210 protein-coding genes, 6 tRNA genes, 5 pseudogenes and 1 riboswitch (2 of these 222 running past the window's edge) are annotated in these 227069 nt (G+C 67.7%); of the genes and pseudogenes, 109 read left to right on the forward strand and 112 right to left on the reverse strand.

The annotated features are described in order from the left end of the window. The 7 genes from CGZ91_RS06400 to CGZ91_RS06430 form a co-directional block, all read right to left on the reverse strand. Positions 1-207, reverse strand: the 5' end (the start) of a protein-coding gene (locus tag CGZ91_RS06400; RefSeq protein WP_094451046.1) for a ferritin. Its footprint begins 294 nt before the window's first position; 207 of the gene's 501 nt are visible here — the first part of the coding sequence; it begins with the start codon at positions 205-207; its stop codon lies beyond the left edge, outside the window. Positions 208-289: 82 nt separating this feature from the next. Continuing rightward, positions 290-1378, reverse strand: a complete 1089-nt coding sequence (locus tag CGZ91_RS06405) for a Gfo/Idh/MocA family protein (protein WP_094451045.1) — start codon at positions 1376-1378, stop codon at positions 290-292. Positions 1379-1730: 352 nt separating this feature from the next. Then, entirely contained in the window at positions 1731-2345 is a 615-nt protein-coding gene (locus CGZ91_RS06410; protein ID WP_094453519.1) for a hypothetical protein, read from the reverse strand. A gap of 7 nt (positions 2346-2352) precedes the next feature. Next, the gene (locus tag CGZ91_RS06415; RefSeq protein ID WP_094453521.1) at positions 2353-4617 is read right to left on the reverse strand and encodes a heavy metal translocating P-type ATPase; all 2265 of its coding nucleotides are present in this window, start codon (positions 4615-4617) and stop codon (positions 2353-2355) included. Beyond that, positions 4614-6524, reverse strand: a complete 1911-nt coding sequence (locus tag CGZ91_RS06420) for a cytochrome c oxidase assembly protein (RefSeq protein WP_179229247.1) — start codon at positions 6522-6524, stop codon at positions 4614-4616. Before CGZ91_RS06420 ends, CGZ91_RS06415 begins: the two co-directional genes overlap by 4 nt. A gap of 46 nt (positions 6525-6570) precedes the next feature. Further along, a complete protein-coding gene (locus CGZ91_RS06425; protein ID WP_229116468.1) occupies positions 6571-7032 on the reverse strand; it encodes a GatB/YqeY domain-containing protein in 462 nt (153 codons plus the stop codon). Positions 7033-7162: 130 nt separating this feature from the next. After that, positions 7163-8191 (reverse strand): LacI family DNA-binding transcriptional regulator, encoded by a 1029-nt coding sequence (locus CGZ91_RS06430; RefSeq protein WP_179229248.1) that lies wholly within the window; start codon positions 8189-8191, stop codon positions 7163-7165. A 168-nt stretch (positions 8192-8359) separates the two neighbouring features. Here CGZ91_RS06430 and CGZ91_RS06435 point away from each other — a divergent pair, with 168 nt between their 5' ends. From CGZ91_RS06435 to thpR, 6 genes and pseudogenes are all read left to right on the forward strand, one after another. After that, the gene (locus CGZ91_RS06435) at positions 8360-9985 is read left to right on the forward strand and encodes an extracellular solute-binding protein (RefSeq protein WP_094453529.1); all 1626 of its coding nucleotides are present in this window, start codon (positions 8360-8362) and stop codon (positions 9983-9985) included. A gap of 89 nt (positions 9986-10074) precedes the next feature. Next, on the forward strand, positions 10075-11703 hold the full coding sequence (locus tag CGZ91_RS06440) for an FAD-dependent oxidoreductase (protein ID WP_094453531.1): 1629 nt from the start codon (positions 10075-10077) through the stop codon (positions 11701-11703). Positions 11704-11748: 45 nt separating this feature from the next. Next, positions 11749-12267, forward strand: a complete 519-nt coding sequence (locus CGZ91_RS14565; RefSeq protein WP_229116469.1) for a hypothetical protein — start codon at positions 11749-11751, stop codon at positions 12265-12267. Then, a pseudogene (locus CGZ91_RS14960) lies at positions 12158-12460 on the forward strand (hypothetical protein); the annotation flags it as partial. The gene CGZ91_RS14565 and the pseudogene CGZ91_RS14960, both read left to right, overlap by 110 nt. 32 nt (positions 12461-12492) lie before the next feature. Next, positions 12493-13365, forward strand: a complete 873-nt coding sequence (locus CGZ91_RS14570) for a type 2 periplasmic-binding domain-containing protein (protein WP_229116470.1) — start codon at positions 12493-12495, stop codon at positions 13363-13365. A 21-nt stretch (positions 13366-13386) separates the two neighbouring features. Continuing rightward, entirely contained in the window at positions 13387-13953 is a 567-nt protein-coding gene (gene thpR / locus CGZ91_RS06455; protein WP_094453537.1) for an RNA 2',3'-cyclic phosphodiesterase, read from the forward strand. Between the two features lie 4 nt (positions 13954-13957). Here thpR and CGZ91_RS06460 read toward each other — a convergent pair whose 3' ends face one another. Beyond that, a complete protein-coding gene (locus CGZ91_RS06460; RefSeq protein ID WP_094453539.1) occupies positions 13958-14563 on the reverse strand; it encodes a DJ-1/PfpI family protein in 606 nt (201 codons plus the stop codon). Between the two features lie 520 nt (positions 14564-15083). After that, positions 15084-17438 carry an ATP-binding cassette domain-containing protein gene (locus CGZ91_RS06465; RefSeq protein WP_094453541.1) on the reverse strand — a complete coding sequence of 785 codons (2355 nt, stop codon included), beginning with the start codon at positions 17436-17438 and terminating at the stop codon, positions 15084-15086. 114 nt (positions 17439-17552) lie between these two features. On the opposite strand from CGZ91_RS06465, the gene CGZ91_RS06470 reads away from it, so the two are divergent. The 11 genes from CGZ91_RS06470 to CGZ91_RS06520 all read left to right on the forward strand — a co-directional run bounded on the left by CGZ91_RS06470 (position 17553) and on the right by CGZ91_RS06520 (position 27854). Further along, positions 17553-18842 carry an O-acetylhomoserine aminocarboxypropyltransferase/cysteine synthase family protein gene (locus tag CGZ91_RS06470; protein ID WP_094453543.1) on the forward strand — a complete coding sequence of 430 codons (1290 nt, stop codon included), beginning with the start codon at positions 17553-17555 and terminating at the stop codon, positions 18840-18842. 2 nt (positions 18843-18844) lie between these two features. After that, a complete protein-coding gene (gene metX, locus CGZ91_RS06475; RefSeq protein ID WP_229116471.1) occupies positions 18845-20041 on the forward strand; it encodes a homoserine O-acetyltransferase MetX in 1197 nt (398 codons plus the stop codon). Further along, a complete protein-coding gene (metW, locus tag CGZ91_RS06480; RefSeq protein WP_094451031.1) occupies positions 20038-20637 on the forward strand; it encodes a methionine biosynthesis protein MetW in 600 nt (199 codons plus the stop codon). The genes metX and metW overlap by 4 nt, the downstream gene beginning before the upstream one ends. Before the next feature lie 63 nt (positions 20638-20700). Beyond that, on the forward strand, positions 20701-21345 hold the full coding sequence (locus CGZ91_RS06485; RefSeq protein ID WP_179229057.1) for a VOC family protein: 645 nt from the start codon (positions 20701-20703) through the stop codon (positions 21343-21345). A gap of 114 nt (positions 21346-21459) precedes the next feature. Then, complete coding sequence (locus CGZ91_RS06490; protein WP_094453547.1) at positions 21460-22542, forward strand: zinc-binding dehydrogenase; 1083 nt, start codon at positions 21460-21462, stop codon at positions 22540-22542. Next, positions 22539-22967 carry a PaaI family thioesterase gene (locus tag CGZ91_RS06495; RefSeq protein WP_094453549.1) on the forward strand — a complete coding sequence of 143 codons (429 nt, stop codon included), beginning with the start codon at positions 22539-22541 and terminating at the stop codon, positions 22965-22967. The genes CGZ91_RS06490 and CGZ91_RS06495 overlap by 4 nt, the downstream gene beginning before the upstream one ends. Continuing rightward, a complete protein-coding gene (locus CGZ91_RS06500) occupies positions 22964-24448 on the forward strand; it encodes a class I adenylate-forming enzyme family protein (protein ID WP_094453551.1) in 1485 nt (494 codons plus the stop codon). The genes CGZ91_RS06495 and CGZ91_RS06500 overlap by 4 nt, the downstream gene beginning before the upstream one ends. Next, positions 24445-25218: an ABC transporter permease gene (locus tag CGZ91_RS06505; RefSeq protein ID WP_094453553.1), complete on the forward strand. Its 774-nt coding sequence runs from the start codon at positions 24445-24447 to the stop codon at positions 25216-25218. Before CGZ91_RS06500 ends, CGZ91_RS06505 begins: the two co-directional genes overlap by 4 nt. Next, the gene (locus tag CGZ91_RS06510) at positions 25215-25991 is read left to right on the forward strand and encodes an ABC transporter permease (RefSeq protein ID WP_094453555.1); all 777 of its coding nucleotides are present in this window, start codon (positions 25215-25217) and stop codon (positions 25989-25991) included. Before CGZ91_RS06505 ends, CGZ91_RS06510 begins: the two co-directional genes overlap by 4 nt. Beyond that, entirely contained in the window at positions 25988-26839 is an 852-nt protein-coding gene (locus CGZ91_RS06515; protein WP_094453557.1) for an ABC transporter ATP-binding protein, read from the forward strand. The genes CGZ91_RS06510 and CGZ91_RS06515 overlap by 4 nt, the downstream gene beginning before the upstream one ends. Positions 26840-26864: 25 nt before the next feature. After that, positions 26865-27854 carry an ABC transporter substrate-binding protein gene (locus CGZ91_RS06520; protein ID WP_094453559.1) on the forward strand — a complete coding sequence of 330 codons (990 nt, stop codon included), beginning with the start codon at positions 26865-26867 and terminating at the stop codon, positions 27852-27854. 64 nt (positions 27855-27918) lie between these two features. Here the strand turns inward: CGZ91_RS06520 and CGZ91_RS06525 are convergent, their stop codons facing one another. The 4 genes from CGZ91_RS06525 to ilvD all read right to left on the reverse strand — a co-directional run bounded on the left by CGZ91_RS06525 (position 27919) and on the right by ilvD (position 31789). Beyond that, positions 27919-28362 carry an HNH endonuclease gene (locus CGZ91_RS06525; RefSeq protein WP_094451022.1) on the reverse strand — a complete coding sequence of 148 codons (444 nt, stop codon included), beginning with the start codon at positions 28360-28362 and terminating at the stop codon, positions 27919-27921. 330 nt (positions 28363-28692) lie between these two features. Beyond that, positions 28693-29370, reverse strand: a complete 678-nt coding sequence (locus tag CGZ91_RS06530; protein WP_094453561.1) for an SDR family oxidoreductase — start codon at positions 29368-29370, stop codon at positions 28693-28695. A gap of 9 nt (positions 29371-29379) precedes the next feature. Beyond that, positions 29380-30105: a pyroglutamyl-peptidase I gene (locus tag CGZ91_RS06535; RefSeq protein ID WP_094453563.1), complete on the reverse strand. Its 726-nt coding sequence runs from the start codon at positions 30103-30105 to the stop codon at positions 29380-29382. Then, complete coding sequence (ilvD, locus tag CGZ91_RS06540) at positions 30098-31789, reverse strand: dihydroxy-acid dehydratase (protein WP_094453565.1); 1692 nt, start codon at positions 31787-31789, stop codon at positions 30098-30100. Before ilvD ends, CGZ91_RS06535 begins: the two co-directional genes overlap by 8 nt. A 336-nt stretch (positions 31790-32125) precedes the next feature. Here ilvD and CGZ91_RS06545 point away from each other — a divergent pair, with 336 nt between their 5' ends. Further along, positions 32126-32788 (forward strand): hypothetical protein, encoded by a 663-nt coding sequence (locus tag CGZ91_RS06545; protein ID WP_094453567.1) that lies wholly within the window; start codon positions 32126-32128, stop codon positions 32786-32788. A gap of 22 nt (positions 32789-32810) precedes the next feature. Here the strand turns inward: CGZ91_RS06545 and CGZ91_RS06550 are convergent, their stop codons facing one another. Both CGZ91_RS06550 and CGZ91_RS06555 read right to left on the reverse strand, forming a co-directional pair. After that, positions 32811-33269: an NUDIX domain-containing protein gene (locus CGZ91_RS06550; protein ID WP_094453569.1), complete on the reverse strand. Its 459-nt coding sequence runs from the start codon at positions 33267-33269 to the stop codon at positions 32811-32813. Positions 33270-33274: 5 nt separating this feature from the next. Then, on the reverse strand, positions 33275-34192 hold the full coding sequence (locus tag CGZ91_RS06555; protein WP_094453571.1) for a 5'-3' exonuclease: 918 nt from the start codon (positions 34190-34192) through the stop codon (positions 33275-33277). Positions 34193-34217: 25 nt separating this feature from the next. Here CGZ91_RS06555 and CGZ91_RS06560 point away from each other — a divergent pair, with 25 nt between their 5' ends. The 3 genes from CGZ91_RS06560 (at position 34218) to CGZ91_RS06570 (ending at position 37371) form a co-directional block, all read left to right on the forward strand. After that, positions 34218-35867, forward strand: coding sequence for an amidohydrolase (locus tag CGZ91_RS06560; protein WP_179229250.1), 1650 nt, complete (start codon positions 34218-34220; stop codon positions 35865-35867). Positions 35868-35945: 78 nt separating this feature from the next. After that, positions 35946-36758 carry a polyprenol monophosphomannose synthase gene (locus tag CGZ91_RS06565; RefSeq protein WP_094451016.1) on the forward strand — a complete coding sequence of 271 codons (813 nt, stop codon included), beginning with the start codon at positions 35946-35948 and terminating at the stop codon, positions 36756-36758. A gap of 7 nt (positions 36759-36765) precedes the next feature. Continuing rightward, positions 36766-37371 carry an FxsA family protein gene (locus CGZ91_RS06570; protein ID WP_094453575.1) on the forward strand — a complete coding sequence of 202 codons (606 nt, stop codon included), beginning with the start codon at positions 36766-36768 and terminating at the stop codon, positions 37369-37371. Positions 37372-37455: 84 nt separating this feature from the next. Here the strand turns inward: CGZ91_RS06570 and CGZ91_RS06575 are convergent, their stop codons facing one another. After that, complete coding sequence (locus tag CGZ91_RS06575) at positions 37456-37650, reverse strand: DUF7455 domain-containing protein (RefSeq protein ID WP_094451014.1); 195 nt, start codon at positions 37648-37650, stop codon at positions 37456-37458. Between the two features lie 312 nt (positions 37651-37962). Between CGZ91_RS06575 and CGZ91_RS06580 the strand changes: the two genes are divergently transcribed. The 3 genes from CGZ91_RS06580 to CGZ91_RS06590 all read left to right on the forward strand — a co-directional run bounded on the left by CGZ91_RS06580 (position 37963) and on the right by CGZ91_RS06590 (position 43760). Then, on the forward strand, positions 37963-40035 hold the full coding sequence (locus tag CGZ91_RS06580; protein ID WP_094453577.1) for a DNA gyrase/topoisomerase IV subunit B: 2073 nt from the start codon (positions 37963-37965) through the stop codon (positions 40033-40035). A 198-nt stretch (positions 40036-40233) separates the two neighbouring features. Continuing rightward, positions 40234-42552, forward strand: coding sequence for a ligand-binding sensor domain-containing protein (locus tag CGZ91_RS06585; protein WP_144276818.1), 2319 nt, complete (start codon positions 40234-40236; stop codon positions 42550-42552). Between the two features lie 128 nt (positions 42553-42680). After that, positions 42681-43760: an NAD(P)-dependent alcohol dehydrogenase gene (locus CGZ91_RS06590; protein ID WP_094453581.1), complete on the forward strand. Its 1080-nt coding sequence runs from the start codon at positions 42681-42683 to the stop codon at positions 43758-43760. Positions 43761-43880: 120 nt separating this feature from the next. On the opposite strand, the gene CGZ91_RS06595 is transcribed toward CGZ91_RS06590, so the two are convergent. From CGZ91_RS06595 to CGZ91_RS06615, 5 genes are all read right to left on the reverse strand, one after another. Then, the gene (locus CGZ91_RS06595; protein WP_094453583.1) at positions 43881-46142 is read right to left on the reverse strand and encodes an NHL repeat-containing protein; all 2262 of its coding nucleotides are present in this window, start codon (positions 46140-46142) and stop codon (positions 43881-43883) included. 81 nt (positions 46143-46223) lie between these two features. After that, positions 46224-46994: an alpha/beta hydrolase gene (locus CGZ91_RS06600; protein ID WP_094453585.1), complete on the reverse strand. Its 771-nt coding sequence runs from the start codon at positions 46992-46994 to the stop codon at positions 46224-46226. A 29-nt stretch (positions 46995-47023) separates the two neighbouring features. After that, entirely contained in the window at positions 47024-47521 is a 498-nt protein-coding gene (locus CGZ91_RS06605) for a beta-class carbonic anhydrase (RefSeq protein WP_094451007.1), read from the reverse strand. Then, the gene (locus CGZ91_RS06610) at positions 47521-49983 is read right to left on the reverse strand and encodes a DNA gyrase/topoisomerase IV subunit A (protein WP_229116472.1); all 2463 of its coding nucleotides are present in this window, start codon (positions 49981-49983) and stop codon (positions 47521-47523) included. The genes CGZ91_RS06605 and CGZ91_RS06610 overlap by 1 nt, the downstream gene beginning before the upstream one ends. A 145-nt stretch (positions 49984-50128) precedes the next feature. Beyond that, entirely contained in the window at positions 50129-51169 is a 1041-nt protein-coding gene (locus CGZ91_RS06615; RefSeq protein WP_229116473.1) for an App1 family protein, read from the reverse strand. 51 nt (positions 51170-51220) lie between these two features. Between CGZ91_RS06615 and CGZ91_RS06620 the strand changes: the two genes are divergently transcribed. From CGZ91_RS06620 to CGZ91_RS06630, 3 genes are read left to right on the forward strand one after another with little or no spacing between them, the layout of a single operon-like run. Further along, positions 51221-53788: a GNAT family N-acetyltransferase gene (locus CGZ91_RS06620; RefSeq protein WP_094453589.1), complete on the forward strand. Its 2568-nt coding sequence runs from the start codon at positions 51221-51223 to the stop codon at positions 53786-53788. A gap of 14 nt (positions 53789-53802) precedes the next feature. After that, positions 53803-54411 carry a DUF5998 family protein gene (locus CGZ91_RS06625; RefSeq protein WP_229116474.1) on the forward strand — a complete coding sequence of 203 codons (609 nt, stop codon included), beginning with the start codon at positions 53803-53805 and terminating at the stop codon, positions 54409-54411. A 14-nt stretch (positions 54412-54425) separates the two neighbouring features. Further along, positions 54426-55532, forward strand: coding sequence for an alkaline phosphatase family protein (locus CGZ91_RS06630; RefSeq protein WP_179229251.1), 1107 nt, complete (start codon positions 54426-54428; stop codon positions 55530-55532). Between the two features lie 17 nt (positions 55533-55549). On the opposite strand, the gene sepH is transcribed toward CGZ91_RS06630, so the two are convergent. Then, entirely contained in the window at positions 55550-56542 is a 993-nt protein-coding gene (gene sepH, locus CGZ91_RS06635) for a septation protein SepH (RefSeq protein WP_094453595.1), read from the reverse strand. Positions 56543-56878: 336 nt separating this feature from the next. Here sepH and CGZ91_RS06640 point away from each other — a divergent pair, with 336 nt between their 5' ends. Next, on the forward strand, positions 56879-57178 hold the full coding sequence (locus tag CGZ91_RS06640) for a DUF4193 domain-containing protein (protein ID WP_094451002.1): 300 nt from the start codon (positions 56879-56881) through the stop codon (positions 57176-57178). A gap of 125 nt (positions 57179-57303) precedes the next feature. Here CGZ91_RS06640 and CGZ91_RS06645 read toward each other — a convergent pair whose 3' ends face one another. Further along, entirely contained in the window at positions 57304-57597 is a 294-nt protein-coding gene (locus tag CGZ91_RS06645; protein ID WP_094453597.1) for a DUF4235 domain-containing protein, read from the reverse strand. A gap of 133 nt (positions 57598-57730) precedes the next feature. On the opposite strand from CGZ91_RS06645, the gene CGZ91_RS06650 reads away from it, so the two are divergent. The 3 genes from CGZ91_RS06650 (at position 57731) to CGZ91_RS14005 (ending at position 59494) form a co-directional block, all read left to right on the forward strand. Next, on the forward strand, positions 57731-58255 hold the full coding sequence (locus tag CGZ91_RS06650; RefSeq protein WP_144276820.1) for a DUF3093 domain-containing protein: 525 nt from the start codon (positions 57731-57733) through the stop codon (positions 58253-58255). Between the two features lie 93 nt (positions 58256-58348). Beyond that, positions 58349-59131 (forward strand): DUF3710 domain-containing protein, encoded by a 783-nt coding sequence (locus CGZ91_RS06655; protein ID WP_094453601.1) that lies wholly within the window; start codon positions 58349-58351, stop codon positions 59129-59131. 9 nt (positions 59132-59140) lie between these two features. Further along, positions 59141-59494, forward strand: a complete 354-nt coding sequence (locus CGZ91_RS14005; RefSeq protein ID WP_144276821.1) for a single stranded DNA-binding domain-containing protein — start codon at positions 59141-59143, stop codon at positions 59492-59494. 13 nt (positions 59495-59507) lie between these two features. On the opposite strand, the gene CGZ91_RS06665 is transcribed toward CGZ91_RS14005, so the two are convergent. Both CGZ91_RS06665 and CGZ91_RS06670 read right to left on the reverse strand, forming a co-directional pair. Continuing rightward, positions 59508-60176: a potassium channel family protein gene (locus tag CGZ91_RS06665; protein ID WP_094453605.1), complete on the reverse strand. Its 669-nt coding sequence runs from the start codon at positions 60174-60176 to the stop codon at positions 59508-59510. Then, entirely contained in the window at positions 60173-60892 is a 720-nt protein-coding gene (locus CGZ91_RS06670) for a potassium channel family protein (protein WP_094453607.1), read from the reverse strand. Before CGZ91_RS06670 ends, CGZ91_RS06665 begins: the two co-directional genes overlap by 4 nt. 94 nt (positions 60893-60986) lie before the next feature. Between CGZ91_RS06670 and CGZ91_RS06675 the strand changes: the two genes are divergently transcribed. From CGZ91_RS06675 to CGZ91_RS06695, 5 genes are all read left to right on the forward strand, one after another. After that, on the forward strand, positions 60987-62216 hold the full coding sequence (locus CGZ91_RS06675) for a class I SAM-dependent RNA methyltransferase (RefSeq protein WP_094453609.1): 1230 nt from the start codon (positions 60987-60989) through the stop codon (positions 62214-62216). 210 nt (positions 62217-62426) lie between these two features. After that, the gene (locus CGZ91_RS06680) at positions 62427-65402 is read left to right on the forward strand and encodes an aconitate hydratase (protein ID WP_094453611.1); all 2976 of its coding nucleotides are present in this window, start codon (positions 62427-62429) and stop codon (positions 65400-65402) included. 347 nt (positions 65403-65749) lie between these two features. Then, positions 65750-66076 carry a hypothetical protein gene (locus tag CGZ91_RS06685; RefSeq protein ID WP_094453613.1) on the forward strand — a complete coding sequence of 109 codons (327 nt, stop codon included), beginning with the start codon at positions 65750-65752 and terminating at the stop codon, positions 66074-66076. A 138-nt stretch (positions 66077-66214) separates the two neighbouring features. Continuing rightward, entirely contained in the window at positions 66215-66904 is a 690-nt protein-coding gene (locus CGZ91_RS06690; RefSeq protein ID WP_094453615.1) for an HAD family hydrolase, read from the forward strand. Between the two features lie 48 nt (positions 66905-66952). Then, entirely contained in the window at positions 66953-67546 is a 594-nt protein-coding gene (locus tag CGZ91_RS06695; protein WP_094453617.1) for a histidine phosphatase family protein, read from the forward strand. A gap of 349 nt (positions 67547-67895) precedes the next feature. On the opposite strand, the gene CGZ91_RS06700 is transcribed toward CGZ91_RS06695, so the two are convergent. Together CGZ91_RS06700 and CGZ91_RS06705 are read right to left on the reverse strand one after the other, a co-directional pair. Further along, a complete protein-coding gene (locus CGZ91_RS06700; protein ID WP_229116476.1) occupies positions 67896-69329 on the reverse strand; it encodes an MFS transporter in 1434 nt (477 codons plus the stop codon). 10 nt (positions 69330-69339) lie between these two features. Then, positions 69340-74871, reverse strand: a complete 5532-nt coding sequence (locus CGZ91_RS06705) for an ATP-binding protein (protein WP_094453619.1) — start codon at positions 74869-74871, stop codon at positions 69340-69342. A gap of 117 nt (positions 74872-74988) precedes the next feature. Here CGZ91_RS06705 and CGZ91_RS06710 point away from each other — a divergent pair, with 117 nt between their 5' ends. The 4 genes from CGZ91_RS06710 to CGZ91_RS06725 all read left to right on the forward strand — a co-directional run bounded on the left by CGZ91_RS06710 (position 74989) and on the right by CGZ91_RS06725 (position 80200). Further along, positions 74989-76281, forward strand: a complete 1293-nt coding sequence (locus CGZ91_RS06710; RefSeq protein ID WP_144276822.1) for a glycosyltransferase family 87 protein — start codon at positions 74989-74991, stop codon at positions 76279-76281. 57 nt (positions 76282-76338) lie between these two features. Further along, complete coding sequence (dxs, locus tag CGZ91_RS06715; protein WP_094453623.1) at positions 76339-78258, forward strand: 1-deoxy-D-xylulose-5-phosphate synthase; 1920 nt, start codon at positions 76339-76341, stop codon at positions 78256-78258. 62 nt (positions 78259-78320) lie between these two features. Continuing rightward, positions 78321-79079, forward strand: a complete 759-nt coding sequence (locus CGZ91_RS06720) for a 6-phosphogluconolactonase (protein WP_094453625.1) — start codon at positions 78321-78323, stop codon at positions 79077-79079. Beyond that, the gene (locus tag CGZ91_RS06725) at positions 79076-80200 is read left to right on the forward strand and encodes an N-acetylglucosamine-6-phosphate deacetylase (RefSeq protein WP_094453627.1); all 1125 of its coding nucleotides are present in this window, start codon (positions 79076-79078) and stop codon (positions 80198-80200) included. The genes CGZ91_RS06720 and CGZ91_RS06725 overlap by 4 nt, the downstream gene beginning before the upstream one ends. 134 nt (positions 80201-80334) lie before the next feature. On the opposite strand, the gene CGZ91_RS06730 is transcribed toward CGZ91_RS06725, so the two are convergent. Then, a complete protein-coding gene (locus tag CGZ91_RS06730; protein ID WP_179229252.1) occupies positions 80335-81180 on the reverse strand; it encodes an endonuclease domain-containing protein in 846 nt (281 codons plus the stop codon). Positions 81181-81606: 426 nt separating this feature from the next. Beyond that, positions 81607-82449 carry a Gfo/Idh/MocA family oxidoreductase gene (locus CGZ91_RS06735; RefSeq protein ID WP_179229253.1) on the reverse strand — a complete coding sequence of 281 codons (843 nt, stop codon included), beginning with the start codon at positions 82447-82449 and terminating at the stop codon, positions 81607-81609. Positions 82450-82623: 174 nt separating this feature from the next. Here CGZ91_RS06735 and CGZ91_RS06740 point away from each other — a divergent pair, with 174 nt between their 5' ends. The 4 genes from CGZ91_RS06740 to CGZ91_RS06755 are packed head-to-tail and all read left to right on the forward strand — an operon-like array spanning position 82624 to position 86568. Then, positions 82624-83682: a Gfo/Idh/MocA family protein gene (locus tag CGZ91_RS06740; RefSeq protein WP_179229254.1), complete on the forward strand. Its 1059-nt coding sequence runs from the start codon at positions 82624-82626 to the stop codon at positions 83680-83682. Continuing rightward, entirely contained in the window at positions 83679-84683 is a 1005-nt protein-coding gene (locus CGZ91_RS06745; RefSeq protein ID WP_094453635.1) for a Gfo/Idh/MocA family protein, read from the forward strand. Before CGZ91_RS06740 ends, CGZ91_RS06745 begins: the two co-directional genes overlap by 4 nt. A 2-nt stretch (positions 84684-84685) precedes the next feature. Beyond that, the gene (locus tag CGZ91_RS06750; RefSeq protein WP_094453637.1) at positions 84686-85579 is read left to right on the forward strand and encodes an alpha/beta hydrolase; all 894 of its coding nucleotides are present in this window, start codon (positions 84686-84688) and stop codon (positions 85577-85579) included. Continuing rightward, entirely contained in the window at positions 85576-86568 is a 993-nt protein-coding gene (locus CGZ91_RS06755; RefSeq protein WP_094453639.1) for a hydroxyacid dehydrogenase, read from the forward strand. The genes CGZ91_RS06750 and CGZ91_RS06755 overlap by 4 nt, the downstream gene beginning before the upstream one ends. 20 nt (positions 86569-86588) lie before the next feature. Here CGZ91_RS06755 and CGZ91_RS06760 read toward each other — a convergent pair whose 3' ends face one another. From CGZ91_RS06760 to msrB, 4 genes are all read right to left on the reverse strand, one after another. After that, entirely contained in the window at positions 86589-87863 is a 1275-nt protein-coding gene (locus CGZ91_RS06760; RefSeq protein ID WP_094453641.1) for an AGE family epimerase/isomerase, read from the reverse strand. A 26-nt stretch (positions 87864-87889) separates the two neighbouring features. Beyond that, positions 87890-89134, reverse strand: a complete 1245-nt coding sequence (locus CGZ91_RS06765) for an HRDC domain-containing protein (RefSeq protein WP_094453643.1) — start codon at positions 89132-89134, stop codon at positions 87890-87892. Beyond that, positions 89131-89718 (reverse strand): DUF3000 domain-containing protein, encoded by a 588-nt coding sequence (locus tag CGZ91_RS06770; RefSeq protein ID WP_094450978.1) that lies wholly within the window; start codon positions 89716-89718, stop codon positions 89131-89133. Before CGZ91_RS06770 ends, CGZ91_RS06765 begins: the two co-directional genes overlap by 4 nt. A gap of 63 nt (positions 89719-89781) precedes the next feature. Continuing rightward, positions 89782-90222: a peptide-methionine (R)-S-oxide reductase MsrB gene (gene msrB / locus CGZ91_RS06775; protein ID WP_229116477.1), complete on the reverse strand. Its 441-nt coding sequence runs from the start codon at positions 90220-90222 to the stop codon at positions 89782-89784. A gap of 47 nt (positions 90223-90269) precedes the next feature. Here msrB and CGZ91_RS06780 point away from each other — a divergent pair, with 47 nt between their 5' ends. Beyond that, a complete protein-coding gene (locus tag CGZ91_RS06780; protein ID WP_094453647.1) occupies positions 90270-91358 on the forward strand; it encodes a DNA polymerase domain-containing protein in 1089 nt (362 codons plus the stop codon). 12 nt (positions 91359-91370) lie between these two features. Here CGZ91_RS06780 and CGZ91_RS06785 read toward each other — a convergent pair whose 3' ends face one another. The 3 genes from CGZ91_RS06785 to CGZ91_RS06795 all read right to left on the reverse strand — a co-directional run bounded on the left by CGZ91_RS06785 (position 91371) and on the right by CGZ91_RS06795 (position 93243). Continuing rightward, a complete protein-coding gene (locus tag CGZ91_RS06785) occupies positions 91371-91730 on the reverse strand; it encodes a DMT family transporter (protein ID WP_094453649.1) in 360 nt (119 codons plus the stop codon). A 1-nt stretch (position 91731) separates the two neighbouring features. Next, positions 91732-92046, reverse strand: coding sequence for a DMT family transporter (locus CGZ91_RS06790; RefSeq protein ID WP_094453651.1), 315 nt, complete (start codon positions 92044-92046; stop codon positions 91732-91734). Between the two features lie 14 nt (positions 92047-92060). Next, a riboswitch (guanidine-III (ykkC-III) riboswitch) is annotated at positions 92061-92123 on the reverse strand. A 46-nt stretch (positions 92124-92169) separates the two neighbouring features. Further along, positions 92170-93243 carry an ATP-dependent DNA ligase gene (locus CGZ91_RS06795; RefSeq protein WP_094453653.1) on the reverse strand — a complete coding sequence of 358 codons (1074 nt, stop codon included), beginning with the start codon at positions 93241-93243 and terminating at the stop codon, positions 92170-92172. A gap of 318 nt (positions 93244-93561) precedes the next feature. On the opposite strand from CGZ91_RS06795, the gene CGZ91_RS06800 reads away from it, so the two are divergent. After that, on the forward strand, positions 93562-94437 hold the full coding sequence (locus CGZ91_RS06800) for a PPK2 family polyphosphate kinase (protein ID WP_094453655.1): 876 nt from the start codon (positions 93562-93564) through the stop codon (positions 94435-94437). Positions 94438-94521: 84 nt separating this feature from the next. Here CGZ91_RS06800 and CGZ91_RS06805 read toward each other — a convergent pair whose 3' ends face one another. Next, complete coding sequence (locus CGZ91_RS06805; protein WP_094450971.1) at positions 94522-95301, reverse strand: sirohydrochlorin chelatase; 780 nt, start codon at positions 95299-95301, stop codon at positions 94522-94524. 417 nt (positions 95302-95718) lie between these two features. Here CGZ91_RS06805 and CGZ91_RS06810 point away from each other — a divergent pair. From CGZ91_RS06810 to CGZ91_RS06825, 4 genes are all read left to right on the forward strand, one after another. Then, positions 95719-95791, forward strand: a tRNA-Gly gene (locus CGZ91_RS06810). Between the two features lie 46 nt (positions 95792-95837). Beyond that, positions 95838-95908, forward strand: a tRNA-Cys gene (locus tag CGZ91_RS06815). Between the two features lies 1 nt (position 95909). Next, a tRNA-Val gene (locus tag CGZ91_RS06820) sits at positions 95910-95981 on the forward strand. A gap of 139 nt (positions 95982-96120) precedes the next feature. Next, complete coding sequence (locus tag CGZ91_RS06825; protein ID WP_094453657.1) at positions 96121-96675, forward strand: pyridoxine/pyridoxamine 5'-phosphate oxidase; 555 nt, start codon at positions 96121-96123, stop codon at positions 96673-96675. Between the two features lie 88 nt (positions 96676-96763). On the opposite strand, the gene CGZ91_RS06830 is transcribed toward CGZ91_RS06825, so the two are convergent. Beyond that, positions 96764-97027 carry a thioredoxin domain-containing protein gene (locus CGZ91_RS06830; protein ID WP_094453658.1) on the reverse strand — a complete coding sequence of 88 codons (264 nt, stop codon included), beginning with the start codon at positions 97025-97027 and terminating at the stop codon, positions 96764-96766. Positions 97028-97103: 76 nt separating this feature from the next. On the opposite strand from CGZ91_RS06830, the gene CGZ91_RS06835 reads away from it, so the two are divergent. Next, a tRNA-Val gene (locus CGZ91_RS06835) sits at positions 97104-97175 on the forward strand. A gap of 51 nt (positions 97176-97226) precedes the next feature. Here the strand turns inward: CGZ91_RS06835 and CGZ91_RS06840 are convergent. The 6 genes from CGZ91_RS06840 to CGZ91_RS06865 form a co-directional block, all read right to left on the reverse strand. Next, on the reverse strand, positions 97227-98117 hold the full coding sequence (locus tag CGZ91_RS06840; RefSeq protein ID WP_094453660.1) for a DNA-3-methyladenine glycosylase family protein: 891 nt from the start codon (positions 98115-98117) through the stop codon (positions 97227-97229). Between the two features lie 103 nt (positions 98118-98220). Beyond that, complete coding sequence (locus CGZ91_RS06845) at positions 98221-99069, reverse strand: hypothetical protein (protein ID WP_144276823.1); 849 nt, start codon at positions 99067-99069, stop codon at positions 98221-98223. Then, positions 99066-99836: an amidohydrolase family protein gene (locus CGZ91_RS06850; protein ID WP_179229255.1), complete on the reverse strand. Its 771-nt coding sequence runs from the start codon at positions 99834-99836 to the stop codon at positions 99066-99068. Before CGZ91_RS06850 ends, CGZ91_RS06845 begins: the two co-directional genes overlap by 4 nt. Beyond that, entirely contained in the window at positions 99833-101065 is a 1233-nt protein-coding gene (locus CGZ91_RS06855) for an aminotransferase class III-fold pyridoxal phosphate-dependent enzyme (protein ID WP_094453666.1), read from the reverse strand. The genes CGZ91_RS06850 and CGZ91_RS06855 overlap by 4 nt, the downstream gene beginning before the upstream one ends. A gap of 29 nt (positions 101066-101094) precedes the next feature. Continuing rightward, positions 101095-101346, reverse strand: a complete 252-nt coding sequence (locus CGZ91_RS06860) for a hypothetical protein (RefSeq protein WP_094450965.1) — start codon at positions 101344-101346, stop codon at positions 101095-101097. A 130-nt stretch (positions 101347-101476) separates the two neighbouring features. Beyond that, a complete protein-coding gene (locus tag CGZ91_RS06865) occupies positions 101477-101932 on the reverse strand; it encodes an ArsR/SmtB family transcription factor (RefSeq protein WP_094453668.1) in 456 nt (151 codons plus the stop codon). A gap of 134 nt (positions 101933-102066) precedes the next feature. Here CGZ91_RS06865 and thrS point away from each other — a divergent pair, with 134 nt between their 5' ends. The 14 genes from thrS (at position 102067) to CGZ91_RS06935 (ending at position 116475) form a co-directional block, all read left to right on the forward strand. Next, positions 102067-104064, forward strand: a complete 1998-nt coding sequence (thrS, locus tag CGZ91_RS06870) for a threonine--tRNA ligase (RefSeq protein ID WP_267490235.1) — start codon at positions 102067-102069, stop codon at positions 104062-104064. Positions 104065-104066: 2 nt separating this feature from the next. Next, the gene (locus CGZ91_RS06875) at positions 104067-104663 is read left to right on the forward strand and encodes an HIT family protein (protein WP_094453672.1); all 597 of its coding nucleotides are present in this window, start codon (positions 104067-104069) and stop codon (positions 104661-104663) included. Further along, entirely contained in the window at positions 104660-106294 is a 1635-nt protein-coding gene (gene lnt, locus CGZ91_RS06880) for an apolipoprotein N-acyltransferase (protein WP_094453674.1), read from the forward strand. Before CGZ91_RS06875 ends, lnt begins: the two co-directional genes overlap by 4 nt. A 10-nt stretch (positions 106295-106304) precedes the next feature. Continuing rightward, positions 106305-106916: a CDP-alcohol phosphatidyltransferase family protein gene (locus tag CGZ91_RS06885; protein WP_094450960.1), complete on the forward strand. Its 612-nt coding sequence runs from the start codon at positions 106305-106307 to the stop codon at positions 106914-106916. Further along, positions 106913-107749, forward strand: coding sequence for a DUF881 domain-containing protein (locus CGZ91_RS06890; RefSeq protein ID WP_094453676.1), 837 nt, complete (start codon positions 106913-106915; stop codon positions 107747-107749). The genes CGZ91_RS06885 and CGZ91_RS06890 overlap by 4 nt, the downstream gene beginning before the upstream one ends. Further along, positions 107746-108078, forward strand: coding sequence for a small basic family protein (locus tag CGZ91_RS06895; protein WP_094450958.1), 333 nt, complete (start codon positions 107746-107748; stop codon positions 108076-108078). Before CGZ91_RS06890 ends, CGZ91_RS06895 begins: the two co-directional genes overlap by 4 nt. Continuing rightward, on the forward strand, positions 108078-108932 hold the full coding sequence (locus CGZ91_RS06900) for a DUF881 domain-containing protein (protein WP_094453678.1): 855 nt from the start codon (positions 108078-108080) through the stop codon (positions 108930-108932). Before CGZ91_RS06895 ends, CGZ91_RS06900 begins: the two co-directional genes overlap by 1 nt. Before the next feature lie 169 nt (positions 108933-109101). Continuing rightward, positions 109102-109479 (forward strand): glycine cleavage system protein GcvH, encoded by a 378-nt coding sequence (gene gcvH / locus CGZ91_RS06905; RefSeq protein ID WP_094453680.1) that lies wholly within the window; start codon positions 109102-109104, stop codon positions 109477-109479. Between the two features lie 66 nt (positions 109480-109545). After that, positions 109546-110076 carry an FHA domain-containing protein gene (locus CGZ91_RS06910; RefSeq protein ID WP_094453682.1) on the forward strand — a complete coding sequence of 177 codons (531 nt, stop codon included), beginning with the start codon at positions 109546-109548 and terminating at the stop codon, positions 110074-110076. Then, positions 110076-110765, forward strand: coding sequence for a transcriptional regulator FtsR (ftsR, locus tag CGZ91_RS06915; protein ID WP_094453684.1), 690 nt, complete (start codon positions 110076-110078; stop codon positions 110763-110765). Before CGZ91_RS06910 ends, ftsR begins: the two co-directional genes overlap by 1 nt. A gap of 68 nt (positions 110766-110833) precedes the next feature. Continuing rightward, on the forward strand, positions 110834-111343 hold the full coding sequence (locus tag CGZ91_RS06920) for a bifunctional nuclease family protein (RefSeq protein ID WP_094453686.1): 510 nt from the start codon (positions 110834-110836) through the stop codon (positions 111341-111343). Positions 111344-111502: 159 nt separating this feature from the next. Beyond that, positions 111503-112051, forward strand: a complete 549-nt coding sequence (locus CGZ91_RS06925; protein WP_094451235.1) for a MerR family transcriptional regulator — start codon at positions 111503-111505, stop codon at positions 112049-112051. Between the two features lie 131 nt (positions 112052-112182). Further along, positions 112183-115077 carry an aminomethyl-transferring glycine dehydrogenase gene (gcvP, locus tag CGZ91_RS06930; RefSeq protein ID WP_094454138.1) on the forward strand — a complete coding sequence of 965 codons (2895 nt, stop codon included), beginning with the start codon at positions 112183-112185 and terminating at the stop codon, positions 115075-115077. Between the two features lie 120 nt (positions 115078-115197). After that, positions 115198-116475 (forward strand): YihY/virulence factor BrkB family protein, encoded by a 1278-nt coding sequence (locus CGZ91_RS06935; protein WP_094453688.1) that lies wholly within the window; start codon positions 115198-115200, stop codon positions 116473-116475. 96 nt (positions 116476-116571) lie between these two features. Here the strand turns inward: CGZ91_RS06935 and CGZ91_RS06940 are convergent, their stop codons facing one another. After that, positions 116572-117771, reverse strand: coding sequence for a pyrophosphate--fructose-6-phosphate 1-phosphotransferase (locus tag CGZ91_RS06940; protein WP_094453690.1), 1200 nt, complete (start codon positions 117769-117771; stop codon positions 116572-116574). Positions 117772-117867: 96 nt separating this feature from the next. Between CGZ91_RS06940 and CGZ91_RS06945 the strand changes: the two genes are divergently transcribed. Genes CGZ91_RS06945 through CGZ91_RS06955 form a run of 3 tightly spaced genes read left to right on the forward strand, consistent with a single transcriptional unit; the run spans position 117868 to position 119556 of the window. Then, positions 117868-118344, forward strand: coding sequence for a pilus assembly protein TadG-related protein (locus CGZ91_RS06945; protein WP_094453692.1), 477 nt, complete (start codon positions 117868-117870; stop codon positions 118342-118344). A 23-nt stretch (positions 118345-118367) separates the two neighbouring features. Then, on the forward strand, positions 118368-118937 hold the full coding sequence (locus tag CGZ91_RS06950) for a hypothetical protein (protein WP_094453694.1): 570 nt from the start codon (positions 118368-118370) through the stop codon (positions 118935-118937). Between the two features lies 1 nt (position 118938). Continuing rightward, positions 118939-119556 carry an L-threonylcarbamoyladenylate synthase gene (locus CGZ91_RS06955; RefSeq protein WP_094453696.1) on the forward strand — a complete coding sequence of 206 codons (618 nt, stop codon included), beginning with the start codon at positions 118939-118941 and terminating at the stop codon, positions 119554-119556. Between the two features lie 37 nt (positions 119557-119593). Here CGZ91_RS06955 and CGZ91_RS06960 read toward each other — a convergent pair whose 3' ends face one another. Both CGZ91_RS06960 and CGZ91_RS06965 read right to left on the reverse strand, forming a co-directional pair. Then, positions 119594-121273, reverse strand: a complete 1680-nt coding sequence (locus tag CGZ91_RS06960) for a hypothetical protein (protein WP_144276824.1) — start codon at positions 121271-121273, stop codon at positions 119594-119596. 197 nt (positions 121274-121470) lie between these two features. Further along, positions 121471-122514 (reverse strand): zinc-binding dehydrogenase, encoded by a 1044-nt coding sequence (locus CGZ91_RS06965; protein ID WP_094453700.1) that lies wholly within the window; start codon positions 122512-122514, stop codon positions 121471-121473. 105 nt (positions 122515-122619) lie between these two features. On the opposite strand from CGZ91_RS06965, the gene CGZ91_RS06970 reads away from it, so the two are divergent. Both CGZ91_RS06970 and CGZ91_RS06975 read left to right on the forward strand, forming a co-directional pair. Continuing rightward, positions 122620-124308 (forward strand): dihydroxyacetone kinase family protein, encoded by a 1689-nt coding sequence (locus CGZ91_RS06970; RefSeq protein WP_094453702.1) that lies wholly within the window; start codon positions 122620-122622, stop codon positions 124306-124308. A 28-nt stretch (positions 124309-124336) separates the two neighbouring features. Continuing rightward, positions 124337-125776 (forward strand): NAD-dependent succinate-semialdehyde dehydrogenase, encoded by a 1440-nt coding sequence (locus CGZ91_RS06975; RefSeq protein WP_094453704.1) that lies wholly within the window; start codon positions 124337-124339, stop codon positions 125774-125776. Between the two features lie 4 nt (positions 125777-125780). Here CGZ91_RS06975 and CGZ91_RS06980 read toward each other — a convergent pair whose 3' ends face one another. After that, positions 125781-126650 carry a hypothetical protein gene (locus tag CGZ91_RS06980; RefSeq protein WP_094453706.1) on the reverse strand — a complete coding sequence of 290 codons (870 nt, stop codon included), beginning with the start codon at positions 126648-126650 and terminating at the stop codon, positions 125781-125783. 198 nt (positions 126651-126848) lie between these two features. Between CGZ91_RS06980 and CGZ91_RS06985 the strand changes: the two genes are divergently transcribed. Next, positions 126849-127898, forward strand: a complete 1050-nt coding sequence (locus CGZ91_RS06985; protein ID WP_094453708.1) for a lipoyl protein ligase domain-containing protein — start codon at positions 126849-126851, stop codon at positions 127896-127898. An 18-nt stretch (positions 127899-127916) separates the two neighbouring features. Here the strand turns inward: CGZ91_RS06985 and CGZ91_RS06990 are convergent. The 6 genes and pseudogenes from CGZ91_RS06990 to CGZ91_RS07010 all read right to left on the reverse strand — a co-directional run. Further along, positions 127917-128426, reverse strand: a pseudogene (locus CGZ91_RS06990) (DUF4299 family protein); the annotation flags it as partial. A 174-nt stretch (positions 128427-128600) separates the two neighbouring features. Then, the gene (locus CGZ91_RS06995; protein ID WP_229116068.1) at positions 128601-129164 is read right to left on the reverse strand and encodes a GNAT family N-acetyltransferase; all 564 of its coding nucleotides are present in this window, start codon (positions 129162-129164) and stop codon (positions 128601-128603) included. Between the two features lie 8 nt (positions 129165-129172). Then, complete coding sequence (locus tag CGZ91_RS07000) at positions 129173-129790, reverse strand: DsbA family protein (protein ID WP_094453712.1); 618 nt, start codon at positions 129788-129790, stop codon at positions 129173-129175. Positions 129791-129835: 45 nt separating this feature from the next. Beyond that, positions 129836-130255 (reverse strand): CehA/McbA family metallohydrolase domain-containing protein, encoded by a 420-nt coding sequence (locus CGZ91_RS14575; protein ID WP_094453714.1) that lies wholly within the window; start codon positions 130253-130255, stop codon positions 129836-129838. Between the two features lie 31 nt (positions 130256-130286). Then, positions 130287-130937, reverse strand: a pseudogene (locus tag CGZ91_RS14965) (CehA/McbA family metallohydrolase); the annotation flags it as partial. Positions 130938-130975: 38 nt separating this feature from the next. Further along, a complete protein-coding gene (locus tag CGZ91_RS07010; RefSeq protein ID WP_179229258.1) occupies positions 130976-131221 on the reverse strand; it encodes an MFS transporter in 246 nt (81 codons plus the stop codon). A 69-nt stretch (positions 131222-131290) separates the two neighbouring features. Here CGZ91_RS07010 and CGZ91_RS07015 point away from each other — a divergent pair, with 69 nt between their 5' ends. Together CGZ91_RS07015 and argG are read left to right on the forward strand one after the other, a co-directional pair. After that, on the forward strand, positions 131291-131920 hold the full coding sequence (locus CGZ91_RS07015) for a DNA-3-methyladenine glycosylase (RefSeq protein ID WP_094453716.1): 630 nt from the start codon (positions 131291-131293) through the stop codon (positions 131918-131920). Positions 131921-132092: 172 nt separating this feature from the next. Further along, entirely contained in the window at positions 132093-133508 is a 1416-nt protein-coding gene (gene argG / locus CGZ91_RS07020; protein WP_094450937.1) for an argininosuccinate synthase, read from the forward strand. Positions 133509-133766: 258 nt separating this feature from the next. On the opposite strand, the gene CGZ91_RS07025 is transcribed toward argG, so the two are convergent. From CGZ91_RS07025 to CGZ91_RS07040, 4 genes are all read right to left on the reverse strand, one after another. Next, on the reverse strand, positions 133767-134648 hold the full coding sequence (locus tag CGZ91_RS07025) for a helix-turn-helix transcriptional regulator (protein ID WP_094453718.1): 882 nt from the start codon (positions 134646-134648) through the stop codon (positions 133767-133769). Between the two features lie 231 nt (positions 134649-134879). Further along, on the reverse strand, positions 134880-135683 hold the full coding sequence (locus CGZ91_RS07030; protein WP_094453720.1) for a phage tail tip lysozyme: 804 nt from the start codon (positions 135681-135683) through the stop codon (positions 134880-134882). Positions 135684-135724: 41 nt separating this feature from the next. Continuing rightward, positions 135725-136552 (reverse strand): SH3 domain-containing protein, encoded by an 828-nt coding sequence (locus CGZ91_RS07035; protein ID WP_094453722.1) that lies wholly within the window; start codon positions 136550-136552, stop codon positions 135725-135727. A 150-nt stretch (positions 136553-136702) separates the two neighbouring features. Beyond that, positions 136703-137371 (reverse strand): HAD family hydrolase, encoded by a 669-nt coding sequence (locus CGZ91_RS07040; RefSeq protein WP_094453724.1) that lies wholly within the window; start codon positions 137369-137371, stop codon positions 136703-136705. Positions 137372-137656: 285 nt separating this feature from the next. On the opposite strand from CGZ91_RS07040, the gene CGZ91_RS07045 reads away from it, so the two are divergent. The 3 genes from CGZ91_RS07045 (at position 137657) to CGZ91_RS07055 (ending at position 140179) form a co-directional block, all read left to right on the forward strand. After that, positions 137657-138802 (forward strand): trans-sulfuration enzyme family protein, encoded by a 1146-nt coding sequence (locus tag CGZ91_RS07045; protein WP_094453726.1) that lies wholly within the window; start codon positions 137657-137659, stop codon positions 138800-138802. 10 nt (positions 138803-138812) lie between these two features. Beyond that, positions 138813-139145 carry a putative quinol monooxygenase gene (locus tag CGZ91_RS07050; RefSeq protein ID WP_094450929.1) on the forward strand — a complete coding sequence of 111 codons (333 nt, stop codon included), beginning with the start codon at positions 138813-138815 and terminating at the stop codon, positions 139143-139145. A gap of 86 nt (positions 139146-139231) precedes the next feature. Then, positions 139232-140179, forward strand: a complete 948-nt coding sequence (locus CGZ91_RS07055) for a nitrilase-related carbon-nitrogen hydrolase (RefSeq protein WP_094453728.1) — start codon at positions 139232-139234, stop codon at positions 140177-140179. Between the two features lie 130 nt (positions 140180-140309). Here CGZ91_RS07055 and CGZ91_RS07060 read toward each other — a convergent pair whose 3' ends face one another. Then, positions 140310-140666: an endonuclease/exonuclease/phosphatase family protein gene (locus CGZ91_RS07060; RefSeq protein ID WP_094453730.1), complete on the reverse strand. Its 357-nt coding sequence runs from the start codon at positions 140664-140666 to the stop codon at positions 140310-140312. Positions 140667-140802: 136 nt separating this feature from the next. On the opposite strand from CGZ91_RS07060, the gene CGZ91_RS07065 reads away from it, so the two are divergent. Continuing rightward, positions 140803-141693: a hypothetical protein gene (locus tag CGZ91_RS07065; RefSeq protein WP_094453732.1), complete on the forward strand. Its 891-nt coding sequence runs from the start codon at positions 140803-140805 to the stop codon at positions 141691-141693. Here CGZ91_RS07065 and CGZ91_RS07070 read toward each other — a convergent pair. Then, positions 141682-142566, reverse strand: coding sequence for a hypothetical protein (locus CGZ91_RS07070; protein ID WP_094453734.1), 885 nt, complete (start codon positions 142564-142566; stop codon positions 141682-141684). The genes CGZ91_RS07065 and CGZ91_RS07070 overlap by 12 nt on opposite strands. A gap of 39 nt (positions 142567-142605) precedes the next feature. After that, on the reverse strand, positions 142606-144261 hold the full coding sequence (locus CGZ91_RS07075; protein WP_179229259.1) for an extracellular solute-binding protein: 1656 nt from the start codon (positions 144259-144261) through the stop codon (positions 142606-142608). 197 nt (positions 144262-144458) lie between these two features. Between CGZ91_RS07075 and CGZ91_RS07080 the strand changes: the two genes are divergently transcribed. Then, positions 144459-144938, forward strand: coding sequence for a hypothetical protein (locus CGZ91_RS07080; protein WP_144276826.1), 480 nt, complete (start codon positions 144459-144461; stop codon positions 144936-144938). Between the two features lie 46 nt (positions 144939-144984). Here CGZ91_RS07080 and CGZ91_RS07085 read toward each other — a convergent pair whose 3' ends face one another. From CGZ91_RS07085 to CGZ91_RS07100, 4 genes are all read right to left on the reverse strand, one after another. Then, on the reverse strand, positions 144985-145224 hold the full coding sequence (locus CGZ91_RS07085; RefSeq protein WP_229116478.1) for a hypothetical protein: 240 nt from the start codon (positions 145222-145224) through the stop codon (positions 144985-144987). Between the two features lie 112 nt (positions 145225-145336). Continuing rightward, entirely contained in the window at positions 145337-145945 is a 609-nt protein-coding gene (locus CGZ91_RS07090) for a CueP family metal-binding protein (protein WP_094453742.1), read from the reverse strand. Between the two features lie 342 nt (positions 145946-146287). Next, positions 146288-146668 (reverse strand): type II toxin-antitoxin system VapC family toxin, encoded by a 381-nt coding sequence (locus tag CGZ91_RS07095; RefSeq protein ID WP_229116479.1) that lies wholly within the window; start codon positions 146666-146668, stop codon positions 146288-146290. 41 nt (positions 146669-146709) lie between these two features. Then, entirely contained in the window at positions 146710-146949 is a 240-nt protein-coding gene (locus tag CGZ91_RS07100; RefSeq protein ID WP_179229260.1) for a type II toxin-antitoxin system Phd/YefM family antitoxin, read from the reverse strand. Between the two features lie 235 nt (positions 146950-147184). Between CGZ91_RS07100 and CGZ91_RS07105 the strand changes: the two genes are divergently transcribed. The 3 genes from CGZ91_RS07105 to CGZ91_RS07115 all read left to right on the forward strand — a co-directional run bounded on the left by CGZ91_RS07105 (position 147185) and on the right by CGZ91_RS07115 (position 148732). Then, entirely contained in the window at positions 147185-148012 is an 828-nt protein-coding gene (locus CGZ91_RS07105) for an SDR family oxidoreductase (protein WP_094453746.1), read from the forward strand. Positions 148013-148154: 142 nt separating this feature from the next. Next, the gene (locus tag CGZ91_RS07110; RefSeq protein WP_094453748.1) at positions 148155-148358 is read left to right on the forward strand and encodes a CopG family transcriptional regulator; all 204 of its coding nucleotides are present in this window, start codon (positions 148155-148157) and stop codon (positions 148356-148358) included. Further along, complete coding sequence (locus CGZ91_RS07115; protein ID WP_094453750.1) at positions 148355-148732, forward strand: type II toxin-antitoxin system death-on-curing family toxin; 378 nt, start codon at positions 148355-148357, stop codon at positions 148730-148732. Before CGZ91_RS07110 ends, CGZ91_RS07115 begins: the two co-directional genes overlap by 4 nt. Positions 148733-148846: 114 nt before the next feature. On the opposite strand, the gene CGZ91_RS07120 is transcribed toward CGZ91_RS07115, so the two are convergent. The 3 genes and pseudogenes from CGZ91_RS07120 to CGZ91_RS07130 form a co-directional block, all read right to left on the reverse strand. Continuing rightward, positions 148847-149422, reverse strand: coding sequence for an ankyrin repeat domain-containing protein (locus CGZ91_RS07120; protein WP_094453752.1), 576 nt, complete (start codon positions 149420-149422; stop codon positions 148847-148849). A gap of 73 nt (positions 149423-149495) precedes the next feature. Then, a pseudogene (locus CGZ91_RS07125) lies at positions 149496-150208 on the reverse strand (helix-turn-helix domain-containing protein); the annotation flags it as partial. Positions 150209-150276: 68 nt separating this feature from the next. Continuing rightward, the gene (locus CGZ91_RS07130) at positions 150277-150642 is read right to left on the reverse strand and encodes a VOC family protein (protein WP_094453754.1); all 366 of its coding nucleotides are present in this window, start codon (positions 150640-150642) and stop codon (positions 150277-150279) included. Between the two features lie 95 nt (positions 150643-150737). Between CGZ91_RS07130 and CGZ91_RS15055 the strand changes: the two are divergent. Further along, positions 150738-151325 (forward strand): annotated as a pseudogene (locus CGZ91_RS15055) (helix-turn-helix transcriptional regulator); the annotation flags it as partial. 114 nt (positions 151326-151439) lie between these two features. Beyond that, positions 151440-151718 (forward strand): WCX domain-containing protein, encoded by a 279-nt coding sequence (locus CGZ91_RS15060; RefSeq protein ID WP_456095295.1) that lies wholly within the window; start codon positions 151440-151442, stop codon positions 151716-151718. A gap of 4 nt (positions 151719-151722) precedes the next feature. Here CGZ91_RS15060 and CGZ91_RS07140 read toward each other — a convergent pair whose 3' ends face one another. The 3 genes from CGZ91_RS07140 to CGZ91_RS07150 all read right to left on the reverse strand — a co-directional run bounded on the left by CGZ91_RS07140 (position 151723) and on the right by CGZ91_RS07150 (position 152785). Further along, positions 151723-152109, reverse strand: a complete 387-nt coding sequence (locus tag CGZ91_RS07140; RefSeq protein WP_229116480.1) for a type II toxin-antitoxin system VapC family toxin — start codon at positions 152107-152109, stop codon at positions 151723-151725. A gap of 2 nt (positions 152110-152111) precedes the next feature. Then, positions 152112-152345 (reverse strand): type II toxin-antitoxin system Phd/YefM family antitoxin, encoded by a 234-nt coding sequence (locus CGZ91_RS07145; RefSeq protein WP_094453760.1) that lies wholly within the window; start codon positions 152343-152345, stop codon positions 152112-152114. A 65-nt stretch (positions 152346-152410) separates the two neighbouring features. After that, positions 152411-152785 carry a hypothetical protein gene (locus tag CGZ91_RS07150; RefSeq protein WP_144276827.1) on the reverse strand — a complete coding sequence of 125 codons (375 nt, stop codon included), beginning with the start codon at positions 152783-152785 and terminating at the stop codon, positions 152411-152413. Between the two features lie 73 nt (positions 152786-152858). Between CGZ91_RS07150 and CGZ91_RS07155 the strand changes: the two genes are divergently transcribed. From CGZ91_RS07155 to CGZ91_RS07165, 3 genes are all read left to right on the forward strand, one after another. Next, on the forward strand, positions 152859-153125 hold the full coding sequence (locus tag CGZ91_RS07155) for a hypothetical protein (RefSeq protein WP_094453764.1): 267 nt from the start codon (positions 152859-152861) through the stop codon (positions 153123-153125). Between the two features lie 29 nt (positions 153126-153154). Then, complete coding sequence (locus CGZ91_RS07160) at positions 153155-153754, forward strand: hypothetical protein (protein WP_144276828.1); 600 nt, start codon at positions 153155-153157, stop codon at positions 153752-153754. Positions 153755-153868: 114 nt separating this feature from the next. After that, positions 153869-155734, forward strand: coding sequence for an NHL repeat-containing protein (locus CGZ91_RS07165; protein WP_094453768.1), 1866 nt, complete (start codon positions 153869-153871; stop codon positions 155732-155734). A gap of 90 nt (positions 155735-155824) precedes the next feature. Here CGZ91_RS07165 and CGZ91_RS07170 read toward each other — a convergent pair whose 3' ends face one another. From CGZ91_RS07170 to lpdA, 7 genes are all read right to left on the reverse strand, one after another. Then, positions 155825-156595 (reverse strand): PIG-L family deacetylase, encoded by a 771-nt coding sequence (locus CGZ91_RS07170; protein ID WP_094453770.1) that lies wholly within the window; start codon positions 156593-156595, stop codon positions 155825-155827. A 54-nt stretch (positions 156596-156649) separates the two neighbouring features. Beyond that, positions 156650-157357, reverse strand: coding sequence for a lysoplasmalogenase (locus CGZ91_RS07175; RefSeq protein ID WP_094453772.1), 708 nt, complete (start codon positions 157355-157357; stop codon positions 156650-156652). Continuing rightward, entirely contained in the window at positions 157357-158127 is a 771-nt protein-coding gene (locus tag CGZ91_RS07180) for a GNAT family N-acetyltransferase (protein WP_094453774.1), read from the reverse strand. Before CGZ91_RS07180 ends, CGZ91_RS07175 begins: the two co-directional genes overlap by 1 nt. A gap of 74 nt (positions 158128-158201) precedes the next feature. Further along, positions 158202-158984: an amino acid ABC transporter ATP-binding protein gene (locus CGZ91_RS07185; RefSeq protein ID WP_324252653.1), complete on the reverse strand. Its 783-nt coding sequence runs from the start codon at positions 158982-158984 to the stop codon at positions 158202-158204. Then, on the reverse strand, positions 158981-160492 hold the full coding sequence (locus CGZ91_RS07190) for an ABC transporter substrate-binding protein/permease (protein ID WP_094453776.1): 1512 nt from the start codon (positions 160490-160492) through the stop codon (positions 158981-158983). Before CGZ91_RS07190 ends, CGZ91_RS07185 begins: the two co-directional genes overlap by 4 nt. Positions 160493-160703: 211 nt before the next feature. Further along, complete coding sequence (locus CGZ91_RS07195; protein WP_094449889.1) at positions 160704-161114, reverse strand: (deoxy)nucleoside triphosphate pyrophosphohydrolase; 411 nt, start codon at positions 161112-161114, stop codon at positions 160704-160706. 49 nt (positions 161115-161163) lie between these two features. Further along, positions 161164-162561, reverse strand: a complete 1398-nt coding sequence (gene lpdA / locus CGZ91_RS07200) for a dihydrolipoyl dehydrogenase (RefSeq protein WP_094453778.1) — start codon at positions 162559-162561, stop codon at positions 161164-161166. A gap of 107 nt (positions 162562-162668) precedes the next feature. Here lpdA and CGZ91_RS07205 point away from each other — a divergent pair, with 107 nt between their 5' ends. The 3 genes from CGZ91_RS07205 to CGZ91_RS07215 all read left to right on the forward strand — a co-directional run bounded on the left by CGZ91_RS07205 (position 162669) and on the right by CGZ91_RS07215 (position 165461). After that, positions 162669-164198 carry a helix-turn-helix domain-containing protein gene (locus tag CGZ91_RS07205; RefSeq protein WP_094453780.1) on the forward strand — a complete coding sequence of 510 codons (1530 nt, stop codon included), beginning with the start codon at positions 162669-162671 and terminating at the stop codon, positions 164196-164198. Positions 164199-164242: 44 nt separating this feature from the next. Further along, positions 164243-164995, forward strand: coding sequence for a glycerophosphodiester phosphodiesterase family protein (locus tag CGZ91_RS07210; protein WP_094453782.1), 753 nt, complete (start codon positions 164243-164245; stop codon positions 164993-164995). Between the two features lie 130 nt (positions 164996-165125). Further along, positions 165126-165461, forward strand: a complete 336-nt coding sequence (locus CGZ91_RS07215; RefSeq protein ID WP_094449893.1) for an RNA polymerase-binding protein RbpA — start codon at positions 165126-165128, stop codon at positions 165459-165461. A 90-nt stretch (positions 165462-165551) separates the two neighbouring features. On the opposite strand, the gene CGZ91_RS07220 is transcribed toward CGZ91_RS07215, so the two are convergent. Together CGZ91_RS07220 and CGZ91_RS07225 are read right to left on the reverse strand one after the other, a co-directional pair. Continuing rightward, positions 165552-166586 (reverse strand): acetylxylan esterase, encoded by a 1035-nt coding sequence (locus tag CGZ91_RS07220; RefSeq protein WP_094453784.1) that lies wholly within the window; start codon positions 166584-166586, stop codon positions 165552-165554. 61 nt (positions 166587-166647) lie between these two features. Then, positions 166648-168324: an RNA polymerase sigma factor gene (locus CGZ91_RS07225; protein ID WP_094453786.1), complete on the reverse strand. Its 1677-nt coding sequence runs from the start codon at positions 168322-168324 to the stop codon at positions 166648-166650. Between the two features lie 262 nt (positions 168325-168586). Between CGZ91_RS07225 and CGZ91_RS07230 the strand changes: the two genes are divergently transcribed. Both CGZ91_RS07230 and CGZ91_RS07235 read left to right on the forward strand, forming a co-directional pair. After that, positions 168587-169549 carry a sigma-70 family RNA polymerase sigma factor gene (locus CGZ91_RS07230; protein WP_094449906.1) on the forward strand — a complete coding sequence of 321 codons (963 nt, stop codon included), beginning with the start codon at positions 168587-168589 and terminating at the stop codon, positions 169547-169549. A gap of 133 nt (positions 169550-169682) precedes the next feature. Continuing rightward, entirely contained in the window at positions 169683-170582 is a 900-nt protein-coding gene (locus CGZ91_RS07235) for a PAC2 family protein (protein WP_094453788.1), read from the forward strand. Between the two features lie 24 nt (positions 170583-170606). Here CGZ91_RS07235 and hrpA read toward each other — a convergent pair whose 3' ends face one another. From hrpA to CGZ91_RS07255, 4 genes are all read right to left on the reverse strand, one after another. Further along, positions 170607-174509, reverse strand: a complete 3903-nt coding sequence (hrpA, locus tag CGZ91_RS07240) for an ATP-dependent RNA helicase HrpA (RefSeq protein WP_229116481.1) — start codon at positions 174507-174509, stop codon at positions 170607-170609. Positions 174510-174589: 80 nt separating this feature from the next. After that, the gene (locus CGZ91_RS07245; protein ID WP_179229261.1) at positions 174590-175459 is read right to left on the reverse strand and encodes a universal stress protein; all 870 of its coding nucleotides are present in this window, start codon (positions 175457-175459) and stop codon (positions 174590-174592) included. Positions 175460-175474: 15 nt separating this feature from the next. Further along, entirely contained in the window at positions 175475-175903 is a 429-nt protein-coding gene (locus CGZ91_RS07250; protein WP_094453794.1) for a pyridoxamine 5'-phosphate oxidase family protein, read from the reverse strand. After that, entirely contained in the window at positions 175900-176841 is a 942-nt protein-coding gene (locus CGZ91_RS07255; protein ID WP_094453796.1) for a T3SS (YopN, CesT) and YbjN peptide-binding chaperone 1, read from the reverse strand. The genes CGZ91_RS07250 and CGZ91_RS07255 overlap by 4 nt, the downstream gene beginning before the upstream one ends. A 229-nt stretch (positions 176842-177070) precedes the next feature. On the opposite strand from CGZ91_RS07255, the gene CGZ91_RS07260 reads away from it, so the two are divergent. Further along, positions 177071-177682 carry a hypothetical protein gene (locus CGZ91_RS07260; RefSeq protein ID WP_094453798.1) on the forward strand — a complete coding sequence of 204 codons (612 nt, stop codon included), beginning with the start codon at positions 177071-177073 and terminating at the stop codon, positions 177680-177682. A gap of 213 nt (positions 177683-177895) precedes the next feature. Continuing rightward, a complete protein-coding gene (locus CGZ91_RS14255; RefSeq protein WP_179229262.1) occupies positions 177896-179107 on the forward strand; it encodes a hypothetical protein in 1212 nt (403 codons plus the stop codon). A 163-nt stretch (positions 179108-179270) separates the two neighbouring features. On the opposite strand, the gene CGZ91_RS07270 is transcribed toward CGZ91_RS14255, so the two are convergent. Continuing rightward, entirely contained in the window at positions 179271-180200 is a 930-nt protein-coding gene (locus tag CGZ91_RS07270) for an AEC family transporter (protein WP_094453800.1), read from the reverse strand. 134 nt (positions 180201-180334) lie between these two features. Between CGZ91_RS07270 and CGZ91_RS07275 the strand changes: the two genes are divergently transcribed. Beyond that, positions 180335-181645, forward strand: a complete 1311-nt coding sequence (locus CGZ91_RS07275; RefSeq protein ID WP_094453802.1) for a YfgM family protein — start codon at positions 180335-180337, stop codon at positions 181643-181645. Between the two features lie 185 nt (positions 181646-181830). Here the strand turns inward: CGZ91_RS07275 and CGZ91_RS07280 are convergent, their stop codons facing one another. Continuing rightward, complete coding sequence (locus CGZ91_RS07280) at positions 181831-184683, reverse strand: vitamin B12-dependent ribonucleotide reductase (RefSeq protein ID WP_094453804.1); 2853 nt, start codon at positions 184681-184683, stop codon at positions 181831-181833. Between the two features lie 118 nt (positions 184684-184801). Further along, complete coding sequence (gene nrdR, locus CGZ91_RS07285; RefSeq protein ID WP_094449749.1) at positions 184802-185260, reverse strand: transcriptional regulator NrdR; 459 nt, start codon at positions 185258-185260, stop codon at positions 184802-184804. Between the two features lie 301 nt (positions 185261-185561). On the opposite strand from nrdR, the gene CGZ91_RS07290 reads away from it, so the two are divergent. Continuing rightward, positions 185562-186233 carry an RDD family protein gene (locus CGZ91_RS07290; protein WP_094453806.1) on the forward strand — a complete coding sequence of 224 codons (672 nt, stop codon included), beginning with the start codon at positions 185562-185564 and terminating at the stop codon, positions 186231-186233. 106 nt (positions 186234-186339) lie between these two features. Here the strand turns inward: CGZ91_RS07290 and CGZ91_RS07295 are convergent, their stop codons facing one another. After that, positions 186340-186657, reverse strand: a complete 318-nt coding sequence (locus CGZ91_RS07295; RefSeq protein ID WP_144276829.1) for a hypothetical protein — start codon at positions 186655-186657, stop codon at positions 186340-186342. Positions 186658-187032: 375 nt separating this feature from the next. Between CGZ91_RS07295 and lexA the strand changes: the two genes are divergently transcribed. Beyond that, entirely contained in the window at positions 187033-187887 is an 855-nt protein-coding gene (lexA, locus tag CGZ91_RS07300) for a transcriptional repressor LexA (RefSeq protein ID WP_094453810.1), read from the forward strand. Between the two features lie 26 nt (positions 187888-187913). On the opposite strand, the gene CGZ91_RS07305 is transcribed toward lexA, so the two are convergent. The 4 genes from CGZ91_RS07305 to miaA all read right to left on the reverse strand — a co-directional run bounded on the left by CGZ91_RS07305 (position 187914) and on the right by miaA (position 193546). After that, positions 187914-189998 carry an ATP-dependent DNA helicase gene (locus tag CGZ91_RS07305; protein ID WP_094449745.1) on the reverse strand — a complete coding sequence of 695 codons (2085 nt, stop codon included), beginning with the start codon at positions 189996-189998 and terminating at the stop codon, positions 187914-187916. 42 nt (positions 189999-190040) lie between these two features. Then, complete coding sequence (gene hflX / locus CGZ91_RS07310) at positions 190041-191549, reverse strand: GTPase HflX (protein WP_094454146.1); 1509 nt, start codon at positions 191547-191549, stop codon at positions 190041-190043. Positions 191550-191642: 93 nt separating this feature from the next. Next, positions 191643-192476: a diaminopimelate epimerase gene (dapF, locus tag CGZ91_RS07315; RefSeq protein ID WP_094453812.1), complete on the reverse strand. Its 834-nt coding sequence runs from the start codon at positions 192474-192476 to the stop codon at positions 191643-191645. 50 nt (positions 192477-192526) lie between these two features. Next, positions 192527-193546 carry a tRNA (adenosine(37)-N6)-dimethylallyltransferase MiaA gene (miaA, locus tag CGZ91_RS07320; protein WP_229116482.1) on the reverse strand — a complete coding sequence of 340 codons (1020 nt, stop codon included), beginning with the start codon at positions 193544-193546 and terminating at the stop codon, positions 192527-192529. Between the two features lie 131 nt (positions 193547-193677). Between miaA and CGZ91_RS07325 the strand changes: the two genes are divergently transcribed. Then, the gene (locus CGZ91_RS07325) at positions 193678-194256 is read left to right on the forward strand and encodes an antitoxin (protein WP_094453814.1); all 579 of its coding nucleotides are present in this window, start codon (positions 193678-193680) and stop codon (positions 194254-194256) included. 82 nt (positions 194257-194338) lie between these two features. On the opposite strand, the gene miaB is transcribed toward CGZ91_RS07325, so the two are convergent. After that, positions 194339-195874 (reverse strand): tRNA (N6-isopentenyl adenosine(37)-C2)-methylthiotransferase MiaB, encoded by a 1536-nt coding sequence (gene miaB / locus CGZ91_RS07330; RefSeq protein WP_094449742.1) that lies wholly within the window; start codon positions 195872-195874, stop codon positions 194339-194341. A gap of 88 nt (positions 195875-195962) precedes the next feature. Here miaB and CGZ91_RS07335 point away from each other — a divergent pair, with 88 nt between their 5' ends. The 5 genes from CGZ91_RS07335 (at position 195963) to CGZ91_RS07355 (ending at position 200219) form a co-directional block, all read left to right on the forward strand. Next, a complete protein-coding gene (locus tag CGZ91_RS07335; protein ID WP_179229263.1) occupies positions 195963-196898 on the forward strand; it encodes an aldose 1-epimerase family protein in 936 nt (311 codons plus the stop codon). 159 nt (positions 196899-197057) lie between these two features. Further along, on the forward strand, positions 197058-197777 hold the full coding sequence (locus CGZ91_RS07340; protein WP_229116518.1) for an amino acid ABC transporter ATP-binding protein: 720 nt from the start codon (positions 197058-197060) through the stop codon (positions 197775-197777). 30 nt (positions 197778-197807) lie between these two features. Then, positions 197808-198620, forward strand: a complete 813-nt coding sequence (locus CGZ91_RS07345; protein WP_094453820.1) for a glutamate ABC transporter substrate-binding protein — start codon at positions 197808-197810, stop codon at positions 198618-198620. A gap of 82 nt (positions 198621-198702) precedes the next feature. Beyond that, on the forward strand, positions 198703-199383 hold the full coding sequence (locus tag CGZ91_RS07350; RefSeq protein ID WP_094449738.1) for an amino acid ABC transporter permease: 681 nt from the start codon (positions 198703-198705) through the stop codon (positions 199381-199383). Beyond that, complete coding sequence (locus CGZ91_RS07355; protein WP_094453822.1) at positions 199380-200219, forward strand: amino acid ABC transporter permease; 840 nt, start codon at positions 199380-199382, stop codon at positions 200217-200219. Before CGZ91_RS07350 ends, CGZ91_RS07355 begins: the two co-directional genes overlap by 4 nt. A 194-nt stretch (positions 200220-200413) precedes the next feature. Here CGZ91_RS07355 and rny read toward each other — a convergent pair whose 3' ends face one another. From rny to CGZ91_RS07375, 4 genes are all read right to left on the reverse strand, one after another. Continuing rightward, positions 200414-202333, reverse strand: coding sequence for a ribonuclease Y (gene rny, locus CGZ91_RS07360; RefSeq protein WP_229116483.1), 1920 nt, complete (start codon positions 202331-202333; stop codon positions 200414-200416). Between the two features lie 190 nt (positions 202334-202523). Next, positions 202524-203078 (reverse strand): regulatory protein RecX, encoded by a 555-nt coding sequence (locus CGZ91_RS07365; protein WP_179229264.1) that lies wholly within the window; start codon positions 203076-203078, stop codon positions 202524-202526. 17 nt (positions 203079-203095) lie between these two features. Further along, positions 203096-204175: a recombinase RecA gene (gene recA / locus CGZ91_RS07370; RefSeq protein ID WP_094454152.1), complete on the reverse strand. Its 1080-nt coding sequence runs from the start codon at positions 204173-204175 to the stop codon at positions 203096-203098. A gap of 217 nt (positions 204176-204392) precedes the next feature. Further along, the gene (locus CGZ91_RS07375) at positions 204393-204587 is read right to left on the reverse strand and encodes a DUF3046 domain-containing protein (protein WP_094453826.1); all 195 of its coding nucleotides are present in this window, start codon (positions 204585-204587) and stop codon (positions 204393-204395) included. A gap of 96 nt (positions 204588-204683) precedes the next feature. Here CGZ91_RS07375 and CGZ91_RS07380 point away from each other — a divergent pair, with 96 nt between their 5' ends. After that, positions 204684-209183 carry a DEAD/DEAH box helicase gene (locus CGZ91_RS07380; RefSeq protein WP_094453828.1) on the forward strand — a complete coding sequence of 1500 codons (4500 nt, stop codon included), beginning with the start codon at positions 204684-204686 and terminating at the stop codon, positions 209181-209183. Between the two features lie 124 nt (positions 209184-209307). On the opposite strand, the gene CGZ91_RS07385 is transcribed toward CGZ91_RS07380, so the two are convergent. The 5 genes from CGZ91_RS07385 to rimO all read right to left on the reverse strand — a co-directional run bounded on the left by CGZ91_RS07385 (position 209308) and on the right by rimO (position 213667). Next, positions 209308-210606 (reverse strand): D-tagatose-bisphosphate aldolase, class II, non-catalytic subunit, encoded by a 1299-nt coding sequence (locus tag CGZ91_RS07385; protein WP_094453830.1) that lies wholly within the window; start codon positions 210604-210606, stop codon positions 209308-209310. 36 nt (positions 210607-210642) lie between these two features. Continuing rightward, positions 210643-210927: a helix-turn-helix domain-containing protein gene (locus CGZ91_RS07390; protein WP_094449731.1), complete on the reverse strand. Its 285-nt coding sequence runs from the start codon at positions 210925-210927 to the stop codon at positions 210643-210645. 12 nt (positions 210928-210939) lie between these two features. Further along, on the reverse strand, positions 210940-211482 hold the full coding sequence (locus tag CGZ91_RS07395; protein WP_094453832.1) for a CinA family protein: 543 nt from the start codon (positions 211480-211482) through the stop codon (positions 210940-210942). Further along, entirely contained in the window at positions 211479-212081 is a 603-nt protein-coding gene (gene pgsA, locus CGZ91_RS07400; RefSeq protein WP_267490236.1) for a CDP-diacylglycerol--glycerol-3-phosphate 3-phosphatidyltransferase, read from the reverse strand. The genes CGZ91_RS07395 and pgsA overlap by 4 nt, the downstream gene beginning before the upstream one ends. A gap of 113 nt (positions 212082-212194) precedes the next feature. Then, entirely contained in the window at positions 212195-213667 is a 1473-nt protein-coding gene (gene rimO, locus CGZ91_RS07405; protein WP_094453834.1) for a 30S ribosomal protein S12 methylthiotransferase RimO, read from the reverse strand. A 68-nt stretch (positions 213668-213735) separates the two neighbouring features. Between rimO and CGZ91_RS07410 the strand changes: the two genes are divergently transcribed. Beyond that, positions 213736-214584, forward strand: a complete 849-nt coding sequence (locus CGZ91_RS07410) for a PaaX family transcriptional regulator C-terminal domain-containing protein (protein ID WP_094453836.1) — start codon at positions 213736-213738, stop codon at positions 214582-214584. Between the two features lie 10 nt (positions 214585-214594). On the opposite strand, the gene CGZ91_RS07415 is transcribed toward CGZ91_RS07410, so the two are convergent. After that, positions 214595-217249, reverse strand: a complete 2655-nt coding sequence (locus CGZ91_RS07415; RefSeq protein WP_094454156.1) for an FtsK/SpoIIIE family DNA translocase — start codon at positions 217247-217249, stop codon at positions 214595-214597. 78 nt (positions 217250-217327) lie between these two features. Beyond that, complete coding sequence (locus CGZ91_RS07420) at positions 217328-218281, reverse strand: thiamine-phosphate kinase (RefSeq protein WP_094453838.1); 954 nt, start codon at positions 218279-218281, stop codon at positions 217328-217330. 117 nt (positions 218282-218398) lie between these two features. Between CGZ91_RS07420 and CGZ91_RS07425 the strand changes: the two genes are divergently transcribed. Both CGZ91_RS07425 and CGZ91_RS07430 read left to right on the forward strand, forming a co-directional pair. Continuing rightward, positions 218399-218635, forward strand: coding sequence for an Lrp/AsnC family transcriptional regulator (locus CGZ91_RS07425; protein WP_094449728.1), 237 nt, complete (start codon positions 218399-218401; stop codon positions 218633-218635). 38 nt (positions 218636-218673) lie between these two features. After that, entirely contained in the window at positions 218674-219078 is a 405-nt protein-coding gene (locus CGZ91_RS07430) for a DUF3515 domain-containing protein (protein WP_144276830.1), read from the forward strand. Between the two features lie 38 nt (positions 219079-219116). On the opposite strand, the gene CGZ91_RS07435 is transcribed toward CGZ91_RS07430, so the two are convergent. Further along, positions 219117-220253 carry a D-alanine--D-alanine ligase family protein gene (locus CGZ91_RS07435; protein WP_094453842.1) on the reverse strand — a complete coding sequence of 379 codons (1137 nt, stop codon included), beginning with the start codon at positions 220251-220253 and terminating at the stop codon, positions 219117-219119. A gap of 210 nt (positions 220254-220463) precedes the next feature. On the opposite strand from CGZ91_RS07435, the gene CGZ91_RS07440 reads away from it, so the two are divergent. Next, complete coding sequence (locus CGZ91_RS07440; RefSeq protein WP_094449725.1) at positions 220464-220760, forward strand: HU family DNA-binding protein; 297 nt, start codon at positions 220464-220466, stop codon at positions 220758-220760. A gap of 113 nt (positions 220761-220873) precedes the next feature. On the opposite strand, the gene leuD is transcribed toward CGZ91_RS07440, so the two are convergent. Together leuD and leuC are read right to left on the reverse strand one after the other, a co-directional pair. After that, the gene (gene leuD, locus CGZ91_RS07445) at positions 220874-221467 is read right to left on the reverse strand and encodes a 3-isopropylmalate dehydratase small subunit (protein WP_094453844.1); all 594 of its coding nucleotides are present in this window, start codon (positions 221465-221467) and stop codon (positions 220874-220876) included. After that, complete coding sequence (gene leuC / locus CGZ91_RS07450) at positions 221467-222978, reverse strand: 3-isopropylmalate dehydratase large subunit (RefSeq protein WP_229116484.1); 1512 nt, start codon at positions 222976-222978, stop codon at positions 221467-221469. Before leuC ends, leuD begins: the two co-directional genes overlap by 1 nt. A 74-nt stretch (positions 222979-223052) precedes the next feature. Between leuC and CGZ91_RS07455 the strand changes: the two genes are divergently transcribed. Continuing rightward, the gene (locus tag CGZ91_RS07455; RefSeq protein WP_094449722.1) at positions 223053-223781 is read left to right on the forward strand and encodes an IclR family transcriptional regulator; all 729 of its coding nucleotides are present in this window, start codon (positions 223053-223055) and stop codon (positions 223779-223781) included. Positions 223782-224012: 231 nt separating this feature from the next. Here CGZ91_RS07455 and CGZ91_RS07460 read toward each other — a convergent pair. The 4 genes from CGZ91_RS07460 to CGZ91_RS07475 form a co-directional block, all read right to left on the reverse strand. Next, positions 224013-224085: transfer RNA gene (locus CGZ91_RS07460), tRNA-Glu, on the reverse strand. Between the two features lie 75 nt (positions 224086-224160). Beyond that, positions 224161-224232: transfer RNA gene (locus tag CGZ91_RS07465), tRNA-Gln, on the reverse strand. Positions 224233-224315: 83 nt separating this feature from the next. Next, the gene (locus CGZ91_RS07470; protein ID WP_094453848.1) at positions 224316-225287 is read right to left on the reverse strand and encodes a CPBP family intramembrane glutamic endopeptidase; all 972 of its coding nucleotides are present in this window, start codon (positions 225285-225287) and stop codon (positions 224316-224318) included. Then, positions 225280-226092, reverse strand: a complete 813-nt coding sequence (locus CGZ91_RS07475) for a fumarylacetoacetate hydrolase family protein (protein WP_094453850.1) — start codon at positions 226090-226092, stop codon at positions 225280-225282. The genes CGZ91_RS07470 and CGZ91_RS07475 overlap by 8 nt, the downstream gene beginning before the upstream one ends. A gap of 91 nt (positions 226093-226183) precedes the next feature. On the opposite strand from CGZ91_RS07475, the gene CGZ91_RS07480 reads away from it, so the two are divergent. Next, the gene (locus tag CGZ91_RS07480) at positions 226184-226837 is read left to right on the forward strand and encodes an IMPACT family protein (protein ID WP_094453852.1); all 654 of its coding nucleotides are present in this window, start codon (positions 226184-226186) and stop codon (positions 226835-226837) included. A 13-nt stretch (positions 226838-226850) separates the two neighbouring features. Here the strand turns inward: CGZ91_RS07480 and CGZ91_RS07485 are convergent, their stop codons facing one another. Then, positions 226851-227069, reverse strand: partial view of a DUF1707 SHOCT-like domain-containing protein gene (locus CGZ91_RS07485; RefSeq protein WP_094453854.1) — the 3' portion only. It continues 450 nt past the right edge of the window; 219 of the gene's 669 nt are visible here — the last part of the coding sequence; the start codon falls outside the window, past its right edge — the gene reads right to left on this strand; it ends in the stop codon at positions 226851-226853.

Genomic DNA, 227069 nt, shown 5'->3' on the forward strand with positions numbered 1-227069 from the left:
CGGAGCATCACCACGGTCCACGACGTGGTCGATGAACTTGTGGGCGTGGATGAGTTCCTCGTCGGCTTGCAGACGCAGCCACGACGCCAAACCTGGCAGGTCCTGCGAATCAGCCGCAATCGACAGCTGGCGGTAGACGATCGATGCCTCGAATTCGAGGGTGATCTGGGTGTTGAAGGCTGCGACAAGGTCAGATGAGAGCTTCATGGAGTCGAATCTAGACCCCTCGGAAACAGCGCCGCCCGGGGGTCGGTCACCCCCGGGCGTACGCGCGCAGTTCCGTTGTCGGTCAGCCGAGCGGCGGTGCGTCCTCGAAGGTCACCGGCAGCGGGTTCTGGCGGTGGCATTCCTCGATGACGGCGACCTGCTGGGCCACCTGCTCCGGCGGGACGGTCAGCGCAACACCATTGCGGACCGCCTCGAAGAGGTTGGTGTAGAACCGGGTGGCCATCGAGCGGAACAGGTCCTTGTCCTCGTCGGCGACGTCCCAGGACTCCTCGATGAAGTTCAGGTCCTCCTTGCAGTAGGAGGGGCCGGGCAGCGGCTCGGGGGCGAGCTTCTGCTCAGGTGCCTCGGCCGGATCGTAGTACTTCCAGTCGAGGTGAGTCATCGAGCCGGCGAGCGAACCGTAGGTGCCGTAGACCTGATAGGTGTACGGGTTGAAGTGGTTGTTCGAGCAGACCTCGAGGTCCACCACCGGGCGGCCCGGAGCGGTCAGCAGGATCTTGACGAAGTCCTCGGCGTCACCGGCGGCGTTGACGTTGGCCATCTTGGCCCACACCTGCGGCTGCACGTCGCGGCCGATGAAGCCGAGTGCCTGGTCCAGCGGGTGGGGACCGGTGTTGAGGAGGTTGCCGGCGTTGAAACCCTGGATGACCTGCCAGTCGTAGCGGCGGGCGAAGCCGTTGAAGAAGATCTTGACCATCTGGATCTCGCCCAACTTGCCCGACCGCAGCACGTCCATCACGGCCCGGTAGTAGGGGGCGTGACGGGACTGCTGGAAGACCGCAAAGAGCTTGCCGGTGCGGGTGGAGGTGGCGATGTTCTCGTGCACATCAGCGGCGCGACGGGCGGCCGGCTTCTCGCTGAGGACGTGATAACCGGCCTCCATCACCTCGTTGTTGATCTGCGGGTGGTGGTGGCTGAAGGAAGCGTTGATGACCAGTTCGATGTTGGTCGACTTGTCGGCCAACATGTCGCGGTAATCAGCGTACGTCTTCACACCGGGGTAGTCGCCCTCGGCGCGGGTGCGGCGATCCTCGATCAGATCGGAGATCGCGACGATCTCGTACTTCTCCGGGAGGGTCTTGAGAAACTCGGTGTGGATGTTCCGGCCGCTGCGGCCCTGACCGATGACCCCTAGACGGATGGGTTCCATGCTCTTCAACACTCCTGCGTGATGTGTACTTCAACGGAAGCAATGCTTTGTTGGACACTCTCTCACACGCCGCCGACGCTCGCGACCCGGCGCCCGGGTGCCGATCCAGAAAATCCCTTGAGGCCATCGCCGGAGCGGCCTAGTCTGTGGGCACACGGAAAGGAGGTGATCCGAGAAATGAACTCTTCTTGGACCTGTGAGGTGGTCGGCCGCTGAGGCCGGATCCCCAACGGACCGGTGAGGCAATACCAGCCGAACCACCCGAAACCGCGGGCGCTGCCCTGGTCCTGCAGCACGTCGGAACCCCGACCGCCCGCGGTTTCGCCACACCCCCAGCTGTCCGTGCCCGCCTTCAGGACATGAAGTGGCGGTGGTACCCCGCAACGAACTGATCGAGGAAGATCGCGTTCGGCGTCCACATCGACATCGCTCCGGCATGACGTTCCTTGCCGACCGGGTCGCGATAACGGAGTTGGATCATGCCCTGATTCATCGCTGAGCCGGCCAGCTGCCCCCACGGCACGGTGACGGTCTGGAATGCCTCCTTGGCGACGATGCCCTCCGGCCAGAACCTCCAGGGCCCGAAGGCCGCGTCGGGCTGCGGGTTGGCCGCAATGAATCGCTGCACGATCTGCGGGCCCGCTTCGCGCTGCAGCTGGTCGTAGAGGCGGTTGAAGACGTCGGTGACGTACGCCTTGACATCCTTCTTCTGCATCGAGGTGAAGCCAAAGCTCCAAGTCGTGCGCTGTCGGTTCTCGTCCGTGATCTGGAGCCGATAGTTGGTCGACGTGGGGATGCCTTGGACATAGTTCTTCGTCACTCGGAGGCGGACCTCGGCGATCGTGTGGGTCGCCACCACGTGCTTGCCGAAGACGATCTGGCCGGGGGAGAGCACCACCTCCCGCTTGCCCATCACTCCCAGGGAGACGGTTGCCGAGAAGGTCGGCGCCTGTGGCGTCTGGTTCATCGCACCATCATGCCGTCGCAGACTCGAAGTTGCGCAGTCTCAGGCTGTTGGTGACCACCAACACCGATGACAGCGACATCGCCAAGCCGGCGATCAGCGGGTTCAACAGACCGGCCGCCGCCAACGGGATCGCGGCGACGTTGTAGCCAAATGCCCACAGCAGGTTGCCACGGATCACGCGCAAGGTCTTGCGCGACAGCCGCAACGCATCCACCACCACCCACAGATTGCGGCGCACCAGCACCACGTCGGCCGAACGCAGGGCGATGTCAGTTCCGCTCACCACCGCCATGCCGAGCTCGGCGGCCGCCAGCGCCGCGGCGTCGTTGATACCGTCACCGACCATGGCGACCTGGTGACCGTCCGCCTGTAGTCCTTCGATCACTGTCGCCTTGTCGGTCGGCAGCACCTCGGCGATGACCTGGTCAACACCCAGCTGCGCACCGACCGCCTCCGCCGTCACCTGGCCGTCACCGGTGAGCAGGATGGTGCGCAGCCCGCGGCGACGCAGTTCGCTGACCACCGCGACGGCCTCGTCGCGCAGCCGGTCTGCGATGGCGTACGCCGCTGCCACCTGACCCTCGACGACCGCGACCGCAACGGTGTGGCCCTGGCTGGCGAACCGGTCGATGATCTCGCCGGCAGCACCGAGCTCGAACTGTTCGGACACCAGGGTGGGGCTGCAGACCACCACGGCCAGGCTGCGCTCAGCGGTGGTGACCCGACCGCGTACGCCCAGCCCCGGCAAGGCCTCGACCTCACCGGTGGGATCGGGCCGGTCGACGGCCAGAGCACGGGCGATGGGGTGTTCGCTGCCCTCCTCCACCGAGCCGACCAGTTGGTCGATGGTCTCGGCGCGGTCCGGATCGGCATGCCAAGCGTCGACGACACTCAACGAGCCGTGGGTCAGAGTGCCGGTCTTGTCCAGCACCACGGTGTCGACCCGACCGGAGGCCTCCAGCGCATCCGGTCCCTTGATCAGGATGCCGAGCTGGGAACCACGGCCCACGCCGACCATCAACGCCGTCGGGGTCGCGAGGCCCAGCGCGCACGGACAGGCGATGATCAACACCGACATGGCGGCACTGGCGGCATGTCGCACACCGGCATCGGCCAGCAGCCAGCCGACCAGCGTGCCGAGGGCGATGACCAGCACCACCGGGACGAAGACCGACACCACCTTGTCCACCAGCAACTGGACCCGGGCCTTGCGTGCCTGGGCCTGTTCGGCCATCGCGGCCATCTGGGCGAGCTGGGTGTGGGCGCCGACCCGGTCGGTCCGCACCTCCAACAACGCAGTCAGGTTCACCGTGCCGCCGATCACCGCATCACCGGGGGAGACCTCACGAGGCAACGGTTCACCCGACATCATCGAGGTGTCGATCGGCCCGGACCCGGCGACCACGGTGCCGTCGACCGGGACTCGTTCTCCCGCGCGGACCACGGCGACGTCGCCGATCCGCACTTCGGCCAGCGGCACTGTCACGACGGTCTCGTCGCGGCGGATCCGGACCCGGTCCACTCCCAACAGATTCAGGGCGTTGAGCACGTCCTGGGCACTACGGCGGGATCGCGCCTCGAAATAGCGACCGGCCAGCAAGAAGGTGGTGACGGCGGCCGCGACCTCCAGATAGATCGCATCCGCTCCCGCCGGGGTGATGCCGTAGCCGAGCCAATACCCCTCGGTGTCGTCACCGCCCCACAGCAGGGAGATCAACGACCAGGAGAAGGCAGCCAACACGCCGAGGGACACCAACGTGTCCATGCTGAAGCTGCGTTGCTGCAGGTTGCGGAAGGTGGCCTTGTGGAAGGGCCACGCGCACCAGAACACCACCGGCACTGCCAGCAACAGACACAGCAGCTGCCAGCCGGTGAACCGCAGCTCCGGTACCAGCGCCAGCACGATCGCCAGGTTGCCCAGTGGCACAGAGAGCACCGCGGCCACGATCAGGCGCAGCTTGAGGCTGCGCACCCGGCGCTCGCTGAACTCCTCCTGGTCATCCGAGCCGACCGGCGCTGCGTGATAGCCCGCCTTGCTGACCACCGCCTCGGCTTCGGCGATCCGGTCGGCCGGCAGCCCGCGTACGATCGCACGCTCGGTGGCGTAGTTGACCGTCGCGCGGACCCCGGGCATCTTGTTGAGCTTCTTCTCGACCCGGTTGGCGCAGGCCGCGCAGGTCATCCCGCCGATCGCGAGCTGAAGCGGTTCGTCGAACGCCTCGGGCGCCTCGTCGGTGACCTCGGTGCTGGCATCCGTACGCTGGCTGGTCATCGGCCCTCCCGCTGCCGATTGGCCTCGTCACGCTTGGCCAACTCGGCCAGCATCTCGTTGTAGGCGTCGGCAGAATTGTCCAGCCCGGCGTCCGCGGCGCGATCCTTGCGACGGGCCTCGCGGGTGTCATCGGTGAACCACTGCGCCAGCAATGCGATCACCACGATCAGCATCGGCACCTCGCCGGTCGCCCAGGTGATCTGGCCGCCCAGGTCCTGGTCGATTTGCAGCGCATCGGGGGCAGCCATCCACGGCACGGCGATCGACTGATAGAACTCCAGTCCGATCGGCGGGGAGGACAGCAGCGCCACCGCAAAGAACGCGTGGAAGGGCATCGCGGCCATCATCAGACCGAGTTTGGCCAAGTGCGGCAGCGGCTTGGCCGGCTTGTCGACGCCGATCACCTGGCCGTAGAACAGCGATCCGACGATCAGGAAGTGCAGCGTCATGAACTGGTGACCCCAGTGATAACGCATCAGCTCGCCGAACAGATCAGTCAGATAGAGGCCGTAGAAGGAGCCGACGAATATCACCCAGATGAGCAGCGGATGCATCAGCCTGGCCAGCACCGGGTGCTGCATCAGTTCGGTCACCAGATCCCGCAGCGATGGCAGCGCGCCCGGTCGGGAGGCCTTGCTGGCCCGCAGGATCAACGTGATCGGGCCGGCCAGCACCAAGAAGATCGGCGCGATCATGTTGATCGTCATGTGCACGATCATGTGATAGCTGAACATCACTGAGCTGTACGCCCACAGCCCGGTGCCGGTCATCCCGAGCACCAGCAGCCAGCCCACCGCCCAGCACAGGGTCCGGTGCCACGGCCACGCGATCCCGGCGCGGCGCAGCCGCAGCAGACCCCAGCCGTACGCCGCCAGCGCCGCCACTGCGATCAGTACGAACAGCACATTGGGGCGGCCCGGCAACAGCAGGGTGGCGAGGTCGGGGGCCTGGTCCAGGTGAAACCCGAGGTAGTTCACCTGGGCGCTCTGCGGCACCGCATAGCGCGGCGGGACGATGGTCTCCGCGGCCGCAGCTGTCCCGGTCACCAGGACACCGATGGCCGCGGCGGGCCAGGCGGACCGCAGTCGCGCCGACACCAGGGCCGCAGCCAACAGCACGCAGGCGGTCAGGACGACCCACCCGTACGGATCCTGCCAGGGCAGGAATCCCGCCAGCTCGAAGATCCCCACCACCGGGCGCAACACCAGTGCCACCGCGGCGGCCACGGTGAGCCAGCTGCGAGCGCGGCGCTGGACACCGGGCAGCAGGTCGTCAGCTCCGATCAGCACCGCGACGGCGATCGCGCCGAACGCCACTGCGGCGACGCTGCCCAGCATCGCCAGGTCGGTACCCCAGTCATGTCCGGCGCCGACCGAGACGTGGCCGGTGACGATCGGGGGCACCACCGCGAAGCCGGCCAGGTACAACGCGATCAGGCCGGTGCCCATCCGGCGGCCGACCGCCATCGCCACTGATGCCACCGCCACCAGGACCGCCGCGAGCAGCCAGGATCCGGACACCTGGGTGCCGGCCAGGTAGTCCTGCATCCGAGGCAGCACGAAGCTCACGTCGATCGCGAGCGCGTCCGCTGCGCTCAGCGGCACCATCACCAGCGCCACGACGATCCAGATCCGGGCGGCGAACTGGGCCATCCGCACGCCGGGACGTAGCCGTAGCGGGGTGGCGTCGCCCTTGGGGGTGAGCAGGGTCGCGCGTACCAGGCCGCCCAGCGTCACCAACGAGGCCAGCCCGCCCAGTACCCGGCCGGCTGCAGCCAACGTCGCGGTCGGCAGTGACCAGCCGCCACGGCCCGGCAGCGGCGGCATCCCTGCCTGCACGAGCACCGCCACCAGGGCGATGGCGACCGCCACGCCGGCAGCGATCCACACCGTGAGCGGACCGCTCAAACCGCGGCTGGGGGAGTGGTCGGGGAGATCAGGGGAGGCAGCCACGTCAGGCCAGCGCGGACTTCACGGCAGCGGCCACCCGGGCGCCCTCGGCCCGCCCGGCGACCTGGGCGTTGGCGGCCTTCATGACCTGACCCATCTGGCGCATGCCCGGCTTCTCGCCGGTCTGATCCGCGACCCCAGCGACGGCGAGGGCCACGATCTGCTCGATCTCGTCGTCGGACAGCTGAGCAGGCAGGTAGGCCGAGAGCACCTTGGCCTCGGTCAGCTCCGCAGCAGCACTCTGGTCCCGACCGCCGGAGGCGAAAGCCTCGGCGGCCTCCCTGCGCTTCTTCACCTCGCGGCTGACCAGTTCCAGCACCTCGTCGTCGGACAGTTCATGGGCGCTGCCCTCGGTCTCGGCGGTGCCGATCGCGGCCATCAGCATCCGCACTGCGGCGAGCTTCTCCTTGTCCCGCTCCTTCATCGCCTTGGTCATGTCGGTGCGGATCTGGTCCTTGAGTGCCACGGCTTGTCCCTTCGTCTGCCCGGCTCGAATGCTCGACGCCCTCCGCCGCGGACCGGTGGCCGCGGGGCGCGTCACGTCCCCATTATGGCCCCTGTCACGCATCGGGCGTCGCCATCGCAAACCGATCGCGTCAGCGGGTGGGTTCAACCAGCGTCTCGCCGTCGGCGATCTCGCAGGACAGCCGCGCCCGCCGCGGTGCGCGGGCGGGATTGTCGGTCAGCTCCATCAGCAGTCGTACGCCCTCGCGCCCCATCTCGAGACGGGGGATGGACAGGTGGGTGACCATCCGATCGGCCAGCCGATCGGGGTAACCGCCCAGGCTCACGACCGACAGATCCGCGGGCACCCTGATGCCCGCCTCCGCCAGCACCGGTTCCACCAGCCCCAGCGAGGTGCGGCCCTGCATGAAGATGCAGGTGAGATCGTGTTGCCGCACCCAGGCCGGGACCTGCTCGATTCGTTCGCTGCGCAGTTCGAAGACGTGGAGCGGCAGGTCTCGCTCCTGGACTCCGGCCACGAAGCCGGCGTACCGGCCCGTCACCACGTCCTCGCCCTGACGGACGAATCCGATCCGCTCGTGCCCCAGATCCGCGGAGCGCCGGACCAGTGCCGAGGTCGCGCCCACGTAGTCGGCGGCGACGAAGGACAATTCCACATCGGGCAGTCGGCGTTCGCCGATGAACACGAACGGATACCCCTCCGAGGCCAGTCGTCGGACGTCGGCCTCGACGATGGAGCTACCGAAGAGCAGACCGCCATCGGCCAGCCGCAGCCCGTTCACCCCGGTGGCGTACAACGAGCGTTGACTGGCCGCCCGGCGCGAGCTGGTCACCAGCAGCAGATCCTGGTCGGCCTCCTCGGCCGCCTGCTCGATGCCGATCAGGAAGTCGTGGTAGAAGGACCGCGCCGCCAGCGGGAACACTGCTTCATAGGTGAAGACGCCGATCACCTGGCTGCGGGCGCCGACCAGGCGGCGCGCGGCCGGGTCGGGCACGTACCCCAGTTCCTCGACCGCAGCGAGCACCCGTTCCCGGGTGGCCTCGCTCACCCGGATCGGTCCGTCGGTGCGGCCGTTGACGACGGTCGAGACCACTGCGGTCGAGACCCCGGCAGCGCGCGCCACATCGACTTGGGAGATACGTCGTCCGACTCTGATCATGCGCAGACCCTCCGTCGTGCAGCAGCCCCGGGGAAGCGACCACTGTTCGTCACCCAACATTCACCTGCGACCCTTGACCGGCCGACGGACCTCATCGTAGCGTCTTGGTTAAGCGCTTAATCTTCGCGAGTTCCATCCGCGTCCGTCTTCGTATCATGAGGTTCTGCCATGTCTTTCACGCTCAACCGCCGCTCACTCCTCGCTGCCGGCCTCTCGGCCGGTGCGCTGTTGGCAGCGGGCTGCTCCACCAACTCCGGTCCCGGCGGCGAGTCCGACGGCTCAGCCCCGGACCAGTCCAAGGCGCCGACCTACCGGCCGGTGACGCTCGCCGAGCCAGATCTGCCCGGTTCGGACCTGGTCAACCCTGGCTACTTCACCTACCCAAGTGATCCGACCCCGGCGTACGACAGCCCTCCGGCGGCCGACCTGGACAGCGTCTCGATCCTGTACAACACCTTCGTACCGGTGCCCAACGGTCCTGATGGGAGCTCGTTCTGGCGGCTGGCCCAGGACGGTCTGGGCACCGAGCTGAAGCTGCAGCCGACCCCGAACTCGGAGTACGGCAAGGTCTTCCCGGTCATCGTCGCCAGCGGCGACATGCCCGACGTGATGATGTTCAAGCCAAACCAGGCCCGCGCGACCGAGATGATCGACTCGCTGTTCGCCGACCTCGGCCCCTACCTCACCGGCGACGCCGCCCTGGACTATCCGCACTTGGCCAACATCCCCACCCCGTCGTGGCGTGCGGCGATCAGCGGACAGAAGCTGTTTGCCGTCCCCCAGCCCCGTGACGTCGCCGGCGGCATGACCTACATCCGGGAGGACCTCTTCGAGAAGGCCGGCCTCAACCCCGAGCCTGCCAACGGCGAGGAGCTGATCCAGCTGCTGCGCGACATCAAGGCGACGGGCAACGACGCCTGGGGCTGGAGCAATGTCCCGCTGCTTCACACCGTCCTGCTGGGCATGATGGGCGCCCCCAACGTATGGCGCGCCGAGGAAGACGGCTCGTTCACCAGTCATTATCCCAGCGCCGAATACCGCGAGGCGCTGCTGATCATCCGCGACGCCTTCAAGGCCGGGCTCTTCCACCCGAACGCTGCCAGCGCCACGTACTCGCAGTTCCGCGACCACTTCTTCGCCGGTCAGACCTGGATGCACAATGACGGTCCGGCCGGATGGGACCTGTTCGTCCGTTCGGTGGGTGACCGAGGGACCGTGGGCACCATGATTCCGCCCGCGTGGGAAGGTGGCGGTCAGACACCGCAGTGGGCCGGCAAGGGTTACCTGAACCTGACGGTGATCAGCAACCAGGTGCCGGAGGAGAAGCTTCCGCAGATCCTCAAGGTGCTGGACTACTTCGCCGCGCCGATCGGGTCGATGGAGCACCTGCAGCGCAAGTTCGGCGAGGAGGGCACCGACCACACCTGGGAGGCCGGGGGACCCGAACTGACCGAAGAGGGCCAGCGCAACTTGATGGACTTCCAGTACATCGTCGACTCGCCGCTGATCCTCGGCCCCGGCGATGAGGAGTCGGTGCGGATGCGCCACCAGTGGTACACCGACATCACCAAAAATCTCATCTACGACGATTCGATCGGCCTGGTCTCCGAGACCGCCAACAACGACGGTGGTCCGCTCACCACGGCCATCAGCGATGCCGCCAAGGCGGTCATGTTCGACCGCGGACCGGTCGAGGACTACGACAAGGCCATCGACGACTGGAACAACCGCGGCGGCGCCCAGATCGCCGAGGAGTACGCCGAGGCGTACGCCGCCCGCCAGGCCGGCAACTGACCAGACCGCAAGACAGACTGACCAACGGGGGTTACCCGGGCGCCCGCGTCCGAGTAACCTTCGATTACACGCATAATCAGGAGGCACAGGTGCCGGAACTTCAGACAGACGTACTCATCGTCGGAGGCGGCGTGGGGGGTGTTGCAGGAGCGCTCGGCGCGCTCTCGCAGGGCGTCCGCGTCATCCTCACCGAGGAGTCGCCGTGGCTGGGTGGGCAGCTGACCAACCAGGCGGTGCCACCGGACGAGCATCCCTGGATCGAGACCCAGACGCCGACGCGCAGCTATGGCTGGTTCCGGACCCTGGTCCGGCAGCGCTACCAGCGCCGGCCCGGGATCACGGATGCGGCCCGCCAGAATCCGGTGCTCAATCCGGGCAGCGGTGGCGTGTCGAAGTTGTGTGCCGAGCCACGGGAGTACCTGGCGGCATTGGAGGAGATGTTGGCGCCCTACCAAGCCGGCGGCCAGTTGGTGGTGCTGACTGAGGTCGATCCGACCTCAGCGGAGACCGAGGGGGATCGCATCACCTCGGTCACCTTCACCGATCGCAGCGGCGGGGACCGGACCACCATCACGGCACCGTACGTGTTGGACGCGACCGAAGAGGGTCAGCTTCTCGAGCTGGCCGGGGTCGAACATGTGATGGGCGCTGAGAGCCGCGAGGACACCGGCGAGCTCCACGCGATCGATGGTCCGGCCCAGCCGCTCAACCAGCAGTCATTCACCTGGTGCTTCGCGGTGGACTACTTCCCCGAGGAGGACCACACGATCGAGCGTCCCGCCGACTATGACCGTTGGCGCGACTATGTGCCGGGGGACTTCTGGCCGGGCAAGCTGCTGGCCTTCCGCGATGTCCATCCGATCAGCCGCGAGGCCCGGGACCGGGCCATCTTCCACCACGACGACTCCTGGCTCGGCGGGGGAGGCGGAGACTTCTGGCACTACCGCCGCATCATGACCGTCAAGCACTACCAGCCCGGCACGTACGCCAGCGACGTCACCTTGGTGAACTGGCCCCAGATCGACTACATGGCCGGTCCGCTGCAGGGAGTCTCCGATGCCGAGCGTCAAGCCAACCTCGACGCCTCGCGCCAGCTCAGCCTGAGCTTCCTGTACTGGATGCAGACCGAGGCACCCCGCCGCGACGGCGGCACCGGCTATGCCGGGCTGCGCCCGCGCGGTGACCTGCTCGGCAGCACCGATGATCTGGCCCTGCGCCCCTACATCCGCGAATCGCGCCGCATCAAGGCCGAGTTCACGGTGCTCGAGCAGCATGTCGGCGTCGAGGCGCGGAAGGCCGCAGGCCTGGATGAGGGCTCGGCGCTCTTCGACGACACCGTCGGTGTCGGCAGTTACCGGATCGATCTGCATCCGCGCACCGGCGGCGGCGACGGGCCCGAGAACTACATCGACATCGCCAACTATCCCTTCCAGCTCCCACTGGGAAGCCTGATCCCCGAGCGGGTCGAGAACCTGCTGCCGGCCGGCAAGAACATCGGCAGCACCCACATCACCAACGGCTGCTACCGGCTTCATCCGGTGGAGTGGGTCATTGGCGAGGTGGCAGGCGCACTGGCCGGCCGGTCCGTGAAGACGGGCACCACACCGCGCGCCGTCCGCAACACACCGGGACTGCTGGAGGATTTCCAGCAGCTCCTCACCACCCAGCTCGGGTTCCAGCTGGCCTGGCCCGAGGCAACACGGAGGACACCCCGCTGAGACCATGACCCCGGCCGGGTGTCGCCACGAAGAAGTGGAGACCCTATGTCCCTGTCCCTCAACCGACGCACGCTGCTGGCAGGCGGACTCGCCAGCGGTGCGCTGTTGGCCGCCGGCTGCAGCAGCAGCGGCCCTGACCTGAGCGGCGCCCAAGCTGTCGATGAGTCGAAGTTTCCGACCTACCGTCAGGTGACCCTGGCCGAACCGGACCTGCCGGGTTCGGACTTGGTGATGCCGGCGTACTTCACCTATCCGACGGATCCGGCGCCTGCCTATGACAGCCCGCCGGCGGCCGAGTTCGATCACGTGTCGATCCTGTACAACACGTTCGTCCCGGTGCCACTGGGGCCCGACCGCAATTCGTTCTGGCAACTGGCTCAGGAAGGCACCGGCACGGAGTTTGCGGCTGCAGGCCACCCCGAACGGCGAGTACGAGGACAAGTTCGCGGTGATCATGGCCAGCGGGGACATTCCCGATGTCATGTCGTTCAATCCGGCCCAGGCGCGCAGCTCCGACATGATCGAGTCGTTGTTCGCCGACCTCGGCCCGCACCTGTCCGGTGACGCGGCACTGGATTATCCGCACCTGGCCAACATCCCGACGCCGTCGTGGCGGGCGGGTGTCCGCGGCGAGAAGGTGTTCGGGATCCCACAGCCCCGCGCGCTGACCGGCGAGATGACCTACATCCGCGAGGATCTGTTCGAGGCGGCAGGGCTCAACCCGGAGCCGACCAACGGGGAGGAGTTCCTGCAGCTCCTTCGCGACATCAAGGCGGCCGGCAACAACCAGTGGGGCTGGAGCAACGTCGGGCGCTTCAACACCACGCTCCTGCAGATGATGAACTGCCCCAGAGCTGGGGCGTCAACGACGACGGCACCTTCACCAGTGTCTACACGCTGCCGGAGTATCGGGAGGCACTGGCGATCACGCGACAGGCATTTGTCGACGGCCTCTTCCATCCGAACGCGGCCAGTGCGACGTACTCGCAGTTCCGCGATCACTTCTATGCGGGCCAGACCTGGATGCTCAGCGACGGCTCGGCGGGCTGGGATCTCTTCGAACGCACCATCGGTGACCGCGGCACGCTCGGGGCTATCGCCCTACCGGCGTGGGATGGCGACGGCGACGCGGGTCAGTATGCCGGCAAGGGCTACCAACTCGTCACGACCATTTCCAACAGGGCTTCTGAGGATCGGTTGCCGCTGATCCTCAAGGTGTTGGATTACTTCGCCGCGCCCATTGGCTCGCTCGAACACCTGCAGCGCAAGTTCGGGCAGGAGGGCACCGACTTCACGTGGGAGGCGAACGGGCCCCGGCTCACCGAGGTGGGACAGGGGAACTTCATGGATTTCCAATACTTCATCGACTCGCCAACGATTCTGGGTCCGGGCGACGAGGAAGCCGTACGCCGGCAGCATGAGTGGCACAGCCGCGTCTCCGAGAATCTGGTCCATGACCCATCGATCGGCCTGGTCTCCGAGACCCAGATCAACAAGGGCGGGCCGTTGGCCACGATGATCACCGACGCCGTGAACGCCGTCGTGTACGACCGCGGCCCGATCGAGGATTTCGACTCGGCGCTCACCAAGTGGCGCAACGACGGCGGCGACCAGATCGCCGAGGAGTTCGCCACCGCGTACGCCGAACGGGACGACGCCTGAGGGCTGCGTACGCTGGCCCCCATGACGAGGCGAATGTTTGTGGCGGCGGTGCCGTCGGTGGAGTGGCAGGAGGAGTGGGAAGAGTTCTGGTCGGTGCGCCGGGAGACGGCCGTGGCCCAGGGGCTGCGGCCGGTCCCCGACGGCAGCTGGCACATCACCTTGGCGTTCATGGAGCAGGTGGCTGACCCGGAGCTCATCGAGCTGACCGAACGGTTGACCGAGGCCGCCGCCACCAGCGGTCCGGCCACCATCCGGGTCGCCGGTGGGGGAGCGTTCCCCAATCCGGCCGAGGGCAAACTGCTGCATCTGCGCATCGCCCACGGTGAAGAGGCGCTGCAGCAGTGGTCGCGGCGCTGCCGCAACGCTGCCAACAACGCCGGCATCGTGGTGGAGGGCTCCCGCTTCGTGCCGCACGTGTCGGTGGCCCGCAGCAACCGCCGCGTCGAGATGACCCGTTGGGTGCAGCTGTTGGACGCCCCACTCCTGCCCAGCTTCGAGGTGGATCGCTGGGATTTGATCGAGTCCGACCTGAAGGCGCCGCGGGGTCAGGCGTACAGCGTTGTGGAGACCTTCCCACTGGGCGCCTGATCCCTCACGCGTCCAGGAGTTCCGCGTAGCCGGCCGGATCGGCGCGGTGGAAGACCGCCTCGTACGCCGCCAACTTCGGCTCGGGCATCAGTCCGAGCATTCCGAGCGTGGCGCGGGCGAACTGCACCGGTGACTGCGGCCCGGCCGTCACCAGCCCGTCGGCTGCGACGGCTCGTTCGTCCACGTAATGCTCACCGCCGGCGTACCCCGTCGCCTCGAGCGCCTCCCGGGCAGCTGAGGTGTGCGGACGAGCGTCCAACAACCCGGCCCGGGCGAGTGCCTCCGTGGCACCACAGATCGCAGCCACGGGCACGCCAGCCGCCAGGAAGTCCGCCGCCACGCGCATCACGGCCCCTTCCCGGTCGGGCTGCCAGCCCTCGCCGCCCGGCAGGATCAGCAGGTCGCTGTCGGCTGGCCGCAGCGTGTCCAGCGTCGCGGCCGGCAGCCAGTGCATCCCGCCGATGGTGGGGACCGGGGCGAGCGACTCGGCCACCGGCACCACCGTGATGGGTTGGCCGGTGAAACGACCGGTCGCGAGTTCGGCCAACAGGTGGCCGACCTCCCAGTCAGCGAGTTGATCGATGAGGAAGACGTGCGCTGTCAGGTCCATGGCCCCAGCTTCTCACCCGCGTCCCGGAGACGTTCACGCTGGGGCGAAGATGAAGTTGGCGGTGTCCACCACCGGCCGGTAGCCGATGGCGGCGTAGATGGAGTTCGAGACCGTGGTGTCCTCGGTGATCGCCACAGCGCGCCGTTGACGCCGCCGGGACGCAGGACGAGTTGCTCACGAACGGCGGTCGCCAGGGCCAGAGCGACGTCGGCCGCCATCGGCAACACGTAGGGCGGATGGGGCCAATGCGGCGCGGCCCCCAGGTCGCGCAGTTCCCATTGCTCGCCGTCCCCCTCGACGTCCTCGAGGGTGATGGCGTCAGGATTCACGTTGAGATTCCAGGCGTCGGAGTCGGTCATGAACACGTCGCGCCAGTCCTGGTCGGCGCCCACCTCGGCGACTGGTCGTCAAGCTCCAGAAACCCCTCCGGACTGGGCTCGGCGTCGACTTCATGTCCGTACCGGTCGAACATCTCCACGGTCCGCGTCATGGTCCCTACTCCTGTCTCGAATGTCTGGTGTCAGCCGAGGTAGTCACGCAGGTGCTGACCGGTCAGGGTCGAGGCGTCGGCCACCAGGTCGGCCGGTGTGCCCTCGAAAACCACCGTGCCACCGTCGTGGCCGGCGCCCGGCCCCATGTCGATGATCCAGTCGGCGTGCGCCATGACGGCCTGGTGGTGCTCGATGACGATCACCGAGATGCCCTGGTCGACCAGCCGGTCCAGCAGCGCCAGCAGATTCTCCACATCGGCCAGGTGCAATCCGGTGGTGGGCTCGTCGAGGATGTAGGTGGTCGCCTTCTCGCCCATCTGGACGGCGAGCTTGAGTCGCTGTCGTTCGCCGCCGGACAGGGTGGTCAGCGGCTGGCCCAGCGTGAGGTAGCCCAGTCCGACGTCGTCCAGCCGGGTCAGCAGCTTGTGGGCCGCGGGCGTACGCGCCTCGCCGTCCCCGAAGAAGGCGGCGGCCTCGGCCACCGGCATGGCCAGCACCTCGGCAATGTTCTTGCCGGCCAGGGTGTACTCGAGCACCGAGGCCTGGAATCGCTTGCCGCCGCACTCCTCGCACGGGGTTTCGACGGTCGCCATGACGCCCAGCTCGGTGTAGATCACGCCGGCGCCCTTGCAGGCGGGGCAGGCGCCCTCGGAGTTGGAGCTGAACAGGGCCGGCTTCACGCCATTGGCCTTCGCGAAAGCCTTGCGGATCGGCTCCAGCACACCCGAATAGGTCGCCGGATTGCTGCGGCGAGAGCCCTTGATGGCACCCTGGTCGACCACCGCGATGCCGTCGCGACCCGCCAACGACCCGTGGATCAGCGAGCTCTTGCCCGACCCGGCCACGCCGGTCACCACGCACAGCACGCCGGTGGGAACGTCGACATCAACCTCGCGCAGGTTGTGGTCGCTGGCGCCGCGGATCTCCAGCTGTCCGGTCGGCTGGCGCAGCTGCTGCTTCAGCTCAACCTTGTCGTCCAGGTGTCGGCCGGTGATGGTGTCGCTGCGGCGCAGGCCCGCGACGTCGCCCTCGTAACAGATCTCACCGCCGTGGGAGCCGGCACCGGGGCCGAGGTCGACGACGTGGTCGGCGATGGCAATCATCTCCGGCTTGTGTTCGACCACCAGCACTGTGTTGCCTTTGTCGCGCAGTTGCTGCAGCAGTTCATTCATTCGGTGGATGTCGTGGGGGTGCAGCCCGATCGAGGGCTCGTCGAAGACATAGGTGACGTCGGTCAGCGAGGAGCCGAGATGCCGGATCATCTTGGTGCGCTGTGCCTCACCGCCGGACAGGGTGCCGCTGGGTCGATCCAGGGACAGATAGCCCAACCCGATGTGGACGAAGGAGTCCAGCAGGTGCTGCAGCCCGCCCAGCAGGGGAGCGACGCTCGGTTCGTCCAGGTCCTTGAGCCAGGCGGCCAGATCGGTGATCTGCCACTGCGACACCTCGGCGATGGAGCGCCCGTTGACTTTGACCGAGCGAGCCTCGGGCCCCAGCCGGGAGCCCTCGCAGTCGGGGCAGGTCTGGAACGTCACCGCACGCTGCACGAAGGCCCGGATGTGCGGCTGCAAGGCCTCGATGTCCTTGGACAGCATGGACTTGTTGATCTTGACCAGGACGCCCTCGTAGGTGACGTTGATGCCCTCGGCCTTGACCTTGGTCGGTTCCTTCCACAGCAGGTCGTGGAGTTCGCGCTTGTTGTACTTCTTGATGGGCTTGTCGAAGTCGAAGAAGCCGCTGTCGCGGTAGATCCGCCCGTACCAGCCCTCCATCGAGTAGCCCGGCACCAGCAGTGCCCCCTGCGCCAACGACTTGTCCTCGTCGTAGATGGCGGTCATGTCGAAGTCGTTGACCTTGCCCATGCCCTCGCACCGGGGGCACATGCCGCCGAGCCGCTCATAGGAAGCCTTCTCGGCGATCTGGCTGGCGCCCTTCTGGACTGTGATGGCGCCCTGACCCGACACCGTCGGGACGTTGAAGGAGAAGGCCCCGGGTCCGCCGATGTAGGGCTCGCCGACGCGGCTGTAGAGGATCCGGAGCATGGCGTACGCGTCGGTGACCGTGCCGACCGTGGAGCGCGGGTTGGAGCCGATGCCCTCCTGGTCAACAATGATCGCGGTGGTCAGGCCCTCGAGCCGGTCCACATCGGGACGAGGCACATTGGGCATGAAGCCCTGCAGGAAACTGGAGTAGGTCTCGTCGATGAGTCGGCGTGACTCGGCCGCGATGGTGGCAAACACCAACGAGCTCTTGCCCGATCCGGAGACGCCGGTGAAGACCGTCAGTCGCCGCTTGGGCAACTCGACGCTGACGTCACGCAGGTTGTTCTCGCGTGCGCCCTGGACGCGAATTACGTCATGGCCATCGGCAATGTGCGGTGACATCGGCTCCCCTTGGGTCGTTCGCGCATGTACCTTGCACGCGCGCGAGCCATCCAACCACGGTCCATGCCAGGCACGCCTCTGGTGTGGGGCCTTGCAGGCCGATAGCGTGTCGTTATGACTTTTCAGCCTGAAACCCTTGCCGTCCACGCCGGACAGGAAGAGCCAGACCCCACCACGCACGCCCGGGCCGTCCCGATCTATCAGACCAGCTCGTATGTCTTCGAGGACACCCAGGACGCCGCCGACCTGTTTGCGCTGGCCAAGCCCGGCAACATCTACAGCCGGATCATGAACCCCACCCAGGACGTCTTCGAGCAGCGCATCACGGCCCTCGAGGGCGGGGCGGGCTCGCTGGCCACCTCCTCGGGCTCGGCAGCCACCACGTACGCGATCCTGAACCTCACCTATGCCGGCGACAACATCGTCGCCGTCTCCACCCTCTACGGGGGCACCTACGCACTCTTCGCCCACACCCTGCCCCAGTACGGCATCGAGGTCCGCTTCGTCGACCCGAGCAAGCCCGAGGAGGTGGCCCAGCACATCGACGACAAGACCAAGGCGGTCTTCGCCGAGACGGTCGGCAACCCGAACCTCAATGTGGTGGACCTGGCGGCCTGGGCCGAGGTCGCCCACGCCAACGGCCTGCCACTGATCGTCGACAACACCGCCCCGACGCCCTACCTCTGCCGCCCCTTCGACAGCGGCGCCGACATCGTTGTGCACTCGGCCACCAAGTACATCGGGGGCCACGGCACCTCGATCGGCGGTGTTCTGGTCGACTCCGGCCGCTTCGACTGGTCTGCCCACGCCGACCGCTTCCCGGGCCTCACCAAGCCGGACCCCGCCTACCACGGCGTGGTCTGGACCGAGGCTGCCGCGGAGGCCGCCTTCATCATCCGCGCCCGCACCGTGCTGATGCGCAACACCGGCGCCACCGCGGCGCCGTTCAACAACTGGCTCTTCCTGCAGGGCCTCGAATCACTGCACGTACGCATGGATCGCCACTGCGAGAATGCCCTCAAGGTGGCCGAGTTCCTCCAGGGGCAGGACCAGGTCGCCTGGGTCAACTACCCGGGTCTGCCCGACAGTCCACACAAGGCCACCGCGGACCGCATCTTCACCGGCCGCGGCTATGGTGGTCTCGTGTCGTTCGGATTGAAGGCGGGCCGTGAAGCGGGCCGTACGTTCGTGGAGTCGGTGAACCTGTTCTCCCACCTCGCCAACATCGGCGACACCAAGTCCCTGGTCATCCACAACGCCAGCACGACTCACTCCCAGCTGAACGAGGAGGAGCTCGCTGCTGCTGGCGTCCCGGCCGAGATGGTGCGCCTCTCGGTGGGCATCGAGCACGTCGACGACATCGTGGCTGACATCGAGCAGGCGCTGACAAAGGTCAACGGCTGACGGTGCCCCCCAACCCTGCGGCGAAGCGTCCCGACCCCTCGGTCGGGACGCTTCGTTCACCCACCCGGACGGTCCGGCTCTTCACGCCGGACCGTCCTTTCGTCCCCGACATCGGCGCGGAACTGCCCGAGGTCGACGTCGCCTACGAGACCTACGGCGAGCTCAGCGAGGACCGCGACAATGCGATTTTCATCTGCCACGCGCTGACCGGTGACGCCCATGCAGCCGGCTGGCACGAGGGGGACCGGCGGCCGGGCTGGTGGGACACCATGATCGGGCCGGGCAAGCCGGTCGACACCGACCGTTTCTTCGTCATCAGCGCCAATCTGCTCGGCGGTTGCAGCGGCACCACCGGCCCCGCCTCGATCAACCCGGCCACCGGTCAGGCCTGGGGGCTGGACTTCCCGCTGGTGCAGATGAAGGACCTGGTCACGGTCCACCGCGCCCTGATGCATCACTTGGGCATCGAGCGGCTGCGTGCCGTGGTCGGCGGTTCGCTGGGCGGCATGCAGGCGCTGGAGTGGTCCCTGAGCCACCCCGAGGAGATCGCCAACGCGATCGTCATCGCCTCCTCCTCGCGCCTGACCGCGCAGAACATCGCCTTCTCCGCCGTCGCCCGGTCGGCGATCATGCGCGACAGCCACTTCCACGACGGTCAGTACGCCGCTGCGGGCACAGCGCCCCGGCTGGGCCTGTCGATCGCACGGATGATGGCCCACATCACCTACCTGTCGGTGCAGGCGATGGATGAGAAATTCGGCCGCCGCTGGCAGTCGCAGCCGACCTACGGCTTCGGTGCCGACTTCCAGGTGGAGAGCTACCTCAACCACCAGGGCAGTGTCTTCCTGGACCGCTTCGATGCGCTGTCCTACCTCTACCTCACCCGCTCGATGGACTACTTCGATCCGTTTGCCGAGCCCGAATGGCAGCAGCGAGTGGATCGGATCACCCGCTTCCTGGTGCTCAGCTTCGATTCCGACTGGCGCTTCGACACGACCCATTCCGAGCGGATCGTGCGCAAGCTCGAACACGCCCAGGCCCCGGTGACATTCCGGGAGATCTCCTCCCCGGCCGGGCACGACGCCTTCCTGCTGGAGGTGCCGGAGTATCACCGCACCGTACGCGCCTTCCTGGGCCGGGCGATGGAGCTGGACCTGCACACCGGACAAACCAGCGGCAAGACCGGGAGCGCCCGATGATCTCGCTGCGACCCGACCAGCAGGCGATCGTGGACCTGGTGCCGCCCGGATCCCGGGTGCTGGACCTGGGCTGTGGTGCCGGTGAGATGTTGGCCTGGCTCGCCGAGGAACGTGACTGCCGCGGCACCGGCGTCGAGATCGACCCCGATGCTGTCCTGCAGGCGATCACGCGCGGCGTCGCCGTGATTGAACTCGACATGGACGAGCAGTTGGTCGAGTTCGCCGACCGCTCCTACGACGTGGTCGTGATGTCGCGGACGCTTCAGGCCGTTCGGCGCCCCGACCTGGTGTTGGAGCAGATCCACCGGATCGGCCGCAGCGCCGTGGTGTCGATGCCCAACTTCGGCTACTGGCCCCACCGGGTACGCCTGCTGCGCGGCCGGATGCCGATCTCCAAGGACCTGCCGCACGCTTGGCACAACACCCCCAACCTGCACCACTCGACCCTCGTGGAGTTGGAAGACCTCTTCCAGGAGAAGGGGTTTTCGGTACGCCAGCAGATCCCGCTGACCTCGACCGGGGCCCCCTCACGGATACCGTCACGGCTGTCGAACGTGCTGGCCGGTGCCGCGATCTACGCGCTCGACGCCGTCTGAGGACGGATCCGCCGCAGGCCGGAATGTCTTTGTGTTATTGATCCATCACGGTATCTTTCCAGCGTGTCCTCTGTCGTTCAGCTTCCCCCGCACCTCGACCACATCATCGTTGCCGCTCCGGACCTCGACGCCGCGGTGGCCGCGTTGGCGAAGGCCACCGGCGTGACCGCACGTCCGGGTGGAGTCCATCCGACCTTCGGCACCCGCAACGCGCTGGTCGGCCTGGGAGAGGGCCACTATCTGGAGCTGATCGGGCCCGAGCCGAGCATCGAGGTCGAGCGCATGCCGTTCGACCTCAACCGCACCCGGACCATTCGAGTGGCGACCTGGGCGGTGCGGCCGGATGACGCCGACGCGGCCGTGGTCGCTGCGACCCAGGCGGGGCTCGCGGTGGGGGAGTTGGCGCCGGGCAGCCGGCGCACGGCTGAGGGTGACCTGCTGACCTGGCGGCTCACCGAACCTCTGGCGGCCGATGTCAGCGGGATCGTGCCCTTCGTCATCGACTGGGGCACCACCACCCCGCCCGGCTTCAGCCTGCCGGCCGAGCTCACCGTGACGGGCTTCGGGGCCACCGGTCCGGCTCCGGTCCCTCTCGACCCGCTCGACACCACCATTGCCGTGGACCAGAGCGAAGCGGCCGGGCTCTGGCTCGACCTGACCGGCCCCCAGGGCACCTGGCAACTGCCGGTCACCCCGATCCGCGACTGACCACCCCCCACCTCTCGGCACCGACGCCGGGCCCGATCGCTCCTTCGGGAATGCGACGGGCCCGCATCGTGTTGCCCCCGTAGCGACCCAGCACCGTCCCCATTCAGGAGAAGCATGTCCCAGGTTTCCGACCTTCCCACCACCCAGCGGGCCATTGTCCTCACCGAACACGGCGAGATCGACGGCCTGTCCGTCGTCTCGGATCATCCGGTCGCCGAGCTCGGACCGACCGAGGTGTTGCTGCGGGTGCGGGCCAGCAGCCTGAACTATCACGACATCTTCACCGTTCGCGGCATGCCGGGCATCACAATCCCGATGCCGGTGGTGCCCGGCCTCGACGTGGCCGGCGAGATCGCCGCCGTCGGCGCCGAGGTGGCCGACTGGCAGGTCGGTCAGGTCGTGGTGATCAACCCGCTGCGCGAAGATTTCAGCCTCATCGGCGAGGTCGTCGATGGCGGCCTGGCCGAGTACTGCCTCGTCGACGCCAACCAGCTCATCGCGATCCCGGCCGGTGTCAGCCCGGCCCAGGCCGCGGCGCTCCCGGTGGCGTACGGCACCGCCCACCGGATGGTCATCACCCAGGACGCCATCCATGCCGGCGACACGGTGCTGGTCCTGGGCGCCTCCGGCGGCGTCGGCACCGCCGGTGTCCAGCTCGCCAAGCACCTTGGCGCCCGTGTGGTGGCCGCGGTCGGCAGCGACGAGAAGGCTCAGCGAATGCTTGAGCTCGGCGCCGACGAGGTGATCAACTACCGCGAGCAGGACTTCTACCAGTGGACCAAGGAGCACCTCGGCAAGCCGTCGCGGTCCGGCTACGAGGGCGGCTTCGACGTCATCATCAACAACACCGGTGGCGACACCTGGCACCCGACTCTGCGCAGCACCAAGCGCGGCGGCCGGATCCTGGTGTGCGGCGCCACCGCGGGCTTCGATCCGACCGAGGATCTGCGTTACATCTGGAGCTTCGAGCTGCGCGTGATCGGCTCCAACGGCTTCACCACCGAGGACATCTCGGCGCTGCTGCAGCTGGTCGCCGACGGCAAGATCGACCCCGTGCTGGACTCGGTGGTGCCGCTCGAGGAGGGCATCACCTCGCTGCAGCGGCTCGCCGACCGTGACGTCATCGGCAAGGCCGTCATCGCGCCGGCCGGCGTCGAGGCCGCGAACGCCGCCGTCACCGAGGCGGCTGCCCGATGAGCGAACTGCCCTCCCTAACCACCGTCCAGGATCACCTGGACGCGGCCCCCTTCATGAAGCAGCTGGCCATGCAGGTGACCGACCTGACTCAGACCACCATCACCTGCACCATCGCCGTCGACGAGACACATCTGGGCGGCGCGAACGGCGCCGTGCACGGCGGCATCATCACGGCCTGGCTCGACACGGCCGCCGACTTCGCGCTGATCGGCACCATCGGCCAGCCGGTGCCGACGATCGACTTCACGGTCAACTTCCTCCGCCCGGCCGTGCTCGGCGATGAGCTGACCCTGATCGGCAAGGTCGTACGCCCGGGGCGCACCGCCAGCATCGCCGAGGCCGAGCTGATGGGCAGCAACGGCAAGCTGCTGGCGCTCGGCCGGGGCAGCTACGCCTCCTCGGTCGCAGCCGGGGCTGGGTCATGACCAAGCTGCCGTCCAATCAGGGCGACGCCATCGACCGCAGTCACCCGGACCGGGTGGCCGTGGTGGAGTCGCGCGGCGACGGCAGCCGGACCGAGGTCAGCTTCGCCGAGTTGGACGCCCGGGCCGACGCCATGGCCGACCGGCTGCTGCGAGCCGGCCATCCGCGCGGCGCCACCGTGGTGCTGTTGGGGGAGAACTCGGCGGACTGGTTGGCGAGTTTCCTCGGCATCCAGCGGGCCGGGCTGGTGCCGGCCCCGATCAGCTACAAGTTCCCGCCCGAGACCCGCGCTGCGGTGCTGGACAACGCCGACCCGGTCTTGGTGCTGGTCGACACCGCTGAACGCGCCGCCGGGATCGCCGCCCCGGTGCTGAGCTTCAGCGAGGCCGTGGCGCCGGTGACCGGAGACCAGCTGCCGCACCCCGAAACCACCGGCTCCGATCCGGCGATGATTCTCTACACCTCCGGTTCCACCGGCGTACCCAAGGGCGTCGTCCTGAGCCAGGCCAGCCACCTGTGGGTGCTCGGGGTCGGCTTCGATCCCTCGCCCACACCCCAGATCACTCTGGTGGCAGCACCGCTGTATCACATGAACGCGCTGGCGAACTGCCAGGCGTCCCTGCTGCGTGGCGACACGGTGGTGCTGATGGATCGCTTCGATGCAGGTCGGTTCGCCGACCTGATCGCTTCGGAACAGGTCACCAATGTCACCGGCGTACCGCCGATGCTCGCGCTGGTGCTGCAGGAGCAGCAGCGGCGAACGCCCGACCAGCGCGCCGACTTCAGCAGCGTGACCGCGACCTACATCGGGTCGGCGCCGGCGTCGGACGATCTGCTGGACCAGATCGAGGCGGCCTTTCCCCGCAGCCGGATGAAGCTGTCCTACGGCACCACCGAGTCGGGCCCGGTGGCCTTCAGCCATGATCCCCAACGTCGGTCCCCACGCGGCTCGGTCGGGCTGGCGCATCCCGCCGTCGACATCCGACTGGTCGGACCCGATGGTGAGCCGGCCAACCCGGGCGTGATGGAGATCCGCACCGGCGCACTGTTGACGGGGTACCACCGCCGCGACGACGTGCCGATGCCGCTGACCGGTGATGGTTTCTACCACACCAAGGACGTGTTCCGGCGCGACGAGGATGGCTACTACTTCTTCGAAGGTCGGGTCGACGACATGTTCACCAGCGGCGGCGAGAACGTCTATCCCCGACTGGTCGAGCAGGTCATCGAGGACCATCCCGATGTCAACGAGGCGGCCGTGGTGCCGGTCGAGGATCCGGTCAAGGGCAATCGTCCGGTGGCCTTCGTGGTGCCCGCTCCCGGCCGGAGGGTGGACGAGGCCGCAGTCAAGGCGTACACCTTGGAGCACCTGGAGCCCTACGCACACCCCCGTCGGATCTTCGTGGTCGAGTCGCTGCCACTGTCCAGTTCCAACAAGGTGGATCGACATGCGCTGACGGCGCGCGCGAAGGGACTCCTGTGAACCGTCGGCTGTTGCGGGTGCTGTTGCCGACCGCCACCATCCTCCTCGTCGTAGCCGGGGTGGAGGTGGCCACGCGCCTCGGCGCCATCAACGCCCGGCACGCCCCGCCCCCGAGTGAGGTCCTCGCCACACTGGTCTCCGAACTCGGCAGTGGCGACATCTGGGCGGCGACCGGCAACACCCTGATCGGGTGGGCGATGGCGCTGCTCGTCGCCGTGCTGCTGGGCACCGTGGTCGGCGTGATCCTGGGCAGCTCGGTGCGGATCTCGGCCTTCTTCCGGCCGGCCGTGGAGTTTCTCCGACCGATCCCGTCGATCGCGATGATTCCACTGGCAGTGGCCCTGATCGGCACCCAGCGGCCCACCGAGTTGTTCCTTGCCGGCTACGCCGCTTTCTGGCAGATGCTGATTGCGACCTTGGCCGCCGTCGGCAGCCTCGACCCGGTGGGTCGGCAGACGGCTGTGGCCTACAACATGCCTCGGTTGGCGCAACTGCGCCATGTGGTGCTGCCCTCCCTGTTGCCAGGGCTGGCGACCGGGGTGCGGATCAGTTCGGCGACTGCGCTCATCATCGTCATCACCACCGAGATCCTCATCGGTACGCCCGGGCTCGGCGCTGACCTGAGTGCTGCCCGAGCCGTCGGCAACCTGCACCTGATGTACGCCCACGTCTTGGTGATCGGCCTGCTGGGGCTGGCGCTGACCAGCGGTATTTCCGCGGTCGAGGACCGGCTGCTCTTCTGGCACGAGTCGCGGAGGGGGAAGCGATGAACACACTGTTCAAGCGTCCGGTCGTGTGGTCGATCATCGGCACCGCCGTGCTCGTTGCGGTCTGGGCCATCAGCTCGGTCGCCGCCGACGACATCTACTACCCGCCGCTGCCCGAGGTGATCGCCGGTGTCGTGGAGTTCTGGTTCACCGGGCCCGGCGCCGAGGACCTCGCCTCGAGCATGCGCAACGTCGGCCTCGGCTTCATCATCGGCGCCGCGGCCGCGGTGCTGCTCGGCCTGGTGATCGGACAGCTGTGGTGGGTGCGTACGGCGCTCACCCCGGGCCTGGAGTTCATCCGGGCCATCCCCGCCACCGCGCTGATCCCCTTCGCCATGGTCATCTTCGGACTCGGCGACACCATGAAGGTCATCATCATCGCCCTGGGCGCCTTCTTCCCGATCCTGCTGACCGTCATCGACGGAGCTCGATCGGTCTCCCAGGAGGCCATTGACACCGCCAAGGCGTACCAGATCAACGGCCTCAGCCGGCAGCTGCGGGTCATCATCCCCTCGGTGTTGCCCCGGGCCGTGGCCGGCATCCGGATCGCGATCCCGCTGGCGCTCATCGTCATGGTCACCAGCGAGATGACTGGCTCCAGCGTCGGCATCGGCACGGTCCTGATCGAGGCCCAGGACTCCTTCAACCAGGTGTCCGTCTGGGCGGTCATCGTTCTGCTCGGCCTGCTCGGCATGGTCCTCAACGGACTGTTCTGGCTGGTGGAGCGCCGCATTCTTGGCTGGCACCGCCGGCTCCATCATCAGGAGGGTTCATGACCTCGTCAGACACGTCCGAAGCGACCGCCGGCCAGACCCCTCGACTGATCGTCTCCGAGATCAGCAAAACCTTCGGGGCCGGGGATAAGGCCACCCATGTGCTGGACCGCATGAGCTTTTCGGTCAACGATAGTGAGTTCTTCAGCATTGTCGGACCGTCTGGCGCAGGCAAGACCACCCTGCTGCGATGCCTGTCGGGTCTGATGCAGCCAGATTCCGGTGAGGTGTACTTCGACGGCCGGTTGGTGACCGCGCCGCCGCGGGAGTTCGCCCTGGTCTTCCAGGACTACTCGCGCTCCCTGTACCCCTGGCTGACCGTCGCCAAGAACGTCGAGTTGCCACTCAAGGCCCACGGCATCGACAAGGCCGAACGAGCGCAGCGCGTCGCCAAGGCGCTGGCCTCGGTCGGGTTGGACCACGCCGCGCAGCGGTTTCCCTGGCAGGTGTCGGGTGGCATGCAGCAGCGCGCCGCGATTGCCCGGGCGCTGGCGTACAACGCGCAGGTGCTGGTGCTCGACGAGCCTTTCGCCTCGGTGGATGCGCAGACCCGCAGCGACCTGGAGGACCTGCTGCTGAAGCTGCGCACCGAGACGGGCGCGACGTTCGTCTTCGTCACCCACGACATCGATGAGGCGGTCTATCTCTCCGACCGGGTCACCGTCGTGTCGGCGTCGCCCAGCCGCGTGGACCGCATCATCGACATCGACCTGCCCGTCGACCGCGACCAACTCACCACCAAGGCGTTGCCCCGGTTTGCCGAACTCCGCGGTGAGGTCTTCACGACCGTACGCCACATGGTCCGGCCCACCGCCACCACCGAAGAAGTCGACTCCGACTTCCAGATCTGACCTGCTCAACCCGAGGAGAATCCACATGTCCCTGTCCCTGTCCCGCCTGTCCAAGGCGGCGCTGGCTTCACTGGCCACGCTGGTGATCCTGGTGGTGTCCGCCTGCAGCGGCGGCTCCTCCGTGGACCGCACCGATGACGGCCTGGCCAAGCTGACCGTCTTTCAGATCACCACCGTCGACTCGACCCCGCTCTATCTCGGTATCGAGCAGGGCTTCTTCGAAGAGGAGGGCCTGGACGTCGAGGTACGAATCGCCGAGGCCGGGTCCGCCATCATCCCGTCGGTGATGAATGGTGAGAGCCAGATCGGCTATGCCAATGCCGTCTCGGACCTGTCTGCCATCGACCAGGGTCTGGACCTGCGCTTCGTGTCGAACTGCTGTGGCATCGGCAACGATCCGGCACTGGATGCGTCGGACATCTTCGTCCTTCCCGATTCGCCCATCCAGGATCTGACCGGCCTGAGCAACGCGAAGATCGCGGTGAACTCCACCAAGAACCTGGGCGACCTGACCATCAACCAGGCCGTCACGAACGCTGGTGGCGACCCCTCCACCATCGAGTACGTCCCGATGAACTACTCCGACATGGCCGGCGCCCTGGAGCGCGGCGACGTCGATGCCATCTGGTCAGTCGAGCCCTTCCGGACCGCCAGCGCCAATGCCGGCTTCCGCCAGATCAGTTCGAACTTCGTGGAGTCCTTCCCCGACACCGTGATCGGCTACTACGTCACCAGCGCCGACTTCGCCGAGGCCAACCCGGAGGTCGTGGCACAGTTCCAGCGCGCCATGGACAAGACCAACCAGTACGCCTCCGAGCACCCCGAGGACCTGCGTCGGCTGGCCGTGGAGAAGGTCGGCCTGAGCCCGGAGGTCGCCGAAGAGTTGAACTTCAACACCTTCACCCCGGGCCTCGATGTCGAGTCGTTGCGTCGGGTCGGTGCCGCGAGCCTGGAGCAGGGCCTCATCTCCGAGGAACCCAACTACGAGGAACTGGTGATCCAGCCGCAGGGCTGAGTCCCTCAGTTTCGCTGACAGGGTGCGCTGAACTGCCCCGGACCCGGCCGGGTCCGGGGCAGTGTCAGGTCCGGGCCAGTTCAGCCCGGGTCGGCGTACGCGGCTTGCGCCGCAGCGGCATGTTGGCCTCGGTGGGAGTCCGATCGGCCTTGCGGGCATTGCAGGGTCCACAGGCAGCCACGGTGTTCTGCCAGCTGTTGCGGCCGCCACGCGACGCCGGCATCACGTGGTCGACGGTGGTCGCGTGACCATCGCAGTAAGCACACCGGTGGCGGTCGCGGCGCAGGACACCGCGCTTGGTCCAGCCCGGCGTACGCCCGTAGAGGAAGGTCGTCTTGACGTAGCGGACCAACCGCAGCACCAGCGGCCACGGGTAGTCCCCGAAGGCCCGGTCCTCCAGCTGTTCCTCGACCACCGCGACCTGCCGCACCAGCATCCCGATGGCGTGTTGCAGGGACACTGTGTGCAGGGCGGTGTTGTCGGTGTTGAGCACCAGGACGCCGCTCATGCCAGGCTCCGATCCGAGCTCGGAGCACAAAAAAGGCCGCCCCGAAGGACGACCGCGACAGCGTGAGAGGACAGCAGGCGGCTGTCCGGCATCCGAGGGGCTATCCGATCATCGGCGGGGAAGGCATGGCGCTCAGGGGCAATGACGCGGCAGGTGGCAGCGGTACGGCCGTTCGACATGTCTCCTCCTTTCTCTCCCATGGCCGCATCGGCTGACGCGGCTGAGCCGAGACCAAGGATACGACGTGACCCGCACGTTTGTCGGGGAGATTTTCGTCCCGGTCGACGAATGTTCACCCAGACGTCGCCCAGCAGACCCCGTGAGCGGAAGTCAGCGGCGTACGGGCTCGATCCGCAGTTCGCTGACCAAGCCGGTCGGCGGCAGCTCGAAGGCAAACCGGATGGCACTGGCGACCGACTCGGCCGGCAGGATCAGGTCGGGGCGATAGTCACGGCCCTCGGCGGCGGCGATGCCCTCCTGCATGTCTGAGGCGGTGCGACCGGGCAGGACCGTGGACACGCGTACGCCGCGTGGGCCCTCCTCCTCGCGCAGCACGTCGGCGAACGACCTCAGGGCCGCCTTGCTGGAGGCGTACGCCGACCAGCCCTCCCGGGAGCGGATCGCGGCGGTGGAGTTGACGAAGATCACGATGCCGCGGGTCTCGCGCAGCCCCGGCAGCAGCGCCTGGGTCAGCAGCACGGGGGAGTGGAGGTTGACGTCGAACATCTTCTGCTGGACCTCGGCCGTCAGGGCGGAGACCTCGGCCAGTCCGCCCAGCCCGGCGACGTGCACGGCCGCGTCCATCGGCGGCAGCTCCGCCACGGCAGCGGCCGCGGCCTCCGGGTCGGCGAGGTCGCCGATCACGGCGTGGGCGCGGGGGAGCGAATCGGCGAGCACCGTCATGGCGGCCTCATCGCGCCCCAGCAGCCACAGCTCGTGTTCGGCGGCCAGTTGATCGACGAGGGCCCGGCCGATCCCACGGCTGCCTCCGGTCAAGAAGATGCGCATGGCAGGAGCCTAGTCGGCGGCCTCCTGTGGACCGCCTCGGTCGCGTCGGTCGGCAATCGCCACGGCAGCGGCGGCGAGGGCGCGGGCCAGGTCGTCAAGGGTGAGCTCGACCGCCTCGGCTTCCGCATCAGGGTCGGCGACCCGGCGTGCTGGATCATCGGTCTCGGCGCCGACGCCCGCGCGGCCTTGGCTTCGGAGCGCCGGTACGTGGATGAAGACGCCCGGCACGGCCAAGGCATTCACGGCGTACGCCACCTCGTTGCACACGAATCTGCCGGCGTCGTCGCTGACCCGGGCCGGGACGCCGACGCCGACGATCGCCTCGAGGACAGCGCCCAGATCCACGCCCGCCCACCGGGTCTCCGGGCCGCCGGGCAGGATCGGTTCGCCACCCGGCTGGTGCCCGGCATTGTCCGCGATCCGCCCTCGGCGCTCGTTGCGCGCGCATCGCTCGGGCGTGACCACCGACCGGCCGCCCGCCTCACCAACCGCCACCACCGCATCGGGTGAGTGGCGTTCGATGAGCCCGTGCAACACCTCGACGGCCCGGCCGAACTCGACGGGCAACTCTGCAACCACGACCTCGACTGTCTCGGGAAGGAGATCAGCCGACTGGGCGAGCCGGCGTACCGCGGCGGCGCTGGCGTTCTCGGAATCGTCGCCGAACGGTTCAAACCCGGTGACAAGGACCCGTACGCCGGTGGCGGAGTCGGGTGCCGTGGCCGCCTCAGTCACCGAGGATCGCACCGCGTGAAGCGGACTTGACGAGCTTGACGTACTTGCCGAGCACACCCTTGGTGAACTTCGGCGGCAGTGGTTCCCAACCCTCGGCGCGGGCGGCCAACTCAGCCTCGTCGACCAGCAGGTCCAAGGTGCCGGCAGCGACATCCAGGCGGATCCTGTCGCCGTCACGGACGAAGGCGATCGGGCCACGATCCACGGCTTCGGGGGCAATGTGGCCCACGCACAGGCCAGTGGTGCCGCCGGAGAATCGACCGTCGGTCATCAGCAACACGTCCTTGCCGAGCCCGGCTCCCTTGATGGCGCCGGTGATCGCCAACATCTCGCGCATCCCGGGGCCACCCTTGGGGCCTTCGTAGCGGATCACGACGACATCGCCGTGGTCGATCGTGCCGTCGTTGAGGGCGTCCAGGGCGTGCTGCTCCCGCTCGAACACGCGTGCGGTGCCTTCGAAGACATCGGCCTCGAAACCGGCCGACTTCACCACCGCACCCTCGGGCGCCAGCGACCCCTGCAGGATGGTGATGCCGCCGGTCGGGGCGATCGGGGCGGAGGCCGGCCGCAGCACGGTGCCGTCGGCCGGGCGAGGCGCCAACACCTCGAGGTTCTCGGCGATGGTCTTGCCGGTGACCGTCAGGCAGTCGCCGTCGATGAGTCCCTCGTCCAGCAGCGTCTTCATGACGACCTGGATGCCCCCGACGTGGTCGACATCGGTCATCACATAGCGGCCGTAGGGCTTGAGGTCGGCCAGGTGGGGCACCTTGGCGCCGATCCGGCGGAAATCATCCATCGTCAGGTCGACCTCGGCCTCATGCGCGATCGCCAACAGGTGCAGGACGGCATTGGTCGAACCGCCGAAGGCCTGAACCACCGCAATGGCGTTCTCGAAGGCCGCCTTGGTCATGATCTGTCGGGCGGTGATGCCCTGCCGCAGCATCTCCACGACGGCCTCACCCGCCCGGCGGGCGTCCGCATCGCGGCGTCGGTCGGCCGACGGCGGCGTCGCGGAGCCGGGAATCGACATGCCGATCGCTTCCGCGACCGTCGACATGGTGTTGGCGGTGTAGTAGCCGCCGCAAGCGCCCTCGCCGGGGCAGATCGCCCGCTCGATCCGGCCGACATCCTCTTGGCTCATCAGGCCGCGGGCGCAGGCGCCGATCGCCTCGAAGCCATCAATGATGGTGACATCGCGTTCTTCACCGTCGGACAGCGAGACCCGCCCGGGCATGATGGTGCCGGCGTACACGAACACACTGGCCAGATCGAGCCGGGCTGCTGCCATCAGCATGCCGGGCAGCGACTTGTCACAGCCGGCCAGCAGCACCGAGCCGTCGAGTCGCTCGGCGGACATCACCGTCTCGACCGAGTCCGCGATGATGTCGCGCGACACCAGCGAGTAGTGCATGCCGTCGTGGCCCATGGAGATGCCGTCGGAGACGGAAATGGTCCCGAACTGCAGCGGATAGCCGCCGCCGGCGTGGACGCCTTCCTTGGCGGCCTGTGCCAGCCGGTCCAGCGACAGGTTGCACGGCGTGATCTCGTTCCACGAGCTTGCGATGCCGATCTGGGGCTTGTCCCAGTCCTCGTCGCCCATGCCGACCGCGCGCAACATGCCGCGCGACACGGTGGCTCCCAGTCCGTCGGTGACCTGTCGGCTACGGGGCTTGATGTCAGTCATGCAGGCGAGCTTAGGTGCTCGGCGCTGGTGTCCGCGCGTGAGGGTCGGCTCGGTTCTGTGACGGTCAGATTTGTTCCATCTCGAAGAAGAGCGCCGAACCATGACACAGTCCAAGCCGGCCACGAAACGCCGATGACCTTTGGCGGTGCTGGCCGTTACCGGCGTCGTGCTGGTCGCCGGCGCGCTGGTCTGGTGGTTTCTGGGCAGGTTGCCGGACCCTGAGGTCCGCACGCCGACTGCCAGCAACCCAGCCGTCTGCGACCAGCTTGGGACGACGCCCGAGACGCTGTCCCAGGGGGCGCCTGGATCTGCATCCCTGACGGCCCGGAGCAATCGATGCTGCCATCCAGCCATCCACTGGAGGCCGAGATTGACGCCGCCGTCACGGCGTACGGCGCACTCCCCACGGAGAACCGCTACGGCTGCCTCGCCATGGCGGGGCCGAGCTACGTTATCCTCCACGAGTACGCCGACGGAGCCCTGGTGCCGGTGACGGTGGATTTGGGCGGCTGCCCGACCGCGCAGCTCGGCACCGACCCGGATCGGGCGCCCCGCTATGAGGTCACACCGTGGATGGCGACGCTCACCGAGCTGTGGCAGTCGGGCCAGCATGCCCCGGACGATCCCGCCACGGTTGCCCCGTGCGGGGAGACTTGGGCCACCCTCATCGCCCCGCGACCGGCTGATCTCCGCGTCGCCAGCATCTGCTTGGCGCCTGGTGCTCCCGAGAGTCTCGAGCTCCGTGCCAGCGAGGTCGCAGCGGTCGCGGACGTGCTTGGCGGCGAGCCGCTCGAGTCGTCGCAAGAGGCTGATCGACCGCACCTGGAGGAGTTCCGGCCGGTCCGCATCACCCTGGCGGATCCGTGGGGAAACACGATGACCGTGCGCTTCCTGGGGGATGTGCTCTACATCGACGGTGCGTTCGGCCCGCAGGTCTACTACGCAGTCCCGGCAGAGCTCGCCCAACGGCTCCAGCCGAAGATCGATCGGCTGCCCTGACGCGGCCCTGGACGGTTGACCCTCACGTCAACGAGGCCGCCTGCTCCGCCAGATAAGGGCCATAGCCCGTCAGCACGGTGACAAGCTCGCTCGGACGCAGGGTGGCGAGAGCTTCTGCGTCGTCGCTGTCCACGCGCACTGTTTCATAGCTGCCGCGCCAGGGCTCGCTGAACTCGTGGCCCGTCCGGGTGGTCGGATCGATGCTGTCGAGCCGAGCGAGGTAGAAGCGCTGCACGCTGGGGTGGTCGCCAGCTGTGTAGGACACGTACACCACCTCGCCAACAGTGATCGACGCGCCGAGCTCCTCGGCACACTCACGCGCAACCGCCTGTTGCGGTGTCTCGCCAGCCTCCTGGCCGCCGCCCGGTGTGGTGAGGTAGCTCGGCGATCCCGGGCGCCGCCGCCTGATCAACACGAGCCGACCGTCGGCATCAAACAGCAGTGCCCTGCTGGACAGGCGCGGGCCAATCGCGGGTGGCATCGCTCTCAGCCCTGCGCCGCCAGCGCGGCGGCCAATCGCTGCGCCGATCCACCCAGACCGAGGCGTTCCACCAGCGCGTCCCACTCGGCACCCTCGGGTGCGGCCGGCAGGGCCAGCTCGTCCCAGTCCGGGTCGACGGGCAGGTCCCGGCGTACGCGCACCACCTCGGGCGCGACGTCCAGATAGGACTGGGCGGCCGCCAGATGCGCGGCCTTGGCGCCACGGATCCGGCCGTCGGCGGCCGCGGCGATGATCTCGTCGAGGGTGCCGTACTGCGCCAGCAGCCCGGCCGCACCCTTCTCGCCGATGCCACTGACACCCGGGATGCCGTCACTGGGATCGCCACGCATCACGGCCAGGTCGACATACTGGGCGCCGATGACGCCGTACTTGGCGGCCAGCCACTCGTCGTCGACCCGTTCGTGCTTGGCGACGCCACGAGCCACGTAGAGGACCCGGATCTGGTCGGCGACGAGCTGGAAGAGGTCGCGGTCACCTGTCACCACGTCGACGCTGCCGCCGGCAGCAGCCCCACGGGTGGCCAGCGTGCCGATGACGTCATCGGCCTCGTGGTCGGGGGTGCCCAGCACCGGAATGCCGACCGCCGCCAACACCTCACGGATCCACGGCACCTGGTGCTCGAGACCGTTCGGGGTCGCCTCGGCGACGATCTCGCCGGGCACCTCGGTCACCTCGGCGACTCGGTGGGTCTTGTACGAGGGCAGCAGCGCCACCCGCCAGCTCGGGCGCCAGTTGTCGTCCCAGCAGCAGACCAGGTGGGTCGGGGCGTACTCGTCGACAAACCGGGCAATGAAGTCCAGCAGCCCGCGTACCGCGTTGACCTGCTGCCCGTCCGGGGTCCGCAACGAATCCGGCAGGCCGTAGAAGGCGCGGAAGTACAGTGACGCGGTGTCGAGCAGCATGAGACGCACGGCAGGAGCGTACGACATGGCTCCGGTCCCGGACCGGACGCGGGTGGCTGCCTCGGTCGGGCAGGATTGCCGGATGCACACCGATCCGACACCCCAGATCCTCCACGGCGGCCAGGTCAGGTCCCAGCAGTATTCGGGCGCCACCGCGGTGGCGGTGCAGCACGGTCGGATCGTTGCCATCGGCACCGACGACGACGCCGCCAGCTGGTCCGGGAAGCGGATTGACCTCCGCGGCGCCTGGCTGACGCCGGCCTTCGTTGACGCCCACGTGCATGCCTGCACCGCCGGTGAGGCGATGACCAGTCTCGACCTGGCTGCGATGCCGTCGGCCGCGGTGCTGTTGGACATCATCGCGCGTACCGCTCAGCGTCACCCGGGTGTGCTGCTGACCGGGCAGGGGTGGGACGACAGCGCCTGGCCCGACGGTCGTCCCACCCGGGCTGCATTGGACCGGGCCGCGCCCGCAACAATGGTCCTGCTGGAACGCACCGACTGCCATTCGGCCGTGGTCTCGACCGCGCTGGCCAAGCGGGTGCCGGGCCTGCGCGAGCTGGACGGCTGGCACGAGGACGGTTTCGTGTTGCGCGACGCCCACGATGCCTGCCGGCAGGTGCTGTCCTCGCTGTATTCGGCCTCTGAACGGTTGGGGCACGCGCGGACCGCACTGCGCACCGCACTGCAGTACGGCATCGGCACCGTGCACGAGTGCGGCACCCCACAGCTGGGACCGCTGGGAGACCTGGCGCTGGTCGGTCAGGCCGGCGAGGAGCTCGGTGTGGACGTCATCCGCTACTGGGGCGCCGACGCTGATGCCGACAGCTTGTCCCTGGTGCATCAGCTGGGCCTGGCCGGACTCGCCGGTGACCTCGACATCGACGGCACCATGGGTTCGCGGACCGCATGGTTGCGGGAGCCGTACGCCGATGCCTCCCACCGTGGAACCCGCTACCGTGACCTGCCCGAGGCCGCCGCACACGTCATCGCCTGCACCCGGGCCGGCGTCCAGGCCGGCTTCCACTGCATCGGTGATGCCGGCATCGACATCGCGGTCGGTGCGATTCGAGCCGCCGTCGAAGCGTGCGGGATCGCGGCAGTGCGTGCCTGCCGGCACCGGTTGGAACATGTCGAGATGATCGACCTCGAGCTGGCCGCCGAACTTGCCGACTGGGGTGTGTATGCGGTGGTGCAGCCGCTGTTCGACCACGCCTGGGGGGCACCGGGACGACTGTACGAACAGCGACTGGGGGAGCGCTACACCCAGATGAATCCATTCAGCGGGCTGGCCGATGCCGGGGTACGTTTGGCGCTCAGCTCCGATGCGCCGGTGACTCCGTTCTCGTCCTGGTCGATGGTGGCTGCCGCCGTCCACACTGCTGTGCCGGGACACGGGTTGAGTGTCGCGACGGCAGTCGATGCTGCGACCCGGCAGGGGTATCGTGCCGGCGGCGACGACGCCTCCGGTGTGATCGAGGTCGGTGCCCCGGCGACCCTGGCGGCCTGGGACCTGCCGGTACCAACCCCGTTGGACGCCGAGGGGTTGCCCCGGCTCGATCCGGATGATCCGCTGCCTGCCTGTGTCGCGACGATGGTCCGGGGGCGGCTGGCGTACACCCTTGATCCGTGGCTGGCAGGCGATGTCGGGCCGGGTGAGTTCGCCGCGCCGTGACGACCTTCTGGTGTCGTCGGCTAGCCTTGTCCAGACCCCCGCCGTACTGTCGGCGACCATCGATCAGGAGGCCCCTCCATGGCAGACCCCACGGGTACTGCGGACACCGAGAAAGTCTTGGTGATCATCCCCACGTACAACGAGTTGGAGAACATCGAGCCGATTGTCTCCCGCGTCCGCGCCGCAGTGCCCCAAGCCCATGTCCTCGTGGCCGATGACAACTCTCCCGACGGCACCGGTGAGCTGGCCGACAAGATGGCAGCCGAGGACGACCACGTCCACGTCAAGCACCGGCCCGGCAAGCAGGGCCTCGGCGCTGCTTATGTTGACGGATTCCACTGGGGTCTGGACAACGGCTTCACCGTGTTGGTCGAGTGCGACGCCGACGGTTCGCACCAGCCCGAGCAGCTCCCGTTGCTGCTCGCCGCGCTGCGTCGGGCCGACATGGTCAAGGGTTCCCGCTGGGTCAAGGGCGGTTCGGTGGTCAACTGGCCCAAGTATCGCGAGTTCATCTCCCGCGGCGGCAGCCTGTGGACCCGGGTCTGGCTCGGCATCGACATCAAGGACCCAACCGGCGGCTACAACGCATTCAAGGCCGGCACCCTCGAAGCCATCGACATCGACGCGATCGCGTCGGCCGGTTACTGCTTCCAGGTCGACCTGACCTGGCGCACCATCCAGGCCGGCCTCAAGGTCGTGGAGGTGCCGATCGAGTTCATCGAGCGTGAGCGCGGCAACTCCAAGATGTCGAACAAGATCGTCGTGGAGGCCGCCTTCCGGGTGGCCGGCTGGGGCGCCAAGCACCGCTTCAACCAGGGCAAGGAGTTGGCCGGCAAGGCCGTCTCCGCGATCGCCAACCGCCTCGGCGGGGGCCAGACCGCCCACGCCTGAGTCGCTCATGAGTTCATCGCTGCCCGGTCCCGAGGCTGCTCCGTCCGGGGCAGCCTCGGGTCGTCCGCGGACGGCAAGCTCGCGCCCCTCCGGTTTTGGCCTGGTGCCGATCCTGGTGTTCTTCCTGCCGGTGATCGAGCTGATCCTGCTGGTCTGGGGGACGGTCGAATTCGGCCTCTGGGTCGGGTTGTACGTGCTGGTTGCGGTCGTGCTCGGCATCACGATCGCGCGACTGGCCGGACATGGCGCCTTCGAGGAACTACGGACCGCGATGGCCGAACGCCGCGAACCCCAGGGCGCCACGCTGTCGCGCAAGTCCTTGGCGGTGGTGGCCGGCATCCTGATCGCGATCCCGGGACCGGTCACCGACGTGGCTGGACTGGTGATGCTGCTGCCCGGCGTACGCCCGTGGATCGGCCGGCAGTTCAGCCGATGGGCGCAGAAGAAGGCCGACGCCTCCGGCATGACGGGCGTGCGGATGCGTACGACTCAACGTCACACGGTAGTCGAGGGCAGCGTCGAGCCCGATGCCGAGACCGACCAGGGCACGCAGGAGGACCGGGGCAGCGAAGACGGCGACCCGACGATCATCCGCGGCGAGGTCGAGGACTGAGTCGCAGGCGGACACGCAACTGGCCGGGCCCCGTGGGGGACCCGGCCAGTTGCCATGTCGAGCGAGATCAGTTGCTCGCGTGAATCAGTTGCTGAGTCGCGCGGTCTCGTCGTGAACGTCGATGGCGACCTGCTTGAGCTTGTCGCTGTGGGCGCGGGCGTGGTGGGCACAGAACATGAGTTCGCCGCCGGATTCGAGGCGTACGCGCATGTAGGCCTGTGCACCACAGCGATCGCAGCGGTCTGCGGCAGTGAGTTCTTCGACAACCTGAGTGGTCACGAGGCCTTCCCTTCTTTAGAGGCCCTGACGGGCCGCCCTTCCTTGATGGCCCATGGCGGGCTGACTTCCTTCATGCCCTGAGGTGGGCCGCCTGGTGCGGACCGGGAGGTCACACCGGGCTTCTGTCTGGTCAACGAACCCCCACCGGAGTTTGTTCCCGCGGCCTGAGCTCCCTGACCTGGTCCCCACCGTACTAGGGGAGTGGGGAAGTTCGGACTGATTTCACGGTGTGCCTCATTCCAATTCGATCACTGCCCTCGGGGCGGCATCGTCTTCCCGGAATCTGTCGGTGGGGTGGGCTAATCTCGCCGGGTGGCCAGCAAACAGAACCCTGAGGGACGTGACTACGAGGCTCGGCACCTGCTCGTGCTCGAGGGCCTGGAGGCGGTGCGGAAGCGACCCGCGATGTACATCGGGTCCACCGACACCAAGGGGCTGATGCACTGCCTGTGGGAGATCATCGACAACTCTGTCGACGAGGCGCTCGCCGGCAGCGGCGACCAGATCTCGGTGACGCTGGGATCGGACGGCTCGATTGCGGTGGCCGACCATGGCGCTGGCATCCCGGTCGACACCGAACCGCGGACCGGTCTGACCGGTGTCGAGGTGGTCTTCACCAAGCTTCACGCCGGCGGCAAGTTCGGGGCCGGCTCCTACAACGCCACTGGCGGACTGCACGGCGTCGGAGCATCGGTGGTCAACGCGCTGGCCTCCCGGCTCGATGTCGAGGTGGACCGCGGCGGCAAGACCTGGGCGATGTCGTTCCGACGCGGCGTGCCGGGCACCTTTGACGGTGACGGACCAGATGCGGAGTTCACTCCCGGCAGCGGCCTGCGGACCGTCGGCAAGGTCAAACGGGGTGTCACCGGCACCCGAGTCTGCTACTGGCCTGACCGCTCGATCTTCCTCAAGGACGCCGAGTTGGCGATCGAACCGCTGCTGGGCCGGCTGCGGCAGACCTCGTTCCTGGTGCCCGGGCTGACGCTGCGCATCGAGGACAACCGCACCGAGGAACGACTGGTCGAGGACTTCCGCCATGACGGGGGCATCTCGGAGTTCTGCGAGTTTCTCTCCGCCGGTGAACCGATCTGTGATGTCGTACGCCTGCAGGGCAGCGAGACCTTCACCGAGACGGTGCCGATGCTGGACGAGGCCGGGGCGATGACCCCGACCGACGTCGAACGGACTCTGGAGGTCGACATCGCGGTGCGGTGGAACAACTCCTACGACACCGTCGAGCGGTCCTTCGTCAACATCATCGCCACTCCCAAGGGCGGCACCCACCTGCAGGGCTTCCAGCGGGGTCTCACCCGGGCGTTGACGAAGTCGATGGAAGGCACCCGGCTGATGAAGTCCGGTGAGGAGATCCTCAAGGAGGATGCCCTGGAAGGCATCGCCGCGGTGGTGACCGTACGCCTGCCCGAACCGCAGTTCGAGGGTCAGACCAAGGAGGTGCTCGGCACGCCACCGGCCACCCGGATCGTGGCCCGGATTGTCGAGCGGGAGCTGGGGGAGTTCCTGACCTCCACCAAGCCCGCGGTCCGCAGCCAGGCCCGGCTGGTGATGGAGAAGGTCATCGGCGCTTCCCGTGCCCGCGTCCATGCTCGGGCCCAGCGCGATGCGCAGCGCCGCAAGAATGCCCTGGAATCCTCCTCGTTGCCGCCGAAGCTGGCGGACTGTCGGGCCGCGGACGCGGAGCGTACCGAACTGTTCATCGTGGAGGGCGATTCGGCTCTCGGCACCGCCAAGCTGGCCCGGAGCTCGGAGTTTCAGGCCCTCTTCCCGATCCGGGGCAAGATCCTCAACGTGCAGAAGGCTTCCGCGGGCGACATGCTCAAGAACGTCGAGTGCGCCGCCATCATCCAGGTGGTCGGTGCGGGCGTGGGGAAGTCCTTCGACCTGGATGCGGCCCGTTACGGCCGGGTCATCTTCATGGCCGACGCCGACTCCGACGGTGCCCACATCCGCTGCCTGTTGGCGACGCTGTTCTTCCGATACATGCGGCCGATGGTGGAAGCCGGCCGGGTGTTCACCGCGGTGCCGCCACTGCACCGCTTCGAACTGACCAACCCCCGCAAGGGCCAGGACAAATACCTCTACACCTACTCGGAGTCCGAATATCAGCGCACGCTGGCACAGCTGACCAAGCGCGGCCAGAAGTTCAAGGAGCCGCAGCGCTACAAGGGTCTGGGCGAGATGGATGCGGACCAGCTGAAGGAGACCACGATGGATCCGCGGCACCGCCAGCTGCGGCGGATCACCGTGGACGACGCGGCCGCGGCGGAACAGACCTTCGAGATGCTGATGGGCAACGAGGTCGGCGCCCGCAAGGACTTCATCGTCGCCGGCGCGTACGCACTGGACAGCGAGCGCATCGACGCCTGAGAGCGTAAGGGGCTACGGTTTCGGGCCGTGGAAGAGGCTGGCAACACGTCCCGGATTCGGGTGCTACTGGTGAGGTGATCCTGGTTGTGGCAGACTCCCGGTCAGGACCGCAATCGTTTTCTGCGCCATTGATGGCGTGATGATCGTGGTCCTGGCCCGACTGCGCTGTCGGGTGCACCCCACCCCGAAGGAACACCCATGCGATGGAGAACACCCCTGGCGGCGGCTGCGGCCGCAGCTTTGGTGCTGACCGGAGTGTCGGCGGCGCCGGCACCTGCTCAGCAGACCGAACCGACAGTGGAGATCACCGATCTTGGTACCGCTGCGCTCGGCGCCAACGTCCGCAGCGCCAATGCCGCAGTGCTGCCTGACGGCACACCCATCATGTATCTGCTCAACAATGCCGAGCCCGCGGTCTTGTTCGTGCTCAATGCCGACACCGGTGAGTTGCTCGACTCGGTTGTCGACGAGGAAGAGCGCTTCCTCGCCGCCAGCACGACGGTGGCCTCGGACGGTTCGCTGTGGTGGGTCACCCGCGACGGCAAGGGATCGACGATCCACCATTACGACCCCGCCACCAGCACCGATCGGATCGTGGCCACCAGCCCGGCGGGCGAGTCAGTGATCCGGCGGGTGAAGCTGAGCGACGACGAGTCGGTCCTCTACGGCAGCACCTACCCGAACGCCAAAATGTGGGCGATCGACACCGAGACCGGCGAGCTGCTCGAGGACTACGGCACCGTCGTTCCCGACGGCTCCAACGACTCCTACATCTGGGGCTTCGAGCGGATCGATGACACCCTCTACGGCGGCTCCGCCCTGGGCGAGGGCCACCTGATGCAGGTCGACGCCAACTCCGGGGAGGTCACCCCGATCGAGATCCCGGAGAAGTACGAGTCATTGCAGTACTTCTACGACTTCCGCAAGCTCACCGACGACCTGATCGCCATGTCCTTCTCCAAGGCGAATTCCTCGGTCACCACCAACACCTTGCTGTGGCAGCACTCCACCCAGTCGTTCATCTGTGAGGACGCGCTGCCGATCACGGCAGGCAACTACCCCTTCACCGACCCCGACGAGAACGGGGTGGCGTACTTCCGGACCAGCGAGGGGATCTTCAGCTTCGACCCGTCGGATTGTTCGATCGAGCCGACCGACTTCGGCTCGACCGACCTGGCCGATCTGCCCAACCCGAGCCGGATCCGGCAGTTGCAGGTCCCCAACGACGACGGAGTTGAGGAATCGGTGCTGCTGGGCGCACTCAACGACGGCACGTTCTGGACCTACAACCTCGACACCGGCGCCACCGCGCATCACACCACTGAGCACGAGGGGCTGGTGCTGACCGCTCACTCGCTGCATGAGGGCCCGGACAACCAGCTCTACATCGGCACCTACCTCGGCCCGGGCGCCATCGGGACCTACGATCCGGCCAGCGGCGAGAAGGGACTGCTGGAGGGCCCCAAGCAGGCCGATGACTTCGTCAACATCGGCGACAACCAGATGCTCATCACCAGCTATCCCGGCGGCGTCATCGACAAGGTCGACGTGAGCCAGGAGTGGTCCTACGGAGACAATCCGAGTCAGTACGCCCGCCTGCGTGACACCACCAACCAGACCGATCGGCTGTTGACGATTGATGCCCAGGACGGTCTGGTTGCCATCGGCGCGGTCGCCGACTACGGCTACAAGGGCGGTTCGCTGGTCATCACCGATGCAGCAGGCGACGACCGGTTCTACGACAACATCCTGGGTGAGCAGTCGATCACCTCAGTGAAGTTCGGCTCGGACGGGCTGCTCTACATCGGCTCGAATGTCCGCGGCGGCCTCAGCAGTCCGACCGATCCCGGCCCCGTCAGCGTGGCTGTCGTGGATCCGGCCGACGGCTCGGTGCTGCACCAGCACGAGATCGACACCGCGCTGATCGGAACGATGGCCGAGGTGGACAAGAAGATGTACTTCACCGACGCCAAGGGGACCGTGATGGTGATGGACATGGAGTCCCGTGAGGTCAGCACCGTGGTCGAGCAGGACCTCGGCGCAATCTCACCTTGGGGCAAGGTCTCCGCGTTGGAGTACAACCCCGCCGACGGGCTGCTCTATGGCACCCACGGGTCCAAGCTCTACGTCCTGGATCCGGCCACCGGTGAGATCGTGACCACCGACGACAGCATCGAGTACAAGCGACTCGAGGTCACCGAGGCGGGCGAGGTTTTCGTGATCTCCTCCACCCACCTCTACCAGATTGCACTGGCGGGGGAAGAGACGCCGGCTCCGACCACAGCGGCCCCATCGAGCCCTGACCCGACCAGCCCTGACCCGACCAGCCCTGACCCGACCAGTCCTGATCCGACTGGGGGGCCGAGCACTGGGGCATCCTCGGTTTCCCCGAGCACGCCGGCACCGTCTGGCCCGACCCGTCCGGGGCTGCCGGACACCGGTTCCTGGGTGGGCATCCCTGTGTTCGGCATGGCGCTGGCCGCTGGAATCACGGCAGCCTGGTTGGGCCGCCGCTGAGGCTCCGACTGCAGTTGACGCTCGAGCCGCGGCCGATCTGGCCGCGGCTCGAGCCGCCTCTGAGAGATCAGCCGGCGGACTGGGTCGACCGGTGTAGCGTCATGGACGACCAAGCTCGAGGAGTTGCCATGCCCATCACCGTGAAGGCCCTGCAGAAGACCGGCCCGGACGCGCCGTTCCGCGTCGTCGAGATCGAGCGACGCGATCCGCGTCCCGACGATGTCGTGATCGACATCCACGCCGCCGGCATCTGCCACAGCGACATCCACACCATCCGCAACGAGTGGGGCGAGGCTCATTTCCCGCTCACCGTCGGCCACGAGATCGCCGGTGTGGTCTCGGCGGTTGGCTCCGCGGTGACCCAATGGAAGGTCGGCGATCGGGTTGGCGTCGGCTGCATGGTCAACTCCTGTGGTGAGTGCGAGCAATGCCTGGCGGGGGAGGAACAGTCCTGCCTGCAGGGCAATGTCGGCACCTACAACTCCACCGACGTCGATGGCAGCATCACCCAGGGTGGGTACGCCGAAAAGGTGACGATCAACGAACGCTTCGTCTGCCGGATCCCCGATGCCCTGTCCTTCGCGGAGGCCGCGCCGCTGCTGTGTGCCGGGATCACGACCTACTCACCGTTGGCCCGGTGGGGCGCCGGCGAGCAGGTCAACGGCCGCCCCAAGAAGGTCGCCGTTCTGGGCATGGGCGGACTGGGCCACATGGGCGTGCGCATCGCCGCCGCGATGGGAGCCGAGGTCACCGTCCTCAGCCGGACCCTGAAGAAGGAACAACAAGCCATCGACCTCGGCGCCACCCGGACCCTGGCGACCACCGAAGAAGGGTTCTTCCACCACCATCGCGGAGAGTTCGACCTGATCCTCAACACCGTCAGCGCCGACATCGACCTACGCCGCTTCCTGCGGCTGTTGGCGCCGCGCGGCGTGATGGCGGTCGTGGGGCTGCCGCCCGCGCCGCAGTCGCTGCCGTTCGGTTCGATCATCGGCGGCGGCAAGGTGATCGCCGGCTCCAACATCGGCGGTATCGCCGAGACCCAGGAGATGCTCGACTTCTGCGCCGAGCACGGGTTCGGCGCCAAGGTCGAGACCATCGGCGTCGCCGAGGTCGAAGCGGCCTACGACCGGGTCGTCAACGGTGAGGTCTTCTTCCGGGCCGTCATCGACACCTCGACCTTCACGGAAGCGGCAGTCGAGCGCTGATCACCGGATTCGCGCGCAACACGTGCAGTCGATTCGCTAAGACCCCGGATTTCGAGGCCTGCTGGCAATCGACTGCACGCAGTGCGCGCACCGGATGTCCGAATCGAGGACCAGCGTGGTTCAGGCCCGAAACTCGCCCACCGGCGAGGAGTTCCAGGCCGCATCGATCGCGCGGTAGCGGACCGTGGCACCCGGCTCGACCAGCAGCGGCCGGGTGCTGCGCTGTTCGGTCCACGCGCCGCCCGCCACGCTGGCATCGATCCGGCCTGTGTCGGCGCTGAAGTGGAGCCTGACACGGCGACCGGCCGGCTCGGTGCGGACGGCGGGCACCGCCACGTCCGCCGCCGGCGGCAGGGCGTAGCGGACCAACCGGGTGCTGGACCCGATCACGTACAGGTCGCCGTGACCGTCCTGAGTCAGCTCGCTGACCGTGTCGACACCGTCACCGCGACCGCTGTCCAACCCGTACAGACTGGTCACGGCCCCGGTCACCCGGTCGATGATGACCAGCCGGTTGGCCAGAGATCCGAAGAGCCGCCCGTGGTCGAACAGCAGTCGGTTGTCGTCACCGTAGCGGGGCACGACCGCCGCCTCGTCGACCACGACGGTTCGCAGGATCATGCGCCCGGTCAGATCAAACTCGATCACGCGGCGCCCATCGACGACTGCCCACAGCCGCTGGTCGTCCAGGGCCACGGCCAGACCGGAGATTGCCCGGGCGCCCTCGATGGTCTCGGACCAGGCCAGCGCCTCCGCGACCGGATCCCAGGCAAAGATCGTCGCTGCCTCGGTGACCGGGTCAATCCCGTAGCCGCCTTCGATCGAGGTACTGCCGATCAGCAGACCGTCGTGCTCCACCAGGCCGACCGGGGTCTGCTGGTCGATGATGTTGCGGTGCACCGTGTGGGTGTTCGCGTCGGGCTGCCACAGCGAGACCGCGCCACCGTGCGCGCCGGGCACCGGCACTGACGCGACCGCCACGGTGCCGGGCAGACTGGCCAGCTCCACGAAGGTCTGTGGCCGGCTCTGGCCATCGCCGAGCTCCCGCGGTGCCGGGTTGGTGCCGTACTGCCATGGTTCACTGACGTCGTAGTGGTGCAGCGACCCCTGCGGGTAGCGGCCGAAGACCAGGTCATCACCGAACCGGCCGAAGCCCTCGACCTGGCTGGTGCCGGTCAGCAGCTCGATGGTGCCGTCACCATCCGGGTCGAAGCGACCCATCCCGGGCGGACTGAGGAAGGCGCCGGCGTACACCCGTCCGGCCACGTCGGAGCCCAGCGCGGTCAGTGGCGCTCCGGAACCGTCCAGATCAGGAACCAGATAGAAGGAATCGTCGCCGTCGTGGATCTTCAGGCCATACGTACGCCCGCCGTTCCAGTAGGTCATCGCCAACACCGGGTGCTCACCGGTCCCGTCCCGGTCGGCCCAACCCCAGGCCTCGGGGGCCGCATTGGGACGGTTGCCGGTGCCGGTGACCTCACCGGTCGACAACGAGTACCGCTTGATCTCGCCGTCGAGGCGCAGATAGACCGCGTCCGGGTCGCGCGGGTCGATGGGGGAGACGTTCGGTGCACCGCCCTCGACCACCCCGTCCCAGGTCCCGCTGGCCAGGTCGCGGACCCACAGGTGGGTGGAGCCGACGAAGAGTTTGCCGCCGCGGACCGCCAGCGAACTGATCGCAGTGCTGGAATGCTCGGCCGGCATCTCGACCTCGGTGAAGACGCCGGTGGTGCGGTCAAAGGTGATCAGTCGAGCCGTCGACTGGGTGCCGATCCAGATGGTGTCGCCATCGGCGGCGAGACCGTCGATGTACTGCTCACCGGCCATCGCCTGGCCATGGTCGGTCACCTCGAGGCTGACCGGGTCGAGCGAATAGAGCTTGCCGCTGGGGTACGCCCCGATCCAGACGGTGCCGTCTTCACCCACCGTCAGTCCCCACGCCCGGTCTGCTCCGGGCAGCACACCCAGGTGCTCAACCGTGGCGCTACCGGGCTGGTGCCGATAGAGGTGGCCCTCCTCGGACGTGGCGAAGTAGACGGCATGGTCGTGCGGAGACACGTCCATCGCCCGCTGGCTGCTGGGATCGGCGGTGATCCGCACGTTGAGGACGGTTTCGCCGGTGCGCAGGTTGAGCGCGGCAAACTCGCCGGGCAGGTTCGGGTTGCCGGAGGCGAGGAAGTACGCCATCGGCACGCCCTCCGGGGTGGGGGCGATCGCGCTGGCGAGGGTCTGACGCTTGGTGACCGGCTCGCCGAGATCAGTGACCGGGGCAACGTAGGCGCCATCGCCGGTCTGCGCGACGGCTGATCGGAGGCCGGCACCGCCGACCGAGGGGGCCACGACGGTGGCACCGAGACTGAACAGGAAGGGGCGTCGACGCATGATGGGGGCTCCTTGGGTGTGCGTTCAGCCTTTGAACGTTGGCCTCACCCTAGCGTCACGACCTGGCGGCCGATCGGCGACTCATGCCTCGGTCGCCTCGGTGTCAGTTGACCTCGCGAAGTCGACCACAGCCGCCAGGCACTCGCTCGGCGGCTCCCACAGATTGTCGTGTTTGCGGTCCGGCACGACGATCCGGGTCGCCCGCGGCAGTTCGGCGGCCAGCCGTCGGCTCATCGCGGGCGGCACCAGGGTGTCCTTGGCGCCGTGGATCACCAGGGTCGGTTCGGTGATGGAGCGGACCGTCACATCGGTGGCCCACGGTTCCGACACCAGCCCACGCGGATCCAGCCGGGTGTAGCGGCGCACCATCGCAGCCATGTTGGTGAAAGGCGAGATCAGGACCAAGCGGCCGGTCTCGTCCTCGGAGCGCAACTGGCCTTCGGCGGCGAGATGCGCGGCCACCGAGGAGCCGAGCGATTCCCCGACCAAGACGGTACGCCGCAAACTCACGCCAGCGCCGCGCAGGTGCGCCAACCCGTCCCGGGCCGCCGCCAGGATGGCTGCCTGGCGCGGCTCGCCGGCATGGGGGCCATAGCCCGGGTACTCGAACGCCGCGAAGCCGAGTCCGCTGTCGCGCAGCAACTGGGCGATGGTCCCGATGGTGCTGAGGTCAGAGCCGTTGCCGTGCAGGTAGGTCACTGTCGCGGCACCCTCCGGAGCCCGGTGGTGCAACACCACGGTGCCGTTGTCGGTGGTGGTGCTGGCTGCCAGCGCCGCGATCGATTCCTCACGACGGGGCAACCAGACCGGCACCGGATAGATCAACCTGCGGACCAGGTCCGACGGCCTCACGCCCGCCCGGCGCAGTCGCGGACGGGGGCTCACTCGATCGGGTTGAGCTTGCCGGAGTCGACGTCATACATGAAGCCACCCACGACGGCACGCTTGCCGATCAGCGGGTGGGAGCGCAGCAGTTCGACGTCGTAGTGGAGGGCGTCGCGCTGCCGGGTGCTGGCGCCGAGCAGGGCGCCATGGATGTTGACGCCGGTCTCGGCCTCGACCTTGCTGGCGATCGCCTCGTCGTCACCGCTGGCCATGGCGCAGCGGGTGTGCGGCACCACCAGGATCCGGTCCACGCCGAGCACATGGGTGCCCAAAATGCAGCCGGTCAGGGCATCCGGGGTGATCCGGCCGCCGGGCGTACGCAGGATCTTTGCGTCGCCCAGGTTGAGTCCCAGCATTCGCAGCGGCTCGATCCGCGAGTCCATGCAGGTGATCACGGCGACGCCGGCGCGCGCGATGCCGTCGAACCCACCTTCCTCGAAGGTGGCGGCGTACTTCTCGTTCGCCTCGAGCAGGTCTGCGAATGCATTGTCCATCAGGACTCCTTCGGAAGGGGAGAAAGCAGGTCGGGGGTGCCCGACCCGAGACCGGTCACCGGCTGGGGCAGCGGCGTACCGGATCCGTCGCGGCGGCCGAACTCCTCGGGCAGCGCCACCGGGGCGCCGCTGGTGGCCGCTGCCAACGCCGGGCCGGGTCCGGCCCAGGCGCGCTGCAGTTCGTCCTCACCGCGCAGGAAACGATGACAGCGTACGCCTCCAGTGGCACGTCCCTTGGCGGGGAAGTCAGCGAAGTCGCTCACCTTGACGCTGCCGGACTCGGTGCCGGGCAGCGCATCACCGCTGCCGGCGATCGTCACCACGAGGTTGTCGCCCGGCGGCACTGCACCGAACCACACCACCCGGTCACCGGCGCCCAACTTGATCCCGGCAACGCCGCCGGCGGCGCGGCCCTGCGGGCGTACGCTCGCGGCTGCGAAATGCAGCAGGTTGCCACCGGCGGTCACGAAGCACAGCTCGGCGGAGTCGTCGACCAGTTCGCAGCCGCCGACCACCCGGTCCCCGTCGGCGAGTCGAATCACATCCCATTCGTTGTTGCCCAGCATCTCGGGATTGACCCGCTTGACCACGCCCTGCGCGGTGCCCACCGCCAGCCCGGCGGAATCCTCGTCGAGCCGGCACAGGAAGAGCACCTGCTCGTCTGGGTCGAGGGTGACCAGGTCCGAGATCCGGACGCCACCGGACAGGTGCGGCGCCTGCGCGGTCGCGGGCACGGTGGGCAGGTCGATCGCCTGGCAACGGATCAGTCGACCGGCGCTGGTGACCGCGGCGTACTCCCCGCGTGCGGTGGTCCGCACCGCCGAGACCAACACGTCATGGTCACTGCGGCTTCCGGCCTCCCCCAGCGGGTCTGCGGAGTCACAACGCGCCACCAGTCCGGTGCTCGACAGCAACACCCAGGTCGGCCCGTCGGGCACCTCCAGGGGCTCCGAGGTCGCCGAGACGCCGGCGCTGGAGAGCAGCACCGTACGCCGCGGGTCGCCGTAGCGCTTGGCCACGTCGGAGAGGTCATCGCCGACTGCGGCCCGCAGCAGGTCGTCATCATCGATGATCGCCTGCAGGGCCCTGATCTGCTGCTGCAGCTCGTCGCGTTCGGTCTCCAACTCGATGGTGGAGTATTTGGTGAGCCGGCGCAGCTGCATGTCGAGGATGTAGTTGGCCTGGATCTCGGTCAGCTCGAAGGCTTCGATCAACCGGGCGCGAGCGGCGGCGGCGTCGTCGGCGCGCCGGATGATCGTGATGACGTCGTCGATGTCGAGGATCGCGATCAGCAGTCCATCGACCAAGTGCAGTCGATCGGTCGCCTTGGCGAGCCGGAACTTGGTCTGTCGCAACGTCACCGACAACCGGTGGTCCAGGTAGACCTGCAACAGTTCCAGCAGTCCGAGCGTGCGGGGCTGGCCATCGACCAGCGCGACCGCGTTGATCGAGAAGCCGTCCTCCAGGCTGGTGCGCTTGTAGAGCTCCTGCAGCAGCGCCTCGGGGTTGATGCCGTTCTTGACCTCGATCACCAGCCGGGTGCCGTTGGTGAGGTCGGTCAGGTCCTTCACGTCGGCGATGCCGGTGAGTCGCTTGGCCTGGACCTGCCCCTTGATCTGTTCGATCAGTTTTTCGGGGCCAACGCCGTAGGGCAGTTCGGTGACCACGATGCCCTGACGGCGCGGGGTGACCTTCTCAATCCGGGTCACCGCGCGGATCACGAAGCGACCGCGACCGGTTTCGTACGCCTGCCGAATCCCGTCCAGACCGACGATCGTGCCGCCGGTGGGCAGGTCCGGCCCAGGCATGTAGCGCATGATCGTGTCGAGGCTGGCGCCGGGATGCTTGAGCAGATGCTTCAGCGCGGCGACCACCTCCACCAAGTTGTGCGGCGGCAGGTTGGTCGCCATTCCGACCGCGATACCGGTGGAACCGTTGACCAGCAGGTTGGGGAAGGCCGACGGCAGCACGACCGGTTCGGTCTCCTTGCCGTCGTAGTTGGGACGGAAGTCGACCGCGTCCTCGTCCAGCCCCTGGGTCATGGCCGAGGCGGCCGGTGCCATCCGACATTCGGTGTAACGCATGGCGGCGGGCACCGAGTCCGGGGATCCGAAGTTGCCGTGTCCATCGACCAGCGGCAACCGCATCGCCCAGGGTTGGGCCTGGCGCACCAAGGCGTCGTAGATCGCACTGTCGCCATGGGGATGGAGCTGACCCATCACCTGGCCAACCACACGCGCACACTTCACGTGGGCACGGTCCGGTCGGATCCCCATCTCGTCCATCGTGTAGAGAATCCGGCGCTGCACCGGCTTGAGGCCGTCGCGGGCGTCGGGCAGCGCTCGGGAGTAGATGACCGAATAGGCGTACTCGAGGAAGCTGGTCTCCATCTCCGACGACACGTCGACGTCGACGATCCGTTCCTCGAAGTCCTCCTCGGCGGGAGTGCCGCGTCGCGCCACCTGCTGCTCCTGACGTCGGGTGTATCGATAGTGCCTTGAGGAAAAATCCTGCGCTGATCTGGCGATCAAGCCACGTCAGGCTATCCCAGCCAGCGCGGTCCGCCGGCCTCCCACGCCGAGGGTTTCCGTTGCCGCAGCGGGATTTTCAGCGCTGGCGCTGGTCCAGCACCCGGCTCAGCGTTGCCCAGATTCGGAAGCCGTCGGGACCTTTGACCACCGGGACCGGGCTGTGATCGGCACGGGCCGCATCAACGTACGCAGTCGGGGACCCGTGTGCCAGCACCTGCTCGGTCGGGGTCAGTTCCCGCAGCGCGATGGCACGGACCTTGTCGGGATGCTGGCTGGCGAAATCCCCGTACAGGGCAGGGTCGTGCTGCCCGTCGTCGCCGACCAGCACCCACCGGATGCCGGGGAAGTCCTCCGCCAGCCGCTGCAGGCAGGCCCGCTTGTGAGCGGGTCCGCTGCGCCACCAGCCGGCCTGGGTGGGGCCCCAGTCGGTGAGCAGCAGCGGTCCGGACGGAAAGCCGTAGTGCTGCAGGAACCGGGTCAGAAAGCCAGCGGTGTTCCAGGCGCCGGTGGAGACGTAAACCGTCGGCGCGCCGTCATGGTCGTGGAGCATCTCGGCGTACATCTCCGCCATCCCTGGCACTGCCTGGCGGGCGTTCTCGTGGACCACGAAGGAGTTCCAGGCCGCGATCAGGGGGCGCGGCAGCGATGTCGAGATGACGGTGTCGTCGATGTCGGAGACCAGTCCCATCGTCACCTCGGGGGCGACCACCGTGATGGGGGCGCGGACCGGCTTGGACCCTGCGGTGACGAACTCGGCCTCGGCCTCGCCTGCCGGCAGGTCGATGTCGGCCAGCGCCACGTCGACGTAGCCGCCTCGGTCAGCTCGCACCGAACGGATGATGCCGCCGACGGTCACGCGGACCTCCCCGTGCCCGATCGGGGCGGAGAGGAAGTTACGGAAACCACGCCGGGCCAGCAGTCGTTCGGTGACCAGGCCGACAGCGGTCGTCATGTCGGCTGGTTGGAGCACCACCCGGCACAGGATGCGGACGCGGCCCCGGTGTGCGTACCCGCGATAGCCGATGACGGTGTCGACCCATCCCATTCGCCGCAGCACGCGCTCCACGAATCGGTTGAATCGTTCTTCGATGCGGGCTGCGATGAACGGTTTGCTCACGAGGACGAACACTAGCAAGAGCCCCGGATTGCACTCGCCTAAGGTTGGGTCATGGCAGCCAGCGCCCCCTATCCGCCCGAGTGGGAGACCGACGTCGTCCTCAGCGATGGCGGCACCGCACATCTGCGTCCGATCCTGCCCGACGACCGACAGCGACTGGTCGACTTCTATGCCCGGGTGTCCGACGAATCGAAGTACCTACGGTTCTTTGCGCCCCGGCCAGTGCTGAGTGAGGCTGACCTGGACCGCTTCACCATCGTCGACCACGACGAACGGGTGGCGTTGATTCTCACCGTCGGTACGGAGATGATCGCGGTCGGCCGATATGACCGGATCCCGGGCAGCGCGGAAGCTGAGGTCGCCTTCCTGGTCCAGGACGACCAACAGGGCAGGGGAGTGGGCCAGCTGCTGCTGGAGCACCTCGCCCAGGTCGCCCGGGAGCGCGGCGTGGGACGGTTCGTCGCCGACGTGTTGCCGCAGAACAGCCGCATGGTCGCGGTCTTCGCCGACGCCGGCTATCACGTCAAGCGCTCCTACGAGGAGGGCATGGTGGTGGTGGAGTTTCCCATCGAACCCTCCGAAACCTCCACGAACGTGATGCTGCGACGGGAGCACCGCGCCGAAGCCGCCTCCGTACGCCGGGTGCTCACCCCGCACCAGATCGCGGTGCTGGCCCCCGACCAGGTCCGCTCCGCCGTCACCGGCAGCATGCCCGGTTTCGCCGGTTCGATCATCACGTTGGACCAGGCGACCGGCAAGATCGACCAGGTCGTCATCTCCTCGGCAATCGACAGCATCGAGGAGGTGGTGCGGCGCAGTGCCGAGGTCGGTGCCCACAGCATCGTCGTGCTCGGCGACGCCGGCCAGCTCGCCGCCACCCAACTGATCGAACTCGCCCGCTCCCACGGGCTGCGGGCGGTCGGCCCCAACTCGCTGGGGCTCATCAACACCAGCACCGGACTCAACCTGACGCCGCTGCAGTCGCCCCGACCGGGGACCCTGGGCGTGTTCTGCCAGTCCACCGCCATCGGGGTGATGCTGCTGAGCAAGCTGGAGGCCCAATCCTTGGGGATCTCCAGTTTCGTCTCCACCGGCCCGCTGTCCGACGTCTCGGTCAATGACGTGATGCAGTACTGGTCCGACGACCCCGCCACCACGGTCTGCCTGCTGTCGCTGGACTCGATCGGTAACCCGCGCAAGTTCACCCGGATCGCGCGCCGGCTGGCACGCACGAAACCCCTGGTGGTGCTGGCTCCGAGCCGGTCCCGACACCACAGCATCGGGGAACCGGAAGGCCCCCAGGCCGCACCCCCGGATGCCATCGACGCCATCTATCGCCAGCTCGGCGTGATCGTGTGCCGCAGACGTGACGAGATGTTGGATGTCGCCGAGGTGTTGACCCGGCAACCGCTGCCGCAGGGACGGCGCGTGGCGGCGTACGCCAACTCCTCCAGCCTGCTGCGACAGATGGCGAGCTTTGCCACCCATCGGGCCGGCCTGGACTGCGTCGAGGCGCAGTCGGTGCCGACCGCCGACGACTTGGTCGCCGCCGTCCGAGCCGGTCTGGAACGCGAGGACACCGACGCGGTGATCGCGGCCCACGTGGATGTCTATTCCGATTCCGCGCAAGGCTTCCATGACGCGCTGAGCGAGCTGGCGCGCACCTCTGAGAAGCCGGTCCTGGGCGTCTTCGTCGACTTCACCACCGTGGCGGGACCGACCTCCTCACCCGATGGCAGCGGCACCTTGCCGGTGTTCGAGGGCTACGGCGACGCGTTGCAGGCGTTGGCCCGTGCCGCGGACTACCAAGAATGGCTGACGGCCGACCATGGCGTGGTGCCCGAGCTCGGCCGTCGTGCCGCAGCCGCCCGCGGCATCGTGGAGGAGGCGTTGGCCGAGGCCAACGACCCACTGGCCCGGGTCGTGCTGGACCCCGACCGGACGGCGGCACTACTGGCGGCGTACGGAATCACGCTGGTGCCCCGCACCCCCGTCGCCACCTTGCAGGAGGCGTTGGATGCGACCGCGGCGCTGCCCAGCGCCGTGATCAAGGCGACCGAGCCGGCGTTGCGCGCCAGCCCGGACCTGACCGCGGTGTTTCGCCACATCAGCGGTGCCGAGCAGGTGCGCCAGGCATGGACCGAGTTGGGCCGCAGCGTTGCCGGCGCCGGTCTGGGCGGACCCGAGGACCAAGTGGCGGCCGGCCCGGTGGTTCAGAAGCAGGGTGAGCCCGGGGTGTCGGTGCGGATCACCAGTGTGGAGGACCCCGCGTACGGACCGGTCCTGGGCATCGGGCTGTCCGGCATCGCCTCGGAGCTGTTGGGGGACCTGGCCTATCGGGTGCCTCCGCTGACCACCGCCGATGCCGAGTCGATGCTGCGGGACCTCAAGGGTGCACCGGCCCTGTTCGGTCGGTTCGGGGCCCCTCCGGTCGACACCGATGGCGTCGCCGACCTCATCACCCGGGTCGCGCAGCTGGCCGATGACCTGCCCCAGGCCGCCGAGATCCTGCTGACGCCCTGCATCGCCTCCCACGACGGAGTCGAGGTGATGGGCGCCCGGATCGTGCTCACCGCTCGGCCCGGCAGCCGCGATCCGCTGTCCCGGTCGCTGCAGTAGCTAGGCTGCGGCCTGTGACTCCTTTTCAGCGCGCCACCGACCCGTCCTCGGACCCGATGCGAGAGCAGTTGGTCGCCGACATCGCCGCCAGCGGGTACTTCCCCGAACTAGTCGCCGACACGTTGCTGCAGACCGTCGGGGATGAGGAGCTCCTCGCTCACGCGCTGCAACAGGAACCCACTTTCGACAACGACGGTCTGCACCGCCACATCACCGTGCTGGCGCTCACCGCGACCCGGCTCCTGATCAGTCACACCGACGAGACCCGCGCCGCCGACCCGCCGTCGCCGCACCCGCAGGCTGCCACCACCACCGAGTCGGTGCCGCTGCACCAGATCCGCAACGTCGCGTTGAGTCGGATGCTGGCCAGCCCCGAGAAGTACGACCCGCGCAAGCCGCTGGTCTCCGAAGCCTGGCTGACGGTGGGCTGGGGCGGAATGCGCCGGATCGACCTGGAGCCGGCCGCCTGTGCCGACCCGGACTGCACCGCCGACCACGGCTACACCGGTTCCGCCGCCGGTGATGACCTGACCGTGCGGGTCAGCGCCACCGCCGAAGGCAGCTCGATGGTTGACAAGCTGCTGGCGCTGGGACTGCAACTGCAGCACGTCACCCGCGCATGACTGGGCTGCCCCCGATGGTGCTCCCACTGTGGGAGCGCTCCACGTTGGCCAACCTGATGAGCACCGTGGCGGAACGGCTCGGCGGCACCGCGAGCATGACGGACGTTCCCGGCGTCTGCGCCGTGCCCGAAGCTGACCGTTACGTGGTGCTGCTGGTCGACGGGCTGGGTGGTCGGCTGTTGGAGGCCCACACCGATCTTGCGCCGCACCTGGCCCGGCATCGCGTCAGTACCTTGACCAGCGGTGTCCCCAGCACCACTGCCACGTCGGTGACCTCGTTGGGCACCGGCCTGCCGCCGGGCCAGCACGGGATCGTCGGCTACACCTTCCGCCACCACGGCAGCATCCTCAACGCACTGACCTGGCGTCCCGGCCTGCGCGCGGTTGACCTGCAGGCTCGCCCGACGGTCTTCGAGCGGCTCGCCGAGCAAGGGGTACGCAGTCAGGTGGTCAATCCCGCCCATTTCCAGGGCAGCGGATTGACCGGTTGCGCACTGCGAGGTGGCCGGCTCAACGGGGTCGTGGACGAGTCCGACAGCGCTGAGTTTGCCGAACGGGTCTCGATCGCCAGCCGTAGCAGTAGCCGGAGTCTGACGTACGCCTACCTACGGATGTTGGACCACACCGGGCACGGCAGCGGCGTGGACTCCGATGCTTGGCGCTCAACGCTGCGTCGCATCGACGGCTTCGTCGCCGAGGTTGCCGCACAGTTGCCGAACGGCACCGCGCTGGTCGTCACCGGCGACCACGGCATGATCGACGCAGGTGAGCTGACCGTGCTCGAGGAGCAGGCCGACCTGGCCGCCGGGGTCGACCTGGTGGGCGGGGAGTTGCGGCTACGGCAGCTGTACAGCCAGGAACCGGGCGCTGTGGCGCAGCGGTGGCGGGACCACTGGGGCGACCGCGCGTGGATCCGTACCCGCGAGGAGGCCATCGCCGAGAACTGGTTCGGCCCGGTGGATCGGTCACTGGCGGACCGCATCGGTGACGTGCTGGTCGCGATGCGTTCCGCCGAGGTGGTCGGCACCGTGACGATGCCGGGGGAGTGGGAGCTGGTCGGCGTCCACGGATCGTTGACGCCGGACGAGATGGAGGTCCCGCTCGTGGTGATCCAGCGCTGAGCCGACCGTCAGGTAGCTCAGTTCTTGCGCTTCGGTGAGCCGAACATGATCTCGTCCCAACTCGGCACCGAGGCGCGACGGCCCCGCTTGCGGGAGCTCTTGGGCTCCGGGGCCGGGGCGGGCGTCTCCTCTTCGCCCTCCCACAGGTCGGGCTGCTCGGGTTCGAGCGGACCTCGCTGGTCCTGGGCCTCAGGCTCGGCCGGTTCCGGGTCGGGCTCGCGTACCACCGGCTCCGTGCGGGGCTCACCCTCAGGCGGTTCGCTCAGGCCGGCGTAGATGCGTACCGAATCCTCGTTGAAGCCACCCAGCATGTCGTAGAGCACGTCCAGATCGCTGGTGCTGGGCGGGATGATCTCGTAGGTGCCGTCCTCGTTCTCCTCGAAGTCAGCGGTGCCGACCGAGTCCTCGAAATCGTCATCCACATCGCCCTCGATGACCGGCCGCTCGATCTGGCCGGTGCCCAGCATCGGTTCGGGCAACGCCTGATCCGGGTCAATCTCGGACTCGTCCTCGTCGTTGACGACCCGCACGATCGCAAGCTCGTCATCGGTCTCCCGAGCCAGGTCAACCGTCGGTTCGTCGGCAGCCGACCCCACCTCGCCGATGATCCAGCGGGCAGCGTCGTTGGCCGGGACGTTGAAGCGGCGCTGGTGGTCGAAGTCGAACACCGCTCGGGCCTCGTCGCCGTCCCGGGTGTAGGTCGCGGTCACATGCCAAGCACGGTTGTGGTCGCGCCAGGAGTCCCATTCGACTGAGTCGGGATCGAGTCCAGCTCCGCGCAGCACGTCCTCACTGGCGGCAGCCAAGGTGCGGTGGCCAGAGGACTCGCCCTTGCGTCGTACGGTCGAGGACAGCGCGTTTGATGCCATGTGGGCCCGTTCGGCCAACACCGGGCCGGCGAAACCGGCAAGCGACTCCACGCTGACACCGGCGGCCTCGGCGACCTCGGCCACCGGCTCTCCCGCCCGGATCCGAGCCTGGATCTCACGGGGCGTCAGTGCACTGTCCATGAAACCTTCCCTGTCTGCGCCGGTTGCGAAGTTCGAACAGTAACCTACCGCGCCATGTCGCTCGCACCCCGGAGGCTCGCGCGACCGACGCCGTCCGAGCCGACTCCCCGCCGATTTCTTCCGAATTGACCGCCAGATATTGGCATCTGTCCGTTTCTGTGGTAGAAGAAAGCCGTCGTATCGCAGCTCCGCGCGTAGAGGGAGGCGCTCGCGGAGCGACAGCCGGCCGTGATGGGCCCCGACCACTCAGTTGGTCACCGGCACGACCCCACCCGAACGAGATCCACGCTTGCACCACCCAGCCAGACAACACCAGCCAGCCAGACAAGGAGAACCATGGCGACTGACTATGACGCCCCACGCAAGACCGACGAGGAGATGCGCGAGGACTCGATCGAGGAGATCAAGTCGCGCCGCAACGACCAGAACTCGGGCAAGATCGACGAGGACGAGGCCGAGGCCGCCGAATCCTTCGAGCTGCCGGGCGCAGACCTGTCCAATGAAGAACTGACCGTACGCGTGCTGCCCCGTCAGGAGGACGAGTTCACCTGCTTCGGCTGTTTCCTGGTCCGCAACCGCAGCCAGCTCGCTGAGACCAAGAACGGTCAGAGCTACTGCGTCGACTGCGCCGCCTGACCCGGGCCTGCGCTGCTACCGCAGCCGCACCGATACCGAAGCTGAACGTGGGCGAGCCCCGGCCTGATGCCGGGGCTCGCCCACGTTTGGTGTTCCGGGTGCCGCAGCTGGTGCGGCTCAGCGCCTCAGATCCACAGCTTGGTCTTCTGGATGCCCGGCGCCTTGGTGCCGATGTTGCGCTGCCAGCGGCGGCCCGTGAAGCGGTGCACCAGCAGCTGTGCCACGCCCATGCCGACGCCGCTGGCTGCTGCCCAGGTGAAGGCCTGCCAGGCCGGGGTCTCAGGGTCGTTGGGCTCGGGCGGCTCCTCGCCGGTGACGGCCTTCCAGCCTGCCTCGAGGCCCTTCTTGACCGCGACCGTCGTCAACGCACCCAGCACGCCGGCGTAGATCTTCCAGAGAATCTGTTGCGAGGGTCCCATCGGTACTCCTTCTGTTGACCTGTTGGTCGGTTGGCGTTGACCTGTTGGTTTCGTGTTGAGCGTCGTGATGTCGTCTCCGCCATCGTAGAGCCACCCTCACGCGGCGACCGCGCAGGTCGCCTAGGCTGGCGTGGTGAGCACGGACAGCCCGACCCAGCCTTCGTCGTCAACCAGCCCCAGTCGCCCGGCCCCGGCGTACCGGGAGGTCGTCGTGCCTCCGGTGTCGTGGTGGGTGATCGCCATGATCCTGTGCGGGATGCTCGCCTTGGCCATCATCATGTACGTGCCCGGCCCGGTCGGGATCGTCGCCGGCATCGCGGTTGTGACCCTCACCATCGCCGGGCTGCTGGCTTGGGCGCCCCGGATTCGCGTCGACACTGACGGATTCCGAGTCAACCGCAACCTCCTGGAGCCGGCGTGGCTGGGCCAGGCCACAGCCCTCGACGAGGCACAGGGCAAGGACCTGCTCGGCCCCGGCGGCGACGTACGCGCCTTTCTGGCAACCTGCCCGTGGGCGTCCCGGGCCGTCAAGGTGATGGTGGCCGACCCGGCCGATGTCCATCCCTACTGGGTGGTCAGCACCCGGCATCCGCAGCAGCTGGCCTCGGCGTTGACCCGCATCGCGGCCGCCGGGCCCGACCAGCCCAGCGCGGGCTGAGCCGGCGTTGCAGGATCGGCACCGTGGGGGACTACATTGGGCCGCGCGTGTGCTCGTGACGCCCCTGACCGCAATCCAACAGGAGTTCGCAACGTGATCTTCGGCCGTAAGCGTGGCAAGAAGAAGTCCGACGAGGACCCGATCGAGGACGAGGTGCTTGACACCGAGGCCGATGAGGACGACGCCGAGGACGAGGAGGACGATGACCTCGACCAGGCCGACGCGGACGACGCCGATGAGGACGACACCGACGACGACTCCGATGCGGACGACGACTCCGATGACCCCGACTTCGACGAGCTGGACAAGCAGGACTGGCGCGCGGACGGCCCCTTCGACTTCGCCGAGGTCGACCTGGAGAATGATCCGGTCGAGCGGATGGACTTCGGCGGCATGATCATCACCCCCTTCGAGGGGATGAAGCTGCAGTTGCACGCCGACCCGCAGACCCAGCAGATCCAGCGCGCGATGGTGATGCACGACGACTCAGTGCTGGAGCTGTCGGCGTACGCGGCACCACGCGCCCGGGGCTACATCACCGAGATTCGCGACGAACTCATCAACAACGCCAAGAATCAGGGCGGGTCGGCCAATCTGGTCGAGGGGCCGTTCGGCACCGAGCTGAAGCGCCTGCTGCCGGTGCGGACGCCCGAGGGCAAGAACGTCATCGTGCCGACCCGGACCTGGCTGGTGCACGGCCCCCGGTGGGTGCTGCGCGGCATCATCATGGGCAAGGCGGCGATGGAGGAAGGTACGCCTGAGGAGCTCCTCGAGTGCTTCCACAACGTCATCGTGCGACGCGGGGATGACCCGAAGGCGCCCGGTGAACTGCTGGAGTTCGTGCTGCCCGACGACGTGACAGTCGAGCGGAACTGACCCACAGCCATGCCCGGTAATCCCCTCACTCGTTGGCTGGGGCGGCGCGGCGCAGACGAGCCCGCCGCTCCGGCCCCTGCCGAGTGTGTCCGCGCGCCGCGTACGTCGCGGCGACACGACACCGTCGGCGCCAGCAAGGACCGCTCCCGGGTGGACCTGTCGGGTCAGATCGTCGGCACCAGCATCGAACCGGGCCAGTTCGAGGCAGCCTTCGATGACGGCACCGGCCAGCTCACCCTGGTGTGGCTGGCCCCCGATGCCATCCCTGGCATCGAGGTCGGTGCCAAGGTGCGGGTGCGTGGCTTCCGCTGCGAACTGGATGGCCGCCCGGTCATTCACAACCCGCGCTACGACCTGCTCTGACCCCGACCGCCGGTCAGTCCTCGTTGCCCGGCGCCAGCATCGCCCGCAGGTCTTCGTGTTGCTGCTCCGACAGCAGGAACACGAGCTCGTCGGCGGGGCCGAATCGGTGCTCGGGATCCGGGGCGGCGGCGACGCCGTTGCGGATCACCGCCACCAGGACTGCCCCGCGCGGCAACACCAGGTCACCGACCGAGCTGCCGACGATGGGAGAGTCGCCGGGCAGCGTGAATTCCATCAGGCTGGTCTCGCTGCGCTGGAACGTGAACAGTCGGACCAGGTCGCCAACGGTGACGGCTTCCTCGACCAAGGCACACATCAGCCGTGGCGTGGAGACCGCCATGTCCACTCCCCAGGCTTCGGTGAACATCCATTCGTTGCGCGGATGGTTGACCCGCGCGATCGTGCGGGGCACGCCGAACTCCGACCGCGCCAGCAGGGAATGCACCAGGTTGGCCTTGTCATCGCCGGTGGCCGCCACCGCCACGTCGGCTGATTCCAAGTCGGCCTCCTCCAAGCTGGACAGCTCACAGGCATCGGCCAGCAACCACGTCGCCCCGGGCACGTCCTCAGGTCGAATCGCCTCGGGCTCCTTGTCCACCAACAGCACGTCGTGCCCGCTGATGAGCAGTTCCTGGGCGATCGACCGACCGGCTTTGCCCGCTCCGGCAATGACGACCCTCATGCGCGTCCCTCACTCTGACGTCCCTCGGGACGGTGGCTGGGCGGATTGCCGAGGATCGTTTCGACCTCGCCGACCCGATCATTTTCGACTGCTGCATACAGCAGGTCGCCGGCCTGGAAGACGGTGCCGGCGTGCGGCACCATGCCGGTGCCGGCACGCAGGATGAAGGGCAGTGGCGCCCCGCAGCGTTCCTGCAGTTTGCTGATCCGGGCCCCGATCCAGTCCGGATGGGCGTGCACCTGGAGCAGCCGGACCTGGCCCGACGGATCCCGCCAGACCGGTTCGGACCCCTCGGGCAACAGGCGCCGCAGCACCTGCCGGGCCGCCCACCGGATGGTCGCAACGGTGGGGATGCCGAGCCGCTCGTAGACCTCGGCGCGACCTTGGTCATAGATCCGCGCCACCACGTTCTCGACCTGGAACTCCTCGCGCACCACCCGGGCGGCAAGGATGTTGGAGTTGTCGCCGCTGGAGACCGCTGCGAAGCCATCCGCGTGCTCGATGCCGGCCCGACGCAGCACGTCACGGTCGAAGCCGATGCCCTCCACCGTCCCGCCCTGGAAGTGGTCCGGCAGCCGGCGGAAGGCGGCCGGGTCCTGGTCGATGACGGCGACGGAATGGCCACGCTTCTCCAGGCCGATGGCCAGCATCGATCCGAGCCGGCCACAGCCCATGATGACGATGTGCACGACCCCTCCGGTCCTGTCGATTCCCATGCGTCCAGCCGACGCAGCGGTCCGGATCGCCCTTGGTGGCAAGTGCCGTGCGGTCACGCTACTCCGGGGCGTGCCACTGAGTACAGTGCGCCCCATGTCCACCAGCAGCCCCAGCGACTCGACCGCGCCCGCCGACACCGCCAGCCCGGCGGCTGCCGTCGGCGATCTGGTCGGTCCGGTTCAAGTCGAGTCGGTCGCCCACGGCGGCCATGCGGTGGCCCGGCTACCGCAGGGGGAGACGCGCCGGGTGATCTTCGTACGCCACGCGCTACCCGGGGAACTGGTGCGCGTCCGCCTCACCGATGTGTCTCAGGCGAGGTTCTGGCGTGGCGACGCGGTTGAGGTGCTGGAGCCCTCCGATGACCGCGTGACGCCTCGGTGTCCCATCGCTGGGCCGGGCGGCTGCGGTGGTTGTGACCTGCAGCATGTCTCCGCCGCTGGCCAGGGGCGTTGGAAGCAGGCAGTGGTGGCAGAGCAGTTGGAGCGACTCGCCGGCATCACGTGGCATGGCCACATGGAGTCGCCTGAACCGCGATGGGGCTGGCGGCGCCGGATGCGATACTGGGCCACTGAGCCGGCCCAGCCCGGTGGCCCGGGGTTGGGGATGCGCCGGCACCGCTCCCACGACGTGGTGCCGCTGCCCACCAGCGGCTGCGCGACTGCTGCTCCCGAGATCGCCGGCACCGACATCGACCTGCCCGGCTGGCCCGACGGGTCCCCGCGCAGCATCGATCTGGTTCGGGCCGCTTCCGGCACCGAGGTGATGGTCGACGAATCGGATGTCGTGGTCACCGAGGAGGCGCTCGGGCGGCGCTTCGAGGTGGATGCCCAAGGTTTCTGGCAGGCCCATCCGGCAGCGGTCGAGGTGCTCAGCGCCGCCGTGCTGGCCGGATTGGAGCCCAACCCGGGGGAGCGGGGCTTCGATCTCTACTGCGGGGTCGGTGTCTTTGCCGCAGCCTTGGCCGATGCCGGCGTACAGATGTGGGGTGTCGAGGGCAATCGTGCCGCCGTCGAACACGCCAAGCGCAATGTCGCCGGCGTACGCTTCACCGCCGGCTCCATGGAGAAGATGCTGGCCCGACTGCCCAAGTCGACTGATCTGGTCGTGCTCGACCCGCCGCGTACGGGCGCCGGCAAGAACGTCATCAGCCAGATCGCGTCGCGGCGGCCGCGCCGGATCGCGTATGTCGCCTGCGACCCGGCGGCGCTGGCCCGCGACCTGCGCCACGCCGAGGCGATGGGCTACGCCCCGACCTCGATCCGCGCCTTCGATCTGTTTCCCCAGACCCACCACATCGAGTGCGTCGCCATTCTGGCGCGGTGAATATTGGCCATTCTGGCGCGGTGAATATTGGCCATTCTGGCGCGGTGAATATTGGCCATTCTGGCGCCGTAGTGTGCTCGGCTCGACGGCCAAGGAAGGGGACCCTCACCTGCCGGTGATGTCAGGGCGGTGAGAGACTGCGACCGTCACCGCAGCATCACAACGCTGTGGTATCTTGATGTCAAGATAAAAGCAGAGTCGGGAGTGTCCATGAGTCTCAACAGCTTTGACGCCAAGGCCACATTGGATGTGGCAGGCGCGTCGTACGAAATCTTCAAGCTTGATGCGGTGGAGGGTGCCGAGGACCTTCCCTTCAGCCTCAAGGTGCTGCTGGAGAACCTGCTCCGCACCGAGGACGGCGCCAACATCACCGCCGACCACATCCGCGCGCTGGGCAACTGGGATGCCAAGGCTGAGCCCTCCCACGAGATCCAGTTCACGCCGGCCCGCGTGATCATGCAGGACTTCACCGGTGTGCCCTGTGTCGTCGACCTGGCCACCATGCGTGAGGCCGTCGCCGAGCTCGGTGGCGATGCCGCCAAGATCAATCCGCTCTCGCCGGCCGAGCTGGTCATCGACCACTCCGTCATCGCTGACGTCTTCGGTACGCCGGATGCGTTCGAGCGCAACGTCGAGATCGAGTACCACCGCAACGAGGAGCGCTACCAGTTCCTGCGGTGGGGCCAGACCGCCTTCGACGACTTCAAGGTCGTCCCGCCGGGCACCGGCATCGTGCACCAGGTCAACATCGAGCACCTGGCGCGCGTGATCTTCCCGCGCGAGGTCAACGGTGTGCTGCAGGCGTACCCCGACACCTGTGTGGGCACCGACTCGCACACGACCATGGTCAACGGCCTGGGTGTGGTCGGCTGGGGCGTGGGCGGCATCGAGGCCGAGGCGGCCATGCTCGGCCAGCCCGTGTCGATGCTGGTGCCGCGCGTGGTCGGCTTCAAGCTGTCCGGCAAGCTGCCGGAGGGCACCACCGCCACCGACCTGGTGCTCACCATCACCGAGATGCTGCGCGAGCACGGTGTGGTCGGCAAGTTCGTCGAGTTCTACGGTCCGGGCGTGTCCGAGGTGCCGCTGGCCAACCGCGCCACCATCGGCAACATGAGCCCGGAGTACGGCTCGACCATCGCCGTCTTCCCGATCGACGACAAGACCACCGACTATCTGCGCCTCACCGGCCGCAGCGAGGAGCAGATCGCGCTCATCGAGGCGTACGCCAAGACGCAGGGCCTGTGGCACTGCGACGACCACGAGCCTCGCTACTCGGAATACCTCGAGCTGGACCTGGGCGACGTCGTCCCCAGCATCGCTGGCCCGAAGCGTCCCCAGGACCGCATCCTGCTGTCGCAGGCCAAGCGTCAGTTCAACTCCGACCTGCGCAACTACGTCAGCGCCGAGGAGCTCAAGGGCTACGACAAGACGGTGGAGGAGTCGATGGCTGCCTCTGATCCGGCCAGCGGCGCGCCCGGTGAGGAAGAGGGCGCCGAGCCCGGCTACCCGGCGTTCATCGGCAAGGCGGCGGATGCGATCAGCGAGGCGGGCACCAAGGCCGTCGACGCGCTGCAAGATGCCGCCGACAAGGTGATCAACAGCCCGCAGGTCCAGGGCGCCATCGACGAGGTCCGCTCCAACGAGACCGTCAAGAACGTCGCCGGCCGGATCTCCGAGGCCGCGACCAAGCTGACCGGTCGCGCTGCTCGTCCCGAGCACAAGACCACCATCACGATCGACGGCAAGCAGGCCGAGATCGACCACGGCGCGGTTGCGCTGGCGGCGATCACGTCGTGCACCAACACCTCCAACCCGAGCGTGATGATCGGTGCTGCGCTGCTGGCCCGCAACGCCGTCGAGAAGGGCCTGGAGCGCAAGCCGTGGGTGAAGACCACCCTGGCACCGGGGTCGAAGGTCGTGACCGAGTACTTCGAGAAGTCCGGGCTGATGCCCTACCTGCAGCAGCTGGACTTCGACCTGGTCGGCTACGGCTGCACCACCTGCATCGGCAACTCCGGCCCGCTGATCCCCGAGGTCTCCGAGGCCGTCAACAACAACGACCTCGCGGTCGTGTCGGTGCTGTCGGGCAACCGTAACTTCGAGGGTCGGATCAACCCCGACGTGAAGATGAACTACCTCGCAAGCCCGCCGCTGGTGGTGGCGTACGCCCTTGCCGGCCGGATGGACCTGGACTTCGAGTCCGATCCGATCGGGCAGGACAAGGACGGCAAGGACGTCTTCCTGGCCGACATCTGGCCCAGCGAGAACGAGATCGCCGAAGTCATCGGCCAGGCGATCAACTCTGAGATGTTTACCCGTGGCTACGAGGACGTCTTCGCCGGCGACGAACGGTGGACCTCGCTGGACACCCCAGAAGGTGACACCTTCACCTGGGGTGAGGACTCCACCTACGTGCGCAAGCCTCCGTACTTCGAGGGCATGGAGCGCGAGCCGAAGCCGGTCACCGACATCGACGGCGCCCGGGTCCTGCTCAAGCTCGGCGACTCGGTCACCACCGACCACATCAGCCCGGCTGGTGCGATCAAGCTGGACAGCCCGGCCGGCAAGTACCTGACCGAGCACGGGGTGAAGCCGCTGGACTTCAACTCCTACGGGTCGCGGCGCGGCAACCACGAGGTCATGATTCGTGGCACCTTCGCCAACATCCGGCTGCGCAACCAGCTGGCGCCGGGCACCGAGGGTGGCTTCACCCGCGACTTCACCCAGGCCGACGCTCCGGTGTCGACGGTCTATGACGCCAGCCGCAACTACATCGAGGCCGGTACGCCGCTGGTGGTCCTGGCAGGCAAGGAGTACGGCTCCGGCTCCTCGCGTGACTGGGCGGCCAAGGGCACCGCGCTGCTGGGCGTACGCGCCGTCATCGCCGAGTCCTACGAGCGGATCCACCGCTCCAACCTGATCGGCATGGGCGTCCTCCCGCTGCAGTTCCCCGAGGGCGAGAGTGCTGAATCGCTGGGCCTGACCGGTGAGGAGACCTTCTCCTTCAGCGGTGTCACGGGCCTCAACGACGGCATGATCAGCTCCGTCAAGGTCACCGCGACCAAGGACGGCAGCGAGCCGATCACCTTCGACGCCGTGGTCCGCATCGACACCCCAGGCGAGCGGTCCTACTACACCAACGGCGGCATCCTGCAGTACGTGCTGCGCTCGCTGCTGACGAAGTGACCGCCTGACGTACGCCCGACGGGCCGGCAGCTGTGGCTGCCGGCCCGTCGGCGTTGTCGCGGCAATGCCTGGGGGTTCAACAGCCTCTACTTGAAGGTTGGCCGGCTTGCACCGGTGGCGTCTGACGGTGACCTGGGAGTCAGCGACCGCCGAATCTGCGCGACCACGCGATGCTGTAGTGATGCAGGTCGAATCGGCGAAATCACCTGCACAACCACAGCATCCTGAGGTTGCGCAACGCCTGGGGCGCCGCCCGAGCGACCCCCAGGCTGCTCTGTCAATCTGTGGGAAACTAGGTCCATGCGCCACAGTGCCCACTGGACGTCGTCGGAAACCGGATCGCCCCGATGAAGTACCTCACCCTTTCGGCTGACGACCTTGCTCCGTCCATCATGGACGCCGATGAAGGGCTCGAACTGGAGGAGCTCGAGATACCGGATCGGCTGCGTGCTCGGATCCTCGAGTGGAACGCCGCGTACCAGCCGATCATCCCGCTCACCGAGGTTGAACGGCAACAGGTTGCTGACAGGATCGACGCACTCGATGCCATCGGACTGACGTTGCGAGCGGAGCTTGAGGAAAGCCTCGCCCCTGCGAAGGTGGCCTACTACAGCGAGGGCAGACTTCGTCACATTTACGGCGCAGGAGGCCAGGGCGGATGGGTGGCTTACTAGGTGCAGGTTCGGCTCGAGCCGACTCGACGACGTTCCCTCGGGAGCGTTTCGGGGTGCTGGCCACCTCTGCCGCGCGGCCCGACTGCCGGGGTGGAGGAACTCAGACGCGTTTCGCACCGGCTCTGGCATGCTGCATCCATGAAGTATCGAGGGCTGCTGTTGGACTTCTACGGGACCCTGGTGGAAGAGGATGGTCCGGCGATTCGCAGCATCGTCAGCCGGATCGAACGGCACCGGCCCGAGTGTTCGGGGGCTTCGCTGGCACAGGCTTGGGGGCAGGAGTTCGCCAGGCTTCTCGCGACCTCACACGGTGGCGCGTTTCGCACCCAGCGGGAACTCGAGATCGAGTCACTGACCATCGTCCTCACCCGCGTCGGCGCCAGCCTCGATCCGGTCGAACTGTCCGCCGATCAGTTCGCATACTGGCAGTCGCCCGCGCTACGCCCGGGAGCCGCCGAGTTCCTCGCCTCATGTCCGGTCCCGGTGTGCGTCGTCTCCAACATCGACCGGGCCGACCTGGAGACAGCGATCCGCAACACCGGATTGCGCTTGCCCCTGAGCGTGACCAGCGAAGATGCCCGCTCCTACAAACCTCGCCCCGAGCTTTTCGAGGCTGGCCTCCGGGCGCTCGAACTTGACCCACACGAGGTGCTCCATGTGGGGGACTCCCTGGGTTCTGACGTTGCCGGCGCGAACGCCCTCGAGATCGACGTCGCCTGGGTCAACGAACATGGTCGGCCGGCGCCGGATGGCGCAAAAATCGTCCGTGAGTGCAGCGACCTTCGCGATCTGCTCCCACTCTTGGACGGTGACGCCTCGGGCTCTTGACCGCCACGACGCAACCTGTGGTGGGCGGAGATCTGGTTCACTGGCGGGATGGGTTCGAACGCCGTCACATACGTCGCACGACACGGGCAGACCGAGTGGAACCTCGAGAAGCGGTGGCAAGGCCAGCTTGACTCAGCCCTCACCCCTGCGGGCTGGCGAGCGGCCGAGGATCTTGCCCGGTTCGCCGTCGAACTCCGCATTGATGCGATCTTTGCCAGCCCGCTTGGCCGGGCCCAGGACACAGCGGCGGTCGTCGCTGACACGCTCGGCATCGAGGTGGCGACGCTGGCCGATCTCGCCGAGATGCACCATGGCGCGATGGCCGGCATGACCGCGGGTGAGGCCGACGCTACGTTTCCGGGCCTGCGTGCAAGCAGAGAGCAGGACAAGTACCGCTGGCGGTTCCCCGATGGCGAGAGCTACGCCGACCTCGACGAACGTGCAGCCCGCGCAGTCGAGGAGATTCGCCACTCAGGCCGGTTGCGTCCATTGGTTGTCTCGCACGAGATGATCGGCCGCATGCTGGTCCGGCAGCTGGCCGGCCTACCACCCGAACAGATGCTTGGTCGCCGGCAACCCCACGATCTCGTGTACGCCGTCACCCCGTCGACGGGCGAGGTCACTGAGCTCTCGATCGGGTGACCGCTGGCGGTTGCCGCCCGCCGGCGTTCCGCAGGAGCGCTTCGGGGCGCGACAGGGGCCTGAGGTGGGCGGGCAGCCAGCGGGGTGACCGATCGTGAGCTGCCGCCCCGGCCGCCGCATCTGCACAACGACGCGATGCTGTAGATATGCAGGTCGACAGGCCGAAATCACCTGCACAACTACAGCATCCTGAGGTTGCGCGGGTCCTGCGGCGCCGCACCGCGCATCGACCACTTGGCCCCGTTGCCCCGATCCCTGTGCAGATCCGTCCACTCGATGCCGCCCCATGCCCCACTCCGGGCCCTGAGTCCAATGGAGTCGACGAGAATGCACGCCCCCGGCCCCAGGCTCAGCCGGCGGCGGCCTCCGCTTCCCGGTCCCCCCGGGCGGCTTCGGCGTACTCGGCAGAGAGTCGGCGATAGATCGGGCTGATGAAGGCCAGTGCCGCAGCCAGGATCAGGATCGCCGAGGCGACCAGAAAGATCAGGGCGATACCGCGGGAGCTGCCGGTGCCGAGCAGCGGCTCCAAGGCAGCGGCGCCGTTGGGCGTACGCGCCCACGGGATGATGAACCACTCCGCGATCGGAGCAACCAGGAAGGATGTGATCGGCGCCGCACCCGCCTCGAAGGCGGTGGCGAAGCCAAAGACCCGGCCCTGGCGTTCCAGGGGCACCACGCGCTGGATGACACTCTGCTCGCCGGCCTCAATCACGGGGATGATGACCATGTACGCCCACATGCCCGCGATGAAGAGCCACGCCCACTCCCGCAGCACGAAGACGCCTCCGATGACTGCCATCGCGAGCACCGCCATCAACATGGTGCGTAGCGGATTCTTGCCGAGACCGAACTTGCCGATCAGCGCGCCTCCGACGACGAAGCCGGTGCCGGCCACCGCGAACACGATGCCCCAGACCTCGACGCTGAACATCTCCAGTCCATAGGGATCCAGCAGCGCCATGTAGGCGCCGCCAATGAAGTTGTTGAAGGTGGAGAAGATGATCAGGCTGAACAGTCCGGAGATCGCCGCAACCGCGCGCCAGGACCCCATCAGGTCGAACGCGCCGTGGGCATCGCTGGCCGCGGGTTGCAGTTCCTCGGGCATCCGCAGGGTCACCATGTGGCAGAAGATCACGGCGCTCACGGCGATCGCGATGGCCAAGGTCCAACCGATGCCGAGCTGGCCCACCGCAAGCCCTGACACGGCCGAGGTCGCGATGAACGCCATCCCTTGCACCATGCCAACGAGGCCGTTGGCATTGGGGCGCTTGTCCGGATCGATGAGGATCGTGACGGTCGTCGACAGCGCGATGTTGCGCATGTTCTCCACGATCGCGCCGATGAGGATGCAGCCGGCAAACAACCACATCCACGGGCCGGTCAGCACGCCGAGCTGGCCCGGCGGCGTGATGGCGTACACCACTGCGGCCAGCGCGAACATCACGAGTGTGAAACCGCCGGCGAAGCGCATCACGGTCAGCTTGCGATAGCGGTCCACGAAGGTGCCGAAGCTGATCGAGGTGAGGGCCAGCAGCAGCATGTAGCCACCGCCCAGCCAGCCGGTTGCGATGACATTTCGGGTCTCGAGATAGACCCAGAACGTCACCGCAAACCACAGGAAGCTGGTGGTGATGTTGGCGGCAGCCGTGTTGGCCAGAATCTGCCCAAACGTACGCCAGCGATCCTGCGGTGACCGGACACTGCGGTCGACCGACTCAGGGTTGGTGATCTCCTCGCTTGAGGCGTCGCCCGCCAGGTCGAGGCCAGCTTCGGGCTCATTCACGCCGGAGAGACTACGCCCCGGCCTCCCGGCTGCGCGACAGCTTTTCCTCGATCGCCCCGATGATCGCCGGCCGCAACTGGGCGGCACTGATGACCCGGTCCACCGATCCGACCTGCACAGCCCGCTCGATGCTGTGGATGGCATCGAACTCGGTGGCCACCTCGCTGATCTTCTCCGCGCGCAGCCCGGCCCGCAGCTCGGCCAGTTCGAGAGTGAGCGCGGGACGCTCCTCCTCGGGGGTGGCCTGAATCCGCTGCTCCAACTCCGAGACGCGCGGGTCCCGGGCGGCCCGCTTGGCGACCTCGGCAGCGAACACCACCGCCGCTGCCGGTGCGCCACCGAGCACAGAGGCGTACGAGCCCTCGACTGCCAACACGGCCAGATTCGGATTCAGACGCTTGGAGAACACCACGAAGGCGCCGCCGTGATAGCGCGAGATCACGCAGAACACGACCGGACCGTCGAAGTTGACGATGGCGCGCCCGATCTCGGCACCGTACTCGAGCTGCAGGTTGCGCATCGATTCCGGGGAGCCGTCGAAACCGGACAGATTCGCCAGCACCACGACCGGCCTGTTGCCCGAGGCCGCATTGATGGCGCGCGCGACCTTCTTGGATGACTGCGGGAAAAGGGTGCCCGCTGTGAAGGTGTCCGGGCCGTCGGTCGGCGGATAGCCACGACGGCTGACGGGCTTGGACTCGATGCCGATCAGCGTCACCGCGTGTCCGCCGAGCCGGGTGTCGGCCACCACGGCCGTGTCGGCCTCGGCCTGACCTGCCCACCGCTCCAGCAACTCGTGGTCGGCGTCGGCCACCGCCCGCATCACCGAACGAATGTCGAAGGGGCGCTTGCGGTCCGGGTTGTGCTCCGCAGAAAAGATCTGTCCCACGGTCGCGAACTCGTCCCCCTGGTGCGGGAAGTCACTGACATCGCGATCGCACGGATCTGCGGTCACGGCTCGACGTGGACCGGTCTCACCCGGAGCGATCCAGGAATGGTCGTAATGGCTCAGCACCACGTCGATCGCGCCGGACAGGTCTGCCGCCCAGTACTGCGCCTGGCCGTTGGGCCCCATCACTCGGTCGTAGCCACCGATGCCGTGATTGTCCTCGGCCGACACCCCACCGGAGAAGTCCAGGGACTGCTTACCGGTCAGCACCATGGCGCTCTCCGGGGTCATCACCAGGATGCCCTTGGTGTGCATCAGCATGGTCGCTTCGGCATTCCAGTAGGGCTGCGCACCCACGGTGATGCCCGCGACGACGATGTTGATCTCGTGGCCAGCCTGGGTGAATTCGACGATCCGCTTGAGCGCTGCGGCGACCCAGTCCATGTTCTCGGTGCCGCTGTCCATGGACACCCGGGCACCGCTGGAGACTGCGTACCACTCCAGTGGTACGCCAAGCTCCTCGGCCAGATCCAGGGCGGCGATGACCCGGCGTGATTCCGGCTCCGCCAACGCTCCCAGCGCCATCGTCGGGTCACCGCTGATGACGACCCGTCGGATCCCCTCGGGATACAACTCAGTGGGCGTCGTGACGACCGCGGCGATGATGCCGGCGGTGTTCTCGCCGTAGGGCCGCTCGACCGGTTCGAGTCGACCGGTCGTCTCGTCCAGGTCGTACTCGGTGAACTCGCCGCCACGCGTGAGCGCACCGACCAACTCGTACGGATAGGCCAGTCCTCGCCGCTGGGCCCGCGCCACCTTCGAGGCGTACCCGTCGACCGGCTGCAGGGCCTCGGTCGGGCGAGCGATGAGGTCGGCTCGAGTGCCGCCGCCGGGCCGGGCACGGAATCGGATCGCGGCCGGATGAATCTGGCCGGCGCCGTCGCGCACCCGCCCCTGGGCGAGCACTTCCTCGATGCCGGTGCCGTCGGTGAGCGGCCGGATCTTGTCCTGCAGCGAGGTCAGCTGGGCCACTTCGGCGTCCAACACGGGCACCACGGTGATCCACACGTGGTTGCGGACGATCTGGGATGCGGCCCGACCCCGCGCGATGCGGGTGCGGCGGATCGCCTCCAGACAGTGCAGCACGGCACGCTCGGCATGCGGCAGGGAGGTGACGGTGCCCTCGGCATCGCGTACCACCGACATCTGCTGCACCTGCGCCATCGCCACCAGACGACGGTCGTCGGGGTTGGAGCGGGCCACCGCCTCGTACAGCAGGACATCACCGGGTGCCGACAACCGGGTCAGCTCGAACTCCGTAAGCCGCCACAGGTTCAGCCCGCGCGCCACCATCGGGTGTACGCCGCGTACCAGCTCGTCCTCCACCAACCCGGCGTTCAGCTCGCCGCCAGCGTGGCGGAACGTAAACACCAGGGGGCGACGGCCATCGGCGGTGCCGACACACACGGTGATGCGGCGGACGAAACCGGTCAGTTCCATCGGCGTCAGCGCTGCCAGCAACTCGTCGGCCACGGCGCCCGGCTCGGCGGGGGGCTCCGGCCAGTCCAGGTGCAGGTCGAGCACGTTGCCGTGGTCGTTGGACAGTTCGCTGGTCACCGACAGGTCCAGCACGCTGCCCACCAGCAGGTCATCGCGCCTCCCGATGGTGGACACCACGCGCGACTGGCCGTGGGGTTCGGTGCGATATTCGGCGCGGACCTGGGGCCACAGGCCCGCGGCGGGATCGCCGGAAATGTGGACCACGTCGGTCAGGTCATGATCGCCGTAGTGTCGGCGTACCAGCACATCGGTCAGGGGTTCGTACGCCGTGATCCCGGCATCGATGCGCGGCCGGAGGAACCCGACCAACTCCTCCGGGATCGCAACCAGCGCCGCCAGGCGCGCATTGCCGGCCGAACTGTTCTCGGGGTCGGCGCCGGCGAGCGCGGCCAGTTCATCGGCCACGCCTGCCAGCACCTGCTCGCGTTCCCGGTCGACCGCGGCCTGGTCGAACCAGACGAACCGGACCGACCGCGCCAGATCTCCGATCACCGGGAAGCGGCGTTCGGTGATGCTCACCAGTCGCTCCAGCAGGTCCCGGGCGCGATCCTCATCGGCCACCGGAGCGGACAGCGAGGCCCATTCCTGCAGCAGCCCGATGACGATCTCCAGGTCGGTGCCGGTGGTCTGGGCGAAGAAGATCCGGAACACGGCCTGTTCCAGTTCCGGGGTCCGCTCGAGGTCATCGATGCCGAAGTGAGCCAACACGCGCATCAGCTTGGTCCGGAAGTGGTCGGGCAGGTTGCCCCGATCCGGATCCAAGGTCTGAAGGTAGGTGTGGAAGTACTCCCGAGCACTGTGCACCCGCAGTTCCGTGCGCAGCTCCTCGCCGGCGGGACGATTGCGAGTCAGTTCGGCCAGATCGGCGAAAGTCTCGATCAGATCGGTTTCGAGGGCGAAGGTGTCCACGCCCTCGGCGGCGAGCTCCGCGCGGCCGGCAGCCCAATCGGCCAGCAGCCGACGGACCTCTCCTGCGGGGGCATCAAAGCCGACCACGAGGTCCCGCAGGACGCCGATCGCATGGCGGGCACGGTCGGCCGGCGTACGCTCGGCGACCTCGTCGTGGGGGAGCGTGACCTGGGCACTCTCGGCAATGGCGGCCGGCTCGTCCTCGTCCGGCTCGATGCGGACCAGCGGCTCACCGGGGCCAACCTGGGTGCCGGTGCGTACCAACAGTTCCTTCACCCGACCGGACACCGGCGAGCTGATGACCATTTCCATCTTCATCGACTCGAGCACCACCACCGGCGAACCGGCGGCGACACTGTCACCCACCTTGGCTGGCGTACCGACCACCAACGCAGGGGCGCTGGAACGGATCACGCCACCCTCGTCCCGGCCCACCCGGTGGCTGACCTCGTCGACCTCGACCAGCAGCACCGGACCGTGGTTGGCGATGACAATCCGATGGGTCGTGCCGGCCACTCGAAGCCGGGCGTGAAGCTCGTCGATGCGGTGCAGGTGCGCCTCCACCGGGGCACCGTCCTCGGGAGTGACCCGATACCGCTGCGGCCCGATCCGGCTCACCAGCAAGGTGTAGGCGGCGCCTCGCAGCTTGAGCTCGACCTTGCGGGCAGCCTCGTGCTGGAGTTGCGGACGACCACCCCGGGCCGTCGCCAGGAACTGTGCCCGATCGGCGGCCTCGTGCTCCTGGTAGATCTCGATGGCAGCGCTGACGAGCGCCACGCCGGCGCCACCGTCGACGACCAGATCGCCCTCGGCGATCTGGCGGTCGATCCAGTTGGTGTCGGCCCAAGCCGGTTCACCGCGCAGCACCTCGGGGCGGTCCAGCAGCGCCAGGGCGAAGCTCTTGTTGGTCGCGCCACCCTCGATCACTGCGGTCGTCTCGACCAGCGCCCGACGCAGCCGGGCCATCGCCTCATCGCGGGTGGCGCCGTGCGCGATGATCTTGGCGATCATCGAGTCGAAGTCGGCCGGGATGGTGTCGCCCTCGGCAACTCCGGTGTCGACCCGGATGCCCGGACCGGCCGGGAGCTCCAGCCGCTCGATACGACCCGGCGCCGGCGCAAAGCCGTGGTCGGGGTCCTCGGCGTTGAGGCGTACCTCCACTGCATGCCCGCGCTCAACAGGCCGCTCACCGACGAGCCTCTCGCCGGCACCGATCCGCAGCTGCAGCCCGACCAGGTCCAGCCCGGTGACCAGTTCGGTCACCGGGTGCTCGACCTGCAACCGAGTGTTGACCTCGAGGAAGGCGAAGGTGTCGGTCTCGGGCTGATAGAGAAACTCGACCGTGCCGGCGCCGCGATAGTCGACCAGCAGCGCGAGCCTCTCCGCGGCTGCCTTCAACTCATCGGTCTGGGTGCTCGACAACAGCGGAGAGGCCGATTCTTCGACCACTTTCTGGTTGCGACGCTGCACCGAGCAGTCGCGTACGCCGACCGCCCACGCGGTGCCCTGACCATCGGCGATCAACTGCACCTCGACGTGCCGGGCGCCACTGACCAGCTTCTCCAGGAAGACGGTGCCGCTGCCGAATGCGCGTTCCGCCTCGTCACAGGTGCGCTGGTAGACCTCGCGCAGCTCATCGGAGTTCTCGATCCGTCGGATGCCACGCCCGCCGCCACCGGCGCTGGCCTTGAGCATCAACGGATAGCCGATTCGATCGGCCTGCTCGACGGCTTCCTCGACGGTGTCCACCGGGCCGCGACTCCACGGCGCCACCGGAACGCCGGCCTCTTCCGCCAGCAGTTTGGAGCCGATCTTGTCGCCGAGTCGACGCATCGCCTCCGCACTGGGGCCCAGGAAGGTCACCCCGAGTCGGTCACACAGCTCCGCGAAGGCCGGGTCCTCGGCCACGAAACCCCAGCCCACCCAGGCGGCATCGGCGCCGGTGGCGACCAGCGCCTCCTCCAGCCGGGCCAGATTGAGATAGGGCCGCTCGACGGCCGGTCCGAGCAGGAAGGTCTCGTCGGCTTCCCGCACGAAGGCCGCCCCAGCATCCACGTCGGTGTAGAGCGCCACGGTCCGGATCGGGTCCTGCCCCTCCCACACCAATGAGGCGTTGCGGTCCCTCACCGCATGGATGAGGCGCATGGCGGGTTCGCCGCGGTTCACGATCGCAATGGTGGTCATGGTCACAACATCTGACTCTCTCACTCCCAGCCGCCTCCGTGTTGTCCGAGCGACACAAGGTCACCGCCGCGAGTTTGTGCGATTCCGCAGCACGCCCCACGCACTAGGCTCAGCCGGGTGATCGTCGGTACACGCTCGTCGCGATGGGGGACAGTGCTGGCCTGCCTCGCCTGGCTGGCACTGGTGCTGGCAGCGTACGCACTCCTGTGGGGAAGTTACGACAGTTTCCTGGCGGCGATCGACCACACCCCGGTGGCCTGGACCGATTTCCGGGACTACTACTACCCGATGGGTCAGGAACTGCTGACCACAAGGCAGCCGGCGTACGGCTACATCTACCCGGCCGCGATGGCGGTGTGGCTCGTGCCCTTTGCGCAGCTCCCCGAGACGGTGGCGGCGTGGCTGTGGGGAGCCGGCGTCCTCGGCAGCCTGGCCGCGTTGGTCGTGGTCGCCGCGCGCTGGTGGCTGCCACGCGGATACGCGGTCGCCGCCACGGTGGTCACCGCCACCAGTTTTCCCGTGCTGCACGCCGTGAAGTGGGGACAGGTCGGCCCGTTGATCTGTCTGGGCGTGCTGGTCAGCTGGCTGCTGTGGCGCGCCAGTACCTCGTCCGCGGCGGCCCCCAGCCGCGGCTGGTCCTGGCACCGGTTCTGGGCCGGCGCGGTGCTCGCCGTACCGGCGGTGATCAAGATCTATCCGGCCCTGTTCGCCTGGCCCTATCTCCTCAGGCGGAGCTGGTCGACCTTGGCCGGTTGCGTCGCCGGCGCCGCGGTGCTGGGCGTGGTGATCCCCTCGGTTGTGCTCACCCCGGCCGGCTGGGTCGGTTTCGACCTGGCGGTGCTGCGGCGACTGCGCAACCAGAGCTGGGATCCCGACACCATCGCCCCGGAAGCTGTCGCCAATGCCCAGTCGACGGCTTCGATGCTGACCAGGTGGGCGCCCGGACTGCCGGAGATTCTCGTCCAGCTGATCTGCTGGGGAGGTGCAGCGGTGTTGTTGGCGACGGTCTGGCGGGCGTTGCGGCGACCGGTCGCGGTCCGGTTGGCGATGCCAGTGGTGCTGCTCACCGTGGCGGTCAGCTGGCTCGTGAAGACGTCCTGGCACCACTACTTCCCGGTCCTGGGGCTGGGCGCGATGGCAGTGTGGGCGTACGCCGGTGAGGTCGGCCGACGCCATGACCTGCCTCGGGCGTGGTGGTTGGTCCGGGTGCTGCCACTGGTGGCGATCGGGATCGGCAGTGTTGCGGCGATGCTGCTGGTGGGCGGTTGGCACCGGTACGCCGAACTCGGCCTGACCTGGTGGGCGCTGACGCTGACCGGGGTGGCCGCGGTCCTCACCGTGGCCGTGGATCGACCCACATCGGTCGCCGGCCAGGCCGACGCCGAGGCCAACGAATCGACCACGGTCTGAGCGACCCGCGACCGGGGCATCATTGCGATGGGTCCGGCTGGCAATACAATCGCCGGCATGTCACTTCTCGAGTCCACCAACCGACCGCAGGACCTGCGACGGTTGAGCCGTACCGAGTTGGAGACCTTGGCTCGTCAGATCAGAACCTTCCTCGTCACCAACGTCAGCCGCACCGGCGGCCATCTGGGCCCCAACCTGGGCGTGGTCGAGTTGACCATCGCCCTGCACCGGGTGTTCGACTCACCGACCGATCCGATCGTCTTCGACACCGGTCACCAGAGCTACGTACACAAGCTGCTGACGGGCCGCCGCGACCAGTTCTCGGGCCTGCGCCAGGCCGATGGGCTGTCGGGCTACCCGGCACGGGACGAGTCCGAACATGACTGGGTGGAGAACTCCCATGCCTCCGCCGCGTTGTCGTGGGCGTACGGAATGGCCCGCGCCAAGCAGCTGCGCCACGAGGACGGCATCGTGGTCGCGGTGGTGGGGGACGGGTCGCTGACCGGCGGCATGGCCTGGGAAGCGATGAACAACATTGCGGTCGCCGACGACCTGCGACTGGTGGTCGTCGTCAATGACAACGGCCGTTCCTACACACCCACAGTCGGTGGCATTGCCGACCAACTCAGCTCGCTGCGCACCGATCGGCGCTACGAACAGGTGCTGGACGTCGTCAAGCGCAGCCTGTCTGCCACCCCGATCGTCGGCGGCCCTCTCTACGACGTGTTGCACGGCGTCAAGAGTGGACTGAAGGACGTGCTCTCGCCGCAGGGCCTGTTCGGCGATCTGGGTGTGAAGTACCTCGGCCCGGTGGATGGCCATGACGTGCTCGCCGTCGAGCGGGCGATGCTGCAGGCGAAGAGCTTTGACGGACCGGTCATCGTTCACTGCATCACCCGCAAGGGGATGGGCTTCCCCGCTGCCGAGGAGCATGAAGAGGACAACTTCCACGCCGTCGGCAAGATCGACGCCATCACCGGCGAGCCATTGAGCCCCAGCAGCGACCGCAGTTGGACCGGGATCTTCGGCAACCAGCTGGTACGCCTGGCGTCGGATCGGCCCGAGTTGGTCGCGATCAGCGCCGCGATGATCCACCCGACCGGGCTGGCCCCCTTCCAAGCGGCTTTCCCGTCGCGGACCTTCGATGTCGGCATTGCCGAGCAGCACGCCATCACGATGGCTGCCGGGATGGCCGCCCAAGGCCTGCACCCGGTGGTGGCCCTGTACTCGACCTTCCTCAACCGCGGCTTCGACCAGCTACTGATGGATGTCGGCCTGCACCACGCCGGCGTCACGTTTGCCTTTGACCGGGCTGGTGTCACCGGACCCGACGGTCCCAGCCACCACGGCATGTGGGACTGCTCGCTGTTGGCGATGGTGCCGGGTCTGGAGCTTGCCGCCCCGCGCGACGAGCGGCGGCTTGAGGAGGCCCTCGCCCGCGCGGTCGACGTCCAGGATCGACCAACCGCGCTCCGCTACGGGAAGTACTCCGTCCCAGAGGATCTGCCCGCGGTCAGCTCCGTCGACGGCGTTGACGTGATGCGGCGCGACAGCACCACCGACCCGGTGCTGATCGTGGCGTACGGACCCGGCGTACAGATTGGCCTGGCCGTCGCCGAGCAGCTCAGCCACCAGGGGATCGCGGCAACCGTGGTCGACCCGGTGTGGGCCTTGCCGCACAACCCGGCGCTGGTGGAACTGGCCCGCGGCCGTCAGTTGGTCGCCACCATCGAGGATGGCCTGATCGAGGGTGGCCTCGGCAGCGGAGTGGCGCAACTGTGTGCCGATGCCGGGGTTTCGGCTCCGGTCCGCAACTTCGGCGTACCGAAGGATTTCTGGGCACACGGATCCCGCGACGAGGTCCTGGCGGCCTGCGGGCTGACCCCCGAAGCGGTCGCCCGGTCGATCACGGAGGCGCTGCTGGCATTGGACCCCGCCGCCGTGCCCGCGGCTGAGGTGCCCAGCCAAACCCGCTAGGGTTGCCCCTAAAGTAATCGCTTGCTGCCCGACGGCAGCAGACTGTGGGGAGGCTTGGTCCCATGACCGAGGGCAACACGAACGTCATCATCAACGCTGATGCGGCGCAGACCGGTGCCGCTGCCGGCGAACGGGCCGCGGAGGTGATCCGGGCCGCGATCGCCGAACGCGGTCGAGCCCGGGTGATCTTTGCCTCGGCGCCCTCCCAGCAGGAGATGCTGGACACCCTGATCGCCGCCGAGGGCATCGACTGGAGCAAGGTCGACGCCTTTCACATGGATGAGTACATCGGGCTGCCAGCCGAGCATCCGCAGGCCTTCGGCCAGTGGCTGGTGGACCGGATCGGTCACCTCGGGCTGGGAAGCTTTGAGCGCCTCCAGGCCGCCGATCCGGCCCGCGCGCAGGCCGAGATCGCCCGCTACTCCGAGCTGCTGGGCCAAGCACCGATCGATCTGTGCTGCATGGGCATCGGCATGAACGGTCACATCGCCTTCAACGAGCCCGGCGACGCCGACTTCGAGACCACCGAACTGGTCCGCCGCATCACCATGGATGAGGCATCCCGGATCCAGCAGGTCGAGGACGAATGCTTCGCCAACCTCTCCGAGGTGCCGACCGAGGCGCTCAGCCTGACCGTCCCGGCGCTGGTCGGCGCCGGCTCGGTGGTGTGCACGGTGAAGGGCACCTTCAAGGCCGAGGCCGTCAAGGCTGCCGTGACCGGTCCGGTCACCACCGACCTGCCCGCCAGCGTGCTGCAGCGTCACCCCGACGCCCGGATCTACCTCGACGCGGACGCCGCCTCGCTGCTGGAGCAGGCATGAGTCAGCTGACCGGCCGCTTGGCCGACGGCAGCACCGCGACCGTCAGCTGGGACGGGGACCGGATCACCTCGATCGAGGCCAGCTCCGATGCCGCCGAAGGACTGCTGCTGCCCGGACTGGTCGACATCCAGGTCAACGGGTACGCCGGTTTCGATGTCAACGCCGTCGACCTGGACACCGCGACCATGCGGTCCTACGTCGATGCGCTGGCGGCCCGGGGCACCACCTCGAGTTGTCCGACCGTGATCACCGCGACCCACGAGTCGATCGTGGCCTCGCTGACGGGCGTGGCCCGGGCGGTCCGGGAGGATCCGGTGGTGGCAGCGTCGGTGCTCGGCATCCACGTCGAGGGGCCCTACCTGTCGACCGTGCCCGGCGCGGTCGGTGCCCACAACGGCACCGTGATGCACGACCCGGATCCGGCCGAACTGGCCGAGTGGATCGAGGCCGCCGAGGGGCTGCTGCGCTGGGTGACGTTGGCACCGGAGCGCCCCGGCACCGGGGCGTACATCGAGGCGGCGACCAAGGCCGGCGTACGGATCTCGGTCGGGCACTGCGATGCCTCGCCCGAGGACATCCACGCCGCTGCCGATGCCGGCGCCACCATGTGCACCCATCTGGGCAACGGCATCCAGCCTGAACTGCCACGCCATCCGAACCAGATCTGGTCCCAGCTTGCCGAGGACCGGCTGCACGCCGGCTTCATCGGCGACGGGCACCACCTGCCGGCGGATGCCTTTGTCGCGATGCTGCGCGCCAAGGGTCTGGAGCGCAGCTATCTGGTCAGTGACGCGGCCACACTGGCGGGAGTTGAGCCGGGGATCTACCAGACTCCGGTGGGCGGCGAGGTCGAGGTGACCGCCGACGGCGCCATCAAACTGGTCGGTCGTCCCGGGCTCGCCGGGTCGGGTGCTTGCCTGGCCCAGTGTCTGGAATGGATCACCACCAGCACGCCCTACTCACTGACCGAGATCCTGCCGCTGGCGACCTCCCAGCCCGCTGACCTGGTCGGTGCCCACGACCGGGGCCGGCTCGAGGTCGGGGCCGTGGCAGACCTGGTGCTCTTCTCCGAGGACTGGCAGGTCCAGCAGGTGGTCCGAGCGGGTCAGCCGCTCACCTGAGGGCGGCGGCCCAGCCGTCCGGCCGGAGCCACCCGTTCCGGCCAAAGCGTGCGATAACGACGGTAACTTCGACCGGTTTGCGTCTGACGTGCACAACAGTCGGAGTTACCGTCGTTTCTGCACGGGTACGCGTCCTACTCACGTTGGCCGAGTGCAGCTCGCACCTGTGCCACCGTGCGCTTCGGGGTGGCGACAATGTCATGCCAGGTGAAGTGCAGGACGGTGTAACCCGCCAAGGTCAGCTCCCGGCTGCGCCGCAGCATGTCGCCGAACTCCATGGGTGCGCCGTGGTACGCCAGTCCCTCCACTTCGACAGCGACCCGCCGCCGTCGGAAGAGGAGATCGGGGAAGTAGCGCCGACCGCTCACCCAGATCTCGGGGTTGGCTTTCCACCCCTTCACGCCCGCCTCGCGCAGGAGAACGTGGGCGCGAGCCTCGGCCTCGGACCAGGCGTTCGCCTTCACCACCGCCCGCATTGCCGGGGACCCCGTACGCCCATGGTGCGCGGCCAGCGCCCGATCCACCGCGGCGGGCTCCACCCATCCGCTTCGACGAAGCGCGTAGTACGCCTCCGCGCCGTGGCGAGGAATCAGGTCCAGCGCGGCCCAGATCGGGTTGGCGACTCGGCCCTGGCCGACCCACAGCCTCGGGACGCTCGCTCGTTGGATCGAGTAGCCCGGCCACGACTGGCGCCACGCCCGCGGGCAGGCAACCTCCACCGACGTCACGGGAAGGTCGGGCCAAAAGGTGAGCTGGGCGGCCGCATCACCGACGATGACGGCATCGGGACGCCACGCCAGCGCGGCTGCTCGGCGTACATCGAGAAGGTCCTCAGAGCCCGCCGCGGCGTACACGGACGGCAGCAACCGGACCAGCCCACCGGCCGCCACGGCGCGGGCGACCCGCCCGCGCATCGGTGAGTCGGCTGGGCAGCTGATCACCTGGTTGCGCTCGAGCAAGCGGTGCAGTTCGGCGTCCATCCAGCAAGGCTCGCCGAATCGCCGCCGCCTGCACCAGAGCGAAGTGTTGTCCATCCGGTCGGAAGTGTTGTCCGTACCGACGCAGTGTTGTCAGTACCGACGCGGTGTTGTCCGGCATGGTCGGTGAGCGCACCCGGGTGGTCTCCGTCAGGCAGAACGCCGGGGTGAGGCGTGCAGAAACGACGGTGATTCGGCCCGTTTTGCCAGTCAGGAGCAACCCAGGCGAAGTTACCGCTGTTATCGCACGGTCCCGGACCTCGGTGCAGGTTCGGGTGAGCGCTGTGCGCCGCAAGCGCCGGCCGAACCGGGGCCGACGCTGATGTCCGCGTACGCCGCGAGCGCCGGCAGGTGAGGGGAGTCGCGGCACCACACGTACGCACACGGCCCGGCCCCCGAGGGGACCGGGCCGTGGCGTACGCCGTCAGCTCAGAGCTGGTCGGTGATCGCCTGCAGGAGGCGCACCGCGCGCAGCATCTTCTCCTCGGAGAACACCGAAGAGCCCTGCTCGATGCTCTTCACGAAGAGGTCCAGCAGCGGGAAGTTGTAGTCCTTGGTCAGGTTGAGCTGGCTGTGGACCAGTCCGTGGCTGCCCACGACCGAGGCGAAGAAGCCGATCTGGCCCTGCTCGTCCTTGGTGATGAAGTGAATCGTGGTGAGGATGTCGCCGAGCTTGGTGGCAGCCTGGACGCCATTGGCGCTGCGGCGGACGTCAACCGACTCGAAGTCGCCCTCGTTGGTCAGTTCCAGCGCAGCCTCGATCTCGTGGATGCCATAGAAGCTGAGGCCGGCGTACTCGGAGTTGGGGTCGGCCGGGCCGGCGACGTGGACGGCCTGGATCTCGCCGACGGTCTCCTTGGCCTTCTTCAGCTCGGCCACCTCGTCGACGGCGCGCAGCGCCGAAGCCGACAGGATGATGGTGTTGCCCTTCTTGGCGGCGGCGACCATTGCCTCCGCATCGGCAACGCTGGCGGCCAGCGGCTTGTCGACCAGGACCGGGATGCCAGCCTCGAGCAGCGGGATCGCCTGCTCGGCGTGCTTGCTGCCGTCACGGGTGGAGATGATCGCGGCGTCAACCTTGCCGATCAGGTCGGCAGGGTTCTCGACGAACTGGTCAATGTTGCCGTCCGCGGCGAGCTTGTCGCGGCGCTCCGGTTCTCCGCCGACCAGCGTGGTGGCGCGATACCCCGGGAAACGCTCCTCGGTGTTGAGGAAGCGAATGAAGTGGTCGACGTGGCTGTTCTCGATGCCGATCAGTCCGATGGAGGTCACGGTAGAAATCCCTTGCTGTAGTGTGACTGACGTATGGCCCATCACCGTGGTGGTGGGGGCGACAGCGCAACTTCGGCGTTGCCGGCCCGCGGGCCATGGCCTCACCCTAGCAGTACAGCAAGCGATTGCTACCGGGTGTTGGACCGATTGACAGCAACCAGTGGAGGAGAACGGATGGTGGCCAGCCAGCCCCACCGAGTCGGGCTCATCGGCGTCGGCCCGGGAGGTGATCTGCACGCAGGGGCTTTGCGTCTGATCGCGGACCAGTCCGGGCCTGACGCCGCACCCGCCGAGGTCGTGGCGACCGCCAGCAGCCGGGGCGCGGGGAGCCCGCACTGGCCCGACGCCCGCAAGCTCAGCACCGAGGAGATCGTGGTCGACCCCGACGTGTCGGTCGTGGCGATCTGTACGCCCAGTGACTCCCACGGCGCGCTGACCCTGGCCGCGCTACGGGCCGGCAAGCACGTCGTCGTCGAGAAGCCGATGGCTCTGGACGCTGGCGAAGCCGAGGAGATCGTCGCCGAGGCCGCAGCGCGCAACCTGGTGGTGAGCCCGGTCTCGCAGCGCCGCTTCGAACCGGTCCACCAGAAGATCAAGTCGATGCTCGACAACGGCGACCTGGGCCGCCTCATCCTCGCGGAGAGCTTCCTGCACTGGTGGCGGGACGACGCCTACTACGCCAGCGCCCCGTGGCGCGTCCACCAGGAGCTCGGCGGCGGCTCCCTGATGAATCAGGGCGTCCACAACATCGACCTGCTCGAATGGCTGGTCGGCCCGAGCCGGTCGGTCCAGGCGATGTACGCCACGCTGGGCCACGACATGCCCACCGAGGACACCACGGTGGCCAATGTCGAGCTCGCCGGCCCCGACGGCTCCGGCGCCCTGGGCGTGATCATCACCTCCACCGCCACCTATCCCGGTGAGCCAGCCGAACTGATCCTGCGCACCAGCAAGGGCACGGTCAGGATCGACCAGGAGGGCATCGCCGACTGGAGCATCGACGGTGTCGACCGCCCCGAGGTCGCCAAGGGCCCGCCCTCGGGTGCCAGCGACCCGAGTGCCATCGGTTACACCAGCCACGCCGCCCAGTGGCGTGACGTTCTGGCGGCGATCGACGGCGGCACGGCGCCGCTGCTGGACGCCGAATCCGGCTGGCGCACCGTTCAACTCATGACAGCCATGTACGACTCGGCCGAGACCGGCCACCGCATCACCCTGAAGGAGCACCCATGACCATCCGTACCGTCATCGCCGGCACCGCGCACGGCCACGTCACCTACGCCCTGGACGAGCTCGACGCTCGTGACGACGCCGAGCTGGTGGGCGTCGCCGAAGCCGATCCTGAGCTGCTGGCGCCCTACCGGGACCGGATCGGCGACGTCCCGGTCGCCGATGATCTCGGGGCGCTGCTGGAGCAGGTCGGTGGCGCCGATGTGGTGGTGATCGCCGGCGTGTACACCCGGCGTACCGATGAGGCGATCCGAGCGCTGGAGGCGGGCGCCCATGTGCTGGCCGACAAGCCGATCAGCACCAACCTCGCGGAGTTCACGCGGCTCAAGGAAGCCGCCGAGAAGTCCGGCAAGCACGTCTCGCTGATGTTCGAGAAGCGGGCGTACGCCACCACCCGCGCGCTCAAGGAGATCGTCGACTCCGGCGAGTTGGGCGAGTTGGTCCAGTTCGACACCTCCGGCCCGCACAAGCTGCGCCGGGAGAACCGACCCGACTGGTTCATGTCGCCCGAGGGCTACGGCTCCATCACCGCCGACCTGCCGATCCACGACGTCGACATGGTGCTGTGGCTGACCGGTGCGACTGAGGGCGTCGTGTCCGCGGTCGCCGGACAGGTACGCCAGGCCGACCCGGGCTTCCAGGACCACACCAATGTCCTGCTCCGCGCCGGTGCCGCCACCGCGAGCCTGGAAGCCAACTGGCTCTCACCGGAGGCCGCCCAGATCCATGGCCACTACCGGATGCGGGTCGTCGGTGAGCTCGGCTCGGCCGATGTCGACTGGGCCTACAGCACCCTCCATGTCGCCACCCATGACTCCGACTGGCGCGAGGTCGAACTGCCCGGTGACCCGCCGCGGCAGGCGAAGTACTTCTTCGACGCGCTTGCCGCGGGCACCGAGCCCGAGATCGGGACCGCCGCCAGCCTGCTCGCCACCGAGGTGACCCTGCTGGCGGCCGATTCCGCCGAGCACGACGGCGAGACCCGTCGCTGGCAGGCGAACTGAGCATGACCATCGAGCAAGCCCGTCAGCAGTGGCGCGACGCGCTGGGCATCATCGCCGACCCCGACGCCAGCTGGAGCTGGTCCCGGACCGGCGATGACCGAGCCACCCTCACGATCAACTCGTGGGGGCTGGAGTCGGTGTGTGAGTGGCGTGCCCCGGCCGGTCCGGCGCGAGGCCGCATCGTCATCCCGTTCTACGCCGTCGCCTCGGTCTACGGCGACCCGTCGCCGCGCACCACCCGCCTCGACGAGGTCGGTCGACAACGGCGCCAGTGGGGCACCCACCTGACCGAACGCGGTTTCGAGGTGCTGGTGGTGCCGTGGTGGGCCTGCACCATTGCCACTGCGCAGGGCCGCACCGGCGGTCTGTCCGACCAGTACGGCGAGATCGCCACCGACTGGATCGGCACCGGCAACGGCACCGCCTTGGGCCGGGCGCTGGCGGATCTGGAGCTGGCCATGGACGCCTGCGGTGAACTGACAGAGCTCCCCACGGCAAGTTTCGGGCATTCCTTGGGCGGCAAGTTGTCGCTGTTCTGGGGTGCCCTCGATCCCCGCGTGGACGCGGTGGTCAGCCATGAGCCGGGCCTGGGTTTGGCCCACTCCAACTGGCGCGACCCCTGGTACGTCGGTGACACCGAACTGCCCGCCGACCTGGATGCGCTGGCGGCCCTGGTGGCCCCCAGGCCACTGCTGGTCGTCGGCGGTGGCGACTCGGACGGCGTACAGAATGCCGCACTGGTCGACAGCACCGCCGAGTTGGGACGGACTCACACCGGGTCGGACTGGCTGCCTGGCCACCTGATCCACAACAACGGCCACACCCCGCATGAGCCCGCTCTGGCGGCGATGTACCAGTGGCTGACCGACACTCTCACCGTCAGGAGCACGTCATGACGAGCGTTCTCGTCGCCATCCCCGATGCCACCCTCGAGGTGCTGCTGACCCCGCAAGCGCGGCAGCGTCTCGAAGCCGCCACCGAGGTCTGGTACGCCGGCCCCGGGCCGATCCGCGAACTTCCCGAGGGGACCGCGGACCGGTTCGACGTCGCGATCACCGGCTGGGGTACGCCCGCCAACCAGGACCTGATCGGCTCCAAGTTGCGGCTGCTGGTCCACACGGCCGGGTCCTTTCGCACCATCATTCCGGCCGAGGTGCTGACCAGCGGCGTACGCCTGAGCCAAGCCGGCAGTGACCCGATGGCCAAGGCGGTCGCCGAGGTGGCGCTGTCCCTGGAGTTGATGCTGTTGCGTCACCTGCACTCCTATGACCGGCAGATGCAGACCAGCCGCGACTACAAGGCCTCACGTACGCCCGAGTACGGCGACGACATCGCCACGGTCCGTCACGGCCTGGTGGGGCTGTCGCGGGTCGGGGTCTGGCACGCAAAGATGCTGCACGGTCTGGGTGCCGAGCAGATCGTCGCCTACGACCCCTACTGGGAGGCCGACCAGGCAGCCGAACTCGGCGTACGCCTGGTGGGTTTCGATGAGCTGTTCGCCAACAGCGACGTGGTCGCGATCCACGCCCCGGTCACCGATGACACCCGCGGCATGGTCGGCGCCCGCCAGTTCGCGGCGCTGCCCGATCGCGGCATCGTTGTCAACACCGCCCGGGCGGCGGTCATCGACAACGAGGCGCTGGAAGCGGAGTTGGTGTCAGGTCGGCTCCGCGCCGGGCTGGACGTGTTCGCGGAGGAGCCGCTGCCGTCGTCCTCGAAGCTCTACGGGCTGCCGAACGTCATCCTCACGCCGCACATCGCGGGCGCCACCCGCCAGGCCCGGTTTGCCCAGGGGGAAGCGATGGTCGACGAGGTGCTGCGGTGGGCCGCCGGCGAACCGCTGCAGTTCGAGGTGGATCCCGAGGCGTACGCCCGGCTCTCCTGAGTCCTCCGGATCAGGTCTGATCAGCTGGCCGAGCCGCGCAGTTCGGCCAGCTGCATCAGGTTGCGGCTGATGTGGAAGGGGTCCTTGACTGGCAGGGCGACCACGGTGTCCAACGGTTCGCCGTCGCGTTCGCGGATCTGGATCCACTCCGCGCCTTGGTCGCGACCGGGGAAGGTCTCCATCGTGTAGTCCCAGATGCGCTGGTGCCAGCGCGCCGACAGTTCGTGGCCGTGCCGCTGCGCCGCGAGGGCGGTGACATAGCTGGCCTCGGTGTGAATCCACCACAGCTTGGTGTCCCAGGTCCGCTGCACCAGCGACTCGTACTCGGTGCCGACGGTCGTTCCCTGCGGCTCGCCGCCGTCGCGGTCGACGTAGTGGAGCAGGCCGCCGACCTCGTGGTCCCAGCCCTGCTCGCACAGCACCCCGATGGAGTCCAGGATCTCCTCGGTGCTGGGGCCGCTGCTGCGTTCGGCCCCGTGGCTGGCCAGCAGCTCATCGGACAGCAGCGCCACCCACAACCCTTCCAGCGCGTGCCCGGGCACCCGATGCCGCGCCACCAAGCTTTCCAGCGGATCGGCCGGATCGGTGGGCATCAGTTCGGCGAAGTCACCGCTGGGCTGGCGGTGGGCGAGCATGGTGGTCACGCAGCGCCGCAGCCCCTGCAACACGTCGCCCTGCTGCCGGCCCTGGCGTTCCAGGCTGGAGGCGATCTCCCAGACCGTGTTGGCCAGGATCATCTGCGGGCCGAAGGCGCGATGACCGGCGGGCACGGCGTACGGGGGAGTCGGCGCCGTGCCCTCGGAGATCTCCTGGGAGGCACGTCGCGCCAACCCGACGATGCTGCGGGTCCAATGATCGTCATGGGTGGCGGCGCCGAGTTCAGCCATGCCCATCACCACAAAGAGGTCGGCATACACACTGCGCGGCTGATCCAGCGGCGTACCGTCGCCGGCGACGGCGAAGTGGCAGGTGTCGTCGTCGAGGAGTGCATGCTTGAGGACGAATTCAGCACCGCGCTGGGCGGCCTCGATGAGGTCGTCGGCAGGCACGTCGAGGTCAAGGACGCCCTCGCGAGCCAGGTTGGCGGCCCGGGACAGCAGCCACACGAAGCGGCCCTGCGACCAGGTGTACTTGTCCTCGCTGGCCAGGCGCTGGCCGCGGTTGTCCCAACAGGTGAAGAAGCCGCCACGTTCCCGGTCAATGCCGTTCTCCCACCACCACGGCAGGATCACGGTGCTGAACTCGTTCGCGGCCTGCTGGAGGCTCTGGTCCGACAGTGGACTGGGGTGAGTCATGAGCGACACCGTACCGCGTCGACATCTCAGGAGCTGCGACCCCGACGACTACGGACCACCTCCGGCAGCCCGGAGCGTTCCCCCGCCAGCACTGCGGAAGCCAGCAGCTCGGTGGTCAACTCGATCTGCCAAGGTCGGGCGTTGAGCTGAGCCAAACCAACTGCGAGATCCTCCGGCGGCTTCCACATCAACTGCCGCAACAGATCGGGGGCAAGGATGTTCTCCTGCGGCACCTCGATCTGCTCGGACAGCTCAGTCAAGGCTGCCTTGGCGACGTCGAGGCGATGCGCGGCTCGGGGTGCGCGCCGTTCCCAGTTGCGGTGGTGGGGCGGCCCCGGATTGGGGACGTGGACAGGTGGCAGCTGGGAGGTGCCCAGGTCGCGCGCCTTCGCCAGGGCCGCCTCCCAGTTGGCCCGCCACCGCTTGGCGCCACGATTCTCGTACGCCGCGAGGCCGGTCAGGCTGAGGTGTTCGGCCGCCGCAGAGATCGCCCGATCGGGCAGGATCTTGCTGGGGGAGCGGTCCAGCTTTCGGGCGATCGCATCGCGGGCCAGCCACAACTCCCGGACCGCCGCCAGCTGACGGGGCTTGCGGAGTTGATGCATCCCCGAGGTGCGGCGCCAGTCATCAGGACCGGGCAACTGTCGAGGCGGGACGGCGACGTCGAGTTCGTACTGACATTCCTGGGCCCACCACTCAGCCTTGCCCGCACCGGTCAGTGCATCCGCTTCCTGCGCCAGGAAGGTGTGCAGCAGTTCGACGTCAAGGGCGGCGTACGCCAGCCAGCTGTCGGGCAGTGGCCGTCTGGACCAATCGGCCGCCGAGTGTTCCTTCTTCAGCCGTACGCCGCCGTACACCTCCGCGAGCGACGCCATTCCGACTCGCGGCAGACCCAGGAGCCGGCCGCCCATTTCGGTGTCCCACACCCGGGTCGGGCGCAGGTCCCGCTCCAGCAGGCAGGGCAGGTCCTGGGAGGCCGCGTGCAGAATCCATTCGCGTTGGTTGAGGACCTCGCGCAGCGGCTCCAGCTCGGTGTCGTTGAAGGCGATCGGATCGACCAGCCGGGCCGGGCCGTTGGCGGTGCGCAGTTGGATCAGATAGGCACGGGAGAAGTAGCGATAGCCGTGGGCACGTTCGGTGTCGATCCCGATGGGCAGGGCAGCGTCAGCTCTGAGCAGCTCCGCGGTCTCGGCCAACTGTTCGGCGGTGGTGACGACCGGACCGACCGGCCGAGCAGGCTCGGTCAGCAGTGGCAGTTCGGGATCCGTCACCGTCGCGCTCGACGTGCCTGAAGCGGCACGACTCCGGACGGCAGCGGCGGCAGGCCGGCGACGTGGCAGGCCAGGTCACCCCAGGCCTGCAGATGGTTGTCCAGCCCTTCTCCGTCGACCAGCAGCGGGGTCCAGGAGGCCCGGATCTCGACCTCGGCGGTGGGCGGTTCCTCCGCCAGCCCCCCGAAGGATTCGCTGGCGACCGAGGTGACGGTCCCGCTGGGGGCTTCGTACTCAGCGCCGTGGGAGGCCAACGCGTCCTCGAACCAAGACCAGCCGACCTGGGTCAGCAGTGGGTCGGCGGCGAGTTCGGATTCGATGTCGGCGCGGACGTAGGTGACGCACCGAAAGGTGCCGCCCCAAGCAGGGTTGCCCTGCGGGTCGTGGAGCAGCACGAACCGGCCTGATCCGAGTTCCTCGTCGGCGACCACGATGTCGCAGCTGATCGCCGAGGCATAGGGTGCAATCCGTTGCGGTGGCGGGGTCGCGTCGACCTCGAGTTCAGGTCGCCAAGTGGCGTACCGCATCGCATCGAGGGCACGATCGAACTCTCGAGGCAGGGCGCCAGTAGGCTTCGCGGTCACCCGAAGATCGTAAGCAACCAGCCACCGAAAAACCGGCAGCGACTCACCCGAGCGGCCGGGCCGTCACTTCTGGTGGAGGTCCAAGCTCACCGAGTTGATGCAATAGCGCAGGTCAGTCGGCGTGGGGTAGCCCTCACCCTCGAAGACATGTCCGAGATGGGAGTCGCAGTTGCTGCAGCGGACCTCGATGCGGGGCCGACCCGGCAGCGAATTGTCCTCCACGTAACGGATCTTGTCCTCGGCTGCGGGGGAGTGGAAGCTCGGCCAGCCGCAGTGGGAGGCGAACTTCTCCTCACTGGTGAACAGCACCTCGCCACAGCCGCGGCACTTGTAGTCGCCGGCAGTGGTGGTGTCGTTGTACTCCCCGGTGAAGGGCCGTTCGGTCGCGCCGTGGCGCAGCACCTGATACGACAGGTCGTCGCCGAGCATGGCGCGCCACTGCTCGTCGGTACGGACCACCTTCGGTGCCGCAGGCGTCGGATTCATGCTGGGACGAGTTTGCATGCCCCAACCCTAGTCCGACCCCCAAGCTGGCGGGTAGGTTGAACCGCATGGCGAAGACCCCAGCGGCGATGGTCGAGGTCGGCGAGCGGGAGGTTCGCGTCTCCAGTCCGGATCGGGTCGTCTACGAGGCCACCGGGCGTACGCCCGAGGTCACCAAACTTGAGGTGTGTCAGTTCTTCGCGGACGTCGGCGAGGCCTTCATGAAGGCCAACGGGAATCGACCAGTCGCTCTGGAGCGATGGCCGGGCGGCTGGCGGGAGGGCATGAAGCTCACCGTCGGTCCCGGCGGCCAGCAGCAGGGCGACGGGTTCTATTCCAAGCGCCTGCCCAAGGGAGCGCCGGACTGGGTGGAGACGACCCGGGTCACCACGCCGAACGGGCGACCGATTGACGAGTTGCTCATCACCGAACCGGCCGCGGCAGTCTGGGCGGCCCACATGGGGACGCTGACCTTCCACCCGTGGGCGGTCAGGTCGGGGGACGTCGAGCACCCAGATGAGTTGCGCATCGATCTGGACCCACAGCCCCAGGCCAGTTTCACCGATGTACGCCGGGTGGCGCTGCTGACCCGGGACCTGCTCGCCGAGCTCGGGCTGAAAGCCTTCGCCAAGACCTCGGGCAACCGCGGCATCCACGTCTATCTACGACTGGCGCCCAAGTGGAGTTTCGAGGAGGTTCGCCACGCCGCGATCGGGCTGGGCCGAGCACTGGAGCAGCGCGACGATGCGGTCACCACGAACTGGTGGAAGGAGGAACGCCCCGACACCGCCGTCTTCGTGGACTTCAACCAGAACCTCCGGGACCGGACCGTTGCCGGCGCCTGGAGTCTGCGACCCCGGCCCGGCGCCCCGGTCAGTACGCCGTTGCGGTGGGAGCAGCTCGGCGAGCTCACCGACCCGCGCGAGTTCCACCTGCGTACGGTGCCAGATTTTCTCACCGACGGTGACCCGTGGGCCGACATCGATGATCAGCAACATTCCTTGGAGGCGCTACTGAAGCTGTGGCAGGAACTGCCTGGCGGCGAGTTGAACTTCCCGCCCGACCATCCCAAGATGCCCGGCGAACCGCCCCGGGTGCAGCCCAGCAAGAAGGTCGCCGGGCACTGGGACGAGGACGGCAACCGGGCCGAGAGCTGACCCGGCCCCGCCTCAGGTGGCGTCCGGGTCCCCGGCCCCGGCTGGCTCGGGCTCGCTGTCGCCGACCAGTTTGAGGCCGACCACTGCGCCGATGATGCCGACCAGGAAGATCGCCTTGCCCCAGGTCAGCGACTCGGTTCCGGTGATCACGGCGTACGCCACCGTGAGCGCGGCGCCCGCGCCGGACCAGACGGCGTACGCGGTGCCAATCGGGATCGTTCTGGCGGCATGGGCCAGGCCCCACATGCTGCCAGCAAGGGCGACAAAGAAGACGATGCTGGGGACCAGTTCGGTGAATCCGTTCGACGCTCCCATGGCAGTGGCCCAGACCGCCTCGAGGACGGCGCTGGCCAGCAGAATCACCCATGCCATCTCAGCTCACCACCTTGAGACCGCCCACGGAACCGATCAGCAGCACCAGCAAGCCGATGCGGATCAGGGTGGGGCGTTCCTGCTTGGTCACGAAGGCCCACAGCACGGTGAGGCTCGCGCCGATGCCGACCCAGACGGCGTACGCGGTACCGGTCGGGATGGTCTGCATCGCCCACGCCAAGCCGCCCATGCTGATGATCTGGGCGACGGCAAAAAGGACGCTGGGACGCCATTTGGTGAAGCCGTGGGAGGCGCCCAGCGCCGCTGCCCACACCGCCTCGAATGCTCCGGAAACGACGAGAATGACCCAGTCCATGCGACAACAACTCCTGCGAGTCAGTCTTGTCGCGTTGCGGGTACTGCTCCCTCGTCCGCGGGCCGATCGGGCCCTGCAGGGAATTCTATCCGATCAGCCGGCGCGGGCCAGTTCACCTGTCACTCAGTCGGCGAGCAGCTCGGCCAGGTCGAAACGCACCGGCACCTCGAGCTGGTCAAAGGTGCAGTCTTGGGCCGGCTTGTCCTGACGCCAGCGACGGAACTGCCCGTTGTGCCGAAAGCGGGTGCCCTCCATCTGGTCGTAGCCGACCTCCACCACCAACTCCGGCGGCACCAGGTGCAGTTCCTTCACCTCGGTGGTCCAGCGGCTCACCGAGCCGGGACGACGGGCCCCGCCGGGCTGTTGCGGCTGCGCCCACGGATGCTGCTGCCATTCCTCGCTGTCCGGGGTGAGAGTGATCTCGGCGAGGCTGGCGGCGAACTCGGCACGGACCTTCTCGGGGAAGGCGGATGCCGCGCCCACCCAAGCCAGGTCACCATCGGCGTCGTAGAGGCCCAGCTGCAGGGAGCCCAACAGCGGCCGTTGCGGGGTGGAGTTCTTGTGGAGTTTGTACGCCCCCACAACGCAGTCAGCCTCCCGGCCATGCTTGACCTTGACCATGGCACGGACGTTGGGCTGATAGGTGCCGTCCAGTGGCTTGGCGATGACGCCGTCCAGGCCGGCGCCCTCGAACTCGTTGAACCACTGCTGGGCCAGTTCGAGATCGGTGGTCATCGGAGTGAGGTGAATGGGCGCGTCAGCAGTGCTGAGGGCGCGTTCCAGCAGCGTGCGACGTTCGGTGTGAGGGAGCTCCATGACCGACCGGTCGTCCAGTGCCAACACGTCCCAGACCACCATCGAGGCGGGGATCTCAGCGGACAGCTTGGCGATCCGGGAGGCCGCGGGATGGATCCGCTCGGTCAGCGCGACGAAGTTGAGCCGGTCGCCGTCGACGATGATGATCTCGCCGTCGAGCACGCAGCGGTGCGGGGTGTTGTCCAGCAGCGATTCGATCAGCTCAGGAAAGTACTGGGTCAGCTGCTTGCCCGACCGACTCCACAACTCGACGTCATCACGGTCCCGGAAGACCAGGCAACGAAAGCCGTCCCACTTCGGCTCGTAGGCCATGTCGGCCGGAATCCGGGCCGCAGGCTTGGCGAGCATCGGCTTGATCGGGGGCTGCAACGGGAACGGCATTGGTTCAGTTTGCCCCACTCGCGCCGCCCGCGCTGGCGGTCACACCGCTCACCAAGGCGAGAAGGAGCAGGTCAATCGCCACCAGTGGGATCGGCAGGTCGCCGACGTGGCCCCATACCCACCTTGCGCCAGCGAGGTACGGCTGTTTGCGAAGAAATCGACGCGGAGCCGGAGACCCACAGCTGATCGGGGGTAGCGGCTGTGGGTCCGGGGCGGTGGAGAGCCAGCTGACCGATCGGTGCGGTGACGCAGCGACCCCAACAACCTGGGTCACAGGGTGGTGCGCGAGCGACATCGCAGGTGCGGCAGACTGGGCCGATGGGATCTGATCGTGATGAAGCGCAGCCGACCGAGCCTCTCAGGGAACTCCTGCGCGCCCCGCAGGGCAAGGTCGATCTGTCAACCATCGACCCCCGTGGCACAGCCGGCTATCCGGGCAAGGGCAAGAAGGACGTCGACGACATCGTCGCCGAGCTGGCACCGCGCTTGTCCGACCTGCAGGAGCAGCTCTACGCCGCGGGCCGCGCCGACGAACCGGACGCGCGCTCGGTGCTGGTGATCCTGCAGGGTCTGGACACCTCCGGCAAGGGTGGCGTCATCCGTCACGCCATGGGCCTGGTGGATCCCCAGGGGATCGCGCTGCGGGCCTTCAAGCAGCCCACCAAGGAGGAGCTGTCGCACCACTTCCTGTGGCGGATCCGCAAGGCACTGCCCGAGCCCGGCATGATCGGTGTGTTCGACCGTTCCCAGTACGAGGACGTGCTGGCTGTACGCGTCCTGGAGCTCGTCCCGGAGTCCGAATGGCGGCCCCGCTTCGAGGAGATCAACGCCTTCGAGGCGAAGCTGATCGAATCAGGCACCACGGTGATCAAGTGCTTCCTGCACATTTCTTCGGACGAACAGAAGGAGCGACTGGCGGAGCGGCTTGACCGGCCCGACAAGTACTGGAAGTACAGCCCCGGCGACATCGACACCCGCGCCCAGTGGCCGGCCTACGTCGAGGCGTACGAGGAGGCCATCGAGCAGTGCAACACCGAAGCGGCGCCCTGGTTCATCGTGCCCTCGGACCGCAAGTGGTACCGGAACTGGGCCGTCGCGCAGCTCCTGCGCGAGCACTTGGAAGCGATGGACCTGAGCTGGCCAGAGGCCGACTTCGACGTCGAAACCGAGAAGAAGCGGCTGGCTGCGACCTGAGTCGGCAGGGTCGGGATCACCCGCACGCTCAGTGTGGACCATCGGCCCCTCACCGTGAGAGGCCGATGGCTCGGGACGACTGGATCAGCTGACGACGCGCAGGTCCGGCTTGCTCACTTTGGGTTGCGGCCGCTCCGGGGCGATCTCGACAAGATCCATCGCGGCATACGCGTAGCGGGCCAGGATCAGGTCGACCAATTCGGGCTCGTCACCGAGCGGCTCGGCCATGACAGCGCCCATCCGGTTGGCCTGTTCCTTCTGCAACTGGAAGTTGCTGTCAGCTCCCAAGAAGAGCGATCCGACGGCGAGGTGACGTCGACCTTGGGCGCGCAGTGAAGCGAGCGCGTTGGCGGTGGACACCTCGGTGGTGTTCGCCGTGACGCAGGGGAGGTGGTGCTGGTGCGACCATTGCCGCGCGCGGCGGGCCAGCAGGCCGGAACCGCGGACATCGGCGCCGGGCTCGGCTGCCAGGACCAGACCATCCAGTTCCCGTGCGCGGGCGTCGCGCAGCGCAGCGCGCAACCGCCGGTTGATGGCGCCCAAGAGCATCGCGGAGGGGCCAATCGGCCGAGCGGTCGCGATCCGGACGTTGGTGGACACTGCGGTGACCGCGGCCACGGCGGCGTTGATCCGGTCGCTGGTCTGAGTCGCGGCGGCCAGCTGCATCGGGACGATGACGACCTCGCCGCTGTCACTACCGAGGTTGACCACGGCCTGCTGCAGGGACTTCTCATTGACCGAGGCGGCGCCCACCCGATGCTGGGACCGCATCTTCTGAATTCGGTCGCGGAGCTCATACATGACGCGCGACACCCGCAGGTCGTCAGTTCGGTCCGTCAACAAGACGATGGCCGGCGCAGTCATGGCTGCCTCCCCGTCACTCGTGGTGGTTGCGCCCACTCAATCCCCGACCGGGGTGGCAGCGCAAGTTCATTCTCAGAATATAAGACGCTGTCTCATTTGTCGAACATCCTGGGTGGATGGCGCGGCGAAGCGACTGCAGGCCGCCTGCACACCTCCAGCCTCACGTAGTTGGGCAGCAGAAACCGGCGAGAGGACCTGCACAGCCACTGCCTGCAGCGATTGCGCCGTCGACCGGCGTACGCCACCAGGCCGGCCAGCCCACGGCCTGCCGACCTTGGCGGCAGGCGGGCCAATCCACCCATGCACGGGCCTGAACCAGGGGGCAGTACGACACTCGGGACAATCGATTTGTGCACCGCGCTCAGGATGGGCTATGTTTCTGGTCGCGCCTGATCCGGGAAACGGAGCAGATCGCATGCGGACGTGGCTCAGCTGGTAGAGCATCACCTTGCCAAGGTGAGGGTCGCGGGTTCGAATCCCGTCGTCCGCTCGGAGGGTCTCGCACATCCACGCGTGACGGGGGTAACCCCCTCCAGGGTGGGTTGGCCGAGAGGCGAGGCAACGGACTGCAAATCCGTTTACACCGGTTCGAATCCGGTACCCACCTCGGGCGGTTGGCGCAGCGGTAGCGCACTTCCCTGACACGGAAGGGGTCGCCAGTTCGATCCTGGCATCGCCCACACAGAAAATCCCCTCCGGGGGATTTTTTGCTTTTCCGGGGGACCGGTGACGTTCCCGCGGGAACGTCACACGCCGGAACAGGATCGGCGACGGGAACCCTCGCAGCAGCCCACGCCCAGGGTGACGCAGGATGGTGACATGACTGATCTTGCCGCCCGGCTCCGCCGCTTGCCCGCCTTTCCCGCGGACATGCCCGACCTCGATCCGAGCGCGGCCCCCGATGAGCCGGCCGACCTGTTCCTGTCGTGGCTGGAGGACGCGATCGCCAGCGGTGCACGCCAACCCCATGCGATGACGTTTCAGACCAACGCTGAGGGGCCCGTCGGGCGTACGTTGATCCTCAAGGACCTCGACGACCGCGGCCTGCACGTCTCGACCCACCGCACCTCCCGGAAGGGCCAGCAGCTCGCCGTCGACCCGCGGGCTGCGATGACCTTCTTCTGGCGCGAGAGCGGCCGGCAGGTGCAGGTCGGCGGCCATGTCATTGGCCTCGATGAGGAGACCTCCCAGGCCGACTGGCGAGCCCGCCCCAGCTACACCGGTGAGCCCAATCCGGACTGGCAGGTGTACGCCTTGCAGCCCCATTGGTGGGAGTTCACCCAATCCCGCCATGACCGGCGCCACGTCCGGATCGGCTACCTGCGGGAGGGGACTGGCTGGGTCCACGGGCCCGTGACCACCGCTGCCGGCTGACGGGCCAGCCGCCGCGGCGCCAGCACCGACGTTCCCGCGGGAACGTCGGCGCCCGTCAGTCCAACAGTCCCGTCACTCGAGCACTGCGTCAGGCCAACAACTGCGCGGCGGCGGTCAGCACCTGCGGCACCGTCGGCACGCCGATGGCACGGAAGCGCACCTGGCCCTGGTGGTCCCGCAAGATCACGGTGGGGGTGGAGCGAATGTCGGCGGCCTCGGCACGGTCCGGTTCCGATTCGATCGGCAGCTCGGTGACCGTAGCGCCGGGCACCAGGCGTACGGCATCGTCCAGCACCCGCCGAGTCGTCCGGCAGGCGCCGCAGAAGGACGATGTGTACAGCTCGAATTCCACGGCTCCACGATACGCAGCAAGGAAAGACCGTGTGGTTTGGCGCCACCGCTTCCGGTGCACTACAGTGGGCCGTCGCGGGCGATTGGCGCAGCGGTAGCGCACTTCGTTCACACCGAAGGGGTCACTGGTTCGAACCCAGTATCGCCCACCGCGAGGATTTGGCTCCTGACTCGATCAACGGGGCAGGAGTTTCTTTGTTTCAACCCTCGGCGGCCAACTGCCACAGATGGGTCGCGGCGTACGAGCGCCAGGGCCGGGCCGCAGACACCAACTCGGCCAGGTCGCCCTCGAGCCCGATCCGGCGGGCGGCACGGATCAGCGCGACATCCCTGGGCGGCACCACATCGGTGTGGCCGCACCGCAACGCGACATAGTCGGCGGTCCACGGTCCGATCCCGCGGACGGTCAGGAGCCGTTCCCGCAGATCGCCCTGGTCGCGCGGCTGGCCCGCTTTCATGGGCAGCTCGGCCACCATCGCCAGGCCCGCGGCGATGCTGGCGCGACGGGCAGCAGGGCCCCGGTACCAGTCCTGATTCGCGGCCGGCACAGCCGGATCGAACACCCGGGTCAGCCCTCGACCCAGCGCCAGCTCGCCATCGGCCAGCTCTTCGGGCAGGGGAGGGCACAGCTGCGCCATCCGCCCCAACTGCTGCACGGCCGACGCCACGCTCACCTGCTGCCCCACAATCGCGCGCAGCACCATCTCGGGCAGTGACGCCGTCCCGGGCACCCGTACGCCGGGACGCGCCAGGACCGCCGGCACCAGTTCGGGAACCTGCATCAGGGCCGGCTCGATCACCGCCGGATCCGCCGCGGCATCGACCAGCCGCTCCGCCACCGCCACGGCCTCGGCACCGTCCTGCGGATCGGTTGACTGGGCGCGCACCTGTACTGCCGCGTCGGCCTCGCCACAACTGAGTTCGATCACGCCGGGGCCACCGGACAGTGCCAGCGTGCGGGCGTACGCGGGCGCGGCGCCCAGGTGTCCACTCCATTCGATTCCAGGGATCAATCGGGGCCGGAACCACGCGATCACCCCGGCCCAATCGAAGGGTTGCCGCACCGGGATGCGGACGATCAGATCACCCATCTGACCAGCTTCTCAGACGCTTCGGCATTGCCACGGGGGCGGGTCGACTCCGAGCCGGTGCCGCCCCAACCGACCCCGCGAACCGGAGTTGCTGCCACTCGCGTCAGCCGCTTGAGCGGGGCGCTGCGACACGCCCGAGAACGCGGCCGGCGTTGCCGGCTGCCGCGGCGAGCCGCTCGGCAGCGCTGATCCGCGCCGTGGCGAGCTGATACGCGCTGGCGACGGCGTCCTGGCCTGGCTGGCAGGTCCCGTACGCCAGCAGGTCGCCCCACTGCTCAGTCATCATTCGCAGCGCAGCGACCGGCCCGTTCATCCGCCAGGTGTCGACGAGAATGCCGCTCAGGTCGTGCCCGTGGTCCAGACAGGAGTGCACCTCGGGCCAGTCGTACGTCCGCAACCCACTGATGACCACCGGTGCGGCCCCAGCAAGCCGAAGAAAGTTGGCCACCTCGGCTGCCGACCAGTCCGTGAAGGCATAGCGCGGATGCCGTTCCCGGGGATCATCCATCGTGGTGAGCAGGTGCAGCGCCAGCTCCGCCTCCTGCGCCGCCGTCGCGAGCTCTGCGAGGGCCGGGTGATCGGCGTCATAGCCATGACAGCCGGGCGTCAGGCGTATGCCGGTCGCACCCTCCTCGAGAGCCCACTCAAGCTCGGCCTCCCAGCCAGGCTCGCTGGGATTGAGGACTGGCGTGAACCACAGCCTGGCGTCCCCGGCGATCGCTTCGGCAAGAGCCTCGTTGCCGGTCCGGGTGTCGAAACCGAAGACGGAGGCCAGATGGCTCACACAGACACCGGCCAAGCCCAGCCGGTCGGCCTGTCGTCCCAGCCCGGCGACGTCGATGGTCGCCGCCAGCCGCCAGGGCGATGTGCCCACGAACGCCGTGACGTCGATCCCGCCGAGCTCAGCAAAACGCTCCAGCGGTGCATCACTCATCGATGTACGTGAACTCATCGGCGTACCTCGGCGAGCAGGCGCTGCATGGTGCCTCCCATGACGAGCGCGGCATCCTCGGCCGGAAGATCGGCCGAGACCACCTTGCCGATGTTGTGAGCCAGGCAGTTGCCGTGCATGTCGGAACCGAACACCACCCGTTCGGGGCCGAGCCGTTCCACCGCCATCCGCACCGCGCCGCTGCTGTTGAGCGTGCCAGAGGTGTCGGTGAGGACATTGGCGTACGGAGCGATCGTCGTCATGGCGCTCTCCACCTGCCCGCCCAGATGCGCCATGATGATTCGCGCGTCCGGGTGACGTGCCGCGATCGACGCGATGTGGGCTGCCGTCGTCTCATACGGCCCCTGACCCACCGTCTTTCGCCAGGCATGCATGAGTATCGGCATCCGGTGTTCGACCGCCAACTCGACGAAGGGATCAACTCGCGGGTCATCAGCGGTGGTCGCAATCCACAGCTTGATGCCGACCATGCCCTCGGCGATGTTGCGGCGCAGATCTGCCAACCCCTCGGCGCCGTGGCGTGGGTTGACGTAGCAGTAGCACTCCACGAGATCGGGGCGGCGCTGCCGAACCGCGAGCAGGTCCGCATTGGCCTGCCGGACCTGCTCGAAGCTGGGGAAGGCGCGGAAGTTCGCGATCGACGAGACCACGATCCGGTCGACCCCATGGGCCTCACACTCCTCCTCGACGCCAGGGTCCAACTCGGCGCCGTGCAGGTGGGCATGGGCGTCGATCACCACCGGCGGGCCTTCGACGTCGAGGCTCACAAGCCCGCCGCCACGGCGTCGCACGCTTGGCCCAAGCGCTCCAGCGTGTCGGTGATGTCGGCGTCGGTGTGGGAGAAGTTGACGTAGGAGACCGGGCTGAGCGACACGCCGTGGCGGAAGGCGGCCCGGTTGAAGGCATCAAGTACGCCGGGAGTGTCGTCGGTCGCCCGCAGGGTGGGGCAGGGTGGCAGTCCGAGGGACACCAGCGGCAGACCGCGCTCGGTGAACATCGCGTTGACTCCCTCCCACAACGTTGTGCCCTGGCGCCACAGGTGACCCACGACATCGTGGCTGGTGTAGGTCTCCATGGCTGCGGCCGCCGCGGCCAGCGTCAACAGCTCGCCGCCGAAGGTCGAGGAGATCGTGACCTGACCCGGACCGCAGGACTTCATCACTTCGCCTCGGCCGGCGTACACCCCGATCGGCATGCCGTTGGCCATGCCCTTGCCGAAGACAACCAGGTCGGCGTTGGCGGCGAAGCGTTCGTTCACGCCCCCGACAGCGATCCGGAATCCGGTGACGATCTCATCGAGCACCAGCAAGGTGCCGTGCCGGTTGAGCAGTTCACGCAGCTGCGGATAGTAGCTGTCGCCCTCACCCATCCGGGCGTAGTCGGCGGCCACCACCACCGCAGCGACCTGACCCTCGTGCGCGGTCAACACCTGCTCCACCGCAGCCAGGTCGCCCCAGGGAGTCGGGTGGTGCAGGTCGGCCAGCGCCTTCGGCACCCCGGCGGGCGCCGAGGCGATCTGACCGGGCAGGGCCGCCGCACCGGCGCCGAGGCTGTTGAGCCACCCGTTGTAGCCGATCTGGATGATGTGGTCGCGGCCGGTGTGGTGGCGCGCGATCCGGATCGCAGCTGAGATGGCCTCACCGCCGGTCTTGACGAACCGGGCCTGGTCCATGCCAGGCACGAGCTCACAGAAGCGTTCGGCGACCTCGGCCTCGAGCGGGGACGGGTGGCCGAAGATGATGCCGCGGTCGAGTTGAGCACGGATCGCATCGTCAACCGCCGGGAAGCGGTAGCCCAGCGTGATCGGCCCCAGCGAGTTGCGGTAGTCGATGAACTCTCGACCCTGGTCGTCCCACACGCGGCAACCGTCGCCCCGGACGATGACCTCGGGTTCTTCTGGCAGGTACTTCGGTGACTTCGAGGCGGTGCTGGAGCCGAAGGGCATGATCGCGTGAAGGCGCTCATCCCAGCCGGCGTGAGTGGTCACGGTGGTCATCTGAGGCAGTGCTCCTGTCGAATCGGTGGTCAGGTCCAGGCCCACGTGGGGCCCACGTCGCTCTTGTCGAGCGGGCGCGTGGTGAGGTTGTATCGAAGCGGGCTGGCCTCGGAGTAGCGGTAGGTGCCGTCTGGCTGCTGCACCAAGCCTGGGTCGGCGATCTCGATGCCCTCGACATCCTCGAGTCCGGCAAGGTTGCCACCCAGGAATGCACCGACCAGGCCGAGGAACCCGCGACGGGAGGGAGTCGGAGAGGATGTGCAAGGGTCATGTCGCTCCATGGGGACCACCTCATTGCGGTTGCTGGTAGCGGACGCCCGCAGCCTATGTCTCTCCCAACACTCGGTCAAGGCCGGGTCGACTCCGGGAAACCCTTCTCCAGCCGCCCACCGGGGCCTGGAGCGCCGGCGCTCAGCGTTCGTCGTTGCCCAGGTGGGTCACGTACGTGTCGAGGTGGTCCAGCGTCTGGTTGCCGCCCTCAACTGCGCCGCTGACAGCGACGGCCCGGTCCCGCAGCGCGGCCGTGGGAAACGCCGTGCGCAGCTCCTTCAGGCGCTGAACGTAGGCATCCAGCCGATCGAAGCTTTCCTGCCAGAACGACTCGAACCCGCCGGCCCACGCGTGGACGGACTGCAGCCCGCGAGCATCCAGCCCATAGATCCGCTGTTTTCCCTCCCTGCGGTCATGCACCAGTCCGACCTCGCGCAACACCCGCAGGTGCTCGGAAGCTCCGGGCTGACTGAGACCGAGGTAGTCGGCCAGGTCGGCGACCGAGCGCTCACCGGCGCGCAACAGCGTGAGGATCTCCCGTCGCCGCGGTTCGGCGATCGCATTGAAGACATCGGAGGTGGTTGCTGCGCGCGCCATGGATCCCACATATACTGATATAGGAATGTGTCAACAGTTCGCCCCGAAAGCCGGTCACACCGGCTGGCCACATGGGGCAGAATGGGCCGGGTCGAGCGCCGCGAACCGCGCGGCCCGCCAGGAAGGGAAACCCCGTGTCCGTGCATGTCTCCGTCGTCCGAGCCGCATCAGCCGAGCCGGAGCAGGTGGAGACCACCACTGGACTCGAGCTGTTCGGGGGTGATCCCACCATCGTCGCGCAGCGGGTCGACGGTGAGCTGCGAGACCTTGCCCACGCTTTCGCCGGCGGCGAGACCGTCGAGCCGGTCACGGTCGACTCTCCCGATGGCCTCAACATCCTGCGGCACTCCGCCGCCCACGTCGCCGCGCAGGCAGTCCAGGCCACCCACGCCGGCGCCAAGCTGGGCATCGGCCCGTTCATCACCGACGGCTTCTACTACGACTTCGACCTGGATGGCGAAACCTTCTCGCCGGAGGACCTCAAGGCCCTGGAGAAGGAGATGGGCCGCATCATCAAGGAGAAGCAGAAGTTCGTACGCCGGGTGGTCACCGACGAGGAAGCAACCGCCGAGCTGGCCAACGAGCCCAACAAGATCGAACTGATCGGCCTCAAGGGCGGCTCCTCGGACGACGACGGCTCCAGCGTCGAGGTCGGCGCGGGGGAGCTGACGATCTACGACAACGTCCGGCGTACCGGCGAGGTCGCCTGGAAGGACCTGTGCCGCGGCCCGCACGTACCGCACACGGGCTACATCAAGGCGTACGCCCTGCTGCGTACCTCTGCTGCCTACTGGCGCGGTGACCAGAACAATCGCCAGTTGCAGCGGCTCTATGGCACGGCCTGGCCGACCAAGGACGACCTGAAGGCGTACCTGACTCGACTGGAGGAGGCGGCCAAGCGCGACCACCGCAAGCTGGGCGCGGAGCTGGATCTGTTCAGCTTCCCCGAGCAGATCGGATCCGGCCTGCCGGTCTTCCACCCCAAGGGCGCCACGGTCAAGATGGAGATGGAGAACTACTCACGGCAGCGTCACATTGAGGCCGGCTACTCCTTCGTCTCGACCCCTCACATCACCAAGGCGGGCCTGTTCGAGACCTCCAAGCACCTGGAGTGGTATCAGGACGGCATGTATCCGGCGATGCATCTGGACGAGGAGCGCGACGCTCAGGGCAACGTTCGCCGACAGGGGCAGGACTACTACCTCAAGCCGATGAACTGCCCGATGCACAACCTCATCTATCAGTCCCGGGGTCGGTCCTACCGGGAGTTGCCGCTGCGTCTGTTCGAGTTCGGGGCGGTCTATCGCTATGAGAAGTCCGGCGTGGTGCACGGGCTGACCCGCGCCCGCGGCTTCACCCAGGACGACGCGCACATCTACACCACCGTGGAGCAGATGCGCGACGAGCTGGCCAGCCTGCTCACCTTCGTGCTGGACCTGCTGCGTGACTACGGCCTGGACGACTTCTATCTGGAACTGTCCACCCGCGACGAGAACAAGTCAGTTGGTGACATCGAGACCTGGGACCAGGCGACCGCGACGCTGGCCGAGGTCGCTGCCGAGTCAGGTCTGGAGCTGGTGCCGGATCCGGGTGGCGCTGCCTTCTACGGCCCGAAGATCTCGGTCCAGGCCAAGGACGCCATCGGGCGCACCTGGCAGCTGTCGACGATCCAGCTGGACTTCTTCGAGCCAGAGCTCTTCGAACTGGAGTACACCGCTCCCGACGGTTCTCGGCAGCGGCCGGTGATGATCCACCGCGCTCTGTTCGGCTCCATCGAGCGCTTCCTGGGCGTCCTCACCGAGCACTACGCCGGCGCCTTCCCGGCCTGGTTGGCCCCGGTGCAGGTCACCGCGATTCCGGTTGCCGGCGAGCACGTCGACTATCTGGAGGACATCTGCTCCCAGCTGCGCGCCAAGGGCGTACGCGTGGAGTTGGACGCCTCCGATGACCGGTTCGGCAAGAAGATCCGCAATGCGCAGAAGGAGAAGGTGCCCTTCATGCTCATCGCCGGTGACCAGGACCGTGCCGACGGCACGGTCTCCTTCCGCTACCGCGACGGCAGCCAGAACAACGGTGTCAGCATCCCGGCAGCGATCGAGGAGATCCTCACCACCATCATCGAGAAGCGCTGACGATGGGCGCCGAGCCGGACCCCACCGCCCCGGACGCCAGCACCGAGGCACCCGTGCAGGTCAGCGCCGAGTTCGCGACTGACCTGCCGGGGGTCCCGGACTCCTTGCAGCGGTTGTGGACGCCGCACCGGATGGCGTACGTCAGTGGTGAGGCCAAGTCCCGCGACAGCGAACGGGGCTGCCCGTTCTGCGCCAGCCCGGGCAAGGACGACGCGGCCGGTCTGATCGTCCACCGCGGCGAGGCCGCCTTCGTCACGATGAATCTCTATCCCTATTCGCCGGGGCACCTGCTGATCTGCCCCTACCGCCACGTTGCCGACTACACCGACCTCACCGCGGCCGAGACCGTCGAGATCGCCGAGCTGACTCAGAAGGCGATGCGAGTGGTACGCGCGGTGAGCAAGGCGGCTGGCTTCAACCTGGGCATGAACCAGGGGGAGGTGGCCGGCGCCGGCATCGCCGCACACCTGCACCAGCACGTCGTGCCGCGCTGGCTGGGCGATGCCAACTTCATGCCCATCATCGGGCGCACCAAGCCGGTGCCGCAGCTGCTGGAGGACACCCGCCGGCTCTTCGCTCAGGCCTGGTCGACCGCGTGAGCACGACGACCGGGGCCGCCGCCGACGAACCGACCGATCAGAACGAGGCCGGTCAGACCGAGTCGGGTCAAAACAGGGTGGGGGACCAGCACGAGGTCGTCCGTCCAACCGCGATCATGCCGCTCTTCCAGGCGGTCGTGGCCGGTTCCATCGGTGCGGGTCTGCTGATCCTCAGCTTCCCCGAGCCCGGTTGGTGGTGGGCGGCATTTCCCGCCGTGGCGCTGCTGTGGGCGGCGTTGCGGGGACGCAGCATCGGTGGCGCCGTGCTGGTCGGAATCCTGGCCGGGCTGACCTTCCACCTCGGCCTGCTGCGTTGGGCGACACTCTTCCTGGGCCCACTGCCGTGGGCGGCGCTCGGCGTCGAACAGGCCCTGTGGTGGATCCCGATGGCCATCGCCTGGACGCTGACCTCACGTTGGCTGCCGCACCTGGGGCGCTGGGGCACTCGGCTGGTCCCGGTGGTTGCCGGTGGCCTGTGGCTGGGGCGGGAAACGTTGGCGGGTGCGGTGCCCTACGAAGGTTTTGCCTGGGGCCGGATCGGTCAGGCGCAGGGGAGTGGACCGCTGGTGGAACTGGCGAGTTGGATCGGCGTCACCGGACTCACCCTGCTGGTGGCGACCGTCTCGGTGGCCGCGGTCGAACTGGCATTGGCCGCTGCCAACCGACCGGCCGGCGAGCGGGGTCCGGTCGCCATCACCGCGGCCGCCATCCTGGTCACCCTGATCGCCCTGGCCCTCGTGCCGATCCACCGGCTGCCGGTCACCGACTCCATCACCGTTGCGGCGATCCAGGGTGGCAGCGACAAGGCTGGCTACTTCAACGGTGGGGAGCCGGGCGAGGTACGGCAGGCGCATGCGCTGGCCACCGATCTGCTGGAGCCGGGCTCCACCGACCTGATCGTGTGGCCCGAGGCGGCGGCTGAATGGGACAGCGCCAACGACCGCACCACCGGACCGGTGCTGGATGCGGTGTACGCGCGTCACCAGACCCCCATGCTGGTGGGGTGGATCCGCAGGGAGGGCGACCTCTACCACACCTCCTATGCACCGTGGCCGCGCACCGATCAGGTCTATGACAAGCACCGCCCGGTCCCGTTCGGGGAGTACGTTCCCGACCGCGAACTGTGGCGGCGATTCGCCCCCGAACTGATCGACCTCATCGGTCGTGACTTCACCCCCGGCACCGGCGCCCCGGTGTTGGAGGCCGCCGGCACCACGGTGGGGGTGGCCATCTGTTACGACATCATTGACGACGACCTCATGCGCGAGATGGTCGCCAACGATGCCGGCTGGATCGTCTCGCCCACCAACAACGCTGACTTCGGGCGTACCGACGAACTGTGGCAGCAGACCCAGATCGCCCAGCTGCGAGCGGTCGAGTCCGGGCGTACCGTCGTCCAGGCCTCCACGGTCGGACCCACCATTGCCTTCGGCCCCGACGGTCGGGTCCTGGCCCAGGCGGACGACATCTACACCCCAGCCGCGGTCGTGGTCGAGGTCGAGGTCCGCACCGGCGCCACTGCGGCGATGACGATCGGCCCGGGCCTCGCCTGGACCTGGCAGGTGACATCCGTCCTGCTGCTGGTCGTCGCCGGTGTCGTGAAGCGTGTCACCAGCAACCGGATCGCCTAGGCTGAGGCACATGAGCGGCGGCGACGACATGGATCGGGTGTGGACCATCCCGAACGTGCTCAGCTTTCTGCGGCTGTTGGGCATCCCGCTCTACTTGTGGCTCATTCTGGGACCCGGCGAGGACGGATGGGCCGTGGTGGTCCTGGTGGTCGCCGGTCTGACCGACTGGCTGGACGGCCAGATCGCCCGGCGCACGAACACCATCACCCGACTCGGGCAGATGCTGGACCCGATCGCTGATCGCCTCTACATCCTTGCGATCATCGTGTCGCTGGCGATCCGCGACCTGATCCCGTGGTGGCTGGTGGTGCTGCTGGCGCTGCGGGACGTGATGTTGGCTTTCCTGCTGCCCTCCCTCCGCCGCCGCGGCTACACGAGCCTGCCGGTCCACCTGCTTGGCAAGATCGCCACCTTCTGCCTGATGTACGCCTTCCCACTGGTGCTGCTCGGCGGCGCCCAGGCTGCCGGAGTCTGGGGCACCGTCCTGTACGCCTGCCATCTGGTCGGTTGGGCATTTGCCCTGTGGGGCACCGCGCTCTACTGGTGGGCAGGTCTGCTCTATGTGTGGCAGTTGCGGTCGCTGGTCACGAGCCCGACAACCTCGGCCCTGACGGGCTCATGAGCGACCGGGACCGCACCCCGGGTCGTTGGGACCGGCTCAGGGAACGGCTGGTGCGAGTGCAGGATCCTCGCGATCCCGACGCCAGCATGGGGCTGTTGCGCCAGGTTACCGACCAGGCGCTGGAGCCCGGCTACACCCGGGCAGCGGCTCGGTCCCAGCCCCGCCGGCGATGGCTGTCGGCGATCGCCCTGGTGCTGGTGGGCGTGCTGTTGGCCATCACGGTGCAGCAGACCACGGCCAGCGCTCCCGAGGCCGAAGCCGAACGCGACCAGGTCCTGGAGCGGGTCACCGAGGCCGAGGCCCAAGTCGCCCAACTGCGCGCCGACATTGCCACGGAACAGGACGCCATCGAGGCCATCCGGGCCGAGGCGCTGGGCAGCGAGGCCGATCTGACCGCAACCGTGGCCGAGTTGGAGGCCGGCACCGGGCGTACGGCGGTGGTCGGCCCGGGCGTCGTGGTGGTTGCCACCGATGGCCAGGGCGGCCAGGGCCGAGTGGTCGACCTGGACCTGCAGCAACTGGTCAACGGCCTGTGGAGTTGTCAGGCCGAGGCCGTCGCGGTCAATGGCCAACGGATCACGTCCCGCAGTTCGATTCGGATCGCCGGTGAGGCGATCACGGTCAACTACGTCTCGATCACCCCGCCCTACCGGGTCGAGGCGATCGGTGATCCGTCGATGCTGCCGGGCTGTCTGCGGGGCTCCTCCGCCGGGGCGTGGTGGAGCTTCCTGGAGCAGTCCTACGGCGTAGGCTTCGACGTGACGCGGGCGAACAACCTGGAGCTGCCCGCCGACGACGGTCTGGCGGTACGCGAGGGGAGGCGTCTGCGGTGATAGCGATACTTGGGCTCCTGGTCGGGGTGGTGCTCGGCGTCATCTTCGAACCCTCACTGCCGGCGGCCCTGACGCCCTATCTGCCGATCGCGATCGTGGCCGCGATCGATGCCATGCTCGGCGGATTCCGGGCCTTCCTGGCCGGCTCCTTCACCGACCGGGTGTTCGTGGTGTCCTTCCTGTCCAATATCGTCATCGCCTGCCTGATCGTGCTGCTGGGGGACCGGATCGGCGTAGGGGCACAGCTGTCGACCGGCATCATCGTGGTGCTCGGCATCCGCATCTTCACCAACGCCGCCGACATTCGGCGGATGCTGTTGGGGGCCTGATGACCCACGAGGATCCGGATCAGGACAACGACCGCGCCGACGGTACGGCGGGTGACGAGGAGACCGACAGCGACGCCGCTGACGCGACCGGCACCGGCCACGAAACCGCCACCGACAACGACACCACCGAGCACAGCGAACCAACCCCTCGGGACCGACTCAAGCAGGCACTCCTCAAGCCTCGGGCCACACAGTTGCTGATCGCCGTTCTGCTGGGGGCGCTGGCGTTCAGCCTGGTGGCCCAGATCCGCGGCCAGGACGACACCTACGAGGGCACCCGACGCAGCGACCTGATCCAGATCCTCGATGGCCTGACCCAGGAGTCACGCCGGTTGGAGTCTGAACTGAACGACCTGCGTCGGACCCGTGAGTCCCTGGAGAACAGCCAGGACCGGGCCCGGGCGGCCCGCGATGAGGCCCAACGGCGTACCGACGACCTGTCGATCCTGGCCGGGACCGCACCGGCGCAGGGGAGGGGGATCCGGATCGTGATCCATGACCCGCAGGCCAAGATCTCGCCGGCCCTGATCCTCAACGGCATCCAGGAGTTGCGCGACGCCGGCGCTGAGGTGATCGAGATCAATGACTCCATCCGGCTGGTCGCCAGCTCCTCGATCACCGGCAGCACCGGCGCGGTCCAGGTCGACGGTCACGACATCGGCCCCGACATCGTCATCGAGATCATCGGCGACCCGGCCACCCTGGAACAGGGAGCGCGGTTCCGTGGCGGCCTGGTGTCCGAGATCGAATCCGAGGCCGTTGGGGGCCGGGTCACGATCGACCAGGTCCAGCTGCTCGAGATCCGTTCGGTGGTCGAGCCTCGCCCCCAGGTGTACGCCAGCCCCGGCCCCTGACCGGACAGCCAGCCGACCGCCCGGTACTGAATCACTGGCAACCCCGGCGCTTTTTCGGGCGGGCATTGCCCACCAGATGGGTGAGGGGCACTAGGGTGGGACGGGAGCAGTGCTGCGGCTGTCAGCGCTGGCGGATCGAGGCCGATGGGCCCCGCAAGAGGAGACGACAATGGCTGATTACCCCACGGACCGGAGCTACAGCACCGAGCACGAGTGGCTCCTGACCGGCCCGACGACCGCTCGCGTCGGCATCACGGCGTACGCTGCCGACACCATCGGCGACGTGGTCCATGTCACCCTCCCCGAGGTCGGCAGTGAGGTCGCCGCCGGCGAAGCCTGTGGTGAGTTCGAGTCCACCAAGGCCGTCAATGAGCTCTACAGCCCCGCCGCCGGTGTGGTCACCGCGGTCAACGAGGCGCTCGCCGACAATCCCGACCTGATCGGCGCCGATCCCTACGGCCAGGGCTGGCTCTATGACATGGAGCTCTTCGGCGCCCCGGAGGGGCTGCTGGACGCCGAGGCGTACGCCGCGACGATCGAAGGCTGAAGGAATCCCCACCGGTCTGGTGAGGATCACTTAGACTGACTGTTCACGGCCGAACAGGCCATCAAGTTGAGGGAGGCACAGGTGTCCGACAACCGGAACTGCCCCAGTTGCGGCAGCCCCGTCGAGGCCACAAGCAATTTCTGCTCTGCCTGCGGTGCAGCGCTCCCGCGGACCGACAGCGGTCCGGCACCGGCGAGCGTCACCGACACCACCAGAGTGATCCCGGCGATCACCGAGGAGGACCTCAGCGACCTGGACCATGACGAACAGGCCGCGGTCGAGTCGCTGCCGCCCGGGCACGCCCTGCTCATCGTCAAGCGGGGGCCCGGCGACGGCCGCTACCTGCTGGCCAAGGACCACGTCACGGCCGGCCGCAGCCCGGACTCCGACATCTTCCTTGACGACATCACCGTGTCGCGGCACCACGTCACCTTCCTGCGTACGCCGGAGGGCACCGTCGTGCAGGACCAGGGCAGCCTGAACGGGACCTACGTCAACCGCACCCTGTGCGACGGTGACGTACGCCTGCGGCAGGGCGACGAGGTCCAGATCGGCAAGTTCCGCATGGTCTTCTACGCGAGTTCCCACGGGGCCTGATGCCGCCGCTCACCAGGAGCATCGGGCAGGTCCTTCCGCTGCTCAAGGATGACTTTCCCGACGTCTCGATCTCCAAGATCCGGTTCCTCGAAAGTGAGGGGCTGGTCTCTCCGGAGCGTTCGCCGTCGTCGGGATATCGGCGTTATCGCGAATCCGACATCACCCGGTTGCGCTACATCCTGCAGATGCAGCGCGACCATTACCTGCCGTTGAAGGTGATCCGGGAACACCTCGACATGATCGACCGCGGCATGGAGCCGCCGAAGATGGACACCCCGGCGCCCCAGGCCGCGCCGGCCGAACGGAGTCCCGCGCCCCGGCAGCCGGTCGCCGCCAAGCCGCCGCTGCGGTTGTCCCGGGAGGAGCTCCTGGAAGCCAGCGGTCTCAGCGAGGCGGCGCTGATCGAGCTCGAGAAGTTGATGATCCTGATGCCGCGGCGGGGTACCAACCATTACGGCCGCGATGCGGTCACTATCGCAGTGGTGGCCCGCCGGTTGGCCCAGTACGGGATGGACGCTCGCCACATGCGGGTCTTCAAGCAGGCCGCCGAGCGTGAGGTCGGACTGATCCAGCAGGCGATGACGCCGGTGCTGCGCCGCAACGGTGGCAACCGCGAGGTCGAGGCAGAGGTCATCCAGTTGGTGGCCCATGCCCACGCCGCACTGATGCGGACCGCGCGGCGGCACTGACTGACGCTCCCTGACCGCACGCACCACTGGCCGCTCGCGGGCTGGCGGATGCGCGTAGGCTGGCCGCCATGGTCGAGCTTGAGGTCATGGGTGTTCGCATCGAGATGCCGGCAAATGCCCCGATGGTGTTGCTCCGCGACCAGCTCAGCAAGCGACACTTGGTCATCTGGGTCGGTTCGGGGGAGGCCGCCGCCATCGCGCAGGCGTTGGACGGTCTCACACCACCACGTCCCCTGACCCACGACCTGATCGTCGACCTTCTCGAGGAGCTCGACCACAACCTCACCGAAGTCCGCATCACCGACCTCGACGAGGGCACCTTCTTCGCCGAACTTGTCGTCGACGACGGGCGCATCATCAGCTGTCGCCCCTCCGATGCGATCGCGATTGCGCTGCGGGCCGGCGTACCGGTCAATTGTGCCGAGGAAGTGCTCGCCGAGGCGGGCATCGAGCTGGCCGATGACGCCGACGACGAGGGCGATGATCCCATCGGCGATGAGGAGGTCGAAGCCTTCCGGGAATTCCTTGACCACGTCAACCCGGACGACTTCGTCACCGGTGAGGAACCAGACGACTGAGCTTCAACCGTGACTTGAAGGTGGCCGCTCTGTAGGGCGTGTCGTTGACCAGTCTTCTCGAACCCGATTAGCGTTCAGGTCGTCGGAGTTTCCCCACCCCGTCGATGATCTCCAAGGAGCCAGGCAGTGAGCACCAGCAACGCACGGTCGCGCAGGCAGATGCCGCAGACCCCGCCGAACCAGGATCTGCTGTTCGACGGCGACTTCTCGCCGATGCCTGAGGACACCGGCTTCCGGGGTCCGGTCGCCAGCTCGGCCGCCGGCATCACCTACCGCCAGCTCGACTACTGGGCACGGACCGGGCTGGTCGAGCCCAGCGTCCGCGGCGCGGGCGGATCGGGCACCCAGCGTCTTTACAGCTTCCGCGACATCTTGCTGCTCAAGATCATCAAGCGGCTCACCGACCTGGGCGTATCGCTGCAGCAGGTCCGCAAGGCCATCGCGCACCTGCGGGAGCGTGGCGTGCAGGACCTGACCGAGATCACCCTGATGTCAGACGGCGTCACGATCTTCGAGGCGACCACCAACGACGAGATCATCGACCTGGTCAGCAACGGCCAGGGCATGATCAGCATCGCGCTGGGCAGTGTCTGGCACGACGTCCAGGGCGTTCTGGTGGATCTGCCCTCGGAGCGTCCCAACGACGATGCGCTGATCGACGGCGAGGACGAACTGTCACGACGCCGCCGCGCCAAGCGGGCGGTCTGACCGTCCAGCCCGGACGGGCCCACCGGGGTTAGACCCAGCCCGGACGGGCCCACCGGGGTTAGACTCAGCAAGGACCATGACGGCTCAACAGCCCTTGTCATGGTCCTTGTCCCGTCCCAGGAGGAATGCTCATGCCGGTCAGCTCCGACCTCGCGAACGTCGACCCCACCAGTTTTGAGAGCCGTCACATCGGCCCCTCGGCCGAGGAACAGGCCGCGATGCTGACTGCCTTGGGGTACGCCGACCTGGACCAGCTGACCGAAGCCGCGATTCCGCCCTCGATCCGTGCCGATGCCACGCCGACCCTGCCGCCGGCCCGCAGCGAAGCGGCCGTCGCGGCCCGGCTGCGGGAGCTCGCTGATCGCAACCGGCCGCTACTGTCGATGATCGGGCTCGGCTATGCAGGCACCATCACGCCCCCGGTGATCCGGCGCAACGTGCTGGAGGATCCGGCCTGGTACACCGCGTACACGCCTTATCAGCCCGAGATCAGCCAGGGCCGACTCGAGGCGTTGGTGAACTTCCAGACCATGATCGCGGACCTCACCGGACTGTCGACCGCCGGCTCCAGCCTGCTGGACGAGGCCACCGCCGTCGCCGAGGCCATCGCGATCGCCCACCGGGCCCGCCCGAAGAAGGTGGCGGCCACCAGCACCGTGCTGCTCGACGGCGGTCTGCTGCCACAGTCGATCGCCGTGGTCCGGACCCGAGCCCGTGCGATGGGCTGGCAGGTTGAGGTCGCCGACACCGACCTGGCCCAGGGCATCCAGACCCATGACCCGTTCGTGGTGGTGGTGCAGGTGCCCGGCACCAATGGCCGGATGCCGAGCGAGGCTGAACTGCGCCAGCTGGCCGACAAGGCTCACGAGAACGACGCGATGGTGATCGCGGCTGCCGACCCGATGGCGCTGGTGCTGAGCGCGACGCCCGGGCAGTGGGGCGCCGACATCGCCGTCGGCTCCACCCAACGCTTCGGCATCCCGCTCTTCCACGGCGGCCCGCATGCCGGCTACATCTGCGTCCGGGCCGGGCTGGAACGACAGTTGCCGGGCCGCTTGGTCGGCGTGTCCAAGGACGCCCACGGCAACCCTGCTTACCGGTTGGCGCTGCAGACCCGGGAGCAGCACATCCGCCGCGAGAAGGCCACGTCCAACATCTGCACCGCCCAGGTGCTGCTCGCCGTCGTCGCCTCCATGTACGCCGTCTTCCATGGCCCCGCAGGCCTGACCGCAATCGCCACCGCCATCCACCAGCGCACCAGGCGCCTCGCGGCGGGGCTGGTCGAGGCAGGGCTGGCCCCGGTCCACGACGACTTCTTCGACACCCTGCTCATCACGGCGGCCGGTCGGGGTGCCGAGTTGGTCGCGACCGCCGAGGAGGTCGGCATCCACGTCCGCGCCGTGGACGCGGATCATGTCGGAGTCTCGGTGGGGGAGGACACCACCGACGCCGATCTGGCCCGCCTGCTGGACGTCTGGGGCGCCAGCCTGCCGAGCGATGGCCACGGCGGCATGGCCGGCCACGTCCGCAGCGCCGACTTCCTCACCCACCCGGTGTTTCGCAGTCATCACAGCGAGACCGAGATGCTGCGCTACCTGCGTACGCTGTCGGAGCGCGACTTTGCGTTGGACCGCGGCATGATCCCGCTCGGATCGTGCACCATGAAGCTGAACGCCACCACCGAGATGGAACCGATCTCGCTGCCGGGCTTCGCCAACGTGCATCCCTTCGTGCCGGCTGCCCATGCCCAGGGATACCGCGAACTGATCGCCGAGCTGGAGATGTGGCTGGCGGAGATCACCGGCTATGACCGGGTCTCCCTGCAGCCCAATGCCGGCAGCCAGGGGGAACTCGCCGGACTGCTGGCGATCCGGGCCTATCACGTGGACCGCGGTGAACCGGGCCGCACCATCTGCCTGATCCCCGCGTCGGCGCACGGCACCAACGCTGCCTCGGCAGCCATGGCGGGCCTGTCGGTGGTGGTGGTCAGGACCGCCGCGGACGGCTCGGTCGACCTGGTCGACCTGCGGACGAAGATCGACCAGCACCGCAACGAGCTCGCCGGGATCATGGTCACCTATCCGTCCACGCACGGCGTCTACGAGGAAACCATCACCGAGTTGTGTGCGCTGGTCCACGACGCCGGCGGTCAGGTCTATGTCGATGGCGCCAACCTCAACGCGCTGATGGGCTTGGCCCGACCCGGCAAGTTCGGCGCCGATGTGTCCCACCTGAACCTGCACAAGACCTTCTGCATCCCTCACGGCGGGGGTGGTCCCGGCGTGGGGCCGGTCGCCGTGCGGGAACACCTGGCCGGCTATCTGCCCAACCACCCGATCGTGACCGACGCCGGCCCCGACTCAAGCTACGGTCCGGTCTCGGCGGCACCGTGGGGTTCGGCCGGCATTCTGCCCATCTCGTATGCCTTCATCGCGCTGATGGGGGCCGACGGGCTGACCCACGCCAGTCAGGTTGCGCTGCTGAACGCCAATTACATCGCGCAGCGGCTGGGCGATCACTTCCCGATCCTCTACACCGGCCGCAACGGCCTGGTGGCACACGAGTGCATCCTGGATCTGCGCGGCCTGACCAAGGCCAGCGGCGTGAGCGTCGATGATGTCGCCAAGCGACTCATCGATCATGGTTTTCATGCGCCGACGATGAGCTTCCCGGTCGCGGGGACGCTGATGGTGGAGCCGACCGAATCCGAATCGCTGGCCGAGCTGGACCGGTTCTGTGAGGCGATGATCGCGATCCGGCACGAGATCGACAAGGTGAGTTCGGGGGAGTGGGGCGAGGACAATCCGTTGGCGAACGCACCCCACACCGTGCACGAGGTGACCGCCGACAGCTGGCACCACCCCTACAGTCGCACCGAGGCGGGCTGGCCGTCCGGACGTCAGGTGGCGATCACGGCCGGGCCTGCGGCGGCAAAGTACTGGCCTCCGGTGGGGCGGGTCGATGGCGCGTACGGTGACCGCAACCTGCAGTGCTCCTGCCCGCCGGTCAGCGACTGGCAGGACTGAGTCGGACCGGTTCCCGGGTTCGGCGAGGCATGCCAAGGAAACCGGCGGCCGTGGCCCGCTAGGGTGTTGCCCGTTCGTTCCGCCTCGGGGGGAACAGAGGCGACCAGCAGGAGGTACGGTGTGAAGAAGCGCGTGGACAGGCTGATGGCCAAGCCGTGGGTTGCCCACATCTTGCGGATGCAGGCTCGCTACACCAATCGACTCGGCAACCAGTTCGCCGGCGCGATCACGTACTTCTCGGTGCTGGCTCTGGTGCCGATCATCCTGTTTGCCTTCGGCATCACCGGCATGGTGCTGACGGTTCTACGGCCCGACCTGATGGCGATGGTGATTCAGTCGGCCGGCGACGCGCTGGCTGGCTTCGGCGAATCCCTGCAACAGACGATCCTGGGCCAGATCGAGGAGGCGCTCACCAGCTGGGGCGTCACCGGCGGTATCGGCCTGGCGGCCGCCCTCTACGCCGGCGCCGGCTGGGTGGCCAACATCAAGTCCGCCGTCCGGGCACAATGGCGCCCCGAGTTCGACACCCACGAGAGCAAGCGCTTCATCGTCTGGGAGACCTTGGCGAACATGGGCCTGCTGGTCGGGCTGCTCATCATTGTCGCGATCACCGTCGGCGTGTCCCAGGTCGCCACCAGCCTCAAGGGCGTCGTGCTGGGGCTGTTGAACCTGGACGGCGAGACCTGGGCTCGCTGGGCATTCAGCGTCGTGCCGATGGTGGTGTCGCTGGCGGCCGGCTGGTTGCTCTTCCTCTACATCTTCCGGTTCTTCCCTGAGCGGGAGAACCGGCCCAGCCGCAGTTCACTGGCCTGGGGTGGCCTGATCGGTGCCGTCGGTCTGATGGCGCTGCAGTATTTGTCCGGCATCATCATGGGCGCCTTCTCCGGCAACGCGGCGGCGGCGGTCTTCGGGCCCATCATCGTGTTGATGCTCTTCTTCAACCTCTTCGCACGCCTGATTCTCTACGTCTGCGCCTGGGTTGCGACCCGCAACCAGCCGGCCGTGGCCCGGGAGTACAACAAGGCTGACGAGCCGTTGCGTGCTGTACGCCACGACGTCGAGGTGATGGCAGTGCCGGGGCACTGGAGTGCGGCCCGGGAGGACCGGCGCCGCAAGGAGCAGGCCTCCGGCGACAGCACCGACGACAGCGGCATCCGCGAGGACAGCGCCCGGCAGGCCTGGAACCGGCAGCGGAGCGTGCGCGGACCGCAGCCCCGCGGCGGCGACCCGCGCACCATGCCGCATCTGGAGCCCGATGCGCGCCAGAGCGTGCCACAGGACGTGGCGGCCCGCGGCGTACGGATCGGGATGGGCGCCGGCTGGGTCGCTGGTACGGCCGCCGGTGTCGGCCTGGGCGCCATCATCGCCGGTCTGGTCGGCAAACTCTTCCGCCGCTGAGCCGGGCCTGCCCCATAACACCTGACCTGTCCCGCAACGACAACAGCCGCCGCCCGACGGGCGGCGGCTGTGCCGTCGGCTCAGCTGTCGGTCGACTCAGGCAGGCTGACCCAAGTCGGCCAGCATGGCCGTGTACCAGTCGGTCCGGGTGTCGAAGGGCTTGCCGCCGGCGATGCGTTCGAACTCGATGGCGCGCAGTTCATCGTCGCGTTCGATGTCGTGCCCGATGACGCCCGACACACCGGAAAGCGCGCTGTCGACCGCCAGCTCGGTCATCGACGCGATCAGCGCCAGGTCGGTGTCGTTGGCGGCGGCGGAGCGAGAGTAGTAACCCGACTTCTGGACCATGACCTTCTCGGCCTCCAGCAGTCCGGCGAACTGCTCGGCGAACCACTGGCCGGGGTTGATCTTGTCGAGCTTGACGTGACCGAACGGGTCCCGCGGCACTTCCTTGCCCTCGGCCTCCAGTTCAGCCACGATCGACTCCACACCAGCACCTTCGGACAGGAAGATGGTGACGTTGCCGACCTCGTCCATGATTCCCTTGAGGCGCATGGCCTCGGCCTTGAGGTCGATGCTGGCCTCGGGCACGTAGACGGCGTGAACGTCCCAGGCCTCCCGACTCAGACCGATCTCGGGCAGCCACTCGCGGCTGTCGAGCCAGGCCCGGTAACGCTGCGCGGTGGCGGCGGTCAGCCAGCCACAGTTGCGGCCCATCACCTCGTGGATGATGAGCATGCGGGAACCGGAGTTGTGCTCGGAGCAGATGTTCTGCGCATAGCGGGCACCCATGTCCGCGGCGGTGTCGGCGCCCAGGGTCTGCTTGATCGGCACCACGTCGTTGTCGATGGTCTTGGGCAGCCCGACGACGGTGAGGCCGTAGTCGTGGTCAGCCAGATATTTGGCCAGATCCGCGGCAGTGGTGTTGGTGTCGTCACCGCCGATGGTGTGCAGGATCGTGACGCCGTCGGCCTGCAGCCGTTCCGCGGCAACCTGCAGCGGATCCTGTCCCTCCTGGACCAGCCCACGCTTGACCAGGTCAGCAGCGTTGGTGAGCTTCACCCGCGAGTTGCCGATCGGAGAGCCGCCGAACTCGTGCAGCAGCGCGGCCTTCGCCCGCACCTGCGGGGTCACGGTCAGGTAGTCACCGCTGAGCAGGCCCTGATAACCGTGACGGTAGGCGATGATCTCCGCCTCCGGCGCCACACTGGAGTATCGCTCGATGAGTCCACCGACCGCCGAGGACAGGCAGGGGGCGAATCCGCCGGCGGTGAGCAGGGCAACCTTCGGGGCCATGTCAGACCTTCCTTGTTGGGGGAGTTGTCCACAGATTTCGACGACCTCAGCCTAACGGCCTTCCCTTTCGTGACCGGATCAGCCCAGACTGGGAACATGACTGTGGCGACCCTCCCCGCGGCGCACAACTCCCCGGCGCTCGCAGCGAAGCCGCGCCACCAGCGGCGTACGCCCGCAGCCAGCCGCGACCAACGGGGCAACTCTGCCTCGGTGTTGGTGTTGCTGTGTGTCCTGGCACTGATCGTGATGGCGGGTCTGGTCACCGACGGCGCACGCCTCAGCTCCGCCCGACAACAGGCCCAGACCGCCGCCCAACAGGCGGCCCGCAGCGCTGCCGACGCCGGTGCCACCGGACGGATCGGTGGCCAGCCCGATGCCTACCGGGCCCGCGCCGCCGCCCAGGACCACCTGCGGCAGGCGGGCGTCGCCGGCGAGGTGACAATCCGTCCCGACGGCACCGTGTTGGTCCGCACCACGGTGACCACCCCCACCCAACTGCTCGGCATCATCGGCATCAACGAGCTGACCGGACACGGCGAGGCCGTGGCCGACCTGCGCGTCCGACCGGGCTGATCCAGCCTCGGTAGGCTGTGCCAATGGACAAGGCCGAGTCAGGGGCACCAGGCAGCACAGACCCGCACGACCACTGCGACCCGAGGCAGTCGAACGACCAGGTCTTCCGGGTCCGCCCATTGGCCATCCAGGTCGTCCTGACGATGCTGGTGCTCGGAGTCGTCGGCATCGCCTTCCTGATCGTGATCGCCGTCAATGCCGGACAGATGCGCTGGAGCGGCTGGCTGCTGATGATCGTGCCGGCCTTCCTGGTGTTGATCGGTGTGGTGGGACTGATCCGGCTGCCCCGCACCCTGACCGTCAACGCCAACCAGGTCCAGTGGCGTTTCGTCATTGGCGGCAGCGACACCTTGAAGTACGCCGACCTGAGCGCAATCGGCGTCGCCGAGGCCGACGGTCGCCGCAGCCTGATCGCGGAGTCCCGGACCGGGAAGCGGTTGGTGACCTGGCGGGCCGCGACCTGGCTGCCACGGTTTCGCGCCCATCGCATCATCGAGGTGGAGACCGGCCGCAGCGGCCTCCTCGACGTCGACAACGACACCATCGCCGCGGCCATCAAGCGGCACACCCGCGCAATCTGGAAGGGACAATGACATGCCCTACTACGAAGTCCACCCCGAACACCCCCAACCCCGCTCCATCGGCAAGGTCGCCGACATCGTCCGTGACGGTGGCCTGATCGGCTATCCGACCGACTCGGCGTACGCGCTGGGCTGCCGGCTCGGCAACAAGGAGGGGCTGGATCGCATCAAGCGGATCCGAAAGCTCAACGACAAGCACCACTTCACCCTGGTCTGCAGCGAGTTTGCCCAGCTCGGCACCTATGTCCACATGGACAATGCGACCTTTCGCCTGGTCAAGTCCCTGACACCGGGGGCGTACACCTTCATCCTGGCGGCCACCCGCGAGGTGCCGCGCGCGATGCAGCACCCGAAGAAGAAGACCGTCGGTGTCCGGATCCCGCCACACGTGACGACGCTGGCGCTGCTGGATGCGATCGGTGAACCGCTGGTCTCCAGCACCTTGATCCTGCCCGATGCCGACGCGCCGTTGACCGATGGTTGGCAGGTCAACGAGGAGATCGGCCACGAACTGGATGCGGTGATCGACTCCGGCGATGCCGGCAATGACTCGACCACCGTGGTCGACCTGACCGGTGACGCGCCGGAGGTGGTGCGGGTCGGCGCCGGGGACATCGAACCGTTCTCCTGACACCCAAGGCGTCGGCGCGTCGGCGTTCGTTGGCCACTCAGCGTTCGTTCGGCGCGCACCGCATCGGTTCGCCGGGAGCCGGACCGAACTCACGGCCCCCGAAGACCTCGTCGCGGATGAAGTCGTAGTACGCCTGAGCACCGCGGTCACGATAGGGGCTGTCCTCGGCGCAGCGGGAGACGTAATAGCCGACGGCATCGGCGAAGGATTCGCTGGCGGTGCTGCCGTACGCCGTGATCGGGCCCTGGTTGCGGAAGATCCGCTGGAAGTCGTCCCAGTAGTCCGGGGACCCATGCCGGTCGCTGCTCCAGGCATGCGCCATCTCGTGAATGATCAGCCGGACCAGTCGGCCCTGCTGACCCTCGTCGAATGCCTGTTGAAACTTGCGCAGGTCCAGCGTGATCTTGCCCGCATGCGACAAGCCGTAGTCACCCATCGCCCAGGAATCGGTGCTGCCGGAGTGGAAGGCCAGACCATCGGGCATCCCGGCGCGGCTCCGCTCGATGTAGTCGGTGCAGTCGACCGCATCCAAGGTCTGCGCCAGCATTCGGGTGATGTCGACGTAGGCGTCCTCACGCCATCGGGACCCGTCGAGGGTGACATTCCAGGTGGTCTCGATGAGGTCGGCGATCTCATCGGCATCCGCGTCGGCGTCGACCGGATGGTCGATGCTGCACGGTGCCGGGATGGCGGCCACCCGCAGCCGCGGCGCAGCGACCGCGGCCTCATCGGTGTCGGTCGGAGCTGGTGCCGGAGCCGGCGTCGCCGGGGTCGGTGGCGCCGGCGTGGTCGGAGCGGGTTCTGGCATGACCGGCACCGCTGTCTGCTCCGGTTCGGCATACCAAGTGTTGCCGACCGAGGCTGTCATCCCGGCCAGGCCGATGGTGCCGGCCAGGGTGACGGCTGCCACGCGGCGAATGGTGGACCGGCGGCGCTTGCGGCGCGTCCGGGCGGTTGCCGCGATCGGGTGGGCCGGCTCGGTGTCGGACTCGGCGCTCGGTGCGGCATCGGCGCCCAGTTCGGGATCACCCGCGTCGGGATCACCCGGTTCGGGATCAGGAGCGTCGACGGCTGCGTTCGCGGCGGATGGATCGGTCGGGTCAGGCTCGGCGATCTCCGCGGTGGCGTCCTGACGCTCTGCCCCGTCGGTGGTGGCAGCCTCGACGTCGCGTGCGGCCAGCCAACTTCCCTCGATGTCGGACTCGTCCACCAGCCAGACGTGGTCCCAGCCCGCTGCCGGGTCGACCACTGAACCGACGGCCCGGGCCTCGGCCACCAGCGCCACCCCCGCAGAAACCGCAGCAGCGTCAGCCACCAGCGGCAGGGCGGGCCGGGCCGTGCTGGCTGTCGTGGGTGTGGTGCTGTCGTCGGATGCGCTGCGCTCGGGGGCAGGGTCCTCGGGTGCGGTGCTGACCGATGCGGGGGAGCGCGGTGGCCGCACAGCCGACGGATCGTCAACCAGCGCCCGGGCGCCGGCGAATGCCCGGCGTGGGGTCGGGATGTCGCCGCGGCTGTTCTCATCGGCAGCGGTGAGGGAACGGCGTGCCCGGACCGCGCGACGTCCGATCTCCGGTTCGTTGACCTCGGCCGCCGGGACCGTCCGTGCCCGGCGGGGTTGGACCCGACTGCCACCGTTGTCGGGCTTGGCTTGGCCGCTGACCACCCGGGAGCGACGCGGCTGTTGCTGCTGCGGTTCGTCGCGCGCGTCGGTAGGCACCCCTGGGGCCAGCCTGGCGGGCTCGGCCAGCACTCTGCGCGGGGTCGTTGCGGCGGGCTCCGTTGCCCTGATCCGCCGCCCCTGCGTCATGGAGTCCTCCTCATGTCCGGTGAGCACGATACGCGACCAAGGTGTACCTAACCCAAGTCGATCTTGAATCCCATTCAGCCGAGCCACGCGGCCGGTGCCAGCCCGTCTCAGATGCGCGGATCGATCGCCATCTTGACGCCGAGTTGGTCTGCAACAGCCTGGTAGGCCTCCTCGATCCGATCCAGGCTGAAGGTGTGGGTGACGATGGCATCGTGGTCGATTGCGCCACCGGCCAGCAGGTCCACGGCTCGGCGTACGTCACGGCGGCGTGCGTTGGAACCGCCGGTCACCTCGAGCTCGTTGTAATGGATCAGATTGGGATCCATCTGGGCCGTCGACCCCTTCGGGAAACCGGCGAAGTAGTTCACCCGGCCTCCGGCAGCGGCGCACGCCAGCGCAGTGTTGGCAAGGTCGGGCACCCCGATGCAGACCACCACGGCGTCAGCGCCGCGGCCGTTGGTGGCATCACGCACCGTCTCGACCAGGTCAACCGCGGACGGATCCAGGGTCAGGTCGGCGCCGAGTTGCTCGGCGATGCGGCGCCGTTCCTCACCACGGTTGGCGACGATGACCTGGCCGACACCGGCGTAGCGGGCCAGCTGAGTGTGGAGCAACCCGATCGGGCCGGCGCCGATGACCACCACGGTGTCGCCCGGGTTGACCCGGTACTGGTCCAGTCCGTTCAAACAGCACGAGACCGGCTCGGCGAGCGCCAACAGGGCCGGTGGCAGGTCCTGGGGCGTGAGGATCAGGTTGCCCCGGGCGACCGCCTCGGCGGGCACCAGCATCTTCTCGGCCAACCCGCCGTCCAGGGCGTACCCAAACAGCCGCAGTCGCTCACACAGGTGCTCGCGGTCCCGCAGGCAGTGGTCACAGGCGCCGCAGGACAGCACGATCGACACCGTGGCCTGGCGGCCAACCCATTCCTGGGGCAGGCCATCGCCGACGGCGGACACCCGGCCGGCAATCTCGTGCCCGACCACAACGTCGGGCACCACGCCGCTGGTCTTGGCGCCGGTGAACAGCCGGACGTCGGTGCCGCACAGCGTGGTCGTCTCGATGTCGAGCACCACTGCGCCGGGTCCCGGGACGGGATCCGGACGGTCCTCGAGGCTCAAATTGTGGGGAGAATGGAGGACTGCAGCGCGCATGGGAGAGGCTCCTCGTCGACCGGTCGGGGGTGGCTAGACTCTAGCCCACATCTCGGCTGCTCCCCCTGGCTGAGGGGGCTCGGCAGACTCACCCGGAGGTACACCATGACGCGATTGACCAACGACCCGGCGGACTTTGCCAGCGAAGCGCTGGCCGGCTTCATCGACGCGAATCCTCGCCACGTCCGCGCTGTCCACGGCGGCGCCGTACGTTCCACCAAGACTCCCCAGGGCAAGGTCGCCATCATCGTCGGCGGCGGGTCGGGTCACTATCCGGCGTTTGCCGGCTGGGTGGGTCCCGGCTTCGCCGATGGCGCGGTGGCTGGCAACATCTTCTCCTCGCCGTCGGCAGCCCAGGCGTACAGCGTCTGCAAGGCAGCCGAGCGCGGCGCGGGCGTCTTCATCGGGTTCGGCAACTACGCAGGTGACATCCTCCACTTCGGTCAGGCCGTCGAGCGGTTGCGATCCGAGGGCATCGACGCCCGCACCCTGGTGGTGACCGATGACATCGCCTCCAGCCAGGAGCACAGCCAGCGCCGCGGCATCGCCGGCGACCTGCCGACCTTCAAGGTGGTGGGAGCGGCGGCGGAGGCCGGCGCCGACATGGACACCGTCGAGGCGCTGTTCGACAAGGTCAACCACCGCACCCGCAGCTTTGGTGTCGCGTTTGACGGCTGCACGTTGCCCGGCCATGACGAGCCGCTGTTCACCGTGCCCGACGGCAAGGTCGGCATCGGGCTGGGCATCCACGGCGAGCCGGGCATCGACGAGGCCGACCTGGGCACCGCCCACGAGTTGGCGCAGCTGTTGGTCGACGGACTGTTGAAGGACAAGCCGGCCGACGTCGAGGATCGCGCCATCGTCATCGTCAACGGCCTGGGCGACACCAAGTACGAGGAGCTCTTCGTCGTCTATCGCAGCGTCAAGCAGCTGTTGGACCAGGCCGGCATCGAGATCGTCGACGGCGAGGCCGGCGAGTTCGTCACCAGCCTCGACATGGCTGGTCTGTCGCTGACCTTGGTGTGGGCCGACCAGGAGATTGAGAAGTACTGGTTCGCCGCCTGTGACACTCCTGCCTACCGCCGCGGCGCGGTCGGCGACGTCGAGGTGGACGACACCGAACTTCCCACCGAGGCCACCGCCGTTGCGGTCGCCGAACAGGGCAGCGAGGCCTCCCAGCAGGCCGCCGGCCAGGTCGTCAGCCAACTCGAGGCAATCCTCAACGCGCTCAAGTCGGCCGAGAAGACGCTCGGCGACGCCGATGCGGTGGCCGGTGACGGTGACCACGGCGAGGGCATGGTCCGCGGTGCGCTCCATGCGCATCGTGAAGCGGCCCGGTTGGCCGGTGAGGGTGCCGGCGCCGGCACCACCCTGCGTGGTGCCGGTGACAAGTGGAGCGAGCACGCAGGTGGCACCTCGGGTGCGCTGTGGGGTGCGATCCTGACCGCCTTCGGCTCCACCATCGGCGACCAGGACGCGCCCGATGCGGCCGCCGTGGCCGCCGGGCTGGCTGCTGGTCTGGAGGCCGTGCAGCGGCTCGGCCAGGCGCAGGTCGGCGACAAGACCCTGGTCGACGCCTACGACCCGGCAGTCACCGCCGCCCAGGGCGCGACCGGTGGCGACATCGCCGCCGTCTGGGCAGCTGCCGCGGAAGCCGCCGAGGGCGGCGCGCGCAGCACCGCCGACATGGTCGCGAAGCTGGGCCGGGCGCGGCCGTTGGGCGAGAAGAGCCGCGGCACCGAGGATCCGGGGGCGACCTCGCTGGCGCTGGTGCTGCGTACCCTCGCTGGCTGACGCAAGGTGGGGGAGTAGCGTCCGTGGCATGGACGCCGCACTGAGCACATTGCACCCCGACCTGTGGATCAACGGGTCCTGGACCGCGACCGAGGAAACCTTCGCGGTCCAGGACCCGGCCACCGGCGAGACCCTCGCCGAGGTTGCCGACGCCTCCCCGGAGCAGGCGTTGGCGGCCCTCGCGGCCGCGACCGAGGCCGCTCCCGGCTGGGCCGCGGCCCCACCGAGGGAACGAGCCGAAGTGCTGCGCCGGGCGTACGAACTGATCGTCGCCGACGAGGATCGGTTGGCGCGCTGCATGACTCTGGAGATGGGCAAACCGCTGACCGAGTCCCGCGGCGAAGTCAGTTATGGCGCCGAGTTCTTCCGTTGGTACGCCGAGGAGGCCGTCCGCAGCACCGGCCAGTACGGCCGCTCTCCGGACGGCAAGCGCACCCTGGTGACGGTCAAGAAACCGGTCGGTCCGGCGTACGCCATCACTCCTTGGAATTTCCCGCTGGCGATGGCGACCCGCAAGATCGCCCCGGCATTGGCAGCCGGTTGCCCGATCATCCTCAAGCCAGCGGCCGAGACGCCGCTGACCTCACTGCTGTTGATGGACATCCTGGCGGAGGCCGGCGTGCCGGCCGGGGTCGTCAACTGTGTGACCACCAGCGACGCAGCCGCCCAGAGCGCCGCCCTGATGGCCGATCCACGACTGCGGAAGGTGACTTTCACCGGCTCCACCGAGGTCGGGCGTACCTTGCTGCACCAGGCCGCTGACCAGGTCCTCAACGTCTCGATGGAGCTCGGCGGGAACGCTCCCTTCATCGTCTTGGCCGACGCGGATCTGCCCGCGTCGATCGAGGGCGCCATGACGGCCAAGATGCGCAACATCGGCGAGGCCTGCATCAGCGCCAACCGGTTCCTGGTGCATGAATCGGTCGCCGAGGAGTTCACCGCCGGGATGACCGAGGCGATGGGCAACCTCAAGCCGGGCCACGGCCTCGAGGAGGGCTCGACACTGGGTCCGCTGATCGATGACGAGGCTCGGGACCGGATCCACGGCTGGGTCCACGAGGCGGTCCGGGCCGGCGGACAACTCCACTGTGGCGGCGAGATTCCCTCCGGTCCCGGCCACTTCTATCCGGCGACGGTGCTGTCGGGCATCTCGGCGGAGATGACCCTGGCCAAGCGCGAGATCTTCGGGCCGGTGGTTGCGATCCAGACCTTCGATGACGCCGACGAGGCGGTCGCGCTGGCCAATGACAGCGAACACGGCCTGAGCGCATACATCTATGGCCGAGACGGATCAGTGCTGCAGGTGGCCGAGCGTCTGGAGTCCGGCATGGTTGGCGTCAACACCGGCCTGATCTCCGATCCGGCCGCGCCGTTTGGTGGGGTGAAGCAGTCCGGTCTGGGTCGTGAAGGCGCCCGCGACGGGATCGAGGCCTTCCTGGAGACGACCTATCTGGCCCTGACCTGGTGACCCCTCAGTTGGTGGTCGCCGCCGTGTCGCAGCCAAGCCTGTCGCCGGGGGCCGCGGCGAATTCGTGGCCGCCGAAGACCTCGTCGCGGATGAGTTCGTAGCTGGCATCGTCCTGACCATCGGCGTAGGGCCGATGATCGGTGTCAGGTTCGACCGCGCAGCGGGCAACGTAGTAGCCAACCGCGTCGGCGAAGCTCTCCGACAGGGAGGACCCGTAGCCCGTGAAGCCACCTTGGCTGCGATAGATCTTCTCGTAGGCCTGTTGGTAGGCCGGCTCGGCGTACCGATCGACGTTGAAGGCGTGGGCCAGTTCGTGGACGATCACCCGGACCACCCGGGCCTGGTCGCCCTCATCGATGGACTGCTGCATCTTGGCGAAGTCCAGGGTGACCGCGTTGGCCGAGGTCAGGCTCCAGTCGCCCCACGCCCAGCCGGGCTTGGTGGTGGCGTTGACTCGCAGCTCTGGGTTCTTCTCCTTGATCGCCGTCAGGAATGGGGTGCAGTCGACCGCATCCATGATCTCCCAGTAGGTGTGGGTGACGTCTTCGGCGCGACCCCACTGGTTGCCGACCAGCTCGATGCCCCAGATCTGCTCCAGCTGCTCCACGACGGTGTCGCTGTCGGCGCCGGTGGGGTAGGGGTGATCGGCCTCGCACGGACGCGGGATCGTCACGACGGGCGCGGGCTCGACCGATACCGGTTGCGCGGGAGGTCCGGGCTGCGGGGCGGGCTCGAGTGCCGGCTCAGGCGTCGGATCGCTCGCCCCGCCGAGCGGCGGCAGCGGCTCGGGGGCTGCGTGCGCGACGGGTGTCGTCGGCAGCGCCATCACCAAGACCAGGCCGGCCGCGGCGAGAACTCGGGACACCACCCGCATGGGCGCACCTCACATCTGGGAATCGGGACATCCGACAGCGTCGGGACGTCGGGAACAGGAACGCAGGAACACTACCTGAGAGATTCCTTAGAACCAAGAATGGATTCTTCAAGGTTCGCTCGAGTTCGTCACGGTTCTCGCGCGCTACCGTCGAGGCGTACCAACAGCCGGGGAACCGACCCGGCGGGCAGGGGAGACATGCGTGGTGAGTTCAAGGTCCGCGGCGGCAAGCTCGTGGCGGTGCAGTGTGAGGTCGAGGACGGCCGGCTGACCGACGTCCAGCTCTCCGGCGACTTCTTCATCGAACCAGACGACGCACTGCTGGACATCAACGCTGCCCTCACCGGGATGTCCGCGACCGCCACCGCCGAGCAGTACGCCGCCGCCATCGAGCAGGCGCTGGCACCGCAGGTGCAGCTGATTGGTTTCACGCCCCAGGCAGTCGGCACCGCCGTACGCCGCGCTCTCGGCAATGCAACCAGCTGGGACGACCACGATTTCGAGGTGATCGGCCCCGAGGTGATGCCTCCGATCATGCACGTCGCGCTCGACGAGGTCCTGCTGGCTGAGGTTGGTGCGGGACGGCGCGGCCCGCTGCTGCGCTTCTGGGACTGGGATTCCCCCTTGGTGGTGATCGGGTCTTTTCAGTCCTACCGGAACGAGATCGACGACGACGCCGCCAAACGGATCGGCTTCGACGTGGTACGCCGGATCTCCGGTGGCGGAGCGATGTTCATGGAAGCCGGCAACTGCATCACCTATTCAATGGTGGTGCCCGGGTCGCTGGTGGAGGGCCTCAGCTTCGAGCAGTCCTACGCCTTCCTCGACGACTGGGTGATGCAGGCACTGGCCAGTGTCGGGGTGAAGGCGCACTACGTGCCACTCAACGACATCGCCTCCGAGCAGGGCAAGATCGGTGGAGCAGCCCAGAAGCGCCTGGCCAGCGGCGCCGTGCTGCACCACGTGACGATGGCCTATGACATCGACGCCGACAAGATGGCCGAGGTGCTACGGATCGGCCGGGAGAAGTTGGTCGACAAGGGCACCCGAAGCGCCAACAAGCGGGTGGATCCGATGCGTTCCCAGACCGGCATGGCACGCGACGACATCCTGACTGCCTTCCAGGAGTCGTTCCTGAGCCACTACCGCTCCCATGTGGGCGGTTATCGGGAGGCCGAGCTGGCACGGGCCCGGGAACTGGTGGAGACCAAGTTCGGCACCGAGGAGTGGACCCGCCGGGTGCCGTGAGTCAACTTTCGGACTCGGTCAGACCTGACCGCCGGAGTTCTTCGCGAGCGCGTGGATCTCGTCGTTGCTGAGGCGTTCGACCACGATTGAGGCGCCGTCGAGGAAGCGGTAGCGGTCGGTCGGCAGTGCCCGCATCGCCGCGCTGTAGTCGGCCTCGCCGACGGTCCGGATGCCGTCGACGCCGTCCTCCATGATCACCAGCAGCCACCGGTTGATGTCGTCAGGGCGGAGCTGGCGGCGGTAGCCGATGTCGAGCACGGGCTCCCACGGCAGCACTGTAGTGACCCCTTGCCCGAGCACGTACAGACCCTGGATCTCTCCCTCAGGGGTCCGTACGACCTTCTGGCTGGCGTCGAAGGCCTGCTCGTTCTGCACCGCCGTGAACCACTGGCCGAAGGCCTCGACCGGGGACGGAGCGGCCAGGATCTCGTCGAAGGTCGAGGCGGAGAAGGTCACCGGGCGTACGATTCCGGGCATGATCGCGCCGTTCGTCTCGCCCTGGCACGGCCGCATGCCCTGAATGCCGAAGAGCGCATCCGCCGCGGCATCATCTCGTCCGGGTCGACGTTGTAGGGCCGCAGCCCCGGCTCGCCGACGGCCAGCGCCTGCTCGACGGTCAGCGGAATGTGCTGCCGCAGCAGCCGCTTCTTGGGCGTGATCGCGAAGGTGTGGCTGATCGGACGGGTCCTTCCGGGTCGGCGGTCAGAGGTCCTTCACCAGGACCGCAAAGGCGAGGTGGTCGACCAGCGGGATACCGAAACGGGGATCATCCATGGGGAAGGGAAGCCGCTCGTCGGTCAGCCGATAGCCGTGGCGAATGTACCAATCGATCAGATCAGCGCGAGCATCGATCACCGTCATGACAGCCTGGTCGTGTCCCGCCTCGGCCAGGATCCGTTCGGCCTCGCCCAACAGGTACGCCCCGTAGCCCGCTCCCTGGTGGAAGGGGCGCACCGTCACCATCCCGATGTAGCCGGCACCAGTGGTGGCGGTCTCGTCCGCTTCGCCACCTTCGCCCCACACATGGGTACGAAAACAGCCGACCAGGTCACTGGGATCCTCGGTCAGCACCGCCACCCACAAGGTTCCGGGCTCGGCGGCGAGGCTGTCGACGTCGGTGCGTTGACCGGCCAGCAGGTCCGCCTCGGTGGTCCAACCGACCCGGCTGGAGTCCCCCCGATACGACAGGTTCACCAGCTGGGAGATCACCGGCAGGTCGGCCTCGGCCGCGGGACGGATGGTCAGATCGGCGGCTGCGTCAGTCACCGGAATCCTCAGTCGAAGATCGGGCCGACGGTACGCGAGCGCTTCAGCTCGAAGAAGCCGTCGTACTCGGTCATCAGCGCGAAGCCGTCGAAGAGCCGACCAGCGGCCTCACCCGTGGGCGCCGGCGAGATGACCGGGCCGAAGAGGGCCTTGCCGTTGACATGGATGACCGGCGTGCCGACCTCATCGCCAACCGGGTCCATACCTTCGTGGTGGGAGCGGCGCAGCGCGTCGTCGTTGGCGTCGGTGTCGGCAGCCTGTGCCAACTCCACCGGCAGACCGACATCAGTCAGTGCGGCCTCCACGGTGGCCCGGCTGCGCTCCTCGGCGCCGGGATGGATGCGGGTGCCCAGCGCGGTGTAGAACTCGGCGAGCTTCTCCGAACCGTGCTGCTCCTCGACGGCCAGGCACACCCGCACCGGGCCCCAAGCGGTCTGGAGGAAGTCGCGATAGCCCTGCGGAACATCCTTGTCCTCGTTGAGCACGGCCAAGCTCATGACGTGAAACGTGACCGAGATCGGGCGTACCTTCTGGGCCTCCAAGATCCAACGCGACGTCATCCAGGCCCACGGGCATGCGGGGTCGAACCAGAAATCAACAGCGGTCTGCTCAGCAGTGTCAGTCATGTCCATCAGCCTACTCGGCCGGTTGCCTACGGCTCTGGCCCATACTCAGGCGATCGCCAGGAGTCCCCGGTCGGCCGCTTCCAAGCGGCAGCGGCCGGCCGGGGCAGGCAGGCGTACGCGGTCGCCGTGGATCACCCGGCGGCGGCCCTCCTGGTCCACGAGGACGCAGCCGTCGGCGTCGACGGCCCACAGCTGATCGGCCAGCCGCAGCAACACCGGGCAGTCCGGGGTGGAGGAGCGGCTGATCGCGGTCCGACCCAGGCGTACGCCTTCCAGCAACGCCTCGGTGGTGCATTCCGAGGCCAGCACCCACGTGGTCGGGGTGCCCGGCGGATAGCCCTGGCTCGGGGTGTGGAAGTCCGAGCCGCCGATCAGCGCAGTGCCGGCCGGCCAGCGCCACAGCAACGTCCACGGCGCGGTGTGGTGCAGACCGAGGAACCATTCGATGTGCCACAGCTCCAGCACCGGGCAGTTCCTCGGGCAGCCAGGCACAGTCCTGGGACAGCGGATGGTTGGCGCTCAGTACGCCGCCGGCCTTCTCGACCTGCTCGATCCAGGTGGCGACGGGTTCCCGGAAGTCGACGAAGCCGATCTCACCAAAGGCGTTGGCGTGGCCGCGGTGCGTGGTGACCTCCTGGCCGGGCAGCAGCGAGATGCCGTAGCGCTGCCCGGCGGCGCCCATTTCGGACCAGTGGGAGGTGGTGTTGTGATCGGTGACCGCCAGGAAGTCCAGCCCCCGGCCGGCGGCCGCGGCGGCCAGCTGGTCGACGCTCTGGTCACCGTCCGAGTGCAGCGTGTGGGCGTGAAAATCACCGGCCCACCACCGCAGTCCCGGCGGGGGGGTAGGTCCCTGGCCGAGCCGCGGGTGGCGTCGGGCGCCGGCGGACGGGCCGCCCGCCGCGATCACCAGCCCGGCCATCACCGCGGCCCACAGCGGTGTGACGAAGATCAGGGGCAGGAAGCCGACCGCCAGGATCCCGAACGAGATCCGCCAGACCAGCGGCGCCCCGATCCTGCGCACCACCCGATTCCAGCTCACCAGCCCGAGCGCGGCCGCCAGGATCACCGCGCCCTGGAGATAGAGGGCGTCGCCGACCGGCCGCCCCAGGGCGTGCAAGACGTAGAGCTGCACCCCGGCCAGCACCATCGCCAGCGAGGCGAGATAGCAGGCCGAGGCAATGCCGATCAGCCAGAAGGTCCGAACCGGGTCCGGGTGCGGTCCGAGAGCCAGCCCAGCACGGGGTTGTCGACGGCGTCGATGACGGCGAACACGATCATGACGGCGGCGTACGCGCGGGCGTCCAGTCCGAGCAGCTGGACGTAGAAGAACAGCATCGAGCCGCGGACGAGGTTCATCGGCAGCGACAGGCCGAACATGCCCAGGGAGTAGCGCAGCACCGAGGTCTCGGGGCCGCGCGGCGGTGCGCTCACGGCTGCACCCTAACCGAGCCGGGCGGCCATCACGTGATCCCCCGATGATCGATGAGGAACACTGGCCAGATGCCCACTCCGCTGACGTCAGGCCTGACCCCGCTGCCGAGGGAGTTCTTCGATCGCCCTTCGGTCGAGCTCGCACCCCGGCTGTTGGGATGTCTCATCGTCACCGATCCGGTCGTGCTGCGGATCACCGAAGTGGAGGCGTACGCCGGCAGCCAGGACCCCGGATCGCATGCCTACCGAGGCAAGAGCGCCCGCAATGCCACCATGTTCGGACCTGCCGGACACCTGTACGTCTATCGCCACATGGGGTTGCACAGCTGCATGAACCTGGTCGCGGCGGATCCCGGTGAGGGCACCGGGTGCCTGATTCGTGCCGGTGAGGTGGTGGCAGGTCGGGAGACCGCGCGGCATCGGCGAACCACTTCCGGGGTGACCCGCAAGGACACCGACCTCGCCCAGGGACCGGGCCGCCTCACCGTCGCGCTGGGCATCACCTGGCACGACGACGGCCTCGACGTCTGCGCGCCGGACGCGCCGGTGTGGGTGGCCGACCGGGCAAGGGAGCCGGCCATCGGGGCCGGTGTCAGGATCGGCTTGAACGAAGCAGCCTCCGACCCGGTGCGTCATCCCTGGCGGTTCCGGATCGTCGGCGACCCGACGGTGTCGGGACCACCGGCGTACAACCGGTGAACGCGGACCTGCACAACTACAGCATCACGTAGCTGTGCAGGCGGAATGGCCCAGATGATCTGCACAACTACAGCATCCTGTGCTTGTTCACGCCTGGAGGTGGCGGAACGCCTGGCACCCGGATCCGATAGTTATTCGCCCTTCAGCATACTTATGCGTTAGGCTGGTGGGCGTGTCAAAGGTACTCAGCTCACTTCCGGTCGGCCAGCGGGTCGGCATCGCTTTCTCCGGTGGCCTCGACACCTCCGTGGCCGTCGCCTGGATGCGCGAGAAGGGGGCGATTCCCTGCACCTACACCGCCGATCTCGGCCAGTACGACGAGTCCGACATTGCCTCGATTCCGGGCCGCGCCGGTCAGTACGGCGCCGAGATCTCCCGACTGGTCGACTGCCGCTCAGCGCTCGTCGAGGAAGGCCTGGTCGCGCTCCAGTGCGGCGCCTTCCACATCCGCAGCGGCGGCCGCACCTACTTCAACACCACCCCGCTCGGTCGCGCCGTGACCGGCACCATGCTGGTGTCGGCGATGAAGGAGGACGGCGTCAACATCTGGGGCGACGGCTCCACCTACAAGGGCAACGACATCGAGCGGTTCTATCGCTATGGCCTGCTCGCCAACCCGGCGCTGCGGATCTACAAGCCCTGGCTGGACGCCGACTTCGTCGAGGAGCTCGGCGGCCGCTCGGAGATGTCGGAGTGGCTCACCCAGCGCGACCTGCCCTACCGCGACAGCAAGGAGAAGGCGTACAGCACCGACGCCAACATCTGGGGCGCCACCCACGAAGCGAAGCAGCTCGAACACCTCGACCAGGGCATCGAGATCGTCGAGCCGATCATGGGTGTCGCCGCCTGGCGCGATGATGTCGAGGTCGCGACCGAGGTCGTCACCCTCACCTTCGAGGAGGGGCGCCCGGTGAAGATCAACGGCGCCAGCTTCGAGTCCCCGGTCGATCTGGTGCTGGAGGCCAACGCGATTGGCGGCCGGCACGGCCTGGGCATGAGCGACCAGATCGAGAATCGCATCATCGAGGCGAAGTCGCGCGGCATCTACGAGGCGCCCGGCATGGCGCTGCTGCACATCGGCTACGAGCGGCTGCTCAACGCGATTCACAACGAAGACACCATCGCCAACTACCACAGCGAGGGTCGTCGCCTGGGTCGCCTGATGTACGAGGGTCGCTGGCTTGATCCGCAGTCGCTGATGCTGCGCGAGTCCCTGGTCCGCTGGGTCGGCTCGGCGGTCACCGGCGAGGTCACCATCAAGCTGCGTCGCGGCGAGGACTACACGATCATGGACACCACCGGTCCGCATCTGAGCTACCACCCGGACCGGCTGTCGATGGAGCGGGTCGGCGACGCCGCTTTCGGCCCGACCGAACGAATCGGCCAGCTGACCATGCGCAACCTGGACATCGCCGATTCCCGCGCCCGACTGGAGCTGTACGCCAGCCAGGGCATCGTCGGCGGACCGACCGCCGAGTTGGTCTCCTCGCTGGAGCCGGGTGGCCACGAGGCGATCGCCGGTGGCGCCGGACCCGACGACGACCAGGCCGCGCTGGATCGGGCCGCGATGGAGTTCGGCACCGACTGAGTCAGGTGGCTGGCCGAGTGGGGCAGTTCACTCGGCCAGTGGCGGGGTCGGCGGGTCCTCCGCCGGCCCCGGTTCTGTTGCCGGTGGCGAGCTCTCGTCCTTAGGCGCGGGGTCTGGGCTCGTGTTCCCGGGCCGCCAGCCACACCGCCAGCAGTCCTGGCGCGACGCCTCGGCGCCGTCGTTGAGCGCACCGCACTCGGGACAGACCCGGTCCAGCCAGCAAGCAGCCTCGCCACCCTCGTCGCTCATGGCGACAGCCTACGACCCCGGATGCCCCAACAGACCCTGACCGCGTACGCCGGCCTGGAACCGGCTGGTCGCGGCCAGGTCATCCATCAATCCGGCCACGTGACGCCGGAACTGCCGGTCCGTGATGCCCAGGCGTCGGGCGGCAGCGGCATCGGTGAGGCCCTCGGCCAAGAGCGCGGCGACTGTTTCCGGGGTGACGGTGGCTGGATCGGCGCCAGCCTCATACAGCACCTCGGCGAGCGCCTCGAGATCGGTCAGCTCTCCGGGCACCAACGCCTCCTGACCGCCCACGCGAGCGTGGACCACGCCGTCGCCCCAGACCAGCGCACCGATATCCTGGAAGATCGCAACTCCGATGGCGAGTTGGCCCGCGGCTCGCACTGCGGGCCGACTGTCTGCCAGGCTCGCCAGCCGCTCCGCCTGCGCAAGCAGTTCGGTGCGGGGGGCGAGCAGCCGGAGTTCAGCAGCATCGCGAAACCGGTGCTGTTCCGGTTCCAGGGCTCGCAGCACCGCCATGGCCAGGGGTTCTGGTCCGCCCAGCACCAGCGTCACCCGGCGTACGCCTCGGCACAGTCCCTTGGTCAACGGCGCCAGGTCGGCAGGGCCGACCGGACGCCAGCGTTCGGGGTCAGGTGCCTTGGCCTGCAGCCAGGCGTCGATCAGTCCCCGATGCTCGGCTGCCACCGCGTCGCGGACTGCCGGCAGCTCAGGCTCGACCAAGAAGCGGCCGTCGTCGGCGACGACCCTCAGGATCCCCTGAGCCACCAGCTGGTCGACCTGGTCGGCGACCTCGGCCTCGGACACGCCGAGGGCACGGCTCAACAGAGTGGGGGAGCGGCGTTGGAAAATCACCGTCTCCAGCAACAGGGGTGAACTCAGGTCCAGCGACATCCTCACCATCCGGTCATGGGTCCCGTGGCAGTCGACTCATCCTGCCGGATGTCACCGTACTGATCCGCCGCGCCACTCCGGGCCGGAATCAGGATGACAACCAGGTGGCCGCTGCATGACCGGACGGCGATGCGACCGGGCGGAGATGAGAGGCGGCAGATCTGCCCGGCGAAGCGACAGCGAGGCCCGGCCAATCGTGGCCGGGCCTCGCTGGAGGGGGTGGGAGAAAGGTCAGCAGGTGGGGACGTTGACGCCGTAGTCGACGCGGATCCAGGCGCGGGTGGCGTAGCCGGTGGTGCCGTTGACCGACACCTTGGCCCACCAGTCCGAGGTGTACTGGCCCTGGATGGAGTCGCCGCGAGTCTGGCACTGGATGGTGACCGGACCAGCCGGCAGCGAACCGATGATGCTGCCGCTCAGCGAGGGGCTGGTGCGGACGTTGACGCCATCACCCATGACCTGAGCGGTAGCGCCGCTCGGGTCGGGATCGCCGGGATCCCCGCCGGACCCGGTGTAGGTGTTGTGGACGCGCTGGGCGGCCGCGATCCGCAGGTCATCCGCGTGCACCGAGGGGCGCTCGTAGTAGATCCGGACCGAGACCGCGGCGTCCGCCGGGGTGCTGGTGGTCAGCAGCTGGTTGTACGCGTTCCGCTCAGTTCCCTGCAGTTCAAGCCAGACGAAGTCGAGCTGGAGTTGCAGATTGCTCCAGGCAACGCCGCGCTGCGCAGCGAAGTTTTCCAGGTCGGTACGCCGGCTGCCTTCCCACTGCGCCAGGCCGCGACCGGGGCCGCCGCCGTACTGGACTGCGGCCGGGTTGATCGGGTCGCTGCCCGACTCGTGGATGAAGTTGCCGATCAGGCCGGCGGTCTGGGCCTCGCTGAGGCCCTTGCTGCGGAAGAAGTTCCACGCGATCTCGTTGTTGTTCGCAGCCGAAGCGGTGGTCGCGCCGCTGACGGCGACGCCAGTCGCCAGCAGCAGCGCGGCACACAGTCCGGCGAGGGTCCGCCACAGGTGGCGGGGGGCAGTGATGGTCATCTCTGATCTCCTGGTTCGTGTGGTTGCCGTGAACCGCCGCGTCAGTCGCTGACGTTGTTGTAGCGGAAGGCCTTCTGGTTCCAGTAGGACGTGCCCCAATCGCGTACCCAGGTGCCGGCGCCGCCGTCACCCCGCTGCTCGATGGAGTAGAAGCTGGTCTGGCTCGCGTCGGTCCAGCCGTTGAAGACCACGACATGGCCCGCTGCGCCACCGGTACCGGGCCCAAGGTTGCCGATGATGTCGCCGGGGCGCAGTTCACTCTTGCTGATCGGGTGGACGTAGTTGATCAGCGTCTCGGTGTTGGGCGACCAGTCCAGGTGAAATGCGTTCGCGACCATGCCGGAGCAGTCGAGGCGGTAGTGACGGCCCTGGGCATCGGGCGCGCTGGCGTCCCAGTTGTAGGGCAGCCGCTGGTTGGCCCAGAACATCGCACGATCGATGATCTCGGCGCGCGAAATCGGACCGTTGACGACCGAGCCGCCGCCACCGTCGTTGGAGCAGGTGGGGACGTCCTCGCCGACTGGCACCCGGATGTAGGCACGGGAGGCATACCCGGTGGTGCCGTTGACCGAGACCTTGGCCCACCAGTCGGAGTTGTAGACGCCGGCGACGTTCTCACCGCGGGTCTGGCACTCGATGGTGATGGCGCCGGGAGCGAGGCTGCCGACGATGGCGTGACCGGTGCCAGCTCCGGCGCGAACGTTCACGCCGGCGCCGACGACCTCGGCCGAGGCAGCGGCGGCAGTGCTGACGGCTGTGGCGGACATGCCCAGCGCCAACGCCGAGGCCGCGGCCACCGCGCCGACGCGGCGCAGGAGCGAGCCACGCCGCGACGACGCACGCGTGGAGGACGAGAGTGGTGCATTCATGTCAAACCTCTGGGGGTAGGGAGGTTCCGACCTTCTTGCCGGATGTCTGGGAGTCTAAGAAATTCTCATTCGCGCCACTCCCGGGTCGCCAATCGTGTCCGAAGGTGGACATCTGGCCCGAAACAGTTGGACGTGACCCTCGACGGTGATTTAATACGCACCGGCCAACAGCGCTCGCAGCGAGGACACCGTTCGCGTCCCGGTGGCTCTGACCGATTGCGTCGGCGAGGTGTCCAGCAGTACTCCAGCCACTCCTGCTGCCCCGGCGGCCTCCACATCGATCATCCGGTCGCCCACTGCCAGCGCCTCATGGGACTGAATCCGGTTGCGCTCCAGAATCGCCACATACATGTCCGGTGCGGGCTTGCGGGGATGTCCGTCGGGGGCACAGATCATGTCGTCGACGTGCAGTCCGTTGGCGCTCAGCAGCCCTTCGGCGCTGGCCCGCTCCCGGTGTGTCACGACCAGGTTGAGGTGACCGGACCGGCGTACCTGCTCCATCACTTCCACGGCACCGTCCATGACCGGAGCCGGGTGGGTGCGCCAATGGCGCTTCAGTTGCTCATTCGCCCGGTTCAGGTCGTCCTCGGGTACGCCGTGCCGCTGCGCCAGCACCTCGATGGCGTGGCCGGTGGAGACCCGGGTCAGCTCGGCGACCTCGTCCAAACCGGCCTCGGTCACCTCGCCCAAGGCCGCCCGGCACAGGGCCGCGTCCAACTCGGGGTAGGTGTCGATGAGCGTGCCACCCATGTCCCAGATGATGTGACCGTCCCAGCCGATCGGAGCGTCCCAGCTGGTCTGACCGGTGTCATCGCGCATGCCGTCATTGTCGCGCGCCCAAGCCGCTCCTGCACGGACCTGCGTGTCGCGGGAGCGCCGCCCGGACGCCGGACGGGCGAGCCGCCCGTGGACTGGCTTCAGCTCCCGATGCCTCCGATGCTGGGCGGCGCCGCACCGGGGGTGTCGTCGGTGTGGTCGCCGTTGTCCGCAGGGTCCAGGTCGGGGACGAGTTGGGTCACCTGAGACTCCTAGGTAGTTGTCGTGTCACTTACTTTAGCGCGGATGGCCCCCGCCGCCAACTCGCATGCCCTCTAAAGTTGGGGCGTGTCAGCCCAAGCCCAGTCCCCAGCCGACGAACCCGCTCCGCACTGGAGCCCGCAGACCCTCAGCGTCACCGCTGGCCGGCCGCAAGATCCGGGAGCCCCGCTCAACCAGCCACCGGTGCTGGCCTCCAACTTCCGCGACGGCGGGGACACGCTGTACGCCCGCTTCGGCACTCCCAGCCATGACGCCTTCGAGGAGGCGATCGGCGCCTTGGAGGGCGGCTTGGCCGTGGCTTTCTCCAGTGGCATGGCTGCTGCCGCGGCAATCCTCGGCACGCTGCCGGCCGGCGCCCGGGTGGTGACCAGCGACAACATCTACCACGGCGTACGCGGCCTGCTCGCCGACCTGGAACGCCTCGGCTCCGCGGTCGACGTGCGGGTGGATGCCCTGGATCTGATCGCGGTGGAGCAGGCGCTCACCGATGCCGCGTTGCTGTGGATCGAGACTCCCAGCAATCCGTTGATCCAGGTGCTGGATGTCGAGCGGTTGTGTCGGCTCGCGGAGGAACACGGCGTACCGGTGGTGGTCGACTCCACCTTCGCGACGCCGATGCGGCTGAATCCGTTGGCCCTGGGGGCGACCTACGTGGTCCATTCAGCCACGAAGTACATCGGTGGCCACTCCGACCTTTTGATGGGCGTGGTGGTGGCCCGCGACGAGGAGAGGCTGGCTCCAATCTCGGAGCAGCGGACGCTGCGGGGCGCTGCCCCGGGAGCACTGGAGACGTTCCTGGCGCTGCGCGGGCTGCGCACCCTCGGCCTGCGGTTGGACCGAGCCGAGACCAACGCCCAGGTGTTGGCACAGCGGCTGCTGGAGCACCCGCACGTGACCGAGGTGTTCTATCCGGGCCTGCCCAGCGATCCCGGCCACCTGACCGCCAGCCGCCAGATGCGCGGCTTCGGCGCGATGCTGTCCTTCTGTGTCGCCAGTGAGGACGAAGCGGATCGGGTGTTGGCACGGTGCCGGCTGATCGTCGGTGCCACCAGCCTGGGCGGGGTGGAGTCCACCGCCGAGCGTCGCAATCGGTGGCACGAGGGCACCCGCACCGGACTGATCCGGCTCAGTGTCGGCATCGAGGATCTCGATGACATCTGGGCGGACCTGAGTCCGGCACTGGGTCAGCTCTCGCCCCAGACCCAGCGTTAGGATCGGCCCCATGATTGCGATCACCGTGAAGTGGGACGTCAAGCCCGAGTACACCGACACCTTTCTGGAACTGACACGAGAGTTCACCGAGGCCTGCCGTGCCGAACCCGGCTGCCTGTGGTTCGAGTGGTCCAAGTCGGTCGAGCGGGAGAACGAGTTCATCCTCATCGAGGCCTACCGCGACGCGGCGGCCGGGAAGGCGCATGTCGAGTCGGAGCACTTCAAGAAGGCGATGAAGACCCATGGCCAGTACGCCGCCAGCCGCCCCAAGGTGGTCTCGGTGGAGAAGGAAGGCGAGGGCTGGGACGAGCTCGGCGAGATCGAGATGCCGGATCAAGCCTGAGCGTCCGCGTACGGATCGGCCATGCGTGTGAAACATCCTGAAACCCGGTAGCATCGTTTTCTGCAACCGAATCAAGGATGAATCTCATGCGCATGGTCCGTGTCGCCTCCCTGTCCTTCACCCATCGAGCCAGCAAGACGGTTGATGGTCACAGCGATGAGGAGATGTACCGCCACTTCATCGACTACTGGGACGCCCGGTTCGAGACGGTCGGCCACGAGCAGTGCGACCTCATCGTGCTGCCGGAGAACTGCGCCTCGCCGCCCAAGCGCGGCATCGGGGTGGAGCGGTGGCGCTCGTGGGTGGAGCAGTGCGGGCCCAAGCTTCGGGACTACTTCGCTGGGAAGGCCCGCCAGTTCAACACCAATCTGGTGCACGCCAACCATGCGATTGATGATCAGGGCCAGATGCGCAATCGCTCCCACGTCCTCAACCGGGACGGCAGCCTGGCCGGCACCTATGACAAGTGCTTCATCACCCACACCGAGGCCGAGGACGGCATCGTGGCAGGGGCGCACTCCGAGGTCATCAGCATCGACATCGGCACCGTGGCCCCGCTGATCTGCTTCGACCTCAACTTCTTCGAGCTGCTGGAGGACCTGGCGCCCAAGCGGCCCGACATCATTGCCTTCTCCTCGGCGTACCACGGCGGTCACGTCCAGGAGCACTGGGCGTACCAGACCAAGGCGGCCTTCATCGGCTGCATCGCCCCGCCCAACAAGTCCCAGATCCGCAACAGCTTCGGCAAGGTCGTGGCCAGCTCGGTCAACTACCGCCATGAGTGCGTCGCCGACATCAACCTCGACGTACGCCAGATCCACATCGACCACAACGGCACCAAGTTCGACGAAATGCGCCGGACCTACGGGTCTGGCCTGGAGATCTACGATCCGGGCGAGATCGGCGTGGTGGAGCTGCGCTCCCGCAGCGACCAGGTCGACCTGGACGAGGTGCTGGCGCGCTTCGACCTGGATCCGGTCGAGGAATACTTCCGTCAGGTCCGGGCCCGTACGCCGCTGGCCCAACAGGACTGACGACACCTGGGCAGGGACCCCCCGCGGGAACGCCGGTCCGGGTTGCCGACCCGCGTCACGATGCTGTAGTTGGGCAGGTGCGAACGCCGATCTGGCCCGCTGTTCCACGCCAGACTGTTGTTGTGCAGCCTCAGCGCAGGTCGGTGTCCACCACCACCGGCAGGTGGTCCGAAGCCCGCGCCATCTGCTCCGGCGGCACCGAAGGCGTACGGGTGACCACCTCAGCGGACCGCACTGACATCCCGTCACTGACGTGGATGCCGTCGATCCGGCGTACCGGCCCGCTCGCGGGGAAGGTCGGGTCGGCAGGGTCACCCGGATCACCCGCGACCCGTGCCACCACTGCGCGCGCCGTTCCGTCGATGGTCTCGTTGAAGTCGCCGCCAATCACCACCGGTGCCTGCGCTGAGCCGATCAGCCCGACCAGTTGCCGGGCGTGCCGCAGCCGATCAGCAGGATCGAGTCCGAAGTGGACGCTGGCGGCCACGAACGCGCCACCGCGGGTGGGGGAGAGACTAGCGGAACTTCCGGGTGGAAGAAACCGTTTGCGGCACGGCGATTCGCAGGTCGGGCTAGGGTGTGGCCGTCGTGCGCGCCGCCGGCAAACCGTCCCGAAGGAGCCCATGTCCGCCCTGCCGACCGAATCGGTTCTGGTCCGTCACGCCGGTAGCCGAGACCTGACGGCGCGGCTGGTGCTGGGAGAGCCCGGCGTACCGATGCTCATCGAGCCGGGGGAGCGATTGGGGTTCAGCGTGGATCCGGTTCGGTGGTGTCTGGGCCATCGCGATCTGTCCGGCCTGCCCGTGCCCTGTCCCAAGGCGGCAAGGATCGAGACCGGGCGGATGTGTCGGGAATGTGCCGCGCACGATCCGTGGCGCTGGATGCATGTCGCCCATCGGGTCCAGTCATTGAATCCGGGGCTCGCCGAGAAGCTGCGGCACCCGCACTGGCTGTATGTGGCGACCTTCGCCGGCGGCTCGCACAAGGTCGGCACCGCCCATGACGAGCGCAAGCGCGTCCGCCTCGACGAGCAGGGGCCACTCTTCGCACACTGGGTCGCGCTGGCCGAGGATGGCTTGGTCGTACGCGAGTTGGAGGACCTGGTCAGCCAACAGCTGGGGCTGGGTCAGGTGGTGCGCTCGTCGGCGAAGGCGACTGGACTGTCGGGGGCTGTGGATCTGGACCGGCTGCGTACCGACCACGACCAGCTGGTGGCAGACGTACGCGACATCCTCGCGCTGGCCCCGGATGTCGCGCCGCTGGCCGAACCATGGCCCAACCCACGCGACCTGTCCTCACTGACCGGACTGACCCTGCGGGCGTACCCGGGCAGCCTGGATGCTGGAAGCCACGGATTCACCGTGCAGCAGTGCTGGGGGCCGGTCGCGTTGGTCGGACTCGACGACGATCCCGACTCGACCTATGCGGTCGACCTGAGCCGACTCATCGGCCACCGGCTCAGTTTCGGCGACCACGCCACCGAGAGCCCGCAGTGGCAGGACTCACTCTTCTGAGCGCTGCCGCGTGGTGCCTGCGGGCACCTTCCACCAGCGCCAGGCGAAAGCCTCCTCCTCGCCGGTGTCGCGGCCGAGCAAGTGTTGGGCCAACCGATAGATCCCGTACGCCAGCAGCAGACTTCCCGCCAGCAGCGCCGCGGCGGTGAGCATCCACTCCCCATCCCAGGGTGGGAGCAGGCTGGTGAGAAACGCGATCGCACTCACTGGCACCATGAAAGCAGCCACGATCGCCCCAAGGATGCCGACGGCCCACAGAATCCGTCGCCCCATCTCACCTTCGGAGCCCGATCCACGCAGCCCCGGCAGCCCACGCCCGAGCTGGCCGGGTCGCTCAACCGCCCAGTCCAGCAACGCCGGCCGGAGCCGACGGGCCCGGGCAGCATCGGTGAAACCGATGATCATGGCCATCACCATCGCACCGACCAAGCCCAGCGCGCTGAGCGCGATCAGAATCCCCGTCACTGCACCGACCCCATCGAAGCGCCAGACCCAACCCCGCACCATGGAGAAGCCGTAGCTGAGCGAGCCGCTCACGAGGCCGACGAGCAGCGCCAGCACGCCGCCGCCCAGGAAGACGGCGCCGGCGACGACCAAGGTGGTGCCGCTGACGTCGCGCCAGATCGCCCAGCCGCGTCCCAGCGTCTGCGCCGCCACCTGCTCGGCTTCGTCACACTCGGCCAGCAATGGTGGTGTCAGCCTCACGTCGGCGGGGCGTACCGACCCGGCCTCGGCCCGTTCCCGGGCCACCTTGGCCTCGGCCGCCGGGCGATCGAGGCTGCCGACATACCGGCGCACCTGGTCGTCGGACAAGGCAGCCACGATCAGCTCAGCTTCGCGCGTCGCGTCCTCACCTGAGTCGTTCTCGGTCACCAGGTGATCGTAGTCGGGCCCGCCACGGCGTCATGGCGTTCAGCCGTTGGCAGCGGCCCATGCCTCCTGGTATTCCTCGCGGATCTCATCGCCGGCGTCCTTCTTCCAACTCTCCACGGCCGCAGCGAGGTCACTGACGGGGCGCTGGCTCTGGATGATCTCACGCATGACACCCAACAGCTCACGGTTGGCGGCCGCGCCGGCCTCCTGCTCCGCCGTCGAGTAGAGGCCCTTCGCATCGCTGTAGACAGCGACGGGCAGCTTCTCGCTCAGGTAGGCGTGCTGGGTGCGGACGAGTTCCTCATCACCGGGGGTGTAGAGCTGGGCGGCGTCAGTGGATCCTGCGTACTTGTAACCGCCAACCCGTTCGGCCTCGTAGGCATCCGACAGTCGGGTCGGGTGGCCATCGACCCACTCCCAGTGGGTGCCTTCGACGCCATAGTTGACCGTCAGGTACTCCTTGGTGCCGAAGGGCGCGGCGATGTAGTTCCACAGCGACAAGATCTCGTGGACCCGCTCGTCGCTGGCCTTGGCCGAGATCGCCATGTACGCGGCGTACCCCGCGTTGCCACCCCAGGTAGCGGCGGCGCCGCCGCCGCCCCACTGCGGGAGGTCGATGTAGCCGGCAGGCACCCCGCGCTGAACGTAGGTCGACCAGCCCGAAAAGCCCTGGATCAGGCAGGATGTCGTCCCGGACACCCACCAGGATCCGTTGTTGGAGGGGTCGATGATCGAGTTGGGATGGATGACCCGCTCATCGAAGAGGGTCTTCACATCGGCCACGACCTGCTCGAGCGCTTCGTCCTCGTACTGATGGTGGAAGGTGCCGTCGTCGGCTCGGCTCCACCCCGGCTTCACCCCGTGCATCATCAAGAAGTTCGGGACCATCCAGCTCACCGGATCACCGCCGATGGCGAAGCGGTTCTGGTCCGGGGCGCTGAGTGCGCGCAGCATGTCCATCAGCTCGGCACCGTCGGCGGGGGCCGGGGTGGCACCGAGGCCTGCCTCCTCGGCATGGTCGGTACGCACGTTCCAGACGTGCCCAGCGGGCGGGTTGCCCTTGGAGATGCCCCACAGCTTGCCGTTGAGGATCGCCACCTCCCAGGTCTCTGGCGGGATCGCGGCCAGTGCCGGATACTGCTCGACGGCATCACCGGCAAGGAAGGGGGTGAGGTCCTTGCAGGAGGACTCCAACACCTGGTCGGTACGCGGCGGGCTGCCGATCATCATCATGTCGGGCAGGTCACCCGAGGCGATGGTGACGGCAAACTTCTGTTCGTACTCGGTGTAACCGCCGGCAATCAGGTTGAACTGGTTACCCATGTCCGCGGTCAGCGCCTGATACCAGGAGTTGGTCGCCTGCGGGACGTGCTGGGGGAGTGACTGAGCCAACATCTGCGCAGGGTCGGTCTGCGGCAGCGGCAGCTGTCCGAACTCGACCGGTTCCTGGGGATAGCTGAAGTAGCCCGCAGGAACGCCGGCGTCACCAGCCGGCAGGTCCGGCTGAAGCTCGGTGTAGGGGACGTGATTGGGCAACGCGCCAGCGGTTTCGACCTCACCGCTGCGGTCGTCATTGCCACCGGTGGATCCGTCGTTGTTGCTGCAGCCGGCCAGTAGGGCCAGACCGGCAACGCTGCCACCGAGCAGGGTGCGGCGGCCCAACGTGGACAGCCCGTGCGTACGGGGGAGGGTCATGTTGACTCCGATGTCAGAGATGAAACACAGGTTTTCTTCGCAAACTTTGGCATCGTGGCAGGTCACTTGCAAGACCATCGGTCGGCGGGCCGGGTGTCAGCCACCTGTGCCAGCCCGGCAACGGCACCGGATCATGTCGCATGGGTAGGCCGATCGGTGTCCTCGCATGGCATCATTTTCGGCACGGGAGGAATGACGTGCGCAGACCACGATGGATCGTGCCGATGGCGCTGGCCGCCGCGCTTGTGTTGGGCGGATGCCGGATGCCGTCCGCGTTGCAACCCAACGAGCCGGAGCCTGAGTTCGACACCTTGGCGGTGCCGGCGGTGGAGGAGTGCGGCCAGCGGGTACGCGAGCCGCTGACGTATTTCGTCATGAGTTGGGAGTGCGACATCCATGACCCCGGCCGCAGGGCTGGCCAGGGCGAGCCACCGATTCCACTCGAGGACTTCACGGAGACCGGGCGGACGGCGCAGGGGTTTGCGATCTGGCACAGCGTCCAGGATGTCTATCAGGCCACGAACGTCACCCATGAGTGGGAGGCCGACGTGTACGTCATCGACGTGCCCGCCGGCGCCCTGGGTGACAACGAACGGATGGCGGTGGCCTTCTTCGCCGAGGTGCAGACTGCACCCTGGCTGGAGGAGTGGGTCCTCAACCTCACGCTGACGGCCTGAGTGGCGTTCCCGCGGGAACGCCACGGCGATGGCGCCGGTTGGGTCCTTACGGAGCCTGGACGAGTTTGCCGCTGCGGAACAGCTCCGGGTCGGTGCACGACGCCAGGTCGAAGCAACACGGCCGACGCTTGCCGTCACGCAGCTTGGAAATGGTGACCTCTACCCGTCGCGCGCGAGTGTCGGCATTCTTGGTGGCCGTCGAGGAGGGGTTTCCATTGAGGTCGGCCTCGACGGCGACCTGACCGCGGGAGGGGAGTGCGGCGTTGGCATCCTCGGGCAGCGGCACGATGAGCCTGTCCCCGATCTGGCGGACGTGGGACTCCGAGGTGGATCAGGAGCGCATCAGGATGACGCGCGCCGGCGAGATCGCGACGGTCTTCGCCCGCTGAGCTGACGCGTCAGGCCAGCTTCGCCGTCGTGATGCAGGTGGCGTCGTCGGCGCCGGTGGAGATCTGACTGGTGTGGACTCGTCCTTCGTGCGAGATGGTCAGCTCGGCCTGGATCCCGGCCGGCAGCCACATCCCGGCGAAGCCGTTGTCGAAGGTCCGCATCGCTTGATCGATGATGACCTCACCGGTGTCGGTGTTGGTCACGGTGACGTGGATGTCGGCGTTCCTCAGTTCGCCACGGCAGGTGGTGAGGCTGTGGAAGAAGCAGTCATGGGTCGAGCCCTGATACGGCGCGACCGACAGGTAGAACTGGTCAGCCGGCAGCGGCAGGGCCGCCTGAGTGCCTTCCGCGTCGCGGATCACGAGCTGATCCGGGCGCACCGAGGCCATCAAGCCGTCGGGGCGATCGGCGACCGGTGTCGCATCCAATCGATCAATCAGTTCAGCGGGCTCGAGTCCGGCGAGGCCGTACTCGGCAAGGATCGAGTCAGCATCCTCGGGATTGTCGCTGACCGGAGTCGAACCACTCGGGCTGCCGCTGCAGGCAGCAACCAGCAGCACGCCACAGATGAGCGCAAGGACGGCATGGAGGCGGCGCACGCCAAGGGGAGCTGACATGCATTCATCCTAATCGGCCTGATCGCCCGAAAATGCCTCTGGACAGGGTTGTGAGCAAGGTCACCGCTGCGCGTACTGACCTGACGCGCTGAGAGCCCAACCACTCGAGTTGTGACGTTCCCGCGGGAACGCCAGAGACGACCGCCCAGCGCGCCTGGATTCACTCGAAGACCAGCAGGGCGATAAGACCACCGACGATGCGGTGACGGACCCTGTGAGTTACTACCCTGCACCACTTCCACGCTTGTCCGATAAGCTACATTATGACATTTCGTGGCCAACGCACCGCCAGGAGTGTCGTTGGCCAGCTCGACCCCTCAGGCCCTCGCCACAGCGAGGCTCTTACTTCCCCCGCGGATTGGTCACCGCTCGCAGATCCAGCGCCGGGATGCCGGTGAAGTCATCAGGGTTGCAGGTGTACAGCGGTAACCCCTTGGCGACCGCCGTCGCCGCAATCAACGCGTCACAAGCACGCGCACGGACCTTGCGTCCAGAGGTGCGCAGCGCTCCAGCGACAGCACCAAAGGCTCGAGCGCACTCCGCATCGAATGCCACGACGTCAAAGTCCGCCTCGGCCTGTTGCAGGTGCAGTTGCCGCGCCGCCTGCTCGTCAGGCGATGTGGCGACCACCGGGCCCACCGACAGCTCCGCCAGGGTCACGGCGCTGATCACGGCTTCATCAGGGAGTTCCGCTGGATCATCCAGTTCCCCGAGCAGAATCACCGTCGAGGTGTCCAGGAGACCGCGCCCCGTCTCTTCGTCTGTCACAGTGAGGAATCCAGCAGCTCGTCCACATCGGCACGCCACGCCCCAGGGTCCACGCGAGGCAAGTGTCGGCGACGCCGTATCAACTCAGCCGGGGCGACCCTTCCCTGCGCCACCGGGCCAAGCTCCGCGACAGGCTCACCGTCGCGGGTCACCACGAGTCGCTCACCGCGCTCGACCCGCCGAAGGACGTCGGCACCGCGGTTGCGCAGATCCCGCACGCTGACCGTGTTCGCCATGGGCACACTGTATCACGCGTGAAACACATTCCTACTGCCCTCGGTCCGCGGCCGGCGCACGTCGGCCGGCCAGTCATGACACAGTGTTCGTCGCCGATCGCTCGAAGTCTGCCAGGGAAACGATGCCCACGGGTCATGCCCCGCCGGTAACCGCCACATCTTCCCGATCGTTGACCACAGAGTCGAGCACCTCCGAGTTAAGGGCACGGGCCAGAAGCAGGTAGCTTGCCGTCGCATGAGGATTCTCATCGTCGGTGGGAGCGGATATCTGGGCAGCCAACTCGTCCATTGCGCCACGATGGGCGGCCACCAGGTCGCGTGCACCTATCTTTCGCGACCGCCGCGAGCCCCCGAGGCCGAGGCGCTCCATCTCGACATTCGCAATCAACGGCGGACGAAGGACGTTGTGGATCGACTCCAGCCCGAACTGGTCATCAATGCAGCCTTCCAGCAGGGGGATTGGGTCAGCACTGCCGTGGGACCAGCGAACCTCGCCGAAGTCCTTGCTGATCACCGAATCAGACTCGTTCACGTCTCCAGCGACGCCGTCTTCTCCGGGAGCGCGATCCGCTACGACGAGACCGCGCAACCCGATCCGATCACCCCTTACGGTGCCGCCAAAGCAGCAGCCGAGACCGCTGTCGCCGAGATCCATCCGTCCGCCCTGGTCGTCCGAACGTCCCTGATCATTGGGCACGGAGGATCGTCGCATGAGCGCATGGTCCACGACCTCGCCACTGGACAGCAGTCGGGAACACTGTTCACCGACGACGTCCGGTGCCCCGTTCACGTCGACGACCTGGCTGCCGCGCTACTCGAGCTGGGCACCAGTCACCGATCCGGGATCCATCATGCTGCCGGAGCCCAGGCGATCAGCCGCCACGAGCTCGGAACGCTGATCGCCCGACGCGACGGCCTCTCCCCCGCTGCCCTACCCGCTGGGCGGCGAGCCGAGGCCAACATCCCAGGTCCGCTCGACGTCCGGCTGGATTCAACACATACTCAGCAGTTCCTGCGGACCCGGCTGCGCGGCGCCACCGAGTTCCTCGACCCACAGGACTGACGACCAGCGCAGCGGCCCGGAGCCCCATGCTCAAGCCGAACCACGGCCTGAACCAGGTCCGGGCCGACGAGCCGCACGCGTGGGCCGAGGCAAAGATCTGGTTGACAATCCCGGAGTGATACCAAGCTGGTATCATCGGTGTATGGCCATGACTCTTCGCCTCTCTCCCGACGACGAGCGCACACTCGCCGATCTCGCAGCAGTACAAGGTATTTCGCGTCAGGAAGCGACCATCCGGGCGATCCACGATGCTGCCCGCCGTCACGGGCACGAACGTGCCGTCTCGGCAGCCTCGCAGGCCGGCCGCGCTCGCTATGCCGATCTGCTGAGGCGTCTCGGCGAATGACAGAGTTCCTGAGCCTGGAGGACCTGCTGGCTTTGGTCGGCGATCTCCAGGTTGGGCCCATCCGCGATCTCGGACTCCTGGAGGCTGCCGCCCACCGTCCCCCGACTCAGCTGTGGGGCGACGAGGCGTATCCCTCCATCCATCTCAAGGCCGCCGCATTGTTGGAATCCTTGGTTCGCAATCACCCTCTTGTGGACGGCAACAAGCGCTTGGGCTGGCTGGCGACCTTTGTGTTCTACTCGATCAACGGCTTCGCACTCGAGGCGCCGGACGACGACGCGTACGCTCTTGTACTCGCCCTCGCCAGCGGGCAGGCTGAGCTCATGCACATCGCTCAATCCGTCGAGCGGTGGCACCTCTCAGCCCAGCCATGACCACGCTGCAATCTGGCGCCTCGATCACCATGCCTCGCTCATGGACTGAACTCTATTGGACCTGGCAGCAGCAGCCGGAGTGACGCACTCGCTCACTCGTGCGAGTCGCCTCCCCTACTTCTTGCCCTGTTTCGGCGGCAAGTCGATGCCGCGCGCCGTCAGGTACGCCTCGATCCGCTCGACCAGCGCGGCGCGATGACGAAGCTTGCGGGCATGGTCCAAAACCGACTCGTCCCACTCATTCGCCGGCTCGGTCAGGTTGAGCCCGTCCAGGCCGAAGACCACGTCGTAGAGCGGACCCAGGTCAGCGTCCTGGACCCGGAGCTTGACCATGACGGCGAGGGGTCGCCAGCCGCGGCCGTCGCGGAGGTTGATGTCCGCGCCCGCGTCGATGAGCCGGGGCAACAGCTCCGCCTTCTCCGTGGCGTCCGCCTGGCGACTGCCGAGCAGCCCGTGAAGAACGTTGCCGCCCTCGGGCGTGGTCGTAGCTGAGGCGTCCGCACCGGCTGCCAGCAACTCGTCGATGATCGCGACTCGCAACTCGGTGTCGGTGTTGCTGAGCACGGCAACGATCGGCGGGAGCCCTGTGTCGGAGGGGTCATTGACGCCGTCGACGGCGAGCCGCTCGCGTACTTCCTCGACCGTGCCGTATCGCGCGGCGGACGCCAGCGGCCGTACCTTCTCACTCATCGCCGAGCCCTCTCCCCCATTGCGGTCCTGATCCACACCGTACCGCCGGGGTCGACAGGCGGCGGACCGTACGGGCGTCGCCGTTGTCCGACAGAACCCGCTCAACGGTGACGCCTCGGGCATTGAACCACTCGACCGCCCGTGCCAGGACCGCCGTGGCCGTTGGGGCGGTTTCATCGTCGTGGATCTCGGCGTAGGCGACGCGGGAGTGGTCGTCGATGACGGTGTGGACGTAGGCCCTGCCCATCAACGGGTTGCTGTACATGTTCCGGGGTTTGTCTGGGGTGGCAGCTCGGTTCTTCCCACCCTGACGTCGGCCGACGTAGCGCCAGCCTCCTCCGTCGGGGATGTTGCCGAGCTTCTTCACATCAACGTGGAGCATGGCGCCGGGATGCTCGTGCTCGTATCGGCGGATGGGTTCGCCTGTGGCGCGGTCGGCATTGGACAGCCGGTTCAGGTGCGCGGCGACCAGGATCCGGTGGAGACCGTGGACGGGGCGATGCCCAGCCGACAGGCCAACTGGACCGGCCCCTCGCGAAGGCGCAGTCGCAGGCTGATGCAGCGCCGGGCAGTCTTCCTGCCCGTCTTGTTCGGCGAGTGGTGGGGTCTGGATGATCTGTCCTGCATGGGCTCGCCTGCCCGGTAGCGATCGGCCCAGCGCTTCACAGTCGGCCACGAGACCTGGAAGCGGGCGGCGACCTCGCTGATCGGCCAGCCCTCGTCGATGACCAGTCGGGCGACGATCAGACGATGGCGCGGGGTCAGGGCTGCATTGGGGTGTGACATGGGTTCCTCGACAAAGAGTCGTGGCGGCGAGCTGCTACTCGCCGCCACGTAGGGCATGGGGTGAGATGTCAGTCAACGGGACTGACGCGGATGAGGTTGCCGTCGGGGTCGGCGACCACGAAGGTTCGCCCGAACACGTCGTCATGGGGCTCCTCGACTACCTGAACGCCCTTTGCCAGCCACTGCTGGTAGACCTCGTCGATGGCGTCGCCTCCGCCGGGCAGCATGAGACCGATCTCGCTGGTGCGCGGCGTCTCGGGCGTGGACTGGTTACTGTGGCCAGTCCAGATCGCGAACAGGACACCGGGCGCGACCTCGAAAGCGACGTAGCGGGGGCTGGTGAAGGTGGGCTCGATGTCGAACAGGTCGCTGTAGAACGCGGTAGAACGCTGGGCGTCGGTCACGTAGGTCAGGAACAGGTTGGGTGCCGTCATGGCGGGTCTCCAAGGGTTGAGCTGGCGTGTGAACTTCCGCCAGCAAATCGCCAATACACGACAGTTGCTGTCATGTTTCTTGAGAGAATGAGTCCATGAAGGCTTCTCGTCTGCTGTCGATCGTCCTGCTACTCCAAGTGCACGGACGCATGACCACCCAGCAGCTCGCTGACCGCTTTGAGGTTTCAAGCCGGACGATCTTGCGCGACGTTGAAGCCCTGTCCGCTGCCGGCGTCCCAGTCCATGCCGAACGCGGCCGCCATGGCGCGATCGTGCTGGACGCCCGATCCCGTCTGGACCTGTCACGGCTCGAACCGTCCGAGCTGCAGCTCCTCACGGCCGTCGGTCTCAGCCCGGACCAGCTGGCACAGATTGGCCTCGGAGAGGTAGGTGAACACGCCCACGCCAAGCTCACAGCAGCCGCCCGTCGCTCGGGCCCAGGCGAACCGGCACTGTCCGAAGTCCTGATGATCGACCCTGCCGGATGGTTCACGCCTGCCACGACCCGTGACCTGTCGAGCTTGCTGAGTGCGGCCCGGCAAGGCCGCCGGCTAGTCGTCACCTACCGCCACAGCGGACACGCCACCGCCGACACCTACCAGGTCGACCCCTACGGGCTGGTCAGCAAGCAGGCCGCCTGGTATCTGGTCGGTGACGTGAACGGCACGCCGCGCATGTTCAACACCAATCGCCTGGTGACACACAAGGCTATGGACGAACCAGCCGAGTTGCGGCACGGCCAGTCCTTGCAGAAGGTCTGGGATCAGCTGGTCGGCGCGTTCACCACCGATGCAAGCGTGGAGATCCACGCGCACCTGCGCGCCAACCGGCTGGACCTCGCCGCCAGAATCCTCGGGAGCCGCCTGATTGACGTGTCCATCCCCGTCGACGGGTGGCTCACCATCACCGTGGCCTACCCCGACATCGAGTCCATTCGCCAACTTCTCCAATTCGGAGACCACATCGAAGTCCTCGACCCACCCGAAGCCGTGCAGCGTGTCCATGACCTCGCCCACCAACTGATGGAAGCTCACGACCCCGCAGGCTCAATCAACGTCTCCGGTCAGTACAACTAGCGGCCTAGCGCCACTTGAGTGTTGAGACATCACCGAACCTGAGCATTCGCGTGTCGGAGGTCACGAGCCGAAGCCCTTCCATCTGAGCCTGCGCGACAAGCATGCGGTCGAATGGGTCACGATGCGCCCACTCAAGACCGCCGGCTCGGGCCATGTGCGCGGCGCTCAGCGAGAGCTCCTCGGCCCGGAAAGCCCCGAGGATACGGCTCCATGCAGCGATGACGCTCTGTCCGTGCGGGAGCTTGCCCAGCCGCGCCTTTGTTGCGACCTCCATGGCCGATGCACTCGAGACCCAGCGCTCCTCCGCACCGGCGACCGCGGCTTGAACCCCAGCAGGCACCTTGCCCGAATCTCCCGCCAGCCAGAGCACGACATGCGTATCAAGCAGCACTCTCACTCTGACTCCCACGCGTCAAGCTCGACGGCAGGCAACTCATCGAAAAACGTATCCGGAACCGTCAGATCGGGGACGATGCCACCGAAGCGCGGGCCTCGCGGTTCAACCGGCCCGAGTTGAGCGATCGGCCGACCAGCGCGCGCGATGATCACAGCACCCCCGGACTCCACCTCCCGCAGCAACTCCGAGAGCCGAGTCTTTGCTTCCTGCACGTTCACCGTTGTTGCCATGCAGACATCCTACCCTGGTCTGGTCAGGTTGACCAGACCAGTCGGTCGCGCCCCATGACGCCCAGTCAGCTCGAGTCGGGTTCACTCGTCGCGGGGTCAAGCACCAGTTGCCTTCGGAAGAGTCGCATGAATGCGCCATCGGGATCCGTCACGAGCTCATCAAACGTGCCGGACTGGACGATCTCACCGTCCCCAACCACGTAGATTGCGTCCATGCTGGCCAGGGTCGCCGCCCGGTGGGAGACAACCAACGTGATCCGCTCTCCCTTGTCCGCCTGAAGTGTGTCAAAGATCTTCTCCTCAACTTCAGCATCCAGCGACGAGGTGGGCTCATCGAGAACCTGTGCGTGACGCCAGCGTGTTGGCGTAAAGCAGGTTGTCAGCCGCGGGGCCCGCGGCTGCATCTGGCGTACGCCGCACCCTTCCGATCCCTCCGTCATGCGGTAGAGTACCGCCAGGCGTACGCCCGACGATGACGTCAGCCACCAGCGCCGGTGGCACCGAGGAGATCCCATGCCCGACGACCACGACTCCCCCACCTTCACCGAGCCGGAACGCACCGGCACCACATCACTCGCCGCCTGGCTGGCCCCCGGTCTCGCCGCCGCCCTGGTCGCCCTGCTCTTCGTGGCGCTGTTTCCGCAGCCGACCGCCTACCCCGGTCCGGCCGAACCGCCCCCGCCGCCTGCGGAGGGCGGCCCACTCCGGATCCAAGGACGGGCTGAGTTCCTCCAAATCAAGGGCGAACCGTGCAGCTGTGCTTTGGCCCCTCCCCCCTGATCCAGGGCGAATGCGGTCAGACCGTGCCGGTGGACAACTTCGACTGGGCTGTCCCCGAAGAAGTCATCGCCGCCGACGGATGGCGCTCGGGCCTCGCGCAGTTCGTCGGGGTCTGGGACGGCACCACGGTGACCATCGAGACTCTCGAGCCGGCCGGGCCCCCGCGGGACGACGGTTCCGGCCTCGCCGAGCAACTGTGTGCGGCCCCGTCCGGATCCGCCGCCGACATCCGGTCACTGCCGCCGGAGGACGAGTTCGCCAAACGAGAGGGATTCCAGGCGCTCTGGCTGACCGGCGCCCCACCGGCGTACGTGGTGAACGTCGCGGTCATCGGCGACCCCGCCGAATGGGAGGACTGGATGCGCCAGTTCTACCCCGGACTGTTGTGCGTGGGCGAGCTCCCCGGGCCCAGCAAGACTGACATCAGGGCAGCCATGGACCGGCTGTTGCCCCTGATGGAGCAGGACATCGTCCTGTCCATGGGCGGCTCGACCACCGACGGCGGCCCCGGCATCGAGGTCGACGTCTTCCTCGCGACCAGCGATGTCGTGGACGCGATCCACGAGGCCGTCGGCCCCGACATGATGCCCTGGGTGAGGATCAACCCTGCCTTCACGGTGATCCGATAGCGCAGGGCCGCCACGCCGGCCGGCTTCGACATCGATACCCGCTCAGCCTGATCCCGCTACCCTTCCGGGAGCACAGGCGCTGCGGCAAGGCGGCGCCACGACGAAGGACCACCGATGGCCGCCAACTCGGCAACCGATCCCACCTCCCTGACAAATCTGGGCGTGACAGATCTGGGCATCGCCGTCCACGCCGACGAGCTGCGTACCGGAGCGATCTGCACGAACCCCGCCGGCGAGGCACGGCTGGTGTTGTGTGCCCGCAGCAGCGTCGTCATCGTTGACCCGATGACCGGCGCCGTCGACCAGGTCCGTTGGCAACGACACGGCGCCGACGATCCTTTCATCTCGGTCGGCGGCACCGATGGTCGCTTCTGGGCGGCGGCGGGCCACCTGCTGGTGGAGGTGGATCCGTTCGCCCTGACCGTTCGTACCCACTCCCCCTGCGATGACGAGGCGATCCTGGCGATGGGCATGACGGTGGATCCACAGGGCCGGATCTGGTTTGCGACCTACCCGAGCACCCGGCTGTTCTGCCACGACCCCGCCACCGACACCACGACCGAGCACCCCCGGATCAGCACCACCGAGCACTACGTCTCGCACCTCGCCTTCGGCACCGACGGTTGGCTGTACGCCGGGCTCGGCACCCACCGCAAGGACCTGATCGCCTATCACCCCGCTACCGGCGAGCGGCGGTCGTTGCTGGCCGACGCCGACCGGGTCAAGGGAAGCGGCTACGTCCACCTCGGTCGGGACGGCCAGGTGTATGGACACAGCGATTCGGTGACCCTGCACCCCACCGGCGAGCACGAGTGGTTCCGCTTACGGCACGGCGCCATGACCCCGATCGGCGCCGATCAGGTCGCCGAGTCCATCGTCGCCGGCGCCGGCTTTCGCCGGATCCATGCCCGGGTCAAGCCGCGGTGGGAGATTGTCGACATCCAGCTGCCCGACCATCGCCTGGTGGTCACCATCGAGGGCGAGCAGCGCACCCTCGACCTCCCCTACACCAGTGCCGGCGCCAACCTCTCGCCCTTCACCGCCACGCCCGACGGCGGGGTGGTCGGCACCACCAATCATCCCAGCCGGCTATGGACCTGGCGGGACGGCCGGCCGGTCATCGACCACGGCTCCGATGCGATCCGGGGCGTCGGCAACATCTGCGCCTGGGCCCAGGCCGGCGAGCTGCTGGCCGGGGCGGCGTACGCCGGCGGCATGTTCTATCTGTACGACCCGCGCCGCCCGATCGTGGCCGGGGAGAATCCGATCGAGTTGGCGCGCTTCGAGGAGGTCCACCGCCCCCGGGCGATCCTCGCCCACCCCGATGGCGACCATGTCGTGTGGTCCGGATACGGCGGCTACGGCGACACCGGCGGTGGCATCGCCATCACCGCCGTGCCAGCCGACCAGCTGCCCCCGCCGGGCAGCAGCCTGCAGGATCACACCGTCCTCCTCCCCCACACCGACGTCGCGCCGGACGAATCACCGGTCGCGCTGGGCGTGCTCGGCGACGGCACGGTGGTCGGCGCCACCAGCATCGAAACTCCCGGCGGAGCGGACCCGGTCGGCGACACCGGCTCGGTGTTCTTGCTGGACTGGACCTCCCGCACGGTGACCCATCACTGGCGGCCGGTCCCCGGCGTACGGTCCTGGAACGAACTCGTCGTCGCACCCGACGACACCGTGCACCTGGTCAGCTCCGACGGACACCATGCCCACGTCGACCCACGCGCCCAGCGTGTGCTGACCACGAGCGACTGGACTGCTCACGGCAACCTGGGGGTCAACGCGCTGATCCGCCACGGCGCCCACGCCTTCGTCATCCAGAGCAACGCTGTGATCCGGCTCGACCTGACCACCGACACCGCCACCCTGATTGCCGTCCCCAGCGAGCCGCTGCGGGCCGGCGGCGCCGTCGTGGGGGCCGACCTGATCGTCGGTTCCGGCTCGAGACTGCTACGCCTGCGCGACGTCGCCTGACCGGCGGGCCACCGTACGCCGAACGGCCCCACCCCTCAGTGCGGCGCCGGCGATCAAGCCATCGATCGTGACGGCGTCGGGAGGACGCCGTCAGGTGACGACGCGCAGCCCCGTCCGCATCCAGATCTCCTGCAGCTGCCCGCCGACGTGGCGTACCAACAGCCCACTGGGCGGTTCGGTGAGGTTCTTCTCGACGGTGAGCTGGGTCCGATACGCCGCCAGGGCAGCCGTGACGGCATCCAGCGATCCCGGATGGTCGCGCCATTCAAAGCGCGGATCATGGTCCTTGCTGGCAACTTCGACGAAGGGCAACGCGGCCGCTTGGGCCGCGGCCAGCGCCACCGTCCGCGTGTGCACGTGGTCGGGGTGGCCGTAGGATCCGGCGTCGTCGTAGCTGATGATCGCATCCGGTTCGACCGCTGCAATCACCGCCGCGAGGTCGGCCAGCGCCTCGGAGGGACTGCGCTTGGTGAAGGCATCAGCCCCGGCATCGGGATCCGGACCAGCCAGGCCCTCCCGGACCCACGTCATGCCGGAGTCACGATAGATCGACGGTTCGGCACCCTCAGCAACGGCCACCCCGTCACCCAGGACATGCCGGTCCGCCAGCCCCAACGCGGCCGCTGCTTGATCGATCTCTGCGGCACGGACCTCATCCAAGGACCGCTGGTCATGGTCCTCGATCACCCCGGGTACCACTTCCCCGGCCTCACCGTGCGTCGCCGTCAGCAACTCCACGCGTACGCCGTGGGTGGCGAGTTCTGCCAACAATGCACCGGTGGCAAGAGTCTCGTCGTCAGGGTGGGCGTGGACCGCCAGCACCGTGTCGCAGTCGGCCAACAGCTGCCAAGGGTCCGTCATGGTCCGCTCCTTCTCGGGCAAGGTCCGATGGTTGAAATCTCAACAGACTTGACCCTACCCGCGGCCGGACTCCCGGGGCGAATACTCCTCGTTCTGGTACGCCGGCATCCCGGGTGCGGCGGCTCGATTCCGCGACCACTGATCCCTGACTCCCAGCACCAGCAAGGTCTGCGCCCCGATGTAACAGGCCATCGCCACGAATCCGTGCCCGGGTAGCGCCAACACATCAAACACCTCGAGTGCGATGAGCGCATCCGCCACCACGAACAGCCCGCCGCCCAGCGCAGCCCGGTGGCCCAACCCAGTCGCCAGGTCCGCCATCGCCATGATGGCAGCGGCGTATCCGATCAACGCCGGCAACAATGGCCCGGTCGCCGATGCGCACAACAAGATCATCACAACGGCGCCGCCGACGTAGGGCAACATCCAGGCCGGCCTGGTGAGGGCGGATCGAGCTCGATAGGGCGCGAACGCCACCGCATAGACCAGCTGAGCCACGAAGAAGAAGCTCAGCATCGCCAAGAAGGCCGCCTCGCCTGACAACAATCGCGGCACCGCATCGCCCAACCACGACAGCCCCAAACCGGCAAACATCAGCCACACCAGTACGCCGCGTGGCGCGGCGGTCCCGGTCCACAGCAGCCAGCCGGTCGCGGGCACCAGCATCACGTGGCTGAGATCGATCAGGGGCTGGTAGCCGGTGATCTGGGCGACCAGATGTACGCCGGCGACCACTGCGAGCACCGCGGCTGCGGCGCGCATCACCGCTCCAGTCCTCGGCTGTGCCAGGCCCGATTCGAGGCGTACCCCAGCCGTTGGTAGAGCTGCCGTGCCGCAGCATTGTCCGAGTACATTCCCAGCGTGCTGACCCCGGCCCCGGCAATCGCCGCCCGGGTGAGGTGGGCGGTGATGGCCGCCCCGAGACCGCGGCCGCGCAGGTCGGCGGCCACCACGATCCCGGCCAGATGCGGCGCTCCGGAGTTCTCGTGTTCGGCTCCCCCAACCGCTTGCAGTTCACCGCGTGGGCCGCGCATGCCAACCCAGTGGTCCATCACCCCGGTGCCAGCTTGAGCCCAGGCGCGTGGATTGTGGGTGCGGCTGAAGGCGTCGATCTCCTCGGCGTCACGGATGTCGTCGAGCTCGACGATGCGTTCCTCTCCCGGCTGTGCGGGCGGAACGGACTGGGTCGACATCCACTCCCAGCCAGCGCCCTGGTCGCTGATCGGCAGGGTCTCGTGCGCCAACTGGGCATGTTCCTGCGGCGCCGAGATCGACTCCGAGGCGTACTCCTCCAGCAGGCCGGAGCCAGCCAATTCGGTCATTGCATCGCGCACCCGGGGTGCCTCCTCGGCGAAGTCGACCGGCCCTGGCCGCAACGGCGCGATCCAGAAGCCTCGGCGGCGTCCGGTGCGCAGGATCATCGCGACTCCGGCATGGACATAGGCCACCAGCGGATCGGTGGGCACCCAGCGCATCCACGGGTCGTCGCCTGCCAATGCCTGAAGGGCCTCCAGCGGCTCGACTCGTTCCACGCCGCCCAGCTTGCCATGAGAAAGGCGAACGCCGCCCCGGTGGGCCCGGGACGGCGCTCGAATGAAGCTGATTCTCAGTCTTCGTCCAGACTTGCCAGGAAGTCCTGGGCTCGCTGGGTCTGCGGATTGTCGAGGAAATCGTTGGGATCACCCTGTTCGGCGATGCCCTTGTCCGCGATCAGCACGATCCGGTCGGCGACCCGCCGAGCGAAGCGCATCTCGTGGGTGACGCAGATCATCGTCATGCCGGCATCGGCCAGGTCCCGCATCACGCCGAGCACCTCACCGACCAACTCCGGGTCCAGCGCCGAGGTGGGCTCGTCGAAGAGCATCATCGCCGGGTCCATCGCCAGCGCCCGTGCAATCGCGACGCGCTGGGACTGGCCGCCGGACAGGCTGCCGGGGTAGTCGTCACGCTTGTGACTCATCCCGACCTGCTCCAGCATTTCCTCAGCCTTGGCCACCGCTTCGTCCTCACTGCGGCCCAGCACCTCCTGCTGCGCGATGGTGACATTGCGCAGCACGCTCATGTGCGGGAACAGGTTGAACTGCTGGAAGACCATCCCGACCCGCGACCGGATCTTGTTGAGATGCGTCTCGTCATAGGCCAACTCGTGGCCGGCCACGTTGATGGTGCCCGAGGTGATCTGCTCCAGGCCGTTGACGCAACGCAGCAGGGTCGACTTGCCGGCACCCGAGGGTCCAACCAGCACGACCACTTCACCGCGGGCCACGTCCAGGTCGACGTTCTCGAAGACCAGGGTGTCACCGAAGTACTTGGTCACCCCTCGCATCTCCACGATCGGACCATCGGCATTGGTGTCGTCCAGAATCTCCATGGTCTGGCTGTCGCTCATGCCTTGGCTCCCTTCTTGTTCAGGTTGAGTCGCCGCTCCAGCAGGGTCACCGCACCGGTCAGCAGCAAGACGATGATGAGGTAGTAGACCGACACCGTCAGGTACGCCGACAGCGGCGAGTACTCAGCTGCCGCCATGTTCTGGGCGGTCCGGAAGAGCTCACCCATACCGATGAAGGCCACCAACGAGGAGTCCTTCACCGCGATGATGAACTGGCTGCCGAGCACAGGCAGGATGGCCCGGGTCGCGAGCGGGACCTGCACCTTGGTCAGGGCCTGGCCACGAGACATACCCAACGAACGGGACGCCTCGACCAACCCCTTGGGCACCGATCCGAAGCCGGACCGGATGATCTCGGCGATGTAGGCGGAGTTGTGGACCGCCAACGCGATCACACCGGCCCAGAAGCCCGACAGCAACACCAACGAGGTGAGACCGAAATAGAGCACGAAGAGCTGGGCGATCAGTGGCGTACCACGGATCAGACCGATGTACGCCGTCGCAATCCAGCGCAGCGGCGCAATCCCGCTCATGTTCATCGCGGCGATGACACCACCGATCACGACCGCAATCACGAGCGCGACCGCGGTGATCGCCAGCGTGAGGCCGGCGGCCTTGACGAAGGTGGGGATGTACTTGACGAACAGCTCACCGAAGCCGGGCCCCTCCTGGCCCTCAGCGGCATTCATGACCTCTTCGACCGGCGCATTGTCGATCTGCGGGGAGATGTCCTCACCGAAGTACTTGGTGGAGATCTCGGCATAGGTGCCGTTGTCGATGATCGCCTGCAGCGCGACGTTGACCTCGCCCAGCAGTGGGTTGCCCTTGGCAACGGCAGGCGACTGGGTCTCGGTCGTGAGCCGGTCACCACAGGGCACCAGGCTGAGCCCGGCTTCCTCGATCTGGTGGGCACCGACCAACTGGTCGGTCAGCGCGCCGTCCAGGCGACCGGTGGCCGCGTCCTGCAGGGCGGTGATGTCCGACTCATAGGTGCGGACGTTGTCGGTGATGCCGTTGTCGCGCAGGTAGGTCTCATAGGTGGTGCCGGAGGCAACACCGATGGAGCCACCTCGAACGCTTTCGATGGACTCACACTGCTGGCCATCAGCCACATAGAGCTGAGCACCCGAGGAGTAATAGCCGTTGGCGAAGTCGACCTGACGGGCGCGTTCCTCAGTGGGCGTGGTCGAGGCGACCAGCATGTCGTAGCGGCCGGACGCAGTGCCCTCGACCAGGGTCGAGAAGCCGGCGGTCTCCGCGACCAACTCCAGGCCCATCTCATCGGCGAGCGCCTGAGCGATCTCGTAGTCGAAGCCGGTGAGCTGGCCGCCGTCCCAGTAGCTGAAGGGGCGATACTCGCCGCTCATCGCCACGACCAGTTTGCCGTCCTCGATCAGTCTTGGTTCGTCTCCCCCCTCGCCAGGTTGGGCTGTGGAGCAGGCTGACAACATCATCATCAGCGCAGCCAACAGGGCGGAAAATTTGATGATCCGCGAACGAGACGGCATGTGCAAACGACTCCTTGGGGAGGTCGATCCGATCGGGCGGGGGTCATCATGACTTGTCCGCCAGGCACCCTGATCCGCCTGAGATGTCAAGACCCCAGGCTCGCCACCATGGCGGCAGCGGGGCCAGAATACGTTTTTCGAGCCTACGAAATCGCTCGAGGAGAGTCAAAGTCCGGCGTGTCGACAATGCCCGGCAGGGGCGTACGCCGGGTCAGTCCCGACCGGATTCGGGCAGCCCGGTGCGCTGGATCTGCTCGATGATGACGTGGTCGGCGGGCAACCATTCCACCTCGTGCAGTTCGTCGACCGCCAGCCATCGGATCTCGTCGTGGGAGCCGGTCGGATCGGGTTCACCGGAGGTGGTGGCCCAGTAGAGCCGAAGCCGCAGGCCCGGGTTGATCTGCCACCAGGTCCCCACTTCCGGGCGCAACTCAGCGTGCACCTCGACCTGGAGCCGCAGCTCTTCCTGGAGTTCGCGCTGGGCGGCAGCGCGAGCGGTCTCCCCCAACTCGACCTTGCCGCCGGGGAACTCCCACAGCCCGGCCACGGCCGGTGGGCCGACGCGCCGGGCGGCCAGCACCCGACCGTCGCGCACCACTGCCGCTGCCGCTACCTGTCGCATCTGCAGCCCCCGGGGCCGGGAGCACCTCCCGGCTGAGTGGGCGTACGCATCACAGATTGATCATGTGGCCCGCGATCCCCTCGACGGCCTCCTTCAGGGCCTCGGACAGGGTCGGGTGGGCATGAATGTTGCGGGCCACCTCGTCGGCGGTGAGGTCCCACATCTGCGCCAGCGTCAGCTCGGGCAGCAGTTCGGTGACCTCGGGACCGATCATGTGGGCGCCGAGCAGTTCGTTGTGCTCGGCATCGGCGACGACCTTCACGAAGCCGGTCGCGTCTCCCAGGCCGTGGGCCTTGCCGTTCGCACTGAAGGGGAACTTGGCGACCTTGACGTCGTAGCCCTTGTCCTTGGCCTGCTGCTCGCTGTAGCCGAACGAGGCAACCTGGGGCTGGCAGTAGGTCGCCCGTGGGATCATGTCGTAGTTGATCGACTGGGTGTCGGCGCCGGCGATGGTCTCGGCGGCAACCACGCCCTGGGCCTCGGCGGTGTGGGCCAGCATCAGCTTGCCGGTGACGTCACCGATGGCGTACACACCCTCGACATTGGTGCGCATCCGCTCGTCGATGGCGATGGCCTTGCGCTCGGTGGTCTCGACGCCGGTGTTCTCCAAGCCGTAACCCTCCAGACGCGGCGCGAAGCCGACCGCGGAAAGGAACTTGTCGGCGGTCAGGACCTGCTCCTCGCCGCCGGCTGCGGGCTTCACGGTCACCTCGACCGAGCTGCCGGTGTCCTTGACACCCTGCACGGCGGTCGAGGTCATCAGCTTCACGCCGAGCTTCTTGTACGCCTTGGCGAGCTCGGCGGAGATCTCGGCGTCCTCGGTCGGGACGATCCGGTCCAGGAACTCCACCACGGTGACGTCGACGCCGTAGTTGGCGAGCACGTAGGCGAACTCGATGCCGATCGCACCGGAGCCGGCGATGATGATCGACTCGGGCAGGTTGTCGGTCATGATCTGCTCTTCATAGGTGACCACGCGGTCGCTCAGTTCGACACCGGGGAGCATCTTGGTGGTGGCGCCGGCGGCAATGATGACGTTGTCGGCGGTCAGGGTCTCGCTGCCCTTGTCGGTCTCCACCTGCAACGTCTTCGCGTCGGTGAAGGTGGCCCAGCCGTTGTACTCGGTGACCTTGTTCTTCTTCATCAGGTAGTGCACGCCCTTGACCATGCGCTCGGACACGCCACGGCTGCGCTTGAACGCTGCACCGAAGTCGAAGCTGACATCGCCCTCGATGCCGTAGGTCTTCGCCTCCTTGGTGAAGATGTGCGACAACTCAGCGTTGCGCAGCAGCGCCTTCGACGGGATGCAGCCGACGTTGAGGCACACGCCGCCCCAATACTGCTTCTCCACGATGGCAACCTTCAGCCCGAGCTGAGCAGCGCGGATGGCGGCTACGTATCCACCCGGGCCGGCGCCCAGGACAACGACGTCAAAGTGTGCGGTCATGGCCCTCACTCTAGTGGCTTCCGACGACCCCTCGGGCACGGCATCGTCAGCCCCGACACACCCCGATGCCAGTTGAGTACATCTCATGTGTGAGTTAATGTCGAGGGGTGACGACGACTGAAACTTCTCCCGCCGCCATCGGCACCCTGATCCGGGAGGCCCGCAAACAGCGCGGCCTCACGCAGCAGGAGTTGGCCGATCAACTCTCGACCTCCCAGAGCGCGATCGGGCGGATCGAGGCCGGCAAGCAGAATGTGAGCCTCGACATGATCAACCGGATCGCCACTGCACTGCAGGCGCCGCTGATCACGCCGGGTCCCGGCGGCCCGATGAATCTGCGCATCACCGGAGGTCACCAGCTGTCGGGCAGCATCGAAGTCCGGTCATCCAAGAACGCCGCGGTTGCGCTGCTGTGCGCCTCCCTGCTCAACAAGGGCCGCACCGTACTGCGTGGCGTCGCCAAGATCGAAGAGGTCAACCGGATCCTCGAGGTGCTGTCCAGCATCGGCGTCAGCTACGAGTGGAGCGGTGACCAGCTCACCATTCAGCGCCCCGCTCAGCTCAATCTGGCGGCGATGGATGTCGACGCCGCCCGGCGCACCCGCAGCATCATCATGTTCATGGGCCCGCTGCTGCACTCCTACGAGGAGTTCTCGCTGCCGTACGCCGGTGGCTGCGACCTGGGCGCCCGGACCATCGAGCCCCACCTGCAGTCGCTGCGCCGCTTCGGCCTGGAGGTGTTGGCGACCGAAGGTTTTTACCGCGCCAGCGTGGACACCAGCCGCGCCGGCGAAACCCGTCAGGTCGTGCTGACCGAACGCGGCGACACCGTCACCGAAAACACCCTGATGGCAGCGGCGATGTCGCCGGGCACGACGATCATCCGCAACGCCTCGCCCAACTACATGGTGCAGGACCTGTGCGCCTTCCTGATCGAGCTCGGCGTCCAGATCAAGGGGCTGGGAACCACCACCCTGGAGGTCACCGGCGTCGAGTCGGTCGACACCGATGTCGAATACTGGCCCAGCGAGGATCCCATCGAGGCGATGAGCCTCATCACCGCCGCAGTGGTGACCGAGTCCGAGCTGACCATCACCCGGGTGCCGATCGAGTTCCTCGAGATCGAGCTGGCGGTGCTGGCCGAGATGGGGCTGCGCTATCACATGACCCCGGAGTACACCGGCCACAACGGCCTGTGCCGACTCGTGGACCTGACGATCCATCCCAGTGATCTGACCGCGGCGATCGACAAGATCCACCCGATGCCCTTCCCCGGCCTCAACATCGACAACCTGCCCTTCTTCGCGGTCATTGCGGCGTCGGCCAACGGCCGCACCATGATCCATGACTGGGTGTACGAGAACCGGGCGATCCATCTGGTCGAGCTGAACCGGCTCGGCGCCCGGGTGGAGTTGCTGGACCCGCACCGGATCGTGGTGACCGGCCCGACCCGCTGGCGGGGCCAGGAGATCATGTGCCCGCCGGCGCTGCGCCCCGCGGTGTGCCTCTTCCTGGCGGCGCTCGCAGCACGCGGCACCTCGGTGCTGCGTGATGTGTACGTCATCAACCGCGGCTACGAGGACCTGCCCAACCGCCTCAACGCTCTCGGCGCCCAGGTCGAGGTCTTCTACGACTGAGAGGGCCATCGGGTGACACCGGGGCCCGCCTCTAGGCTGGCCCCGTGAAGCCCTACTTCGACGCGCCCTTCGTCGCGCTCGCCCATCAGGGCGGGCCGGCGTACGGTCCCAATCGCGGCCGCCCCAACACGCTGGCGGCGTTCCGGACCGCCGTCGATCTCGGCTACACACATCTCGAGACCGACGTCCACGCCAGCGCCGAGGGGACCGTGTGGATCCACCACGACCCCACGCTGGCCGATGGCCGCGCGATCGCTGACCTGAGCGATGCCGAGCTGACGGGAGCGAGGGTGGGTTCCGAACCGGTGCCGACCCTGGCCCAGGCGCTGGAGGAGTGTGCCCAGGCCCGGTTCAACATTGACCTGAAAGCCGCCGGTGCGGTCGCGCCGGTTGCTGAGGTCATCCGCCGGTTCGGCGCCGAGCACCGGGTCTGTGTTGGCGCCTTCTCCAATGCCCGACTGCGACAGTTCCGCCGGCTGCTGCCCCAGGTGGCGACATCGGTCGGGCCGATCGGGGTCGCGTACGCCGCATGGCTCCCGGTGGCGCCTCGGCTGGCGCCACCCGCTGGCGACGCCTTCCAGATCCCCCAGAGCCACCGGATCGGACCGGTACGGGTGCCCACCCTCACCGAGCAGTTGGTCGCCAATGCGCATGCCCGCGGCCAGCAGGTCCACGTGTGGACCATCAACGACGAGGCCACCATGGAGCACCTCATCGATGCCGGGGTCGACGGCATCGTCACCGACGCGATCGAGGTGTTGGCAACGGTGCTCCGCCGCCGCAGGCTGTGGCCCTGACCGCTCGGTGGCGCGGCACGCCACCCCTCCACCGGCTCGCTGCGGGCCCTCGCTAGGCTGGCGGCACCGGGAGGCAGGGGTCCGGGAATGATCAGCGCCCGTCAATCGTTGACGGGTTGAGGAGGGTGACATGGCAGACCGTGCACTTCGAGGTTCAGGCTTGGGCAGCAGAAGCTTCGAGGACGAGACCGGGATCGAGTTCGCCTCGCGCCAGGAGATCGGCTTCGACTGTCCCCGTGGCCACCATTTCGAGCTTGCCTTCGCCGAGGAGGCTGAGCTCCCGACCCAGTGGGAATGCCCGCGCTGTGGACAGCCGGCATCCCGTTCCGATGGCTCCGAGCATCAGGCGAAGGAAACCAAGCCGGTTCGGACCCACTACGACATGCTGCGTGAGCGGCGTTCCATCCCCGAGTTGGAGGAGTTGCTCTCCGAGCGGCTCGACCTGCTGCGTGACAAGAAGGACTGACGCCGACACCAACCAGCACCACTGAACGACACAGCAACGCAGAACGCGGGCCCCTCGGGGTCCGCGTTCTGCGTTGAGGCAACCCGCCCGTCAGCGCGCCAAGAACTCCTCGAACGCGTGCGCGACCTCGGCCAAGTGCGCCTGACTCTCGGGCCAGTCGCAGTGGCCACCGGGGACCACCAAGTGCTCAGCGTTGGGAAAGGAGTTCGCAACTGCGAACTGGCCCGCCGGCGGCACCGCCGGATCCCACTGCGCCGTGCTGCACAGCACAGGCTGGGTCGCCCGCTTCGCGGCGGTGGCGGCATCGAAGTACGCCAGCACCTCCAACACCTCGGGATGGTCGGCGTGATGGCGGGTGACCGAACTGCCGCTGCCGCGGCAGGGCAACGTGACCCGCAACGGCTGGTTGCCGAAGGTGGGCACGCTGAAGGCCGCTCGCTCGAATCGCCGGTCGATCATCGCCAAGGATCCGATGCCACCACCAAAGCTGCCGCCCTGCAGTGCCACGATCTCCGGCTTGGCCCCCAGTGCCCCCAGCAGTCCCAACAACGCGGTGTTCGCCACCCAGACATCGGCCACACAACCGCCGATGACATAGCTGTCCCGTGACTCGATGCCGTGCAGGACGTGTTCAGTGCCCATCGCCTTGATTTCAGGGTCCAACGACAGGGTCGGCTGGCCGCGCAGCACCGGGAAGATGACGGCCTCCCCCGGGCGTACATCTGCGACCGGCGCGTCGGTTCGTCCGCCGTACCCGTGCAACACAGTCTTGGCGATGCGGACCTCACCGTCGCGTGGCAGCACCACCCAGCAGCCGATTCGTCGACCGCCGACCGAGGCGAAGGTGCCCTGGTAGCGGATGAACTCGGGAGAGCCGTTGACCTCCTGGATCTGCAGGTCGGGATCAACGCCAAGCGCCTCGGCCAGCCGCCCCGCCCAGAAGTCATCGAAGTCGGCAGGTTCGGTCTCCGGCGCGCCGACCTGCAGCAGATCCTCCAGCGAGTAGCCGTGGCTGGCGTCGGGATAGTCGGCCCAAGTGCCGCTGTCGATCACACCGTCGCGGTACCACTGCTCATAGGGCGGTTCGGCCGGACCAATGATCCGGACTCGGGTGTGCAACTCCATCGTCATCCTCGTTCAGGCGTACGCCGCCGGTCAGGTTGACCGGCGGCACGCAACCAGCACATCAGTCCAGATAGTCGCGAAGGACCTGCGAGCGCGACGGGTGCCGCAGCTTGGACATGGTTTTGGACTCTATCTGGCGGATCCGCTCTCGGGTGACGCCGTACACCTTGCCGATCTCGTCCAGCGTCTTGGGCTGACCGTCGGTGAGCCCGAAGCGCATCGACACCACGCCGGCTTCACGCTCGGACAGCGTGTCGAGGACGTCGTGCAGCTGCTCCTGGAGCAGCGTGAAGTTGACGGCCTCAGCGGGCACCACTGCCTCGGAGTCCTCGATCAGGTCACCGAACTCGGAGTCGCCGTCCTCACCCAGCGGGGTGTGCAGCGAGATCGGTTCGCGGCCGTACTTCTGGACCTCGACGACCTTCTCCGGGGTCATGTCGAGCTCCTTGGCGAGCTCCTCCGGGGTGGGTTCGCGGCCCAGATCCTGCAGCATCTGCCGCTGGACCCGCGCCAGCTTGTTGATGACCTCGACCATGTGGACCGGGATCCGGATGGTGCGGGCCTGATCGGCCATGGCACGGGTGATGGCCTGCTTGATCCACCAGGTCGCGTAAGTGGAGAACTTGTAGCCCTTGGTGTAGTCGAACTTCTCGACCGCACGGATCAGGCCGAGGTTGCCTTCCTGGATCAGGTCCAGGAAGAGCATGCCGCGGCCGGTGTAGCGCTTGGCCAGTGACACCACCAGGCGCAGGTTGGCCTCAAGCAGGTGGTTCTTGGCCTTGCGACCATCATCGGTGATCCACTCGAAGTCCTCGACGTCGGCGGTCTTGACCTTGGCCGAGGGATCGTTGAGGCGCTCGTCAGCGAACAGACCGGCCTCAATGCGCTTGGCGAGCTCGACCTCCTGCTCAGCGTTGAGGAGGGCGACCTTGCCGATCTGCTTGAGGTAGTCCTTGACCGGGTCGGCGGTGGCGCCAGCAGCCATCACCTGCTGCTCGGGTTCGTCGGCGTCGTCGGCGTCACTGAGCGAGAAGCCTTCCTTCTCAGTGATCTCCTTCTCGTCCTTGGCGGCCTCGGCAGGGCTGAACTTGGACTCGTCGACATCGTCCAGGGTCCGCTTCTTGCCGACCGTCAGGACCAGCTCGTCGCCCTCGAGCTTGGCTTCGACCTCTTCACCAGCAGCGGCCTTGTTGAGCAGGTCCTGCTTGGTAGTGGCGCGGGCAGGCTTGCGGGTGCTCGTCGACTTGCCAGCGGCCGACGTGGCAGCAGTCGTTGACTTGGCCGCAGTGGTCTTTGTCGCGGCGCTCTTCGTCGCAGTGGTCGACTTCGCCTTGGCAGCAGTGGACCGGGTGCTCGTCGTCTTGGCTGCGGTGGTCTTTGTCGCGGCCGCCTTGCTCGCCGTGGTCTTGGCAGCTGTCGACTTGGCTGCGGTCGACTTCGCGGGAGTGCTCTTCGAGGCGCTGCTCTTGGCCGCGGTGCTCTTCGATGCGGTGCTCTTCGATGCAGTGCTCTTCGATGCAGTGCTCTTCGATGCAGTGCTCTTCGATGCAGTGCTCTTGGCAGCCGTGCTCTTCGTGGCAGTCGTACGCGTGGCAGGCTTCTTCGCCGCCGTTGCACCGTTGGCAGCTGACCGCGAGGTCGTCGAGCTCGCTCGCCGCGTCGCCGGCTTGGCTGCCGACTCGCTGGTTGCGGCCTGCGCGGCGCTCTTGCTGGTTCCTCCTGCGGAAGCGGGTGTCACAAGCGACCTCTCCGTGAAGCGATGGCGGACACCTGGAATCGGTGCCCAATTCTGGGCAGGATCTGGCCAAACGAAGTCAAGACCCCGACTCGCTCATCCTGCCACGGGTACCCAAACGGTGCGAATCGAAACGTCGCGGCGTACGACGGTAGTCGTAGTCGGGGTCACTTCGACCGGCACCGTGGGCACAATCTGCGCAGCCGGGAACCTTTTGGCCGACGTTGGCGTTGTACCGGGTGAAGCGTCAACGAAAGGGATACTGATGGCCGTCACCACTACGCGTCGGATCCGAGCAAACGATGGAATTGAAGGCAAGGACGCGGTCGGGCTCTACCTCGAGGAGATCGCCAAGACTCCCCTGCTGACAGCAGCCGAGGAGGTCGACCTGGCCCAGAGGATCGAAGCAGGGCTGTACGCCCGCGCCATCCTTGACGGTACCCTCACCACCAAAGAACGCGGTGGCCGCAAGGCAGTCAAGGCCACGGTGGAGGAACTCTCCCAGCTCGCGGAGGACGGCGAGCAGGCGGTACAGCAGTTCATCCGCGCCAACCTGCGACTGGTCGTCTCGGTGGCCCGCAAGTACGGCCGCGCCCAGATGCCGTTGCTGGACCTGGTCCAGGAAGGCAACACCGGCCTGATCCGGGCGGTCGAGAAGTTCGACTACGCCAAGGGCTTCAAGTTCTCCACCTACGCCACCTGGTGGGTACGCCAGTCGATCAGCCGCGGCATCGCCCAACAGGGCCGCATCGTCCGACTTCCGGTGCACGTCGCCGAGCAGGTCAACCAGGTCACCGCGGTACGCCGCACCCTGGAGCGTCGATTCAACCGCGAGCCCGAGGTCGAGGAGATCGCAGCCGAGCTGGATCTCGAACCCGAGCGCGTGCTCGACCTGATCCGGTACGCCCGTGACCACGTCAGCCTGGATGCGCCGGTCGACGAGAACGGTGAGACCGCCCTGGGTGACCTGATTGCCCGCGAGCCGTTGCCCGGCCCGGACGAGATGGTGCTGGACGCCGAGGATCGGGCCCGCCTGGACGGCATGCTGTCCAATCTGGATGAGCGTTCCGCCGACGTGGTACGCCGGCGCTACGGCCTGATGGACGGCCGGCAGGCCAAGCTCGCCGACATCGGCACTGTCTGGGGGATCACCGCCGAGCGGGTTCGCCAGATCGAGCGCCAGGCGATCGCAACGCTGCGCAACAGCAGCGCCTTCGAAGCCGCCTGAGCCACTCCCTTTCGCACACATACGCCGCGAGGTCGTGCCGACCTCGCGGCGTACCTGTGTCCGGACCCGTGACTCCGGACCGCCGGCGTCAAGGTCCCCGGGCCGGCTGGGGTCACCCATTAGGCTGGCCGACATGCTGGATCCGCGTTCGCTCTATCAATTCCTCCCCGCAGCCCAGGAGTTCATGGGCGACGGAGAGCCGCATGCGCTGGTCCACCTGCTCACCGGTTATGTCGACGCCGGGCACGTGCCGCAGGTGTTGACCGAATATCTGCTGCAGCACTGTGAGTCTGAGGTGTTGGTCCGCTTCGACCACGACCAGCTCCACGACTACCGCTCCCGCCGCCCCGCGGTCACCCTCCACGGCAATCGCTTCACCGCGCTCGATCCGGGCCGTGAGCTGACCCTGTGGCGGCTCCGGGACCTGTCCGGCGCCAGCTTCCTGCTGCTCGCCGGCCCCGAACCCGACACCCAGTGGCAACGGACCGATGCGGCGCTGCACCAGATCATCGAACGCCTCAACATCACCACGGTGGTGTCAGCCATCGGCGCACCGATGCCCGTGCCACATTCGCGCCCGACCACTGTCAGCGTGGTCTCGGAAGATCCGGGCCGGCAGACCTCGGCGGCGCTGACCGATGACCCGCTGGAGTTCCCGGCCTCCTTCGACGTCGCCTTCCAGCACGGACTGGCCGAGCAGGGCGTGGCGGCATGGATGTACGTCGCTCATGTACCTCATTACCTCACCCAGGCGCCGTTCATGCAGGCGACCTTGGCCGTCGCCGAGCAGCTCAACACCGATCTTGACCTGCAACTCCCACTCGGGCACCTGCGCGACGACGTCACCGACAACCTCATTGCGGTCAACGCCGAGCTCAACGTCACCCCCGAGGCCCAGGAAGTCGTGCAGCGCCTCGAGGATCGCCATGACCGGCTCCACGACGAGGGGATCGAGGACGAGGCCGACCTGCCCTCGGCCGACGACATCGCCCAGGAGTTCGAACAGTTCCTGCGCGAGCGCGACGGCGACTGAGCCAGGCGCCGCAGTCGCCCAACCTCACAGCTGCGCCGTGAGTTCCTCGATGCGCTTCAGCAGTCGTTTCCGCGACACCGTTTCACGCGTGCCAAGTTGCTGGGCGAAGGTGCCGACCCGCAGTTCCTCGATCAGCCAGCCCAGCTCGACGACGTCGGCCGGCAGCGGGCCGGGTGGGCAGGCAACGCACAGGTCGGCGTACGCATCCTCGACCGCCATCACGTTGTCGTAGCTCTGACTCTCCCGCGCCGGGCTTGCCTTGGCCTGCTCGATCCGATGCCGTGCCGCCTTCAAATAGCGTGGAATCTCCGCACGCCACGGCAGCGGGATCGAGCCGAGGAAACCGTCGAACACCAGGTTGGGCAGTTGCTGGCCCAGGTCGTCGGCCAGCAGGGACAGCGAGGCGGGCAACGTCGTCGCTGCCTCGCTGACCTCGCGGTGCAACTCGATGGCCTCGCCGGCACCGTTGACGATCGCCTGCATCCGGTCCGCGTTGGACGCCCGGACCCGATCGGCGAGCTCGGTGAAGCTGGCTTGGTCGCGTACGCCGGCGATGTCGGCTGCAGTGATCCCGTCACCGACCGCTGCCAACCTCGCGTCAGCCAACAGGTCAGGCACTGAGGCGTACGGGCCGGTGCCGAGGGCCAGCTTGGTGCGGGCGCTCAGGTTGGCCACCACCCATCGGGTCGGGTCGGGGGTGTTGAGCTGGACCAGTCGCCGGATTCCGTCGGCGTGGAGTCGACGCTGTTCGGCTTGGGTGGCGCAGACCCTGACCTCAACGGCGTCACCGACATCCACCAGTGCGGGATGACCGACGGTGCCGCCCTTGCCGCGCACCTCGGTACGCCAGCTGCCGAAATCCCAGGAGGTGGCGCGCTGGGTGCGGACCGGGGCGCTGCGGGTGAGCCGGTCCCCCAGCTTGGCGGACAGTCGACGCTGCAGTTCGGGCAGATCCTTGCCGCGGGCGATCTCCCCGCCTTCATCGGTGATGACGAAACCGATCCGGAGGTGGTCATCCACCTCACCCCAGCCACTCACCCGCTCGCCGCCGGCGCGGACCAGGGCATCGGACAGTTCGGCAGTCAGCGGCCGATCCGTCGGCTCAGCGGGCAGTTCTGCCAGCGCCTTCGCGGTCCAGGCCGGCGCCGGAACGAACTGGGTCCGCTCTCGTTTCGGCAGCGAGCGCAACAGCGCCAGCACGAGTTCGCGGCGCAGGCCCGGCACCTGCCAGGTGAACGGAGCCGCCGGAATCTGCGGCAGGACGCCGAGCGGGATGTGCACCCAGGCACCGTCACGGTCGCGGCCCGGCGCGAAGGTGTAGTCGACCGCCAGATCGTGTCCGGCCGCGGTCCAGCGGTCCGGGAATCCGCGGGTGTCCACCCCGTCCTGTGCGAGCAGGTCCTCCATCGTCAGGTCCAGCAGGTGGGGATCCTGATCCTTCCACCACTTGTCGAAGCTCGCGCTGGAGCTCACCTCGACCGGGATGCGGGCCCGGTAGAACTCCAGCAGCTGCTCGTCGCCGACCAGCAGGTCGCGGCGCCGAGTCCGTTCCTCGAGCCGGGCGGCTTCCTCACGGAGCTCCCGGTTGCGGGCGAAGAACGCGTGTCGGGTGTGCCACGCCTGCTCGACCAGCGCGGACTGCAGGAAGATCTCGTGAGCGGCTGCCGGGTCGATCCGGGCGTAGTTGACGCCGCGACCACTCACCAGCGGCACCCCGAACAGCGTCACCGTCTCCGACGCCCGCACCATCCCCTGCCGTTGGGCCCAGTGCGGTTCGCTGTGCTGGCGTTTCACCAGGTCACCGGCAGCGGACTCCACCCAGGTGGCTTCCACCGGCGCCACCGTCTGGGCCCACAACCGCGTGGTTTCGACCAGCTCGACCGCCATCACCAGTTCCGGGGTGGCCTTGGCCAGGCTCGATCCCGGGTTGATCGCGAACCGCACGCCGCGAGCCCCGAGATACTCTGCCGGGCCGCGACGCCGGTCGCGGCGACCGCGGGGTTTGGCGGAGTTGTGGGAGTGATCGCGTTCCTCTGGCAACCGGTGCCCGATGTGGGACAGCAGCCCCGGCAGCACTGCTCGGTGCACCTGGTCGATGCTGGCGGGCTGTTCGTTGCTGGGCAGGTCCAGGTCGCGGCTGATCTCCTGGAGCTGGTTGCGCAGGTCCTGCCATTCCCGGATCCGCAGGAAGTTGAGGAACTCATCGCGGCACATCCGCCGGAAGGCGTTACCCGACAAGGTGTGGCGCTGTTCGCGCAGATAACTCCACAGCCGCAGCAGTGCCGCCAGGTCGCCGGAGGCCGGCTCGGCCACCTGCTCGGTGGTCCGGTCCTGACGAGGTCGACCCCTGCCGCGCCGGTTGCCGCCGGTGGTGCGGCGTTGTCGCGCCGACGCGGTCGCCTCGTCGATGCCGGCAACGCCGAGGTCGCTGAGCAGGGTTGGTTCGAGGAAGCGGCGGTGCGCCGTGTCGGCTTCCTCACGGCGTTCGGTGGGACGCTCGCGTACGTCGGGGATCGCCAGGGCGGCGACCAGCACCTGTACCTCGTGGAGGCAGCCCTCGCGGGCGCCGCCGACCAGCATCCGGGCCAATCGCGGATCCAGCGGGATCCGGGCCAGCTGCCGTCCGATCCGGGTCAGGCGTACGCCCTCACCGGCGGCTTCCTTGGCTGAGGCAAGTGCGCCGAGTTCCTCCAGCAATCGCAGACCGTCGGTGATCTGGCGGCTGTCGGGCGGTTCGACGAAGGGGAAGGTGGCGATGTCGCCGAGCTCAGCCTGGGCCATCTGGAGGATCACCGAGGCCAGGTTGGTCCGAAGGATCTCCGGTTCGGTGAATTGCGGTCGGGACTCGAAGTCCTCCTGGTCGTAGAGCCGGATGCAGATGCCATCAGCGACGCGGCCGCAGCGGCCGGCGCGCTGGTTGGCCGAGGCCTGGGAGACGGGTTCGATCGGCAGCCGCTGCACCTTGGTCCGGGTGGAGTAGCGCGAGATCCGCGCGGTGCCCGGATCGATGACGTAGCGGATGCCCGGCACCGTCAGGGAGGTCTCGGCGACGTTGGTGGCCAGCACGATCCGGCGAGCATGGTGGCGAGTGAAGACCCGGTGCTGTTCGGCAGCCGAGAGTCGGGCATAGAGCGGGATGATCTGCAGACCCGGTTCCACCCGTTCCAGGTGAAGCGATTCCAAGGTGTCGGCGGCATCGCGGATCTCCCGTTCGCCGGACAGGAAGACCAGAATGTCGCCGGGGCCCTCACGGCGCAGCTCCTGGACTGCCTGGGCGATGCCGTCGGTCTGGTCCAGGGTCTCTTGGGCGACCAGAGTGCCGTCATCGTCGCGCAGCTCGGTGGTGAGCGGGCGATAACGCATCTCGACCGGATAGGTACGCCCCGACACCTCAACGATCGGAGCGTCGCCGAAGTGCTGAGCGAATCGTTCGGTGTCGATGGTGGCCGAAGTGATGACGATGCGCAGGTCTGGTCGGCGCTGGCTCAGCAGCTTCAGGTAACCGAGCAGGAAGTCGATGTTGAGGCTGCGTTCGTGGGCCTCGTCGATGATGATGGTGTCGTAGCGGCGCAGGTCCCGATCGTGGGCAATCTCGGCCAGCAACACACCGTCGGTCATCAGTTTCACCGCGGTGTGCCGGCCCGCCTGTCGAGTGAAGCGGACCTGGTAGCCGACTTCCTCGCCGAGCGAGACCTCCATCTCCTCGGCGATCCGTTCGGCGACGCTGCGCGCGGCCAGCCGACGCGGCTGGGTGTGGCCGATCGCGCGGCGGCCAGCCTGCAGGCAGATCTTGGGGAGCTGGGTGGTCTTGCCCGAACCGGTCTCCCCCGCCACCACGACCACCGGATGTTCGGCGATCAGGTCGGCGATCTCCTGGGCGCGGGCGGCGATCGGAAGGTCGGGGTTGACCTCGAGCCGGCCCTTCACCGGCCGGCTGCGGGGCGACTGGTCCGGCCGGCGTTCTCGGCGGGACGCTGAGGTGTGGGCTGGAGTGCGAGGGTGCCGGGTCATCCCTGCGGCAGCACGGCGACCGGGCACCGGGCGTGGGTGAGGACGCCGCGGATCACACCGCCCACCAGGTTCGGGTTGCCACGGTGGGCACCGAGCACCAGCAGGCCGTAGTCGGCGCTGCGGCCGATCAGTTCATCGGCCGGGTCACCCTGGACGACCTCGATCTTGGCCTGCTGGGCGCCGACCCGTTCGGCCAACGCGGCAACACCGCCACGGGAGGCATCGGACTGGGCAGCGGACTGTTCCTTGGAAGGCATCGACCCCAGCAGCCAGCTCGGCTGGCTGCGGTTGACGTGCAGCAACGTGAGACCCCACTCGGCACGCGTGGCCCAGTCGTGACCGAAAGCGATGGCCTGTTCGGACAGGCCCGACGGGTCGACCCCGACCAGAACGCCCGCCCCGGGCGGGGTCGGGCTGGGCTGATCCTGACCCAGGACGATCACCGGGCAGTGGCTGGAAGCGGCCAGCGCCACCGACGTGGAACCGACGAAGAGGCGTTCGATGCTGGAGCGGGCGCGACGGCCGGTGACGGCCAGGTCAGCGTCACCAGACGCCTCGACCAATACCTGGGCCGGGCGCCCCAACCGCACCTCAGCGTCGATCCGGTCGGCCGGGACTCCGGCTTCCTGCACGATCTTCATGGCCGCGTGGAGAATCTCGTTGCCAGCCTCCTCCAGGCCGCTGAGGTCATACATGACGCCCCAGGTGCCTGCCAGCACAGCCTCGTCGACGGCGTGCACGATCCGGACCCGTGCGTTCTCGTGCCCCGACTGGAGCGCGACCCGGCCGGCGTACAACAACGCACGCTGGGCGTCGGGGGATCCATCGGTACCCACCAGGATCTGCTTGGGCTTGTTCTCGGTCACATCAACCTCCATCGGTCACGACTGCTGTGGGGCACTGACTATTCTGCCGCTGATGCTGGTGACCTGGAGGCCGATGCAGACATCTCGTTGGCCAGGCGCCCACGGTTGCGGCAACTCTACGCCGTCGGGTGCCGGGCCGGTCCGGACCCGCGCCACCACACTCCACCCGGTGGCGGTGTCGGGATCCAACTCGTCGAGTTCGACCACGGCATCGGTCGGTTCGACCAGTCCGGCGAGTCGGGTGCTGGCAGCGGTCCGGAACACCAGCCCGCGTACGCCGTCACCCTCGTAGGTCCGGAAGGTCACCGGCAAGAGTTCCAGTCGACCGGCAAGGACGTACGCCAGCCGCGCCACCGCACTCTGTTCCAGCAACAGCCAGCACTCATCTGCGGGGAGCTGTTCGAAGCGGCCGGACTCCTCGGCCCGGGTATGGGTCTGGCTCATTCGCCGTGCTCCACGTCGAAGGTGGTGCGGCCGCGCAGCTTGGCCGCCAGTTCCTCATCGATCCCATCGGCGACCTCCGAGATCACCCGGACCGCCTGGTGCAGGTGGGCCGGAACGAAGGGATGAGCCAGCACGCTGAGCGTCACAAAGACCCGGTCCCGCAGCATCTGGAACTTCACGAACCGGGCCTCGGCGTTGAGATCGTTGAGGACCTCGACAGCTCGGGACCGGCCCTCGACCTCGTGGACCACCGGCGCGAAGACGAGCACCTCGCGGTGATCGGCGACCGGGCGAAGGAAGACGATCGTCGAGCCGACCCGGATCGCGTAGTCACCCTCGGCGTCGGCCAGCGGCACGTGGCCGAACATCTCGGTCAGTTCCTCGGCGATCATCTCCGAGAGATGATGCTTTGAGGTCGGCATGATCGCGACCATGTCGGTGGCGTCGAAATCGGCGACCGCAAGTGCGCTGCCGGGCTCTGGTTCATCGGTGTTGGAGGGCGTGAGCACCTCCGCCAACTGGTCCGGCGCCAGGAAGACCGGATGCTGGATGCCATAGATGTCACGCAGGGTGGCCACCGCCAAGCCAGCGAGCCTCTCGGAGTCAAGCTGCGGTTCGACGACCCAGAAGTCGGGTGTCGGACGATCGCCCACGGAGGTCGGCGAGTGCCAGCCGAGCTGCTCCATCCCGACCAGGTCGGCCGCGTCGAGCTGGTAGGCCTCCCCCAGCGCCGCATTGCTGGCGGCCTCGGCCATCAGGTCACCCTGCCCGATGTCAGTGAAACGCACATACGGGGCGGGGTCGGCGTCCAGCGCCATGCTGCCGATGGTCAGGCTGCCGTCGTCGATGACAGACACGACCTCGGCGAGGCGCTCGGCAAAACCGTCCCACGCCTGGGCGGTGCTTCGGTCCAGGTCGAAGTCGTCGTAATCAGCCACGAGTCGAACCTAACGCAGGCACCGCCGGGATGCACCACCCGCCACGATGCAAACCCATCCCGCCGGTGGGTCTGGCGGCTGACTGGCGAAGCAAACCGCTTCCCGGGTCGAACACGCCGTGAGAGATTCTCGAGAAAGGCTTGCACCATCCTGAGAAAATCTGAATACTGACGCTCGGTGGCCCGACCGCGGGACACCCATACGTACGTTTAGGTGGGAGACCAAACACATGCTTCGTAAGCTTCTGGCCGGCACCGCGGCCCTTGCCATCGCCGGGTTCGGCGTCGTTTCGATGGCCAACTCGGCCGCCGCTGAGGACACCCCGGATCCGAGCGGCTCCAGCTCGCCGAGCGAGTCCGCTCCGGCGCTGCCGCAGCTCGCGCCGTCGACCGACTCCAGCTACACGCTGGACGGCACCACGATGAACACCACCGGCAGCATCCTCTTCTACGAGGACAACAGCCCCGCTCCGGCTGGCATCACCGTGCAGATCGTTGACGCTGACGGCGAGGTCCTCGGCGAGGGCACCACCAACGACCAGGGCGCGTTCGACTTCACCGCCAACGTGGCCGGCACCATCGACGACGAGGGCTGCCCCGACGTCTACCTGCACGTCGACAGCACCGATGAGTACGAGGGCTTCACCGTGCAGCCGGCTTGCCAGCCGCAGGAGGATCCCTCCGGCTCGGCCAGCCCGTCCAGCACCCCCAGCGATGACGATGACGACAACGACGGCCCCGGCCTGCCCGACACCGGTGCTCCGGCCGTCGCTGGTCTCGCCGCTCTCGGCCTGACCGCCACCGCTGCCGGCGCCACCCTGGTGATCCGTCGCAAGAAGTGAATCAGTGATGATCCACTGCTGAGGCAGTGAATCTCGCCCACGTGGGCCCGACCGGTTCCGGTCGGGCCCACGTGGCTTTTCGGGCAGAAACGGGGTGTGCCTGCCGCCACAGGAGTCTCAACTGACCCTTGAGGCACTGTTTGCCCTCCAGCCACGCAGCTACCAGACTCACCAACGCCAGCGTCACTTCCCCGGCAAGAAGGTGTTTGTCTGATGTCCCGAGCCATGTTCGCCACCGGCGCCATTGCCCTGTCCGTGCTGACCCTGAATGTGGGTGTCTTCGTCGCGCCGGGCGTCAGCTCCGCGGTTGCCCCGCTGCTCGGCGCCCAGGCCGCCACCCCGACCGAGATGACCGGCCCGGACGGCTCGGGTACGCCGACGTACCGGATCTCCGCCAGCCAGGCCCTCATCGAAGGCAAGCTGCAGACCGCCGCCGATGACCAGCCGCTGGCGGAGCGCACCATCGAGCTCAAGGACTCCGACGGCGAAGGGCTCGGCAGCGCCACCACCGCCACCGACGGCTCCTACACCGTCACCGCCGAGTTGCCCACCGGCACCACCGCGCTGCAGATCAGCTACGCCGGCGATGAGAATGCCAGCCCGATCAGCTATCAGATCGCTCTGCCCGCCGAACTGCCCGAGGCCACGACGCCGGCCCCCAGCAGCCCTGCTCCGAGCACCCGGGCCCCCAGCACTCCCGCTCCGAGCACCCCCGCCCCCAGCACGCCGACGGCCCCGGATGCCGAGGAGTCCAGCCCGGCTCCCGAGTCGACGGACGCGCCCACCACTCCCTCGACTGCGCCCACCTCGCCCAGCGAGGCTGAGCAGAACGTCGACGCGGAGACCCCGCCGAAGGTCCCCACGCAGTTGGTCAGCAGCGACGGTGAGGGTGCTGCGCACTACGGCTTCGTCGACGGCGACCGGCTGCGCTCCTACGGTCGTCTGGTCGACCTCAACGGCGACGCGATCATCGGCCGCGAGGTGACCATCGAACAGCGCGACGCCGACGGCAACCTGATCGCGACCCTGGGCACCTCGACCACCGACAACGAGGGCAACTTCGACTTCACCGTTGACCTGCCGCAGGGTTGGGACGACGAGGAGAGCCGGATCGTGATGGCCTTCGAGGGCGACAACGTCTACGAGCAGGCCGAGGCGGTCCTCCAGGCTGACGGCGAGGATGCCACTCCGGCGCCCGAGACCCCCGAGACCAGCGCTCCCGAGTCCAGTGCGCCCGAGTCGACCGGGCCCCGCGGCGACGCCCCCGAGGCGCCCCAGCATGCCCAGCCGGAAGCCACCCACACCGGCCGTGCCACCGAGGGAGGCCTGCCCAGCACGGGTGCCGGCGACATGCTGCCCGGCCTCATCGCTTTGGGCATCACCGGTGCCGCTGCCGGCGTACTGCTGGTGCACCGTCGCGACTGATCCCGACTCCCACCCGAACCCCCGCGTCCCGGCGCGGGGGTTCGTTGTTCCCGAATGCACCGCTGCGGATCTGCGACCCAACTGAGTCAACCCCGCCGCCATCGCCGACATCAACGGTCAGGTCGACTACCTGCGCCAGCTCACTCGCTGGGCCTGCCCGCCGTCATCCCAACAACAGGGTGACCAGCAGGATCGAACCGATCGATCCCAAGGTGCCCCACAGCCCGGCATCCCGAGCGATCACCGTGGCAGTGTCGTAACGCTGGGCAATGATGAAGACGTTCTGGGCCGACGGCAACGCCGCGATCACACACACCGCCAGGGTCAGCTCCGGGCTGGCTCCGATCAGGACCGCCAACCCGTACGCCGCCAACGGCTGCCCGATCAGCTTCAGCGCGACCAGCGTCATCACGATCGGGGTCTGCGGACCCAGGCCCGGTTTCGGACCGAGCCGCAGCGCAATGCCAAAGGCCAACAGCGCACACGGCACGGACAGGTTTCCCATCAACTCCAACGGCGCCAGGATCGGCATCGGCAAGGTGATGCCGGTGAGGTTCACGATCAACCCGAGCAGGGTGCCCACCGTCATCGGGTTGCGGACCGGGCGGCTGATGGTGCTCCACCAACCCAGGCGACGGCCGGCGCGCCGGGCCCGGGACAGGTCCAGCAGGGTGAGTCCCAGTGGTTGCAGGAAGACCACCTGCATCAGCAGCACCGGCGCCATCAGGGCGGCATCACCCAGCACGTACAGCGCGATCGGCAGGCCCAGGTTGCCGCCGTTGACATAACTGGACAGCATCGCGGCAATCACCCGGTCGCGTCGGGGCATCTGCCAGACCAGCCCGCACAGCAGCCAGGCCACCACGACCATGATGACCACTGACCCGAACGCGACGAACAAGTTGGGGCCGAAAACAGTCTTGAGGTCCGCATCGGCCAGCATCACCAGCAGCAACGCCGGCGAACCGATCGTGAAGGAGACGTTGGCGATGGTGCGCTGGCCGCGATCGTCGATGACTCCGAACTGCGCGGCGATCACGCCGGCCAGGATGACGACACCGATCGTCACGAATCCCTGGAGCGCATCGGTCACGGCTGCGACTCTACGTCCCCCGCACAGGATCCGGAGCGAATCCCACTGCGTCACCGACGACACCGCACGATTGCGGAACCGATCTGGCTCCACGACCGTGAGAGACTGAGCAGTGAGAATGTGCGAGGAGTGAGATGAGCAATCAACAAGGCGGCATTCCCGGCGGCCAGCCCTACGGCGGCCCGGGTGGACCTCAGGGGCCCCATCGCCCCCAGCAGCAGTTCGGTCAGACCGGGGGTCAGCCCTATGGCCCGCAGAGCCAGGGCAGCCCGTATGGACCCAACAGCCCGGGCAGCGCCAGCATGCCGCCGGGCGGGGCGTACGCCGGTGCCGGCGGTTGGCAGGGTCAGGGACCCGGCCCGCAAGGACCCAGTGGCCCGCAGGGCCCCGGCCCACACGGACCCAGTGGCCCGCAAGGACCGGGCGGTCAGCCCAAGAAGAAGAATCTGAAGTGGCTGCTGATCGCCGGCGGCGCTGTCATCGTCGTCCTCGCCATCATCTTCGGTGTGGTCGGCTACCAGAACTATCAGCGTGAGCAGGAAGCGCAGCGGGCCGAGGAAGCCCGCATCGCCGCTGAACAGCAGCAGACCGAGGACGCCACGGCAACTGCGGACAAGCTCGGCGAGGCGCTGGCTGGTGGCGACATCGGCGCGTTGCTGGAGATCGTTGCCAATCCCCCGGAGGAAGGTGAGGCCGTCACCAACCCCGAGGTGGTCCGGGCTGCCCTGGACCGGGCTCCGCTCGAGGGCCTCGAGGTGGGCGAGCCGCAGCTGACCGGTGGTGGCACCGGCCGGCTCGACGGCGGCACGGTCGACATCACCTGGAATCAGGGCGGCAATCCCGTCACCGTCACCTACGACCTGGTCCGCGAGGGCGAGGCATGGAAGGTCGATGGCGTCTTCGTGGAGCTGACCATCGACAGTGACTTCCCGGTGCTGTTGGAGGGCCAGGAGATCGAACCTGGCCGCACCTACTACGTGCTGCCGCTCACCTACGGTGTCACCTCCGGCAACGCCCGGGTCCAGTTCACCGAAGGGCAGCTCACCATCGACCCGACCCAGAGCAGCGCCTCGTGGACCGGCGAAGCCGAGCTCAGCGAGGAGGGCCGCAACCTGGTCGTGGAGCGCGCCAAGGCCGAGTTGGACCGCTGTCTGGCCAGCAAGGAGCTCGCCCCCTCGGCGTGCCCGATGATCCGCTGGCGTACCGAGTCCGGGGTCTCCCCCAACCTCAGCACGCTGCGCTACACCCTCGAGAACGACCCGTTTGCTGGCGCTGAGCCGGTCCTGTCGGGCACCGACGGTGAGCTGGACATCAGCACCACCATCTCCGTGTACGCCGACGCCACCGTCGACGGCCAGCCCGGCTACATCGATGGTGAGCAGACCCGCCAGGTCACCGCGTACGTCGACCTGACCAACCCCGACGCCCCGCTCATCTGGGGCTGACCTCTCTCCTGCACGAACGATCGGGCGGCCATCCATCGGGATGGCCGCCCGATCTGTTTCTCACGCTCGTGCCACCGCCCCCAGCACACAGGAACCGTCAGGACGCTCCCCCGGACATGCCACTGGCGGGCCCCCGGAGGGACCCGCCAGCGAAGCGATGCTGATCTTCAGATCAGCGGTGTGGATCAGCTGCAGCCGCTGGTCGAGCCGCAGCCCTCGCAGATGTAGCAGGATCCGCTGGGCCGCATCTTGGTGCCACAGGTGAAGCACAGCGGGGCATCAATGGTGCTGCCCGACAGCGACTCCAGCAGCTCCGCAGTGGTGTGGGCCTGGGCAGGCGCGTCCTTGGCCACAGCCACCTCGGCGGCGTCGGGCTCCTTGACGGTCTCCACCTCGGGCTCCGGCTGCTGCTTGGCCACCGGTGCGGCGGGCTCCTCGTACTCCTGCTCGTCCTCGGCCGGCACGTACTGGCCGGTCTCGACGTAACGGGCCCGCTCGTCGGCGGTGTAGATGCCGAGCTCGGAACGCTGCTCGAAGGTCATGTAATCCAGCGCCAAGCGCCGCACCACGTAGTCGATCAGCGAGGAGGCGATCCGAATGTCGGGGTCGTCGGTCATGCCGGCCGGCTCGAACTTCATGTTCATGAACTTGGAGACGTAGGTCTCCAGCGGCACGCCGTACTGCAGCGCCACCGACATCGCGATCGAGAAGGCGTCCATCACGCCGGCCAGGGTCGAGCCCTGCTTGCCGAGCTTGAGGAAGACCTCACCCAGACCGTCATCGGGGTAGGAACCCGAGGTCAGGTAACCCTCAGCGCCGCCCACCGAGAAGGAGGTGGTCACGCTGGGGCGGGACTTCGGGAGCCGCTTGCGACGAGGGGCGTACTCGACGATGGTCTCGACCGCCTTCTCCTCCGCCACCGGTGCGGCCTTCTTCTTGCCGTCCGACAGCGGCTGGCCGACCTTGCAGTTGTCGCGGTAGACCGCGAGCGCCTTGAGGCCGAGCTTCCAGCCCTGCAGGTAGACATCGGCGATCTCCTCGACCGTGGCGGTCTCGGGCAGGTTGACCGTCTTGGAGATGGCACCGGACAGGAAGGGCTGCACCGCAGCCATCATCCGCACGTGACCCATCGGCTTGATGGCGCGCTGACCCATCGCGGTGTCGAAGACCTCGTAGTGCTCCGGCTTCAGCCCCGGCGCATCAACGACGTGGCCGTTCTCGGCGATGTACTCCACGATCGCCTCAATGGTCTCATCGTTGTAGCCGAGCTTGGTCAGAGCAGCCGGGATGGTGTTGTTGACGATCTGCATCGAGCCGCCACCGACGAGCTTCTTGAACTTCACCAGCGAGAAGTCCGGCTCCACACCGGTGGTGTCACAGTCCATCATGAAGCCGATGGTGCCGGTCGGGGCCAGCACGGAGGCCTGGGCGTTGCGGAAGCCATTCTTGGCACCCAACTCGACGACCTGAGCCCATTCCTTGGCCGCAGCCTGATGGATCGGGGCATCCATGTCCGACATCGGACGGACCGTGTCGTTGGCAGCCTGGTGCTTGCGCATCACCCGCTGGTGCGCCTCGCTGTTGCGGGCGTAACCGTTGTAGGCACCGACCACACCGGCCAGCTCAGCCGAGCGACGGTACGCCGTACCGGTCATCAGCGACGTGATCGTGGCGGCCAGGGTGCGGCCCCCCTCGGAGTCGTAGCCGTGGCCGGTGGCCATCAGCAGGGCGCCGAGGTTGGCGTACCCGATGCCGAGCTGACGGAAGTTGCGGGTGGTCTCACCGATCGCCTCGGTCGGGAAGTCGGCGAAGCAGATCGAGATGTCCATCGCAGTGATGATGACCTCGACGGCCTTGACGAACAGGTCGGCGTCGAACTGGCCGTCCTCGCCGAGGAACTTCAGCAGGTTGAGGCTGGCCAGGTTGCACGAGGAGTTGTCCAGGCTCATGTACTCCGAACACGGGTTGGATGCGGTGATCCGCCCGCTCTCGGGGTTGGTGTGCCAGGCGTTGATGGTGTCGTCGTACTGGATGCCCGGGTCGGCGCACTCCCAGGCGGCCTTGGCGATCTTGTCCCACAGCTCGCGGGCGTCGACGGTCTCGATGACCGAGCCGTCCATCCGGGCACGCAGGCCGAAGTCCTTGCCGTCCTCGACCGCGGTCATGAACTCATCGGTGACCCGCACCGAGTTGTTGGCGTTCTGGTACTGCACCGAGGTGATGTCGGTGCCACCGAGGTCCATGTCGAAGCCGGCGTCGCGCAGGGCACGGATCTTGTCCTCCTCGCGCGCCTTGGTCTCGACGAACTCGACGATGTCGGGGTGGTCGACGTCCAGAACGACCATCTTGGCGGCGCGGCGGGTGGCGCCACCGGACTTGATGGTGCCGGCCGAGGCATCGGCACCACGCATGAAGGAGACCGGGCCCGACGCGGTGCCGCCCGAGCTCAGCAGTTCCTTGGAGGAGCGGATCCGGGACAGGTTCAGGCCGGCGCCGGAGCCGCCCTTGAAGATGAAGCCCTCTTCCTTGTACCAGTTGAGGATCGAGTCCATCGAGTCGTCGACCGACAGGATGAAGCAGGCGCTCACCTGCTGGGGCGACTTGGTGCCGACGTTGAACCACACCGGGGAGTTGAAGCTGAAGTACTGGTGCAGCAGCAGCCAGGTCAGCTCGTGCTCGAAGATCTCGGCATCCTCGCTGGTGGCGAAGTAGGAGTGCTCCTCGCCGGCAGCGCGGTAGGTCTTCACGACGCGGTCGATCAGCTGCTTGAGGCTGCTCTCCCGGGCCTCGGTGTTGAGGGCACCGCGGAAGTACTTGGTGGTGACGATCGTCGTGGCATTCAGCGACCAGAAGTCGGGGAACTCCACACCGGACTGCTCGAAGACGACATCGCCCGACTTCCAGTTGGTCTGGACGACCTCCCGGCGCTCCCAGGTGACCTCGTCATAGGGGTGGACGCCCTCGGTGCTGAAGATCCGCTCGACGGTGATGCCCGCGGGCTTCTTGGTGCGACGCGTGGCGCGGCTGGTGTCGGTCATGTCTTGCCTTCCCTGGTTGGCTCTGGTGTCTTGCTGTGTTCTGAGGGGATGTGAATGTCTGCGGGTGGTGGATGTCTGTGAGTGTGAAGTTTGATCGGGCGGCCGTGACGAGTCACGGTCAGGAGGTCGGTTGGAGGCTCTGTCGCATCCGGTCGATCTCAGCAGCGAAGTCATCGACACTCTCGTAGTGGCGATAGACACTGGCGAATCGCAGGTACGCCACCGGGTCGAGTTCGCTCAACGGGCCCAGAATCGCGACCCCCACCTCTTCTGCGGGGATCTCGGACTGCCCGCTGGCGCGCAACGACTCCTCGACCTGCTGCGCGAGTCGGGCCAACTGGTCGTCGTCGACCGGCCGACCCTTGCAGGCCTTGCGGACGCCCGAGATGACCTTGTCCCGATTGAACGATTCGACCACGCCCGAGCGCTTCACCACGACCATCTGCATCTGCTCGATGGTGGTGAACCGACGCTCACAGGCCGGGCACTGGCGGCGCCGACGGATGCTGCAGCCGTCGTCGAGGACCCGCGAGTCGAGGACCCGAGAATCGGTGTTGTGGCAGAACGGGCAATGCATGATGATCCCTCCTTCGCGGGCGTCCGTGGTCGGATGGCGGTCCGAACCGGATGAACTTCTGTGGGTGGAGTTGTGGAGAACCTGTGGGTAAGCGGCCCCCGCCTGTTGAGAACCAACCACAACCTGTGGAGGAATCACATGCGTGTAACCACTAGATGTAGGGAGACTACGCCTGTCCGACACAAGACACAAGAGGGGCTTCGACACCCGCGTGTCCATATTGAAACCGCCGTGGTGATCGCATCTGAGCACCCTGTCCCCCTAGAATCTGGAGCTGACGACTGTTGAGAAAGGCAATCGCGTGAGCAACTACAACCAGGGCGGTTACGACCCGAACGCCTCGCAAGACCCGTACGGCCAGCAGGATCCCTACGGCCAGCAGGACCCCTACGCCGGCCAGCAGGACCCGTACAGCCAGCAGGATCCCTACGCTGGGCAGTCGGACCCCTACGCCGGCCAGCAGCAGTACCCGCAGTCCGCCGGCTCCCCCGCGCCCTACGGCGGCCAGGATTCCTACGCCAGCCCCGCCCCGTACGCCGGCGGAGCGATGACCCCGGCCGGCCCGGCCCGTTACGCCAGCTGGGGCAAGCGCGTCCTCGGCTACCTCGTCGACGCCATCCTGCCCGGCGTCGTCGCCGGCATCCTCGTCAGCATCGGCACCGCCGTCGGTGACACCGCCGGCAGCCTGATCAACATCGTTACCTACCTCGCCCTGCTCGGCTGGGGCATCTACAACCGTTGGTACCTCGGCGGCACCACCGGCCAGACCATCGGCCGCAAGGTCGCCAACATCAAGCTCGTCAGCGCCAACGACGGCCAGCCCATCGGCCCCCTGATGGCCTTCGTGCGCGACATCTGCCACTACCTGGACTCCCTTGCCCTCTACATCGGCTGGCTCTTCCCGCTGTGGGACCAGGAGCGCCAGACCTTCGCCGACAAGATCATGAAGACCCACGTCATCGAGACCAACTGACCCCTGAGTCGTCAGCCTCGGCCCCGCAGGTTCGCCTGCGGGGCCGTTCGCTTTCTGCGACGACCCCACCACGCCCCACGTCGACGCGCACGCACCCGGAGAACGGTCACATCGGGTTGGACGCCTGCCACAGAGTCGCCACCACGACACCGAGGCCGCTGAGAACCAAGGCGGTCAACAGACCCATCACCAGGGCCATACCGCGCTCATTCAAGCGCCAGCGCACCGGGCGCACCGGAACCGCCACCGAACAGGCCCGGGCCTGGACCGCGACCTGACCCACACCGGCCGGCCGCCGCGAAGGCGCGACCGACACCGGGCGCACGCCGGCACCGGAGCGGACCCGACGACCACGCGTGTCGGTCCGACCGACACCAGCCCGACGCTCGACCTCGGCCCGAAACTCCACCGTCATTGCAGCCATGTCCTGCTTCCTCTCTCCTGCCGTCAGGCACCGACCCGGCGACGTGAACTTCGACTGGGACTGATCCTGCAGAGGGGGTCTGACACTTTTCCTCAGACCGACTCCCTGCGGTGGCCACCCCACCCGAACCAGATCCCTCTCACAGGCGTGCATGCTCAAAGACGCGCACACTCAAGGACGAGCATGCTCGAACACCTGTTCGATACTGGCTATCGTACAAACGTTCGAATCCAACGCAAGTCCTGCGCGTACATTTCTCGCCGCGTGTCGCACCCCCTGGCACCAACAGCCACGACCGCGTGCCCGGAGCGGCCTTTTTGCGACACACTCGAACAGATGTTTGATTCCGTCAGGAGGTGGCCTTACGGTGCTGTCATGGTTGATCCGAAGACGCCCGCGCACGACCCGGCAAGCGACAGCGCGCAACCGTCCGCGCCGAAGCGGAGCCGGAAGAAGAAGGTCGCCGCGCCCCACCGCGGACCCGGCCGGCCCTCCAACGACAGCATCCGCTCCGAACTCGGCGGCACCGTCGTGTCGCTGCCCAACTCGGGCCGTCGCGGCCTGACTCCGCGGCAGCTGCGGATGCTCCAGGTGATCCGCGACACCGTTGACGAGCGTGGCTTTCCGCCGTCCATCCGCGAGATCGGCGACGCGGTCGGCCTGGCGAGTTCGTCGAGCGTCTCCCACCAGCTCAAGGCGCTGGAGACCAAGGGCTACCTGCGCCGCGACCCGCGCCGGCCGCGCGCCCTGGAGGTGCTGCTGCCCGAAACCGTCGAGAAGACGCCACGGCTGCCGGCCCACCACGACCCGGTCGAGGACAACTATGACCCGACCGACAGTGGCGACGCCGCCCCGACGCCGGTCAACGTGCCCGTGGTCGGTCGGATTGCCGCCGGTGGCCCGATCCTGGCCGAGGAACGCATCGAGGACGTCTTCCCGCTCCCCCAGCAGCTCGTCGGCGACGGCACGGTCTTCCTGCTGGAGGTCAAGGGCGATTCGATGGTCGACGCGGCCATCTGTGACGGCGACTGGGTGGCCGTGCGACAGCAGCCCACCGCGGTGAATGGCGACATCGTGGCGGCCTTGCTCGACGATGAGGCCACAGTCAAGACCTTCAAGAAGGACGGCAACCAGATCTGGCTGCTCCCCCACAACCCTGCGTACGACCCCATCGACGGCAACCATGCCTCGATCATGGGCAAGGTGGTGGCGGTGCTGCGGCGAGTCTGAGACTCGCCGTCAGGCCCACGGCTTGGTCAACTGCCCGGGCCGTTCTTGCGGCGGTGGTCCTCGGTGAGGCGGCGTAGCGCACCGATGGCCACCTCGCGGTCCTGGGTCGCCCAGAAGTCGGGCATTGACTTGCGCAAGAAGCCGGCATAGCGCGCCGTCGCCAGCCGCGGATCCAGCACGGCCACGACGCCCCGGTCGGAGTGCCGCCGGATCAATCGGCCCGCACCCTGCGCCAACAGCAGCGCTGCATGGGTGGCTGCGACCGCCATGAAGCCGTTGCCGCCAGCCTGCTCGACCGCCTCCTGACGGGCCTGCATCAGCGGGTCATCAGGGCGGGGGAACGGAATCTTGTCGATAATGACCAGTTCGCAGGTGTCGCCCGGCACGTCCACGCCCTGCCACAACGACACGGTGCCAAACAGTGAGGTCTCGGGCTCCTGGGCGAATCGACGGGTGAGCTCCGGCAAGTGCGCTTCGCCCTGGCACAACACCGTCAGCGCCGGGAGCTCCTGGCGTACGTGACGGGCGGCAGCCTCGGCGGCGCGCTGGGAGGCGAACAACCCCAACGTACGCCCGCCGGCCGCCCACACCAGTTCTGCCACCTCGGCAAGGGTCTCCGGGCTGGTGCCGTCTCGACCGGGCCGGGGCAACCCGGACGCGAGATAGAGGATGCCCTGGGAGCGGTAGTCAAAGGGCGTACCGACGTCGAGACTGCGCCAGCGCAGGTCGTCGTCGCCCCCGGTTGGTTCCGCAGGAGCGCCGCGCACCTCCTCGTCGGGGCGCAGCCCGATCGACTTGGCAACGGCCTCGAACCGACCGCCCAGCTGCAGCGTCGCCGATGTGAGCACCGTGGTCGCCTCCGACAACACACCGGTACGCATCAATCCGGCCACCGACAGCGGCGCCACGTTGAGCTGTCGGCCGAACCGTTCCCGCTCACTCACCCACACGACATCGGCATCGGCCAGCCCTGCCAACCGCTCGGCGACGTCGAAGATCTCCTTGACCGCGGCGGCGGCCTGCCGCTGTTCCGGCGGACTGGCGGGCTTGGAACCCATCGCACTCAGCATCGCGCGGGCCGCGTCACGTACGGCCGCCGCGGCGGTGACGATCCCCTCGCTGTCATCCCGGACCCGCTCCAGGCTCGCCCCCTCCAGCGCCTGCCGGAGGGTGTCGGCCGACTCCAGATAGTTGAGGCTGGCTTCATCGTCTTCGCTGAAGTTGACGCTGCGCCGTCCGGTGCGTTCGATCATCTGCGGACTGAGCTCGGCCGAGGCCGCGCCGCTCACCCGCGACACCAACTCGTGGGCCTCATCGATCACGACGGCGGTGTGCTCGGGCAGCGCGGTGTGGCCATGCAACGCATCGATCGCCAGCAGAGCGTGGTTGGTGATCACCACATCGGACTGCCGGGCCCGGTCGCGGGACTTCTCCACGAAGCACTGTTCGCCGTAGGGGCAATTGGTGGCGCCAAGGCACTCCCGCACCGGCACCGACACCTGTGCCCAGGATCTGGGGCCGTGGGCCGGTGCGTCGTCTCGGTCGGCCAGCCCGTCGGCCTCAAGTTCTTCCTCGGCCCAGGCGCGCAACGCCAACACCTCCGAGGCCAGCCCGGATTCTGGCGAGGACGTCTCGGACGGCCGCAATGTCTCGGCCACCTCGTCGGCTCCGATCAGGGTTGCCTGTTCCTCGGCGACGCCGTCGCGGACCCGCAGCAGGCAGGCGTAATTGCTGCGTCCCTTGACCACTGCGGTACGTGGTTCGCGCCCGGTGGTCGCCGCCAACGCGGCCGAGGCGGCCGGGATGTCCTTGGCTGCCAGCTGCGCCTGCAGCGCCAGCGTCGCGGTGGCGATGACGACCCGCTCGTCAGGATGGTCCTGCAGGTGGGCCATCACCGGAATCAGATACCCCAGCGACTTGCCGGTGCCGGTGCCGGCCTGGACCAGCAGGTGTTCACCGCTGGTCAGGCTGTGGCTGACCGCATCGGCCATCGCTTGCTGTCCGGGTCGGGGCTGGCCACCGATCGCGTCGACGGCCGCCGCCAGGGCCTGTCGGTGCGTCGGCGTACCCTGCTCAGCCGCCACGTCGTCGTCCCGGCCGTCTGCACCCATGACAGCGCAGCCTAGCTGGTCTGCTCGGGCCGGTCCGGCAGTTCAGTCCTGCTGTCGAAAAGGTGCCAACTCATCGGCGAGGTCCTCGTGCACCCGTGCCCGTAGCAAGGTGCCAGTCTCGGTGTACTCCGAGGTGAGCAGTTGGCCGTGTCGGTGCACGCGGTCCACCAGATCACCGCGCTCGTAGGGCACCAATGCGGTGAGCTCCACCTGCGGGGTGGGCAGCGCGGCCTCGACCCGTTGACGCAACTCGTTGATGCCGGCGCCGGTCCGCGCCGACACGAAGACCGCGTCGGGATACTGGGTCCGCAGCGTGGTGAGCGCGGCGGGATCGGCCAGATCGGTCTTGTTGAAGACGATCAGCTCAGGGATCTGGGCGGCGTCGATCTGCTCCAGCACCGTGCGTACGGCCTGCAGCTGACCCAGCGGATCCGGATCGGACCCGTCGATGACATGGAGCAGCAGGTCCGCCTGGGCCGATTCCTCCAAGGTGGAGCGGAAGGCCTCGACCAGGTCGTGGGGCAGGTGGCGAACGAAACCAACGGTGTCGGTCAGGGTGTAGTCGCGGCTGTCGGCGGTCTGGGTCCGGCGAGTGGTCGGATCCAGGGTTGCGAACAGCGCATTCTCCACCAGCACCCCGGCACCGGTGAGCCGGTTCAGGATGGAGGACTTTCCGGCATTGGTGTAACCCACAATCGCGACCGAGGGCACTTGGTTGCGATGCCTGTTGGCGCGCTTGGTCTCGCGGGTCGCATCCAGGGTGCGCAGCTTGGCGCGCAACTGGGAGATCCGGGTGTTGATCCGGCGCCGGTCAGTCTCGAGCTTGGTCTCACCGGGGCCACGGCCACCGATACCAGCGCCGCCGGCAGCTCGACCACCGGCCTGCCGGGACAGGTTGCCGCCCCAGCCGCGCAGCCGTTGCTTGAGGTACTGCAGCTGGGCCAGTTCGACCTGTGCCTTGCCCTCGGCACTGCGGGCGTGCTGAGCGAAGATGTCGAGGATCAGGGAGGTCCGGTCGATCACCTTCACATTGGTGCGGTCCTCGAGGTTGCGCAGCTGCGCCGGGCTCAGCTCGCCGTCGCAGATGATCGTGTCCGCGCCGAGCTCGGCGACCAGACCGGCCAACTCGGCCACCTTGCCACGGCCGATGTACGTGGCTGGGTCGGCATGCTGACGACGCTGGACAACCGCTTCGAGGACCTCGGATCCAGCCGTCTCGGCGAGCAGGCGCAGCTCGGCCATGGCATTGTCGGCGTCGGCCTGGGTGCCCGTGGTCCAGACGCTGGCCAACACGACACGCTCCAACCGGAGCTGGCGGTATTCAACCTCAGTGACGTCCTCGAGTTCGGTACGCAGGCCGATGACGCGGCGCAACGAGTGGCGGTCGGCGAGGTCCTGTTGGTCACCGTCGTAGTCGACGTCGGCCTCGGATGCATCCGAGGCCTCGATGGTCCACGAGCGGACCTCCAAGTCGTCGTCCTCGGCGAGAGTGGTTGAGGTGGGCGCGGCCGACTGGTCGTCGTCAGCTTCCCACTGCGGCACAGAGTTCATCATTGCCGTCCATCATCCCACCAGCGAGGCCGCTCTCCAAGAGCTTTATTCGTGCCGTCGGCGTACGCCGCCCCCGAACACGAGCGGATGCCCTCAGTCCAGCTGGTAGGAGGCCTTGCCGGGCACCTGCACGGTACCGGTCGCGACGATGGTGGCGCCTCCAGTGAGGAAGGCCTCACCGTCATTCACCTCCACCTGCAGGTCCCCGCCGGGTACGTGGACCGTGACCGATCCCGCACCGTCGTGCGCAGCTGCAGCGGCAGCCACCGCAACAGTGCCGGTGCCACAGGACAGCGTCTCTCCCGAGCCGCGCTCGTGGACCCGCATGGTCAAGGCCTCGCCTGGACCCCGGTGGAAGAATTCCACATTGGCCGAGGCCGGGAAGTCCTCGGCCGGACCCAGGGTCGGCGGCTGGGTCAGATCCAGCGTGGGCAACACCGCTGGATCCACCTCACAGACCAGGTGTTGGTTGCCAACGTCGACGCGGGTGCCGGCATACGTCACGCCTGCCACCGTCGCGGTGGCCGGCGCCCCCACCGTTGCCGGGCCCATCGAGACCCGGATCAGGCCGCCACTGACGCGTTCGGCGCGGCGCAGCCCGGCGCGCGTGCCGAATTCGAACGGTGTGGAAGCCAGGCCGCCCTCCCACAGGTAGCGGGCAAACACCCGGGCGCCGTTGCCGCACATCTCGGCCACCGAGCCGTCAGCGTTGCGGTAGTCCATGAACCACACATCCGGATCGCCGTCCCATTCGGGGACGTGCTCGGCCTTGATGGCGCGCAGCAGTCCGTCGCCGCCCACCCCGGCCCGGCGGTCACACAGGAAGCGCACCGTGCCGGCATCGAGGTCCATCATCCCGTGCCGGTCGCGCAGCAGCACGAAGTCATTCAACGTGCCGTGCCCCTTGGCGAACTCCCAGCTACGCATACGGTCTCCGTTCGTGGTTCCGGTGCTCAAAGGAAAGTAGGAAAGGCTGGTCAGTGTGGCGAGCCCGAGACTTCGGGGCGCCAGTCCCGCAGCGCCTCCAGCGCCTGGGTCAACAGCTCCGCGCCGGCCACACCCTCTGCCTGCTCACCTGCACCATCCAACCAAATGATGCGGTCATCCCGCCGGAACCACGACAACTGGCGCCGGGCGAACTGCCTGGTCCGGATGATCGTACGCTCCTGGGCCATGTCCTCGTCATACTCGCCGGCGAGGTGGTCCAACACCTGGCGGTAGCCGATGGCCCGGCTTGCCGTGACTCCGTCCCGCAGGCCATCGGCCTCCAGCCGGCGTACCTCCTCGACGAATCCGTCGCGCCACATCTGGCCGACCCGCGCCTCGATTCGGGCATCCATCACCTCCCGCGGCATCCGGACACCCAGCTGCACGACGTCGGGCAGCGCATAGGCGGGCTCGGGGAGCTGTCCGCTCATCGCGCCGCGCAGGTCCAACACCTCCAATGCTCGGACCGTACGCCGGCCGTTGCTCGGCTCCATTCGCCCCGCAGCCTCCGGGTCACGACGCGCCAGCTCGGCGTACAGATCGGCGGCGCCGCGGCGTTCCAGCTCGGCCTCCCAATGGGCCCGCACGTGGGGATCGGTGCCGGGGAAGTCGAAGTGGTCGACGATGGCGCGGACGTAGAGGGCGGATCCTCCGACCAGGATCGGGATCACCCCGCGTGACCGACAGTCGGCCACCGCGGTGCGGGCGAGCTCCTGGAAGTCGGCGACCGTGCCGGTCCGCGTGATCGGCCAGATGTCGATGAGGTGGTGCGGGATCCCCCGCCGCTCGGCCGCCGAGGGTTTGGCGGTGCCGATGTCCATGCCCCGATAGACCAGCATCGAGTCGGTGTTCACGACCTCGGCCCGATGCCCGGATTGGGCCAACGACACCGCCAACGACACCGCCAGACTGGACTTGCCCGTCGCGGTCGCACCGTTCAGTACGACCGTGGGACTGCCACACAGAAAGGCTTTGTCTACAGGGTCGGGCACCTGAGGGCTGTCCTCCACATTCCCTCCTTGTCTCGGTCGGCGGTGGTCAGGCGAAAGGGGGCCATCACCCCCCCGCTGCAGAACGATCTCACCACACTGGAATAGTGGGACCCAATCCCATCCGGGAACACCACATCGGAAGGTTCATCATGGGCATTTTTGACAAGATGAAGGACGCGGCCTCGGGTCACAGCGAGCAGGTCAACCAGGCTGCTGACAAGCTCGGCGAGACGATCAACGAGCGCACTGACAACAAGTATGCGGACCAGGTTGGGCAGGGACAGGACTTCGTGCGCGACCAGCTCGGCACCGAGCAGCCGGGCCAGCCTCAGGACCAGGGCCAGCCCCAGGAACAGGGCGCACCTCAGCAGCAGGCCGCCCCGGAGCAGGGTGGCTTCGACCAGCAGCAGGAGCAGGCTCAGCAGCAGGCCGATCCGGCCCAGCAGCAGGGTGGCTTCGACCAGGACCAAGGCCAGCAGGAGCAGGGCTTCGGCCAGCAGCAGGAGCAGCAGCCCGGTTTCGGGCAGGAGCAGCAGGGCGGCTTCGGCGGCCAGCAGGAGCAGCAGGGCGGCTTCGGCGGCCAGCAGGAGCAGCAGCCTGGCTTCGGCCAGCAGCAGGAGCAGCAGCCTGGCTTCGGCCAGCAGCAGGAGCAGCAGCCTGGCTTCGGCCAGGAGCAGCAGGGCGGCTTCGGCGGCCAGGAGCAGCAGGGCGGCTTCGGCCAGCAGTGAGTTTGTCGGCGGCTCTTGGCCGTCGCTACTGAAAGGGATCCGTGCCTGGCACGGATCCCTTTCTTGTTCTCCGGGTTGAGCCTCAGCCGCAGGCTGGTGCGGGCGGCGCTGCGGGAGGCTGCCCGATGGTGGGCATGCCGAGTCCGACCGAAGGTGCAGCGGGCGCTTCCCGCCGCGCCTGCCAAGCGTCGCCGCCGCGGGTGCGCCGCACCGATGTCAGTCCGCCGTCGGCCATCAGGTGGTGGGGAGCCGCTGAGGTGATGACAGCGGTCCCGATGTCGCCCGGACGCGGCGGCTGCTCCCCCTCGGCGAGGCTGAGGTGGACCAGACGGTTGTCGCGTGCCCGACCGCTGATGCGGTTCCGTTCGGCGTCCTTGCGGCCTTCACCGTCGGCGATCAGCACCTCGACTTCCTGACCGATCAGCTGCCGGTTCTCCTGCCAGGCGATCTCGTTGACCAGCGCGACCAGCCGCTGGTAACGCTCGGTGACGACCTCCTTGGGGATCTGGTCCTCCATGGTGGCCGCCGGCGTACCGGGGCGGATCGAATACTGGAAGGTGAAGGCCGCGCTGAACCGTGCCTGCTCCACCACGTCCAGGGTCGCCTGGAAGTCTTCCTCGGTCTCACCGGGAAATCCGACGATGATGTCGGTGGTGATGGCGGCATGCGGCATCGCTTGGCGTACCCGATCCAGGATGCCCAGATAGCGCTCGCTGCGATAGGAACGCCGCATGGCGCGCAGCACCTGATCGGAACCGGACTGCAGCGGCATGTGCAGTTGTGGCATCACATTGGGGGTCTGCGCCATCGCCTCGATGACGTCGTCGGTGAAGTCCTTGGGGTGCGGAGAGGTGAAGCGAACACGCTCCAACCCCTCGATCTCGCCGCAGGAGCGCAGCAGCTTGGCGAACGCACCGCGGTCGCGGGCCCGATCAGGATTCCAGCCGGTCCCATAGGCGTTGACGTTCTGGCCCAGCAGTGTGATCTCCTGGACGCCCTCAGCCACCAGTGCACGGATCTCGGCGAGGATGTCATCGGGACTGCGGTCGGCCGCCTTGCCGCGCAGCGCCGGCACGATGCAGAAGGTGCATGTGTTGTTGCAGCCCACGCTGATCGAGACCCAGGCCGCGTACGCCGAATCGCGCCGGGTCGGCAGATCGGAAGGGAATGCCTCCAGTGCTTCCTTGATCTCGACCTGAGCAGCCTGCTCGATCCTGGCGCGCTCCAGGAGCACCGGCAGTGAGCCGACATTGTGGGTGCCGAAGACGACGTCGACCCACGGCGCCCGATCGACGATGACGTCACGGTCCTTCTGCGCCATGCACCCGCCGACGGCGATCTGCATGCCGGGCCGGGCATCCTTCACCGGACGAATGTGGCCCAGGTTGCCGTAGAGCCGATTGTCGGCGTTCTCACGCACCGCGCAGGTGTTGAAGACGACCAGATCCGCGTCGTCATCGGGGCTGGGGACGTAGCCCGCCTCCTCCAGCAGTCCACTGATCCGTTCGGAGTCGTGGACGTTCATCTGGCAGCCGTACGTCACCACGCGGTAACTGCGGGGCACGTCGCTGGACCCGGCGGCCGGGCCGGGTTGTGGGGAAATGACCGTGGAAGACATCGCCGACACGATACGCCTGATGGCCTCCGAACGCCGAAACCGCGCACCTGCCAGCGACCCCGCCTCGGCGGCCCCTAGGCTGACAGCCATGGCTTCCACCCCATCCGGATCTCCCGCCGTCGCGAGCCCCGACCCCCGCCCCACCGGCGCCCAGTACGCCATCAGTCACGGCGACCACGCAGCCGTGGTGACCGAACAGGGCGCGACACTGCGGGCGTACGCCGTCGCCGGGCGACCGATCATCAACGGGTTCGGCGAGGACCAGGTGCCGCAGGCCTACCAAGGCATGCAGTTGATGCCGTGGCCGAACCGAATCCGCGACGGCCGGTGGCAGCACGACGGCGCCACCCAACAGCTCGCCATCAGCGAGCCGGATCGGGCCACGGCGCTCCATGGGCTGGTGAACTGGCCGGACTGGACTCTGCTGGAGCACACCGCCGAAACGGTCAGCCAGCGACACGTCCTGCGGCCGCAGCAGGGCTGGCCAGGCACGTTGGTGTTGAGCGTGCGACACCGCGTCAACGATGAGGGCCTCCGCATCGAGGTCAGCGCCGAGAACATCGGCTCGGTCACCGTGCCGTTCGGGTACGCCGCACACCCCTACTTCGCCGTCGGTGACACCTCACTGGACCACTCCAGCCTCTCGCTGCCCGCGGATCAGTACCTGGTTGTCGACGCCGAACGACTGCTGCCGATCGAACTGGCACCCGTCACGGGCGATGTCGACCTGCGGGCCGGTGAGCCGCTCGGTGCACGCACCCTCGACACGGCCTACACCGGGCTCGCCACCCACGACGGGGTGTGGACCGCGAGGCTCGACACCCCGCAGGGTCGCACCGAGATCTGGGCCGGCGCGGGCTTCGACTGGAGTCAGGTCTACACCTCCGAGGATAGGCAGTGGTTGGCGATCGAACCGATGACCTGCGGACCCGACGGATTCAACGGTGGGCAGGTCGCTGCCGGTCTCATCACTCTGGAACCGGGGGCCCATTGGCAGGGAAGCTGGGGCATTCGGGGCTACTGAGTCGCGGCGGGGCTCACCTCGAATCTGACGCCTAATTGTTACGTTTTTGTGGCCACGCTGCGCCGCGCAACCCCTAGAGTCGCCGACATGAGCTCGGACCCCCTTCAGCCGGCACCGGTCGACAACGCGGATGCAGGCAGTCAGCAGCCGCTTGTCCACATGGAAGGCGTCAACAAGCATTTCGGTGACCTCCACGTGCTGCAGGACATCAACCTGAGCATCAGCCGCGGCGAAGTCGTCGTGGTGGTGGGCCCCTCCGGTTCGGGCAAGTCGACGCTGTGTCGCACCATCAACCGGCTCGAGACGATCGACAACGGCACCATCACCATCGACGGCAAGACACTGCCCGAAGAGGGCAAGGCACTGGCCAAGCTGCGCGCCGACGTCGGCATGGTCTTCCAGTCCTTCAACCTCTTCGCCCACAAGACGATCCTCGAGAACGTGACGGTGGGCCCGATCAAGGCCCGCGGCAAGTCCAAGAAGGATGCCGAGGCGCGCGCGATGGAGTTGCTGGAGCGGGTCGGGGTCGCGAACCAGGCCCAGAAGTATCCGGCCCAGTTGTCGGGTGGTCAGCAGCAGCGTGTCGCCATCGCCCGCGCGTTGGCGATGGATCCCAAGGTGATGCTCTTCGACGAGCCCACCTCGGCTCTCGACCCGGAGATGGTCAACGAGGTGCTCGACGTGATGGTCGACCTCGCGAAGCGTGGCATGACGATGATTGTGGTCACCCACGAGATGGGCTTTGCCCGGAAGGCCGCCAACCGGGTGGTCTTCATGGCTGATGGCCAGATCGTCGAGGAATCCGAGCCGGAAGCATTCTTCGACAACCCCCAAAGTGCTCGCGCCAAGGACTTCCTCGGCAAGATCCTCACCCACTGACCTCCCATTACCACCATCCAAGGAGAGATCATGAAGTTCGTACGCAAGATCATGGCTGCGGTAGCCGTCGCCGCGCTGGCCGTGTCACTGGCAGCCTGCAGTTCTGAGGACACCTTCAACATCGGCATCAAGTATGACCAGCCCGGTCTGGGCATGAAGGAAGGCGCCGACTACACCGGATTCGACGTCGCCGTCGCACGGTACGTCGCTCAGGGCCTGGGCTACAGCGAGGACCAGATCCGGTTCATTGAGTCCCCCTCGGCCAACCGCGAAAACATGATCGAAGCCGGTCAGGTCGACCTGATCTTCGCCACCTACTCGATCACCGACTCCCGCAAGGAGCGTGTCTCCTTCGCCGGTCCTTACCTGATCGCAGGTCAGGACCTGCTGGTCCGCACCGAGGACACCGACATCGTCGGACCGGAGTCGCTGAGCGCGGGCCGCAAGCTCTGCTCAGTCACCGGCTCCACCCCGGCCCAGCGCGTCAAGGACGAGTACGCCCAGGACGTCGAGCTTCAGGAGTACACCAGCTACTCCCAGTGCGTTGAGGCGCTGCTGTCGGGCAACGTTGACGCCGTGACCACCGATGACATCATCCTCGCTGGTTACGCCGCGCTGCCGCAGCACGAGGGCAAGCTCAAGGTCGTCGGCCAGCCGTTCTCCGAGGAGCGCTACGGCGTCGGCCTCAAGAAGGGTGACGTCGAGCTCTGCACCAAGGTCAACGAGCTGCTCCAGGCCATGATCGATGACGGCTCCTGGGAGAAGGCACTCCAGGACAACGTCGGCGCCTCGGGCTACCGCCCCAGCGAGGGCAATCCGCCCGAGCTGGACGCCTGCGCCTGAGTTTGTCGAAGCTGGCCGCCGGGCAGTGTCGCCCGGCGGTCCCGACCCCGCCCTTCGGGGCAGATCGTGAAGGAGACACCGCGTGCTGGACTATGTCATCGAGCAGCTGCCGCGCATCGGTAGCGCGCTGCTGGTGACGGTTGAGCTGACCGTGATCGGTTCTGTCGGAGCACTACTCCTGGGACTGATTCTGGCGATCATGCGGCTGTCACCCGTGGCCGTGTTGCGCCTGGCCTCAACTGCGTACACCGAACTCGTCCGCAACACGCCGCTCACCTTGGTGGTGTTCTTCTGCGCCTTCGGTTTGCTGGTCGGCGCCCAGTGGCGACTGTTGCCCAGCGACGCCCCGCTGACCTGGCACAACTTCTCCTGGGCCGTGGTCGCGATCATCCTTTACCACGCCACCTTCGTGGCCGAGGCGCTGCGCAGCGGCGTCAACACCGTCCCGGTCGGGCAGGCAGAAGCCGCCCGCGCGATCGGGCTGGACTTCTCCACCTCGTTGCGCGAGGTGATCCTGCCGCAGGCATTGCGGGGCGCCATCGCCCCGCTGGGCAACACCTTCATCGCGCTCACCAAGAACACCACCATCGCCGCCACCGTCGGTGTGGCGGAGCTCTCGCTGTGGATGCGTGAGGAGATCGAGAACGAGGCAGCGATGATCTTCATCATCTTCGCGATCGTCGCGGCAGCCTTCGTGCTGCTCACCTTACCCGCCGGTGCAGCCTTCACCCGGCTGTCGGAGAAGCTGGCGGTGAAGCGATGAGCGCCAGTGTTCTGTTTGACGCACCGGGACCCAAAGGGCGCCGCAACAACACCATCTACAGCGTTGTCGCCGTCGTGGTCCTGCTCGGTCTGGCCGCCCTGCTCGTGTGGAAGCTCGAGGACCAGTTCACTCCCGAGAAATGGACCTTCCTGCTGGATCCGATGAGCTGGGAGTTCTACTTCCTTCCCGGCATCATCGGCACCCTGCAGGCAGCTGGCATCGCCGTGATCTGCGCCGGCGTCCTGGGCATCGTGTTGGGTTTGGGACGACTCGCCGACAACGTCGTGCTGCGCAAGGTCTCCGGTGTCGTCGTGGAGTTCTTCCGGGCCGTACCGGTGCTGGTCATGATGTTCTTCGCGTACGCCGTGCTGGCCCGGTTCTCCCCGCTCAGCGGCACCGCGCTGACGCTGACAGCGGTGGTGGTCGGCCTGACCCTGTACAACTCCGCAGTGATCGCCGAGTTGATCCGTTCCGGTGTCGGCAGCCTGCCGAAGGGACAGCACGAGGCAGGTCTGGCGATCGGCCTGACCCCCAGCCAGACCCGCAACATCGTGTTGGTGCCGCAGGCCATCACGGCGATGCTGCCCTCCTTGGTGGCGCAGTTGGTGGTGGTCCTGAAGGACACCGCGCTGGGCCAGTGGATCGCCTATCCCGAGTTGCTGCGCGCCGCCAACCAGCTCGGTTCCGGCGGCAACAGCATCCCGGTGCTGTTCGTGGCGGCGGTGCTGTTCATCGTCATCAACGTGGCGATCTCGGCGCTGGCTCGCAAGTTGGAACAGCGGATGCGTCGTCAGATGAACGTGAAGGCGGTCGAGACCGCCGACGTAGAGGCCTGAGCCGCCATCCCAGCGCCATGGCCCAACCCCGACGCCCCGAGGGCATCGCTCCTCGGGGCGTTGCTCTTGGGACGGCTCGCTCTGGGGACGGCTCGCTCTGGGGGGCTCCAGAGGCTGGTCTCTTGCGGTTCCCCGATGCCTCGGCGCGCTGTGGGTGACGAGGGAGCGGCGGGATCACCGGTTGAGCGGACCGCTCAGCGGGCCAGCTCGGTGGCGCGCGACTCCCGCACCACCGTGATCTTGATCTGCCCGGGGTAGGTCAGTTCCTCCTGGACCTGGCGGGCGATCTCGCGCGCCAGCACCTGTGCCTGGGCGTCGTCGACCTGGTCGGGATGCACCATCACGCGCAGCTCTCGGCCGGCCTGCATCGCGAAGACCCGGTCGACGCCCTCGCGGGATCCGGCGATCTGTTCCAACTGCTCCAGCCGCTTCACGTACGCCTCCAGCGACTCGCGCCGGGCGCCCGGGCGGGCACCGCTGATGGCATCGGCAGCCTGCACCAGCACCGCCTCGACGGTCTGCGGCTCGACCTCGTTGTGGTGGGCCTCAATGGCGTGAACGATGTCCTCGTGCTCGCCATAGCGGCGGGCCAGATCAGCACCGACGATGGCGTGCGGCCCCTCCACCTCGTGGGTGAGCGCCTTGCCGATGTCGTGCAGAAATGCCGCGCGCGTACAGCTGACCGGATCCAGGTGGAGTTCGGCTGCCATCAGGCCGGCGAGGTGAGCAGACTCGACGAGGTGCTTGAGAACGTTCTGCCCATAGGAGGTGCGATAGCGCAGCGAGCCCAGGATCGGCATCAGGTCCGGGTGCAGGTCGGTGATGCCGACCTCGTGGCAGGCGTCCTCAGCCGCCCGCAGGATCCGCTCGTTGATCTGCTCCGTGGCCCGCTCGTACGCCTCTTCAATCCGGGAGGGGTGGATACGGCCATCGGCGACCAGGTCAGCCATCGCAATCCGGGCAGTCTCGCGGCGTACCGGGTCGAAACAGGACAACTGGACGCTCTCGGGAGTGTCGTCGATGAGGACGTTGACGCCGGTGACCTGCTCGAAGGTGCGGATGTTGCGCCCTTCACGGCCGATGATGCGACCCTTCATGTCATCACTGGGAAGGTCAACGGTCGCGACGACCGACTCCGAGGTCTGGTCGGCGGCCATCCGCTGGATCGCGCCGACGATGATCTCCTGGGCGCGCCGCTGAGCGTTGCGCTCAGCTTCCTTCTCAATGGTGCGTTGGATCGTGGTGGCATCCAGCCGTGCCTCGTGTTCGGCGGCGGCGAGCACTTCGGCCCGGGCTTCCTCGGCAGTCAGGCCTGCGATCCGCTCTGCCTCGGCGGCCAGGTCGGCCTCGGCCCGGTTGAGCTCTGCGGCACGGTTGATGAGGTCATAGCGGATCTGTTCGACCACTGCGGATCGGGTCTCGACACCCTTGGTCTCACCGTCGAGCTTGAGCTCACGTTCGTTGAGGCGTGACTCACGCCGCTCCTGAGAGGACCGTTGCTCACGCAGTTCGGCGCGTTCCTCCTGGAGTTCACGTCGCATCTGTGCGACATCAGCTTCGGCTGCCTCCAACACGGCTGCGGCCCGCTCCTGAGCCGCCACCGACGCGGCGGCCTCCGCCGGATCAACCTGGGCAGAGGCAGTGCTCCGGTCGTCGGTCGTCGCTGCTGCGGCTTCCTCCGTCGTTGCCGGAGCGCCCTCAGCACCGAGAGCGGGCGTGGCCCGACCGGCGGGGACCGGCCCGGACTGGGCTGAGGTCGGTGCGTGGTGCGCCGCGCCGGCGGGAGCAGAGCGGTCGGCTCGAACCCGATCGCCCTGATCCTGACTGGGCCGATCCTGACTGGGCCGATCCTGACTGGGCCGATCCTGACTGGGCTGGTCCGGGCCGGGCTGGTCTGGGCCGGGCTCGTCCTGGCCAGGACGGTGCTCGCTCCCCTTGGCCTGCAGCGCCTGCTGGGCGGCCAGTTCGGCACTGGCGGCGTTCTTGTCAACACTCTTGGCGGCCCAACTGCGCACCAAGCCAGCCACCAAGATGAAGCCGATCGCGATGATGGTGGGCACCACGAGGACGCCGAGGAGGCCGAGCAGCCAGCCCCACCACGGAATGTCCCACACGTCGCCTCCTCGATTGCCTGCGGTCCCACCTTAGTGGGGCGCGGCGACCACCGCTGGCCGACGCCACTGACGACTCGGCCGAAACCGCGGCCACTCCTCTGACACGGGTCACCGTTGTCATCCCGGGCACCAGCCCGCACCAATCAGCCGCGTTCACCAAGAGCAGGTGAGTTCGCCACCAGCGGCGACTTCACCAATCAGGACCGGTCCCATCGAGCTCGTCATCCGATTCCATGACCTCGGCCACGGCCCGCCACACGATCGAGCTTGAGTAGCCGCGTCGGGCCAACAAGCCGGCCACCCGGGTCCGAAGCTTCTCGGCTGGGACATCGCCGGCCCGCTGGACCCGGCTGCGAGCCAGGTCCAGCGCCGCGGCGTACTCGGCATCGTCGTCGACCTCGTCAACCGCCTCCTTGGCGACCTCCGGATCGACGCCCTTGTTGCGCAACTCCTGCATCAGCATCCGCCTGGAGCGATGCTTGCGGCGCTGCCGGGACGCCACCCACGCCTGCGAAAAGGCCTCGTCATCGACCAGCGACACCTCTTCGAAGCGGTCCAGCAACTCGGCCGCGACGTCCTCGGGAATGTCCTTCTTCCGAAGCGCCTTCGCAAGTTCGGCGCGGCTGCGAGACTGGGCGGTGAGCTGCACCAACAGGATGTTTCGTCCCCGTTCGAGTGCCTCGTCGCGGGACTCAGGCTGCTCGTGGTCCGATTTCCCCGTCCGCCTTGCCTTGCCCTGGGTCACGCCCTCACCTGCCTGCCTCAGAAGGACACCTCACCGGTGACCGGATCGACCTCTTCCTCAGCGACGGCGTGTTCCCCGACGCCGAGTGCGGAGAGGATCTTGGCTTCGATCTCTGCTGCCAGCTCCGGGTTGGTCTTGAGCGTGTTGCGGGCGTTCTCCTTGCCCTGGCCCAGCTGCTCGGCCTCGTAGGTGAACCAGGCACCGGCCTTGCGGATGATGCCAGACTCCACACCCATGTCGATCAGGCTGCCCTCGCGGCTGATGCCCTGTCCGTACAAGATGTCGAACTCGGCCTGCTTGAACGGCGGCGCAACCTTGTTCTTCACAACCTTGATCCGGGTCCGGTTGCCGACCATCTCGTATGCCGTCTTCAGCGTCTCAATGCGGCGTACGTCGAGCCGGACCGAGGAGTAGAACTTCAGAGCACGGCCACCGGTGGTGGTCTCCGGCGAACCGAACATCACGCCAATCTTTTCGCGTAGCTGGTTGATGAAGATCGCGGTGGTGTTGGAGGTCTTCAGGGCGCCGGTCATCTTGCGCAACGCCTGGCTCATCAGTCGGGCCTGGAGACCGACGTGACTGTCGCCCATCTCGCCCTCGATCTCAGCGCGCGGGGTCAGTGCGGCCACCGAGTCGATGACGACCATGGTCAGCGCACCGGAACGGACGAGCATGTCGGCGATCTCGAGTGCCTGCTCACCGTTGTCGGGCTGGCTGACCAGCAAGTCATCGGTGTTGACGCCCAGCTTCTGGGCATAGTCGGGATCGAGCGCATGCTCGGCATCGATGAAGGCGCAGATGCCACCCTCGCGCTGCGCATTGGCGATGGCATGCAGCGCAACGGTGGTCTTACCGCTGGACTCCGGTCCGTAGACCTCCACAACCCGGCCCCGCGGCAGCCCGCCGATGCCCAGCGCGATGTCCAACGCGATCGACCCGGTCGGGATCACCGCGATCGGCTGGCGTGTGTCCTCGCCGAGCCGCATGATCGATCCCTTGCCGTGAGCCTTCTCGATCTGCGCCAGCGCTGCGTCGAGCGCCTTCTCGCGGTCCGACTTGCCCTTGCTCTCTGCTCGGTCAACCTTGGCCTGTGCCATCGCGTCCTCCTTGTTGTGTCGTGCCCGGACGCCGTTGCGCCAGCGGATGGTGGTCACCCTAGGAAAGGGGTCCGACAAAATGTCGGGACAGCCCTTGGCCTGTGGATGGTGCTTCGACTCAGTTCGTGACAGTGGACAACTTACCGAACATGTGTTCGAACGCCAACGCTTTCCTGGCGTGTCTCGGATCTGTTCGTCAGCTTGTCGGCGGTGCTGGTCAGCGCTCGCTGGGAGCAAGTTCCAGGGCCGCCCACACAGCGCGCCAGACGATCTTGCACGGCACGCCTGCAGCAATCGCCTCGTCGACAGTCCGGCCGCCCAGGTCGGCGAGCACGTACTGGCCAGACCACACGGTTGCGTAGGCACCGCCCAGGTGCCGCGCCAGCCGCGCTCGCAGCTCCGTCTCGCGCATCTCGCTCCCCCTCGATCGGCCCCGGTCGCACCGCCAGCGCCCACGAGACGTCGGGTCCGGTCGAAAACTGTCTGACAGTGCGGGCACCATGGTCGCATGCCGCGCAAGGACTCCCCCACCCGTGACCAACGGACCGACGACCCGTTGACCGGTTTCAGTGCGCCGGTGCAGTCCTGGTTCCGTTCCTCCTTCCCGGCACCGACTGCGGTCCAGAGTGAGGCGTGGCGCCAGATCCAGGCTGGCGCCCACAGTCTGGTCATCGCACCGACAGGTTCGGGCAAGACCCTCGCGGCATTCCTGGTCGCCATCGACCGACTGCTCCGCCGCGACCTCGAGCCGAGGCAGCGCCCCGGCGTACGGGTCCTCTACATCTCCCCGTTGAAGGCGCTCGGGGTGGACGTGGAACGCAACCTGCGAGCGCCACTGCGCGGCATCGAGATCGCCGCTGCCCAGCAGGATCCCCACACCACGCTGCCACCGGTGCGGATCGGAGTCCGCAGTGGCGACACCCCGGCCAATGAACGGCGGCGGCTGCTCACCCATCCGCCCGACATCCTCATCACCACCCCGGAGTCGCTGCTGCTGATGTTGTGTTCCCAGGTCGGCGACACCCTGCAGGAGGTGGACACCGTCATCATCGATGAGGTGCACGCCGTGGCCGGCACCAAACGGGGTGCACACCTGGCTGCCAGCCTGGAACTGTTGGCGGCACGCTGCACCACCGATCCGCAGCGGATCGGCCTCTCGGCCACGGTGCAGCCGCCCGAACGGGTCGCGGCCCACCTGGCCGGTGATCGTGACGTCAGCATCGTCGCGCCGGCCAGCCCCAAGCAGTGGCAACTGAGCTGTCAGGCTGTGGTCGCCGACTTCGATGATCCCGGCGCGACACCACTGGCCGATGCCGGCCCGGACGAGGTGCCCGACTCCGCGTGGCCGCACCTGGAACGCCGGGTCCGAGAGCTGGTCCAAGGGCATCGCTCGACGCTGGTCTTCGTCAACTCCCGTCGAATCGCCGAGCGCGTCACCCAACACCTCAACGATTTGGCCGCCCCTGACCCGGACGACACATCAGGAAGCCCACAGGACTCCAGTCACGAGACGGCCTTTGCCCGTGCCCACCACGGGTCGATGTCCAAACAGGTGAGACTGGAGGTGGAGTCAGCCCTGAAGGCAGGGACGCTGCGTTGTGTCGTGGCCACCTCCTCGCTCGAGTTGGGCATCGACATGGGCGCAGTGGACCAGGTGATCCAGATCGGCTCGCCGCCCTCGGTCGCCAGCGGGCTGCAGCGGGTCGGTCGGGCCGGCCACCATGTCGGTGCGGTCTCGCGGGGCGTCCTGCTCCCCTTGCACGCCGGCGACGTGTTGGAAAGCCTGGTCGTCACCCAACGGATGCGGACGGGCCAGATCGAGACGATGCCAGCCCTGCGCAACCCGCTGGACGTGCTGGCCCAGCTGGTGGTGGCTGCTTGCGTACGCCAGCCGCAGGACCCCTCGACACTGCTGGCACTGCTGCGACGCAGTGATCCTTTTCGGGAGTTGTCCGAGGCGGTGTTCGGCTCGGTTGTCGACATGCTGTGTGGCCGTTACCCCAGCGAGGATTTCGCCGAGTTGCGGCCCCGACTGCTGCGCGATCCACTGACCAGGACGCTGCGAGCAGCACCAGGAGCCCAGCGGCTGGTGACCACCTCCGGCGGCACCATTCCTGACCGAGGCCTGTTCGGGGTCTTCCTGGTGGCAGGCGACGATGGGCCGCGCCGGGTTGGCGAACTCGACGAGGAGATGATTTACGAGTCCCGGGTGGGTGACGTCATCACCTTGGGCACCAGCAGTTGGCGGATCGAGGAGATCACCGCCCAGCAGGTGCTGGTGTCGCCCGCCCCCGGCGCCATCGGTCGACTCCCCTTCTGGAAGGGCGACGCGGTGTCCCGACCAGTGGAGTTGGGGCAGGCGTTGGGCGCCGCCGTACGCCGCTGGGCCACCGTGGACGATGCCGCTCTCGCGGACGAGCTGCCCCAGGCCGATGCCTGGGCACGCGAGAACCTCAGCCACCACCTTGCCCGGCAACGAGAAGCCACCGGTGTTCTGCCCCATGACCGTCAGATCGTGGTGGAACGCTTCCGCGACGAGCTCGGTGACTGGCGACTGTGTGTCCACAGCCAGCTCGGCAATGCTGTGCTGGCGCCCTGGGCCCTGCTCATCGAAGCCAACGCAGCCCAGCGCTGGGGCTTCGACGTGAAGGCCACCGCCAGCAATGACGGAATCGTGCTGCGGGTGCCCGACAGCACCGACGCACCACCCGGGGCGGAACTGCTCTGGTACGACCAGGATCGGATCGCCGATGACGTCGCCCATGCGGTGGCCGGATCCGCCCTGTTCGCCGCGCGATTCCGGGAATGTGCCCAACGTGCGCTGTTGTTGCCGCGCCGGGACCCCGGCCGTCGTTCGCCGCTGTGGCAGCAGCGGATGCGGGCTGCGCAGCTGTTGGAAGTCGCAGCCGACCATCCCGACTTCCCGATCGTGTTGGAGACAGTGCGGGAATGCCTCCACGACGTCTTCGACCTACCGGCCCTGCAGCAACTGCACCGCGACATGGCGGCTCGCCGGATCCAGATCCATGAGGTCCTCACCGAGCAGCCCTCACCGATGGCGCGCAGCCTGCTCTTCGGTTATGTCGCCGAGTTCCTCTACGACGGTGACCAGCCGTTGGCTGAGCGGCGCACCGCGGCGCTCAGTCTGGATCCGGGGCTGCTGGCCGACCTGTTGGGCACCGGTCAGGCCGGTGACCTGCTCGACCCGGATGCGATCGCCGAGATCGAAGCCGAGCTGCAGTGCCTGAGCCCGCAGCGTCGGGCCACCTCGCCGGCGAGCCTCGCCGATCTGGTCCGACGGTTGGGCCCGCTGGCCCGTGCAGACGTACTGGCTCGGACCGACACCTCCGGGGCAGACACTGACGGGGCCGACCCCGATCTGGCCCTCCAGTGGCTCGAGGAACTGCTGACCGAGCGACGGCTGGTGCAACTGGGCGACCAGTTCGTCGTCGCCGAGGACCTCGGGCTGGTCCGCGACGCCCTCGGGCTGCCGGTGCCGCCGGGCTATGGCAGCCCGGCACCCGTCGCGGACGCGGCGATCCGGCTGGTGCAGCGGTACGCCCGCCACCACGGACCTTTCACCTTCGAAGCGTTGGCACAGCACCTGCCACTGCCACCGGCCGAACTGCGCCAGATCGTCGACCGGCTCGCCGGCCGGGGCAGCGACAGTGAATGGGTGATGGGGCAGTTCACCGTCGACGGGCCACCGGCGTACTGCGACCGCAAGGTGCTGGCGATGATCCAGCGCCGGGCGCTGGCCCGGTTGCGCCAGCAGGTCGAACCGGTCGAGGGATCCCATCTGGCGCGCTTCCTGACCGAGTGGCAGGAGATCACACCGCGCGGACCCGCCACCGAGCCGGCTGAGGAGTTCGGACCGGACCGGTTGTACGCCGTCATCAGCCAGCTGGCCGGTGCCCCACTGGCCCTGAGCGACCTCGAGAGCGAAATCCTGCCGGCCCGGTTGCCCGACTATCAGCCCGGCTGGCTGGACCAATTGCTGGCCGAAGGGGCGGTGGTCTGGAACGGGGTGCAGGGGGTTGGCAGCTCCGATGGCGTCGTGCAACTGTGGCCCGCTGACAGTGCTCATCCACCCACCCCGCAGGAGGTCACCGATCCGGTCGCGGCCGAGTTGGTGGACCGGCTGGGTGGTGGCGGCTCGTGGCTGTTGACCGAGCTGGGGCTGGAGGGCGGCGGCGACCAGCTCCGCACCGGGCTGTGGCAGGCGGTGTGGGCAGGCCAGGTGCGCAGCGACACCTTCGCACCGCTGCGGGAACTGTTGGGGCAACGCCCCAGCACCCGCCGTCCCAGCGCCACCCGCACCCGCCGGGCCCGCCGGCCCTCAATGCGGGTCCCGATCCGACCCGTCGGCCCCGCCGTGCCCGGCGGGAGGTGGTCCCGGGTCCCGCCCACCGATGAATCCACCAGTCCGGCAGCCCGATTGGCCTACCAGCTGGAACGCCACGGCATCCTCACCCGGGGCTCCACCGAGGCCGAGATCGGGCCCAACTTCGGCGAGGTCTATCGGGCGTTGAGCGACTTGGAGCTGGCCGGAGTGTGCCGCCGCGGCTACTTCGTGACCGGGCTGGGGGCGGCCCAGTTCGCGTTGCCGGAGGTCGTGGACCGGCTCCGATCCGCCGCCCCGACCGGGACCGTGATCCTGGCCGCCAGCGACCCGGCCAACCCGTGGGGTGCGGCGCTGGCGTGGCCCGAGGCACAAGGCGGACATCGCCCCTCGCGCCGGGCCGGCTCACTTGTGGTGCAGGTCGAGGGACGGTGCGTGGCGTACATGGAATCAGGACGTCGCAGTCTGGTGACGTTCGACGCTGAACTGCCGCCCAGTGAGGCGTTGACCGCTCTCGGAGCACACCTACGGAGCCATCGTGGGCCCCGCCGCCCCACCTTGGAACGGGTCGACGGCCTCGGCGTCCTGACCGAACCGGCCTGGTCCAAGGCCCTGACCGATGCCGGCTGGGCGATGACGCCGAGTGGGTTCCGGCCACCTCTGTGACGGAACCGCTGTGCCAGACCTGCGGCCTCTCAGCGCCGGTGACAACAAAAAACTGCTGACACCAAACGCTCCCCAGTGACGGCCCGGCACATGGCTGGGCCGCCACCGGGGCGGTGGGCCTGAGTCAGCGACCGGCGGATCGACAGGCCGCCGAGTAGAGCCGCAGCACGTCGCGGACCCGGTCCATCGCAATGGCTCGGGCGTCGTTGGGAACCTCCCCCAGCTGGACGCGGGTGAACTGCGCCGGCAGAAACTGGCTCAGCAGCGGCAGCGGGATCTCGCGACCAGCCAAGTTGGCGAACAGCTTCTCCTCGGCGGCATGGACCTGCTCGTCAGGCCAGTAGTACCGCAGCCGGTCGGAGAACGAGTAGCGCCGTTTGATGCGCTGCTCCTCGGCATCTCCCTCGTAGTAGGACTGCCACTGCTCCGGCTTGGCCACCATGACCTCCTCGACCACCTCCGGCAGTCGGGACAGGTCGGCATCCGCACCGAGCAGCTCAGCCTCGATGCTGGCCAGCGCAAACAGCGCCTCGCGCAGCGCGAACGTCAGCCACGGACCGACCTTGAGGACCGCCCAGTGGTCGGTGACCAATTGCGCCAACAGGTCCGCGGTCTGGTAGTCGGTCGAATGGCACTCGAAGACCAGGTTGGGTTCATCGTCGAGGACCTCACGCAGTTCCTTGGTGCGCGACGGGTCATAGAGAAACACGTTCTCGTGGTCGAACTCGACACCGGGCTGCACCACCACAGCGGTGATCCTGGGCCACACATCGGACAGGCCGACCTTCTCGAACGCATCCTTGTGGGCCTGCAGGGTGTGCCGACAGGCATCGGCGCTGGTCGGCTCCAGCGTGTCAATCGTTTCGTGGGCGCCGCCGGGCACGGGCACCTCGGTGCCGATGACATAGCGCTGTCGCCCTTCCAGACCGGCCTCGCGAGCGGTTCGTTCAGCCACAGCGAGCAGTCGGGCCGCCCGTTCGGCGACGATCTCGTCGGTGAGCGGGGTGGGGTCGCCGGCGCAGGGGTAGGAGCAATCCAGGTGGATCTTCTCAAAGCCGGCCGCAACGTAGGACTCGATCAGCACCTCAGCCTTGGCCATCGCTTCCTCGGCCGGAGAGTTCTTCCAGCGGTTGGTGCCCAGGTGATCACCACCCAACAGCACCCGTTCAGCGGGCAGCCCGCACCGTTCGGCGATCGCGAGGACACGGTCGCGGAAATCGGCCGGCTTCATGCCCGTGTAGCCGCCGTATTGGTCGACCTGATTGGAGGTCGCCTCGATGAGCACGGTGGAGCCGTCGGCCACCGCGTGCAGGATCGATGCTTCGATCACGAGATCGTGCGCCGAGCACACCGAAGTGATGCCGGCAGAATTGCGTTGCTTCTGGAGCTGAACGACGTCGTCAAGGACCTTGGTGCCTACCATGGCCGCACCCTAGCCGAGACTGGCCCGATGTCGGGCTCAGGCAGCCTGTGCGGGACGCCGCAACTCGACCACGTTGTCGGCGGCACGACTCTCGGCCTCGGCCAATCGAAGGCTCACCAGACCGAAGACTTCTGACAGCGGAAGGTCCAGTGCGGTCGCGATCGCCGCCAACAGTTCACTGGAGGCTTCCTTGTGGCCACGCTCGACCTCGGACAGGTAGCCCAAGCTGATCCGGGCGGCGGCGGAGACCTCGCGCAGGGTCCGCCCCTGGCTCTGGCGCTCGTGCCGCAGCGCATCACCGATGATTTCACGCGTGAGCATGGTCCACCTCCGTCATGTCTCCTCCAGCCTATCGCCTACTTCAGCGCAGCCGCGTGACCAATTATTCCCGGCCAGTCCGACAACCCGGCTGGGCAACGTCTCGACCAAGAGGCTCAGGGCAGCGTCGACGCTCTGCTGGCGGATCGACGCCCGGTCACCCGCGAACTGATGGCAGCGGCTGCGCAATCGGTCGGGTCCGGCAACCGCCACCCAGACCGTTCCGACCGCCGCCTCCGGGACCGCGTCGGGCCCCGCGACGCCGGTGGTCGAGACCCCCCAGTCAGCGCCGCACACCTGGCGTACGCCGACAGCCATCGCCTCGGCGGTGGATTGCGAGACAGGGCCTGGCGTCAGTTGTTCATCACTGAGGCCCAGCAGGCTCTGCTTGAGGTCGGTCGCGTACGCCACTACCCCACCGCGCATCACCTTCGAGGCGCCCGGAACTGCGGTCAGGGCGGCCGCGACCAGCCCACCGGTGAGGGATTCCGCCGTTGCCAGGGTTGCGGCTGCCGCACCCAGCGCAGCAATCGCGGTGGCGGCGCGATCGGTTCTCACGCGAAGCCGCCGGCCTGACGTTCGTGATAGGACCGCCGCAGCTTGGCTGCTTCGCGGACGTAGTCCAGACCGGTCAGGACGGTCAGCAGGAGCGCGATCGCCATGACCACCCAGGCCACCGGGCGCAGCAGGTCCGGGAGTGGCATCAGCGCCAGGATGATGGCTGCGGTCTGGAAGACCGTCTTGAGTTTGCCGCCCCGGTTGGCGGCCATCACGCCCCACTTGATGATGGCGAACCGCATCACGGTGATGCCCCATTCGCGCACCAGGATGACGATCGTCACCCACCACCACAGTTCACCGATGATGGACAGACCGACGAAGGCCATGCCGGTCATCGCCTTGTCAGCGATCGGATCCGCGAGCTTGCCGAAGTCGGTGACGATGTTGTAGCGGCGAGCGATCTTGCCGTCCGCCAGATCGGTCAACATGGCGAGCACGAAGACGCCGGTGGTGGCCCAGCGCCACACCGGATCATCGGGATGGGACAGCAGCATCCAAGCGAACAGCGGCACCATCAGCAGCCGCAGCACGGTCAAGGCATTGGGGACATTCCACGGCGACACCTGCGATGTCCCACTGCTGGCGTCATTGCTCACGGCCCACCCCTGTTGTTACTGATGCTGGTCTGGTGCTGGTGTCTTGCTGAACTGCTGATCGTGCCGGTTCGGGTACGCAGACCGGCCACCGCCGGCCCGCTCCCAGCAGCAACCTACGCGGGCGGCCGGGTGCCGACAAGATCGACACCCTCGCTGTCGATGCATTCGACCTGGACCAGGTCACCGACTGCCACTGCGGTCAGCGGTTCGCCCTCGCTGTCGACCAGTCGTACCTGGCCGTCGACCTCCGGGCCCTGGTGCGGGGCACGCCCCCACACCTCGCCGGTGTCGAGGTCGATCTCCTCGACCAACACCGGCCACCGCTCCCCCACCCGTTCCTCGGCCCGCTGGTCGGTGAGTTCGCTGACCAGCTGGGTGATCCGGTCCACCCGTTCGGCGATCACGTCGGCGGACACCTTGTCGGTCATGGTCGCGGCTTCGGTGCCGTCCTCGTCGGAGTAGCCGAAGACGCCCACCACATCCAGGCTGACGTCGGCCAGAAAATCGGCCAGCACGTCGACGTCGTCCTCGGTCTCGCCGGGAAATCCGACGATGACATTGCTGCGGATGCCGGCCTGGGGCGCATGGGCGCGGACCGCGCCGACCAGCTCGGCGAAGGAGGCCGGGTCGCCGTAGCGGCGCATCCGCTTGAGGACGCCCGGCGCGGCGTGCTGGAAGGACAGGTCGAAGTAGGGCACCACCTTGGGGACGCTGGTCATCGCGTTGATCAGCGAGGGCCGAATCTCGGCAGGCTGGAGGTAGGAGACCCGGATCCACTCCAGTCCCTCGACCTCGGACAGATCCTCCAGCACCTGCTCCATCAGCCGCAGATCGCCGAGGTCCTTGCCATAGGAGGTGGAGTTCTCCGACACCAGGAACACTTCGCGTACACCCTGACTCACGAGCCATTGGGCCTCGGACACGATCTCGGCCGGCGGCCGGGACAGATACGCGCCGCGGAAGGCCGGGATCGCACAGAAGGTGCAGCGGCGGTCACAGCCAGAGGCCATCTTCAGCGGTGCCATCGGGCCGGTGCCGAGCCGCTGACGTACCGGACGAGGGCCGGAGGCGGGCGCCAGGCCGTTGGGCAGGTCAGGTCCGGCATCGGCGTGATGGGCGTGCCCCGGGATGGTCACCGCGCCGGCCGCGGCCGGACGTGCCTTGGGGGCAATCGGCAGCAGCTTGCGGCGGTCCTGGGGTTGGTGGGAAGGCAGTGACTCGCCGGACAGGATCCGTTGCAGGTCCTCAGCGATGGTGGCGTACCGGTCGAATCCGAGCACCGCATCGGCCTCGGGCAGCGCACCGGCCAACTCGCTGCCGTAGCGCTCGGCCATGCAGCCCACCGCCACCACGGCTTGGGCCTTGCCGCTCTGTTTCAGGTCCGCAGCCGCCAGCAAGGTATCGACCGAATCCTGCTTGGCGCTCTCAACGAAACCACAGGTGTTGACCATGACCGCGTCCGCTTCCTCGGGCTCGGCGACCAGTTGGTAGCCGCCCGCCGCCAGCCGCCCGGCTAGTTCCTCACTGTCCACGTCATTGCGGGAACAGCCGAGGCTGATGAGGTGGACGCGGGTCTGCTGGCTCATGGTGCGCCATTCTCCCACGGCGCCCCGATGAGTTCGAGTTGTACGCAATCGCTCGTTAGACTGCCCACGTGGCTGAGGCGGTTTTCACATCGGCGTACGCGCGGGTTCCGTTTCTGTTCGGTTGCGCCACCGCGACCGCCTTGCCGGGTCCGCTGTTGCTCGGCTGGATGGACCAACTCGGCGTCAACCGGCAGAGTGCCAAGTCACAGCTGCATCGCATGGTCGAGCAGGGACATCTCACGGTGGAGCGTCATGGGCGGGTCGGCCAGTATCGGCTGCACGGCGCCATGGAGACCAGCTTCCGACAGATCCGCGACGGCGAGCAAGCCGAGGACGCCTGGGACGGCCTGCTGCACCAGATCACCTATGACGTCGCCGAGGTCCACCGTCCGGTCCGGGAGCGGTTGCGCCACCGCGCTTTCGCTCACCTCTACGGCATGGTCCGCCCGGGCGTTCTGGTCAGCCCGGTGGACAAGTCCGCAGCGCTGACCGATCTGATGGACGAGGTCGCCGAGGTCGGCCTGATCGTGACCGGCTGGGTGAGGTATTCGCTCGAGGACGCCCGTCAGGTGGCGGCCGCGGCCTGGGACCTGGCGTCCTTCGCGAAGGATTACCTGTCACTCGCTGCCGCCGCCGAGGCGATCATCCAGTCCTCGACGACCGGCGTCGCCATCCTCAACGAGATCTACGACCTGACCCTGCGTCGAGTCCGACTGCATCGCTTCGATCCCCAACTGCCCACCGAGCTGCTGCCGACCGACTGGCCGGCAGCCGCGGCACTCGCGGCGTACGAGCGCGCTGCTGTGGCCACCGGACCGCGACTGGGTGAACACATCGCCATCGGACTGAGCGGCACCCGTTATCGCAGCCTGGTGGAGCTGGAGCCGGACAGTCCGTACGCCGTCCTGATCGGCTGAGCGAGACGCCTCAGCCCTGAGAGATGTTCGCCAGCACCTCATCGAGGTCGTCCGGCTTGACCAGCACCTCACGGGCCTTGGAACCCTCCGAGGGCCCCACGATGCCGCGGGTCTCCAGGATGTCCATCAGTCGTCCCGCCTTGGCGAAACCGACCCGCAGCTTGCGCTGCAGCATGGACGTCGACCCAAGCTGCATGTTGACGACCAACTGCACGGCTTCCAGCACCAGCTCCAGATCATCGCCAATGTCCTCGGCGACGGCCTTGGTGGCGGCGGCCGTGGTCAGAACCTCCTCGTTGTACTGCGGCTGCAACTGCTCGGTGACGTGGGAGACGACGCTGCGGATCTCGTTCTCGGTGACCCAGGAGCCCTGGAAACGAATCGGCTTGGACTCCCCCATCGGCAGGAACAAACCATCACCCTGACCCACCAGCTTCTCGGCGCCGCCCTGGTCGAGAATGACCCGGGAGTCGGTCAGCGACGAGGTCGCAAAGGCCAGTCGGCTGGGCACGTTGGCCTTGATGAGACCGGTCACCACATCGGCGGAGGGCCGCTGGGTCGCGAGCACCAGGTGAATGCCCGCGGCACGAGCCAGCTGAGTGATCCGCACCACCGAATCCTCGACATCCCGCGGGGCGACCATCATCAGGTCGGCGAGCTCGTCGATGATCACCAGCAGGTACGGGTAGGGCTTGAGTTCCCGTTCGGAGCCCTCCAACGGCTGCACCTGGCCGCCGCGCACTGCCTTGTTGAAGTCGTTGACGTGCTTGAAGCCGTACGCCGCGAGGTCGTCGTAGCGCAGGTCCATCTCCTTGACGACCCATTCCAGTGCCTCGGCGGCCTTCTTCGGGCTGGTGATGATCGGCGTCACCAGGTGCGGGATGCCCTCGTAGGCGTTCAGCTCGACCCGCTTCGGGTCGACCATCATCATGCGTACCTCATCGGGCGTGGCCCGCATCAGCACCGAGGTGATGAGGGAGTTGATGAAGCTGGACTTGCCCGAACCGGTGGCGCCGGCCACCAGCAGGTGCGGCATCTTCGCCATGTTCGCAACGACGAATCCACCCTCGACGTCCTTGCCCAGACCAACGGTCAGCGGGTGCTGGTCGTTGCGGGCGCGCGCGGAGCGCAGCACGTCACCGAGTGAGACCACTTCCTTGTCGCGGTTGGGGATCTCGATACCGATCGCGGACTTGCCCGGGATCGGCGACAGGATCCGTACATCGGCCGAGGCGACCGCATAGGCAATGTTCTTGCTGAGTGCGGTGATCTTCTCAACCTTGACGGCCGGGCCGAGTTCCACCTCGTAGCGGGTGACCGTCGGACCCCGGGTGTAGCCGGTGACCCGGGCGTCGATCCCGAACTGGTCGAGCACGCCGCTGAGCGCCTCCACCACCTTGTCGGATGCCTCGGTGCGCTGCTGGGGGACGCTGCCGGGCTTGAGCTCGGCGGCATCGGGGAGCATGTAGGAGACGTCACCGGACAGTTGCAGTTGCTCGACGCGCTGCGGCATCGGCGTGTGCAGCGGAGCCTCCGGCGTACTGGACGGGCCGGCCTTGGTCGACTGGTCGGCAGCCTTGTCCCAAGGCTTGGCGGCCGGCTGGTCGGCCGTCTCCGGCGGCAGACCGGCGGTGACCGGCTCGTCGGCCGTGCTGGAGGTGCCGAATGTTGCCTGGTCGCGTTCCAGTTGCTCGATGTCGAAGAGCTCCGAGGTCGCCGCGCCTGCGTCGACAGGGCTGTCCATCGGGTCCGGGCGTCGCTGCCCTCGGGTACGTCCCGGCTTGGGTCGGGGGGCCGCGATGGTGGCTTCGTCGTCCTCGCCCACCAAGGCAGAGTCGTACGCCGGGTCATCGGCGTAGTCGAGCTCGTCGTCAGGATGGTGGCGCAGGCTGTGGCCGAAGTCGCGCAGTCGCTGCGGCATCTGGTTCAGCGGAATCCCCACCACCACGACCAGACCGAAGAACGCCAACAGCACCAGCAGCGGCACGGCCACCCAGGTCGTCATCAGATCGGCCAGCAGGCTGGATGAGACATATCCCAGCGCGCCGCCCGCGGCCCGCATCAGTTCGGGGTCCTCCGGACGGGGCAGCCCCTTGGCGATGCTCACCAGGCCGAGCACACCGAACAACAGCGTGATCCAGCCGATGAACTGTCGACCGGCCGGTCCGTTGTGTTCGGGATGGCAGATGAGGCGCCAGCCTGCAGCCAGGAAGACCACCGGGGCGGCGTACGCGAAGGTCTGGCCCACCACGCTGGTGACACCGACGGTGATCCAGCCACCCACCGGCTCGGGCAGCCCGAACCAGAACTCGGCGGCGAGCACGATGGCGCAGCCGATCAGGAACAGGCCCAGACCGTCGCGGCGCAGCTCGGGCTCGAGGTCGGTGCCGCGGCCGACGCTGCGGATGGCGCCACCGCAGGCGTGCGCGGTCCCGCGGCCCATCGCGGCCAAGCCGCGACCGATCGAGCTGCCGATCGAGGGGCTGGTTGCGGCCGGCTTTCGGGTGCCACCGCTGCCCCGTCCGCTGCGGGCCGATGCCGGCCGGCTCGAAGTGCCCTTGCTGGGCGCCTTCGATCGGGACTGGGGTGAACGAGTGGTTTTCTTGCTTCCGGACGACCGCGAACCAGAGGTGGACCGCGGTGGGGAAGACGCGCGGGTCGCCATGATGGTCACCCTACGCCCGACCGCCCCAGCACCGGCGTTCACACGCCGGACGAACCTCAGCGGTTCGCCTGAAAATGCTCAGCTGCGCTGGTGGAAGTGATCGTGCCCGGCCGGTTCGTCCCAGTCGGCGCCATCGACACTGACGCCTGCCTCGCCTTCTGTGACCGAGCCGATGACCGTCCAGTCATTGGGCACCAGGTCGGCTGCGAACGTGGCCGCCAGCGCATGGTCCTCTCCCCCGGTCAGCACCAGCCGATAGGGGTCACTTCCGGTGGCCGCCGCTACCGCCTGCAACGGATCCGGGACCTGCAACTGTTCGGTACGAACATCGATTCGTACGCCCGACGCGCGCGCGATGTGTCCCAGGTCAGCAATCAGACCATCAGAGATGTCGACCATCGCGGTCGCACCGGCCATCGCAGCCTGGCGGCCGGCACCGTAGGGCACTTGGGGCACGCGCTGGGCCTCGACGACGGCGCGCGGGGACCGGAACCCACGCCCCAGCACCACCAGCCCTGCCGCGGCCCAGCCGAGCCGACCGCGAATCGCCACCACGTCACCGGCGTGGGCGCCGGACCGGGTGAGGGGCAGCCGGCCCTCCAGGTCGCCCAGCGCGGTCACGGCGACGACGATCTGCTCACCGGAGCTGAGGTCGCCGCCGACCACCGACACGCCCGCTTCGGCGGCCTCCCGTTGGATGCCGGCCATCAGTTCCAGCACCCAGGACACCTTCAGCGTCGTGGGGAGCGTCAGCGCGACGACCAGCGCGCGTGGGGTGGCACCCATGGCTTCCAGATCGGCGATGTTGACCGCTGCGGCCTTGCGGCCGACGTCGTCGGCGGTGGACCAGGTGCGCCGGAAGTGCACGTTCTCAACCACGATGTCGGTGCTCACCACTGCCTGCTGCAGATCCACCACGGCGGCGTCGTCGCCGGGGCCCAGGCGTACCGGCTCGGCCTGCGGCAGGCCCGCCGTGATCGCCTCGATCAACTCGAACTCGCTGATCTGGTCCAAGGTCTGGTCCGCCGCCATCTTGCCCAACCGCCTCACGTCATCAGGCCCGTCTCCGGGACTGGCTGATTGGCCGGGTGGCCCCGGCCCGCCGCTCACACGGTAGCGTGCTCCGCAGTCGTCGCTGAGGAGCGTGTCATGTCCGTGCACTCGTACGTCCTCGTCCAGTGCGCCGTCGGCCAAGCCGCCGCGGTCGCCGAGACGGTCCGCGCCCTGCCGGGCGTCATCAAGGCTGAGACTGTCACCGGCCCTTATGACGTGATCGTCGAGGTGGAGGCCGGCACCATCGATGAGCTCGGTCGTCTCATCATCGGCCAGTTGCAGCAGGTGCCGGGCATCACCAACAACGTGACCTGTCCGGTCGTTCGGCTGTGATCGGCAGGCCCCGGCTCGCCGTGGTGGCGGCAGGGGTGATGCTCCTCGCGACCGGGTGCACGGTGACGGCGCCGGCGCCAGATCCGGGCAGCGTCCAGACCTGTGCAGACCTGATCGCCGCCGCGCCCGCGGTCGTCGCCGGCCAGCCACAGCGTGCCACCGACCAGCCCGAGTCTGCGGTGGCTTGGGGCGATCCGGCAGTGCTGCTGGCCTGCGGCGTGGCGGATCCGCCCGGTTTCGGCCCGACCAGCGAGTGCTACGAGGTCGATGGGATCGGCTGGTACGCCGAACCGGTCGATGGTGCCTACCGCTTCACGACCTTGGACCGTACGCCGCGCATCCAGGTCACGGTGCCGTCGGCATATGAGCCCCAAGCGGCTGTGCTGACCGACCTGTCCGAGGCGATCAGTACGACGATCCCCCAGCAGCGGCCCTGCGTGTGATGGGCCCTCCTGGTCTTGGGCCCTGCGGGTGATGCCGCTCAGCGAGGTCCGGCCTCGCGCTGCAGCGCCTGTTCGATGAGCAGGTCGATCAGGTCGGCGTACGCCAGTCCCGACTGCCCCCATGCGTAGGGATACATCGAGAACTCGGTGAAGCCGGGCATCGTGTTGACCTCGTTGAGCAACAGCCGGCCCTTCTCGGTGAGGAAGAAGTCGACCCGCGCCAGACCCTCACAGCCCAACGCCACGAAGGCGCGGCGAGCCAACCGGTCGATCTCGGCGGCCTGGTCCGAGGTGAGATCTGCTGGCACCTGCATCCGTGCCTTGCCGTTGCCGAGGTACTTGGTGGTGAAGTCGTAGAACTCCGTCCCCTCCATGACGATCTCGCCGACCGATGCGGTGCGAAGCCCCTGTCGTGGGTCCTGGAGCACGGCGCACTCGACCTCGCGCGCATTCTCCAGCCCCTGCTCGACGATGACCTTGGCACCCCAGGTGAATGCTTCGTCCAGCGCCGCGGGCAGATCCTCGGCGACACTCACCTTGGAGATGCCAACACTGGAGCCGCCGCGGGCCGGCTTGACGAACACGGGCAGCCCCAGCGCGGCGATCGCGTCCAAGCTGCTGCGCCGGCTCACGGTCCAGTCCGCCTGGCTCAGCGCGGTGTAGGGCACCATCGGCAGCCCGGCGCCGAGCAACATCCGGTGGGTCGCGTCCTTGTCGAGCGCCACCGCCGAGGCCATCACGCCACACCCGACGTACCGCAGCCGCATCAGTTCGAACAGGCCTTGGATCGTGCCGTCCTCCCCCATCGGCCCGTGCAGCAGGGCAAAAGCGACATCGATGCGCACCGGATCCGCCAACGTCGAGCCCTGCCGGGTCGCGAGCAGCACGTCCTCGCCGTCACGATGCAGCAAGGCTTCGTCGTGGCCCTGAGCGATCGCATCCACGCTGGGCAGCTCATCGCCGGAGGCGCGGAAGGCCGTCACCTCCTCGATCGACAGCCGCAGCCAGCTGCCGCCGGTGGTGATGCCGACCGGGATCACGTGGTAGCGCTCGTGGTCCATCGCGCCGAGCACGCCGGCTGCCGTCAAGCACGAAACGGAGTGCTCACCAGCCGCTCCGCCGCACACGAGCAGCACCGTCGTGGGACGGGAAGCAGAGGTGGTGTCAGCCGACATGGGGCTCCTTTCGACGCCCTAACACTAAGGGCAGTCAACGACATCTCGTGCCGCAGCACAGCCCCGATCCGACACGACACGCCGGAAAAACCGTCCAAAATCCCCTGCTGGAGCCAATTTCGCCCTAGCGTGGAGGCAGTACCAACCGGTACTCCCTCCCTGATGGGCCCCATCGGACCCCCCAGGAGGAACACCAACGAAAGGCAAGTTGTGAACAAGGCAGAGCTGATCACCGCACTGGCCGAGCACTACGACGGCAACAAGGCCGAGGCTGGCCGCGCGCTCGACGCCGTGGTCCAGACCATCACGGCCGCCGTGGTCGACGGCGAGAAGGTCACGATCACCGGCTTTGGCTCGTTCAGCAAGGGCCACCGCGGCCCGCGCACCGTGCGCAACCCGCGCACCGGCGAGCAGAGCCAGTCCAAGGCAGTCGACTACCCGAAGTTCAGCGCAGGTTCGCTGCTCAAGGCGTACGTCTCCGGCGAGAAGAAGCTGCCCACCAAGTGAATCCCGCTTGAGCGGAGAGCACCCTCACACTTCCCCAGCGCAAAACGCGGGCCCCGGTCGGGGCCCGCGTTTTCGCGTTGCTGCGGCGTGTGGTGCCGAACTGCGGCTGTCAGTCAGGGAGCCGTGGTGACCGGCTTGAAGCCCGGTCGGGTCGCCTCGAAGTCGGTGATTGACTGCTCATTGCGCAGTGTCAGGCCGATGTCGTCGAGTCCTTCCAGCAGCCGCCAGCGGGTGTAGTCGTCGATCTCGAAGGGGGTGACCAGGTCACCGCAGGTGATCTGCCGCTCCACCAGGTCGACGCTGATCGCCGTGCCGGGTTCGGCCTCGAGGCGCTTCCACAGCTGCTCCACCACTTCCTGGGGGACCACGGCCACCAACAGCCCGGCCTTGCCGGCGTTGCCGCGGAAGATGTCACCGAAGCGGGAGCCGATGACGACCTTGAAGCCGTAGTTCTGCAACGCCCAGACCGCGTGTTCGCGGGAGGAACCGGTGCCGAAGTCGGGTCCGGGGACCAGCACCGAGCCCTGGGCGTACGCCTCCTGATTCAGCACGAAGGTCGGGTCATTGCGCCAGGCCGCGAACAGGCCGTCCTCGAAACCGGTCCGGGTGACCCGCTTGAGGTAGACGGCGGGGATGATCTGGTCGGTGTCGACGTTGCTGCGACGCAGCGGCACACCGGTGCCGGTGTGGGTCTCGAACTTCTCCATCAGGAGGCCTCCTTGGCGGGCGCGGTCGGGAAGAGCGTGGGCGATCCGGGCTGGCGCGGCGTGGCAGGGCCGGCCGGGCCCAGATCGGACGGCGCGGACAGCGTGCCGCGGACGGCTGTCGCAGCCGCCACCGACGGGGAAACCAGGTGGGTACGCCCACCCTTGCCCTGCCGGCCTTCGAAGTTACGGTTGGAGGTCGAGGCGGCCCGCTCGCCGGGGCTGAGCTGGTCGGGGTTCATGCCCAGACACATGGAGCAGCCGGCGCCACGCCATTCGGCGCCGGCATTGAGGAAGACCGTGTGCAGGCCCTCGGCCTCGGCCTCGATGCGGACTCGTGCCGAACCGGGCACCACCAGCATCCGTACGCCGTCGGCGACGGTGCGACCCTCGAGCACGCTGGCGGCCAACCGCAGGTCCTCGATGCGGCCGTTGGTGCAGGAGCCGAGGAAGACGGTGTCCACAGCGATCTCGCGCATCGGCGTACCGGCCTCGAGATCCATGTAGGTCAGCGCCCGCTCGGCAGCTGACTTCTCCGAGTCGTCACCGAAGTCCTCGGGGTGCGGCACCGAACCGGCCAGCGGCACACCCTGGCCGGGGTTGGTGCCCCAGGTCACGAACGGGCTCAGCTCGGACGCATCCAGATCGACCTCGAGGTCGAAGCGTGCGCCCTCATCGGTGCGCAGGGTCTTCCAGTAGGCCACCGCCTCGTCCCAGTCGGCGCCGCGGGGCGCATGGGGACGGCCCTCGATGTAGGCGAACGTCTTCTCGTCGGGAGCAACCATGCCGGCCTTGGCGCCCCACTCGATCGACATGTTGCAGATCGTCATCCGGCCCTCCATCGACATGTTCTCGATGGTGCTGCCGCGATACTCGACGATGTGCCCGGCGCCGCCGCCGGTGCCGACCTTGCTGATCAGGGCGAGCACAACGTCCTTGGGGGTGACCCCCTCGGGCAGGTCGCCGTTGATGTTGACGGCCATGGTCTTGGGGCGGCTCTGCGGCAGCGTCTGGGTCGCCAGAACGTGCTCCACCTCGGAGGTGCCGATACCGAAGGCCAGCGCACCGAACGCGCCATGGGTGGAGGTGTGGGAGTCGCCGCACACGATGGTGGCGCCGGGCTGGGTGAGGCCCAGCTGCGGGCCGATGATGTGCACCACGCCTTGGTCCGGGTCGCCCAGCGAGTGGATCGGGACACCGAACTCCTTGGCGTTCTTGCGCAAGGTGTCGACCTGCAACCGCGACACCGGATCGGCGATCGGCTGGTCGATGTTCAGGGTCGGGATGTTGTGATCCTCTGTCGCCAGAGTCCGGTCCGGACGACGTACCGGACGACCGGCCTGCCGCAGCCCGTCGAAGGCCTGCGGGCTGGTGACCTCGTGCACGAGGTGCAGGTCGATGTAGAGGAGATCCGGCTCCCCCTGTGCCTGGCGTACGACGTGGTCGTCCCAGATCTTGTCGCTGAGCGTCCGCGGCGACTGCGCGGTGTCGTTCGGACCTGCTGGAGCGGTCACAATTCCCTCCCAAATTCGCTGAACAGAGCGATCATGCACTTGCATATCAAAGCCTGAGACGGCAATCTTACAGTATGGACGAATCTTCGAGCGGCGTGGGTGTCCTCGACAAGGCTGCGCTGGTGCTGTCAGCCCTCGAGACCGGCCCGACGACCTTGGCCGGACTGGTCACCTCGACGGGTCTGGCCCGACCCACCGCGCACCGGCTGGCCGTCGCGCTGGAACACCACCGCCTGGTTGGCCGTGACATCCAGGGCCGCTTCGTGCTCGGCCCCCGACTGGCCGAGCTGGCCAGCGCCGCCGGCGAGGACCGCCTGCTCGCCACCGCCGGGCCCGTCCTGGCGCGACTGCGCGACATCACCGGCGAATCCGCCCAACTCTTCCGCCGTCAGGGCGATCATCGCATCTGCATCGCCGCGGCCGAGCGCGCCTCGGGGCTGCGCGACACCGTGCCGGTCGGCAGCCAGCTGACGATGACCGCCGGCTCGGCCGCTCAGGTGCTGCTGGCCTGGGAGGACCCCGAGCGGATGCAACGCGGCTTGGACGGTTCCACCTTCTCAGCGGTCGCCTTGGCCAATGTACGCCGACGCGGCTGGGCCCAGTCGGTCGGCGAACGCGAGGCGGGCGTCGCGTCGGTGTCCTCGCCGGTGCGCTCACCCTCGGGCAAAGTCCTGGCCGCCGTCAGTGTCTCCGGCCCGATCGAACGTCTCACCCGCCAGCCCGGCCGGGCCCACGCCCCCGCCGTGATGGCCGCGGCCGACCGCCTGTCAGAGGTGCTGCGCCGCTCGGGCGGCGACAGCTGAGGCGTACGCCCGTTCCCCACGTGCACAACACCTGGATGCTGTAGTTGTGCAGGCAGGATCCCCGATCTGACCTGCACAACTACAGCATCCTGAGGTTCTGCCGCAGGTCGGTCCAACGCGGGCTTCACGTGTACCCGCTTGCGATCTGCTGCGTACGCCACGCTGCTCGACGTCGAGCCCACTCCCCCAGAAATGCCGAAAACCCCCACGGAATGGGGGTTTTCGGAGTTGTAGCCCCGACGGGATTCGAACCCGCGCTACCGCCTTGAGAGGGCGGCGTGCTAGGCCGCTACACAACGGGGCCAGGTGGGATCCTCAGCGACCTGAGGACAACCGTTACAGTTTACCAACTTGGTTGACGCTGCTGCAACATTTCCCGCTGGGGTACTAGGACTCGAACCTAGAACAACTGAACCAGAATCAGCCGTGTTGCCAATTACACCATACCCCACAGAGCCCGCCTCGAACCGAAATTCACGGCGGGGCAACGGCACGTAACATTAGTGGGTCAGCGGCGCTCAACACAAATTGAGCTCAGCCAGCCCGCCGCTTCGACAGCCCCGGCGTCGCTGCGGTGGCGCGGAGCGCATGAGCATCCACTCTCGCGGTGAGTTTGTACGCCCGCGCCACCAGCAACACCGCAAGCCCGACCGCACCGAACATCGCGATGTCGGCCATGGCGTCCTGGGCGCTGAGTTCGGACAGGCCCCGCAGGTCGGACATGGTGCCGCCAGCGATCGCCCAGCCGAAGGCCGACCAGTTGTTGGCGACGTGGGCAGCGATGGCAGCCTCGAGCCCGCCGGTGATGATCACCAGAGTGGCCGCCAGCATGCCGAAGGCGAACCGGTCCAGCAGCAGCCAGACGTTCTGGCTGCCGTGCAGCAGCGCGAAGATCAGTGAGGACAGCACCGCCGCGATCCACTTGTCCCCCACGCCGCCGGCCATCGACTGGAGCAGGAAGCCACGGAAGACGAACTCCTCGCCGGCCGCCTGGAACGGCGTGACGAGGATGAGCACGATCACGAAAGCCCACCAGCCCGGCGCGGGGGCGATCTGGATCTGTTGGCCGTCGGCGTACATCACCGCGAAGTTGACCAGGTTCATCACGACCAGCGCGACCACGGTCGCGACGATCAGGTAACGCCACCGCACACCCGGATGTACCGAGACCGCCCAGCGCGGGTCACGGCGGTACCAGTACCGCACGAAGAGCAGACACAGCGGCACCAGCAGCGCCAACGCCAAGTGGCTGGCGAGCATGCCGGTGACGATCTCGTAATTGGCTGCGCGCTCGGACCAGGCGGCGTAGTCCTCACCGCCGCCGGTGAGGGCATACCCGAGTCCCAGCACGACACTCGGGACCACGGTCAGGACAACGAAATAGCCGGCCAGTCCGAGGATGCCGCCCACCAACAGCCGCACCCGGTCGGCAGCGGTGTCGCCCAACAGGTCCGTGAAGCCGCCCCCCAGATTGGGGGACGCGACGTCTGGAATGCGATCAGCCATCGACTGGGCTGTCCCCCACGAACGGATTGGTGAGGGTGCCCAGACCGGTCACGGTGATGCTGCACTCGTCGCCAGGTCCGATCGGGCCGACGCCGGCCGGAGTGCCGGTGAGGATGACATCACCGGGCAGCAGGGTGGTCCATTGGCTGATCCACACGATCTGGTCGACGATCGAACGGACCATGTCACGGGTGTTGCCCTGCTGCCGCACCTCGCCGTTCACCGTCGTCGTGATGTCGAGGTTGCTGGCCTCCTCGACGCTGAGATGGGTGATGAGGTAGGGCCCAAGCGGGCAGAACGTGTCCGCACCCTTGGCGCGGCTCCACTGGCTGTCGGATGCCTGCCAGTCGCGGGCAGTGATGTCGTTGGCGATCGTGTAGCCCAGGATCACCTCGGGCACCCGTTCGGCCGGGACCTGTTTGCAGACCCGACCGATCACCACGGCCAACTCGCCCTCGAAGCTGAGTTCGGTGCTGCCGGCGGGTCGGACCACGGCCTCACCAGGACCGATCACCGAGGTGTTGGGCTTGAAGAAGACCAACGGCTCGGCCGGCACTTCGTTGCCCATCTCAGTGGCGTGGGCGGCGTAGTTGCGGCCCACCCCGAGCACCTTGGAGCGTGGGATCACCGGTGCGAGCAGTCGCACCTCAGTCAGCGGCACCCGTTCCCCGGTGTACTGCACCTGGCCGGCGGCCGGGTCCCCGGTCAGGAAGCTGGCGGTCTCGGGATGGTCCCCGTTGTCCTCCGCCAACTCGATGACGGCGTATCGGGGCTGGTCCCCGCTGGCGACTCGAGCGATGCGCATGTGGCGATCCTAGCGGCGGTCGACCGGCGGACCGATCCCTGCTGAGGGCTGGTCGCTGCCACGATGGTGGAATCCAGGAGGGAGGCCATCCATGCATTCCGACCAGTCGCAACCCGACCCGAGCCGCAGCTACCGCACCCTCGCCCTCGGCACCCGGTCCGTCGCGGAGACCGAGGTACGCCGATCCCGCTTCCTGGCCGTCGTACGCCGGGTGCCGGACGAACCGGCCGCCCGCGCCATGATCGAGCAACTGCGGGTTACCCACCGGGATGCCCGGCACCACTGCAGCGCCTTCATCCTGGGGCCGGAGCCGAGCACGGAGCGGTCCAACGACGACGGCGAACCAAGCGGCACCGCAGGCAAGCCGATGCTGGAGGTGTTGCGGGGGCAGGGGCTCAGCGATGTCGCGGCGGTCGTGGTGCGGTGGTTCGGCGGCACCAAGCTGGGCACCGGCGGGCTGGTGCGGGCGTACGCTGAGGCCGTCCAGCAGGCGCTGGCCAGCGCGTCGTTGGTGACCAGACATGAGGTCGGTCATTACGAACTCCAGCTCTCCCACGCAGACGCGGGCCGGGTGGAGTCGGCCCTGCGCGCGGGCGAGGTCGAGGTGCTCGGCGTACGCCACGGTGAGCAGGCAGTGTTGGAACTGGCCACCAACCAAGAGGCGGCATTGGTGAGTCAGGTACGCGAACTCACCGCTGGGGCCGCGTCACCAACCAAGCTGGGCACGATCTGGGTGGACGGCTGAGCGCCGAGGACACTCAGGCTTCGAGCTGGTGAGGCGCGTCGCCTGATTCCTTGAGTGCCTTGGCGAGGGCGTTGCGCTCGAACCAGCCGGCGCCGCGGATCGTGAAGCTACCCATCCCCATCTTGCCGTGGGCCACCAGGATCGGGCAGCCCGGTTGCGGGGTGTGGGCGGCCTTGTTGGTGACCGATCCCCATGACTTGTTGAGGCGGTCGAGGTTGGCGGCCCACCCCTC

The sequence above is a fragment of the Parenemella sanctibonifatiensis genome, assembly GCF_002250565.1.
In the GTDB taxonomy this organism is placed as follows: Bacteria; Actinomycetota; Actinomycetes; order Propionibacteriales; family Propionibacteriaceae; genus Parenemella; species Parenemella sanctibonifatiensis.

Excerpts from the sequence above, each read along its gene's own strand:
- CGZ91_RS06985 (WP_094453708.1), top strand. The coding sequence starts at position 126,849 with ATGCGTGGTGAGTTCAAGGTCCGCGGCGGCAAGCTCGTGGCGGTGCAG.
- CGZ91_RS06640 (WP_094451002.1), top strand. The coding sequence starts at position 56,879 with ATGGCGACTGACTATGACGCCCCACGCAAGACCGACGAGGAGATGCGC.
- hflX (WP_094454146.1), bottom strand. The coding sequence starts at position 191,549 with ATGAACTCTGTGCCGCAGTGGGAAGCTGACGACGACCAGTCGGCCGCG.
- CGZ91_RS07120 (WP_094453752.1), bottom strand. The coding sequence starts at position 149,422 with ATGAGTGAGAAGGTACGGCCGCTGGCGTCCGCCGCGCGATACGGCACG.
- CGZ91_RS07065 (WP_094453732.1), top strand. The coding sequence starts at position 140,803 with ATGTCCGCCCTGCCGACCGAATCGGTTCTGGTCCGTCACGCCGGTAGC.
- CGZ91_RS07420 (WP_094453838.1), bottom strand. The coding sequence starts at position 218,281 with ATGGCGGCGGACCAGACCTTGGACCAGATCAGCGAGTTCGAGTTGATC.
- CGZ91_RS06750 (WP_094453637.1), top strand. The coding sequence starts at position 84,686 with ATGACCATCGAGCAAGCCCGTCAGCAGTGGCGCGACGCGCTGGGCATC.
- CGZ91_RS07090 (WP_094453742.1), bottom strand. The coding sequence starts at position 145,945 with ATGTCAGCTCCCCTTGGCGTGCGCCGCCTCCATGCCGTCCTTGCGCTC.
- CGZ91_RS06585 (WP_144276818.1), top strand. The coding sequence starts at position 40,234 with ATGCGATGGAGAACACCCCTGGCGGCGGCTGCGGCCGCAGCTTTGGTG.
- CGZ91_RS06980 (WP_094453706.1), bottom strand. The coding sequence starts at position 126,650 with ATGCGGGTGGTGTCCCGAGTTCTCGCCGCGGCCGGCCTGGTCTTGGTG.
- CGZ91_RS06745 (WP_094453635.1), top strand. The coding sequence starts at position 83,679 with ATGACCATCCGTACCGTCATCGCCGGCACCGCGCACGGCCACGTCACC.
- CGZ91_RS06855 (WP_094453666.1), bottom strand. The coding sequence starts at position 101,065 with ATGACCACCGTGACCACTCACGCCGGCTGGGATGAGCGCCTTCACGCG.
- gcvH (WP_094453680.1), top strand. The coding sequence starts at position 109,102 with ATGGCTGATTACCCCACGGACCGGAGCTACAGCACCGAGCACGAGTGG.
- ftsR (WP_094453684.1), top strand. The coding sequence starts at position 110,076 with ATGCCGCCGCTCACCAGGAGCATCGGGCAGGTCCTTCCGCTGCTCAAG.
- CGZ91_RS06950 (WP_094453694.1), top strand. The coding sequence starts at position 118,368 with ATGGACAAGGCCGAGTCAGGGGCACCAGGCAGCACAGACCCGCACGAC.
- CGZ91_RS07100 (WP_179229260.1), bottom strand. The coding sequence starts at position 146,949 with ATGGCGAACACGGTCAGCGTGCGGGATCTGCGCAACCGCGGTGCCGAC.
- CGZ91_RS06875 (WP_094453672.1), top strand. The coding sequence starts at position 104,067 with ATGGGCGCCGAGCCGGACCCCACCGCCCCGGACGCCAGCACCGAGGCA.
- CGZ91_RS06470 (WP_094453543.1), top strand. The coding sequence starts at position 17,553 with ATGACTTTTCAGCCTGAAACCCTTGCCGTCCACGCCGGACAGGAAGAG.
- CGZ91_RS06410 (WP_094453519.1), bottom strand. The coding sequence starts at position 2,345 with ATGAACCAGACGCCACAGGCGCCGACCTTCTCGGCAACCGTCTCCCTG.
- CGZ91_RS07345 (WP_094453820.1), top strand. The coding sequence starts at position 197,808 with ATGAAGTTCGTACGCAAGATCATGGCTGCGGTAGCCGTCGCCGCGCTG.
- CGZ91_RS06415 (WP_094453521.1), bottom strand. The coding sequence starts at position 4,617 with ATGACCAGCCAGCGTACGGATGCCAGCACCGAGGTCACCGACGAGGCG.
- CGZ91_RS07000 (WP_094453712.1), bottom strand. The coding sequence starts at position 129,790 with ATGACTGACACTGCTGAGCAGACCGCTGTTGATTTCTGGTTCGACCCC.
- dapF (WP_094453812.1), bottom strand. The coding sequence starts at position 192,476 with ATGCGTAGCTGGGAGTTCGCCAAGGGGCACGGCACGTTGAATGACTTC.
- CGZ91_RS07425 (WP_094449728.1), top strand. The coding sequence starts at position 218,399 with ATGTCCGTGCACTCGTACGTCCTCGTCCAGTGCGCCGTCGGCCAAGCC.
- CGZ91_RS06605 (WP_094451007.1), bottom strand. The coding sequence starts at position 47,521 with ATGGACAATGCATTCGCAGACCTGCTCGAGGCGAACGAGAAGTACGCC.
- CGZ91_RS07190 (WP_094453776.1), bottom strand. The coding sequence starts at position 160,492 with ATGCCGTCTCGTTCGCGGATCATCAAATTTTCCGCCCTGTTGGCTGCG.
- CGZ91_RS06515 (WP_094453557.1), top strand. The coding sequence starts at position 25,988 with ATGACCTCGTCAGACACGTCCGAAGCGACCGCCGGCCAGACCCCTCGA.
- CGZ91_RS06675 (WP_094453609.1), top strand. The coding sequence starts at position 60,987 with ATGTCCACCAGCAGCCCCAGCGACTCGACCGCGCCCGCCGACACCGCC.
- CGZ91_RS07170 (WP_094453770.1), bottom strand. The coding sequence starts at position 156,595 with ATGACGGACCCTTGGCAGCTGTTGGCCGACTGCGACACGGTGCTGGCG.
- CGZ91_RS06865 (WP_094453668.1), bottom strand. The coding sequence starts at position 101,932 with ATGGCGCGCGCAGCAACCACCTCCGATGTCTTCAATGCGATCGCCGAA.
- CGZ91_RS06620 (WP_094453589.1), top strand. The coding sequence starts at position 51,221 with ATGGCAGCCAGCGCCCCCTATCCGCCCGAGTGGGAGACCGACGTCGTC.
- CGZ91_RS06860 (WP_094450965.1), bottom strand. The coding sequence starts at position 101,346 with ATGGAGCGACATGACCCTTGCACATCCTCTCCGACTCCCTCCCGTCGC.
- CGZ91_RS07430 (WP_144276830.1), top strand. The coding sequence starts at position 218,674 with ATGCTCCTCGCGACCGGGTGCACGGTGACGGCGCCGGCGCCAGATCCG.
- CGZ91_RS06725 (WP_094453627.1), top strand. The coding sequence starts at position 79,076 with ATGAGTCAGCTGACCGGCCGCTTGGCCGACGGCAGCACCGCGACCGTC.
- CGZ91_RS06790 (WP_094453651.1), bottom strand. The coding sequence starts at position 92,046 with ATGGACTGGGTCATTCTCGTCGTTTCCGGAGCATTCGAGGCGGTGTGG.
- CGZ91_RS06800 (WP_094453655.1), top strand. The coding sequence starts at position 93,562 with ATGGGATCTGATCGTGATGAAGCGCAGCCGACCGAGCCTCTCAGGGAA.
- nrdR (WP_094449749.1), bottom strand. The coding sequence starts at position 185,260 with ATGCATTGCCCGTTCTGCCACAACACCGATTCTCGGGTCCTCGACTCG.
- msrB (WP_229116477.1), bottom strand. The coding sequence starts at position 90,222 with ATGCAAACTCGTCCCAGCATGAATCCGACGCCTGCGGCACCGAAGGTG.
- CGZ91_RS06705 (WP_094453619.1), bottom strand. The coding sequence starts at position 74,871 with ATGACCACCATTGCGATCGTGAACCGCGGCGAACCCGCCATGCGCCTC.
- CGZ91_RS06955 (WP_094453696.1), top strand. The coding sequence starts at position 118,939 with ATGCCCTACTACGAAGTCCACCCCGAACACCCCCAACCCCGCTCCATC.
- CGZ91_RS07215 (WP_094449893.1), top strand. The coding sequence starts at position 165,126 with ATGGCAGACCGTGCACTTCGAGGTTCAGGCTTGGGCAGCAGAAGCTTC.
- CGZ91_RS06805 (WP_094450971.1), bottom strand. The coding sequence starts at position 95,301 with ATGACTGCGCCGGCCATCGTCTTGTTGACGGACCGAACTGACGACCTG.
- CGZ91_RS06595 (WP_094453583.1), bottom strand. The coding sequence starts at position 46,142 with ATGCGTCGACGCCCCTTCCTGTTCAGTCTCGGTGCCACCGTCGTGGCC.
- CGZ91_RS06565 (WP_094451016.1), top strand. The coding sequence starts at position 35,946 with ATGGCAGACCCCACGGGTACTGCGGACACCGAGAAAGTCTTGGTGATC.
- CGZ91_RS06785 (WP_094453649.1), bottom strand. The coding sequence starts at position 91,730 with ATGGCATGGGTGATTCTGCTGGCCAGCGCCGTCCTCGAGGCGGTCTGG.
- CGZ91_RS06465 (WP_094453541.1), bottom strand. The coding sequence starts at position 17,438 with ATGTCACCGCACATTGCCGATGGCCATGACGTAATTCGCGTCCAGGGC.
- CGZ91_RS07415 (WP_094454156.1), bottom strand. The coding sequence starts at position 217,249 with ATGGCGACCCGCGCGTCTTCCCCACCGCGGTCCACCTCTGGTTCGCGG.
- CGZ91_RS06780 (WP_094453647.1), top strand. The coding sequence starts at position 90,270 with ATGGCGAAGACCCCAGCGGCGATGGTCGAGGTCGGCGAGCGGGAGGTT.
- CGZ91_RS06435 (WP_094453529.1), top strand. The coding sequence starts at position 8,360 with ATGTCTTTCACGCTCAACCGCCGCTCACTCCTCGCTGCCGGCCTCTCG.
- CGZ91_RS07475 (WP_094453850.1), bottom strand. The coding sequence starts at position 226,092 with ATGCGCATCGCTCGAGTCGCCAGCGGGGACCAGCCCCGATACGCCGTC.
- CGZ91_RS06730 (WP_179229252.1), bottom strand. The coding sequence starts at position 81,180 with ATGGACGCCGAACTGCACCGCTTGCTCGAGCGCAACCAGGTGATCAGC.
- CGZ91_RS07470 (WP_094453848.1), bottom strand. The coding sequence starts at position 225,287 with ATGGCTGATCGCATTCCAGACGTCGCGTCCCCCAATCTGGGGGGCGGC.
- miaB (WP_094449742.1), bottom strand. The coding sequence starts at position 195,874 with ATGTCTTCCACGGTCATTTCCCCACAACCCGGCCCGGCCGCCGGGTCC.
- CGZ91_RS07250 (WP_094453794.1), bottom strand. The coding sequence starts at position 175,903 with ATGAGCCAGACCCATACCCGGGCCGAGGAGTCCGGCCGCTTCGAACAG.
- CGZ91_RS07145 (WP_094453760.1), bottom strand. The coding sequence starts at position 152,345 with ATGGCAACAACGGTGAACGTGCAGGAAGCAAAGACTCGGCTCTCGGAG.
- sepH (WP_094453595.1), bottom strand. The coding sequence starts at position 56,542 with ATGGACAGTGCACTGACGCCCCGTGAGATCCAGGCTCGGATCCGGGCG.
- CGZ91_RS07015 (WP_094453716.1), top strand. The coding sequence starts at position 131,291 with ATGCCCACTCCGCTGACGTCAGGCCTGACCCCGCTGCCGAGGGAGTTC.
- leuD (WP_094453844.1), bottom strand. The coding sequence starts at position 221,467 with ATGGAGAAGTTCGAGACCCACACCGGCACCGGTGTGCCGCTGCGTCGC.
- CGZ91_RS06490 (WP_094453547.1), top strand. The coding sequence starts at position 21,460 with ATGTCCCAGGTTTCCGACCTTCCCACCACCCAGCGGGCCATTGTCCTC.
- lexA (WP_094453810.1), top strand. The coding sequence starts at position 187,033 with ATGGTTGATCCGAAGACGCCCGCGCACGACCCGGCAAGCGACAGCGCG.
- CGZ91_RS06680 (WP_094453611.1), top strand. The coding sequence starts at position 62,427 with ATGAGTCTCAACAGCTTTGACGCCAAGGCCACATTGGATGTGGCAGGC.
- CGZ91_RS07055 (WP_094453728.1), top strand. The coding sequence starts at position 139,232 with ATGCGCATGGTCCGTGTCGCCTCCCTGTCCTTCACCCATCGAGCCAGC.
- CGZ91_RS06665 (WP_094453605.1), bottom strand. The coding sequence starts at position 60,176 with ATGAGGGTCGTCATTGCCGGAGCGGGCAAAGCCGGTCGGTCGATCGCC.
- CGZ91_RS07230 (WP_094449906.1), top strand. The coding sequence starts at position 168,587 with ATGGCCGTCACCACTACGCGTCGGATCCGAGCAAACGATGGAATTGAA.
- CGZ91_RS07235 (WP_094453788.1), top strand. The coding sequence starts at position 169,683 with ATGCTGGATCCGCGTTCGCTCTATCAATTCCTCCCCGCAGCCCAGGAG.
- CGZ91_RS06510 (WP_094453555.1), top strand. The coding sequence starts at position 25,215 with ATGAACACACTGTTCAAGCGTCCGGTCGTGTGGTCGATCATCGGCACC.
- CGZ91_RS07155 (WP_094453764.1), top strand. The coding sequence starts at position 152,859 with ATGCCCGACGACCACGACTCCCCCACCTTCACCGAGCCGGAACGCACC.
- CGZ91_RS06920 (WP_094453686.1), top strand. The coding sequence starts at position 110,834 with ATGGTCGAGCTTGAGGTCATGGGTGTTCGCATCGAGATGCCGGCAAAT.
- CGZ91_RS06570 (WP_094453575.1), top strand. The coding sequence starts at position 36,766 with ATGAGTTCATCGCTGCCCGGTCCCGAGGCTGCTCCGTCCGGGGCAGCC.
- thpR (WP_094453537.1), top strand. The coding sequence starts at position 13,387 with ATGACGAGGCGAATGTTTGTGGCGGCGGTGCCGTCGGTGGAGTGGCAG.
- CGZ91_RS06840 (WP_094453660.1), bottom strand. The coding sequence starts at position 98,117 with ATGGGTGATCTGATCGTCCGCATCCCGGTGCGGCAACCCTTCGATTGG.
- CGZ91_RS06545 (WP_094453567.1), top strand. The coding sequence starts at position 32,126 with ATGCTGCCATCCAGCCATCCACTGGAGGCCGAGATTGACGCCGCCGTC.
- CGZ91_RS07435 (WP_094453842.1), bottom strand. The coding sequence starts at position 220,253 with ATGTCGGCTGACACCACCTCTGCTTCCCGTCCCACGACGGTGCTGCTC.
- CGZ91_RS06845 (WP_144276823.1), bottom strand. The coding sequence starts at position 99,069 with ATGAGTTCACGTACATCGATGAGTGATGCACCGCTGGAGCGTTTTGCT.
- CGZ91_RS06530 (WP_094453561.1), bottom strand. The coding sequence starts at position 29,370 with ATGCGCATCTTCTTGACCGGAGGCAGCCGTGGGATCGGCCGGGCCCTC.
- CGZ91_RS07035 (WP_094453722.1), bottom strand. The coding sequence starts at position 136,552 with ATGAATGCACCACTCTCGTCCTCCACGCGTGCGTCGTCGCGGCGTGGC.
- CGZ91_RS06975 (WP_094453704.1), top strand. The coding sequence starts at position 124,337 with ATGGACGCCGCACTGAGCACATTGCACCCCGACCTGTGGATCAACGGG.
- CGZ91_RS06740 (WP_179229254.1), top strand. The coding sequence starts at position 82,624 with ATGGTGGCCAGCCAGCCCCACCGAGTCGGGCTCATCGGCGTCGGCCCG.
- CGZ91_RS07110 (WP_094453748.1), top strand. The coding sequence starts at position 148,155 with ATGGCCATGACTCTTCGCCTCTCTCCCGACGACGAGCGCACACTCGCC.
- CGZ91_RS07130 (WP_094453754.1), bottom strand. The coding sequence starts at position 150,642 with ATGACGGCACCCAACCTGTTCCTGACCTACGTGACCGACGCCCAGCGT.
- CGZ91_RS07185 (WP_324252653.1), bottom strand. The coding sequence starts at position 158,984 with ATGAGCGACAGCCAGACCATGGAGATTCTGGACGACACCAATGCCGAT.
- CGZ91_RS06885 (WP_094450960.1), top strand. The coding sequence starts at position 106,305 with ATGAGCGGCGGCGACGACATGGATCGGGTGTGGACCATCCCGAACGTG.
- CGZ91_RS06430 (WP_179229248.1), bottom strand. The coding sequence starts at position 8,191 with ATGATCAGAGTCGGACGACGTATCTCCCAAGTCGATGTGGCGCGCGCT.
- CGZ91_RS06970 (WP_094453702.1), top strand. The coding sequence starts at position 122,620 with ATGACGCGATTGACCAACGACCCGGCGGACTTTGCCAGCGAAGCGCTG.
- CGZ91_RS07295 (WP_144276829.1), bottom strand. The coding sequence starts at position 186,657 with ATGGCTGCAATGACGGTGGAGTTTCGGGCCGAGGTCGAGCGTCGGGCT.
- CGZ91_RS06405 (WP_094451045.1), bottom strand. The coding sequence starts at position 1,378 with ATGGAACCCATCCGTCTAGGGGTCATCGGTCAGGGCCGCAGCGGCCGG.
- CGZ91_RS07375 (WP_094453826.1), bottom strand. The coding sequence starts at position 204,587 with ATGCGCGAGACGGAGCTGCGAGCGCGGCTGGCGCGGCACCTGGGCGGT.
- gcvP (WP_094454138.1), top strand. The coding sequence starts at position 112,183 with ATGCCGGTCAGCTCCGACCTCGCGAACGTCGACCCCACCAGTTTTGAG.
- CGZ91_RS06925 (WP_094451235.1), top strand. The coding sequence starts at position 111,503 with ATGCCGCAGACCCCGCCGAACCAGGATCTGCTGTTCGACGGCGACTTC.
- CGZ91_RS06525 (WP_094451022.1), bottom strand. The coding sequence starts at position 28,362 with ATGAGCGGCGTCCTGGTGCTCAACACCGACAACACCGCCCTGCACACA.
- lpdA (WP_094453778.1), bottom strand. The coding sequence starts at position 162,561 with ATGACCGCACACTTTGACGTCGTTGTCCTGGGCGCCGGCCCGGGTGGA.
- CGZ91_RS07075 (WP_179229259.1), bottom strand. The coding sequence starts at position 144,261 with ATGACCCTCCCCCGTACGCACGGGCTGTCCACGTTGGGCCGCCGCACC.
- CGZ91_RS14565 (WP_229116469.1), top strand. The coding sequence starts at position 11,749 with ATGTCCCTGTCCCTCAACCGACGCACGCTGCTGGCAGGCGGACTCGCC.
- CGZ91_RS06900 (WP_094453678.1), top strand. The coding sequence starts at position 108,078 with ATGACCCACGAGGATCCGGATCAGGACAACGACCGCGCCGACGGTACG.
- CGZ91_RS06550 (WP_094453569.1), bottom strand. The coding sequence starts at position 33,269 with ATGCCACCCGCGATTGGCCCGCGCCTGTCCAGCAGGGCACTGCTGTTT.
- metW (WP_094451031.1), top strand. The coding sequence starts at position 20,038 with ATGATCTCGCTGCGACCCGACCAGCAGGCGATCGTGGACCTGGTGCCG.
- CGZ91_RS07050 (WP_094450929.1), top strand. The coding sequence starts at position 138,813 with ATGATTGCGATCACCGTGAAGTGGGACGTCAAGCCCGAGTACACCGAC.
- CGZ91_RS07325 (WP_094453814.1), top strand. The coding sequence starts at position 193,678 with ATGGGCATTTTTGACAAGATGAAGGACGCGGCCTCGGGTCACAGCGAG.
- CGZ91_RS07115 (WP_094453750.1), top strand. The coding sequence starts at position 148,355 with ATGACAGAGTTCCTGAGCCTGGAGGACCTGCTGGCTTTGGTCGGCGAT.
- CGZ91_RS07380 (WP_094453828.1), top strand. The coding sequence starts at position 204,684 with ATGCCGCGCAAGGACTCCCCCACCCGTGACCAACGGACCGACGACCCG.
- CGZ91_RS07305 (WP_094449745.1), bottom strand. The coding sequence starts at position 189,998 with ATGGGTGCAGACGGCCGGGACGACGACGTGGCGGCTGAGCAGGGTACG.
- CGZ91_RS06755 (WP_094453639.1), top strand. The coding sequence starts at position 85,576 with ATGACGAGCGTTCTCGTCGCCATCCCCGATGCCACCCTCGAGGTGCTG.
- CGZ91_RS06670 (WP_094453607.1), bottom strand. The coding sequence starts at position 60,892 with ATGGGAATCGACAGGACCGGAGGGGTCGTGCACATCGTCATCATGGGC.
- CGZ91_RS07455 (WP_094449722.1), top strand. The coding sequence starts at position 223,053 with ATGGACGAATCTTCGAGCGGCGTGGGTGTCCTCGACAAGGCTGCGCTG.
- CGZ91_RS06495 (WP_094453549.1), top strand. The coding sequence starts at position 22,539 with ATGAGCGAACTGCCCTCCCTAACCACCGTCCAGGATCACCTGGACGCG.
- CGZ91_RS06590 (WP_094453581.1), top strand. The coding sequence starts at position 42,681 with ATGCCCATCACCGTGAAGGCCCTGCAGAAGACCGGCCCGGACGCGCCG.
- CGZ91_RS07390 (WP_094449731.1), bottom strand. The coding sequence starts at position 210,927 with ATGCTCACGCGTGAAATCATCGGTGATGCGCTGCGGCACGAGCGCCAG.
- CGZ91_RS07275 (WP_094453802.1), top strand. The coding sequence starts at position 180,335 with ATGAGCAATCAACAAGGCGGCATTCCCGGCGGCCAGCCCTACGGCGGC.
- CGZ91_RS06690 (WP_094453615.1), top strand. The coding sequence starts at position 66,215 with ATGAAGTATCGAGGGCTGCTGTTGGACTTCTACGGGACCCTGGTGGAA.
- CGZ91_RS06630 (WP_179229251.1), top strand. The coding sequence starts at position 54,426 with ATGGTGCTCCCACTGTGGGAGCGCTCCACGTTGGCCAACCTGATGAGC.
- rimO (WP_094453834.1), bottom strand. The coding sequence starts at position 213,667 with ATGAGCCAGCAGACCCGCGTCCACCTCATCAGCCTCGGCTGTTCCCGC.
- CGZ91_RS14005 (WP_144276821.1), top strand. The coding sequence starts at position 59,141 with ATGCCCGGTAATCCCCTCACTCGTTGGCTGGGGCGGCGCGGCGCAGAC.
- CGZ91_RS07105 (WP_094453746.1), top strand. The coding sequence starts at position 147,185 with ATGAGGATTCTCATCGTCGGTGGGAGCGGATATCTGGGCAGCCAACTC.
- CGZ91_RS07335 (WP_179229263.1), top strand. The coding sequence starts at position 195,963 with ATGGCTTCCACCCCATCCGGATCTCCCGCCGTCGCGAGCCCCGACCCC.
- CGZ91_RS06890 (WP_094453676.1), top strand. The coding sequence starts at position 106,913 with ATGAGCGACCGGGACCGCACCCCGGGTCGTTGGGACCGGCTCAGGGAA.
- CGZ91_RS06760 (WP_094453641.1), bottom strand. The coding sequence starts at position 87,863 with ATGACTCACCCCAGTCCACTGTCGGACCAGAGCCTCCAGCAGGCCGCG.
- CGZ91_RS07355 (WP_094453822.1), top strand. The coding sequence starts at position 199,380 with ATGAGCGCCAGTGTTCTGTTTGACGCACCGGGACCCAAAGGGCGCCGC.
- CGZ91_RS06460 (WP_094453539.1), bottom strand. The coding sequence starts at position 14,563 with ATGGACCTGACAGCGCACGTCTTCCTCATCGATCAACTCGCTGACTGG.
- CGZ91_RS06695 (WP_094453617.1), top strand. The coding sequence starts at position 66,953 with ATGGGTTCGAACGCCGTCACATACGTCGCACGACACGGGCAGACCGAG.
- CGZ91_RS07340 (WP_229116518.1), top strand. The coding sequence starts at position 197,058 with ATGGAAGGCGTCAACAAGCATTTCGGTGACCTCCACGTGCTGCAGGAC.
- CGZ91_RS06560 (WP_179229250.1), top strand. The coding sequence starts at position 34,218 with ATGGCTCCGGTCCCGGACCGGACGCGGGTGGCTGCCTCGGTCGGGCAG.
- CGZ91_RS07260 (WP_094453798.1), top strand. The coding sequence starts at position 177,071 with ATGCTTCGTAAGCTTCTGGCCGGCACCGCGGCCCTTGCCATCGCCGGG.
- CGZ91_RS07280 (WP_094453804.1), bottom strand. The coding sequence starts at position 184,683 with ATGACCGACACCAGCCGCGCCACGCGTCGCACCAAGAAGCCCGCGGGC.
- CGZ91_RS07025 (WP_094453718.1), bottom strand. The coding sequence starts at position 134,648 with ATGTCGCTGGACCTGAGTTCACCCCTGTTGCTGGAGACGGTGATTTTC.
- CGZ91_RS06685 (WP_094453613.1), top strand. The coding sequence starts at position 65,750 with ATGAAGTACCTCACCCTTTCGGCTGACGACCTTGCTCCGTCCATCATG.
- CGZ91_RS06945 (WP_094453692.1), top strand. The coding sequence starts at position 117,868 with ATGACTGTGGCGACCCTCCCCGCGGCGCACAACTCCCCGGCGCTCGCA.
- CGZ91_RS06555 (WP_094453571.1), bottom strand. The coding sequence starts at position 34,192 with ATGCTGCTCGACACCGCGTCACTGTACTTCCGCGCCTTCTACGGCCTG.
- CGZ91_RS06520 (WP_094453559.1), top strand. The coding sequence starts at position 26,865 with ATGTCCCTGTCCCTGTCCCGCCTGTCCAAGGCGGCGCTGGCTTCACTG.
- dxs (WP_094453623.1), top strand. The coding sequence starts at position 76,339 with ATGTCACTTCTCGAGTCCACCAACCGACCGCAGGACCTGCGACGGTTG.
- CGZ91_RS06825 (WP_094453657.1), top strand. The coding sequence starts at position 96,121 with ATGACTGATCTTGCCGCCCGGCTCCGCCGCTTGCCCGCCTTTCCCGCG.
- CGZ91_RS07175 (WP_094453772.1), bottom strand. The coding sequence starts at position 157,357 with ATGCGCGCCGCAGCCGCGGTGCTCGCAGTGGTCGCCGGCGTACATCTG.
- ilvD (WP_094453565.1), bottom strand. The coding sequence starts at position 31,789 with ATGACTGACATCAAGCCCCGTAGCCGACAGGTCACCGACGGACTGGGA.
- CGZ91_RS14255 (WP_179229262.1), top strand. The coding sequence starts at position 177,896 with ATGTCCCGAGCCATGTTCGCCACCGGCGCCATTGCCCTGTCCGTGCTG.
- CGZ91_RS06500 (WP_094453551.1), top strand. The coding sequence starts at position 22,964 with ATGACCAAGCTGCCGTCCAATCAGGGCGACGCCATCGACCGCAGTCAC.
- CGZ91_RS07165 (WP_094453768.1), top strand. The coding sequence starts at position 153,869 with ATGGCCGCCAACTCGGCAACCGATCCCACCTCCCTGACAAATCTGGGC.
- CGZ91_RS07030 (WP_094453720.1), bottom strand. The coding sequence starts at position 135,683 with ATGACCATCACTGCCCCCCGCCACCTGTGGCGGACCCTCGCCGGACTG.
- CGZ91_RS07480 (WP_094453852.1), top strand. The coding sequence starts at position 226,184 with ATGCATTCCGACCAGTCGCAACCCGACCCGAGCCGCAGCTACCGCACC.
- CGZ91_RS07385 (WP_094453830.1), bottom strand. The coding sequence starts at position 210,606 with ATGGTAGGCACCAAGGTCCTTGACGACGTCGTTCAGCTCCAGAAGCAA.
- CGZ91_RS06965 (WP_094453700.1), bottom strand. The coding sequence starts at position 122,514 with ATGCGCGCTGCAGTCCTCCATTCTCCCCACAATTTGAGCCTCGAGGAC.
- CGZ91_RS07195 (WP_094449889.1), bottom strand. The coding sequence starts at position 161,114 with ATGCGACAGGTAGCGGCAGCGGCAGTGGTGCGCGACGGTCGGGTGCTG.
- CGZ91_RS07040 (WP_094453724.1), bottom strand. The coding sequence starts at position 137,371 with ATGCGCGATGACACCGGTCAGACCAGCTGGGACGCTCCGATCGGCTGG.
- CGZ91_RS07220 (WP_094453784.1), bottom strand. The coding sequence starts at position 166,586 with ATGGAGTTGCACACCCGAGTCCGGATCATTGGTCCGGCCGAACCGCCC.
- recA (WP_094454152.1), bottom strand. The coding sequence starts at position 204,175 with ATGGCACAGGCCAAGGTTGACCGAGCAGAGAGCAAGGGCAAGTCGGAC.
- CGZ91_RS06645 (WP_094453597.1), bottom strand. The coding sequence starts at position 57,597 with ATGGGACCCTCGCAACAGATTCTCTGGAAGATCTACGCCGGCGTGCTG.
- CGZ91_RS07150 (WP_144276827.1), bottom strand. The coding sequence starts at position 152,785 with ATGACGGAGGGATCGGAAGGGTGCGGCGTACGCCAGATGCAGCCGCGG.
- CGZ91_RS06940 (WP_094453690.1), bottom strand. The coding sequence starts at position 117,771 with ATGGCCCCGAAGGTTGCCCTGCTCACCGCCGGCGGATTCGCCCCCTGC.
- CGZ91_RS06720 (WP_094453625.1), top strand. The coding sequence starts at position 78,321 with ATGACCGAGGGCAACACGAACGTCATCATCAACGCTGATGCGGCGCAG.
- CGZ91_RS06795 (WP_094453653.1), bottom strand. The coding sequence starts at position 93,243 with ATGCCGTTCCCGTTGCAGCCCCCGATCAAGCCGATGCTCGCCAAGCCT.